This is a genomic window from Pseudomonas sp. GW821-FHT09E12 (assembly GCF_059416085.1).
This window is the reverse complement of record NZ_JBWKOM010000002.1, coordinates 439551-664731: the sequence shown is the minus strand read 5'-3', so window position 1 is coordinate 664731 and position 225181 is coordinate 439551. Positions and strand designations below refer to the sequence as shown.

The following is a 225181-nucleotide window of genomic DNA, read 5'->3' as shown; positions in this document are numbered from 1 at the left end:
GCGGCGGTACTCCACCGGATCCTTGCCCACCGCGGCGGCCATCTCGTCGATCAACGACTCGACGACGAACGCGGTATGGGTATGGCCCACGGAACGCATCCACAGCACGGTGATGCCGGTCATCGGCGAATGCAGGTCGACCCGGTGGTTCGGCGTGCCCTTCAGGTAAGGCCCGTCCGCCAGGCCCTCGACCGAGGTGTTGTCGATGCCATTCTTGACGAAGCTGGCCTCGAACGAGGTGCCGGCCATGATCGACTGCCCCACCAGCACATGCTGCCAGGCCAGCGGCAGGCCCTGGGCATCCAGGCCGACCTGCGCCTGATGCAGGAACGCCGAACGGAAGTAGCCGCCGCGCACGTCGTCCTCCCGCGACCAGACGGTTTTCACCGGGGCCGCGGCGGCCTTGGCCACCGCCACCGCCTCGCTGACGAAGTCCGAGGTGGGATTGGCCCGGCGGCCGAAACCGCCGCCCAGAAATTGCGTGTGGATCTGCACCTGTTCCGGCTTGAGCCCGGTGATCTTCGCCGCGACCATCTGGTCCAGGGTCTGGAACTGGGTGCCGGTCCAGATCTCGCACTTGTCGGCGCCGATGCGCACCGTGCAGTTGAGCGGCTCCATCGGCGCATGGGCCAGGTACGGCACGCTGTATTCGGCCTTGATCACCTGCGTCGCCTTGGCCATGGTCCCGGCCGCATCGCCGGCCTCGGCGGCCTTGGTCCCGGGGGTCAGCGCCAGTTTGCGAAAGCTCTGCATCAGGCTTTCGCTGCTCATGTTGGCGTTCGGCCCCAGGTCCCATTCGGCCTTGAGCGCATCGCGCCCCTGCTTGGCCGCCCAGTAATGCTCGGCGACCACCGCCACGCCCGTGGGCACCTGGAGCACCTTGAGCACCCCGGGCACCGCCAGCGCCGCCTGGGGATCGAACGACTTGAGCGTGCCGCCGAACACCGGCGAACGCAGGACCACGGCGGTCAGCAGGCCGTCGAAATACATGTCCATGCCGAATTGCGCGCGGCCGGTGATTTTCTCCGGGGTGTCCAGGCGCTGGGTCGGCTTGCCGATCAGCCGCCAGTCCTTGGCCTCCTTCAAGCGCAACGAGGCCGGGTCTGGCACCGGCAGCTGCCCGGCGTCGTTGGCCAGGTCGCCGTAGCTCAGGCGCTGGTCGCCGGCCACCACCCAGCCCTGCTCGGTGTGCAGGGTCGAGGGCGCCACCTGCAGGCGCTTGGCCGCCGCCTCGATCAGCATCTGCCGGGCCGCAGCGCCGGCCTGGCGATAGCGGTCGAACTCCATCCAGGTCGAGGTCGAGCCGCCGGTGATCTGCATCCCGCCGAACGCCGGCAAGCCATACACCGCGGCGGCCGGCGCGTGCTCGACGCGAATCTTCGACCAGTCGGCATCCAGCTCCTCGGCGATCAGCATCGACAGCCCGGTCCAAATGCCCTGGCCCATTTCCGAATGGCCGAGCACCACGGTGACCACTCCATCCGGGGCAATACGCAAGAACGCATTGGGCACGAACGCTTCGCTCGCCGCCCGGGCAAAACGATTGGCTCCCGGGATGACGAACGCCACCACCAGCCCGCCGCCGAGCAGCGCACCCCCTTTGAGAAACCCACGACGCGACGCAGTGATCATGCCTTGCCCCTCTTAATGCCGACTCAGCCGATTTCAGCGGCGCGTTTGACCGCCGCGCGGATCCTGGGGTAGGTGCCGCAGCGGCAGATATTGCCGGACAACGCCTGGTCGATATCGCTGTCGGTGGGCGACGGGATCTTCGCCAGCAAGGCCGCGGCCGACATGATCTGCCCCGACTGGCAGTAACCGCACTGCACCACGTCCAGCTCGGCCCAGGCGCGCTGCACCGGGTGCGAGCCGTCCGCCGACAGGCCTTCGATGGTGAGGATTTTCTGCCCGTTGGCCACTGTCGCGGCCGGGATCACGCAGGAACGCAGCGGCGCGCCGTCGACATGCACGGTGCAGGCGCCGCATTGCGCCATGCCGCAGCCGAACTTGGTGCCGGTCAGGTGCGCCACATCGCGCAGTACCCAGAGCAGCGGCATGTCCGCGGGCACCTCGAGTTGCTGGTCCTTGCCATTGATATTGAATGTCAGCATGCGCAACGCCTCAGGCCGAGGGGGGACAGGATTCACGGGATCCTGGAGCGGCGTCGCTTTGGCCGAAGGCCTACGCGCGCCGCGAGGTTTTCCATACAGCTAAGCGCAGTTTGCCGAACAGGCGGGATTCTGCGACCACCGGTCATGCACCCGTCGCCCCCGGATGAAGGGCGGTGAGTTGTCGATCTACGGCAACCCCGGACGACTATCGGCTGACTACGCTTGCTCAAGCGTGGACCACCTGCCGAGGAGAACCGTCATGTCGCTCATTCATCGCATCACCCCCTGCCTGTGGTTCGACCACCAGGCCGAAGCCGCCGCCCAGTTCTACTGTTCGATCTTCGAGCACTCGCGCATCACCGCCCTCACCCACTACGGCAAGGCCGGCTTCGAGTTCCACGGCCGCCCCGAAGGCTCGGTGATGACCGTGTCCTTCGAGCTCGACGGGCAGACCTTCACCGGCCTCAACGGCGGCCCGGTGTTCCAGTTCAACGAAGCGGTCTCGCTGCAGGTCAACTGCCAGAACCAGGGCGAAATCGATCATTTCTGGAGCGCCCTGTCCTACGGCGGCGCGCCCGAGGCCCAGCAGTGCGGCTGGCTCAAGGACAAGTTCGGGCTGTCCTGGCAGATCGTGCCTTGCGCGCTCAACCACTGGATGACCGACCCCGACACGGCCAAGTCGCAGCGGGTGATGCAGGCCCTGCTGCAGATGAAAAAACTCGATATCGCCGCGCTGGAACGAGCCTTCGCCGGCGAGAGCTAATACACTCGGTGGCCGACGCTTGCCGATGGGATGCCTTTGATGAAGCCGAGCTTGAGCCATAGCCTCGATACCGCCCCGCAGTTCTGGCGCGATGCGGCGCTGCCCTTTATCGAGGCCCGCTCGATCGCCGACGGGCGCAAGGTCTGTTACGCCCGGCATGCCCACGAGCATTTCTCTATCGGCGCCATCACCGCCGGGCACAGCACCTACCTGCACGAGCAGGCGCAATTTCGCATCGGCGCCGGCACCGTGGTGCTGATGAACCCCGGCGAAGTGCACGCCTGCAACCCTATCGACGACCAGCCCTGGTCGTATCTCATGCTCTATGTCGATACCTCCTGGCTGACCGATCTGCAGCATCAACTCGGCTTCAGCCAGGACCTGGGCTTTCGCGCCTTTTCCACGCCCCACAGCGACGACCCCGAACTCTATGCCGGGCTCAACCATTTGTATGAGGTGCTGGTGGACGAACAGGCCGAGACGCTGCACAAGCACAGCGCCGCAGTCGCGTTTTTCAGCGACCTGCAGCAGCGCCTGAACCCGGTAAGCCGACCGCCGCGCGAGAGCAACCAGAAACTGCAACGGGCCGCCGACTACATTCGCCAACACTGCACCCGTTCGCTGAAGCTCGAGGAAATCTGCCAGGCCGCCGAGCTGTCGCCGTCCTACCTGATCCGCGCCTTCAAGCAGCACTACGGCATGACGCCCCACGCCTTCGTGGTCAACCAGCGGGTGCAGTTCGCCCAGTCCCGGTTGCGTGACGGCGAGCCGATCGCCGATGTGGCCCTGGAAGCCGGCTTCGCCGACCAGGCGCATTTCCAGCGAGCCTTCAAGCAGCATCTGGCGGCGACGCCGGGGCAGTATCGCGGGTGATTGGCAGACCTGACGCCCTCATCGCGAGCAAGCTCGCTCCTACAGAGGACGCGATCTCTGTAGGAGCGAGCTTGCTCGCGATAAAGCCAACGCCGATTCAAGGCAACAACAGATACACCGCGCTCGCCGCCAGCAGCGCCGCCATGCTGCGGTTGAACAGGCGCATGCCCTTCGGGTTGCTCAGGTACTGGCGCAAAAAAGTCCCGGCGTAGGCCCAGCAGGCAATCGACAGGTAGCAGATCACGAAGTACACCAGGGCGAACTGCCACACCAGCAGCGCCTCGCCATTGGCGGCGAACGCGCCCATGCCGGCGACGCAGGCCAGCCAGGCCTTGGGGTTGAGCCATTGCATGATCGCGCCATACAGGGCCGACGGCGCCTTGGCCTTGTCGTCGCTGCTCAGCCGGCCATCATCCATCGCCAGCTTCCAAGCCATGAACAGCAGGAAGGCCACCCCGAACAGCTGGATGCCGCGGGTCAGGAACGGCCATAGCCGCAACAGCTCATGCAAACCCAGGCCGATCAGCACCAGCAACAGGACAAAGCCCAGGGTCGCGCCACCGACATGCCGCAGGCTGGCGCGAAAGCCGAACTGCGCGCCGGAACTCAGGGCCACGATATTGACCGGGCCGGGGGTAATCGAAGAGGCTAGCGCGAAGGCCGCCATGGAAAACACTACGCTCATCACACACCTTCAAAGGATCAATCGGAGAGTCCGGTGACCAAGGTAAGTGCGCAGGCCGCCCCCTGTATTGAAGAAAAACACCCCCCTCGCGTACGGACGAATCCTATGCCCGATGCTCCCTCCTCCACGACCACCTTCACCGCCCGCCTGCTGTTGCGGGCGCCGACCGCCGCTGACCTGGACATCACCCAACTGATCCACGGCGACCCGCGGACCCAGCGCTACAACCCGGCCGGCCCCGACAGTCGCGACAGCTGCCGGCAACGGCTGCAGGGCTGGATAGAACATTGGCGGGAACAGGGTTTCGGCTATTGGGTGGTCTGCGACCGCGCCCAACCCGAGTGTGTGCTGGGATTCGGCGGCGTCATGCACAGCCGCTTCGGCGAGCGCAGCGGGCTGAACCTGTACTTTCGCTTCGCCGTCGAGGCCTGGGGCCAGGGGTACGCCAGCGAAATGGCCGACGCCGCGCTGCACCTGGCATTCCGCATGCTGGGCAAGGAACAGGTGATCGGCCTGGTACGGCCCGACAACCTGCCGTCGCGTCGCGCCCTGGAACGCCTGGGCCTGACCCGCGACGGCGAACTGGACGACTTCCCCGGCCTGGCCCCCAGCCTGCTGTACAGCCTCAGCGCCGAATGCTACTTCGCGGCCAAGGCCACCTCGCCCACCGACACCGTGCGGAGCCTGGAACCATGAGCCAGATCGAACTGCACCCGGTCCAGCGCGACGAGCTGGAATGCCTGGAAAACCTGATGCAGTTCTACCTGTACGAACTCAGCGAATGGCTGCCGATCAAGCTCGGCCGCCACGGCCTGTACGCCATCCAGCCGCAGGCCGAATCCTGGCGCCAGCCCGGCACCCGCCCCTGGCTGCTGCGGGTCGACGGCGAGCTGGCGGGCTTTGCCATCGTCGACAAGCAGGTGCACTTTGCCGAGGTGCAGTACAACCTCGCCTACTTCTTCGTGGCCCGGCGCTTTCGCGGTCGCGGCATCGGCCGGCAGGTGGTGACGCGACTGCTGGAACAGCTGCCCGGGCACTGGCAGATCTTCCACATCGATGACAACCGGCCGGCCCGGGATTTCTGGGCCCGGGTCATTCCCACGCTCGTCGGCGACGCCTACAGCTGTCATCCAATCACGGCAGACGGCTACCCCTGCACCCTGTATAAATTCCACACCCCGACATCGCCCGGGCAATGATCGAGGCCCGGAAAGCCTCGCCCAGCACCCAGGCACCGGCATGCCCCCCTGAGCCACGGCAGTCGGCTGATTAACGCAAAATGCCGCTCCAGAGCCTTGCGACCGTTGTTTCGCCGAGCGAAAAAAATATCACGCGTGAGTCATTGAGTCGTAACAAAATCCCCTGTAATGTTCTCACGCGTGATACGTGCACAACGGAGTCACCCCATGAAAAAGACCCTCCCGGCCAGGCAGCCTGCTGACCTACCGGCTTCCTCAGAGAGTCGACAAGGAGAGCGCTCGAAACCTTCCAGCAGTAAGGCCTCCAGCAACAAGGCCCCCAGCAAGGCTTCCGCCAAGAAGCCGTCGAGCTTCTACATGAAGCAGATGCGCGCGGGCCTGAGTGCCGCTGGTTATGTGAAACACGAAACCTGGGTACTTCCGGAAAACCGGAGCGTGCTCAAGCACATTGAGAAGAAGCTGCGCCAACCCCTGATCGGCGGCGCACCGGTATTGGAGAATGACATGATCGCAGGTGAGAACTGGACCATCGACCGCCTCTTCGGCGCCTTGCAGGCCCTGGACGAAGTGACCTCGAACGAAATCGGCCTGAGCCTGATTCAAGGCGCCGAGCCAAGCATCAAGCTGGAAATGCACGACTTCGGCGGCCTGCCGATCTACATCGCGGTGGTCGGCGAGCAGATCATCGTCGACACCGTGCTGGTGGACCTGGAGTCGATCAACGACGTTGCCCGCTTCAATGACGCGGTGCTGCGCAGCCGGGAGATGTTCCCCCTCTCCTCGATCGGCATCGAGTCCATGCCCAACGGCCAGACTGTCTACAACATGTTCGGCGCCCTGAGCGCCAGTTCGAACCTGACCAACGTGGTGACCGAGGTCAAGACCCTGGTGGACAACGTCCAACGCGCCACCGAAGCCTTCGAAAGCTTCTTCAACTGATTGCCGAGAATCCGGAGTACACCTACATGACTCAGTCCATCTGGAACAAACTGTTCACTGCCCTGCGCGGCGGCGCCAACGAAGTCGGCGAAAGCATCGCCGACCAGCAGGCCCTGCGCATCCTCGACCAGGAAATCCGCGACGCCGACAACGCCCTGTCCAACGCCAAGCGCGAGCTGGTCACCATCATGGCCAAGCACAAGCTGTCCACTGAGCGGGTCAGCGAATTCACCGCGAAGATCGCCGACCTGGAATCCAAGGCCCTCGCCTCGCTGCAGGCCAACCGCGAAGACCTGGCCCTGGAAGTCGCCGAAGCCATCTCGACCCTGACCACCGGCCTGGAAGCGGAGCAGAAGCAAGCCAGCGAATTCGGCGCCTACGCCGAGAATATGCGCAAGGACATCGGCAAGGCCGAAGCGCGCATCCGCAGCCTGCGCCAACAAGTGGACATGGCCAAGGCCCGGGAGAGCGTGCAGAAAGCCCAGGTCAGTGCCTCGATCGCCAGCGGCGGCGCCAACGGCAAGCTGGAAACCGCAGTCAACACCCTGAACCGCCTGCAAGCCAAGCAAGACCAGCGCGCGGCGGAAATGGAAGCCCAGGAGCAACTGGCCGATGCGAGCAACGGCAACGACCTGGAACGCCGCCTGCGCGAAGCCAACATCGTGCCGGACCAGGGCAGCGCCAATGCCATCCTCGAGCGCCTGAAAAAGCAGAAGTCGGTCGAGTAAACAGCGCTGTTGCACCACTCAATCTGTAGGAGCGCAGCTTGCTCGCGATGGTCGTTAACGATGTCGCGTACTGCCTGGATGAGCTCGGCGCCCTCCAGTCCATCGCGAGCAAGCTGCGCGCCTACAGTGAATCGCCTGTGTTTTTTTCGGCCTCCTGGAGGGCCTCGATGGCCGTTGCAAATGGTTTCAAGACCCTAGCGGGCCTGGCCCTGGTAATGATCGCCGTACAGGTGCTCAACAGCCTGAGCGGCTACAGCCTGAATCTCTTCGGCCTGATCCCGCGCACCTTGCAGGGTTTGCCGGGGATACTCGCCTCGCCCTTTCTCCACGGCTCCTTTACCCACCTGACCGCCAACCTGGTGCCCTTCCTGATCCTCGGCGCCATGGTGATCGCCGAAGGCCAGCGGCGCTTCGTGGTGGTCAGCCTGATCATCATCCTGCTCGGCGGCGCGCTGGTCTGGCTGTTCGGCTTCAGGGGCATCCACGTCGGCGCCAGCGCCTGGGTCTTCGGCCTGTGGGCCTACATCCTCACCCGCGCCTGGCTGTTGCGCAGCTGGAGCAGCCTGCTGGCCGCCGCGGTGACGATGTTTCTGTATTCCGGCCTGGTCCTGGGGTTCCTGCCACGGGCCGGGGTGTCCTTCGAAGGGCACATCTTTGGCGCCTTCGCGGGGTTTATCGCAGCAAAAGTGCTTTTATCCGGCGCCAAGCCGATGTCTAATGCCGCGCGGCAATGAGCCATGCCTTGCCCGGGCACGGCACGCTGCATCACGGATAGATCTGCTCATCAGGAAATCAGGGATTCGATGTCGATTTTCATCTTGCTTCGGGTATACGCGGCCACCTTCTTCCAGCGCTTCGGCTGGATGGGCCTGGCCATCGCGCTCGGCGTGCATGCCGCGACCTCCTATCTCGGCCTGGTGGCCTTGGGCGAGCAGCACCTCACCGCGCCCGCGACCTTCATCTATTTCTATTTCACCACCACCCTGACCGTGGGTTATGGCGACCTGTCGCCGCAATCCGCCGCCGGCCGGGTGTTCGTCGCCGTGTGGGTGATGCTCGGCGGCATCGCGCTGCTGACCGCGGCCATCGGCAAGACCACCAGCAGCGTTATGGACCTATGGAGAAAAGGCATGAAAGGCAAAGGCGACTTCACCGGCCAGACCGGGCATACCGTGCTGGTCGGCTGGGAAGGCGCGTCCAGCGAGCGGGTGATCGAATTGCTGCTGCAGGACGAAACCTCCAACGACAACCTGATCGTCATCTGCGACGCCAGCCTCGACGAGAACCCGATGCAGGGCAAGGCCGCCTTCGTCAAGGGCGAAAGCCTGTCGTCCGCGGCCCTGCTGTTGCGTGCCGGGGTGCCCGGCGCCGAACGGGTGCTGGTGCGCACCAGCTCCGACGACCTGACCCTGGCCAGCGTGCTGGCGATCAACCAGCTGCGCCCCAGCGGCCACGTGGTCGCCCACTTCAACGACAGCGAAATCGCCACCCTGGCCGCCTCCTACGCACCGAAGCTGGAGTGCACCTCGAGCATGGCCATCGAGATGCTGGTGCGCTCCTCCCAGGACCCGGGCTCCTCGGTGGTGATCAACGAACTGCTGTGCGTCGGCCAGGGCGCCACCCAATACGTCATGCGCCTGCCCGAGACTTACGAAGGCCGTTTCGCCGAGCTCTACGTACACCTCAAGGAACGCTACAACGCCACCCTGATCGGCTACCGCGCCCGCGGCGCACAACACCCGCAGATCAACCCGCACAGCGATACGCGGATCCAGGGCGGCGAACTCTTCTACATCGCTTCCAGCCGCCTCAAGGACATCGACAATGGGATGGTTTAAACGCTTTCTGGGGCTCCAGGCCCCGGCCACCACAAGCTCGAGTTTCGCCACCGGCCCACTGGGCCTGAGCATGGGCGCGGGCATCCGCTTCGATGCCAGCCTCAAGCTGCTGCTCGCCGACAACAGCCGCGTAGCGATTCCCGGCGACCAGGCGGTCTACAGCGAAGGCCAGGTAGACCTGGGCCAGTCCGAATGGCTGTCGCGCTACTACCTGGACGACGAGGACTACTGGCTGCAGGTGCACACCAGCGGGGGCATCGACGGCCAGGTCAAATCGATCATCCTGTTCAACTACCTGAGCAACCAGGCCGTCAACAGCGAAGCCGAGCTGCGGCGCCTGGCCGGCCCGAACAGCCTGATCGGCCAGCCCACCTACAGCCTCGACGGCGTCGAGTACCTGCGCGAATGGGGCACCGAAGCCGGACAGACCGAGCTGGTGCCGCTGCGCGAGCAGGTGTCCAAGCCGGACGAGACCTTCGCCTTCGAAAGCCACTCGATGCTCTATGCCCGCGACACCGGCCTGACCAATCGCCGTGAGTTCCTGCTGTTTTCCGTGGAGCAATACGCCGACGGCAGCGTCAGCCTGGTGACCTCACTGGGCATTTCCCTATACATGACCGACCTGCAAACCCTCTGACAAGGACCAGAACCCATGCTTGAAGCCCTTTCCATCTCCCTGAACAAATTCGCCGTGGTCGGTTTCCTGACCTACATCCTCGGCGCGGCCGTGCTGTTCGCCCTGTTCCAGTTCGTCTACACCCGCCTGACGCCGCACAAGGAATTCCAGCTGATCCGCGAGGGCAACGTCTCCGCCGCCATCGCCCTGGGCGGCGCCATCATCGGTTTCGCCATCCCGGCGAGCAACGTCATCGCCTACTCCATCAGCCTGCTGGACTTCGCCGTCTGGGCGCTGATCGCCGCCGTGGTGCAACTGCTGGCGTTCCTGATGACCAGCCTGGTGCTCAAGGGCACTTCGCAGCGCATCCGCAACGGCGAAATTGCCGCCGGCATCTATGTCGCCGCCGTGGCCATCAGCGTCGGCCTGCTCAACGCCGCCTGCATGACCCCTTCGCAGAACTGATCGACCGCACGGAGCCCTCGATGAAACGAAGCCAATACGTTCAGCTCTCCCTAGCCGCCTCGGTGGCCCTGGCGATCTCGGGCTGCAACTCGGAGCCGGAGACCCTCGCGGTCCAGCAGAAATTCAACTTCCAGTCGGTGCAGGAATGCGTGGACGGCAAGATCGCCGTGGACGTCTGCTCCGATGCCTATATCAAGGCCATGGCGGAGCACCGCGCCCAGGCGCCGGTCTACGACAACCAGGCCGATTGCGATGCCGACTTCGTCGAAAACTGGTGCCAGGTGGATTCCAGCGGCAAGTTCGTGCCCAAGCTCGGCGGCTTTGAAATCAACGCCCAGGGCGCCTTCACCCGCGAACAGCTGGCGGCAGCCGGGGTCAGCCCCGAGGCTGGCCGCAGCTCGTCGTTCAGCAGCAATGACAGCGGCCTGCTCACCGGCCTGCTGATCGGCAACCTGCTCAGCGGTGGCAACCGCAACTATTATTCCGAGCCGGTCTACCGCTATCGCGACGACCGCGGCAGCTACGCCAACTCGACGCTCAACCAGCGCATCGCCAGCGGCTCGACCTTCTCCAAGTCGCGCCAGGCGCAGTCGGGCAGCGGTTTCCGGACCACCACCCGGCCGATGTCCGTGTCCTCCTCTACCTCCCGCGGCGGCTTCGGCAGCCAGGCCAGCGCCCGCAGCGGCTGGGGCGGCTCCAGCTCCTCGAGCTGGAGTTCGGGACGCTCGAGCAGCTAAGGAGGCGCGCCATGAAGAAGATCCTCTGCAACGAACGCCCGGACTGGCGACAGACCGCGCAAAAGCTCGGCTTCCTGTTCCACACCATCGACGGCGAAGCCTACTGGGACGAAAGCGCCTACTACCAGTTCAGCCTCAAGCAGATCGAGGACGACCTGGAAGACCCGACCACCGAGATCCATGAGATGTGCATGGACCTGGTGGACCGGGTGGTGCGCAGCGAGGCCCTGCTCGATCGCCTGAGCATCCCGCCGGCCTTCTACGACATGATCCGCACTTCATGGCTCGAGGGTCACCCGCACCTCTACGGCCGCCTGGATTTTTCCTACGACGGCCAGGGCCCGGCCAAGCTGCTGGAGCTCAACTACGACACCCCCACCAGCCTCTATGAAACCGCGGCGTTCCAATGGGGCTGGCTGGAGCAGAACATCGAGCGCGGCCTGCTGCCGCGGCATGCCGACCAGTTCAACAGCATCGACACCCGGCTGCACCAGGCTTTCGCCCAGCTGGGGATCAAGCGCCCGTTCTATTTCGCCTCGATGAAGGATTCGGTGGAGGACCGCGCCACCACCGACTACCTGCGCCTGATCGCGGAAAAGGCCGGCATCGAGTCGCGGCATATCGACGTGGAAGACATCGGCCTCACCGCCGAAGGCCGCTTCGTCGATCTGCAGGACCGCTGGATCCCGCACCTGTTCAAGCTGCACGCCTGGGAGTTCATCTTCCACGAACCCTTCGGCGCGGCGATCGCCGCCAGCGACACGCAGTTCTTCGAGCCGGCGTGGAAATCCATCCTCTCCAACAAGGGCATCCTGCCGCTGCTCTGGGAAGCCCACCCGGGCCACCCGAACCTGCTGGAAACCCACCTGGACCCGCACCCGCAACGCGAGGTGCCCAAGGGCTGGGTACGCAAGCCGTTCTTTTCCCGCGAAGGCGCCAACATCGAGTTGCGCACCCCGCAGGACGAGGTGGTCAAGGAAGACGGCCCCTACACCGACGCGCCCTACATCCTGCAGTCCTTCGCCCCGCTGCCGCGCTTTGGCGACAGCTACACCCTGATCGGCTCCTGGGTCATCGGCGACCAGGCCGCCGGCATCGGCGTGCGTGAAGACGACAGCCTGATCACCAAGGACTCCAGCCGCTTCCTGCCGCACCTGATCCTCGACTGATATATCCGCCGGGGCGCGCAATGCGCCTCGGCCTGTTTCTCAACGGCTACAGCACAACAACTATCTCCAGCATTGTTATGGCCGTCATTCAGAACTGCCTTATATAACTTGCCCATCATTTATCTGAGTTCCGCTACAGACCTTGCTTAAAGCTGAACGAACATATGATTCGTGGCAATTTAATCTTGACTTGACAGGTGGCCCTGAGTAAATTGCGCGGGCCGGCCAAACCGGCCTTTTTTCAACTCACAAAAGAAGCCAATGGACACAGTATCTAGACGCTGTCTGGTCGATGCGCTTGCGCAGGGCTGGGCACTTAACCCAGAACATGACGGGACTCGACTTTTCGGTCGGGTGAGCTGCGCTAGAGCTTGACGCTCCTTCGTAACTTGCCTTCACCGGAGCCAGTCCGGTCGCGAGGCAACTGTTATGAACTTCAAATCCACTGTAATGCCCGGCGTACGCGCCTTTGCATCGACCATGCGGGTCAAGCCCTGCGCTGAGCGCGCAGCCGTTTCCCGGGTCGGTACCCTGTATTCCACCCCCTCCTCGCAAACCCGGCCGCGGGCCAACTGGCGCGTCTGCCCGGTCACCTGCCGGCTCCAGCAACGCTGGAGTTTCGACGACAGCCAGGACCCTCAGAGTCGGAGCCTGGCCGGCCTCCTCATGCAGGCCGGCCTGCTGCTGAGCCTGTCCCGGGACTCGCACTTCTAGTTCAACCGAAGGCACTTTCAAGTCCTTCCTTAACGTTTTCCCTAATAAGGAATTCGGCAACTTCCTATTGCCTGCTTACAACTAAAAGTTGGTGGTAATTGTTATGGACGAAGCCAGTAGTAGGTTCGTCGCCTGTTCATGTTCATTGAATAGGCGGCGAACGTTAAAACCAATAAAACGCAACTACCTGAATCGATCGCTTACTTGCGGCTCGACATACGTTCGCTCGTCTTTGAATAGGTGAGTGGTCTGTGTGTCGTGCCGCAAGCCTGCGGCAGGAGCACACGTAATGACTACGGTAAAAACCCGCACCTCCTCCTCGCAAAACTCCACCCGCGACGACACCCGGCTGTCGATGCGCGCCGCCCGCGAAGCGCAGAACAGCCTTGGCGTGACCCTGGACAACGTCAAGTCGAACGCCAACGGCCTGACCGAGCTCGACGCCGAAGGCCGCCTGCAGCGCGACGGCTTCAACGAAGTGGCCCACGACCGGCCGCCTCATGCCCTGGTGCAATTGCTGCAAGCCTTCAACAACCCGTTCATCTATGTGCTGATGACGCTGACCGCCATCAGCTTCTTCACCGACTTCTGGCTGCCCCTGCAAGCCGGCGAGGAAACCGACCTGACCGGGGTGATCATCGTCCTGGTCATGGTCCTGGCCAGCGGCCTGATGCGTTTCTGGCAGGAATACCGTTCGGCCAAGGCCGCCGAGGCGCTCAAAGCCATGGTGCGGACCACCGCCACCGTGCTGCGGCGCGAGCAGATGGGCATGAAAGCCGCGCTGCGCGAAGTGCCGATGCGCGACCTGGTGGTCGGCGACATCGTGCAGCTGTCGGCCGGCGACATGATCCCCGCCGATATCCGCCTGATCGAATCCCGCGACCTGTTCATCAGCCAGGCGGTGCTGACCGGCGAGGCGCTGCCGGTGGAGAAGTACGACACCCTGGGCGCGGTGCAGGAGAAATCCGCCCATCGCACAGCGGCGGCTGACCAGCAGGACCTGCTCGATCTGCCGAACATCTGCTTCATGGGCACCAACGTGGTCAGCGGTACCGCCACCGCGGTGGTAGTGGCCACCGGCGCGCGCACCTACTTCGGCTCCCTGGCACGCTCCATCGTCGGCTCGCGGACCCAGACCGCCTTCGACCGCGGGGTGAACAGCGTCAGCTGGCTGCTGATCCGCTTCATGCTGGTGATGGTGCCGGTAGTGCTGCTGATCAACGGCTTCACCAAGGGTGACTGGGCCGAAGCCTTCATGTTCGCCCTGGCGGTGGCCGTCGGCCTGACCCCGGAAATGCTGCCGATGATCGTCAGCGCCAACCTGGCCAAGGGTGCCGCGGCCATGGCCAAGCGCAAGGTGGTGGTCAAGCGCCTCAACGCGATCCAGAACTTCGGCGCCATGGACGTGCTGTGCACCGACAAGACCGGCACCCTGACCCAGGACCGGATCATCCTCGAGCACCACGTCGATATCAGCGGCAGCCGCTGCGACCAGGTGCTGCAACTGGCCTGGCTCAACAGCTATCACCAGAGCGGCATGAAGAACCTGATGGACCGCGCGGTGGTGAGCTACGCCGAAAACAACCCGAAGTTCAGCGCGCCCGATGCCTGGAGCAAGGTCGATGAACTGCCGTTCGATTTCGTCCGCCGACGCCTCTCGGTGATCCTCGCCGACGCCAGCGGCCATCACCTGCTGGTGTGCAAGGGCGCGGTCGAGGAAATGCTCGACACCGCCACCCGGGTGCGCCAGGACGGCGTCACCGTGGCCCTCGACGCCGGGCGCCGGGCGGCGCTGCTGGAGCTGGCCGAGGAATACAACCGCGACGGTTTCCGCGTGCTGCTGGTCGGCACCCGTGACCTGGCGCCGGGGCAGACCCGCCAGCAATACAGCGCCAGCGACGAGCGCGAGTTGATCATCGAAGGCTTCCTGACCTTCCTCGATCCGCCCAAGGAGACCGCCGGCCCGGCCATCGCCGCGCTGCGCGAGAACGGCGTGACGGTGAAGGTGCTGACCGGCGACAACCCGATCGTCACCGCGAAGATCTGCCGCGAGGTCGGCCTGGAAGTCGGCCAGCCGCTGCTCGGACGGGATATCGAGCACATGGACGACGCGGTACTCGCGCGCCTGGTGGAAGAGCGCACGGTATTCGCCAAGCTCACCCCGCTGCAGAAATCCCGGGTGCTCAAGGCCCTGCAGGCCAACGGGCACACCGTGGGCTTCCTCGGCGACGGCATCAACGACGCCCCGGCGCTGCGCGACGCCGACGTCGGTATCTCGGTGGACAGCGGCACTGACATCGCCAAGGAATCGGCGGACATCATCCTCCTGGAAAAGAGCCTGATGGTGCTCGAAGAAGGTGTGATCAAGGGCCGCGAGACCTTCGGCAACATCATGAAGTACCTGAACATGACCGCCAGTTCCAACTTCGGCAACGTGTTCTCGGTGCTGGTGGCCAGTGCGTTCATTCCGTTCCTGCCGATGCTGGCGATCCACCTGCTGCTGCAGAACCTGATGTACGACATCTCCCAGCTGTCGCTGCCGTGGGACAAGATGGACAAGGAATTCCTGCGCAAGCCGCGCAAGTGGGACGCCAAGAACATCGGGCGCTTCATGCTGTGGATCGGGCCGACCTCGTCGATCTTCGACATCACCACCTACGCCCTGATGTGGTTCGTGTTCGCCGCCAACAGCGTGGAAATGGCCGCCCTGTTCCAGTCCGGCTGGTTCATCGAAGGCCTGCTCTCGCAGACCCTGGTGGTGCACATGCTGCGGACCCAGAAGATCCCGTTCATCCAGAGCACCGCGGCGCTGCCGGTGATGCTGATGACCGGCCTGGTGATGGCCCTGGGTATCTACGTGCCGTTCTCGCCGCTGGGTGCAATGGTCGGCCTGGTACCGCTGCCGTGGGAATACTTCCCTTGGCTGGTCGGCACCCTGCTGTGCTACTGCGTCGTCGCCCAGACCATGAAGACCCTCTATATCCGTCGCTTCAAGCAATGGTTCTGAGGGCCTGACGGTCCGCTTTGCTGCCATCGCGAGCAAGCTCGCTCCTACAGAACACCCCCCCTTGTAGGAGCGAGCTTGCTCGCGATAGCCGCAAGGCGGCGCTACCCCAGGCACCGCCCATCCAGGTATCGCAAACACCGGGCCCCGCCCAAGTGGAGCACCCAGAATGAAACCGATCATCGAGCTGCTGTCATCGGCCGAACGCGCCTTGCGCGCGCTGCTGGTGATCGTCCTGGAGCGGATCGCCACCCTACTGACCAAGGCCAGCGTGCGGCTATATGCCCGGGGCCTGCTGAGCGGGGTCGAGATCCGCCTGCTGCTGGGCTTTGCCAGCGCCCTTCATCGCCGCTGCATCCGCCTGCTGCGATCCGCCAAGCCATGAAACACACAAGGGAGAGTCCTCATGTCGGGAACTACTCTGCTGATCAACCTCGCTGGCTCCATCGCCCTGCTGCTGTGGGGCACCCAGATGATTTCCTCGGCGCTGCTGCGCGGCTTCGGCACCCAGCTGCGCCAGTGGCTGGGGCAGCACCTGAACAACCGCTGGATGGCCCTGCTGTCCGGCATCGCCATCACCGGGGTCCTGCAAAGCAGCACCGCGGTGAGCCTGATGGCCAGCTCCTTTACCGCCACCGGCACCCTGGGCCTGGCCCCCGCGCTGGCGGTGATGCTCGGGGCCAATATCGGCTCGACCCTGGTGGTGCAACTGCTCAGCGTCGATATCTCGATCCTCACGCCGCTGGTGCTGCTGGCGGGCTTTATCGTGTTCCGCCTGCGCGACGACTCGCGTTTTGAAAGCCTCGGCTGCGCGCTGATCGGCCTGGGGCTGATGCTGCTGGCCCTGCGCATGCTCGGCGGCACCCTGGGCGAAGTGGAAGGCACGCCGGTGTTCGCCGCGCTGATGCGTGGCCTCGACGGCGACCTGCTGATCGCCCTGCTGGCGGCGGCGCTGCTGACCTGGCTGTGCCATTCCAGCGTCGCCGTGGTGCTGCTGGTGGCGTCCCTGGCCGCCACCGGGCTGCTGTCGTCGGTGACCGCCATGGCCCTGGTGCTGGGGATCAATATCGGCGGCGCCCTGCCGTCGCTGTTCAACGCCGATTCCAGCGTCGCCCGGCGCCTGCCCCTGGGCAATCTGCTGGTGCGCCTGTGCGGTGTCGCCGTGCTGCTGCCGTGCCTGCCCTGGATCGCCCAGAGCGCGCCGGTCGCCGCCCTCGATGCCAGCCTGCAAGTGGTGTACCTGCACAGCCTGTTCAACCTGGTGCTGGCCCTGCTGTTCATCGGCCTGACCGGGCCCATGGCGACGCTGCTCAGCCGCCTGCTGCCGGAGCCGCCGCGCGACGTCGACCCAGGCATGCCGCACTACCTGGACGAAGCCGGCCTGGCGGTGGCCAATATCGGCCTGTCCAACGCCGCCCGCGAGGCCCTGCGCCTGGCCGACATGCTGTCGCTGATGCTCGACCGGGTGCTGCGCCTGTTCCAGGCCTCGACCCCGGCCGGTGCCGATGAGGTGCGCCGCATCGACCAGTCGCTGGACCTGCTCAGCGCCGCGATCCGCGCCTACCTGGCGGACATCGGCCAGGACGGCATCAGCGACCAGGACGCCGACCGTGCCCAGGAAATCCTGCTGTTCGTGATCAACCTGGAACACGCCGGCGACATCCTCTCCAGCAGCCTGACCCAACTGGCGGCGCGCCGGCTGCGGCGCGGCGAGCAGTTCTCGGTGTTCGAGCTGGACTGCATCGAGCCCTTGCACCAGGCCGTGGTCGACAGCCTGAGCCTGGCGATCACCGTGTTCCTGCGCGAAGACCTGGCCAACGCCCACCAACTGGTGAACCGCAAGGAACTGGTCAGGCGGCTGGAAGCCGACGCCAGCCGCGAGCACTTTCGCAGCCTGCGCGAAGACCGCACGGCCTGGGCCGAGTCCGGCGACATTTTCCAGCGGGTGCTGCGCGACTACCGGCGCGTGCACCACCACATCGCGGCCCTGGCCTATCCGGCGCTGGAGCGGGCCGGCGAGCGCGACCTGGATAACGCCGAACTGGGCGAAATGCTGCTGGACAACCCGTTGAGCATCCAGCCGACGGCGCAGGAGACCGCACGATGCGTGTCCTGATCTGCGCCGGGCGCCACTGCGCCGACGTCCAGCTGTGCCGGCGGGTGCTCGACGCCTTTCAGCGCCTGCATGAAGTGCAGGTGCTGATCCACGGCGGCAACCAGTTCCTCGGCGCAGAAATAGAAGACTGGGGCCGGGAAATCGGCGCCGACATCGTGCGTTACCCGGCCAACTGGCAACTGCACGGCAAGCTCGCCGAACGCCTGCGCAACGCCTTCATGTTGCGCGACAGCCGGCCCGACATGGTGATCGCCCTGCCCGGCGGCGACGACACCGAAGAGCTGGTGGCCCTGGCCAGGGCCGCGGGCATCCAGACCCTGTCAGTGAGCGACTGGCAATGACCCTTTTCCCCACTCGACCACGCAGCGGCCCACACAGCGCGGCCGCTGCCCATGCCTTAGCGAGAACTGACATGTCCAAATACAGCCCTTCGCGCCACAACCGCTTCGCCAGCCTCACCCGCGACCTGCCCCCGGCGAAACGGCGCATGCTGCGGCGCAACCTGATGTTCATCACCATCACCCTGAGCCTGATCGGCCTGCTGACCCTGGTCGCCAAGGCCAACGCCGCGGGCGGCGCCTATGTGGTGGACGACGGCGCGATCAACGCCCCGGGAGAATGCAACCTGGATATCTGGTACCAGAGCCTGCGTCACCAGGGTTCCAACCATGGCGCGGTGATCTCCCCGGCCTGCACCTTCGCCGGCCTGCCCTGGCTGCAGGTGGGTGCCGCCATCGAGCGCAACCGTGAGGACGGCCACGGCGAAACCCAGCTGAGCCCGCAACTCAAGGCGCAACTGTGGAACCGCGAAGACCTGGGCCTGCAGCTGGCGCTGGCGACGTCCGCGCATTTCGCCCTCAACCGCAACCACTCGTTCGACGGTGGCGACATCAGTCTGCCCCTGACTTATCAGCCCCTGGACAGCCTGCGCCTGAACCTCAACGCCGGCTGGGCCCACGCCTATGATGACGGCCAGCAGAACCACCACTGGACCTGGGGCGGCGGCTTCGAATACGACCTGGGCGAACGCCTGACCCTGGTCGCCGAGCGTTACGGCCAGCGCGGCGGCGAGCAGGCCTGGCAAGCCGGGCCACGGCTGCACCTGGGGGCGAACCTGGACCTCGACCTGGTGCTCGGTGGCCAGTTGAACGAAGGCCGCGACCGCTGGCTGACCAGCGGCGCGACCTTGAGGTTCTAGAGGCTGTTTCAGAAAGGTCACGCCGGGACAACGCGGTGTGCCTGACACACCGCCTCGCGAGCAAGCTGCGCTCCTACAGGATCGGCGCCTGCCGCGAGTCCGCGCTCGCCGCAACGCCTGTAGGAGCCAGCTTGCTGGCGATAGGCGCAGCGCGCCGGCAGGTCAGACTAATGCAGACTCAGCGGATATCGCTGCGCCGATACAGGCTCAGGCCCAGCGCCAGCACCGCGAGCATGCCAGCGCAGCTGCGGTTGATCCACAGCATCGCCCGCGCGGAGAAGGTGCGCATGGCATAGCGCCCGCCAAAGGCGTAGGTCGCCATCATCACGCAATTGATCGCCGTGCTGACCAGCGCCAGGATCAGGTACTGCTGCGCCACCGGCTGGTCGGGGCGCACGAACTGCGGCAGGAAGGCCGAGAAAAACAGCAACCCCTTGGGGTTCGACAACCCCACCAGCAATGAGCGCATGAATGCCCCGCGCCCGCTGCTGGCAGCGCCGCTGCTCTGCGCGGCCAGCGCCGTTGTCGGCGCCTTCCACAGCACCCACGCCAGGTACAACAGGTACGCCGCGCCGCCCCACTTGACGATGGAAAACAGCTGCTCGGAGGCTTGCAGCAACGCCCCCAGGCCGCAGCCCACCGCACCGATCAGCAGCAGGTCGGACAGCATCGCGCCAGCCATGCCGCAACCGGCGATGCGCATGCCATGGGTGGCACCGTTATTGAGAGCCAGCAGCATCGACGGCCCCGGGGTCATCATCACCGCGCTGACGGTGACGACGTACAAAAACAATGTGGTGGCGTCCATCCGAACCCTCCGTAAAACCACAGGTACAACAGGTCGGCCAGCATACACCAGGCGCTTTCAGCCCGGCAGCGAAGCGCCCCAGTCCGCCACCTGGCGGGCGCTGATGCTGACGCCGCCGCACACCACGATCACCACGTCCCGCGCCGCGGCGATGGCCGGGTGATCGAGGTAGGCCACCGCCAGCGAGACGCCGCAGGCCGGCTCCACCAATTGCCGCAGATCGTCGGCATAACGCACCACGCCGAGGATCGCCTCGGCATCCGACAACACCAGCGACTGATAGGGAAAACCCTGGATCTGCTGCAACGGCCAGGCCGCCACCTGGGCCGCGCCGAGGGAACTGGCGACGGTGTCGATCTTCGCCAGTTTGACCGGATGCCCGGCCGCCAGCCCCGCAGCAAAGGAAGCGCTGCCGGTGGTTTCGCAGGTGATGATCCGGCAGTCCTGGCGCTGGTGGTGCAGCAGGCCGGTGAGGATGCCGGCCAACAAGCCTCCGCCACCCACCGACGCCACTATCGTGTCGACCTGCGGACAGTCTTCGAGGATTTCATCGACCATGCTGCTGTGCCCTTGCCACAGCACCGGGTGGTCGAAGGCCGGCACGTATTCGCTGTCGGCAGCGCTGCTCAGTTGCAGCGCGCGCTCGTTGGCTTCATCCCAGACCTGGCCATGCACCAGCACCTCGGCGCCGGTCCGGGCGATGCGTTCGCGGGTGGTTTGCGCGGTGGTCTGCGGCACCACGATGCAGGCTTGCAGGCCAAGGCTGGCCGCCGCCATCGCCGTGGCCAGCCCGGCATTGCCGCCGGACGGACAGACCACGCGGCGCTTGCCCTGCCGCGCCGCCTGGGTACAGAGCAGGCCCAGGCCGCGCATCTTGAACGAGCCGCCGGGCTGCAGGTTTTCCAGTTTGAGCCAGATGCGCCGGGTGGCCGTGGACAACCCGGGATGCAGGATCAGGGGGGTGCGGATATGCAGCATCATGGGCTCCTTGGACGAAGACGGGCGTCTTGCAACCATAGATGCTCAGGCTAGCCTATGCCGCCTCCCCCAGGCCGCTCGCCGGTCAGCGAATCGGCGGTATGCGGATATCGCCTTGGCGGCACTGGGTGCGCACGCCCTTGCCACAGGCGCCGAACCCCAGGTTCTTGTCCAGGCAGACCCGCACTTCGGAGAGTTCCGGGCCGCTGCACAACACCGCTACGCCCTTCTCCGGAATGCCCGGGTTGGCTTGGCGGAACAACTGCTCGATCTCCCGGGCCTCGAAGTAATGCACGGTGGTCGAAGGTTCCAGCACCTCGGGAATCTTCACCTTGCCCAGGGCCTGGTCGGAGGTCTCCAGGTAGCCCATGGCGCCCAGTCCGCTGCAGGTGCCGTGCTTGCTCCATTCGTGCTCCATCAGCTTGGCGGTGGGAAACAGGGTCAGGCCCTTGGCCCGCTCTTCGGCGTTCAGCTGCGTCAAGGGCGGGCAGGACTGCGGCCAGCCGCCCTTGGCGTATTGCGGCCACAGGCCATGCAGGACAAAACCGTAGCCCTTGCCGGAGCACTGCTCGTTTTCCGGATGGGTCAGGCAAAAGGTCGGCGACCAGGACAGCGACAGCAGGTAGTAGTCGAACACCCCGGCGACCGAGTCGCGCTGCTGTCGCGCCTCTCGTGCCTGGCTGACCCCGACGGTGCAGATCATCAGCGCGGCCAGTGCCGCGGTTGCGAACAGTTTTCTCATAGACCCTCTCCTTGGGATGGGGCAGTGAATGAACGGCCCCGTAGTGACCTGGCCGGTAGCGGCCAGACACTCTTCTTGGCACGGGGCTGTTGCAGGAAGATGACAGGCCGGCTTCTCCAGGGAAGAAGCCAGTCGATACTAGCGAAGCGTTGTAGCAGACAGATCGGGTTGGCGCCATGGCCGACAGATTACGAACCGGTCATGGACTCGCGGTGAATACTAGCCTCTGTAGGAGCGAAGCGTCGTATCAGGCACACCGCGTTACCCCAATCGCCGGCAATCGAGCGTCGACCGGCCGCTCCTACAGAAGCATCTGCGGGGTGAACGAAATAACGACCATCGGCGCCAAGTGCGCAAGATCGTTCAAGCCATTTCCGTCGCGGGCTGGCACAGTCGGTTCCCGTTCCTTGATTGCAGGCTGTCATGTCCAGCGTTCTTCTTCCCCGCACCGCGTTCCTGCGCGGCGCCGTTGCCATCCTGCCGCTGTCCCTGGCCACCGCGCCCTGGGGGCTGCTGGCGGGTTCCATGGCCATCGAGGCCAATCTCACGCCCCTGCAAGGCCAAGGCTTGTCGAGCATCGTCTTCGCCGGCGCCGCGCAACTGGTGGCGATCGGCATGCTCAAGGGCGGCGCGGGGATTTTCTCGATCCTGCTCACCACCCTGCTGCTGACCTCCCAGCACCTGCTGTACGGCATGAGCATGCGTTCGGTGATTGCGCCGCTGCCGGGGCGCTGGCGGGTCGGCCTGGGGTTCCTGCTCACCGATGAGTTGTTCGCCCTGACCAGCCAGCACGACAAGCAGCAGTTCGACCGCTGGTACGCCCTCGGCGTGGGCCTGACCTTCTACATCGCCTGGAACCTGTTCACCCTGGCCGGCATCGTCCTCGGACGCGCCATTCCCGGGCTCGAACACCTGGGCCTGGACTTCTCCATCGCCGCGACCTTTATCGCCCTGATCACGCCGCTGGTGCGCAACGTGCCGACCGTGGTCTGCGTGGCCGTGTCGCTGTTCTGCTCGGTGCTGTTCAGTTACTGGCAATGGGGCTCGGCCCTGGTGCTGTCGGGCCTGCTGGGCATGACCGCGGGTTTTCTCTGCAACAAGTTCTACCGGGAGCGCACATGATGGTCTGGGCAGTGATTTTCGGCATGGGCTTGCTGGTATTTCTCAACCGCTATGTGTTTCTCGAACCGCGCCTGCCGGTACGCCTGAGCAGCAACGCCCGGCAGTTCCTCGGTTTCGCCGTACCGGGCATGCTCACCGCGATCTGCGGGCCGATCGTGTTCATGCCCGAGCACCAGCTGAACCTGGCCTACGACAACCCGTACCTGATCAGCTCGCTGGTGGCCATCGTGCTGGTGATCTACACCCGCAACACCCTGGTCAGCATGCTGCTGAGCATGGCGTTCTTTTTCCTGCTGCGCTGGTGGTTGTAGGGGCTGGAAAAAATGGCTAACGCGGGATGTCCTGCAGAGAACGGTAGACCGGCAAGCCCAATTGCTCGCCCATGGCGACCAGGGCATCGGCACGGGCGCAGGCCCCGCCGACGCGCAGCAGCGCGTCGCAACGCTGCAACTGATGTCGCGCACGCGCCTGGAACTCATCGAGAGCGCTCGAACCGCCCGCCGCCAACCCCAGCCACTGGCCGAACACGGGGCTGTGCCCGGCCTCGAACAACTGCGCGGCCCAGTCATCCAGGCTGGCGACCTGCTGCGCCAGCGCCGTCGCATCGTCGGTTGCCGAGTACCGGGGCGCGGCCACCAGGATCGTCAGCCGACGCGGCGGCATCAGGCGCAGTTCCAGGTATTGCAGGAGCATGATGGTCTTGCCGTCGACGATCTCGCCGCTGCGCACCATGTCCAGCGCCTGCTGGTAACCCAGCTCCAGCACCTCGATGTCCTCGCCCTCTTCCTCCAGGCCGCCACCGTCGCCGATGCGGTCGTCGGGAGAGTATTCGCCAATGAAAAAGTGGATGCGCTCAGTGACCGAGCCGGGGCTCATGAAGGCTTCATAGACCTTCTCCACCGCGCCAACGCGGTAGCCGGTTTCCTCTTCGGCTTCCAGGCGGATGCGCTCCTCCGGGCTGGCATTGTCCAGCAGGCCGGCGGCGGTCTCGATCAGGTAGCCGCTGTGGTCGTTGACGTAGGTCGGCATGCGGAACTGGCGGATCAGCAGCACCGTGCGCCGCTCGCGGTTGTACAGCAGGATGGTGGCGCCATTGCCGCGGTCGTAGACCTCGCGGGTCTGCGCCTGCCAGCTGCCGTCGCGGCGCTGCAGGTCGAAGCTGTATTTCTTCAACAGGTACCAGTTGTCGGAGAGCATCTCCTCGGCGGTGATACGCACGGGTGCGGCTTGCATGGTCTTCCCCCTTGGCAATGGGCCGACATTCAACACGAGTGATGCGCCAGATGTCGATCCCAACCCAGGTCGAACGTTGACAGGCACCGGCCTGAACCAGCGCACAGCCCGGGCAGAAACGACAACGCCCCTCATGGGAGGGGCGTTGGCGATGACGCGTTAAGTTCGCTTACACCTGGATCAGGTTGGCGATCTTCACGTCCGGATCGACATCGGCTTCATAGTCGACGCCGTCGATCTCGAAGCCGAACAGGCGCAGGAATTCCTGCTTGTAGCCGGTGAAGTCGGTCAGCTGGTAGAGGTTTTCGCTGGTGACTTCATCCCACAGCTGCTTCACGCGGTCCTGGACGGCAGGTTCCAGTTCCTTGTAGTCGGCACGCAGGCGGCCTTCCTGGTCGATGATCGGGTTCGGGTTGTACAGGCTGTCCTTGTACAGACCGTAGACCTGTTCGATGCAACCTTCGTGACTGCCCTGCTCTTTCATGACCTTGAACAGCAGCGACAGGTACAGCGGCATGATCGGGATCGCCGAGCTGGCCTGGGTCACCACGGCCTTGAGCACCGATACCCGCGCGTCGCCGCCCAGGTCCGACAGTTCCTTGCGGATGCCGATGACTTTCTGGTCCAGGTCCTTCTTGGCTTCGCCGATGGAACCGTTCCAGTAGATGTCGTGGGTCAGCTTCTCGCCCAGGTAGGTGAAGGCGGTGGTTTTAGCGCCTTCGGCCAGGACGCCGGCTTCGTGCAGCGCGTCGATCCACATCTGCCAGTCTTCGCCGCCCATCACGGCCACGGTGCCGTCGATTTCTTCCTGGGTGGCTGGCTGCAGGGTGGTTTCCTTAACGATTTCCTTGTCGGTGTCGACACCGCGCAGGGTCACCGATTTGCCCAGCGGCTTGAGGGTCGAGCTCAGGACTTCGCCGGTTTTCGGGTGGGTACGGCGCGGAGCGGCCAGGCTGTAGACCACCAGGTCGATCTTGCCCAGGTCGCGCTTGATGGTTTCGATGGTCTGGCGCTTGACTTCGTCGGAGAAGGCGTCGCCGTTGATGCTCTTGGCGTACAGGCCTTTTTCTTCGGCGAACTTGTGGAAGGCCGCGGTGTTGTACCAGCCGGCGGTGCCGAGCTTGCCGTCAACGCTGCCGCGCTCGAAGAACACACCCAGGGTGTTGGCGCCGCAACCGAAGGCGGCGGTGATACGTGCGGCCAGGCCGTAGCCGGTGGAAGCGCCGAGCACCAGTACGTTCTTTGGCCCAGCGTCGATGGTGCCTTGTTCGGTGACGTAGTCGATCTGTTGCTTGACGTTGGCTTCGCAACCGACCGGGTGGGTCGTCACACAGATAAAGCCGCGAACGCGGGGTTTGATGACCATACACAATCTCCCAATTTCAATATGCCAAGAGCCAATACGGGCTGCAGCAGCGTCACTTGTTCAAGTCGTAGACGCTCGGAACGTCCTCGCGTCACGCCTTGGGTTTTCAATGAGTGCAGATTTGCCCGCCAGCATAAGTTCATTCCGGGGTTTGGGCCAGAAAACGCTGAGATTGCTCCATGACCTGTACAGCCTGGGAAAAGCGGCGGTCATTTGTTCAAGCGGTGGGCATCGTAGGCATCCAGGGCCTGATAGGCGGTATAGGTCGCCTGCGCCGCGACCAGACCGGCCAGGCCGAAGGTGGGCACCAGGCCGAACCGGCCAAAGCCCTGGGGAATCGGAATGGCCTTGGCGATGGCATCCGCCAGCACTTCCCCCGCCACCGTGGTCGGCGCCATGCCGTGACCGCCAAACCCCACGGCATGCCACACGCCGTTGTCATCCTGGCCGATCTGCGCCATCTGCTGGCGGCCGTAGCTCATCAGCCCACCCCAGGAATACTCGATCTCGACGTCGGCCAGTTGCGGGTAGACCGTGATCAGGTCGGCTTTGAGCAAGCCGGCGATCGCCTGCGGGCCACGATTGAGGATGGAAATACGCCCACCCCAGAGAATCCGGCTGTCCGCCAGTGGGCGGTAATAGTCGAAGGCAAAGCGGGTGTCGTAAATGGCCGACTCGCAGTTGATCGCCTCCCGCAAACGCTCGCCCAGGGGCTCGGTCGCCACCACATAGGTGGCAATCGGCAGCGTCGCCCGCTCCACCGGCCGGTACAGCCCACGGGCGTAACCACCCGCGGCGAACACCACCTGTTCGGCCAGGACTTCGCCGCCCGCGGTCTTGACCAGGTACTTGCCGCCCTGCTGCTCGATCGCCAGGGCCGCCGAGTGCTCATGGATATCGATGCCATGCCCCGCCACAGCCGCCGCCACGCCATAGACATACTTGAGCGGGTGGAAGTGAAAGGCATTGCTCTCGAACAAGGCGCCGAAATAGCGCTCGGTCTTGAGCTTTTCGCGCAACTCGCCCGGCGCCACATACTGCCAGTCGACGCCGTAGACCTCCTTCATCAGTTGCCGAGGCTTTTCCAGGCGCGCCGGATCGTTGAACCAGTTGGCCAGCAGCACGCCCCTGTCGGTCAGGTCGCACTGGATGCCGTATTGCCGGACGCGCTGGCGAATCAGCTCGACCGCGTCGATGGTCAGCCGGTAGAGCCGCCGCGCTTCCTCCCGGCCCAGGGTCTTGAGCAGCTCGGCATTGCCCAGGCAGTAGCCGCCGAATACAAAACCGCCGTTGCGCCCCGAGGCGCCGTGCCCCACGGTGTGGGACTCCAGCACCACCACGTCGGTCACCCCGCGTTCGGCCAAACCCAGCGCCGTGGAAAGCCCGGCCAGCCCGCCGCCCAGAATGCACACCCGGGTCTCCACCCGGCCGCCGAGCGCCGGATAAGCGGTCTTTTCAACCGTGGCTTGGTAATAACTTTCGAGAAAATCCTGACTCATCACTTGGCTCCGACCTGGGTCATTCGCACAGGAAGACCCGCATTCTCATTCATAGCCGATTCCGCTGGCAGGTAACGTTCGGACTTGCTGCGAATCATCGAAAAGCTCATGTCATCGAACCGGACGAACCTGGAGCCACTGATGACTTTGTGCGCCAGCCAGATCGCCAGGAACAGCACCAGGCCAATATAGGTGGCGGTCAGCCCGGCCCAATCGATCGAGTCGCCGAGCAGGGCTTGATAGTTCTGCCCCAGGGTGACGAACAGGCACAGGACAAAGGCGAAAATCGGCCCGAACGGAAAGAACCGCGACACATAAGGCAGATTGCCCAGGTCGTTGCCCTGGCGCACATAACCGCGACGAAACCGATAGTGGCTGACCGCAATGCCCAGCCAGGCGATAAAACCGAGCATGCCCGAGGTGTTGAGCAACCAGTTATAGATCTGCCCCGGGCTGAAGATGAAGGTCAGGAAGCACAAGGCCGCCACCGTGGCCGTGGCCAGCAACGCCCACCGCGGGGTGCCGGATGCGCTCAAACGGGCGAAGATCGCCGGCGCCTTGCCCTCCAGGGCCAGGCTGTAGAGCATCCGCGAGGAGGCGTACATGCCGGAGTTCCCGGCGGACAGCACCGAGGTCAGGATCACCGCGTTCATCACCGCGGCCGCGCCGAGCATGTCGGCCCGTTCGAAGATCAGGGTGAAGGGGCTGACACGGATATCGGACACCCCATTCCTCAACAGGCTCGGGTCGTTGTAAGGAATCAACAGGCCGATGATCAGGATGGTCAGCACGTAGAACAGCAGGATCCGCCAGAAGATCTGCCGCACCGCGCGCGGCACGTTTTTCCCGGGGTCCCGGGTCTCGCCGGCGGCGATGCCGACGAACTCGGTGCCCTGGAACGAAAACCCCACGATCATCGCCACCCCGACCAGGGCCCCCAGGCCGCCGACAATCGGCGCATCGCCAATCAACCAGAGCCTGGGGCCGGCATTTTCGCCGCCGCTGAGAATGCCGAACAACATCAGAATGCCCACCGTGATAAACAGCAGGATAGTGATGACTTTAATCAGGGCGAACCAATATTCGGACTCACCGAACAAACGCACCGAGGCCATATTAAGTGCGGTGATGATCAATAGAAAACCCGCACTCCAGATATACCCCGGCACCTCCGGAAACCAATAAGCCATGATGATCTGCGCGGCCACCAGATCGACCGCAATGGTCACCGCCCAGGCATACCAGTAGTTCCATCCCAGGGCGAAGCCGAAACTTTCATCGACATACTTCGAGGCATAAGTCGAGAACGAACCGGTGACCGGCATGCAGGACGCCAGTTCACCGAGGCTGGTCATCAGGAAGAACACCATGGCGCCGATGACCACAAAGGCCAGCAGCGCGCCGCCCGGCCCGGACTGGGCAATGGTCGAGCCCGAGGCGACGAACAGCCCGGTACCGATGCTGCCGCCAATGGCGATCATGCTCAGGTGCCGGGGCGTCAGGGTTCTTTTCAGTCCGCCGGCGGTTTTCTCGCTGTGAAAATCGCCGGTCAGGTCGCACGCACCCGGCACTTTTGTGGAGTCTGTCATGGATCACCTTTTTATTATATTTAAGCCACCGATGAGTTAACTCACGCGGTATGGCAGTGTCCCTGGAGTGTTTTTCCTCCCCACTAAAGCCCACAAAAATACCGCTGACAAATGATTTTCCCGAATCACATCAGTCCCATACGGAATACGCCAACAGTTACAAAACCCAATAATCAGAAACACTAAACACCCACAACTAAACATCTAACAAACCGTCAGGTTTAATTGGTTTTCGACGGCATAAAACAGAAAATCCTTACACACTAACAACTTGACTTAAAGAACAGAGTGTTTGAATGCCCACGCCCATGCCTGGCACCGGGCAATGCCCGCAGCGGCCTTGGAAAGAAGGAAAAGAGAGGGTCGTGCACAGGCCCGTCGCGGTCCACTTCGCGTCCGCCTGGAGCGCGGCGCTGCCCCCCCCATCGACCGGCCGGCTAACTCTGCCAGCCCACAAACCACTGCCCGAACGCCCGGGCCGGCAATGGCGAGGAAAACAGCTGGCCCTGCCCCACGTCATAGCCCCGCGCCTGCAGGATGTCGCGCTGCGCGGGGTGTTCGATGCCCTCGGCGATCACCCGCAGGGACAGGCCCTTGCCGATGCCGATGACCGCCTCGCTCAAGGCGCGGCAGGAGGCGTCGTGCTCCAGCTCCTCGACGAAGCTCTGGTCCAGCTTCAGCTCGTTGATCGGCAAGCGCCGCAGATAGCCCAGGCTGGAATAGCCGGCGCCAAAGTGATCGATGGCCAGGCGCACGCCCAGGGTATGCAGGTCCTGGAGGGTCTGTTCGGTGGTCGGGCTGCTGCACAGGAAAACGCCCTCCGTGACCTCCACGCACAGGTCCGCCGGCTGCAGGCCGCAACGCTGCAACTGGCGGGCGATCAGGGCCGCCAGGTTGAGGTTATGGAAGTTGATCGGCGACAGGTTGACCGAGATGGACGGCACCCTGATGCCCGATCGACGCCAGCGCGCCAGTTGCTCGCAGGCTTCGCACAGCACCCACTGGCTGAGGTAGTTGATCAACCCGCACTCCTCGGCCAGCGCGATGAATTGCGCGGGCGGGATAGTGCCCAGGCTTGGATGCTCCCAGCGCGCCAGCGCCTCGACCCCGACCAGGCCGTTGCTGTGCAAGTCGATCTGCGGTTGATAGACCAGATGCAAGCCGTCGCTGGTCAGGGCCTGGCGCAGCGCCGTCTCCAGCTGCAGGCGCTGCTGGGCGAGCTGGTCCATCTCCTCGAGGAAGAACCTGAAACCGCCGCGCTCGGTACGCTTGGCCTGGTACATGGCGATATCGGCGCAATGCAGCAGGCTTTCCATATCCTGGCCGTCGCTGGGGTACAGGCTGACGCCGACACTGGCCGAAGGCACCACGGCGGTCCCGGCAATATCGGCCGGGGCGCCCAGGGTCGGCATCAGGCGTTCGAGAAAGGTCGTGACCCGGGTGGCGTTCATCCGGGGCAGCACCAGCACGAACTCGTCGCTCGACAGCCGGCCGACGATGTCCGACTCGCGCAGCACGCTGCGCAGCCGTTGCGCCATGAGCTGCAGCAGCTCGTCGCCCGAGGCATGCCCCAGGGCCTCGTTGACCTGTTTGAAGCGGTCCAGGTCGACATACAACACCGCCAGTTCGCCCTGCTCCAGGTCCACCTCGGCAATGCTGCGGTTGGCCTCGGCCAGCAGGGAACTGCGATTGGGCAAGCCGGTCAGGGCATCGGACAAGGCCATGTGGCGGATCGACTGGCGCGCCTCCTCGCGCTCCAGGGCCAGCATGCACAGGTGGGTCCCGGTCATGATCAGATGGGCATGGGTGGTATCGGGCTTGCGGCTCTCGCGAAAGTACAGGGCAAAGGTCGCGCGCACCCTGCCGGCGCTGTTGCGCAGCGGGATCGACCAACAGGCCCGCACCCCGGCCTGCCGCGCCAGCAAACGGTAATCGGCCCACAGCGGATCGGTCTCGATATCGGTGACCAGCACCGGCTCGCCACGAAAGGCCGCGGTGCCGCAGGAGCCGGCGGCGGGCCCGATCGGCAGCCCCTCCATGGCTTGGGAGTAGTCGGCCGGCAGGCCGGGACTGGCCAACGGGTGCAGCAACCCCTGCGGGTCCACGCCGAGGATCGAGACGATGACCTCCGGCGCCAGGCGCTCGATTTCCTGACACAGCAGGGTCAACACGCGCTCCACGGGCTGCTCTTGCAACAAGGCGCCGATGACCTTGTCCTGCAGCACTTCGGGCAGCCTGGAACGGGTGATGTCGGTGAACACGATGACGATGTTGCCGATCCGCCCGCCGGCGTCGAACACCGGCGCCGAGCAGACCTGCACCCACAGCCGCTGGCCGTTGCGCTTGCTGACCAGGCCGCAGGCTTCATGGGGCTGGCCACTGAGGATGCTCTCCAGTTGCAGCTCGTCGGCCCGGGCCTGCCCCGGGGTATCGGTGACGAAGAACATCTGCGGCGAGCGCTCCAGCAATTCCTCGCGGGAATACCCCAGCAAGCGCACCAGCCCGTCGTTGATGTAGATCAGCCGGCCGTCGGCGTCGACGATGCAGGTGGCCGAGCTACTGGCATTGACCGACATCGACAGCAAGCGCTGCTCGATATCCTTGAGCCGCGTCTGGGTCACGTCCTTGAAAAAGGCGGCATAGAGAATGCGCCCCTGCAGGGTGATTTTCGAGATTGCCATCGCGCCCCAGCGCTCTTCGCCATCCTTGCGCGTGATGCACACATCGCGGCTGGTGCCGATGATCTTGTTGACCCCGGTCTCGCCGTCGTTCCGCGAGCGGATGGGGATCGGCACCAGGGTGCTGACATCACTGCCCAGCACTTCGCACCGTGGACAGCCCCAGAAGCGTTCGGCCGCCGCGTTGAAGAACACCACCTGGTTGCGATCGTCGATGATCACCACGGCATCGTTGGCCTGTTCCAGGGTCTGCACGAAAAAGTCCGCCGCCTCTTCTCCGGTCGTTGACCCGACGCTCATATCCATGGCCGCCACTGCATGCATGCCCTCACTGTCATCGTCCCTGATCACCGTGAAGCGCCATTAACCGCCCTCGAACTGGAGGGGCCCGTCCTCGAAGCAACACCCGACACGGCTCAGCAAGGCTGAGAAATACGTTTTTACCCGGGCGAGCAGGACATCAGGCCATCGGCATGGACATGGATCTTTTAGGCCATCGACCTGAAATTAGAGAATAGCCGCGAAGTGGCCGGCCCATGGAAAACCGTGCGATCCGCGCCAAACCTCGGCAACGCCAGGTAGCCCGGGCGTCTGTCCATCGGCAACAGCCCCGTCCGTCGCCCCGGGTGGCAACTTCATCTCTGGCCGGTTCGCCACTTGCGTTGCCCGATACGCTTGGCTTCTCATGGCGCCCCTGAGCAGCACGCGAACCTGCATGGTTCTTTTCAGGTTCTTCAACCCAGGGCAACAGGAGTGGCGGTGAATAAATTCTCGGACATGAGCACCTTCGTCGCGGTCGTCGAGGCGGCCAGTTTTTCCGAAGCCGGGCGACGCCTGGGGACCACCAAGTCGCTGGTCAGCCAACGCATGCAGCAGCTGGAAAAGCGCCTGGGCGTGGTATTGCTGACCCGTGGCCGGCCGCTGAAGCTGACCGAGGCCGGCCAGCTGTTCTACGCCGATTGCACACGCATCCTGCTGGACCTGGCGCGCGCCGAAGAGTCGGTGCAGGACCACCAGGCCAGCCTCGGCGGCACCCTGCGCCTGGCGGCGCCGATGGCCTTCACCCCACGCTACCTGGCGCCGCTGCTGGCGCGCTTCGCCCTGCAATACCCGCAACTGTGCGTCGACATGGAAGCCCATGACCGGGTGGCCAACCTGCAGGATGGCCATTTCGACGTCGCCATCCGCCTGGGCAACCTCCACGACTCTTGCCTGGTGGCGCGGCCGCTGACCGAGAACCGCCACCTGATCTGCGCCAGCCCCGACTACCTGGCGCGCCAGGGCACTCCCGAGCACCCCGGCGACCTGCAGCGGCACGACGGGCTGGTCTACTACAACCGCGAACCCAACGGCATGTGGAGCCTGCCCATGGACGGCGCGCAGCACTCGTTCCGCGTCCGGGTGCGCATGCGTACCGACTCCGGGCACCAGTTGCTCGAAGGCGCGCTGGCCGGCCTGGGACTGGCGATCCTGCCAACCTTCCTGGCGGCCGACGCCCTGCTCGACGGCAGGCTGGTGTCGGTGCTGGACGACTATGCGCCGTCCGGCGGGCAGATCTCGGCGGTGTACCTCAAGACCCTGAAAACCCCGCCCAAGGTCCAGGCGCTGATTCAATTTCTCGGCGAGGAAATCGGTCGCCCGGCGCCCTGGGACGCGGCTTTGATCGCTCGCGGGCTGCTGCCGAGCGGCTCCAGCACCTGACTGCGCGGGGCCCGTTACCTGGTCAAGTAATACTGAACGAGCGGTTCACTTTAGAGTGGCTGTCGCTCAACCCGGGCGCACCTTAGCCTCAGCTTCCATCTGACAGGCATTCGCCTGCTATGGGAGATGAGCAATGAGTCACCACCAACCAGAAAACCCTTCGCGCCGCAAACTGCTGGCCCAGACAGTCGCCGGCTCGGCGACCCTGGCCATCGGCTCCATGCTGGGCGCCGGCCCCGCTTTCGCGGCAGCCCCGCAAGGCGCCAACGGCAAGCGCGACGGCAGTGCCGGCAACCCGGTGGACGTGCTGATCATCGGCGGCGGTTCGGCCGGCGCGGTCATGGCCCGGCGCCTGAGCGAACGCCGCGAGCGCAACGTGCTGCTGCTCGAAGCCGGCCACATCTACGGCACCCGCGACTACCCGAAAGTCATCGCCAGCAGCGACAGCGTCGGCGGCGATGCCGGCAGCGACTGGGGCTACCAGACCTTGCCCGGCTATATCGGCCACCCGATCCATGCGATTCGCGGCAAGGTGCTGGGCGGCAGCTCGGCGGTCAACGGCGCGGTGGCGATCCGCGCGCGCAAGCAGGACCTGGTCAACTGGAACCTGCCCGGCTGGTCCTATGAAGAATTGCTGCCGTCGTTCAAGAAGCTGGAAAAACGCAACACCGGCAGCAACCAGCTGCACGGTCACGACGGCCCCCTGCCGGTGCACCAGCTGACCCGCAATGACATCAGCCCCATGCAGCGGGCCTTCGTCGACGCCACCGTCGCCAACGGTTTCCGCGTGATCGACGACTTCGACGGCGCCGACGCCAACGGTGTTGGTCCCTACCCGATGAACATCGTCGACGGCGTGCGGGTCAACACCGGCATCGCCTACCTCGACAATGCCGTGCGGGCCCGCGGCAACCTGCAGATCCGCGGCGACGTGCTGGTGGACAAGGTGCTGTTCGACGGCCGCCGCGCCACCGGCGTGCGCCTGGCCAGCGGCGAAGTCATCCATGCGAACGAAGTCATACTCTCGGCCGGCACCTACGGCAGCGCGGCGATCCTGCTGCGCTCCGGCATTGGCCCGCGCGAGCACCTGGCGTCGCTGTCGATCCCCCTGGTCGCCGCCCTGCCCGTCGGCCAGCGGCTCAAGGATCACCCCTTCTACTACAACGCCTACGCCGCCCGCCCCGAGCTGATCGGCAAGCAGTCCCCAGTGATCGGCGCCAAGCTCTGGACCCACAGCTCCACGGCGAAAAATGGCGACCTCGACCTGCACATCACCGCCACCCACCTGTTCCCCCACGACCAGAGCCCGACCAAGGTCGGTTTTGTCCTCGCCGTGGCCCTGACCCGCCCACTGTCGGTGGGCAGCCTGAAACTGGCCAGCCGCGACCCGGCGCAAGCGCCGCTGATCGATCTCAACTTCCTGGCCCGGGCCGAGGACCGCGCCCGCCTGCTGGAAGGGGTGAAACTGGCGCGCAAGATCGGCCAGACCGCGCCGCTCAAGGACCTGATCCACTCGGAACTGAACCCGGGCGCCCAGGCCACCAGCGACCAGCAGATCGAGCAGTCGATGCTGGCCACCCTCGACACCTACCACCACCCGACTTCCACCGCACCGATGGGCCAGGCCGGCGACCCCGGCGCCGTGGTCGACCTGGAAGGCCGGGTCCACGGCGTGCAGGGCCTGCGGGTGGTCGATGCGTCGATCTTCCCGGACGCCATTTCGGTCGCCACCAATATCACCACCATCGCCACCGCCGAATACATCGCGCGTCGCTACAGCTAATGTGGAGAACACTGCCATGACCATGCAAAACACCCTTGCCCAACACTGGATCGACGGCGCCTGGGTCGATTCGACCGAACACCGCGAATCCATCGACCCGGCCACCTCCCGGGTCATCGGCCACTACGCCGATGGCGGCGGCGCCGAGGCCGATGCGGCCATCGCTGCGGCCGTGCGCGCCTTCAACAGTGGCTGGAGCGACGACAGCGCGTTGCGCGCCCGGGTCCTCGACGAGCTGGCCGCCGCCTTCGAGCGCAACAGCGAGACGCTGATCGAGCAACTGGCGCTGGAGAACGGCAAGATCAAGCCCGAAGCCCGCTTCGAAGTCAGCATGGTGCCCTCCAAGCTGCGCTACTACGCGGCGCTAACCCGCACCGAACGCGGCCACAGCGGCACCCCGCGCCCCGACGTGCTGTCCATCGTGCTGCGCGAGCCGATGGGCGTGGCCGGCATCATCGTGCCGTGGAACTCGCCGGTGGTGCTGATGGTGCGCTCGCTGGCACCGGCCCTGGCCGCCGGCGCCACGGTGGTGATCAAGATGCCGGCGCAGACCGCGCAGACCAATGCCCTGCTGGCCAGGGTCATGTCCGAGGCGCCTTCCCTGCCGCGCGGGGTGATCAACCTGTTCACCGAGTCCGGCGGCGAAGGCTCGCGCCGGCTGATCGCCTCGCCCCAGGTGCCGGTCATCAGCTTCACCGGTTCCTCCGCCACTGGCCGCGCGATTTCCGCGGTGGGTGCGCAGTCGCTCAAGCGCTTCGGCCTGGAGCTGGGCGGCAAGACCCCGCACCTGGTGTTCGACGACGCCGACCTCGAGGCCGCCCTGCCGCTCCTGGAAAAAGCCCTGACCGTGTTCGCCGGGCAGTTCTGCATGACCGGCTCGCGGCTGCTGGTGCAGCGCGGCATCGCCGAGCAGTTGCGCGAGCGCCTGGCGGCACGCCTGCAAGCGGTGCGGGTCGGCCCGGCGTCCGACCCGCGCAGCGACATGGGCCCCTTGATCGACAAGGCCAACGTGCAGCGGGTTGATCAAACGGTTGAAGCGGCAATTGCCGCCGGTGCCAAGGTCATAGTGCGCGGCGGCCCCATCACCGAAGGCGAGCTGGCCAACGGCGCCTTCTACCGCCCGACCCTGCTGCAAGTCAGCGACTCGAAGCTGGATATCGTGCAGAAGGAAACCTTCGGCCCGGTGCTGACCCTGCAAGTCTTCGATACGGAAGCCGAAGCCGTGGCCCTGGCCAACGACAGCGAATACGGCCTGGCGGCCGCCATCTGGACCCGCGACACCAAGCGCTCGCTGCGCGTGGCGCGCAAGGTGCAGGCCGGCACCGTGTGGATCAACGACTGGGCCAAGGTCTACGACGAATTCGAGGAAGGCGGTTATCGCCAGTCCGGCCTGGGCCGCCTGAACGGCGTCGCGGCCATCGACGATTTCATCGAATACAAACACATCAGCCTGTCGACCGCCGAGGCCTAGGCCCGGCTGAGTCGAAGCGCGACGTACCTGTTTATCCTTAAAGAGGCTACATCAGCATGAAAGGCAAAATCGTACTCGAGGAACACATCAGCACCGAGCTGAACAACAGCCTGTGGGATGCTTCCGGCGAAGCCACGCGCAATGGCCGGGCCTATATGGCGGATGTGGAAAAACGCCTGCTGGACAGCGACCAGCGCATCGCCGATATGGACCGCAATGGCATCGACCTCGCCATCCTGTCCCTCACCTCCCCCGGCGCCCAGTCGCTGCTCGATCCGCGCCAGGCCATCGCCTTCGCGCAACGCACCAACGAGCAGATCACCGAGCAGTTCGTCGCCCGCCACCCGCAACGCTTCAAGGCCTTCGCCACGGTGGCCCTGCAATCGCCCAGGGCCGCGGCGGACGAACTGGAACGTGCGGTAAAGGATTACGGCATGGTGGGGGCACTGATCAACGGCTACACCAACATCGGCAACGCCGATACCGCGCAGTACCTGGACGAACCGCCGGTATGGGAATTCTGGGAGCGGGTCGCGGCGCTCAACGTGCCGGTCTACCTGCACCCGCGCGAACCGCTGCCAAGCCAACGGCGGATCTACGAGGGTTACCCATCCCTGGTCGGCTCGGCCTGGGGCTTCGCCCATGAAACCGCCACCCACGCGATCCGCCTGATGCTCAGTGGCCTGTTCGACCGTTACCCCAACCTGACCCTCATCCTCGGCCACCTGGCCGAAGGCCTGCCGCTGATGCTGCCGCGCCTGGAACACCGCCTGCACATGCAACGCGAAGGCGAAGGCCTGGGCAACGCGAAAAAACCGATCAGCCACTACTTCAGCCACAACTTCTACCTGACCACCGCCGGCCACTTCCACACCAAGGGCCTGCTGGATTCCATCAGCGAAATCGGTGTCGATCGCGTGCTGTTTTCGGCGGATTACCCGTATGAAAGCATGGCCACGGCGAGTAACTGGTTTGATCAGGCGCTGATCAGTGAGAACGATAGGGAGAAGATTGGGCGGGGGAATGCGCGGAGGTTGTTTGGGTTGGAGTGACAAAAAATGGGGGGGCGGGTATTTGGGTGAGGTGCTTGGGACCTGGGTATCCGTGCTTTTTGAGTCGTCCCTTCTCTGTCTGTCAGTGCACTTCTGTGCATGGATGGAGCCTGCCTCGAAGCCCGTCTGAAAATGGGGTAGTTAGCCATTTCAGCTAATGGTCGAAGTGAAAGCTCGTGAATGGATGTTATCGGTTGAATCCACAGCCAAGAGAAGACCTTAAAGGCGTACTGATTACTAGTACTTCCTGAATATCATGGGGATAAGACTGATCAATAAAGTGTCAAGCAAAGACGTTTACTCCAACTCAATTTGTGGTCCGTAGGCAATTGCGTCAACTAGTCTTAGCGCCTTTCGGGCTGCAGTTTTTGCAGGAGCGAGCTCTTCATGTCGGAGTATCTGCACCAGCATACTGCGATCTTCAGGATCCGTTGCTGCTTCAGCAAGTAATCTGGACCAATATCGCCGAGCCTCCAAGCTCTCTGACCCAACAACGGCAGCAAATGCTTGCCCTCCATGAATGTCGCCGTCAGCAACTCTACGTATAGCGACTTCGGCATCGGCGATCGCGGCCCGCTCTGTTCCCCTGTTTCGCTCTATAGCCGCTACAAGGCTTTCCCGCGAGCGCTCCGACCTTGAATATGCGGCTCTAGTGAAGATCGCCAGCTCCGCGGTAGGAGCAAGCAGTTGACGCCCACGTAGAGCTTCAAAAGCTTCCATTGTTGATACTTGACGCTGGAGAAACGGATTACGTCTCGCTACATCAAATGCCCGGCGGATCTGGCCAACTAACTGCCCTTGGTCCTCTACTAAGGAAACGATGAACCAAAACGGCCGTTCTGTGCCTTGCTGAGAGAGAGCCGTGGCGACAAACGGCCAAACATCTTGAGCGGTCAGCACTTGTCGCCTTAAAACTTGCCGAATCTGTTCAGGTCCAAGAACGCATAAATCGAGTAAGAAACCTTCAGGAGGAAGATCTAGAGTTCCCGCATCAAGCCGACCATTGGCATTTCCAACATCAGCAGCAAACTGGTCTGCAATATCTCCGAAAGCACGGCGTAAATGGTGTGGAGCAATCGGTAAGGCATCAACATCTTGCGGGCGAACGACAACAGGCAACCCATGCCCTCCGGCGTTTAGACGTTGGAAGCGCACAGGGTCGGCACGCTCCAAAGTCCCCAGCAACAGATTAATGTCCTCAGCTGATGGCGCCATTACGGACCTATCGAAAGCGTCCAACCACTCAGGTGCTTCGGCAGGTACCTCAGGAAGTACTAGAAACAGCGCCCTCAGTAACTCGGTTCGTTCACTAGGAGTATCAGCCTCCCGAAACTTTCTTGCTAAATCATCGACGAGCACGTTCCGATCCAGAATTTCCTCTGAGGGTTGAGGAGCGCGCTCAAGGTAAGGTCTAACCCGTGCTGACTCCGCGAGAAGTCGAAGAAAACTAAACACTTTGTGTGCTTGTACAAGCGCTACTGCCCTTGACGGCCCTCTGCCCGCGTGAAACCCCGCGGCCCTCTGGCCGAAAAGCAGTGACAAACCTTCGGTCGCTTGGGCGAGCTGTTCGCGATGTCTGACTGGGTTTTCTAAACCGACTGTCAGGAACGAAGCTCTGGGAACAGGAGCTCTTAATATGTCTCGAACATCACTAAGTACGGCCCGAGCACTTTTGAATTGCGTTGGCGAGAGCATAAGTGCCTCGTCTCCACGAACCTGCACCAAAATGGCTCCTAACGCCTGTTCTGCAGCAGCTCCAACAAGCCCTACAGGAGCTGCGAATTGCGCACAGTCAACACGAAGGGCTCCACGACTGGGCATACCTAGACCAATAAATGCGAGAGCCAAAGCCTCTTGACTAGCTTCAAGTAAACGAACGGTGCTTTTCCTTAAGTACTGTGGCATCGCACTTCCCTATCGGTCGACATCTATGAAACCTCTATGGATCATAGCTGGATATACCGAAGTAGATGGCTGATGTGCACTCCCCTCTATCAAGTCAACATTATCCTAAATCAAAGCATCATGACCTACCGGCCACTTCAAATTGATGCCCTCCATTGAGGCGGTAATCGACCATGAGCAGGTGTTAATCAATCTCTGCTTTCCACTGATACCTGGCCCTCACACAAAGGGTTCTTCTGGCTACAGTTGTTCCTAAGCAGCAATCTTTCATTTTTACTGGGCGATCTCGGGAGCACCAAGCATATTGATAAAAAGCCAGCCATTAACAAAACAACCATATATCAATATCATCTTTTTAGGCACAACATCCGACTATCCCTCGCTAGGGGTGGTCTAGAATCAACAATCTGAAGCGCAGAAGGTGGAGAGCACTCCAGAAGATCCAGGAAAACCAGATAGTGCATCTTCTTGTGAGGATTTTGAGTGATGAGATAAAATCCCCCAGTAAAACCCTCACAAGCGGGATTTCTACCGTCGATTAGTTAGTCAGCTTTTATCATTTATCATCATAGACTCTTTGCACTTTAGGTTTTTTATATTCCATCTGCAAGCGGTCATCTATATCATTATCCGCTTAGCATCTTACCCCTAAGACACCCCTCGTATTCGTAGCTACGATAGCAAGCGATCACTTGTACGTGTCAGCTACTCGCAGTTGATTAAAGAGGAGACCTGTGCGAGCTTCAATTTCTTCGATGGAGGTCTGCGAATATGCGCCAAAGTAGATTTCATCGGTAATTGGCCCGTGCTTTCGTATTTCGTCTGACTGGTCGAGCACAAAGCCTGCGGCTTGAAGTCGATCTTGCTCAACCCAAGCCACTATCTTCCAAAACCTGGAAGGAACACGTATCCCCTTGAGCCGATTTGACTCCGGTACTGAAGCCTTCAATTCGTAGAAATACTTGTCCTCTACATCGAAAATCGGTCCAGCGAAATAACTCACACGATTCCCTTCTTCAAGGTGCCGGGTGATAAGGTCTTCGAGGTCTCCCCATTCGACATTGTTGAAGTTGGCAATCATTGGGGTTGCGTTTGTAATAACAAACGAGTGTTGGTCGGCAAGGGATAACGTTTTCTCATTATCCCCTTGCACCGCATCCTCGCGTTTGAACAGATGTCCTCTCTGTATGGCGGTGCTAAATATCGAGTCGTCAGGTTGATGCTGATCGTCAAGTCTGGGGTCAAATGTCCAGCTAGGTCTCTTGGGCATTGCTCCTTGCATTACCTTTTTCCACAGTAACGAGCCATTCACGTTTCCTGCTGCATAGATTGCCGTGCGCCGTTGTGCGTGCATGACAACCGAGTAATTCAGGTACTTCAGCACGTACTCGTCTAGATCCCGCAGTCTCGCTACCTCCTTGATCACCTCATGTGATAGTTCGGGTAAACCCACCTCAAATCCTTCGCCGAGAAAACCTGATTGATAGCCTGCTGCACCATTGAACATGTCTGGTTTACGGCGAATAAGTTTCTCTTGAGTATCACTCAGGTCTGAAGCTAATGGTCCAGGAGTGATCAGGGGGGCTGTAGACTTGTCCACAGGGCCGAGCTTAGGATCTTGAGATACAGCCAATATTCGATTCAGAGCAGCTTGCGCATGAGTGGAGGTTTCATTATCGAGTACTGCTTTCTGCCTTAGAGATGCATAAATACGGCTCACTCTTGTACCTTCATTTGTCACATAAGCAATGCTGCTTTTCGCATCGCCATCACGGGCTGGCGTACCGTCCAGGCGCATAACTCTGATCTTGCCGTTGACAGCCTTCATCAAAGGAACGCCGCCTCTATGCAACGCCACAACAAACCACTCATCAGTGAAAACCGGCGCTCCGGATGAACCCTTCAGTGTGTCAGAGCCATAGAACAGTGAGTTTAGCTTTCCCGACTTATCCAACACATCTTTTGGCGGCTCCATGAAATAGTTATCGCGAAGGGCAATTTTCTTTTCTTGGCCAAGAGGGTGTTGAATTATATTTGCTGCCTGCCTGCGATTCGGATCGAGCTTTCCTGTCTGTTCAAACATCCGAAGGAAGCCATACTGCGAAAGCTCCTCACCTTGCGAAGTCGTTGGGCTGACAGCAACAAAACAGTAATCCAATTCCTTATCCGCGATATAAAGCTCTGATGGCTGAAGGTCAAATAGTTTCGGAGACTTAGGTTTTCCATCAAGTCCATCCTCCATATCAAAGGCTACAAAGGAAGTAGCTGCAAAATCCTCAGAAGGTAGAACATGATGATTCGTAAGTAACAGGCCCGGAGCTACAAGAAACCCTGTCGCGTCTCCCTCCGCATCCACATATCCGCGCACCGTTATTTTTCCAACGGCTCGGGCAGCCAGGAGCGCTACATGAAGGAATCGAATCGGGCGCAGGTCGTTGTCGCCAAAAGAAACCTCGTTGCGTGCATCGGCGACGTCCAAGAACTGTGGCAGTTCTGGTGGAATATCTATGCCCGGCTCAAGCTTTGTCAGATTCTCCTTTAGAACATTAGCGATTACGCTGAGGCGATCAGTTGCTGATGTAAATAGATTGGCATTGCGCAAGCCAAGTTTTAGTCGCTCAACAGCAACAATAGACGTTGGGGCTTCAGCTTGTGCCTCAACGAACTCTTTGTAACGCTCTGCTGCCATCTTAAGGTCCACCAGCGTGACGTCCATGTGCAAACCTCCGAAATTAGTCAGAACCTGATCCTTAGGATAGACACTCGCCTCAGATTCGTTGGGCTGAAAGCTCAACATAGGGCTCCGACTCTTATGTGTTGCAACCTGACTCAAGAGAACCGGCATTGGTTTCATTCATTATCCGCTGGGTAGCAAGGGCACGAGTGTTTGCTCCCCCCATCAGCTCAAGTCAAGGCCGTCACGAGCGGTCCTACTCTTCAAACGTCCCTGTACGTACCTCACCACTGCGAACGTAGCGAGTGATAAGCACCCCGCCAGGAGTACTCGTTGAGCTCACCAAAGTGAAAGCCGACGCTTGTGCATGATCATCAAACAACCGCTTGCCGCGCCCCAACACAATGGGATGGATCATCAGCCGCAGCTCATCCACCAACCCGGCAGCAAGCAGTTGGCGCACCAGATCGCCGCTGCCCTGGGTCAACAGGTGGGCGCCGTCCTGCTGTTTGAGGGCCTGTATGGCGTCGGCGAGGTTTCCTTGCAGCGCATGGCTGTTGTGCCAATCAAGTGTATCGGGGCGGTGGGTGGCCACATGCTTGGGCACGCGGTTGAACAGGTCGGCGATGGCGCTGTTGCTTGAACCGGGCTGTATGTGCGGCCAATAGCCCGCGAATATGTCGTAGGTGCGTCGCCCCAGCAGCAGGTCGAACGGCTGCGAAAACAGCTCCTGCATGGCCTGGCCGAAGGCTTCGTCGGCGTAGGGTACGACCCAGCCACCGAAGCGAAACTCGCCGCTGGTATCTTCTTCGGGCCCGCCGGGCGCCTGGATAACGCCATCCAGGCTCATGAAAGCGGCAACGATTAGCTTGCGCATGGTTTTCTCCTGGTTCGTCTGCGTAAAAGTGCTCAGGCAGGGAACGTCGACGGTCATTGCGACCCATCGGCTTCGTTCCCTGAAAGATAGTCGAACCAGACTCCGGGAAATCGACAGTGCGATGCGGGGTAACCCCCCTAAAAAACGCCGTTTCCCTGCCACCCAGAAACGGCGCTCTGCAACATCCCTCCACTAAACCTTCAGCTCCTCCCCTTCCCTCAAACCCAGCCCCACATCATCGATCACCGCCTTGCCCATCTCCGCCAGAAAGTGCGCGGCCCAGGCGTAACGTTCGCCCTGCTCTTCCATGGCGGCATCGAGGGCAAGTTTCTTGGCGTAGTACAGCAGGGTCGACGCGTGTTCCAGGGCTTGGTGCAGAGGCACGTCGACGTTGACGCGAAACAGGGTTTGATCGCCGTCGCCGCAAGGGCCGAAGGTGACGAAGCCGAGGGTTTTGACCGGGGTGGAGGTGCTCATAGTGCACCTCCTTTTACCCCGTTGAAGCGACCACGATTTGCGGCGGTTTTGATAGCGCACATGATTGAAACTCCCATATCAAAGTGAGAGCTGCCACGTTCGCGACCAAACGAATGGGTGGCAGCCGTGCGCGGATTGGTCGACCGGAGATACAGGAACCCGGCAGGGCCGAAGCCCTTCCACGCACAGCCGCCATTGCACGGAAATGCGAGCGCAAAAAAAGCGCCTGCATTCGTCAAGGGGCGCTGTTGCGCCTGTATCAAGTCGGGCGACCAAACCCGATCGCTGAGTTGGCAGCGACGATCAAAGGCTAGTCTCGGGCTCTATACAGGGCAACGACAAAGGCGTGGCAGTTTATGTCTAACCCCATCGTCTTGGAAATATCTGGAATGCGGTCACTCAGGGCGGGCTGCGCTCTGCGCGGGGTATCGAGGAGTCGGCCTATCCGGCCAGGGTCGCAACTGGAAACACAGTCATGCAACCGCTCACGCGAGACGGTCAGATTCAACGCTGGAAAAACGCCAGATCAATGCCTCGCCAGCCCGGTGAACCTCTTCCTTCCACCGGGCTATGGCATGTGGACCACCGCTCTGCGTGCCTCTCGTGACCGGATGTTGGAGGCAAACCGCACGATATATCTGGAAGCCTGGCGGACGTTCAACGCTCAAAGCGTGCGCGTGCGCAACGGAAAGCCGTACAACTCGAAAAGATCCCAGACGTCCTCGCGATCGAAGAGCCGCCACCCCAGTGTGGTGAAGCGCATCAGGTCATCTTCGCTGGGAAAGGAGTAGTAGGCCCCTGCGGATGGATCCTGAGGCGCCCCCTTCATGGGCTCGCCGCGCTCCAGGCGTCTGATTGCGTCCAGGATGAGGCGCGCACCGGGTTGATAAAGTGCAAGGATGTGCCACAGCAAGGAGCGCTCCTTTTCGACCGTCACCCGCGCAGTCTCAATGATGCGCCCCACATCAATGCCGGGACTGTCTATCCAATGGAGCGTACAGCCGATCTCCGGGTCACCATTGAGCAGCGCCCGGAACGTCGCGAGAACGCCTCGATAGTGAGGCAAGAGGCCAGAGTGAAGGTTGAGGACGCCGCGTGACGGAATGACCAACGCTTCATGGGAGAGGATTTGACCAAAGCGGATTGAGACAAACAGATCCGCTCCCGCCTCCTGCAGCATTTGCAGGCCCACCGGGTCCCGCAAGCTGGGCAATACCCGCACAGGAACCCCAAAGCGTTGCTGCAGTTCTGCAAAACCGAATCGATGCCCGCTGCCGACCTGGTCGCTCGATCCGCTCAACCCCGGAGCCAAGGCATTGAAGAGGTCCTGCTCGATCAATGCGAGTTGCCCGAGCATGCGGGGTACCTTGCTGCCCGTTCCCACTCTCTCCGAGAGGAAGATCCCCACTGTGCTCTCGTGAATCTCGGGCAACAGGAAGTTGAGCGTGAGGTTGCTCTCCACATCTCGGTTCACCAAAAAAGCGATACGCAACTTCAGACCTCCAACAGACTGACCTTGAGAGGCAGCGACGGTCAACTCAACCCAAGCGGATCGATCCCACTCCCATTGTTTTTCCACGACGGAAGAGGGAAAGCCCGATCTGCTCAATCAATTTCGGCATCAGACCTAGCATAGTTGCTCTTTTGTCATCGCTAAGTCCCCGGGCAGCTCCCGACCGATACGGCGCCCCAGCAGCAACTCGAACGGCTGCGAGAACAGGTCCTGGATGGCCCGGCCGCAGGGAACGCCGACGGTCATTGCGATCCATCGGCTTCGTTCCCTGAAAGATAGTCGAACCAGACTTTGGGAAATCGACGCCGCTTCCCTGCCACCCAGAAACGACGCCCTGCCCAACATCCCCCTACCTGTTAAGCCTGCAACACCTCCTCTTCCCTCAGCCCCAATCCCACATCATCGATCACCGCCTTGCCCATCTCCGCCAGAAAGTGCGCGGCCCAGGCGTAACGTTCGCCCTGCTCTTCCATGGCGGCATCGAGGGCGAGTTTCTTGGCGTAGTACAGCAGGGTCGAAGCGTGTTCCAGGGCTTGGTACAGAGGTACGTTGGCGTTGACGCGAAACAGGGTTTGGTCGCCATCGCCGCAAGGGCCGAAGGTGACGAAGCCGAGGGTTTTGACCGGGGTGGAGGTGCTCATAGCGCACCTCCTTTTGCTCTTGGGAAGCAGACGTAATTGAGCAGGAAAAGGAGATTAGAAAAGCCGCGATCTGCGGACGACTTGTCGGCGCACATGATTGAACTCCATATCGTTGCGCCTGTATCAAAACGGGTTACCAAGCCCGATCACTGCGTTTGCAGCGACGATCAAAGGCTAGCTCTGGGCTCGATACGGGGCAACGACAAAGGCGTGGCAGTTTATGTCCGAACCTCGGGGCCTTAAAGTCCGCCTTTTTTTACATAGTTCCAACACACAACCATTGCTCCGCCGACCAAAAAACCACCCACGGCCAACGCAATATTCACGATATGCAACAGGATCAGCTTGCGCTTCAGGGTCGATGGAAAAGCGTCCAAGTCCGCCTGACTGACTCCGCCGTGACGAAGATAGATTCCGGGAAATGTCATGATTCCCGCAATCGACGCCGTGAGCATGACTGTCCCCCACGGCCCGACGTGCATAAGAAACCTTCTTTGCTGTATTGCTTGGCAATTCTCAAGATGGCCCAGCATTTCCTCCATACGTGAATACCCGACATACAGAAAAACGCCCATCAGGGCAAAGGCACCAACAAGTATTCCGGCAAATGTGAATGCAAGCACAACTGCCGCCAGGTTAAGCAGGCCCAATTGAAAACCTCATAACGCCACTTATCACGGCCTGATCAACTTCAGAACAATAAACTCAACTATTAGACAGACCAGGAATACTAACTGCATGTTAAACATTGCAATCAGTCTCCGCTTGAGCGGCTCAGGAAAATCATCTACATCACCAGCATCCATCATCCCCTTTCTAATTTGATAGTTAGAGTATGCCAAGGCGCCCGAAATCATCCCAATCATTAAAAAGCGCCCCCAAGCGCCCATATAAAGATAATACCTTTGATTACTTACTACTTTGCAGTTTTTTACATACCCCAAAATCTCATCCATTCGGGTGCAACTCAGATAGAAATACACCCCTGCAGTAACTCCCCCACCCAAAAACGTGGCTACACCCAAAAAGGTAAGCACGTATTCCGCCGTACTTAACTTACTCATTGCCCGACCTCATAAATATTTTCTCCGAGGAGTTCTCCGAAGGCGCCTCCACCCTTCCCTGCCAAATAGCTCCCCGCTCCAACCACCACCAAGCCACAGACAACACCGCCCATCCCCCCTGTAGGAACAGCAACTGCAGCACAGATGGAAGTCATAGCCTGGGTTAAAACCGGGCTGGCGATTGCCCCTCCGAACACCCCACCAACAAAACTCCCCACCTCAGTAAACTTCACCTTCTCGCAAGCCTCTTTATTCCCCGCAGAACAAACATCCTGAACTTTCACGTAAGACACTCCACCGCCCAAAGCCGTGCCAATCCAGCCACCATACTTGAGCACTGTGGAAGCCTTCGACACGCCCTCGATATGCGTCGCATATCCCGGTATCTGCCCCGCTGCTCCCGCTTTGGTCCAGTGATGAACCAGGCTGCGGCTGGAAATTCCCAGGGCGGTTTTCAGGTCGGGGTGGTCAGGAAAGGCGATGCTCATTTTCGTGATGGCGGTGAGGTTTGCGTCCAGCCGGGCGAGCAGCGCCCGCCGTTCGGCGAAGAACTGGACGCTGCGTAGATGCCCATCCCGCAGGAAGTAGGTTTGATGGAGGGATTCGATGGCCTGCAAGGTTCTTTTAATGCCGTCCAGATGGTTGCCGGCGGCAGCGGTCGCGACCCCAAGGTTGGTTGAGCCATAAGACAGCACGGACTCGATCTGCTGCCGGTACTGGACCATAAAGGCCGCCTCCTCGGCCGTGAGGGTGTCCAACGCGGCGCTGACCTTTTGCGCTGCGTCCATCAGCAGGGCTTCTTCCCGGCTGCACTGATGGTTTTCGGGATGGCTGAGGACCACCATCTGGCCGGGTTTGGCGGTGTCCGTCAGTTGGGGGTTGAGCCGACGAAACTTCTCCAGGAGGGCCGCGTCGGGCCGACCGAAAAGCACCACTTCGAGGGCTGCACGGCTCATCGGGGACTGAACGATATAAAAGCCCGGCTCTACGCCTTGTTGCGACAAGCGAGCGGGCGCTGACAGCGCCGTTTCGCTGATGGGCGCCAGCCCCTTTACCTGATCGCGCGGCAGTGAATCTGCGAATTGGTTTTGCGAATATCCCCGCCTGATCGCTTCGGCCCATTGCTGGGTGTTCGCCACAACTTGCGGCACCAAGGCGGTGGGAACAGGGACCGCTGGCTGATTATCCGAGAGGACAGAAGATTGAGTGGCGACAAGACGGTTAGAACCTACAGGGCAACCACACTGAACGGCGCACCCTTCCACCGCGATAGCCTGTTGGTTATCCAGCCATGTGTTATGGCCCTCCGCGATATACCCCACCGACTGGCATACCGGGCACCACACTGGGTCGGTGATGCGTGCAACTTTGCGGTACTCAACGATGGTCGTTGACGAACCTGCTATAACCTTCCCACCCGTCGTGGTCGGGTCTCCTTCCCTGATGACATAGGCCATGAGTACATCCTGAGTGTCTGAAAAATTCAGGCACCGACCCTATCAATGCAGAAAAGTCGTAAATATCAGAGCTTTCCCAAACCTCCGTACTAAAAACCTTTGCTAATCGTAGGGGACGAGAAGAACGATCAGAACTTCCTGATTTCGCCCTTCAATGGGTCGACAGGGATCACGGATGATGGGTGGAGCTACGCCACCACGCCAATAAACAAATCGAGGTGATCGGGTAAGGATTCTTTGATGGCTGATGCTATCTGTCTGACCTGCTCCTTGGTGAGCAGTAGCTCGCCATCAGCTTCGGCCGCCAAGCTCTGCCAACCCAATATTTCCATTACGGCCTGTTCAAACTCAGATGAGACTTTCAGCTTGTACTGCAATGAGTCGTCGTTAGCTTCGTCAGGTAGAAAGCCTGTGATGCGCAAGTACATAAAACGCCTCTTCATTTGAGTGTGGTTCTTCCCTGCGCAGAGCGTCCTACTCATAAACGTTCCTGAGCTATCGCCCCAACAATGGCGCTACGCGACGACATCTATAAACAAATCAAGGTGATCGGGTAAGGACTCCTTGATGGCTACGGCTATCTGACTGACCTGCTCCTTGGTTAGTGGCAACTCACCATCAGCCTCAGCGGCTAGGCTTTCCCAGCCCAAGATGTCCATTACCTTCTATTCAAATTCTGGAGCGACGCCCAGCTCATATTTTAATGATGTGTCATCAAAGCCATCGGGTAAAAAGCCGGTGAGGTACAGGTGCATAGACCGCATCCCAGTTTCTAGGCAAAAACGCTAATACAGATATCCAGATCACTCGGTATGGGTTTTCCAAGCACATTCTCAATCTGCCTGACTTGTGCTGCGGTTAACTCCATAACGCCATGTCTCACGCCCTCTTCGAGGGAGCCCCAGCCGACCAGATCAAGCACGGTCTGATTGAATTCCGGTGCTACGTCCAGTTCAAATTGCACAAATTCATTTTCGTGACCATCGGGGAAAAAGCCTGCAATACATAAATACATGAACTACTCCTAACGATTACTTTGGGGTTGTCCTACCCGGCTTAGCCGGTTTGGTCTGTTCCCCTGTCTCGGGGTCATACTCGCCTAGATGCTTACCCCGTTTGTCGTACATCTCAACAGTCCCATGCTGACTGTCCCATTCGTAAATTTTTCCTGAGCTATCCACCCAACGGTGTCGCTTCCCTCCGCCCCCTTGAATTGAGGCTTTCGATTTGGCCCATTTGGCATCAGGAAAGGCCGTCAGTCCTTTAGGGGCGGGATGATAGCTATGGTCCCCCGGAACACTCAGCGAAATATAAATCGGCTGAATACCCGTGTTGGGAAACCAGATGATCGCGTCTTGGTAGTCGGGGGGATGCACTGGGTTGACCAGTATCTTATCGGCCTGCTCAGTGGGAGGAAAAACCCAGGTCCCGGGCTTCAACGAGGCGCCTTTCAGCGCGGGGATGCCTAGCACAGTGCTTGGATCAGTTGCCGGAGTCCATATGAGCTCAGTGCAGTTCCCCAAATCCGCTACCCGTTGATCTCCTCGCGCTTGAGCCGCAATTACGGGCACCTTCTGCCACTCTGCCTTGGTCCCGGTATAGAACCCATATACGCTCACAGAGCCATCCGGCAGGTGTTTTACGTTGACCCGTACACGGGTGTTCCCTTGGCTTAACTGCGCGTATTGCTCGGAGGTATAGAACGCACTGTCAGCTGACGTATCGTCAGGCAGCAGTAATGCCGCGAAACCCACAGCTGTCGCTGGACCGGCCAACGCCAAGGTGCCTCGAAGGCGGGCTATGAGGGCGGCAGCACTGTCCGAGCCACCAATCCATTGCAGTAGGGTCCCGCTTGCGGATATCACTGGACCGGTGCCCATCACCACATAGGTACCGTACTGATTCAGTGACTCGACAGGTACAAAGCCGCCTGGGTTGCTGTGGTTTATCACCCCATTGGGCAAGGTACAGGACTTGGCGAAGACACAGCCAACAGAACCAGGTTTTGCCTCTGGTTTAGCTGGCAGATCTTTGTATTCGGCCCAACGCTGTTCACCGATATCGACAGGCTCCACGCCTCTATTGCGATAGCCCTTCGGGGCGTTGGGTACATAGCCGCTCATCCGTGTCCACTTCCACATCGTCCATAAAAAAGCCCCCATCAAGATGGGGGCAAGTTTGGTTGCAGTTGGCAACGGAACGTTACGCTAAGTGGCGACAGCCGGGGTGTAGGAAGATTCTGAAATTGCTCGGTGCTGCTGCGCTACACGACACGCTCCGGCGGACTCAACCGCCCATCCAGCGCAAAGCGCTCCTGCAACACCAGCTCATACAACCCCGTGGCCAGCAAGGGGTTGATCAGCAGGTTCCAGCTATGGCGCGACACGCTGGAGGGGATCAGCACGAAGGCGTGCTGCTCCAGCAGGCTGGCGCCGAAGGCTTGTTGGCTGTGGCTGGGGGTGCCGGGGATCAGCCAGTTGGGGTTGGGGATGTCTTCGGGGCGGACGGTGTGGACCCGCGACGGCTCCAGCACCCGGGCCGCGGTCAGGGTGTGGGGCAGGCAGTCGAGGGCCTTGAAGCCCTTGTGCACCGCCACTTCCAGGATCGCGGTCGAGGCGTCCAGGCTGGCGTACACCACTTGCACCCCCTTGGGGTTCCAGCGTCCGCCGCTGCCTTCGGCGCCAATGCCGCTGTTCCAGGTCGAGGCATGTCGGGCCTGGTCGAGGCGCCAGAAATGCAGGGCCGGGGCCAAGGGGTCAGTGAGCATCAGTAGACCCCGAACTCGAGCCGGTGCAGAAAGTCCGTCACCAGTTCATAGCCCACCGGGTTGGCCAGCAGGTCGATGGGGACTTCGCCATCCAGGCCCAGCGCCGGCTGGGTCATCCAGTCTTCGGCCAGCGCCCGGGAGCCCAGCACCGCCTCGGCCTTCTCCAGCACTTGCGCGTAGTGCAAGGCGCGGGCGCTCTGTTCGGGGGTCAGGGCCTGGTCCTGGTTCTTCAGGCGCCGCGCCAGGGTGCGCTCGGAAAACCCGACGATCTTCGCCAGCACGTTGTAGCGCTTGAAGGCCTCGACCGACTCCACCAGCTCGATCACCGCACCCAGGGAGAACCCCAGCTGGGTGGCCCTGAACACCGCCATAGGGTCATCGGCGTCAGTGCCCGGCAGCAGCCCGCGCACCATGGGCGAAGGCAGCGCATAGACCGCCGCCTCTTCGCGCAGCAGGTTGGCCTTGGGGCCGCGGATGCGGCTGGCGGAGGGCTTGCGCGGTTCGACCTTGGCGATGGCCTTGGGCGCACTGCCCTTGGCCTTCTCAGCCTCGGCCGAAGGTTTCACGGTGGCGGTTTTCTTGGCGGCGGCGGTCATGATCATCTCCCGGCCTGATGACAGATGGCATTCACTTTAATGCCATTTGGCAAAAGAAAGAACCACCAGCTTACCAACGGTCGTCAGGCCCCGGTGACGCTTCGCGCAATGGCGCAGCCCCTGGACGCAAAGGCGCAGCTCAGCCCAGCGCCCCTGCGATATCCCCGGCAGCGACCGGGTTGTCGCCCAGCCACAGGCTGTTGTCGGCCAGGCGAATGCTCAGGCAAATTGCCTCACGCTCTCCGGGGTACTTGCGCAACAGCAGTTCCACCGCCGCCGTCGATGACGAGCAGGACACCAGATCCCACGGCCCGCCACTCAGGTCCAGCACGACCCGGCCATCGCGAGCATCCACCACCCTGGGTGCATACACCCAATGGCTCATGCGCATTTCATGGGGCTCGACGCTGATCGTCAGGTGTTCATAACGTCTGGGGTCCATGACCGCTCCTTGGTAACTGCTTGCCGGTCGATAGCCGTCACGCGCAATGCAGGAATATCGCGTCATCGTTCTTCGCGCGCAAGCTGCGCTCCTACAGAAGCAGAGCCATGCGGCCCTATATGGGTTCTCGTCCACGCCTCGCGGATTCGCTACTATGTCCGCCAGTTACCTGCCTTCTGCCCAGCCACTGCGGAGCCTCAATGCCCAACCCCAAGGACATCGCCAGCGATAGCGGCGCCCCGATGATTCCCGAGCAGCGTCGCGAGCTGATTCTGCGCCAGTTGCGCAAGCACCAGGTGTTGAGCGTGCATCAGTTGATGGAGATGTTCGACTGCTCGCACATGACGGTGCGTCGCGACATTGCCCTGCTGGAGCAGGAAGGCCGGGCCTATTCGGTGACCGGTGGGGTGCGCATCGCCAGCCAACTGCACAGCGAGCCGAGCCACCAGAGCAAGGCGGTGGTCGAGCTGCCGCAGAAGCAGGCCATGGCGCGGCTGGCGGCGCGTTTGCTGCACGCGGACATGACGGTGTACCTGGACGCCGGCACCAGCACCCTGGAGATCGTGCCGTACATCAAGGCGCTGTCGGGCATGACCGTGGTGACCAACGACTTCGGTATCGTCCAGGCGCTGATGGAGGCGCCGCAGGTGACGGTGATCCACACCGGCGGCCAGCTCGACCACGACAACCATTCCTGCGTCGGCGGGCTGGCGGTGGCGACTCTGCGTCAGGTGGTGACCGACATCGCCTTCATGTCCACCAGCTCCTGGGACCTGCGCCGCGGCATCACTACGCCGTCGGCGTTGAAGGTCGAGGTCAAGCAGGTGGCGATGCAGTCGGCGTCCCAGGTGGTGCTGGTGGCCAGCAGTTCGAAGTACGGCACCTTCAGCATGTACCGCATCGCCGGGCTGGAGCAGTTCGACGTGATCATCAGCGACGACGACCTGGCCCAGGCCGCGGCGGACGGGATTCGCAAGCAAGGGGTGGAATTGCTGCTGCCGTCCGACTCGCAAGCGGTTGCCGCGAAAGACTGACAGCCGCTGCGCGGGTGCCGCTCACCGGTGCTGCTTTCTGAACCACAGCACGCAGGCGATATCCCGCAGGTCTTCGCTCAAGCCGTCAAGGGCCACCCGGGTGGTGCGGCGAATGCGCCGCAGCCACTCCACCACCGCGCACAGGCTGGCGAAAAAGAACAACAGCACGAACAACTGGCGTAGGCCAAAGCCCTGGTCCAGCCCTTGGGCGCGGAAGTGGTTCCACAGCCAGAGGCCGCAGGCGGCGCTCAGCACCACCAGCAGCACGCTGGCGATATTGATCCACTGACCAAGAATGGTGGTACGCCGGGCACGGCGGTATTCACGCTCGATGCGCTCCAGGGTCACGGTGGGGATCTGTTCCCAATGCAGATCGTGCGGGCGACAAGGCGCGTCGTCCAGGCCCGACTGATCGACGAATATCGACTTTTCCATGCTCCCCGCTCCCATTGATGGCACCAGTGATGGCCCTGGCGACAGGGAGCCAATGTACCCGCAGCTGGGGAGCGAAGGCCGACACCTCCAGAAATGTTCAGATTCCCGCAGAATCGCGGTTTTCGGGCGGCGCGCGCTACCCCGTGGCGCCGCCCCGCCCGCCCCTCAGAAGGCTTTCCAGTCCCGCAGCCATTGCAGGCCGGCCGAGGTATCGCCCCGCGGCCGGTACTCGCAACCGACCCAGCCGTCGTAGCCCAGCTGGTCCATCAGCGCGAACAGGTAGGGGTAGTTCAGCTCGCCCAGGTCCGGCTCGTGGCGGTCCGGCACGCCGGCGATCTGGATATGGCCGATGCCGGCGAAGTCGCGACGCAGCTTGGTCGCCAGGTCGCCTTCGACGATCTGGCAGTGGTAGCAGTCGAACTGCACCTTGAGGTTGCTCGCGCCGACTTCCTTGCAGATCGCCTGGGCCTGGTCCTGGCGGTTGAGGAAGAAGCCCGGCATGTCGCGGGTGTTGATCGGCTCCAGCAGCACCGTGACCCCGACCTTGGCCGCCTGGGCGGTGGCGTAGGCCAGGTTCTCCAGGTACACCGCGTGATGGCGTTCGCGCAGCTCTTCCGAGGGCAGCAGGCCGGCCATCACGTGGATGCGCGAGTTGCCCAGCACCGCGGCGTATTCCAGGGCGCGCTCGAAGCCGGCGCGGAACTCCGCCTCGCGCCCCGGCAGGGTCACGGTGCCCCGCTCGCCCGCCGCCCAGTCGCCGGGCGGCGCGTTGAACAGCGCCTGGACCAGGCCGTTGTCGCTCAGGCGCTGCTTGAGTTCCTGGGGGCTGTAGTCGTAGGGGAACAGGTATTCCACCGCTTCGAAACCGTCGGCCGCCGCGGCGGCGAAACGCTCGAGAAACCCGTGTTGCGGGTAGAGCATGCTTAGGTTGGCAGCAAAACGAGGCATGTTGGCTCCTAAAAACGGCTCAGACAAAAGGCCAGATCAGCAAGGTAATACAGAAACCCAGGGTACCGAGCAAGGTAGTGATCACGGTCCAGGTGCGCAGGCCGTCGGCGACGTTGAGCCCGGCGAGCTTGGTGAAGATCCAGTAGCCGGCGTCGTTGATATGCGACATCGCCAGCCCGCCACCGCCCATGGCCAGGCACAGCAGCGCCATGTGGTTGGGGGTCAGGTCAAGGGTGGCGATCAGCGGGCTGATGATCCCGGCGGTGGTCACCAGGGCCACGGTGGTCGAACCCTGCACCGCGCGCAGCAGCATGGTCAGCAAAAAGCCCAGGGCCAGCACCGGCAGGCCGGTGGTGCGCAGCAGGTCGGAGACCACCGCGCCGATCCCGGTGTCCACCAGCACCTTGCCGAACACCCCGCCGGCCCCGGCGATCAGAATCACCATGGCCACGCCCGGCAAGGCCGAGCCGATCACGTCCGACACCTGGTTGCGGCTCCAGCCACGGCGCGAACCCAGCAGCCAGGCGCACAGTAAGGTGTCGATCAGCAGCGCCACAAGCGGCGCGCCGAGTACGGTCATGACACCGCGCAAGGTCGATTCGGCCGGCAGCAGCGAGGTGGCCAGGGTACCCAGCAGGATCAGCACGATCGGCAGCAGGATCAGGCTGACGATCAGGGCGAAACCGGGCGCGGGTGCTGGCGGCAGCTTGGCGACTATGGCGCTGGTGGACTCTTCCAGGCCCATGTGGGACACAGCCACCGCGGCCTGTTGCTGGTCCTTGGCATTGCCGTTGGTCCAGGCCAGCAGGTCCTCGTTGGTCACGTGGGGGCCATAGACTTCGGCGCGGATATCGTCGGTCATCGGGTAGAAGCGCCGGGTCATGCGCCCGGCCACGCGGTAGCCGACGTAGCACAGGAAGGCGGTGATCGGCAGGCCGAACATCAGCACCCGGCCCAGGTCGGCGCCCAGCTGGCTGGCCGCGGCCACGGCGCCCGGATGGGGCGGCAGGAACGCGTGCACGGTGAGCAGCGCCGCGCACATCGGCAAGGCGAACACCAGCAGCGGCTTGCGCGCCCGGCGAGCGACGCCATAGGCCAGCGGCATAAGGATGATCACCCCGACTTCGAAGAACACCGGCACGCCGATGATGAACCCGGCGATGGTCAGCGCCAGCGGCGTGCGGCGGTTGCCGAAACGCTCGATCAGGGTCTTGGCCAGGGCCTCGGCGCCGCCGGACAGTTCGATGATCCGCCCGATCATGGCGCCGAGGGCGATGATGATCGCGATATGGCCGAGGGTCTTGCCCATGCCGCCTTCGATGGTCGCCACCAGGTCGGCCGGTTTCACCCCGGCCACCAGCGCCACCAGGATGCTCACCAGCATCAGCGCGACAAAGGGCTGGAACTTGTACTTGAGCACCAGGAACAGCAGCAGCGCGATGCCCGCGCCGGCCGTCAACATCAGGATAAGCGGGCTCATTGCGCGGCCCCTCCCTCATAAGAGAAAGAAGCGCCGGTGAAGCCAAAACAGCTGCAGTCAGGGAACGTCATGCGGGGATGTCCTGTTGTTATTGTTTTTTAAAGGCAAGCCGGGGCCGTCGAGAGCCTGAGGACGACTCCCGGGCGGTGCTTGCAGTGTCGTTTACAGCGGCGCGCTACCAGTGCGCGCCGAAGGTCTCGCGCAGCTCATCCAGGGCTGCCTGATCCAGCGGCGCGGGCTTGGGGTTGCTCATCAGCCAGAGCCGCGCGGTTTCTTCCAGTTCTTCCAGGGCGTAGCTGGCCTTGGCCACCGAGCTTTCCCAGACCACCGGCCCCAGGCGTTCGAGCATCACCCCGCGCACGCTGTTGGCCAGTTGCGCCACCTGCTGGGCGACCCTGGGCGAACCCGGGCGCTGGTAGCCGATCAGCGGAATGTGCCCGACCTTCATCACCTGGTACGGCGTCAGCGGCGGCAGGATGTCGTCCGGCTGCCATACCCCGGCCAGGGTCAGCGCCACCAGGTGGGTGGAATGGGTGTGCACCACGCCGCCGACGCCCGGGTTGCGGTCATAGACCTGGCGATGCAGGGCCAGGGTCTTGGATGGCTTGTCGCCGGACACCCACTCCCCCGCCAGGTTGACCTTGGCGATGGCCGCCGGGTCGAGGCGGCCGAGGCAGACGTCGGTCGGGGTGATCAGCCAGCCATCGTCGAGGCGCGCGCTGATATTGCCGGCGCTGCCCACGGTGTAGCCGCGCTGGTAGAGGCTGCGGCCGACGTCGCAGATCTCTTCGCGCAGGGCCTGTTCCTTGTTCGCCGCGGCGCTCATCGGGCACCTCCGGCCAGTTGCTTGAGGGCCTTGGCGAAGAAGTCGCGGCTGCCGAAGTTGCCGGACTTCAAGGCCAGCGCCAGCGGCTCGGCGGCGTTGCTGAGGGTGGCCGGCACGCCCGGGTCGATCTGCGCGCCGATCTGCAACAGGTTGACCCCCAGCGCCTTGACCACCGCGCCGGAGGTTTCGCCACCGGCAATCACAAAACGCCGCACGCCGTTCTGGCGCAGGCCCTGGGCTATCTCACCCAGGGCGTTTTCCACCAGCGCCCCGGCGCGTTCGACGCCGAGCTGCTGTTGCACCGCCTTGACCTCGGCCGGGGTGCTGGTGGCGTAAATCAGTACGGTTTCGTCACTGTCGCGGGCAAAAGCCAGGGCGTTTTCCACCACCGGCTCGCCGGCGGCCAGGGCCATGGGGTCGATGCGCAGGGCCGGACGGTCGGCCTCCAGCCAGGCCGCGACCTGGCCGATGGTGGCCACCGAGGCGCTGCCGGCCAGCACCACTTCGCCGCCTGCAACGGTCGGCAGCGACGCCGCGTCGAAGTCGCGCAGTTTGCCGGCGCGGCGGAAGTTGCCCGGCAGGCCCAGGGCCAGGCCCGAGCCGCCGGTGAGCAGCGGCAGGTCGGCGCAGGCGCTGCCCAGGGTGTAGAGGTCCTGGTCGGACAGCGCGTCGGCGATGGCCATGCCGACGCCCTGCGCGCGCAGTTCGGCGATCTTCGCCCGCACCGCCTCGACGCCCCCGGCGATGCTGTCGTAGCGCAGCAGGCCGACTTTCAGCTGGGTCTGGGCCTGCAGCACGCGCACCAGGTTGGCGTCGGTCATCGGCGTCAGCGGGTGATGCTGCATGCCCGACTCGCTGAGCAACTGGTCCTGGACGAACAGGTGGCCGCGGAAAATGGTCCGGCCGTTTTCCGGGAACGCCGGGCACGCCAGGGTGAAATCACTGTTCAGGGCCTTGAGCAGGGCCTCGCTGACCTGGCCGATATTGCCGGCGGCGGTGGAATCGAAGGTCGAGCAGTACTTGAAGAAGATCTGCTCGCAGCCCTGCTCGCGCAGCCAGTCCAGGGCCGCGAGGGATTCCTCGACCGCCTCGGCCACCGGCGTGGTGCGCGACTTGAGGGCGATGACGATGGCGTCGGCATCCAGCCCGGCCGCCACTTCGCGGCTGGGGATGCCGATGCTTTGCACCGTGCGCATGCCGCCGCGCACCAGCATGTTGGCAAGGTCAGTGGCGCCGGTGAAATCGTCGGCGATGCAGCCCAGCAACGGGCGTGCGGTGGAATGGGTCATGGAGCGTTCCTCAGACAGGGTCGGGCTTGGCGGTCGGCAAGTCGATGCCCGGGAAAATCTTGATCACCGCCGAGTCGTCCTCGCGGCCGAAACCGGCGCTGGAAGCCTGCATGAACATCTGGTGCGCAGTGGCCGACAGCGGCAGCGGGAATTTGCTGGCACGGGCGGTATCCAGCACCAGGCCCAGGTCCTTGACGAAGATGTCCACCGCCGACAGCGGTGTGTAGTCGGCCTTGAGGATGTGCGGCACGCGGTTCTCGAACATCCAGGAGTTGCCGGCGCTGTGGGTGATCACTTCGTACAGGGCGTCGGCGTCCACCCCTTCACGCAGGCCCAGGGCCATGGCTTCGGCGGACGCGGCGATGTGCACCCCGGCCAGCAGCTGGTTGATGATCTTGACCTTGGAACCCAGGCCATGGGCGTCGCCCAGGCGATAGACCTTGCCCGCCATGCCGGCAAGGATCGCTTCGGCCTTGGCGTAGGCGGCAGCCGGGCCGGAGGTCATCATGGTCATCTCGCCGGCGGCGGCCTTGGCCGCGCCGCCAGAGATCGGCGCGTCGAGGTACAGCAGGCCCTGCTCGGCCAGGCGCTCGCCCAGTTCCACGGCGTAGGTCGGCGCCACGGTGGCGCAACCGATCACCAGGCTGCCGGCACCCAAGGCCGACACGGCGCCCTCTCCACCGAACAGCACGGTTTCGGTCTGCTCGGCGTTGACCACTACGGTGATGATCACATCACAGGCCTCGGCCATCCGCGCCGGCGACGCGCAGGCCACCCCGCCTTCGCTGGCGAACTGTTGGATGACCGCTTCACGCACGTCACAGGCATGCACCTTGAAACCCGCGCGCAGCAACGAGCGGGCAATGCCCAGGCCCATCGCGCCCAGGCCGACAACACCGACATTCTTGTTATTCATGGGGTACTCCAGGGGTGACAGCAGCCTGGTCCACGCCGGCAAGGCGCGGGCGGCGGGCCGCAGGATGAATGGGAGCACGGGCGGCGGGGGCGACAGGGTCGCCTGGCGGGTGAATCGAGACCTTGTCGGACATCGAGGGCCGTCCTGTGATTTGTTGTTATCAGGTTGTGGCCGATCATCTACCAATGAACAGATTATGTGAAGTATTTTTTCAATCTAACATTTATTAACATTGTCGAACATGAGCTCCAGGCAGCTCATGACAGCCTTGCAGCCCGCGCAGAATCAAACGGACGAGCGGTAGCCCATTGCGACCAGCGCACTGATCTGCGTCAACCAAGCGTCTACACTCGAGACCGATGCTGTTAGGCGCAACATCACCGATCAGTGGTACCGCCCTTCATCGCCCACCCATTGACGGTGGGCGTGGGACGGCGCTGTATGGTCAATCCGCAATGCTTGAACAAGGATATTCAACATGGCAAAGATCAATGTATTGGCTGGTGATTTTCTACAAGGGAATGGCGAGTACCGACAGGGCGTCTTCAAGTTGCCGACCGTGACCAACCCCTCCCCGGGCGTCGAGGTCAAAGCCTCCGCATTCAAACACCTGGAAATCGCGACACAGGACAGCATCACCAACAGGGACGCCATTGGCTACGGCATCGCCGGGGCCATGCTGCTGGGTCCGGTGGGTGCGCTTGCGGGCTACCTGATAGCCGGCAAAGAAACCGAGGTGACCTTCATCGGCACCTTCAAGGATGGCCGCAAACTGCTGGCGGCCACAGACAGCGAAACCTACCGGGATATCGAAAAACGACTGACAGCCTAGGGTCCGTCGCCTGCCCATGCCCGCAACCTCAGGCATGGGCTTCTCCCCTTCCCTACACCGATCCGGCTTCGCCCGGCACAGCCCGGCGTTGCTGGCGTTTGCCTTCCAGCCAGATCACCAGCCCCAACAGGCTGCCGCCGGCGATCAGCAGGCTGACGAACCAGCCCAGGGTGTCCGCCAGTTGGGTGAAGAACAGCGTGTACAGCTGGATGATGAAGAAGGTCGCGCCATAGCCCACCAGCATGGAAAAACGCAGGCGAATGCCCAGTGCCAGCAAGCCCAGGCTGAACGCCGCCCACAGCCCGTTGAACAGCACCAGTTCGCCGGACTCGGCCAGGTGCCACGGACCGTCGATCAGGTCGTAGCTGCCGAACAGCGACAACAGCCACAACGACATCTGGGCCATGAACAACCCGGCGGAAATCCACACCTTGGCAAAGCCGCGATAACGGGCCAGCGTCGAGGCCTCGCCCCACAGATGGACAAAGCCGAACAGCACCATGACCAGGGCCGCGCCGAGGAAGCGCAGCGGGTAGTTCATGCCGAACCAGTAGGCGCCCCACCCCGACTCATAACCGCTGCGCCCGCCGAACCAGATGAAGAACAGCACACTGCACAGGGTCAGCAGCAAGGCGTTGTTCAGCACATAACTGAGCGCCAGCAACAGCAGCAGGTCCACCAACAACAGCGCCGGCCAGTTGCCCGAGCCGTCGGAGTAGATCATGCCCAGCACCAGGCTCAGGCCGATCAGGGCAAAACCGCCGAGCAACTCCAGGGTCGCGCCGAGCAGTTTCAGCTGTTTGCCCAGCAGCCAGCGCCCGGCGACAAACAAGCCGACCATCAACAGGCCAAGGCCGCCCGCCAGCTTCGGCAAGGTGAACGTCAGGTGCTCATGCAGCAGGATCAGCAAGCCCGCCGCCAGGCTGATGGCGCCGAAGGTCAGGAACCAGCGCCCCAGGGAACGCCAGTCCCAGCGGGTCTGCGGGTACAGCTCGGCGATCCGCGCGTGGGCCTGGGTGTCGATCAGGCCGTCGCGCAGCCATTGGTCCAGAGCGTTGTGCACCTGGCGATTACGGCGATCCGGGTTCATTGGCCAGCCTCCCCGGCGCGCAGCGCAGTGCGTTCGAACAACCAGCCCAGGAGCATGCCGAGGGCGCCGGCCACGGCAAAAAACACCGCGGCACTCAGCTGTTCCCAGGCGTACTCATAAAAGCGCGTGTACAGGTCGATGCCGAGGAACACCACGCCAAAACCGGTGAAGCTGGGATGCTTGAAGCGCGCGCCGAGTACCAGTTGGACGATGGCGCCCAAGGTGAACAACAGGGTCCAGGTCAGGGTCTGCCGGTAAGCTTCCTCCAGGCTGAGGAACCACAGCGAACAGTTGAAGTACAACAATCCGAAGATCACATACAACCGTCCGAAGCCACTGAAGCGGCGCAAGGCGTGATCCTCGGCACGCTGGTGCCAGAGCCCCAGGAGCGCAGTCAACGCAGCAATCACGGCCATGGAGCGCGGGTCCTGGATGCCGAAATAGTACGTGCCGGAACCGCCATACCACTCCCACGAACCCAGGCCGTGGAAGACGCAAAGCAGGCCCAGTAGCAGCGGCCAGCGCAGGCGATAGCCATAGGCGGTGGCGATGCTCAGGGCGGCGGTGACCAGCAGCGCCAGGGGCAGGTTGCCGAAGTCGCCGGTCTCGCTGTCGGAGCTGCCCAGCAACAGGCTGGCGCCCATCAGGATCAGGCCGATGGTCAGGATCGCCACCCCGGTGACCGGCATGCGCCGCGCCGGGTCGCGGGCCAGGCGCGCGCCGATCAGCCACAGCCCGACACCGGCGGCGAAAAACAGCACCGCCCCCACCAGCACCGACTCGGCCAGCAGGCCAATGCCGCCCAGCACCGCCATGCCGATCAGCAGCACCGCGCCGATGCCCAGCCATTGCAGGACCGTGGACAAGCGGTGTTCGGGACGTTCGTACAGGGCGCCGAGCCGCTGCTGCGCCTCGACATCGATCAGGCCACGGTGGCGCCAGTCGGCGATTTCGTGGAGCAACATCTGCTGGGTGGTTTTTCTCATGGCGCTCTTGGGGCTGGGGACATGGGGACCGGCTGCATACCGGCTATAGACTCGACAGCATAGCCAAGCGCTGCGCAGCCGTTTGTCTATCAAGACGCCCAGCGGACCGCCGCGCGGCACGCCGTAACCACAAAAAAGCTGATCCCAGCTCGTTACTGTAGGAGCGAAGCTTGCTCGCGATAGCCGTTAACGATAACGCCCACTGACTGGGTAAACGCGGCGCTCTCACGTTCATCGCGAGCAAGCTCGTTCCTACAACCTCCTTAGCTGTTGGCGCGCGAACCTCGGTGGCAGCCCCTACTCCGCCGTCGTCGGATCGATGATTGAGGTGACTCGCGATACCCGGTCCGCCGGAAAACCGCCTAGCCTGGCGTGCTCCCTGACGAGTTCCTCGTCCGGGGAGATATAGACACAATAGATCTTGTCGCCCGTGACGTAGCTATGCAGCCACTGCACTTGCGACCCCAGCTCACTGATAACCTTGCAGGATTTTTGCGAGATCTGTTGCAGATCCTGCGGCGTAAGCGCCCCGGCTTCCGGCATCTCGCGCTCAATGACGAACTTTGGCATGACAACCTCCACTTCGTGAATGGCCGGGGCACGCCGACAAACAGCGTTACCCCGTATATTGGCCGAGGCAGACAGCCCTCGGCGGATCGCCAACGGTCTGCTTGCCCGTTACCTGCCAAGCGCTGCCGCCAATAGCGGCGCGGCCTGTTCATCGGTCAACGCCGGGTGCACTTCCATGCGCAGCAGGTCGCTCCACTCAAGCACCCATTTCTGCATCAGCGCGAGATCGCTGGTTTCCGCGATCCCAAACCCCGTCATGCCGCCAACGGCATGCCAGCGCCCCAACATGCTCACCCCTGCGGGTGGCGCCCCACCGGTCTTGAGAAATCGCTCGATCGCACTGTTACGACGCTCGGGACTGATTGACCAGCTGACAATGAATAACATTTGGCACCTCCAGCGAAACTGGCGCCCGTTGTTCTGCGCGCGCACCTGGCAGGCACCTTGACCACGGCCACGCATCGGTATCGACCCGCATTCCGTCTGGTCTGAAACGATTGTCCCAAGGGAAGGAATAGCAGCCTTGCGCCCCCGCCGCATGACCGCCGATCCTGTTCCCGCCCCCAGCATGAAGCCACCGGTCAGCGGCCCAATTGCTCGCGCGCCCCAGGCCGCTTGAAAGCACGCTCGTTTGGCCCAGCGGCGCCCTCCCTACAGGGTCGGGAGGCCGGTAGATAAAGCCTGATCCGGGGGCTATACCTATGCATAGCGGTCGGCCCTACACCTAAGGAAGGGGGAAAAGACCATGGATAACAGCAATGGCTCAGGTAACAACCTCGTCCTCTGGTTACCCGGTAGCGCCCTCATCCTCAGTCTGGTCGTCTCGACCTTCGCCCTCACTCGCGAGCCTTTCCTCGAACCACGCCCCATCGGCGCACAATTCCAGGCGCAACCACCGATAGAAGCGCGCCTGTGGCAGGACCCGTTCGATGCGCTCGAGCGTTATCGCAAAAAGTTCAAGGAGGGTAACAAGCCCCCAAGTAATGACTTTGAATGCAGTTCCGATCTTGTTGTCGTTACGCCAGCGGTCCTGGACGAAAAAAAAACGCAACAACCGGCAGAGCCTCCCCAACTCATGGTGGCGCTGGTCGAAGGCGGCCCATACGCTGATGAAGTGGAAATGCGCCGGCGCATTCGTTATGCAATCCTGGCCGGGGTCAAAAACTCGCGCATGGTGCCCGAGGACGAGCAGCACATCCGTTGCCTGGCCCTTGCCGACGACCTGTCAGGCGAGCTGCAAACCGATGCGCAAGGCAAGCTGAAGCGCGTAGAAATCCCCTATGAAACCTTCATCGCCAATCCATTCGACCCACCCAGGGACATACAGGACAGACCGCGCCCATCCGCCCAGACCATACTGCTCTGGGTAAAGCAGGAGCTTCTTGGTTCGAACCCGCTACAACAACTCGAAACATTGCGCCTCACCCTGCAGAAAGAGATTCCCTCGGCTTGCCCATCCCAAGAAAGCTGCCCGAAGCCGACACTGCTGAAAGTCATCGGCCCCTCCACCTCGAAAGTCCTGCTCGATATGTATCGGGACGAAGCCAACGGCCACGCCAAGCCCGATATCGAGATTTACTCCCCCCTGGCCACCGCTGATTACGACACATTGATGCATGCCCTGGACAAGCCCTCGCCCGGCGAAGCAACCTCCCAGCAGCAAACACCAGCGGCGCCGAAACGCTCCATGAAACTGCTGCGTACTGTCAGCGACGACGGCGTCATGACACGCCTGCTTCTAGACGAACTGAAGCTGCGCCATGTGGATCCAGTTGCGGGTATGGGATGCAGCCAAGGAGCATTGCTGCGGGTCGGAACCCGCTGCGGCTCTGGCGGCTGGCAGCGCCCCAGTCGCATTGCGCTGGTCTCCGAGTGGGACAGTTTCTACAGCCGCGCACTGAGCGAGAGTTTCAAATCGCAGGTTGCCCAGGATGCCGGCATCGACAGCAAAGACCAGGCGGCGGTCAATGACTGGGTATTGCGCTTCAGTTACCTGCGAGGCGTGGACGGGCGTTTGCCAGAGGAGGTCGCCAGCGGCAACAAGGCGCCTGGTAGCGACGACAATAAAAACAGCAAGGACAAGAACACCCTGGATCTGAGCCCGCTGGAGAAGTCCGACGGCAATTCCCAGCTCGATTACCTGCGGCGCCTCGCCGACCATATCGCGCGCGAGGACGAAGCCTATCGCCGCGAAGGCACCAGCGGTATCGGCGCCATCGGCGTGCTGGGGGCCGATACCTACGACAAGCTGCTGGTGCTACAGGCCCTCAAGGGGCGGATGCCGAACAAGGTGTTTTTCTCCACCAACCTTGATGCGCGCATGCTCCAGCGCGGGCAGGCCCAGACCACGCGCAACCTGGTCCTGGCAGCACCCTACGGGCTCACGCTGACACGCGCCCTGCAACAGGATGTGCCGCCGTTTCGCGAGAGTCTGCAAAGCGCCGTGTTCATCGCGGTTCTGGCTGCCCAGGCACCACAGGACTACGAGGCCAAGCGGGCGAAGTTCGACTACTCCAAATCGGAGCTGCTTTCGCCGGGCATCTATGAGGTGGGCATCAGCGGCTTCATCCCCCTGTCAAACAAGCAGAGTGCCGAACGCCCCAAGGATTGCGCCGCACCCGGCCAGACCCGGCAAGCAACACATGACCTCATGGCGTTGCGCTGCCTGCAGGATCCGTCGCCCCCTCCTTATCCCGAACTCTCTCAGTCGATACGCGACAAGCTCGATGAAAAACAGTCGTTTTTCTGGGCCGGGCCGCTGACGTTCATCCTGTTGGTATTGGCGATCCTCCTCGGCTGGTGGTGGACCTATGCGCAATCCAGAGACGGCAAACTGCCAGCCTGGGTGCACAGTATCCCGCTGACGCTGTATGTGGTGTCCGGACTGTCGGCGTGGCTCGCCATGCGGTTCTGGCGCGTGGAGTTCATGTGGACCGCCTTCGTACTGATCCTGTTGGGCATCGTTTGCTCGGAACTTATCCGCCGTCATCAGCCCCAACCAGCGCAACCCGGACAGGTCCCCGCTCCTGCAAGCAGTGGCTTGTTCGACGCCTCGGCGTGGTACGTCGTGGTACCGATCGTGGTATTCGTCCTGGCCTTGCTGTGGATGTACCAGATCCGGCGGGTATTGACGGAGGATGGGCTGGGCGAGCCGATGTTCCTGTTCGAGGGCATCAGCGCCTGGCCCACCGTGGCCCTGCGCCTGCTCGCCGTGGTCATCTCGATCACGGCGCTGGCCTGGGGTTGGCGCACCCTGCGCATCAACAGTATCGAGATCGAAAAGGCCTACCACCTGGACCGGTACATGAGCAAGCTGCAGATGAACCTATGGGGGCTGCTACTGCGCCTCGTTCACCGAGAAAAGGGCACGACTCTGCAAAAGTGGCGCGCCGCGCTGGGACGCTGCCTGTTCCTGATCCTGGTCCCGCTCTCAGCCAACAATCGCGACTGGAGCCTGCATCAGCGACTGATAACTGCGGTCCTGCCCTATGGCGCAGACAAGCGCGGGATCATTTTCGTCACTCGCTTCTGGAAGGAGCACTGTGTGGGTGGCACCTTCGGTGCCCGAATGTTGCGCGCCCTCCTCGCCACCTGGATATTCATCGTCGCCACCAGCGCGCTCTTCGTGCTCTGGCCAATGGAAGGCGCTCCCACTCGAGGCGATTCATCGATCTGGATATGGAACTGGCTGCTGCCCACCCTGGCCTTCCAGTTGCTGGTGTTCTGGGTGGTGGATGCCAATCGCCTGCTGACGCGGTTCATCCGCAACCTGAGCAAGCATTACGCGATCTGGCCAAAAGAATTACGCGAGGAGCACCAGAGGCTCTTCGGTGTTGCTTTGCACCCCTGCATCGACGATTGGGTGGACATGCAACTGATCGCCAAACGCACGGCCACTGTCAATCGCCTGATCTATGCCCCGACGGTGGTCATGTTGATCCTGATTGCGTCGCGCAACAGTGTGTTCGACAACTGGCCGACACCGCCCAGCATCGTCATTTCTTTCCTGCTGACCACCCTGATATTGCTGGCTTCCGCGCTGTCGCTGCGCCGTGCCGCAGAAAAAGCGCGTGGCGCAGCATTACGGCGCCTCGATGACTACCTGCTGGAAATCACCGACAACACACCGGTCTACAACAAGCTCGAACTGATCCGCGGACGCATAAACGACCTCCATACCGGAGCCTTCTCAAGTTACTCGCAAGAACCACTGGTGCGCGCCCTGCTTCTGTCGCTGACCGGCGTGGGTGGCTCGCTGATTGTCGACGCATTGAATTACGCCAAGTTCTAGGCGCTGACGGTCAGGGACCAGCGTGGCGGCTCGATGTGTGGCTATGCTTGATCTGTTGCTGGAAGCAATCCCGCCTCGCCGATAACGGGCTACGACGGGCGCCCCCTTTTCCGTCAACGCCCCCCAGCGCCGCGCGACATCGGCAAGGAGTGGTTCGAGATGCAATTGATCAGCGTGAACATCGACAAGCCGGAAGCCACCAACTTCATTTTCGGCCAGACCCACTTCATCAAGTCCGTCGAGGACATCCACGAAGCCCTGGTCGCCAGCGTGCCGAACATCGCCTTTGGCCTGGCCTTTTGCGAAGCCTCCGGCCAATGCCTGGTGCGCTGGTCCGGCAGCGATCCGACGATGATCGCGCTGGCGCAAAAGAACGCCCAGGCGATCGCCGCCGGCCATAGCTTTATCGTGTTTCTTGGCGACGGTTTTTATCCGTTGAACGTGCTCAACACCCTGAAGATGGTGCCTGAGGTGTGCCGCATTTTCTGCGCGACCGCCAACCCGAGCCAGGTGATTCTCGCTGAAACGGCGCAGGGCCGGGCGGTGCTGGGGGTGGTGGATGGCTTCTGCGCCAAGGGCCTGGAAGGCGACGACGACATCCTGTGGCGCAAGAACCTGCTGCGGCAGATCGGCTACAAGCAGTGAGGGTCGCGCAAGATTGCCCTCCGCGCCGACCGGCTACTCGGACGGCGTGGTCCGGCAACTCTTGCGCTGACGGATCTCCTGCTCCGAAGGGCGCTCCTTGACGAACTCGAAGCGTGGCTCGCCCTCGTTGTAAGTGACCAGCCAGCCCCAGTCCAGCTCGGACTCATCCTGGCCCGGTTTCGGCGGCGCGGCCCACCACGGCTCTTTGCTGACGATCTGGCGCATGTCCTCCTCCCATTGATTCGGCCTCATCAACTATAACGTGCAGGCCCCGAGGCACTCGGATTTCGGCTGACCGGCGAACCTGTCGACAGGGCTGCCCCGAGCGTCACCGCGCCAGCGCCCATTCGGCCAGCGGCCGATAACGGCCCTTATGCGACTCGTACAGGGCAAAGTGCCGGGCACTCAGCTGAAAATCCGCAGGGGTCTGGGACTCGGGCACTGGCGCCCGATAGTCGCGCATCAAGGTCAAGTGTGGGCGAAACTCCCGCGGCGAATCGACCAACCCAAGGGGCAGCAGCGCTTCCTGCAAGGCATACACCAGCTGACGCAACGCCAGCGGCGCCTGTGCCGGCGCCAGCAACAAGACCCCGGCCCGGCGCCAGACCTCCAGGCGGTCGAGCGGGACGTGCAGCGCCTCACCGGGCGTTCGCACGTTCGCCGCCGCGGCGCAGATCCGCGGAATCTGCGCCACGGTGACCGAGCCCAGGAACATCAGGGTCAAATGAAAGTTTTCCGCCGGCACCGGCCGGCCGCTCCTGAGCCCCAGGGCGCTGCGCCACTGGGCAATGGCCCGGCGTTGGGCGGCGGTGCAGGGCAAGGCGAAGAACAGCCGCTTGAACGGCTCGCCCTGCTCGCGGGACTCATCATTCATGCCCTGTCCTCCGATTCGGCCCGGGCGAAGTGCTGCCTGTCAGGTTACTCCAGGCCCCTGGTTTCCCGGTTGCACGAACCGACGGACAGCCATCTGCCTGGGCGCCCGGGCCTCGTCAGCCGAGCGGGTACAGCGCCTCGTCGAACTGTGACAACCGTGGAAATTCAATCGGCAGGTCGTCAGCGAGCTGCTCCAGTCGGCGCCGGTAAGCCACCAGGAACTCCTCGCGGGCCTGATCGCTGATGTAAGGCACATGCCAGGCGACGAAGGGCTCCAGCACCTCGAACCCGACATAGGCCAGGGTGCCGCGCAGGATCGGCCGCAGCATGTCGTTCAGCGGCCCGTGAATCGCCCCCTCGCCAAACATGTGCTCGCGACCGCCCAGGGTCACGCTGACCAGCGCCTTCTTGCCGCTCAGGCCGCCCTGGTCGTAGAAACGCTTGCCGCCATAGCAGATCCCGGACACCAGCACCCGGTCGATCCAGCCCTTGAGGATCGCCGGCGCCGAAAACCAGAAGATCGGAAAATTCAGGATCAACAAGTCCGCCCACAGCAGCTTGTCGAGCTCCTGGCGGATGTCCGCGGCGATCGACTGGCTTTTCACCCCCAGGCGTTGTTCCAGCGCGTACACCAGGTAGTCGGGATTCTCCCGTGAGGAAAAATCGGCGGCACTGGCCACCGGGTTCCAGTGCATCGCGTACAGGTCGCTGACCTGCACCTGATGCCCCTGGGCCTCGAGGGTGCGCAGCGCCTGGTCACGCAGGGCGGCGGTAAAGGATTGCGGCTCGGGGTGGGCGTGGACGATCAGTACATTCATGGCAGGTTCCTTAGGCATATTCCAATGAGCAAGGCGTGGTTCGGGCGGAAAAACCGGCCGCCCGGTAGCGCAACAAGGCGGGATCAAGCGTGCAGCCAAATGGCCAGACACAACAGCGCAAAGCTCTGTGCCCCGCCACCGGCGTAACGGGATTCAGCGCTGGATGGCCTTGGTTTCGACAAACTCGGCCAGGCCCTCCTCGCCCCATTCGCGACCGTTGCCGGACTGTTTATAGCCACCGAACGGCGCCTGGTAGTTGAACGCCGCGCCGTTGATGAAGCACTGCCCGGCGCGCAGTTGCCGGGCCAGGCCCAGGGCGCGCTCGGGGCGGGCGGCCCAGACCCCGCTGGACAGGCCGAACGGCGAATCGTTGGCCAGGGCGACGGCCTGGGCCTCGTCGGCATAGGGAATCAGGCACAGCACCGGGCCGAAGATTTCCTCCTGGGCGATGCGCATGCGGTTGTCGACATCGGCGAACAGGGTCGGCGCGACATAATGGCCCCGCTCGTACTGCGCCGCACCGCCCCACAGCAGGCGCGCGCCTTCCTGCTCGCCGAGCTGGATGTAGGCCTCAACGGTGTGACGCTGGGAGGCCGAGCACATCGGCCCGAGAAAACTCTGCGGGTCCCGAGGGTCGCCCATGCGCAGGCTCCGCGCCTCTTCCACCGCCAGCTCCAGCGCCTCGGCATAACGCCTGGCCGGCAGCAGCATGCGAGTCAGCGCGGTGCAGGTCTGGCCGGAGTTGATCATCACGTCCTGCACGCCATAACGCACCGCCGCGGCCAGGTCGGCATCCTCGCCGATCAACAGCGGCGACTTGCCGCCCAGCTCCAGGCACACCCGCTTCACCGACGGCGCCGCGGCCTGGGCCACACGCACCCCGGCGCCGGTGGAGCCGGTGAACGACAGCATGTCGACGTCCGGGTGCCGGGCCAGGGCTTCGCCGACCTTCGAGCCCGGCCCGCTGACCAGGTTGAACACCCCGGCCGGCAGGCCGATGGCCTCGATCATTTCAGCCAGCAGAAAAGCATGCAGCGGCGTTTCCTGGCTCGGCTTGAGCACCACCGTGCAGCCCGCCGCCAAGGCCGGCGCGAGCTTGCCGATCAGTTGATGCAACGGATAGTTCCAGGGATTGATAAAGGCGCAGACGCCCACGGGTTCGCGGACCACCAGCGAGTTGCCGACCTCGCGCACTTCGTCCATCGCCCCGGCGAGTTCGACGTACTGCTCCAACCCGACGATCGGCCCGTCGACCTGCACCGCGCGGCACCACTGCACCGGCATGCCCAGCTCGGCGGTAATCAGCGCGGCCATCTCGCCGGCGCGCTGGCGTAGCTGCCCGGCCAGCGCCCGGATATAACCGGCACGCACCGCCGACGGTGTTCGCGACCATGGGCCGAAGGCGCGCCGGGCCGCGGCCACGGCGTTATCGACATCGCGTTCGTCGCCCAGAGGGACCCTACCGACCACTTGCTCGGTGGCCGGGTCGGTGACCTCGGCCCTGCCCTGCCCCGACGGCAGGCGCCAGGCCCCATCGATGAATAGTCGGCTGTAATCACGCATCGATCGCAGCCTCCAGCAACTCACGGGCACAGCGGGCGATCCGCTGGCAGGCCTCGCGCAGTGGCGCCGCACCGAGGACCAGCCCCAGGCGGATATGCCCGGCGGCGCTTGGGCCGAAGGCCTCACCGGCCAGCACTGACACCCCATGGCGTTCCAGCAGGCGATCGGCGAACGCCTGGGCGCTGAGCCCGGTTTCGCGGATATCGACCATCACGAACATCCCGCCATCGGGTTTCAGCGCGCGCACGCCGGGGCAATCGGCCAGGCATTCACAGACCAGGTCGCGGCGCTGGCGATAGGCCTCGCGCATCGCGTCCAGCTCCGGCAAACCGCTGTCCAGGGCGACCACGGCGGCATCCTGGATAAATTCCGGCGAGCCGTAGAGCATGCACAGGGCGAGGTTTTCCAGGTGCGCCGCCAGCGCCGGCGGCGCGACCACCCAGCCCAGCCGCCACCCCGTCATGGCATGGGATTTCGACAGGCTGTTGAGGGTCGCCGTACGCTCGGCCATGCCCGCCAGGCTGGCCGGGCTGATGTGCTCGCCGTCGAACAGCAGCTCGCTGTAGACCTCATCGGAAATCAGCCACAGGTCATGCTTGATACACAACTCGGCCAGGGCCTGCCAGGTGCTGCGCGGCAAGCTGGCGCCCGACGGATTGTGCGGGCTGTTCAGCGCCATGGCCCGGGTACGCGGGGTAATGCGCGCGGCGACGTCCTCGGGCAACACCCGAAAGCCGTTCTCGGAGCGCACCGGCACCGGCACCACCACGGCGCCGCATGCACCGAACACCGCTTCATAGGTGACATACATCGGCTCGGCGACCAGCACCTCGTCGCCCGGATCGAGCAGGCACTGGGCAACGCTGAACAGCGCGCATTGGGCACCGGCCAGCACCATCACCTGATCGGCGCCGACCTGCTGGCCGCTGCGCTGGCGGTGCCGCCGGGCAATGCTTTCGCGCAGGCTGCGCTTGCCTCGCACGTCGGTGTAATGGGTATTGCCGGACAGCAGGCTGTCGATGGCCGCCTGCACGATCGGCGCCGGGGTGTCGAAATCCGGGTCGCCGACCGACAGCAGCAGGATGTCTTCACCCTGCTCCTGCTTGGCCAGGGCCCGGTAGTGAATGCCCCAGGCGGCGGCACCGTCGCCGGCGATACGTTGAGTCAGATCGGAAAAACGCATGGTAAGAGTCCCCGCAAAAAGCGTTGAGGGTCAGCGCGCGCAGGCGTGCTTGAGTTCGATCAGGGTCACGCCGTTGCGGCGAAAGCCGCTGCGCAACTCGTTCTGCAATTGCTCCAGGCTCTGCGGCTGGGCCACGGTGCAACCGAAGGCGCGGCCCAGTGCGGCGAAATCCGGATTGCGCGGCAACACGCCGATCGGCTCGATATCCAGGCCCAGCATGTCGTCGCGGATCTGCCCCAGTGCGTCGTTGTTCCACAACAGGATCACCAGCGGGCTGTCCAGCTCCTCGACGGCGGTCGCCAGCTCCTGCGCGGTGTACAGCAGGCCACCATCGCCGACCAGCACCAGCCCGGGCCGCTGCGGCGCGCCGAACTTGGCGCCGATCCCCGCCGGCAGCCCATAACCCAGGGTGCCGTAGCCGGTCGGGTGCAACCAGCTGCGCGGCGCCCGGCTGGCGAACAGGTAGTTGCCGGTGTAGGCCAGCTGGGTCATGTCGCTGCTGACAAAGGCCTGCTCCGGCAGCTCCGCGGCCACCCGTTCGAGAATCACCTGGTGGATCAACTGCAGGGGGCCATGGCCGGCGCGTACCGCCGCGCGCAGCCGCGCCACCGCCTCGATGGCCGCCGTCGCGTCCCGGGGCGTTGGCTCCAGGCGCTGCAACAAGGCCGCGACCGTCTGCCGGGCGTCGCCCTGCAAGGCCAGCGCACAGGGATAGAAGTCATTGAACTTGCGCAGGTCGATGTCCACCCGCAGCAGCTCGGCATTCAGCGGCAGGCGCTCGCGCCAATAGTCGGTGTCGGCCATCTCGGTGCCCACGGCCAGCACCACATCGGCTTCGCCGATCAGTTGCCAGCCAGGCTCGACACACAGGGTCGAACCGGCGTTCAGCGGGGCATCAGGCGCCAGCAATCCCTTGCCGGCGACACTGCTGAAAAACGGCGCGGCCAGGCGCGTGCTGAGCTGTTGCAGTTCCTGCGCCGCATCGAGCGCGCCGCCGCCGGCGATGATCATCGGCCGCCGGGCGGCCTGCAGCCTGGCCGCCGCCTGGTCCAGGGCCTGCGCCGCCGGTACGCCGCGGCCCGGGCAGCGCCGCACTTCAGTGCTCCAGTCCCGGGCCACTGGCGCCGCCAGCACATCCAGCGGCACCGAGATATGCACCGGCCGCGGGCGCTCGCTGTCGAACACCGCGTAGGCGCGGGCAATCAGCTCGGGCAGGTCCTCGGCACTCAGGGCCACCGCGGAGAACGCGGTGATCGGCGCGGTCATCGCCCGCTGGTCCTGGGTTTCGTGCAGGCAGCCCCAACCCTTGCCGAGGCTGGCGGTGTGGTTGACGCTGGAAATCACCAGCATCGGGATCGAGTCGGCGTAGGCCTGGCCGATGGCGGTCGCGACATTGGTCACGCCGGGACCGGTGATGACGAAACACACCCCCGGCTTGCCACTGACCCGGGCGTAGCCGTCGGCCATGAAGCCCGCGCCCTGCTCGTGACGGGTCAGGACATGGCGGATGCCGCTGCCGGGCAGGCCGCGATACAGCTCCAGCGTGTGTACGCCGGGGATGCCGAATACCGTATCGACACCGTAATTGGCGAGCAGGCGTACCAGGGCCTGGCCGCCGGTCAAGGTAGTGCTGTGCATGTTCATCTCCTCAGGCGTGGCCGAGGCGTATCAACGCATCGACCGCAAGGGTGCCCCGGGCACCGACCAACAATGGGTTCACATCGAGTTCGAGCAACTGCCCGGCGTTTTCGCAGGCGTAGTCCGCCACCGCGCGGATCGCCGCCACCAGCGCGTCGAGGTCCGCCGGCTCGCGCCCGCGAAAGCCCTGCAGCAGCACCGCGCTGCGCAGGCTGAGCACGGCCGCGCGAATGGCGCCATCGGTGGTCGGCAGCAACAGGCTGCGGCTGTCCTGGAGCAGTTCCACCAGCACGCCCCCCGCGCCGATGACCAGCGCCAGGGCAAAATCGTTTTCCCGCTTGATGCCGACGATCAGCTCGGCCAGCGGCGCACTGGCCATGGGTTCCAGCAGCACCTGGGTGAACGGCACCAGCGGGGCGCAGGCGGCGATCCGGCGGCCCATCTGCTCCAGCGCCACGCTCAACGCCGCCGGGGAACCCAGGTTCAGTGCCACGGCGCCGACCTCGGTCTTGTGCGGCAACTGCGTGCTGACCGCCTTGAGCACCAGCGGGTAACCCAGCCCCTGGGCCGCTTGCAGGGCACCGTCCGGGGTGCTCAAGACGCCGCTGGGGATCGGCAGGCCGAAGACCTGCAAGGCCTGTTTCGATTGCCACTCGTCGAGCAGCCGCCCGCCCCCTGACAAGGAATCCGGCAAGGCCTGCGGACACAGCGGCGCCAGCGCCGCCTCGCCAAGATCCAGCAGGGCCTGGCGCGAAGCTTGATAGCGCACGATGCGGCGCCAGGCCGCCAGCCCGTCCTCCACCCCCTGCAAGGCCGCCACGCCGCGGGCGTGCAAACGCTCGCGGGCGCTGGCCGGCAACAGCTCGGGAAAGGCCGAGGTGACGAAACCGGTCTTGCCGTGGCGCTCCAGCGCTGCGCAGTAGAGCTCCAGCAGCAGGTCGCACTCCTTGCGCTCGCCGGTGAATGGCGCCGGGTAATCGAGCACCAGCATGGCCGCGTCGGCGCTGCTGCGCAGGGCACTGTCGAGCATGCGGGTCAGGGCCTCGCCATCGCCCCAGATTGCGGTGGTGAAATCCAGCGGGTTGACCAGGTTGGCGTAAGCCGGCAACACCTGGGCCAGTTCGGCGCGCTGGCTGGGGTCGAACTTGACCAGACTCAGCTCGTTGCGTTCGGCATAGTCGGCGATCAACCCGGCATCGCCACCGGAACAGGCCAGCGCGACCAGGCTGTCGCCCGCCGGCAGCGCGCCGCAGGCGGCGGCCTTGAGCGTCTCGACGAAACTCACCGGGCCACTGACGCGGATCACCCCGAGGCGGGCGAACAGGCTGTCGTACAGCGCATCGGAACCGGACAGCGAACTGGTGTGACTCAAGGCCAGTTCGGCACCGATCTGCGACACCCCGGTTTTCAGCGCGACGATCGGAATACCCTTCTCCAGCGCCTTGTATGCCGCCCTGGCAAAGCCGGGCACATTTTTCAAACCTTCCAGGTGCAGGCCGATGGCAGTCACCCGCGGCTCGTCGAGCAGCACATCCATCAGTTCGGCGATGCCCAGCTGCGCCTGGTTACCCACCGAGGCCATGTACGCCACCGGCAACGAGCGGTCGCTCATCGACAGGTTGTAGGCAAAGTTGCCGCTCTGGGTCAGCACCGCCACGCCCTTCTCCACCGGCTGGCCGCCGTGGGCCACCGGCCACAGCGCCGCATTGTGCAGATAGTCGAGCAAGCCATAACAGTTGGGGCCCAGCAGGGCCATGTTGCCGGCGGCTTCGAGCAGCTGCCGTTGCAGGGCCTGGCCCGCGGCGCCGGTCTCGGCAAAGCCCGAGGCATAGCAGATCGCCCCGCCCGCGCCCTTGGCCGCCAGCTCGGCGACGCAGGTCAGGGTCAGCTCTCGGTTGGTGGCGACGAATACCGCATCCGGACCACAGGGCAGCTCGGCCACGCTGGGTACGCAGGGCACGCCTTCGAGGCTGGCATGCTGCGGGTTGACCAGCCACATCGGGCCCTGGAAACCGCCTTCGGCGCAGCGCCGCAGCGCCCGGGCCATGCTGCGCCCCCCGACAAAGGCCAGGTGGCGCGGTGCGAGCAGTCGTTTGAGGTTGTCGCGAAGAATCTGGGACATGGGCATTCTCCAGGCGGCTCAGCGCAACAGCGGACGCAGCAGTTCGCGGGAAATGATGTGGCGCTGGATCTCCGAGGTGCCCTCCCAGATCCGCTCGATCCGCGCGTTGCGCCAGATGCGCTCCACCGGCCCTTCGTCCATCAGGCCCATGCCGCCGAAAATCTGCACCGCTTCGTCGGCCACGCGCCCGAGCACCTCACTGGCGAACAGCTTGGCCATGCCGGCCTCGCCGTCGGTCATGCTGCCCTGGTCCATCTTCCAGGCGGTGTGCAGGGTCAACAGCTCGGCCGCGCGGATCTGCGTGGCCATGTCGGCCAGCTTGAACGAGACCCCCTGGTAGCTGCCGATCGGCTGGCCGAACTGTTGGCGATCCGCCGCCCATTGCAGCGATGCATCCAGCGCGCGCTGGGCCTGGCCGACACAGTTGGCCGCGACCATCACGCGGCCGGCGGTGAGCCAGGCATTGGCCACCTCCCAGCCCTTGCCGACTTCGCCCAGCACCTTGGACGCCGGCACGCGACAGTCGTCGAAGAACATCTCGAAGGTGTGGTAACCGCGGTTGCTCACGCATTTGGGCCCGCGGCGAATGGTCAGGCCCGGCGTGCCGCGGTCCACCAGGAACGAGGTCACGGCGTTGCGCTTGCGACCGTTGTGCTCGTAGGTGTCGGTCACGGCAAAGACAATCGCGAAATCGGCGTGCCCGGCGTGGCTGATGAAATGCTTGCTGCCATTGAGGATGAAGTCATCGCCGTCGCGAACCGCACGGGTCTTGATCGCGTTGGCGTCGGAACCGGCGCCCGGTTCGGTGAGGGCAAAGCAATCGATCTTCTCGCCCTGGATGCAGGGCAGCAGGTAGTCGTCGATCTGCTGGCCGGTGCAGGCCATGAGAATCTTCGACGGCCGTGCGACAAACACATGCAGGGCCCAGGAACACTTGGACAGCTCGCGCTCGATCAGCGCCTGGGACAGATAGTCCAGGCCACCGCCGCCGACTTCCTCGGGCATGTTGAAGGCATAGAAACCGGCGGCGATGGCCTTGCCGCGAATCTGCGCGGCCAGTTCCGCAGGAACTTCGTCGGCGCGGTCCACCGCCTCCTCATGGGGCAGCAGTTCCTTGGCGACGAAGCTGCGAACCGCATCCACCAACATTTCTTGTTCTTGGCTCAGTTGGAAATTCATGGCGCTACCTGTTGTGCGTTTTTATTGAGGGACCTTTAGGAGCGAGCTTGCTCGCGATGGCGTCATGCCTGACACAGCGCGGCGCCCACATCGCGAGCAATCGAGCGTCGACCGGCTGCTCCTACAGGGTCGGGCCTAGCGCCCGATAAAGTTCGGCGCGCGTTTTTCCGTAGCCGCGCGCAAGGCCTCGGCGCCATCCGCGCTGCGCCCGCACAGCAGGCCGGCGGCCAGCTCGGCCCGCAGTTGCTCGGGCAGGCTGCGCCCGGCGCCTTCGCGCAACAGCTGCTTGGTCTGGGCAAAGGCAAAGGTCGGCCCGCTGGCCAGGCGTGCGGCCAGCGCCCCGGCCACACTCAACAGCTGTTCGTCGGCGCACACCTCGCCGACCAGCCCGGCCGCCAGGGCACGCTCGGCTCCCCAGGGCTCATCGAGAAACAACAGGCGCTTGGCCTGTTCGCTGCCGATCAGCCGCGGCAGGTGCCAACTGGCGCCAGCGTCCGGCGAGTACGCCATGCTGGTGTAGCCCGCCTTGAACCGCGCCGATCGGGCAGCGATGCGCAGGTCGCAACACAGGCTCAGGTCCATTCCGGCGCCGACCGCGGTGCCGTTGATCGCGGCGATGGTCGGTTTATCCAGGCTGTACAGGCGGCCCATCAGCGCGTGGGCGGTTTCGGTCCAGCCATAACTTTCCAGCGCCCCACGGGCCTCGGCTTCGGCCCACTCGGTAAGGTCGGCGCCCGCGCAAAAGCTGCGGCCGCTACCGGTCAGCACCAGCACGCGGACCGCGGGATCGGCGTTGCAGTCATCCAGCAGGCCGTGGAGTTTGTGCAGCGTGGGAATGTCCAGCGCATTACGTTGGTCGGGGCGGTTGAGGGTGATCCAGGCAACGCCTGCTTCGACCTGACAGAGCAGCGACGACAGAGTAGTCATGTGAGTCCTCGAATTATTGTGTTTGGCGTGAGGTGGGGACGACTTGCCGACGATACTAAACGAGTGTTCAGCAAGGCGACAATCCGCGGTCCGGGGCCTTGTAACAGCGGTAAACAGGCGCTATTTGCTTGTTTTCATTGAGTTATTTTTCTGTTCCGCGGTGCGCGGCCGGCGTGGTGTTACAACTTTGAACAACTGGCTACAGGGGAGCGGCCTTTGTAGCCGCTGCCGAGCCAAAGCGAGGCTGCGATCGACTGCGTAGCGGTCGCCAGCCCAGACACCGCCGAGAGTCAGTCACACCGCGTCGTCCGGTTTACGGGGCTGTGCCCCGATCGCAGCCTGCGGCTGCGGCTACAGGATTCGGTTGGCACAAACGAAAACGCGACAGTCGCCTGTCGCGTTTTTTGTTACAGCGGCCGGACCTACACCGACACGGTTGGCGCCAGCACCGGCTGGCGCTTGCGCTGCACCAGGTAGTAGGCGCCGTAGCACAGTGCGATAAAGCCGAAGCCCCAGTACAGCGAAGGCCGCTGGGTCGCGTCCATGGCCAGGAACACGAACAGCGAGCAGCACAGGCCGATGCACAGTAGCGGCAGGAGCGGGAACCACGGCGCCCGGTACTTCAGATCACTGAGCTGGCCGCCGTCGCGCAGGTAGGCGCGGCGGAACTTGTACTGGGCCAGGGCGATGACGATCCAGGTCACGGTGCCGGACATGCCGCTCACGGCCATCAGCACCATGAACAGCGTGTCGGCAGCAATAAAGCTGGTCATCAGCGAGATCAGGGCAAAACCCAGGGTGATGCTCAGCGCCCGCAGCGGCACGCCGCGCTTGCTCAGCGGCGACAGGCTTTTGGGGGCCATGCCGGTTTTCGACATGGCCCACAGGATCCGGGTCGAGGCGTAGAGGCCCGAGTTGCCGACCGAGAGGATCGCGGTGAGGATCACGAAGTTCATCAGGTCGGCGGCATAAGGAATACCGACCATGTCGAACACCTGGACGAACGGACTTTCCATCAGCCCCGCCTGCTGCCAGGGCACGATGGCCGACAGCACCACGATCGCCAGCACGTAGAAGATCAGCACGCGGAACACCACGTTGCGCACCGCCCGCGGGATGCTCTTCTCCGGCTGGTCGGTTTCCCCCGCCGCCACGCCCATGATCTCGCAGCCCTGGAAGGCGTAGACCACGGTCATCATCACCGCGAACACCGCCGAGAGGCCGTTGGGAAACAGGGTGTCGCCGATCAGGTTGCTCATCATCGGCGCCGGTGCGCCGCTGGCCAGCGGGATCGCGCCGAAGATCACCAGCACACCGACCACGATAAAGCCCAGGATCGCCGCCACCTTGATCCCGGAGAACCAGTATTCCGCCTCACCGAAAGCGCGGGTGGCCAGGGCGTTGATGCCGAACAGCACCGCCACGAACAGCCCCGACCAGTACCAGATCGGCACGCCGGGGAACCAGCGCTCCATCAGCATCCCGGCGGCGGTGAATTCCAGGCCCACGGTGGTGGCCCAGCTCATCCAGTACACCCAGCCGATCATGAAGCCGGTGGCCGGACCGATGAACTTCGTGGCGTGGGTCTGGAACGAGCCGGATACCGGCATCTGCACCGACAGCTCGCCCAGGCAGACCATCACCAGGTACATCAGGAAACCGGCCACCAGGTACGCCAGGATGGCCCCGACCGGGCCGCCCTGGTTGATGATCACGCCGGAGCCCATGAACAGCCCGGTGCCGATCACCCCGCCCAGCGACAACATGAAAATGTGCCGGCTCTTCAAGGCCCGGGTCAGGTGGATGCCTTTGCGTTCGATAGATTCGCTCATGTCGGCACCTCAGCAGTCGGTGAGGGGCGCGGCGGCTGACAGGACGTCATGGCGCGGGGAAGGATCAGCTTTACGGCAGTTCATTATTATTATCTCCAATAAGCTTCGAGGACCGCGCCCGGCGCGGTTCAAGCGATTATTGGAAAGCCATGTAAGTTCGCGTTGAACCTGAAGATCAAAGATGTAAAAAGTCGTAAGGATTTTGTACGTCAGCTCTCCAGCAGCGCATCCAGGGTCTGCAGGGAGCGTTGCAATTGCGCGTTCACCTGCGGGGCCAGGCGCTGCACCGCCTGCTGATCGTTGCCCAGCGCCGCCGCCTCCAGCGCCCGCATGACCCTGGCCAGGGCGCTCAGGCCCATAGAGTCGCTGCTCCCGGCCAGACGGTGGGCCAGATGGGCGATCTCGGTGCAGTCGTCGGCCGCGATGGCGTCCGTGAGCGTCACCCGGTGCTGGGCCAACGAATCGCGCAGTACCATCAGCAGGCCCTTGAGTTTCTCGGTGCCCAGCAAGGCACGATGGGTTTCCAGCAACGCCCCGTCCAGTTCTTCATCGGCCTGTGCCGCGGCAGCCAGCGGCGCCTGGCCCGCCAGTGCCTGGCGCAGGCTGTGCAGTTTCAGCGGCTTGGCCAGAATGCCTTGCATGCCGGCCTCCAGGTAGCTGCGCACCAGGGCCGGCTGGACGCTGGCAGTCAGGGCGAAGATCCGACAGTCGCGATTGGCCCCCGGCGTGCCACGAATGCGTTTGCACAGTTCGACGCCGCTGATGCCTGGCAGGTGCACGTCCAGCAGCATCAGGTCGAAACGCCGCTGCCGGCAGAGCGCCAGGGCCTGGCTGGCCTCTTCGGCGAGCCAGACCCGGTGCCCATCGCTCTCCAGCAGGCCGCTGACCACCTCGCGGTTCAGCGCCACATCCTCGACCACCAGAATCTCCAGCGCCTGGACCGGCGTGCTGGCCGTCGCGACTTCGCTGCCGCCAACGGCGGCCTGCAACTCCAGCTCGAACCAGAAGCGACTGCCCCGCCCCACTTCGCTGTCGACGCCAATGCGGCCGCCGAGCAACTCCACCAGATGCTTGCTGATCGCCAGGCCCAGGCCGGTGCCGCCATAACGCTGCGCGACCTCTTCGCTGGCCTGGGTGAAACGCTCGAAAATCTTCTCCTGCATCGCCGGGGCAATGCCGATGCCATTGTCGCTGACGCTCAGGCGCAGACGCTGGCCGCCCTGCTGCGCCGCCTGCGGCACCACCTCGACCGCCACGACGATCTGCCCGGCCGTGGTGAACTTGATCGCGTTGGCCAGCAGGTTGCTCAACACCTGGCGCAAGAACTGCTCGGCGCCGTGCAGGCGCTCGGCCAGTTGCCCATCGATCCGGCTGTGCAGGCGGGTACCGTTGCCCTGTGCCCGCGGCTCCAGCAGCGTCAGCACTTCGTCGATCAGTTGCCGCACCGAGAAGTCCACCGGTTCCGGATGGCTTTCGCCCTCCTCCAGCCGGGCGAAATACAGCACCTCGTTGAGGATCGTCAGCAGGCCTTCCCCGGCTTTGTACAGGGCTTCCAGGCGTTTGCCGTCGCGCTCGTCGAGGGGCGCGCCGCGCAGCAGTTCGGCCATGCCGAGGATGCCGTTGAGCGGCGTGCGCAACTCGTGGCTCATGGTGGCGAGAAACCGCGACTTGGCGAGGTTGGCCGCTTCGGCCTCGTCCTTGGCGCGCATCAGGCTGGCGGTGCGCCGCTCGACCATTTTCTGCAGCTCGTCGCGCTTGTCCTGCAAGGCCAGGCGATCGACTTCACGGCGGTCGATATCGCTGAGGATCGCCCGGCGCATGTCATCCAGGGCGTGGGCCACGGTATCGATTTCGTCTTCGCCGCCGCGGCGGCTCTTGTCCAGGCGCAGCGGCTCATGCCAATCGCCGTCAGCGACGCGCCGGGCGAATCCGGCCATCACTTGCAGGTGACGGGTCACCAGTCGGTAGAACAGCCCCGACAACGCCACCGCCAGGCCGCAGAGAAACACGCTCATCCACAGCAGGCTGGTCAGCCCGGTGGCGTACAGGCGCCGATGCACGGCGCCCAGGTCGGTGCTGACTTCCAGCTGGCCCAGGTGCCGCGAGCCACCGCTCGGGGGCTGGTAATCCAGCTCGAAACGCTCGATGCGCAGCGGCCCGCGCGGCTCGGGGTTGCCCTGCACGAGGTCGAAGTCCGGGCTGCGCAGGTGCACCCGGGCCACGTCGGAGAAGTCCACCAGGCCGCGCAGCTGCACATTCAGTTGCTCCTGGTTCAAGTCCCACAGGCTGCGCTCCAGGCTGGCCAGGTAACCGGCGCGGATCAGCGCCATGCGCGAATCGATGTCGCGCATTTCCCGGCGGTACTCGAAATACAGCTGCACGGTGCTGGCGAGCACGGTGAAACACAGGCTGAACAGCAGGATGAATAGCAGCAGGCGTCGCAGCAGGCCGCCGGGCCGGGCGCTGATCATCGGGCATCCGCCGGTAGCTTGAGCATGTCGCGGTAAGTGGCCTCGCTTTCATTCAGCCAGCGTTCGATCTCGCCGGCATCGACCATGCGCTGCAGTTGCGCATCGATTTCCGCCATGCGCCGGGCCAGCGGGGAGCGCCGCGACACCGCGATCCGCAGGTAGTCGACGCTCAGGGCCGCGGGCAAGGCGACGATGTCTTCGGCCCCCGGCAGGCGCTCGACGAACAACTGCCCGGTGCGCCGTTCCTGGGTGATGAAGTCGATACGGCCGCGAATCAGCTTGCCAAAATTCTGCTGGCTGTCGGACACCCATTCGATATTGCGGTGCCGGGCGACAAAGCGGTCGAACTCCAGGCCGTAGCTTTCGCCGAACAGCAAGCCGCCGCGGTAACCGGCCAGGTCTTCGAGGCGTTCGAAGCGCACCGGATGGCGGCGATTGACGAACACCGCGACCTCTTCGCGCAGCACCGGCACGCTGGAAAAACGCATGCTCTGCTCGCGTTGCACGGTGCTGTAGGCCAGGATCACGTCGACCTGCCCTGCGGCGGCGTCCAGCAGGCAGCGCTGCCAGTTGCCGAGCACCACGATCTCGACCTCGTAGCCCAGTTGCCCGAACAGCTGCTTGACCACGTTGGGCGCCAGGCCGCGCACCTGCCGGCCGTCGCTCCAGGACACCGGCGGATACACCGGGTAGTCGCAGTAGCGGATGCGCTCGGCGGCCAGGGTGCCGAGCGGCGCCAGCAGCATCAGCAGCGCCAGCCATCGCCCCAGGGTATTCATGCCGCCACGCTGGCCGTGAACAGATACCCGGCGCCATGGATGGTGATGATCAGTTGCGGCTCGGCCGGATCGTCATGCAGCTTGCGGCGCAGGCGGCCGACCAGCACATCGATGGAACGGTCGTTGGGCACCCACTCGCGGTTGCGGATCTGGTCCATCAGCTGGTCGCGGCTCAGGGTATGCCCGCTGTTGCGCAGGAACACACTGAGCAGCTGATATTCGCCCTGGGTCAGCAGGGTTTCGCCGCCGGCCTGGTCGATCAGGCGCCGGCGATCGGTGTCCAGGGCCCAGGCGGCGAACTGTTTGACCGGGCGCGCGATCGCCGGCTCGGGCTTGCAAGCCTGGGCATGGCGCACCCGACGCACCAGGTTTTTCGCCCGGGACACCAGCTCGCGCGGGTTGAGGGGTTTGATCACGTAGTCATCGGCACCGCATTCCAGGCCCACGATGCGGTCGATCTCGTCGTTGCGCCCGGTGATCAGGATGATCCCCACCTCCGAACGCACCCGCAGCTCCCGGGTCAGGGTCAGGCCGTCCTTGCCCGGCAGGCGGATATCCAGCATCACCAGATCGACCACGTGGGAAGCCAGGAAGGTTTCGGCCAGCTCCGCCGTCTCGGCGCAGTGCACCTCGTAACCTTCCTGGGAGAGATAGGCATGCAGCAGTTCGCGAATCAGCGGATCGTCGTCGACGATCAGTACCCGAGGAGTCATCGCTTGTTGTCCTGGACCTGCCCGAAGGCGCGTTTCTTATTAGAGTTTTACCGCATCAGCGCCCAGAGGTTAGCCACTGCTGAACGATCGATCAACAGCCCTCCGTCTATCGCCGGAAACGCCGCCGGGCACCGGCCTGCAAACCGTCGACCCAGGCTTCGCAGATCTGCATGCCCTGGTTCGGGGTGAACGTCCCGGGATTGAGCCCCGACTCCAGCCAGAGCCCATCGAGCAAGGCACTGAGGCTGATCGCGGCGAGATCCGCATCGAAGTCTTCCCAGCCCTCCTCCGCGGCCAGATCGCCGAGCACCCCGCTCAGCTCGTTGCGGTATTCGCCATAGGAGTGTTCGTGGGCCTGGTTGATCGCCTCGGCGGTCTTCACCGCGCCCCAGAACGCCAGCCAGGCGTCGAGCAACTGCGGGTCGAGCAATTCGGCCGAGAACGAGGCGCGAAAGAACGCCGACAAGCGCTCCCGGGCACTCGGCGCGGCCTCGGCCATGGCCTCGCGCAACAGGTTCATGACCCGTCCGGTCACCGCCAGATAGGCCTCGGCCACCAGTTCGTCCTTGCCCGAATAATGATGGCTGATCAGCCCTACCGACACCCCGGCCTCGGCGCAGATCCGCCGTATCGAAGCGCCCTGGAAACCATGGCGCTTGAGGCAGACCAGGGTGGCTTCGATCAGATTGGCCTTGCGCAGTTCCGGCTCCATCCGGGAAAAACGGGCTTCCTGAGTCATCGGCGGCAATCTCCTTTGGGCAATCGATGGGGGCGGCGCTGAACGACTGTACAGCAAGAACCTTCGCCGCCTCCAGCGCTGGCCACGATGGGCCCCGGGTGTTTACTTGCTGGCCCAGGCGTTGAAACGCTCTTCGAGTTCCTCGCCATGATCGACCCAGAACCCCACGTCCATCGCCAGCGCGCCCTTGAGGTTCTGCGGGGCGGTGGGCACCCATCGCGACAGGTCGGGAGCGAGCCGGGCGGCGGCCTCGGTGTTGGTCGGCCCATAGGGAATCTGCTCGACATACTTGAGCTGGGCCTCGGGCCGGTTGGCAAAGGCGATGAACCGCTTGGCCTGGTCGATATGCCTGGAGCCCTTGATGATCGCCCAGTAATCCATGCCGTACAGGCTGCCGGGCCAGACCAGCCCCAGATGGCTGCCGGCCTGGGCCGCCTGCGCGACGCGGCCGCTGTAGGTCGAGGTCATCACCACATCGCCGGCCGCCAGCCACTGGGCCGGCTGCGCCCCGGCCTCCCACCACTGGATATGGGGCTTGAGCTGGTCGAGCTTGGCGAAGGCGCGATCGACACCCTGCGGGGTATTCAGTTGCGCATATACCTCCTCGACTTTCACCCCGTCCGCCAGCAGCGCGAACTCCAGGTTGTACACCGCGCGCTTGCGCAGGCCGCGCTTGCCGGGAAACTTCGCCACGTCCCAGAAGTCCGCCCACGACGCTGGCCCCTTGGCCAGTTTGTCCGTGTCATAGGCGATGGCCACGCTCCATACCAGGGCCGCCGAACCACAGGCTTGCGCCGCGTCGGCAATCAGCTGGTCGGCGCGCCCCAGGACCTTCCAGTCCAATGGCTCGTACATACCCTCCTCACAACCGCGCATCAGGTCCGGACCTTCGATCTGCACCAGGTCCCAATCGACATTGCCGGTGTCGACCATGACCTTGATCCGGGCCATCTCGCCGTTGTACTCGCTCTGGATCAACCGGCTCTGGTCAATGGCGCTGAACGGCTGGAAGAACGCCACGTCCTGGGCCTTTTGCCCGGCGCCGCCGTAACCGACCACCACCATTTCCGGCGCCGCCTGGGCGCAATCCAGGCCTGCAACCAGGGACAGCAACAAAGGGGAGAAAACGTGCTTGAGCGTATTGGATTTCATCGCGGGTTCCTCGTGCAGGTACCACGTGAGCAAGGTGCCGACGCAGCCCATTTTTATTGTTGTGAGGTTCGCCCCAGGGGTGGGCGCAGGTCGAAGCTACTGCAACGCCAAGTAAAAAAACAAGTTGATTTTTTACTAAGGGTAAATTTCTATAGGGCAAAACAATAACGCCGAACCTCTTGGCCGCGGCCCGCTGGAGCACCTGCATGTCGATCTCAAGCCCTGCTTTCGCCCATCTTTTCGAGCCATTGCAGCTACGTGGCAAGCGTCTGAAGAACCGCATCATGTCCAGTGGTCACGACACCTCGATGCCCACCGACAACCTTGTCAATGAACAGCTGATCGCCTATCACCGGGCACGGGCCGAAGGCGGCGTCGGGCTGATCGTGCTGCAGGTGGCCGGGGTCCACGACAGTGCGCGCTACACCTCCCATGTGCTGATGGCCACCGACGACGCCTGCATCGACGGCTATCGGCAGCTCGCACAGACCTGTCACGCCCACGGCACTCTGGTGCTGTCACAGATCTTTCACCCCGGGCGGGAAATCATGGAGTCCAGCGACGGCCTGCTGGCGGTCGCCTATGCCCCTTCGGCGGTGCCCAACGAACGCTTCAGAGTCATGCCCCGAGCCCTGGACCAGGGCATGATCGACGAGATAGTCGGCGGTTACGCCGCGGCTGCGCGCCGCCTGCACCAGGCCGGGCTGGATGGCGTGGAAATCGTCGCCAGCCACGGTTACTTGCCGGCGCAATTCCTCAACCCGCGGGTCAACCGGCGCAGCGACGGGTACAACGGTGACCTGCAGCAGCGCCTGCGCTTTCTGCGCGAGGTCATCGCGGCGGTGCGGGCCAGTACCGACGAACAGTTCATCATCGGCCTGCGCATCAGCGCCGACGAGCGCGACCCCGAGGGCCTGACCGAGGACGAGTCCCTGGCGGCCGTACAAGCCATGCAAGCGCAACTGGACTACGTGCATATCGTCGCGGGCACCTCGGCGTCCCTCGGCGGCGCCGTGCACATCGTGCCGCCGATGGCCATCGAGGCGGCCTACCTGGCCCGGGAAGCCGGGACCTTCAAGGCCAGCCTGAAGATTCCGTTGTTCGTCACCGGACGCATCAACCAGCCCCAGGAAGCCGAACTGATCCTCGCCCGTGGCCAGGCGGATGTCTGCGGCATGACCCGCGCACTGATCTGCGATCCGCAGATGCCGAACAAGAGCGAGGCCGGGCGCGCCGAAGACGTGCGCGCCTGCATTGCCTGCAACCAGGCGTGCATCGGGCACTTTCACAAGGGGCTGCCGATCTCCTGTATCCAGCACCCGGAAACCGGGCGCGAACTGCTGTTCGGCGCCATGCAGCCCACCGTCAGGCCGCGCCGGGTGATGATCGCCGGCGGCGGCCCGGCCGGGATGAAAGCCGCGGCGGTGGCCGCGCAGCGTGGGCATGAGGTGACCCTGTATGAGGCCAGCGCACAATTGGGCGGCCAGGTGCTGCTGGCGCAACTGCTGCCGCGCCGCAGCGAGTTCGGCGGCGCCAGCACCAACCTGCAGCGGGAGATGGAACTGGCTGGCGTGCGCGTGGTGCGCAACACCCGCGTCGACCGCGCCCTGGTGGAGCGCGAACGGCCGGACGTGGTGATCATCGCCACCGGGGCCGAGCCTTATTGGCCGGCCTTCGAGCGCGGCGGTGAATTACAGGTGGTGGACGCCTGGCAGGTGCTGCGCGATGAGGTGCCGCTCGGGCGCTCGGTGGTGGTGGTCGACTGGCGCTGCGACTGGATCGGCCCCGGCATCGCCGAACGCCTGACGCGCGCCGGGCATCAGGTGCAGTTGGCGGTCAACGGCACCCACTGCGGGGAAAACCTGCCGCTCTACGTGCGCGATCAACTGGCGGGGGAACTGCATCGACTGGGCATCGCCATCACGCCCTATGCCCGGCTCTACGGTTGCGACGACAACACCGTCTACCTGCAACACACCGCCAGCGGCGAACCGATGTTGCTGGAGAACGTCGATACCCTGGTGCTCTGCCAGGGCCATCAGCCGCTGGACAGCCTGGCCACCGAGCTGCAAGGGCTGGTGGAATTCCAGCGCATCGGCGACTGCCTGGCGCCGCGCACCGCCGAGGAAGCGATTTATGAAGGATTGAAAGTCGCCTGGCAGCTTTGAGCCTGTTTATACTCCGAGGCCTTCAGGCGGGCGCAGCGACGCGCCCACCCTTCCCGGTTCGGAACACGCCATGAGCAACAGCAGCACGACGCCGCCTGCCAGCAGCGCGCCCACGCCAGCGAGCGGTGCGGCAGCGCCACACTTTCTCGGCACGCGGATTCGCGGCCTGCGCAAGCGCCGCGGCATGACCCTGGCCACCCTGGCCCGGATGAGCGAACTGACGGCCGGCTATATCAGCCAGCTGGAACGCAACCTGGCCTACCCGTCCATTCCCGCGCTGTTCAATATCGCCCGCAGCCTGGGCGTGACCATCCAGTGGTTCTTCGCCAGCGAAGCCAGCACCGCGCCTGAAGACAGCGGCTACGTCGTACGCAAGAACAGCCGCCTGAGCGTGCATTACGAAGACGGCATCGTCGACCAGTTGCTGAGCCCACAGCCCAACCGCCAGCTGGAAATCCTCCACTCGCGCTTTCCGCCCGGCACCTACAGCCAGCAAAGCTACAGCCATGAGGGGGAAGAAGCCGGTTATCTGCTGTCCGGGAGCTTCGAGCTGTGGGTCGGCGAGCGCTACTTCCAGCTCAACGAAGGCGACAGCTTCAGCTTCTCCAGCCAGGAACCCCACCGTTATGGCAATCCCGGCGAGGTCGACGCGCTGGTGATCTGGGTGATTACCCCGCCGACCTTCTAGGCCCCAGCCTTTACCCTTTGGCGCCAAACCCGGCATGGAAACGGACTTCGCCCCAAGGGCTGCTTCCGTCAAAGGGCAATGCCTGAAAATATTCGGCCGGCACACCTAGCAGCAACAACCCGTCCCAGGCCCTGAAGCCGAAGCGGCCGTAATAGCCGGGGCCGCCCGGCACCACTTACCCCTCGGTGCCCAAACCCGGCCTGTCGGCATTCGGTCATTTTTATCGGTTGTAATGCCCATTGACGTCCGCCCCTCGCAAAGGAAGAGCCCGATGAGACTTGCGTCCTACAACGTTGAAAACCTGTTCAACCGCGCCAAGGCCATGAACCTGGAAGGCTGGGCCGAAGGCAAGCCGGTGCTGGAGCGTTTCGCCAAGCTCAACCAGTTGCTGGGCGAGCCCATCTACACCGACCAGGACAAGGCGCAGATGGTCAAGCTGCTGACCGAGCTGGGCCTGAGCAAGTCGGACCAGGGCCCGTTTGTGATCCTGCGGCAAAACCGCGGCAGCCTGGTCAAGCGGCCCAAGGCCGGCGGCCTGGAGATTGTCGCCAACGGCCGCACCGAGTGGGTCGGTTCGCTGGAGCTGATCGAGGCCCCGGTGGACCTGGAAGCCATGCGCAATACCGCGCGGGTGATGATCGACCTGCAAGCCGATGTGCTGGCGGTGGTCGAGGCGGAAAGCCGCCCGGCCCTGCGCGACTTCAACACGGAAATCATCGGCGCCCTGGGCGGCCCGCTGTACCGGCATGTGATGCTGATCGACGGCAACGATACGCGGGGCATCGATGTCGGCCTGATGACCGCCGCAGGCTACCCCATCGGCCAGCTGCGCAGCCATGTCGACGACACCGCGGCCAACGGCGAGCTGATCTTTTCCCGCGATTGCGCGCAGTTCCATATCCCACTGCCTTCTGGAAAACAAAAGGACAAGCAGCTGATCGTGCTGGTCAACCACCTCAAGAGCAAAGGCTTCGGCGGCCTTGCGGCCTCGGCGAAAAAACGCCTGGCCCAGGCCGAGCGGATCAAGCTCATCTACCAAGAGCTGGTGGCCCAGGGCGAGGCCTATATCGCGGTGGTCGGCGACTTCAACGACACCCCGGACAGCGCGCCACTGGAGCCCTTGCTCAAGGGCACCGACCTGAAGGATGCCTTCGTCCATCCGGCCTTCGACGACGGCGGTTACCCCGGCACCTTCGACACCTGCAAGGCGGCGAACAAGATCGACTACCTGCTGCTCTCCCCCGCGCTGTTCGCCACCGTCACCGCCGGCGGCGTATGGCGCAAGGGCATGTGGCCGGGCAGCCAGCCCAAGCGCTGGGAGGTCTACCCGCAGCTGGACAAGAAGGAAAACGCCGGCTCGGATCACGCGGCGGTGTGGGTCGACCTGGATCTGTGAGCCGAACAGGCCCCGCTCTTGAGCGGGGCCTGAGGCGCGGCCTGGTCAGCCCTTGACGGTGGCGCTGGCGGCCTCGTGGATAAAGGCCGCGACCTGCGCCGCCCGCGAGGCCAGCGAGGCATGGGAACTGGCCAGGGTGAGGGTCTTTTGTGGGTTGAGCCGGGCCGCCATCATTTGCTGGTTGCGCGGATGGATCATGCGGTCGTCGCTGGAGATCTGGTACCAGGAGGTTTTTTTCTTCCAGGCCGGCGCACTGATGGTATCGCCGAAGGTGCTGGCCAGCGGCGCCTTCTGGGTCACCGCCATGACCAGCGCTTCGTCGGCGCCCAGGTCCTGGCAGAAGCTCTCATGGAAGGCCGCTGGCTTGAGCCACAGATAGCCATCGCTGTCGGGCTCGAGGTTGGCCGCCGCCGCGGGCAGGTGCTGCTGGGTGATCGAGCCCGGGCTTTCCCCGGCATCCGGGGCGAAGGCGGCGATATACACCAGCCCGACCACGTTGGGCTGGTCACCCACTTCGGTAATCACCGCGCCGCCGTAGGAATGCCCCACCAGCAACACCGGGCCATCGACCTGGGCAATCATCTTGCGGGTGCGCTCGACGTCATCGGCTAGCGACGTCAAGGGCATTTCCACCGCGCGGATCGCGCTGTAACCCTTGCGCGCCAGCTCGATGATCACCTTGCTCCAATGGGCCGCATCGCCCCAAAAACCGTGCACCAACACAATCGTAGGCTGACCACTCATGAGCTTGAATCCTCTGTCTGGATAAAGACCGCTCGCCGATGGCGGCGGTACTGCCGGGCCCTGGGCATTGCGGAGCAGGTCGCTCGTCAAGTGACAGGCAGGAGACGCCCTCCCCCGTGCTGGCTTATGCTCGGGCACGCTCATTATCGAAGGGGACGGTGCCGACCGACCATGACCGAAAAGCCGAAGACTGTGCAGAGACACCTGCCCCCAGCCGCCTCGCCAGCCGACCTCCGGCACCCGGCCGCCGATGTGTTTTTCGAAGTGTTCAGCCTGGCGCGGATGCATGGCGAGCTGCTGGGCGAGACGCTGCTGCAACCCGGCCAGCTGCTGCAGCGAGCGGCGGGCGGCGCCTGCTTCCATGTGATCCAGGACGCCGGCTGCCAGCTCAGGCTCGACGGCAATAACCAAGCCACCAGCCTGATGCCCGGGGACATCCTGTTCGTGCCCCACGGCCAGGCTCATCAACTGCACAGCGCTGCGGATGCCAGCCCGGACCTGCCAGCGCGCATCACCAGCGGAGTCTTCCGGTTCGAGGGCGGGTGCGGCCAGGCCTTGAGCCAGGGTTTGCCCGGGGTGCTGCAAGTCAGCTGCCAGGGCGAGGACCCGAGCGACCTGATCGGCTCCCGTGAATGGCTGTCGCTGACGGTAGCGGCGATGCAGAAGGAAGTGCGCAACCCGTCGATCGGCAGCAGCATCATGCTGTCGCGGATCATCGACCTGATGTTTATCTGGGCCGTGCGCCATTGGCTGGCCCACGCCCCGCAAGGCATCAGCGGCTGGATCGCCGCCCTGCGCGACCCGCTGGTCGGCCAGGCGCTGGCGCTGCTGCACGCCGAACCGGGCGCGGCGTGGAGCGTCGAGCGCCTGGCCGGCCTGGTCAACCAATCGCGCTCCAACCTGGCGCAACGCTTCACCCGCCTGGTGGGCCAATCGCCGATGCGTTACCTGATGCACTGGCGCATGCAACTGGCCAGTCAGCGCTTGCAGACCTCCAGCCTGCGCATTTCACGGATCGCCGAACAGTTGGGTTATGAATCCGAAGCCGCCTTCAGCCGGGCCTTTCGCCGCGAGTTCGGGGTCGCCCCCAGCGAATATCGCTCACGGGGTTGAGCGGATTTGCTGCCACCTTTCCGGTCCGGGACTCAGCCCCGCCCTTGCAACGCCTCGAACAACGCCGCCGAAGCGTTGTACAACGGCACCCGGCCCTTGAGCAGGATCTGCGCGCTGCGCCGGTAGGCGGCCGCGTCGATACGCATCGAGCCACCCTCCTCGCGCGCGGTGATCAAGGTGTCCAGCACCCCCGCCGGGTTTTCGATCGACACCGGGTATTCCGCCGTGGTGGTGCCCAGGGGTTTGGGCGCCTTGAGCAGTTCATGGGCCACGGTGCCTGGCGCCAGGCAGGCGGCGGCCAGGCAGCAGCCACCGGAGACGGCCAATGAAGGATGGGCGTTTTGCGGGGTGAAATACCGGGTGTTGATATCGCCCACGCCCTGGGCCGGGCTGACGATGCAGATCTTCGGCAGGGTTTCGCTGCGTTGCAATTCATCGGCGCTCATCAAGGCGCCACTGCGGTTGCGCAGTTGCATGCGCAAGCCGCCCTCGACCATCAAGCCAATCAACCGGGCCTTGAAGTCGGCATCGGCGTCCAGCTGTGCCGGGGTTTCCAGGCCGGTCTTGCCCAGGTCCGCGGCCTGGACGATGACCATTGGCACCGCCACGTCGAGGCAGGTGGCGCGCACGCCATTGAGCAGGTCGATGCGTTGCCCGGTGGGAAACAGCTGGCCGGTCTTGGCTCCCACCGGATCGCTGAGAAACAGGTCGACCCCGGGGAACACGCCATTGACCCCGGGAATGCGCGTATCGCTCAGCAGGCGACCGTCGCGGAACGCCAGGCGCGCGAGCATGGTGGTCTGGGTATTGCTGTTGAAGATCTCGATCTGCGCGCTGTCCTCGTCCGCGCTCAGCCAGCCACGCTCCAGGGCATACAGGGGCAAGGCCGCCGACATGTTGCCGCAGTTGACGCTCCAGTCGATCGCGCTTTTACCCGCCGCCAGCTGTGCCAGGGTGCTGACCATCCGCGCCTCGCCAGGCTGGCGCTCGGCGATGAACACCTTGTTGCTGGTGGGCCCGCCACGGCCCAGGCCGGTGATCTGGTTATTGCCCGGCAGCTCGCCGCTCAACGGCACCCCCATCAGGTGGCGCAACAGCTCTTCGACCAGCAACGGGTCCTCGGGCAGGGTTTCGCGAGCCAGGATCACACCGGTGGAGGTACCACCGCGCGCATGCCAGACAGGGAATTCAACGATACCGGCGCGGATTTCGGGAAGGTCCAGTTCAAAAGGCATGATCGGGCTCGCAGTGATGGACGACAGGCAGCGATCATAAACCGCAGCCTGGGCGAGCGCAGCTTTCCAGATCCAGGGCCGTGCGCGCCCTGCAGGGCAGCCAGGCAGATGAACGAACTTGAACTAGTATGGATTGCGTAAGGCCCGCGCCATCGGGCTGTCCCATGGCCGTGGCTGACCAAGGTGCTTCATAAGCGGTTGCGTGCGAGCTGAAGGCTTCCGGGAGGCGAATCATGCTCGATCAGATTGCGCTGGGCATGCTTGTCTTCGCCGGAATAACCCTGTTCTACGGAATCATCGTCCTGCACGACATTCCCTACGAAATTGCCGTCCATCGGAACCATCCACATCAGGACGCCATTCACGCGGCAGGCTGGGTCAGTCTGTTCACGCTCCATGCCCTGTGGCCGTTCCTGTGGATCTGGGCCATGTTGTACCGCGAGGACCGGGGCTGGGGTTTCGCGACCGACAAGGCGCGGATGCAGGCCGAAAGAGATCTGGCCCAAGAACTGGCCGAGCTGCGACAGCGGGTCGAGCGACTGGAAGGACAATCCCAGGCCGGGCCCCGCCCGGAAGGGAAGCTGTGACCCATGGACCTGTTACTGATCCTGACCTACACCGCCATCTGCGTGGCCATCTTCAAGATCTTCCGTATCCCGCTGAACAAATGGACGGTGCCCACCGCCGTGCTGGGCGGCGTGGTCTTGATCGGCGCGCTGATTTTCCTGATGAACTACAACCACCCCTATTCGGAAGTGGCGCGCTCCTACTTTGTCTCGGTGCCCGTGATCCCGGTCGTCACCGGCCGGGTGATCGAGGTGCCGGTCCAGGGCAACACGCCGCTGGAGCCGGGCGACGTGCTGTTTCGCATCGACCCCGAGCCTTTCGAGAACCGCCTCAAGTCGCTCAAGGCCCAGCAGACAGCGGCGCGGGGCGACCTGTACCGGATCAACGAGTTGATCAGGCGCAACTTCGGCACCCGCCGCGAGCAGGAGGCCGCGATTGCCCGGGTCGACGACCTGCAGGCTCAGATCGACAACGCCCAGTTCGAGCTGGACAGCACCGTGGTCCGCGCCCCGAGCAAAGGCTTCGTCACCCATGTGTCGCTGCGCCCGGGAATGATGGCGAGCAAGCTGCCGCTGCGCCCGTCGATGGTGTTCATTCCCGACGAGGGCCATTACTTCTCTGCCTGGATGCGCCAGAACAGCCTGCTGCGCCTGGTCCCGGGGGACGAGGCGGAAGTGGCGTTCGACGGCATACCCGGCCGGGTGTTCAAGGGCCGGGTGAAGAATGTCATCACGGTGATCGGCGAAGGACAGGTCCAGCCGTCCGGCACCCTGCTGAGCTACACCGGCTCACCGCCGCCGGGGCGGGTGCCAGTGGTCATTGAAATCACCGACCCGGACTACCTGCCCTACGCCAGACTCATGCCCGGTGGCGCCTATGGCCAGGCGGCGCTCTACAGCCAGCACTTCCACCATGTGGCGATCATGCGCAAGATCCTTCTGCGCATGTCGGCCTGGATGAACTACATCTTTCCGTTCCATTGACGGCCGGGATCGGGCCTGAGACTCGATGCGTTGCAAGTCCGGCTTGATTTCACCTACCGGTTGAGTGGCTGCTTTCGCCTGTTGGCCTCGACAGAAAAAGCGGGTGGGCCGCTTGTTTCCCTTCTCTCTATACTGGCTTCCCTGAATGACAGTCAGAGCGCAAATGATGCCCGCCACAGCCGATAAAAATTCCCAGGTCATTTTGGTCTTGGCTCAACAAAGCGACTTGGACAATCTTGTAGCCATTCGAATCGAGGCCATGCGCGAAAGCCTGGAGCGGGTTGGGCGATTTGATCCAGTGCGCGCACGCGAACGCTTTCTTAGCGGGTTTGAGGCACGCACTACACGCTACATCGAGGTATCTGGAGAGAGGGTTGGTTTTGTCGTGGTCAAGCACCGGCGCACTGAACTCTTGCTCGACCACTTGTATGTGAGACCGACCGCGCAGGGATCAGGGATAGGCTCTGCTGTTCTCGCCCAGATTTTCAAAGAGGCGGATGTGGCTGGGCTCCCTATTAGAGTGGGTGCCCTCAAAGGCAGCGCTTCGAATCGTTTCTATACCCGCCATGGTTTTCACTTCATCGAAAGCGCTGAATACGATAATTACTATGTTCGTCAGTGCGTTCCGACGGTGGGCCTATCGCGCTGATGTCCCCTGCTGCAAAGCCTTCTCTTCGCCGTTGACCGGCTACGCCACCCCATCTGCCCCCCAATGACCTGGTAACGTGGCATCGGCCAATGGCTTCGCGTGCGTAGCAAAATCATCCTGTATCTGCTGGAACCCGCAGCGCAGGTAAAACGCGGCTCCCTGTGGTGTATCCGTGGATAGGCGCACCACACAAAATCGCTGAGCCGCGTGTTCCAAAAGCCGCTGCACCAGGGCTTTGCCCAGATTCCGGCCCCTTGCTGCACGCGCAACGTATACCCTCCGTAGCCTGCCGATATCCGGCCCGGCATAGGGGTCACGAGTAAGGCCACCGATGGCAATCAGTTGCCCGCTGCGGAAGGCGCCCAACAGGCACTCACCCGGTTGATCGAACCGATTCGAACCGTTCTCCCACTCTGCGACCAAGCGCGTAAGAAACCTGAAACCGTCCGCAACTGCCTCCGCTTCCAGTACCAGGACTTGCGGAGAAAGCGCTGAGATCTGGCGTATCGCCAGTTCGTCCGTTGACATAACCACTCGATATCCTTGTGTGGGTGGGTATCGGCCAGAAGCCGCCAATCACGGCAACTGGCAAGCGAACGCCGAAAAGCGCGGCTTCGCTAGCCCTTCTCGCCTCGGCTGCCGATATTCGTCGCCATCACGGACATGACCACCGAACGGCCTCAAAACCTACCGTTTACTGAAGGCAAGACGAGCCGCGAACAGCACGAAAATCATGCCAGTGGCGCGATCCATCCAGGTAATCACCTTCTCGCTGCGTAACATTTTGGCCAGCGGCTGGGTCGCGCCAATCAGGATGATCGACCAGAGCAATCCGATGGCGACGTGAATGCCGACAAGGCCAAACGTCCAGGTAATCAATGGCTGGCCTTGCGGAATGAATTGGGGGAGGAAAGAGACGTAGAAAATACCGATCTTGGGATTCAGGACATTGCCCATCATCCCCTTGAAGAACCAGTTCGTCGTTGTCTTGTCAGTGCCGCCGGCAGGGGACAACGATTGGCGGGGCCGCAACAGCATGTTGAGCCCGAGCCAAGCCAGATAGGCCGCACCGCAGTATTTCAAGACATTGAACGCCAGCTCTGACACGGCAATCAGTGCCCCCAGTCCAAAAGCCACGGCGGCGCCCCACGACAGGCAGCCCGCACTGATGCCAAGGGCCGCGCGTAAAGCCTGCTGCTTTCCTTCCACAGTGGCCGTTCGCAATACCAGGGCGGTGTCCAGGCCGGGCGTCAGGGTCAACAGTGTCGCGGCAAACGTGAAGGCAATAAGGTTGTCGAGGAAAGGCATAGGTGAGTCTCAGCCAGAGGTAGGCGAAAGATTATCCTTGAAAGGCGGCCGATTGAAATTCATGCCGACGCGCATCCCTTCCTGCACCTGGCCCATCAGCCCCTGACTACAAACCGCCCTATTCCCGCCGGCCAAAACTAAGCCCGCCGCGCCAACAGCAGCACCGAAGCCGCCGCCGACAACAACGCCGCGCAGCAGCGGTTGAAGATTCTCTTGCCCCGTGGCTCGGCGAACCAGCGGCGCAGGTGCAGGCCCATGTAGGCGTAGGCGCTGATGGCGATCCACTCCAGGGCCAGGAACAGTGCGCCGAGCACCAGGAACTGGGCGGGAACCGGGGCTTGCGGGTCGACGAACTGCGGCAGGAAGGCGGTGAAAATAAGGATGGCTTTCGGATTGCCGATAGCAATCAGGAATTCCTGCCGGGCCAAGGCCAGCAGGCCCAGTGGCGCGGTCTTGTTCTCGGCTTCGACCTGGGTATCCGCCGTCCACAGCTGGTACGCCAGGTACAGCAGGTAGCCAGCCCCCAGAATCTTGATCCCGTGAAACAGCAGCTCCGAAGCTTGCAGCACCACCGCCAGCCCGGTCGCCGCCAGGGCGATCATCAGGGCAAAGGCCGCCAGCCGCCCTACTCCCGCCAGGCAGGAGACGCGAAAGCCATAGGTAGTGGCATTGCGAATCGACAGCAGGTTGTTCGGCCCGGGCGCCATGTTGAGGGCGAAACAGGCCGGGAGAAACAGCACCAGGGTGGCAAGGTTCATGGATAAGTCCGTCGGCTGATGGCTTGAGTTCCACACCCGCCAACCGGGCGGGTGCGGGCCCACAAGCCTGCCCAATCCAGGGCATGCCGTCGAGAGTTTTTGTCGATGCTCGGCCAACAGCCGCAACCGGTTCCAGGCGGATGGCGCGCTGCGCACCTTGCCTGCTTGTCGCACCACCCTGCCCGGCCAAACCGAACTGATTTACAATGCCATTCTTTTTTTCTGGCTCAGAGGCTGGCGATTCGTGGATGCCCTGTCGCTTGTCTACAAGCACCTGACCGAGTGGGTGATCGCCCCTGTCACTGCGCAATTTCTCGGCATTTTCAATCTGAACGGCCGCCTCGGGGTCTTGTTCCTGTGCGTGTCCTACGGCGTCGCCTACGGCCTGTTCCGTTTCCGAAAGCGCCGCGGCCTGAGCCACGCCCGGTCGTTCTGGCAATTCCTCGGCGGCGGCCGGGTGCACCTGCATCCCTCGGCGCTGCTGGATTACCGCTACTACTTCGTGCGCGCCATTCTCAAGGTCGCGCTGGTGTTGCCCATCGTCCATCTGGTCGACCCTTACATCCTGCGCTCCGGGGACTACCTGGCCTTTTTCAGCAACCTCTGGGGCGAGCGCCCGCGCCTGGGCCAGAACCTGGGGCTGGCGCTGCTCTACGGGCTGGGGGTGTTCCTGCTCAAGGACTTCCTCCATTACTGGGCGCACCGGGCGTTTCACTCGCGCTGGCTGTGGGCCTTCCACAAGGTCCATCACTCGGCACCGGTGCTGGTGCCGGCGACGGCGAGCCGGGTGCACTTCGTGGAAAAGATCGTCGAGAAGCTGAGCATCAGCCTCGGCCTGGGTCTCTACGCCGGCTGCTTCTGGTATGCCTGCGGCGGCGAGATCGGCCGCTACACCCTGTTCGGCGTGACCTACCTGATATTCATCTTCAACAGCCTGGCGGCCAACCTGCGGCACAGCCATGTCTGGCTGTCGTTCGGCCCGCGGCTGGAGCATGTGTTGAACAGCCCGGCCCAGCACCAGATCCATCACAGCGACGCGCCCCGCCACTTCAACCGCAACTTCGGCACCAACCTGTCCCTCTGGGACTGGATGTTCGGCACGCTCTACGTCACCTCCTCGACACCCGAGCCGCTGCGCTTCGGCACCGGCGAGCGGGACCACCGGCGTTACCTGACGGTCTACAGCCTGATCGTCACGCCCTTCGTCGACACCGCCCGCAAGCTCCTGGCGAAACGCCCGCGCGGGGTGGCGCCCGAGACGCCCTGGTCATAGCCGGGGCGACAGCTATTGCTCGAAGCGACTGCTGGCATCGCGGTCGCGCTCGTAGCGCCTGGCGAGTGGAAACGCCGGCAACCAGGACTCGCGACGAATAGTCCAGCTTTCATAGGTGGGCTTGAGTTGGTCGGGGGCATCCAGGGCACCCAGGTTCACTTCGATTTCGTCGGCGCTGCGGGCGAACACCGACGAGCCGCAGTGCGGGCAGAAAAACCGCCCGGCGTAGTCGCGGGTTTCGCCCTCGACGGTCACCGCGTCCTCGGGGAAGATCGCCGAGGCATGGAACAGCGCGCCATGGTGCTTGCGGCAGTCGAGGCAGTGGCACAAACCGACCCGGTATGGCGGCCCCGACGCCACGAGCCGCACCTTGCCGCACAGGCAACCGCCGGTGAATCGTTGCATGCCGTACCTCCTCTTGGGTCAAGCGTTGGTGGTGGCTGGCCAAGGCCGCATTCAGTCATGAGACGGCGTGGACACCCGTTATGCGGTGCCGGACCGCGGCTCATCTTTCAGCGCCTCACGCTGCACCTGATTGCGCCAGACCCGATAAGCGCGGATGCCGGCGCGTACCGAGGGGAACAACAATTGCTGCTCCAGCTCGCGCGCCAGGCCCGAACGCACCAGCATCCGCAGGAATGCCCCGTGCGGCCGGGCAATGCCCAGGATGATGCCGCGGGCCAGCAGGGTGTCGCGCAGCTCCCTGAGGGCCACGATGCCGCTGACGTCGATCGAAGTCACCGCCTCGGCGACCAGCAGCACGGCGCGGGGCTCGGGCTCGCGTTCGACCGCCTCGAGCAGGCGCGCCTTGAAGTAGTCGGCGTTGAAAAACAGGATCGCGTCATCGAAGCGATACACCACCAGCCCCGCCAGCGTGCGCGCCTGCGGGTATTGACTGATATCGACCTGGCCTTCGATCCCGCGCACCCAGCCCAGCACCGCGTCGGTGGGCTGATAGATGCTTTTGAGCAACCGCAGGATCGCCAGCAGCACCGCGACGATGATCCCCGGTAGCACCCCCACGCCAATCACCCCCAGGGTGGTCAGCACACAGAGCCAGAACTCGAATCGGCTGAGCTTGCGGATGACCCGCATCGCCTGGATGTCGATCAGCCCCCAGCCCGCCATCAACAGCACCGCCCCCAGCGCCGCCTGGGGGATCCAGGCCATGGGCGCGGTGAAGAATAGCAGGATCAGGGCAATCACCAGGGCGGCGATGATCCCCACCAACTGGCTCTTGCCCCCCACCATGCTGTTGACCGCGGTGCGCGAATCGGCGCCGCTGATGGCGAAACCGCTGGAGACCCCGGCGGCGATATTGGACACGCCCAGCGCCAGGAACTCATGGTTGGCGTTGACCGTGTAGCCGTTCCTGGCGGCGAAGCTGCGGGCCGTCAGCATCGCGCTGCAAAAACTCACCGTGGCGATACCCAGCGCATCGCGCAGCAGGCTTTTCAGTTCGGCCTGGTTGGTCTGCGGCCAGCTCAACTGCGGCATGCCCGAAGGGATCGGCCCCAGTACGGAGACCCCGTAGCGGTCCAGGCGCAGCACCCCGACGCACAAGGTAGCGATGGCCACCGTCACCAGCGCCGCCGGCAACCTGGCAAAACGCCGCGGCAGCCAGATCAGCAGCGCCAGGGCGCCCGCCCCGATGGCCAGGGTCGGCCAATGGGTTTCGCCAAGCCGCTGCAGCATGTTCAGCAGGCTGAGAATGAAACCGTCGCCTTCGATCTTGTAGCCCAGCACCTTGCCCAGTTGCCCGGCCAGCAGGCTCAGGCCGATGCCGTTCAGATAGCCGATCAGGATCGGCCGCGAGAAAAAGCTGGCAATAAACCCCGCCCGGGCAATGCCGGCGCCGATCAGCATCAGGCCGACCAGCACCGTGACAATCACCGCCAACTGCGCCAGGCGCTCGGGATCGCCCAGCGCCAGAGGGGCGATCGCCCCGGCGACCATGGCGCAGGTGGCCGCATCCGGCCCGACCATCAACTGCCGCGAACTGCCCACCAGGGCATAGACCATCATCGGCAGCACGCAGGCGTACAAGCCGTACTGGGGCGGCAGCCCGACGATCTGTGCGTAAGCAATGGCAATCGGGATCTGCACGGCGGCCACCGACAAACCGGCCTGCAGGTCGTACCTGAACCATTCGCGGCGGTATTGCAGGAGATTGGCCAAACCTGGCAGCCAGCGGGCAAGCAGCATGGAAGTACCTTTGATCGAGGGCTTTGACGAAGGATGATGGCGGGCGCGAAACGTCGGGCCCTGGATGAGAGGTAAGCAGAGTCGGTTTTCTTTTCAATAAAATTGCGGCGTATCGAGCCTCCCCTGGTTTAGCAGGCACTGCGGTTGCCTCCTGGCGAAACGCTTGCGCGGGTGGCGCCCAGCCATCTGCGGTATCCGATGATCGGGCCTGGCAGCTGGCAGGCTCCTTTACTAGTGTCTACCCAACAGCAGCCGAACCGGTTTTAACGGGCCTGAATTCACTGTCCATGCCGTACTCCTTTTCGAACAGTAGCGTGTTCGCCTACTCGTTCCTCCCGGTACTCAAGGAGAGAACCATCCAGGAAGTGCACATGACACTTCTTGCCTGCCAAGGGACATTCTGAAACGTATCAGGCTTTCAGCTAGAGGGTTTTACACCCGAGCGCCGAGGTGAAAAGAGGCGCACTCATCGAAAGGAGATCGAAGATGGCTAGCATAATGAAAGTTTTGGACATCCACCTGTCACTGCTCAAGTCCAACCCACCACAGCTGCATATATTGGCCCATGGCCTGGTGGGCTCTCCGGGCTGGACCAACCCAAGATTGCAACCGCGGTTTTACATCGACTTCCCGAAAGACGGGATTCAAGACTTTGACTTCGTTGCTGACCCACCTCAGGGAGTTTCCATACTCCCCGTCTACCCCATCACCGCATCAGAGCACTGGGAAAACCCGCCACTGGGTAAGCTCAAAGGCATAAGAGTCCACTCTGCCACCAACTCGGTTGAAGAGTATATCGAGGGTGCAAAATCCATAGCCTGTTAATAGTCAAAACAGAGGGATATGTGTCAGGCCCTGCCTGACACATATCAGATCGAATCCAGCCTTCAGCCATTGCCTATTTTTTGCTGTTCCTGGGGTCGTCCGCCGGGTTGAGGTAGGTGATACCCCAGGGGCCCGTGCCGTGGAGCTGGAGCACAGTTTCCTGTTTTTGCGTGGCGGCGTACATCGGCATGCCGACGGGAATGATCAGGGTGTCGCCCGGGTGATAGGCCTTGGCCTTGGCCGCGTCGAAGCTGTCGCCGGTGGCGAAGTAGAAGGTGCCCGAGATCACGGTGACACGTTCGGTCACAGGGTGGGTATGCACGCCGATTTTCGTGTTGGCCGGCAGCATCAGGCGCATCGTGAAGGGCTCTGGTTTTTTCAGGTCGCCTTCGATCACCGAAATCATCACCCCGGGCCCTACCGAGGGCGCGGGTGTCCATTTCAGTTCGGCGGGGGTGGCGGCAATCAACCCTGTGCCCTCGGCCAGCGCAGCCGATGCCAGGAAGGTTGCGCCGAGCAGGGCCAGCGAAACAGCGACAGCTTTGTGGGTGCTCATCGTGATGTCCTCGCGGTTGAGAGCGCTGGGTGAATCGCAGCAGCGGCCGACATAGCGTCAACGCAAAAGCACAGCGGCTGCGCGATCGAGTCATATAGGGTGACGATAGCCGAACGCCGATGCGCGGATATATCCATTGCGAACAGCCTTGATAGCGCACGGGCATGGACGCTGGACTCCTGCCGATCTGCGCCTGCCAGGCAAAAGACAAAATTGCCATGTGTTTCCCTCGTTCTTTCATACGTCGCAGTTCTCTCTGCCCGTTGCCCATGCCTGGAGTTCCCCCCCGATGCCCTCGCCCCGTCCCCTGCCCTCTGCCTTGCTGGGCCTGGCCCTTGTCTGTCCGGCCACGGCCGAAGCCCAGGGCCTTGAGCTGGGACAGGTGCTGATCGGCGCCGAGGAGCGCAGCGGCGAAGACGCATCGATCGAGGAAGCCAAGGCGCGGCTGGCCCAGGTGCCCGGCGGCAGCAATGTGGTGGACCTGCGCCGCCCGCTGCAGGGCCGCGTGGCCAGCAACCAGGATGTGCTGGCGTATCAGCCGGGGGTCTATGCCCAGTCCGCGGGCAACGAAGGGGTGAAGATTTCGATCCGCGGTTCGGGGATCAACCGCGCGCCGGGCGCCCATGCCTCGGGGCTGTACACGATGCTCGACGGCCTGCCGCTGAGCGGCCCGGGCGGCACGCCCTATGAGTTGCTCGAGCCGCTGTGGCTGGACCGTGTGGAAGTGCTGCGCGGCGCCAACGGTTTCGACCGCGGCGCCCTGGCCCTGGGCGGCGCCATCGACTACATCAGCCACACCGGCTACGACGCGCCGAAGTTGCAGGTGCGCTACGCCACCGGCAGCCACGGTTATCAGCAGCGCCAGGTCAGCTCCGGGCAGGTGCTGGGCGACTTCGACTACTACCTGTCCCTGACCGACGCCCACTCCGACGGCTACCAGGACCACAGCGCCAGCAAGAGCCAGGGGGTCATCGCCAACTTCGGCTATCGCTTCAACCCGAACCTGGAAACCCGCTTCTATATCCGCCATCGCCAGACTGACAACGACCTCGCCGGGCGGGTCACCCAGCGCTCCATCGAGCACGACCCGCGGGCGGCTAACCCGGCCTACGTGACGCGTAACGACAGCCGCGACCAGCCGGGCAGCACCTTTATTGGCAACAAGACCACCTGGTACATCGACGACGATTCGAGTATCCAGACCGGCCTGGTCTACCACGACTACCCCATGGACCTGCGCGAAGGCCCCAACCGCCTCAAGGTGGCCTACACCGATGTCAGCGGCACCTTCGACTACAAGCGCCGCGACACCCTCTGGGGCCTGGAAAGCCACAGCACCCTGGGCCTGCGGGTGACCAAGCACCTGCCCAACTCAGGGGCCAGCGAATTGGTGCGTATCCCCAGCGGCAACACCGCCGGTTATGCGCCGGGTACTCATATGCGCAACTTCACCTACCAGGGTTCGGACAGCGTCCTGCATCTGGGCAATGACCTGGAAATCGCCGACGACCTGTGGCTGACCACCGGCCTGGCCGCCATTTACACCCGCCGCGAAAGCGCCGTGACCTACCCCGACGGCGGTGGCAAGACCAGCCTCGGCGACTGGGACTACGCGCCGCGCCTGGGCCTGCGCTACCAGCTGACCCCCGACCTGCAACTGTTCGGCAACCTCAGCCGCTCGGTGGAGGCGCCCCACCCCTGGTCGCTGATCTACAGCTCCAACATTCGTTTCCCGGCCGGCAGCGGCGCCGCCACCGGCACCCAGCGCGACCCGATCAAACTGCAAAACCAGACCGCCACCACCCTGGAACTCGGCGGCCGTGGCGACAGCGCCATCGGCCAATGGAGCCTGGCCTGGTACTACGCCCAGGTGCGCCACGAACTGCTCTCGGTGTTGCCGGACGCCAACGCCACCACCCCCTACGAGCTCAACGCCAGCCCCACCGTGCACCAGGGCGTGGAAGCCAGCCTGCAGAGCAAGCTGTGGTCAGGGAAAGACGGCGGCCAGCTGAGCCTGCGCCAGAGCTATACCTTCAGCGACTTCCACTACCGCGACGATGAGCGCTTCGGCGACAACCGCCTGCCGGGCCTGCCGATGCACTACTACCAGGGCGAACTGCGCTACGACTGGCTCCAGGGCTTCTTCGTCGCGCTCAACACGCAACTGGTGTCCAAGGTGGCGGTGGACTACGCCAACAGCTATTACGCCGATCCCTACGCGCTGTTCGGCGCCACCCTGGGCTACAACGCGCCCAAGGGCGACTGGCAGACCTGGCTCGACCTGCGCAACCTGACCGACCAGCACTACGCCGCTACCGTCACCCCGGGCTACGACGACAAAGGACTGGACGCCGCGCGATCGACGCCGGGCGAAGGCATGGCGATGTATGTCGGGGTGTCGTGGAGTTTGCGCTGAGGGGGTCGAATCAGGGCGGTTTCCGCCCTATGCCCAGGCGCGTTCAGGACGTCGTGCCCCTCCATCTTGCCGGATCAATGTGACAGGGATGACCGTTACCGAATGGGTCGCGACCGGCCAACAGCCGGTACTCGCCCAGCGTTTAATCGATGGCATTGATGATTATTATCGAGAGGCTCGCCTCTCGGCGTGCCAAAACCGACTCCTATAATCGCCTCGAATTTTCCCCCGCGCCCCTGTCCGCCTCAGGCGACATCCCCCTTGGAACCCAGCACCATGTCAAGCGCAAGCCAGGCCCCTCACGGCCTCCTCGAACATAGTCAACAGAGCGTCAAACAACAGTGGCTGGCGATTCTCTCGGTCGCCGTGGGTGCCTTCGCCCTGGTGACCAGCGAGTTTCTCCCGGTGGGCGTGCTCAACGATGTCGCCAGCGACCTGGGCATCACTGCTGGCCACGCCGGTCTGATGGTTACCCTGCCCGGCATCATGGCCGCCCTCGCCGCCCCCTTGCTGTCTGTGGGCATCGGTGTCCTGGACCGTCGCAATCTGCTTATCGGCCTGACGCTGATCATGATCATCGCCAACTCGGTCGTGGCCTACGCCAGCGACTTCAACCTGCTGCTGTTCGGCCGTGTGCTGCTGGGCATCAGCATCGGCGGTTTCTGGGCTACCGCCATTGCCCTTAGCGGCCGCCTGGCCCCCAAAGGAGTGGGCGTAGCCCAGGCCACCTCGATCATCATGGTCGGTGTGACCCTGGCCACCGTACTGGGCGTGCCCGTAGGCACCTGGCTGAGTGGCCTGATGGGGTGGCGCATGACCTTCCTGGTCACCGCACTGTTGGGTATACCGGTGCTGCTGGCGCAGGTCTTCCTGCTTCCGCGGCTCACCCCGGACAAGGCCATTCGCATCAGTGACCTGCCGGCCTTGTTCATCAACCCACAAGCTCGGGTCGGACTGATCGCAGTCTTGCTGATCGGCCTGGCGCACTTTGCCGCGTACACCTATGTCGCCCCCTTCTTCAAACAGAGTGCCGGCTTCGATGGGCCGACTATTGGTTCATTTCTGCTGCTGTATGGCGTGGCCGGGGTCGTGGGGAATATTTTCGCCGGCTTCGCCGCCAACCGGAGCGTGCGTCATACCCTGTTGCTGGTCGCACTGATGATCGGCACCAGCACTGCCCTGTTCCCCTACTTCGCCACCGGCATGACTGGCGCTGCGATGTTGATCGCGCTCTGGGGCTTCGCCTTCGGCGCCTTCCCGGCCTGCGCCAGTATCTGGATGTTTGTCGTAGCGCCCAAGGATGTCGAACGCGGCATGCCACTCTTCGTCGCCTTGTTCCAGGTGATTATTGCGTTGGGCTCGTTCTTCGGCGGGAGGATCGTCGACCAGCTGGGCAGCTCGGTGCTGTTGAGCCTGGCCACGGTCCTGGTGGGCTGCGGTTTTGTCACGGTACTTGTGCTGGGACGCAAGGTCAGTAATAGCCTGGCGGCCCAACCCGGCTAACAGGTTGATGTAAATAGCCGGGCCTTGTAGCAGCAATGGCCGCTCAAGCGCCATGGATCAGCTCTCGGAGGACACCACGGACTCCGGACTGGACTCGGCAGCCAGCTTCAATCGGTCGGCCTTGCTGATGTATTTGGGCTTTCGCGGTGCCAGCTTGGCACTGGCCTTTTTCGCGTTAGCCTTTAATAGCTGATTGATTTTCTTGCGACGATTCATGTTTTTTCTGCTCGGCTTGTGAATGCTTGAATGATAGGGGATTCAAAGCGCCCCTTCCTGTACAACCCCTGGACCGCGTTCAGGCCAGCAGCTCGCTGATCCACCGGGCCTGCCGGGCGATGTCCTGGACCTTCTCCTCGGGCACGGCCTGCCGGGCCCGGGCGAAGTGGGCCAGGGTCTTGTGTTTCAGGCGCAGCATGCGCTGCCACTTGGCCAGGAAGGCCGGGCTGCGGGCCTGCAGTTGCAGCGGGCCGAAGTACAGTTCCTCGGCGGTGTAGCTCACCGGCCCGGCGCGCTCGGCGACGATGATTTCGTAGAAAAAGCGGTTTTCCCGCAGCACTTCCTCGCCGAGGATGCGGTAGCCATGCTCCATCAGCCATTGGCGCAGGGGCTGCTCGCCGCCGTTGGGCTGCAGGATCAGGCGTTCCTGGCCGCTCAGGCGGGCCTTGCCGCTGTCGAGGATGTCGCGGATGGTCTCGCCGCCCATGCCGCAAATGCTGATCGCCGTGATCCGGTCTTCCGGCTCGATCGCCGCCAGGCCGTTGGCCAGGCGCACGCTGACGTCCGAGCCCAGCGCGTTTTCGCGCACGCTGCGCTGGGCCGCGTGGAACGGCGTCAACGCCACCTCGCCGGCCACCGCCGCGGCGATAAGGCCACGGCGCAGCAATGCCACCGGCAGGTAGCCGTGATCCGAGCCGATATCGGCCAGGCGCGCACCCGCTGGCACATGCGCCGCCACGCGCTCCAGGCGCATGGACAATGTCTGTTGGTTCAACTGCCGCCCCTTTTCACCACGAACGTCCGGCGCCTGTGGCCGGATCGGGGCGCGATTCTGTCGGGCAATGGCGTGCATTTCAAATTTATGCGACCGGGGCCAGGGTTCGCGCCGTCCTGGCGCTCGCGCATCGGCGCCATGGCAAGCCGGGGCATAAGCCACTTTTGTATCGAGCTTTGCGCAGCCCAAGAGGCGGGAATGGGACGTCGCTGTCCCGCTGCCAAACCACCGAGTATCGCAATGTATCTGCATGACTTCTCGCTACATAAGCTTGCATCCGCCCCAGGATTCGGACACAGGCCAGATACGTCGCGGCCATCAAATGCAACCCAGGTTGAAGGGGATCAGCCAGGTCCCCCGCCACCACTTATGCCGCCCCTTCGCCGTTCGGCCCGCTGAAGCATGTCAACGCCGGGCTGCTGGACGTGGCATACGCCGAAACAGGCCCCGCCGATGGCCCGGTGGTGATTCTGCTGCACGGCTGGCCGTACGACATTCACAGCTTTGATGAGGTTGGGCCCTTGCTGGCGGCCAAGGGTTATCGGGTGCTGATGCCCTATGCCCGCGGCTACGGCGATACCCGTTTCCTGTCGGCGAAAACCCTGCGCAATGGCCAACCGGCCGCGCTGGCCAGTGACGTCATCGACTTCATGGATGCACTGAAGATCAAGCAAGCAGTGCTCGGCGGCTATGACTGGGGCGCGCGTTCGGCGGACATCGTCTCGGCGCTGTGGCCGGAGCGGGTCAAGGCGCTGGTGTCGGTCAGCGGCTACCTGATCGGCAACCAGGCGGCCGGCCAGAATCCGCTGCCGCCCAAGGCGGAATTGCAGTGGTGGTACCAGTTCTATTTCGCCACTGATCGCGGTCGCGCCGGCTATGAGAAAAACACCCACGACTTCGCCAAGCTGATCTGGCAACTGGCCTCGCCGCAATGGAAATTCGACGACGCCACCTTCGAGCGCAGCGCCAAGGCCCTGGACAACCCCGACCATGTCGATATCACGGTGTTCAACTACCGCTGGCGCCTGGGGCTGGTTCAAGGCGAAAGCCGCTACGCCACCCTGGAACAGAAACTGGCCACGGCCCCAACCATCAGCGTGTCGACCATCACCCTCGAAGGCGATGCCAACGGCGCGCCGCATCCAAACCCCGCGGATTACGCCAAGCGCTTCACCGGCAAATACCAGTTCCGCCTGATCAGCGGCGGCATCGGCCACAACCTGCCGCAGGAAGACCCGCGGGCGTTCGCCCAGGCGGTGATCGATGCGGATCAGCTGTGAGGTCGGCCTGACTGTCCTGGGCAAAACATGGCGTGGGGAATGACTAGCGTTGAGTGAACCGCGCCTCACCGATCAGCGGCCGTCTCACAGCAACGGCGAAAAGCTCGCCGGCAGGTAGATCATCGAATGCATGTCGCGCAGTTGCGGACCTGAGTTTTCCGGCGGCCAGACGCCATCCTGTACGGCACGGGTGCGCACGTCCAGGCGCTGTTCGAGCGAGTAGTACGGCCAGATGTGCAAGTACCGAGGCAACTGACCGTCGGTGGCATAGAAGGCGGCATATACCGGCGAATATTGCTCGGCGGTTCTGGGGCCCAGCGCTTTTTTCCAGCCCCTCAGCGTGGGTGCCAGACCGGATGGCAGCAGATCGTAGATACGAAACTCGTAGAACGGCCCGTGCCGCCCGGCAGGCAGCGGCTGGAGAAAGGGAAACAACGAATAGTTTTCCACGCGCATCTCCATCAGATACGCCTCAATGCCAAACGCGTCGGCAGCCGCCAGATAACGCTCGCGCTCGACCTGGCGAGACGCCTCGTCGGCAAAGCCGCGCAACATCGCGATCTGATTCAGCGGGCCGACCTCCGATGCCCAGCACCCCATCAACTTCACGCCGGCGCCTTGCGCCAGCAGGCGCTGTTCCAGACACACCATGGCGATGGCGACAGTGCGCACGCGCACGGTGAACGTGATCAACTCGTACAGCTTCATGAATACCTCGGCTCAGGACCAGAGATGCGTGGATGATCCGCACCCACAACGAAAAATACATTGCGTCGCTGAACACCGGCGACAGCTCCCTCGACTCGAGCGCGCGGTCAAACATCCGGGCGGTTCTGCAACGCAGTTAGCTGTTCCAGCTTGCAACGCAGTTTGATGCTCAAGCGCGTCGACGCTGGAACACGCTGTCACCGTCAAGGTGATTGAGGTGGGTACAGCCCATCAGGTTCATGGTCAGTGCGAGTTCAGCCGTCAGCAGGTCCAATGCCCGTCCTGCTCCGGCTTCACCGGCCGCCGCCACCCCGTAAAGGGTGGATCGGCCCAGCAGCACGGCATCCGCACCCAAGGCGAGCGCTTTGACGATGTCGCTGCCACGGCGAATGCCGCCGTCGAGCAGCAGGCTGAGTTTGCCCCGTGCCTGCGGGGCGATGGCCGCCAGCGCGTCGAGACTGCTCAGTGCACCGTCCAGCTGGCGACCACCGTGGTTGGACACCACCACGCCGTCGAGCCCAAGGGTGATGGCGCGCTCCACATCTGCCGGATGCAATACGCCCTTGAGCAACAGTCGCTCTCCCCACTGCTCACGCAAACGCGCCAACATGTCCCAGTCGAGCAAGGTATCCATCTGCTGGCCGATAAACGCCATCGATCCCAGGGGGTTACGCTCGCGCGGTGGCAAGTAGGGTTCGAGGTTGCCCATGCCGGGCAGCCCCGATGGCCACATCACCTGCTTGAGCCAGCGCGGGTGGCGGACCACATCCAGCTTGTTGCGCCATGTCAGCTGGCGCGACCTGGCAAAATTGCGCCGGTCCCATTGGCGATTACCCAGCACCATCGCATCACAGGTCAACACCAGGGTCCGGCAGCCTGCGTCGGCGGCCCGCTGCAGCAAATCGTTTTGCACCCGCGGATCGCGCATGGCGTACATCTGGAACCACAGGTCGACACCAGGCACCGCCGCGACAAGCTCTTCAAGCGAGGTATTGGACGCGGTACTCAGGCTGAAGGGCAGCCCCCGTGCCGTTGCCGCCCTGGCCAAGTGAATGTCGGCATCGCGGTGCAGCAGGCCGTTATAGCCCGTCGGCCCAATCAGCATCGGCATGGGCAACACCCGGCCGAGCACGGCGCGACAAGTGTCGGGCGCATGGCAGGGCACCATGGCCCTGGAATGCAGGCCAAAGGCGCTGAACGCCGCGAGATTATCCTTGAGCGTCAATTCGGCCTCCGCACCGCCGCTGAGGTACTCCCACACGAAGTAAGGCAAGCGCCGCCGGGCTATCTCGGCCAATTCGGCGATACTGTGAACGCGATCCAAGTCGCAGCCGGTATAAAAACGACGCATAGGCAATCCTTAAAGCGCGGCATAAAAACCGCGGTAAAAAAGTCCGGAAGGAGCGCTCCGGACGAAGGAAAAACAATGTTGAAGTTCAACCGTGCCGGATGCGCAGGCCGGCCTGGAAGCCGCGAACGACTTCCAGGGATTTCAGAACTTCCAGGTGTAGGTCGTGATCAGGCGATTTTCCTGATAGTCCACCCCCGACGCCCTGCCATTGCCATAGCGCGTCTTTACGTCAATCCGGCGCCACTCGAAACCTAAGTCCTTCAGGGGACCGCTTTGCACCACATAGCCGAGCACGATGTTGCGTTCACTTTCGACGTTCTGTTCGAGGCTATTGCTGCCCCGGTCGATACCGGTGCCGCGTATGTAACGCGTCATCAATTTCAACCCCGGCAACCCGACGCCCGCGAAGTTGTAGTCATAACGCAATTGCCAGGAGCTTTCGTTCGGCTTGACGAACGCCACTGTCGACCAGTTCACCAGATAAGGCTGCGGCGCATAGCCATTGAGCGTTGGGAATGTCGACTCGCCGAGCATGCGCTGGTAGCCGACACCGAAGGCGTGGGCGCCTTTTTTCAGGGTGGTCATGACGCCATAGGAGCGGTTGTCGATATCGCCGTACAGCGCTTTGCCGTCTTCACTGTGATTGAAGTAACGAAGGTCTGTCTTCAAGCCGTAACCGGCACCCAGATCATGGTTATAGGTCAGCCCCAGGTAGTGTTGTTTATAGATATCCTCCAGTTGCCCGAAGAAATAAGTACCGGACAAGTTTGGGGTAAATACATAGGTGGCACCCGCAAAGTTCAACCCATCACTGCGGCGTTTGATGTTAGGACCATTGAACAAGTACATCTTCTCGGTATTGGAAGACTCCCGGGAGCTGATTTCGGTAAAGCGACCGCCCGTCAGTGTCAGCTTTTCCACTTCCCTGGATTCGATCTGTACACCGTGATACGTGGTGATCAATTGCCGCGAATCGTCGATGTAGGCCACCGGCAACGTCGGACGAAGTTCACCTATCTTGAGTTCGGTTTTGTTGTAACGCACCTTGCCGGTCAGCGCCGCACGGCCATAGTCACGGACTTGTTCGCCCTTGCTGGCATCGTACGGAATGATGCTGTCCGGGCCCCGTCCACCGCCGCCGTCCAAGCGATAGGCGTACTGCGCCGAAAGGTCCAGGCCAAACTGCAGCGTGCCTTCGGTGTAACCCGAGATCGCGCGAAAATCGAAACCTTGGGTCCAACTGCCCACCCGGGATTGCGGCGCGTCATGCTGTTTGAAATCACGGTCAATGTAGAAGTTGCGCATCCCCAGACTGACTTGTCTGTCATCTACGAAGTCGGCATATACAACGACCGGCATGAAGATTCCCATCACGGCCACAGGAGTGACGCCACGGCTTACCCAGCAATTCTGAGACATCAAGCGTTCCTTCTTTTTTACATGCACAAAGGCACGGCTAGTGGAAGCAGATTAGTTCAGCAAAAGTTAAACTTAGGCAGTCAATCCGCAGTATTGTTTTTATAACCACTCACTGCAAAAAAAGGCGTAACACAGTCATTCGCCAGAACAGCGACAACTGCTTTCTTGTTATTCAATAAACTTAATGATCATGGAAGTCCTTATCGAAACTTCCGGGTTCCAGCCCTGTCAGGGAGTTGCTTTGGATGCATCTCCCAAGCGGTGGTAGGCGCGATTGAAATACACCAGGCCTTCCTGGCTTTCGCCATTACGGATACCCAGGACTTCGCAATAGAAAATTGTGTGCGATCCGACTTCATGAGCCTGGGCGATGCGGCAGTCAAAACTCACCAGTGCCTCATCGAGCAGCGGCGCCCCACTTTCCAGGGTGGTCCAGGATGCGCAGGAAAAGCGCTGCTCGGCATCGAGGTTGCGGTTGGAAAACGCCCCCGATACCTCCTGGTGCCCCGGCGTCAGGACGTTAACGCTCAGCACCCCATTACTCTTGAAATGCACATTGGAAAACGACGAGCGATTCATGCACACCAACAGTGTCGGCGGCTGGTCGGTCACGCTGCACACCGCCGAAGCGGTGAAGCCGAAACGACCCGCAGGGCCATCGGTGGTGATGATCGAAACCGCACCACCGAGCATTGCCATTGAGTTACGAAACCCCGTTGTATCGACCATGGTCTTACCCTCCGGTCTATCAGATATCCAGCACCAGCTTCTTGGATTTGGCTCGGGAACAGCACACCAGAATCTGGTCATTGGCGGATTTTTCGTCATCCGTGAGATACACGTCGCGGTGATCCGGTTCGCCTTCGATAACGTCGCACAAGCAGGTGCCGCAAACGCCCTGCTCACAGGACACTTCAATCCTGATGCCCACGGCAGCCAGTGCCTCGACAATGCTCTGGCCCTCGACCACCTGGACGGTCTTGCCACTACGCTGGGCAACCACTTCGAAGCCCGCGCCCGAGGTGTCGACTTCGACCTGGAAGTATTCGCGGTGCACATGATCGTCGGCGTAACCTGCTTCCAGGGCCTGGGCAATGATCCAGTCCATGAAGCCGGACGGTCCGCAGACATACAGGTGTACACCGGCCTGGGGGGTGCCCAGCACCCTGGACAGGTCGAGTTTCTGTTCGACGGCTTCGTCGTCGAAATGCGTGTGCAACCGGGAAGCAAACGCAGCGCTGCCCAACTCGTCGAGAAAGGCGCTGCGACTGCGCGAGCGGCCGCAATAGTGCAGTTCGAAATCGCTGCCGCGGGCATTCAATGCGTAGGCCATGGCGACCATCGGGGTAATGCCGATACCGCCACCGATCAGGATCGAGCGCCTGGCATCGCTGGCCAGCGGAAAGTGATTGCGCGGCAGGCTGATCTCGATCTCGCGCCCTTCTTGCAACCACTCATGCACCGCCACCGAACCGCCCCGCGAGGCGGGATCCTTGAGTACCCCCAAGCGATAGGCGCTGGCGTTGGCCGGATCGCCACACAGCGAATACTGACGAACCAGCCCAGCCTTGAGATGGATATCGACATGCGCGCCCGCCTCGAACGCGGGCAAGGGCTGTCCCGACGCATCGCTCAGATCCAGCACGACGACACCTTCGCCCTGCTCTTCGCGCTTGCGCACGACAACTTTCAATAATTGATCGCTCATACCGGACTGTCCCGAATTGGTTGTACGGGCGCGCACCTGGGCACGCCCTGCTGCTGTTGCAAAACGTGGCGCCAATGACCTCAGCGCATGAAGAGCCCGCCGTTCACGTCCCAGGTCGCCCCGGTGGTGAAGTAGGCGTCTTCGCTGGCCAGTTGCACGATCAGCCTGCCGATGAATGCGGCGTTGCCCAATTGCTTGACCGGAATCGCCTCTATCAGTTTCTCCAGGCGCTCGGGCGGCACGGCGGCACGTACCGCCGGCGACTCGACAGGGCCCGGGGCGATGGCGTTGACCGTGACACCGGAGGCCGCCAGCTCTTTGGCAAAGACCTTGGTCAAGGTGATGATTGCGCCCTTGGAGGCGGCGTAATGCGCGCCGGTCGCGGTGCCGCCGTTCTGCCCGGCCAGGGAGGCCATATTGATGATCCTCCCGTACCCCCGGGTCGCCAGATAGCTGCCGAACACTTGGCAGCCGACAAACGTGCCGCGCTGGTTAACGCTCACCACCCGGTCGAACTCTTCCGGGCTGATCTGCATCACGGGCGTGGTCATGGTCATCGCGGCGTTGTTCACCACCACCTGCAACGCCCCCCAATGCGCGACGACAGCCGCCAGAGCGTCCTCGAAATCGACCTTACTCGACACGTCGAGCTTGAGCGCCAGCACCCGTTCGCCAGTAGCGTCCAGCTCAGCGGCGGTGGCTTGCGCCGACTCCAGCGAGCGGTCGCTGATCACGACCCGGTAGCCGCTGTTCAGCAGTTGCTCGGCAATGCTCCTGCCCAGCCCCTGGGCCGCTCCGGTGACCAATGCAACCTGTGTCATGGCAGCGTCCTCAGAGGATGTAACCGATACCCGCGAGGGTATCGGTGGAGTTGATCAGTTGAATCAGCTTGCGCTGGATCTTGAAACTGTCACCGCTGAGCACCAGCTCGAATGTGACATCGGCGGTGTACTGCTTGAGCACATCCTTGCGGAACTCGCGCAGGTTCTGTGCGCAACGCACGGTGACCACCCCGTCTCGATCCGACAACAGGCGAAAGCGCGACTGACTGCGCACGGTGCGCGCCCGCGGGGTGGTCGAAATCGACTCGCCACTGGTCAATCGGGCCACGCGCAACTGACGCATGTGGTGATCGTCGTAGGCGTAGTTCAGGGTGTTCTCGAAATCGGTTTCCAGCGGATCGATCGGGATGATGTAAGTCGCGTTCTCGGTCCACAGATCGAGCCATTCGACAAAATCGCCGTGATCGAGCATGTCCGCTTCCTGCCAAATGAAAGCGCTGACCTGGTTGAGCAATTGCAGATTGATCATGGTGTTCTCCATCGACTCAGGCCGACATCATCTTTTTCCACTGCTGGTAGCCAGCGCGCATGCCGGTCTCGGCACTCACATCGCTCACCCGCCCGTCTTCCGACTCCTTTTCGCCCGGCAGGCCGCGATTGAGCATGATCCACAGATCGGTGCCGGCACTGGCGCCGCGCTGTACGCGCTCCCATGCCTCGGAATCGTCCGGCGTGCCAAACCCCATCGGGCCCTGGAAGTGCTCATGCAGGCGCAGGCGATAACGGTTGGCCACGGCCGGGCCACCGTCCATGGTGATCACCGCGTGATGGATTTCGGTTTCGTCCACTGCGATGGGTTGCAGCACCCGGAAGAACGCCATGGAACAAGCGACGTTCGGGAACAGGTTGAGGTTGAAGCCCGAACCGCCTACCGCGCGTACGATACGGCGGACCGATTCCTCGTCCTGGCCTTCGGCGCGCAGTTGCGCGGCCAGATCCTCAAAGCGCGCCGGGATCGGCAAATCGAGATTGGCCTCCAGATCGACCAGGTCGGGGATCATCACCATCACGCTGTGGCCGTTGCCGAGGTCTTCGACGTAGCCCGGCCCTTTGACGAAATCGAACAGCTCCAGCGTCTGTTCATCCACGGACGACAGGAACGACTTGTGCACCAGCGGGAAGTGATAGGCATCGGTGGTGTTTTCCAGCTGGATTTTCCAGTTGCCGGGGAAGCGGAAGCGATGCTCGCCTCCCACCTTGACCGGGTAACCGGCGCCCTGCTTCATGAACAGGTCAATCCACTTCTTCGCCGGGCCGAGGAAGTCGACGAGGGGCTCGATATCATCCTTGAAGGTGGCGAAGATCATGCCGTTGTATTGCTCGACACGCAGGCCGACCAAAGGCAAGTCGGCCTTTTCCAGGCAATCGCCGTAACTTTCCGGGTGCGGCACACCACGCAGGCTGCCATCCAGGGCGTAGCTCCAGCCGTGATAAGGGCAGACGAAACTGTTGGTCTTGCCCTTCTTGTGTTCGCACACCGTTGCGCCACGATGGCGGCAGCGATTGAGCAACACATGCACGTCTTTCTTGCGGTCGCGTACGACGATTACCGGCTGCTTGCCGACGTAAGTGCTCTTGTAGCTGCCGGAATCGGGAATCTCGCTGGCATGCGCGACCCAGATCCAGGTGCTGTAGAAAATCTTGTCCAGCTCCTGCTCGAAGAGCTTGCCATCGGTGTACATCGACGTGTGAACACGGTCATGCAGAACCAGGTCAGAGGGGCTGGCGTCCAGCGTTACGGTGTTTATCAGGTTATTCACGATCACTCCTCGTCGGCAGGCGTCGCCGACTTCAAGAATTCCGGGTGTCACTCCCCAGATTGGCCAGGTACGGGCAGGTGGGCGGCGCTATTCCAGGTATCGACCGGGCGACTGAACAGGTTCTCGGTCTGAAAGTGCGCCATGCACCACTGCCCCTGTTCCTGGGCGAACCGCACGCTGAGGCGAGCGCTGTTGAGGTGCGAGGCACCCGAGGCAAAGGTCGAGGCCTGCAACATCACCCAACTGGCATCCGCGGTCTCGCCGCTGACCCGGATCAGCTCCGAGGTCAGGAAATGCACGTTCAGCGAAAAGTGCGCAGGTTCGACCATGTAGGTCGCAAACATCGCTTTGATCGCCTCACGCCCGCGGTAACCGCCGAAGCTGTTCTGGTACCTGGCTCCCTTGCCTTCCCAGATCGCCTGCGCCGTGAACAGAGCGGCCAGCTCCTCGAGGGGGGAGCCCACGCCCAGTTCATCGCACAGGAACATGTAGCGGTTCATGCAGGCGCGAATGGCGTTCTCGCTTTCCAGCTGTTGGAGCCGCTGCTCCAGTGCGCGCAAATGCTCTTGTGATGACATGGCGACTGCTCTCGATTCAGCGCTGGATGATCAGTTCGCGACCGGTACGGGCCTCGACCTTGCAGTACTTCCAAAGTTTGTAGGGGCCATCGCCGACCTCCGTGGTGCGAAACAGATTGCAGGCGGCGTGGACGGTTTCGATGTCCGGCACATCGGCCAGCAGATACGTGGTCCAGGGCCAACCGGCGGAGGGGCCGACCATGCTCTGGTCATCGTCCATGTTGCCCAGCACGGTCACGCCAGGCAGATCGGCGATGCCGTTCCACATGACGCCGAACGCGGCCCATACCTCCAGCGCCTCGGGACGCGGAGCATCGAAGAAGTTCTGGTTGATGCCGATGCAGAACAGGACTCGCAGGGATTTTTTATCGGTCATGGGGTTCACCAATCAGTAGGGAAAATTACAGGTAGCCCGGCAGCGGCTTATTGCCGAAGAAAATCGCGCCGGCGTTCTGGTAAGTCATGTCGCCCATGAAGGCGTGCTGGGTAATGACCTGGGTGTCGTTGACGAAGCGCGACAGGGGGCTGGTACGGTACACCCCGCTCATACCCGAAAGCATTTGCGCGGTGCGCGCTACATCGGCCGAGACACGAGTGGCATGGGTCGAGGACAAGCGCAGCATATTGGTCTGCTCGACACTCACCGGATCGCCGGCCAGGACGCTGGCCCAGGCATCGTCGATCGCCTGGTAGAACCACGACCGCGCAGCGCGCAGCGCCGCTTCGGCCTTGGCCATTTCGACCTGAGCCAGCGGCCGGTCGGACAATGACGGCGCACCGGTCACGGAGATTCGGCCACTGGCCATGCCACTCAACTCGTCGAGGGCAGCGCGCGCAACGCCCAGGCCGACCACCGACAAGACCTGAGTGGCGAACGACAGGGACGGATAGCGGAAAAACGGCTCGTCAAGACTCGAAGGACCGCCGCGAACGAACGTCCACTCCTCAGGCACCACGACGCCTTCGACGACGACGTCATGGCTGCCGGTGCCGACCAGGCCGACGACGTTCCAGGTTTGCTCGATCCGCACCTTTTCTCGAGGCATCACCGCCAGCCGTGGAAGGCCGAGCATCTCGCCGTTCTTCGGGCTGATGCCCACCCCGATCAGCGACGCCCCCATGCAGCCGCTGGAAAATTTCCAGCGCCCGTTCACCTCCAGGCCACCTTCGACAAATGGCGCGGGCTGCGGTGGGAAGATCCCGCCGGCGAATACCACGTCAGGCGAGTCGGCGTAGATTTTCTGCAGGGTTTCCAGCGGTAGCGCCGCCAGATAAACCGGGCTCATGCCGAAGCTGGCGACCCAGCCGGCGGACCCATCGGCGATGGAGATGTCCTCGACCATCTGGCAAAACTCGGCCGGTGAGCGCTCGTCACCGCCGAAGCGCTTGGGCACCAGGGCACGATAGACGCCGAGCGTGCGGAACTGTTCGATGACATCCTGCGAGATGCATTTTTGCTGGTCGAATTCTTCATTCCGGGCACGCGTGCGAATCTCGACCAACAGATTCTGAAAGGCTTCATTCGCCGTGATCGGCACACGGCGCTGGTGATTCAGCTCGCTTGGCGCAGTCATGGGTTTCTCCATAGTAAGCATGACGATTTACTCTTCCAGGCGCCGGACCAGCTCGCGGGCGACTGCACACAGCAGTTCGTCCGCGCCATGGGCGGCAATGAGTTGCAGGCCTATCGGGAGCCCCGAAGCGCTTTCCAGAGGAATGCTCAGAGCCGGATGACCGGAAAGATTGAAAGCGCGCACCAGTGAGGTCATGCCCAGGGCGGCGCGAGTGTCGGCCGCATCGACGACCCGCAATGGGAAGTCGGGCATGGTCGGCATGGCCAGGATTGGGGTGATCGCCAGGGCTGCGTCCACTTCTGCGGTAAACGCGCGACGGGTGATTTCGGCTTCTTCAACGAACTTGGCCGTGGTCAGGCTGGCTGCGCGCAAACGGTCGGCGACATCGCTGCCGACCCGGCCGGTTTGCAGCAGATGACCGCACGCGGCCCAGGTTTCGGCGTTGATGATCGCCATCCCGGCGCCATACGCTGCGGACATACCAGGCAGCGTCTGCTCAAGCAGCTTGAAGTGCGAACGCCCCAGCGCCTGGTTAACCACCGCCTGGATCTGTTCGTGGACCTCCACCGCGACTACGCCGATAGCAAGATGCTCGGGCAGCGGGACGGGGGCGAACGTGGGATCGATGATGCCCATCGCTTCGATCAAGCGATCCATATCCCGCGCCAGGGGGCCTACGCAATCGAGGGTGCTGTGCGTCGGCATGACACCCTGGCGACTGATCCGGCCAAAGGTAGGCTTGAGGCCGAAAACCCCGCAGCACGCCGCGGGAATCCGTACCGAGCCCCCGGTATCGGTGCCCAGCGCGAAGTCGCAAAGCCCGCCCGCCACCGCCGCCGCCGAACCGCTGGAGGAGCCACCCGGTATATAGCCCGGGTAGCGCGGATTGGCTGCCGTGCCCGTCCAGGCGTTGAGGCCGGTAGTCCCGAAAGCCAGTTCATGCAGGCTGGTTTTGCCGGTGATCCGGCAGCCCGCACCCAGGAGCGCCCGGACCACTTGGGCATGCTCGCCGGCCGCCGGAGCATCGACCAGTGCGTTGCTTGAAGCACGGGTCGGATAGCCCGCGATATCGATGGTGTCCTTCACCATGACCGAAAGGCCATCTCCCCCTAAAGCTAAATCCTGGACAACGATCGACATGCTCTTTACCTGCTCTTTGTGTATCGCCAGAACGGATGCCCTCGGCATGAAAGCCTGGGTGAACGCTTAAATCTAAAATCATAATAATTACGTGAAATGTCAATTGAATTTTACCAAATAAAAAGATGTGTATTTTCGGTGCATATTTTCACTTTTCGCACCAGTGACGTGCAGTTTGGTAACACCGGCATAGAGATAGGAAAAACCGGAAAACATAATATTTACCCTTATAAATCAATACGTTAATTACATATCAATAACGATTAACAACAAAACATTTGAAAAATGTCGAGTTGACTCTTCCGTCAGAAAACCCAAAAACAAAAAAATAAAACCGTGAAAAAAACCACTTAAAAAACATAAAAAAACACTGATTTTTCAGTGTTAAAATTCTTGGTTTTCGGGGTCGATCAAGGCCTTTATTGATCCAGATCAAAGCCTTGCCCAGCATGGTGTGGTGCCGGTTTTATCCGCCTTCCAGATGCCCCTGTGACAGACCGCCGGAAGGCCTTGGCAGGATCGCCTCGACACTGCCCGCTCCGGGTATCGCCATGACGGGTTTGCGCCCTGCACCAAAAAATTTCTGGCATGCAACCTGCTTTTGCCCTCATCGCCTTCGATCGATAGCTCATGGTCGAGCGCCACCTCAATGGCTCGGTAACGCCCCAGGGGTGTCGCAGCAGTTCGCCCAAAAAAACAGGGCCGTACCTTGGGCCGTACTCGCACCACGTCGTGGTCGGGGCGGCTGACCATTAGCCTTTTGCCGCGTTGCAACTCTTCGGAGAAAGTCATGCTTTTCAGAAAAGCCGTGTCCACGTTGTTGTTGAGTGCCGTCTGCGCTGCCGCCCAGGCAGATGTGAAAGTCGGGGTCATTACCTCCTCCACCGGGCCGATCGCACTGGTCGGGCTACCCCAGAAAAACACTATCCCCCTGCTGCCGGCCCAGGCTGGTGATCAGGCGGTGAAGTACATTTCTCTGGATGATGCGAGCGACCCGAGCGCTACGGTGAAGGCGCTGAAGAAGTTGATCGACGAAGAAAATGTCGACGCCATCATCGGCCCGAGCGGCTCGCCCAATGCCATGGGTGTGATCCAGTTCGTCGCCGAAGCTGGCGTGCCGCTGCTGGCCCCGGTTGGCACCGCCGCGGTGGTGCTGCCGATGACCGAGCAGAAGAAATGGGTATTCAAGACCACGCAGAACGATGACCTGATCGCCAAGGCGCTGTTCGAACACATGGCCAAGAAGGGCGTGAAGACACTCGGCTTCATCGGCACCGGTGACCCTTATGGCGAGAACTGGGCCAAGGTTGTGAGCGGCCTGGCGGCGCAGCACAACATCAAGGTCGTGGCCAACGAGCGCTTCCAGCGCCAGGACACATCCGTCACCGGGCAGAGCCTGAAAATACTCGCCAGCCGTCCCGACGCGGTACTGGTCGCCGCGCCCGGCAGCTCGGCGGTGATGCCGCAGACCACACTGTTCGATCAGGGCTATCGCGGGCAGATCTACCAGACCCACGGCGCGGCACTGCCGGACTTCCTCAAGCTGGGCGGAAAAAAGGTCGAAGGCACCATTCTGGCTGCCAGCCTGATGCTCGTAATCGATGAAATCCCGGACAGCCACCCCTCGAAGAAAATCGCCAGCGACTACACCACGGCCTACGAAAAGCTCAATGGCAGCAAACCGGCGACCTTCGGCGGGAACACCTTCGACGCCGGCTTGCTGCTACAGCAGGCAATCCCGATTGCAGCCAAGAAAGGCGCACCCGGAACTCCCGAGTTTCGCGCGGCCCTGCGCGATGCACTCGAGCAAAGCCACGAACTGGCCGGCACCCAGGGTGTTTACAACATGACACCGCAAGACCACAGCGGCTTTGACGAACGCGGCCGCGAATTGATCGTGGTCAAGAACGGCACCTGGATGCTGCTGCAAGACCATTGATCGAAGCCTGGTTGCACGGCCCGCCGCACGCCCCGCTCGATTGCCGACGAGGCGATCCGCACCTGCACGCGGGCCTGATATTCAATCTGTAGACAAGAGCTCTCATTATGAATTTCCAGATAGCCATGCTGCTGGGCCAGGACGGCATGACCAACGGCGCGATCTATGCGCTGTTGGCCCTGTCGATCCTTCTGGTGTTCACCGTGACCCGGATCCTGTTGATCCCCCTGGGTGAATTCGTGACCTACGGCGCCTTGACCATGGCCACGTTGCAGAACGGCCACCCGACGGCCCTGGTCTGGCTGCTACTCGGCCTGACACTGATCGATTGCGCGCTCGACCTGTGGGGGGCGGCACGTGCGAGCCTTCGGCTTGCCGTACGCATTCTCTTCAAGCTCGGCTACGCGGGGCTGCTGGCGGTGCTGATCAACACCTTGCCATTGGCCGAGTTGCCGATGGCGGTCCAGGCGCTGCTGACGCTGGCGCTGGTGGTACCATTGGGGCCGCAAATCTACCGCCTGGTGTTCCAACCGATCGCCTCGGCCAGTTCGCTGGTCCTGCTGATTGTGTCGATCGCCGTGCACGTCAGCATGACCGGTATGGCGCTATTGCTGTACGGCCCCGAAGGCGCCCGCACCAGGCCCTTCTCCGAAGCCGGGCTGGAACTCGGTCCGGTGACCTTCAATAGCCAGACCCTCTGGGTCCTGACCGTGTCCCTGGGGCTGATCGTCGGTTTGTACCTGTTCTTCGAGCGCACGCTTTATGGCAAGGCCTTGCGTGCCACCGCGATCAACCGCATGGGTGCCCGGCTGATGGGGATTTCCCCGACGCTCGCGGGCAAGTCGACCTTCCTGCTCGCCGCGCTGATCGGCACGCTTTCGGGGATCCTGATCGCGCCGATCACCACACTGTACTTCGACTCCGGTTTCGTCATCAGCCTCAAAGGTTTCGTCGGGGCGATCATTGGCGGGCTGGTCAGCTATCCGGTCGCCGCACTCGGCGCCCTGGCGGTGGGCCTGATCGAAGCCTTCTCCATGTTCTGGGCCAGCACCTATAAAGAAATCATCGTGTTCACGCTGATTATTCCGTTCCTGCTTTGGCGCTCATTCACCCGTCGTCATGTGGAGGAAGAAGAATGAATTCGCGCTACCTGTTACTTGCCTTGTTGCTGGCGGTGGGCATTGCGCCGCTGCTGTTGCCCCCCTACTACGTCACCCTGCTCAACTACATCGGCATGTACGCCATGGTGGTGCTGGGGCTGGTGCTGCTCACAGGCGTCGGCGGCATGACCAGTTTCGGCCAGGCCGCGTTCGTCGGGCTCGGTGCCTACACCTCGGCCTACCTGACCACCGCCGAACAATTGCCGGCCTGGCTGGCCTGGGCCGGAACGTCACCCTGGCTGACGCTGCTGGTGGGCGTGGTGCTCACCGCTTCGGTCGCGCTGATTCTCGGCGCGCTGACGCTCAAGCTGTCCGGGCATTACCTGCCGCTAGGGACGATTGCCTGGGGGCTTTCGCTGTACTACCTGTTCGGCACCCTGGAATCTCTGGGCGGCCATACCGGCGTCGGTGGCCTGCCGTCGATCTCGTTGTTCGGCCTGAAGCTGGACAAGGGCGAGAACATTTTCTACCTGATCTGGGCCCTGCTGTTGCTGGCGATCGTCATCACCCAGAACCTCCTCGACTCTCGCGAAGGCCGCGCCATCCGCGCCCTCAAGGGTGGCCAGGCAATGGCCGAATCGATGGGCGTCGACACCTTCCGTTCGAAGATGGTGATCTTCATCATTTCCGCGGTGTTCGCGGCGATTTCCGGCTGGCTCTATGCCCACACCCAACGCTTCGTCAATCCGACGCCATTCGGTTTGAACATGGGCATCGACTACCTGTTCATGGCCTTGATCGGCGGTGTCGGCAGCGTCTGGGGCGCCCTGCTCGGCGCGGGCATCCTGACCCTGCTCAAGCAGTGGTTGCAGGACTGGTTGCCGGCTCTGCTGGGGCATACCGGCAACTACGAAATCATCGTGTTCGGCATTCTGATCGTGGTCCTCATGCAGCGTGCGCCCGCCGGTCTCTGGCCATTGCTGGCGCGCCTGATACCGGCCCGCGCCAAGGTACGCCGCCAGGTCCACAGCACCGACGCCCCGGCTGTGCCGCTGGCACATCGGCGACGGCCTGAACATGGCGAACGAGTCCTTGAAGCGCGGCATGTGACCAAACGCTTCGGCGGGCTGGTGGCCAACAACGACATGAGCCTGGAAATCCGCTCCGGCGAAATCCTCGCGCTGATCGGCCCCAACGGCGCCGGCAAAAGCACCCTGTTCAACCAACTATCCGGTGTCGACACACCGAGCAGCGGCGATGTGCTGTTCATGGGCCAGAAGATCAATGGCCTGAATGCCCGGCAAGTGGCACGCATGGGCATGAGCCGCACCTTCCAGCACGTGAAACTGCTGGGCAACATGAGCGTGCTGGAGAACGTCGCCATTGGCGCGCATTTGCGTGGCAAGCAAGGCGTGCTGTCGGCGGCCCTGCACCTGGATCGTCGCGAGGAAGCCCGGTTGCTCGGCGAAGCCAGGCATCAACTGGAGCGCGTGGGCCTCGGCGACTACCTGTATGAAGAGGCCGGGAGCCTGGCCCTGGGCCAACAACGGATTCTGGAGGTTGCCCGCGCCTTGTGCGCCGCCCCGTACCTGCTGCTGCTCGACGAACCCGCGGCCGGCCTGCGTCTGAAAGAAAAGGAAGCCCTGGGCGTCCTGCTCAGCCGCCTGCGCAGCGAAGGCATGGCGATCCTGCTGGTCGAGCACGACATGGACTTCGTCATGGGCCTGGTCGACCGCGTGGTGGTCATGGAGTTCGGCCAGCGGATCGCCCAGGGATTGCCTGAAGACGTACAGAAGGATCCCGCGGTACTGGAAGCCTATCTGGGAGGAGCCGAATGATGAACATGCAAGTGGAACCGCACCTCACACAGCGCAACCAGGTCGACGACGCCGTGCTGGAGATCAAGGACCTGAACGTGGCCTATGGCAAAGTCGAAGCGCTGAGCGACGCCAGCCTGACGGTGGGCAAGGGCCAGATCGTGACGGTGATTGGCCCCAATGGCGCCGGCAAGACCACCCTGCTTTCGGCAATCATGGGCGTGCTTGGCTCCCGGGGGCAGGTTCATTTCGATGGCAGCCTGGAAGCCTTGCCGGAAGTGGAAGTGATGGTCTCACGGGGCCTGGGACTGGTGCCGGAAAAACGCGAGCTGTTCACCAGCATGAGCGTGGCCGACAACTTGCTGCTCGGCGCCTTCCAGCGCCATCGCCGGGGCGACCGGCGCTACAGCGAGACGCTGGCCGAAATCTATGAGCTGTTCCCGCGTCTCTGGGAGCGCCGTGAACAACTGGCAGCGACATTGTCTGGCGGTGAACGACAAATGCTCGCCGTGGGTCGGGCACTGATGGCCAAGCCCAAGCTCCTGATGCTCGACGAACCGAGCCTGGGCCTGGCGCCGCTGATTACCCGGGAGATTTTCCGGATCATTACCGCCCTGCGCGAGCAAGGGGTATCGATTCTGCTGGTGGAGCAGAACGCGCGCGCCGCCCTGCGGGTGGCCGATTACGCCTATGTGCTGGAAACCGGCCAGATCGCCATACAGGGCCCGGCGCAGCAACTGGCCGACGATCCGCGCGTGATCGAAGCCTATCTGGGCCTGGCCAGCAAGCACCAGGAAATGCTCGCCAACTGACGGCTGCCCTGCCCCGGCGACCGAAGGGCGCCGGACGCGTCGAGCACGGTCTTATCCGGCCTTTGAACATCTGGAGTCGCGATGAACGCTATCCCCCTACGCATTGGCATCGCCGGTGCCGGTGCTATCGGCTGCACCCTGGCAGCACGTCTGGCTGCTAGCGGCCACATGGTCAAGGTACTGGCCAGAGGAGAAACCCTGAGCGCCATCCGCCGTGACGGCATCCACCTGAACGACCTGGACGGCCACCACCATGTACGGGTCGACGCCAGCGACGACGCCGCCAGCCTCGGCGAGCAAGACCTGATTTTTCTCTGCGCCAAGGCACAAGCCCTGGCCACCCTGCTGCCGCAGTTGCAACCGATGATGACTGCCGAGACGGTGGTGATCCCGGTGGTCAACGGCGTGCCGTGGTGGTACTTCCACGGCGAGGGTGGACGCTACGCGGGGCAACAGGTGAACGCGGTCGATCCGCAGTCGATTCTCAGCCGGACCTTGGATCTGCGTCACGTGATCGGCTGCGTAGTGTTCATCACCGCACACTGCCCGGCCAGCGCCGTGGCCGAATCGCGCACCCCGCACCTGATGATTTTCGGCGAACCCGACAACCGTCTCAGCCCGCGCCTGGAGCGTGTGCGCGCACTGATTGAAAGTGTCGGAATAGAAGCGCGAGCCACCGACCGCATCCGCGACAACCTGTGGACCAAGATCATCGCCAACCTCACCTCCAACCCGCTCTCGGTGATTACCGGCGCCACCCTCGAGCAGCTTTACAGCCTGCCGGAGCTCCGCGACCTGGTCAGCAGTTGTCTGCACGAAGCCCTGCTGACGGCCGCCGCTTATGGCGCGCGCGTGAGCATCGATCCAAGGACCTTTCTCGAACTCGGCGCCGGCATGGGCGCCGTGCGCACCTCAATGCTGCAGGACTATGAGAAAGGCCGCCCTCTGGAGCTGGCCGCCATCGGCGATGCGGTGCTGGAGCTGGCCGATGGCATGGCGATCCCGATGCCCATCACTCGCCACCTCATTGCCCTGGCACGCTTTCGCGGCGAACAGGCCCGTCACTGACTCACTACAACCAGGACATCGACATGGACCAGACCCCATCGGCAACACCCCAGACGTGCAGCGACGAAGAATGGGCACTGCGCGTGCAACTTGCGCATTGCTACCACCTGGTGGATTTCTTTGGCTGGACCGAGACCATCTTCAACCATATTTCCGCACGCCTGCCCGGCCCGGCGCACCACTATCTGGTCAACCCGTTCGGCCTGAATTACACCGAAGTGACGCCGGCCAACCTGCTCAAGGTCGACCTGCACGGCAAGAAGCTCGAAGACTCGCCCTATGACGGCAACCCTGCCGGCTTCGCCCTGCACAGCGCAGTGCACGGTGCGCGCGCAGATATTCAGTGCCTGATCCACACGCACACCACGCCGATTTCGGCGATTGTCATGAAAAAGGCCGGTTTTGCTCATAACGACTTTTATGGGGCGCAACTCTACGGTCGGATCGGCTACCACACCTTCGAAGGCATCACGCTGTTTGATGACGAAAAAACCCGAATGATCGACAGCCTCGGCGACAAGCACATTCTGGTGCTGCGCAACCACGGCATTGCCGTCGGCGAAAGCAGTATCGCCAAGGCGTTCTTCCTGTTGTGGACGGTGCAGCGCGCCGCCGAAATCCAGTGCCAGGCCGGCGCCTTGGGCGGTGAAGACAATCCGCTGCCGGAGGCGATCAGCCGCAAGTGCGCCGAACTCACGGCCATGCTCATTCGGGACAGCGGTTTCGCGGTGAAATTCTTCGACGCCATGGTTCGCAAAATGTGCGCCGAACTCGGCCCGCGCTGGTAATCGCGAGAGCGCTCAGTGGCTGGTTCAAGGGTCCGTCAGGCGGCCAGCCGCCTGACGGAATCGATCGAGCCAATCAGCGGGCTCGCACCTGCGATTCGCAGCAGCGCCGAACAGCCCCAGGCGCGGCTCTGCATGCTCAACCGTACCCCGGCCTTCGCACTCCTACCCACCCTGTTTTAGCCGATCAAGGGTGGCCGACACTTTCGTCAAAACCTCACACACGAGCGTCCGACCTGAAGGCCTTGCCCAAGGCACGCTGTGACCTGTCTGCTGGTTTTTTGCTGCGTGCGGCGCGACAATGGCGCCCGCTATCAACCCAGCTCACCAGAAAGACTACGCCAACCTTTATGACCACCCCGAAAAAGCGCCTGAGCCGATACAACCCCGCCAGTGAAGACTTCAAGAAGGAAGATTTTCCCTTCTACTGGCTGGCTCGCCTGCATGGCCGCTACTCCATGGCCATGGAGAAAGCGCTGAAAAAAATCGATATGGATATCCCGCGCTGGCGGATTCTGTTCATCCTCAAGGAAAATGGCGAATCAAGCATTTCGGAAATCTCCATCCATGCCATCGCAAAGCTCTCGACCATCACCAAAATTGTCTATCGCATGAAAGCCGATGGCCTGGTGGAGACCAACACTAGCGCCAGCGATGGGCGCGTGACTCAGGTCTCCCTCACCGATATCGGCCGCCATACCATCGAAGAAGTCCAGCACTGCACCAGCGATATCTTCCGCACCAGTTTCAAAGGCCTGACCGAGGCCCAGATCACCAAACTGAACGGAACCCTGGAAAAAATATTCAATAACCTGCCGGAAGACTGAACCGCAGCGAGCAAAACGCCAGGCCCGTAGCTTGAGTACCCGCTTATGGCCAATCCGCTGCATCGGCCGATTGAATCCACGGCCGAAACCAGCCCTTCTACCTCCCCAACACCGGCCGTTTATATGAGCGCCCTTGCGCTTCAAGGTGCGCCCTTGAATGACTGACACCTTCCAGGGCAACTGCCTGTGCGGCGCCATTGAATACCAGCGCTCGTCCCGCCCCAAAGCGCTTTCCCACTGGCCATTGCAGCCAGCGCCGTAAAAGCCATGGGTGGCATTCGCCCCTTAGGGCAGGTGCTGCGAAGCGATCTGCGTATCGTTCAAAGTGCCAACCATCACGCTGGAAGGCGACGTCAACGGCCCCCGGCAAGAGCACGCACATCTACGGACAACTCAAGCCCGCCGCGCCAACAGCAACACCGAAGCCGCCGCCGACAACAACGCCGCGCAGCAGCGGTTGAAGATCTTCTTGCCGCGCGGCTCGGCGAACCAGCGGCGCATGTGCAGGCCCATGCAGGCGTAGGCGCTGATGGCTATCCATTCCAGCAGCAGGAACAAGGCGCCGAGCACCAGGAACTGGCCGGGGACCGGGGCCGCGGGGTCGACGAATTGCGGCAGGAAGGCGGTGAAGATCAGGATCGCCTTGGGGTTGCCGATGGCCACCAGGAACTCCTGCCGGGCCAGCGCGGCCAGCCCCAGGGGCGCGGTCTTTTTTTCGGTTTCGGCCTGGGTGTCGGCGCTCCAGAGCTGATACGCCAGGTACAGCAGGTACGCCGCGCCCAGGATCTTGATCGCATAGAACAGCAGTTCCGAGGCTTGCAGCACCACTGCCAGCCCGGCCGAGGCCAGGGCGATCATCAGGGCGAACGCGGCCAGTCGCCCGGCACCCGCCAGGCAGGAGGTGCGAAAACCGTAGGCCGTCGCGTTCCTGACCGACAACAGGTTGTTGGGCCCGGGCGCCATGTTCAGGGCGAAGCAGGCCGGGAGAAACAGCAACAGGGTGGCGAGGTTCATCGAGGGTTTCTCTGCAAGGAGTCGAACGGGTCGGGCTTGCAACATATAAGAGCATCGGGGCCCAATACAACCCGCCCCGCGACCCGGCCCGTGCTAAAACCGCCACCGCCCGCCGCGCTGTTCTACGCTGCACACATCCAGCCCCGGCTTGACTCGTCCCCCCGCGCAAGGAGCGCCCCCATGGCCGATTTCTACAACACCCAGACGCTCGACGGTTTCACCATGAAGCTGTGGCGCGGCGAACGCATGTGCCTGATCGGTTTCGATGTCGACACCCCTCCCCCCGACCTGGTGGGGTTCGCCATCGAATGCCGGTTTCCCGGCAGCACCGACTTCAAGCCCCTGCCCAACCGCATCGCCTTTGCCTACGACGAGCCGGCCCACAGCGCGGTCGATGGCCAGCGCAAGTATTCCTCGCTGGAAGCGCCCTTCCAGAAGTTTCGCTGGGTTCACGTCCCCCATGAGGTCGACCAAGGCACCTTCACCTACCGGGGCCGGATGATGCACATGGCCAACGACGGCCAGCTGGTTTCCGGCACGGCCATCGAACTGGCGATCGACCTCGACCCCATCAGCTACGAAGGCATCCTCGACATTGGTTTCACCCGGGGCTTTACCTCCTCGCAGGCCTTCCGCGACCGGGTGCCCGCGGGCGTCAAGGTCGATGTGTATGGCAAGAGCCTGATTCCATCGAAAACCAAGGACGGGCTCGACCACCCGAAGACCGAGACGGCCATGTACCAGTGGCTCGGCTTCGAGGCGGTGTCGATGATTTTCGCGGTGCTGGATGAAGTCCTGCGGCAGCCGGACACCACCCTCGATGTCTTCGCCTACGACTTCAACGAACCGGACATCCTCGCCAGACTGGAGGCGCTGGGTAGTCGCCTGCGCATCATTATCGACGACGCCGGCGATCACGCCGCCGCCGACAGCTGCGAGACCCGGGCCGCCAGCCGCCTTCTGGCCTCGGCCGGCGCGGACCGGGTTCGACGCAGCCATTTCCATGGCCTGCAGCATCACAAGGTGCTGATCGCCCGGCGCAACGGCAAGCCTTACCAGGTGCTGTGCGGCTCCACCAACTTCAGCTTCCGCGGCTGTTATGTGCAGAACAACAATGCGCTGTTGTTCAAGCACCTCGAGGTAGCGGACCTGTTCGGTCGGGTCTTCGACGCCAGCTTCAGCGATCCGAAAAACTTCGAGGCCAGCGACCTGGCGCAGAAATGGCACGTGATCGAAACCGGCACCGCAACGACCGCCGGCCCGCGCCTGCATTTCTGTTTCTCGCCACACAGCGGCAGCGACCTGTCGCTCAGCCCGATAGGCGGCGCGATCGACCAGGCCAGCCGCTCGGTGCTGTTCAACATCGCCTTCCTCAATCAGATCACCAGCGGCCCCCTGTACGAGTCGATCAGCCGCCTCTACAAGCGCCCGGTGTTCAACTATGGCGTGACCGACAAGGCCTCGGGCATGGATGTGATCAAGCCCGATGGCACCTCGGCCGAGGTGGATTTCGCCTATCTCGCCAAGTACGCACCGGAACCTTTTCGCAGCGAGTGGTCCGGCGGCACCGGCATTTCGGTGCACAACAAGTTTGTCGTCACCGATTTCAACCTGCCGAGCGCCAAGGTCTTCACCGGTTCCTCGAACCTGTCCATTTCGGGGGAAGAAAAAAACGGCGATCACATGGTCCTGATCGAGGACCAGAAAATCGCCGTGGTCTATGCCATCCAGGCCCTGCTGATATTCGATCACCTGCACTTTCGCAGCGTGATGCAAAAGGCCTTCAGCAGCGCCGATGAGACCCAGGGGAAGCAGCCACCGCCACTGTTGCTGAAAAAACCCACGGCGATCTCCGGCCAGCCCGCCTGGTTCGAGGCGTACTACGTCGCAGGCTCACAGAAACAGGGCGACCGGCAGTTGTTCTCTCACTAAGGGCGCGACCTGTCGAAAGGCGCCAGGAAGGCTTCATGCCCTGCTGGCGCTTGTGCGGGTCAAACCGAGAAGATCATGCAGCCGATCGAACCGGCCTCGTGGTAGATGGCGTGGCCGCTGTTCTCCTCCGTGAAACCGCGCAACGAGTGTTTGGCCACGTCGCTATAGGCCAGGGAAACCACCCAGCGGGCCTCGACAGGCTCGGTGTATTTGGCGATTTTCTCGATGTCCTTGCAGGTTTCCGCCAACAGTTTGTTGCCAGCGTTGGTGGCGCTCTCGACTTTCACCTCGATGGCATAACTCTCGACACCCTGTTGGGCAAGCAGATCGAGGTGCAAGGCCTGGTTCGGCGGTGGATAGGGTATTTCGCGAGCGGTCGACAGATGCGCTGCACGCAGCAGCAGAAGAAACTCGACCTGGAACCAGACTTCCCAGGCCGCGCCGGTACTGATGGCGGCCTCGATGCGCGAGTGGTCACTGAGGATGATGTGGCTGAGTTCGGTGTTTCTCATCGGGCGTTCCCTCTAATGGTTGGTAGAGAGAGGAACGAGCCGACGGCGCCGCTGTGAACAATGAGCGTGAGGCCGGCATGCCTGCGCATGCCGGCCTAGTGGTTTTATTTCCTGATGGAAACGATAGTGGCCGCGCCGCCGTCCAGGCGGAATGCGAAGGTCACCCGGTCGCCAATCGCCAGTCCCGCCAACTGCTCTGCGGTCGCGACGAAGGTCATGGTCATCGACGGCCATTGCACGGCGGGGACGGCGCCGTGGGCGATGGTCACCCGCTGCTTCGCGGCATCGATGGCCTTGATCGTGCCCTCGGCACTGGCCTGTTGAACCTGTCGGGCTTCCTGCTTCATCTGCATGCCGTTCATGTCGTCCATTTTCATGCCATCCATTTTCATGCCGGGCATGTCCTGCGCGTGGGCGGCAAGGGACAGCGCGGCCAGGGTGCCAGCGATAACGATCTGGATCAGTTTCATAGGTTTTTTCCTTGTGTGATGGAGACAGCGCGAAGGTGCCGGCGGCGCATCAGGCGATAGGCCGCCGGTATGACGAACAGGGACAACAGGGGCGCGGTGAGCATGCCGCCGACCATGGGCGCGGCGATGCGGCTCATCACTTCGCTGCCGGTGCCGCTGCCCAGCAGGATCGGCAGCAGGCCGGCGATGATCACCGCCACGGTCATGGCCTTGGGGCGCACGCGCTGCACCGCGCCTTCGCGAATCGCCGCGAGCAACCCAGCCTCGGTACGCTCGGCGGATTCCTCGCGCTCGGCCCAGGCGTTCTTCAGGTACAGCAGCATGATCACGCCGAACTCGGCGGACACCCCGGCCAGGGCGATAAAGCCGACACCGGTGGCCACCGACAGGTTGAAGCCCAGCCAATAGAGGAACCACGCCCCGCCCGTCAGGGCGAACGGCAACGTGGCCATGATCAGCAAGGCTTCGTCGAAGCGGGTGAAGGTCAGGTACAGCAGCACGAAGATGATCAGCAGGGTGGCCGGGACCAGCAGCTTGAGCCGGGCGTTGGCCCGCTCGAGAAACTCGAACTGCCCGGAGTAGCTCAGGCTCATGCCCGGCTGCAGCTGGACCTGCTCGCTCACCGCCCGACGCAGGTCGGCGACCACGGAGGCAATATCCCGCCCCCGCACATCGACATACACCCAGCCCGAAGGCCGGGCGTTTTCGCTCTTGAGCATCGGTGGACCCTCGCTGACCTTGACCTTGGCCACGGTGCCGAGGGTGATCTGGCTGCCCAGCGGGGTGTAGATCGGCAACTGCTCCAGAGCCCCCAGCGAGTCCCGCCAGTCACGGGGGTAACGCAGGCTGATCGGGAAGCGGGCCAGCCCTTCAATGGTCTCGCCGATGTTTTCACCGCCAATGGCACCGCTGACGATCGACTGCACGTCGGCGATATTCAGGCCGTAGCGCGCGGCCGCCTGGCGGTCGATGTCCACATCGATATAACGACCACCCGTCAAGCGTTCGGCCAGCGCCGAACTGACCCCGGGCACGTTCCTGGCCACCCGCTCGACGGCCTGGGTCACGGCATCGATCTGCCGCAGATCGCTGCCGGCCACCTTGACCCCGATCGGGCTCTTGATGCCAGTGGCGAGCATGTCCACACGGTTGCGGATCGGCGGAATCCAGATATTGGTCAACCCCGGGACCCGCACCACCCGGTCCAGCTCCGCCACCAGTTTCTCCGGGGTCATGCCCGGGCGCCACTGTTCGTGGGGCTTGAACTGGATAGTGGTTTCGAACATCTCCAGGGGCGCCGGGTCGGTGGCGCTTTCCGCGCGGCCGGCCTTGCCAAAGACATGCTCGACCTCCGGCACGGTCTTGATCAGCCGGTCGGTCTGTTGCAGCAGTTGCGCCGCCTTCTGCGCCGACAGCCCCGGCAGCGCCGACGGCATGTACAGCAGGTCGCCTTCGTCCAGCGGCGGCAGGAACTCTCCCCCTAGACGCGAGATCGGCCATAGCGCGCTGAGGAACACCAGCAAGGCCACCAGCAAGGTCGCCCGGGGCCGGCGCAATACCGCCTCCAGGGCCGGTTCATAGATACCGATCAACCAGCGGTTCAGCGGGTTCTGCTGCTCGTTGGGAATCCGCCCGCGAATCCAGTAACCCATCAACACCGGGACCAGGGTCACCGACAGCCCCGCCGCCGCGGCCATGGCGTAGGTCTTGGTAAACGCCAGCGGGCCGAACAACCGCCCTTCCTGGGCCTCCAGGGTGAACACCGGGATGAACGACAGGGTGATGATCAACAGGCAGAAGAACAGCGCCGGCCCGACCTCGATCGCCGCCTCGGTGATCACCTGCCAGCGCGGCTCGCCTTGCAGGGTTTGCCCGGGATGGGCCTGGTGCCAGGCCTCGAGCTTCTTGTGGGCGTTCTCGATCATCACCACCGCCGCATCGACCATGGCCCCGATCGCGATGGCGATCCCGCCCAGGGACATGATGTTGGCGTTGAGCCCCTGGTGCCGCATCACCACAAAGGCGATCAACACCCCGATCGGCAAGGAGATGATCGCCACCAGGGAGGAACGCAGGTGCCAGAGGAAGATCCCGCACACCAGCGCCACGACGATGAACTCCTCCAGCAACTTGTGGCCGAGGTTGCTCACCGCGCGGTCGATCAGCTTGCTGCGGTCGTAGGTGGTGACGATTTCCACCCCCGCCGGCAGGCTGCGTTTCAGCTCGTCGAGCCGGGTCTTGACTGCCGCGATGGTTTCCCGGGCGTTCTTGCCGCTGCGCAGAATCACCACGCTGCCCACCGCTTCGCCCTCGCCATCGAGTTCGCCGATGCCGCGGCGCATTTCCGGGCCGAGCTGAATCGTCGCGACCTCCCCCAGGGTCACCGGCACCCCGCCCGCCGTCAGCTTGAGTGGAATGGCGCGGAAATCATCGAGGGTCTTCAGGTAACCGGAAGCGCGCACCATGAACTCCGTCTCCGCCATCTCCAGCACCGCGCCACCGGTTTCCTGGTTGGCCTTGCCGATCGCCGCGCCGACCTCGGCCTGGGTGATACCGAGGCTGGCCAGTTTCAGCGGATCGAGCAGCACCTGGTACTGCTTGACCATACCGCCCACCGTGGCGACTTCCGCCACGTTCGGCAGGGTCTTGAGCTCGAACTTGAGGAACCAGTCCTGCAGCGCGCGCAGTTGCGCCAGGTCATGCCCGCCGCTGCGGTCCACCAGGGCGTACTGGAAAATCCAGCCAACCCCGGTGGCATCCGGCCCCAGCGCCGGCTTGGCACTGGCCGGCAAGCGACTCTGGACCTGGCTCAGGTACTCCAGCACCCGCGAACGGGCCCAGTACAGGTCGGTGCCGTCTTCGAACAACACATAGACAAAGCTGTCGCCGAAGAACGAATACCCGCGCACGGTCTTGGCCCCAGGCACCGAAAGCATGGTGGTGGCCAGCGGATAGGTCACCTGGTTCTCGACGATCTGCGGTGCCTGCCCCGCATAGGGCGTGCGGATGATCACCTGCACATCCGACAGGTCCGGCAGCGCATCGACCGGCGTGCTCTGCACCGACCAGACACCCCAGGCGCTGACGAACAGCATCGCCAGCAACACCAGAAAACGATTGGCCACCGACCAACGAATCACGGCTGCGATCATGGCTGGCTCCCCGCTTTTTCCAGGCGTTCGACACGCAGGCCGTTGTCGCTCTGGCTCAGCGCCACCCGCACCTTGTCGCCCACCTTGAGGCCCTGCGTCAGGCCAGGATTGGCCAGAGGAAAGGTCATGGTCATGGCGGGCATGCCCAGGGTCTTGAAGGGACCATGGGCGAGCGTGACGTTCTGGCTGTCGATGGCCAGGATCTGCCCCTGGGCTTCATGCAAGGCAACTGCCGGGGCTTGCAACGAAGCGGCGACAATGCCCTTGAGGCTGGCTTCCGAGTCCAGCAAGAATTGCCCGGAAGCCACCACTTGCTGCCCCTCCTCCAGGCCGTTGAAGATGGCCGTCTGGCCAGCGTTGTCCGGCCCTGGCTGCACCTCCACCGGGCGATAGTGCCCGCCCTCTTCGGCGAGCATCACCAGGGCCCGGCGGCCGGTGCGAATCACCGCCTCGCTGGGCACCCACAACAGCGGTTGCTGCGTCGAACGCTTGAGGCTGACCCGGGCGCTCATGCCTGGCCGCAGTCGACCCTGCGGGTTGGTCAACTCGACCCGCACGCGAAGCGTACGGCTATCGGCATTGGCATCCGGAAGGATCGCGTCGACCCGCCCCGCGAAGACCTCCCCCGGGAAAGCCGGAAGACTGGCCTCGGCCACCTGCCCGGTGACGAGCGAGCCAGCCTGCGACTCCGGAACCGCCACGGCCAGCCAGACACTGTTCAAGCCGTTGACCCGGGCCAGGGTCTCGCCGGCGGCCACGGTCATTCCCTGGCGGACATTCAGCTCTTGCAATACACCGCCGATGGGGCTGCTCAACGTCAGGTCCGGCTGGACCTTGCCACTGCGCTCGACCTGGGCGATCAAGGCCGCCGGCATCCCGCTAAGACGCAAGCGCTGGCGGGCGGCCGCGAGTAAACCGGCATCGCCACTGGCCTTGAGGGCGAGGAACTCTTCCTGGGCCGCCGCCCATTCCGGCACCAGGATATCCGCCAGGGCCGCGTTGGCCTTGAGCACATCGCCCGGCGCACGGGCATACACCCGTTCGACAAAACCTGCCGTGCGCGGCTGAATGACCGCCACCTCGCGCTCGTTGAACGCCAGCACACCGACTGCATCGACGCTGCTGGCAAATACCCCGCGCGTGACGGTGGCCAGGCGCAGGCCGAAGTTCTGGGTCAGGCTCGGGTCGATGCGCACCGCCGCGCCATCCCCCTGGGCTCCCTGGCCGTCGGCATACCGCGGGGTCAGTGGCATGTCCATGTACGGCGACTTGCCCGGCTTGTCGAACTTCTGCTGCGGGTACATCGGGTCGTACCAGTACAGCGCCTTGGGCTCGGCCGATGCCTCCTGCCCGACTGCGACCTCCGGCGCTTCGTTGAGGCGTGGTCGGGCCAGCCAATAACCGCCCGCCACACCCAAGGCGAGCGCGACGCTGACAATTGAAGCAACTTTCCAGATCGGCGAATTCATGGCGCGGTCTCTCCGTAGGCGAAATACAGGCGAGCGTTGGTCAGGGCACGCTGTTCCTCGATATCGATCTGCTTGAGGCGGGCTTCGATCAATTCGCGGCGGGCGGCGACCACCGCCGCCAGATCGCCCTTGCCGGCCCGATAACTGGCCAGGCTCAGGTCGACCTTTTCCCGGGCCAGCGGCACCAGGGTTTGCTGGTTGCGGCGCACCGCGCGGTCCAGGCGTTCATAGTCGGCCAGTTGCGCTTCCAGTTGCTGGGCGTGCTCCCGTGACATGGCTTCGCGCTCGGCCTGCAGCTGGCTCAGCTCGGCCTGCCTGGCGGCGATCCTGGGGTTCTGGCGCGAGCCGGGAAACAGCGGCAAGTCCCAGGAGAACTGCACGCTGACCATATCGCCGAACTCACGGCCACGGCGCTGATAGTCCAGCTCCCAGCTCCAGTCCGACTGTTTATCTGCCTCGGCTTCATGAACCTTGGCTTGCGCTTCGCGGGTCATGGGCACAAACGCAGCCAGTTCAGGGTGGTGTTGCAGGCTGTGCGAGTAGCCCAAGCCATCCATCGGCCACGCCGGCAGGCGTCCCTCGGGCCGGTCGTTGGCGGCGGTGCCGATCCAGCGCTTGAGCGCGGCCCGGGCCTGGGCCCGCTGGCTGACCAGCTCATCCTCGCGCTCCGCCAGTTGCGCGGCTTCCTGCCTGGGCGTCACCGCATCCGCCGGTAACCCGCGGCCAGCGGCAATCTGCGCGCGGACGGTGTCGCCCAGCAGACGGTTTTCCTTGTACAGGTCCTGGAGCAGCGCCTCCTTACGCTCCACCGAATAGCTGCCGATCCAGGCCAGGGCGGTGGACTGGCGTACGTTCAGTCGCTCCACCCGGCGCTCGGCGGTGGCACGCTCGACGGCCGCATCGGCAACCTCGACGCGGGCTTTGCGCTTGTCGCTATTGGGCATTTCCTGGCGGACCCCGACCATTTGCATGGTCATGGAATCCTGCTCAAGGCTCCAGCGATCCGAACCACCAATGGGAAAGTTCTGCACGCCCAACAGCAATTTGGGATCCGGCAGTTCGCCGGCGGGGATGGCAGCGCTGCTGGCGGCCTGGATTTTCGCGTCTTGCGCGCTCAGCGACGGCGCCGTGTTTTCCGCCAGACGCAACGCTTCATCGAGCGTCAGCGCGCCAGCGAGGCTCGGCAATGCCAGCACGCTTGCCGCCAGCCCGGCCACGAGGGGCCAGCCTGTGCGATAGCACTTGGGATTCATGTTGACGATTCCTGTGATGATCCACCGCGCGCCTTTTCAAGGCAGGCGCACGGCTACGCCCTCCCGCTAACGCGGGATGGAATTCAGAGCGGTACAGGAATCAGACGCGGGGCGGTCGCCACACCCCGGAAGGGCTTTGCGCGGGCAGGAAATCGTTGGGGATGGACAGGACAACGGGGCCGGACACGGTGACAGGCGGTTTGACGATCGAGACCTGCAACATGCCGCCCGTCTTGCATTCCTGGCCCGGCTTGCAGGGCTTGCCGTGTTCGACGGGGCTTTTCAGGTCATTGCAGCAATCCATGCCCATGCCGTCCATCATCGCCATGCCCATGGACTTCATCGGGCAGGGTTCGGTCGGCGCCTGAGCGCCCGCCATCCCGCTGAGGGGAAGCGCCAGGCTGATCAGGAACACAAGACAAAACCGCAGGTAGCGTTTCATGGGTCTGGAGTTTAGCGATAAAAAAAACCGAGTGGTGGAAAACCGCTCTTGCCCTTGGACCGATGGCATAAACCGGCCGCCGAAAAAACCGGCTGCGCATGATATCAACGGACCAGGATTAAGCCAGGATTAGGGCGCGGAAAAATCGCTACAAGGACGGCTCGAACACCCCCGCTTCTTCCAGCATGTGCACCAGCGTTTGCGGCCAGACGGTGGCCTCGGTGGCTCGCAGATCATCGGCGGACCACCAATGATGATCGGCCATCACCTGGGCCTCGGACGAGGTCCAGCCTGCACGAGAGAGCGGCTGGTCTGGCGCGTGCACCACAAAATACTGCTCGACCGAGGTGACCCACTCGCCGCTGGGCAGTTGCATGGGAAACCGGCGATCGGCCACCGGCTCTCCCACCGCGCAGACCTGAATACCGGTTTCCTCGTGCAGTTCACGAATCGCCGCGACCTGGAAGGTTTCGTCCCCTTCAAGCCCGCCACCGGGCGTGGCCCAATAGTCATCCCCCGCCAGCGCCCCTTCCTTGTGCAGGAAGCGGAACAGCAGGACCTTTCGCGAAGGGTTGATGACCAGCAATCTTGCCGATTTTCGTTCACGCATCGGTATCTCCCTGAAGTGTTGTTCTGATGTATGCGTCGACGCGTCTCACAGCGGCAGCGAGCGGTCCTGAATCACCCGTTTCATCACCAGGGTCGAGGTCAGGCGCTGAACGTTGGGCAGCTTGGACAGGCGGTCATCGTAAAGCTGCTGGAAGGCCGGCAGGTCGCGGGTGATGACGTGCAGCAGGTAATCCGGCTCGCCAAACAGCCGTTGCGCCTCGACGACCTGCGGGATCGGCAGCAGCGCCGCTTCGAAGGCGGCCACCGCCTGGTGATCGCCCTCGCGCAGCGTGGCAAACACCATCGCCGAAAACGTCAGGCCCAGGGCGCTGGGCGACAACTGGGCGCGATAGCCCTGGATCACCCCCGACTCCTCCAGCGCCCGCACGCGACGATGGCACGGCGACAGGCTGAGGCCGACCCGCTCCGCCAGCTCGGTCACCGACAAACGCCCGTCCGCCTGCAGCTCGGCAAGAATCTTCTGATCAATTCTGTCCATCCAGAAGGATCTACCCCAAAACTTTATTCGGACTGGAATAATAGAGAAAATATTCTCACCGCACTCCATTAATCTTTCCGCAAACCTGATCTTTGCGAGAAAGAAGCATGCCCTCCCCGATTAACACCACCGTCGACAGCCCAGAAACAGCATTCGCCCAGCAGCACAAGGCAAGACGGCCATGAGCCTGAGTATTTTCGCGGCGTTCTGGGCGGTGTCGTTTCTATTTGTGATCACCCCCGGGGCGGATTGGGCCTACGCGATATCGGCCGGCCTGTTCGGGCGAGTGGTGATACCCGCGGTGGCCGGCCTGTTGATCGGGCATCTGCTGGCGACGCTGATAGTGGCCGCCGGGGTCGGCGGGCTGATCGCCAGCAATCCCCTGGCCCTCTCGCTGCTGACCCTTGGCGGGGCTGGCTATCTGCTCTGGCTGGGCATCAATATGCTGCGCAACCCGTCCGTGCCCCGCGCCGGGGAGGCCCAAGCCTCTGCGTCCTGGGCTCGCTGGACCCTCAAGGGCGCCTGCGTCAGTGGCCTCAACCCCAAGGTGTTCCTGCTGTTCCTGGCCTTGCTGCCACAATTCACCGACCCGCTGGCCGCCTGGCCGGTGCCGCTGCAAATCGTCGCGCTGGGGCTGCTGCATGCCTTCAGCTGCGCGGTGATCTACCTGCTGGTGGGCTTTGCTTCCCGCGCCGTGTTGCAGACGCGCCCGGTGGCCGCGCAAGCGGTCAGCCGGCTCTCGGGGGCGCTGATGATCATCATCGCCGTGCTGCTGTTCATCGAGCAGATCCTGCGCTGAACCGGTATGTTCCACGGGTATCCAAAAGGCTCGAAACCGCACTCCCCCGAATACGCAAAAGGACCAGGAACCGCAATGAAAAGCTTCCGACAGCGCGCCACCGAAGGGCTTCAGGCAGGCGACCGCTTCACCCTCTCCCGCTGTTTTTCAGAGGCGGATATCCAGGGCTTCGCCACGCTGTCCCGCGACTACAACCCGGTGCATTTCGATGCCGAGTTCGCCGCGGCCCGGCGCTTCAGGGCACCGGTTTCCCATGGCCTGCTGACCGCCAGCCTGCTCACCGAAATCGGCGGACAGATCGGCTGGCTGGCCTCGGCCATGAGCTTCCAGTTCAAGCAGCCGGTGTATGCCGGCGACACCATCACTTGCCACTGGGTCATCCAGGCGCTGGACGAACAAGGCCGGGCTACGGCGGCCATCAGCATGACCAACGACAACGGCATCATCGTCCTGGAAGGCCAGACCAGCGGCCTGGTGCCAGGGCCGAAGGAGCGGGCAATCCTGATGCGCATGCTGGCCGAGGGCGACCCGACCAATGGCGCGGCGGGTGCGGGGGAATGATGGGCGTTGGGCGAACCGCGCGTCTGGCTCGCCCGTATCGATGTTCGGCCCGGGCTCACTCTTGCCGGATAATATCGACCGAAATCTCCCGCGCCGGAATCGGCCCTTTGTTCTCAAGCCAGTGCGTGGTGTCCCGATCCTCGGGCCACCCCACTCCCGGGCCATAGTCCGTGTCGCCGCCATCGCGATGGTCAGTGATGGTGCCTTCCAGTATGTAGACGACGCCTGGCCGGTCTTTATGGTTGTGGATTGGCCCGAATACGCCTCCAGGCTCGATGGTCACCAGGCGCATTCTGAGTTGGCGCCCGGCCATGCCCTCGATTTCGGGACCCAGGTCAATGGTTGCCAGTACCTGCACTGCAACCCCTTTGGTTTCCGGTGCCACCTGTTCATTGCTCATGCTGCTCTCCTCCCTGTACCTACAGGGCCTCACTAGCAGTAGACACCCCTAAAAGGAGAGAGCTGCCGACAGGCGACAAAGGGTCGGAAGCAGGCGTTCAATGGGGACCAGGATGGATCGACTTCCTGCTCTCGGCTTCAGGCCCCACACTGGCAACACACATTCCATTCCCGGTGCGGTCGGCCCAACTATTCGCCTTTAACTGGCGATGCAAAACCTGCACAATCGCCGGCTTTTTTCGCGACAGGAAGCGCCCATGCAACGGATTGTAATTCTGGGTAATGCCGGGAGCGGCAAGTCCACCCTCGCCCGTGCCCTCGGCAAGCGCCGGAACCTGCCTGTGCTCCACCTGGACACGCTGTTCTGGGAGCCCGGCTGGGTCGAACCCGACGCCGAGCAGTTCCGCGAACGGGTCCGCGCGGCGCTCGCACCGGCTGCCTGGGTGTGTGAAGGCAACTATGCCCGACGGACCTTCGACCTTCGCCTGCCCCATGCCGACCTGATCATCTGGCTCGATACGCCACGGCTCACCTGTTTCACCCGGGTGATCATACGCAGCATCATGAACCGTCCCCGGCCTGACCTTGCCGCAGGCTGCACGGAAAAGCTCGATCGGGCATTCCTGACCTTCCTGCGCTTCGTATGGACTTTCGATCGCGGCTACCGCCCGGGTACCGAGGCGGTACGCCTGGCCATAGGTCCGCAGATTCCCACGCTGCACTTGCGCGGCCGCCGGCAGATTACCGCGTTTCTCGATAGCCTGCCGGCGACACCTGAAGCCTGCCTGGAGTGAATGCGGGGTCGCCCTCCCGGCACCACGTCCGGTTGAACCCGCAGCCGATAGCGGCCAGTCACGCCTGACGGCTTACCACCCTTTGCAATCGTTCGCTGGTGCCCAGGAAATCAGGGACGATTCAACATTTGACTTGCCAAAGGAGGGAATAGCCCTTGCTGCCCCCTTGGAGGGATTGGCTATATAAATAAACGCACATCGATATTATGAAACGCCATTTTCGAACTATACGTAATACATTCGCAATCACTTTCACGGAGGAACTTGATCGTTAATAAAAAACATGACCATGCGCTTAAATTGCTCGCTTCGTTCGCAGGGACGAGCTAAAGCCCGCCCCTGAGTTCAATCGTTAGCTATATATCATCTCTCGGGATAGTCGAAGGGAATTGCTATGAACAGATCATTGGATGTTGTTCACTTGAGTAGCGTGACGTGCGAAGACGTTGAATTGCTATACAAGGAAAAGGCGAGGCATCTTCATGAGAAAATCGATGCGACCAGGGATGCTTATTTTGGATTCATCTTCCCGATAAATCGCACTGATCTTTCTGCGGTTTCAGAAGCATTCGAGTTGGATTACCAAGTTGCGCAGCTGATCTACAAGAAAAGCAAGGAGTTTTCCACCTTTAAAGTTCCGGGCAGAAAGTTCGGCCAGCTTACCAATCATATATACGGTGCGTCCGTACTCGCCCTGAGAGGGAAAAGCCTTGATACAGGTCTAGAGTCGGTCTCTGATCGCAGTATTAACGAACTTGCTGCCGCAAATGAGGATGTAATCCTGGAGATTGCAAGCGTGAGAGCATCCTGGTTCGGAAGAATATTCTTTCCTGCGCAAGCATTTTCAAATGCAATTTCTGTTTTTGGCGGCAACGTAAGTCCGGAAGCGCTTTTTGCTCTGGCCAAGGACTACGGTTATGCAAGTGTCGCGGGCAGTCGCAATACGATCAGGGGCGATTTCGGTATTGCCCTGTGGCTAACTCTACTTGCCCGGGCACCTTGAGCCTTATGCTGACAGGTGGCGCCTAACACCTTGAATAAAGCGCTTCACGGGCAATCCTTACTAGGAAACCCTCAGGAATCACAACAAGGGTTCGAGGAAGCGCTTTTACACTCTCTCGGCTTCGAGCAGCCAGTGGCGAGCGTCGCTTCTGGGCGAAAGCCAGTGTTAACGAACAGCAATAGGCAGCCGTTCGACATCCCCGACACCGACTGCTTAAATGGGCGCCCTTCCGTTCAAGGTGCGCCCTTAAATGACTGACACCTTCCAGGGCTGCTGCCTTTGCGGTGCCGTCAAATACCAGCTCTCGTCGCTCCCCAAGGCGCTTTCCCACTGCCATTGCCGCCAGTGCCGGAAAAGCCATGGAGCGGCATTCGCCAGCTATGGCAGTGTGTTGCGCAGCGATCTGCGCATCGTGCAGGGCGCCGGGAACCTCCAGTCCTATCGATCGTCCGAAACGGTGCTGCGCCAGTTTTGCGGCCAGTGCGGTTCGTCGCTGTTCTGGTCCAGGGACCAGGGCGAATACGCCGACTGGATCTCGATCGCCCTGGGCACTCTGGATACGCCCTTCACCGCGGATAAACAGAAACACATTCAGGTGGCGTTCAAGGCTTCGTGGTACGAAATCCAGGACAATTGGCCGCAAGAACCATGACTGCGATAAGGCAAACACGGATGGCAACCGACGCAAGGCACACCCAAACGCATCCACTCCGCCAGACGGCCCCAGGGCCAGGCGCGATACCCTCTAAGCTGAATAGAACAGCACTGCGAACACGCCTCTACCGTCTTGATACAGGGGAACCGGAATGACCAGAACAGCAGTACGCCCATACTCGTCATGGATCCTGTTTTCCCTGCTCGCCATCAACCTGGCGCTGATCGCGGGATGTTCAAGCAAAGCCGCCAAGTATCGTTATTCGACCGCCAGCATCGGCTCGAACTGTTACGCCAAAGCGCTGCCCACTTCCGGCGAGGGTGGCCTGGCCTGGGGTTCCACCCTGGGCATGGCACGCCAGAAATCCCTGAATAACTGCATCCGTTATGCCGGCCGCTCCGGCGGCACGCCCGGCACCTGCAAAGTGGTGTTGGCGGAGTGCAAGAAATAGCAGTGCAAAAAAAATAACAGGGAGCTTGCGAAGCAGGCCGCTCGGTTCTCAGGGTATTCGTTTATCTGGATGCCCTACCCTCATCAGGTCGACAACATGGAGGTTGATATGGGGAACGCGGTAAACAAACGCGTCGTGGTCATTGGCGCGGGCATAGTGGGCGCGTCCCTGGCGTATCACCTGGCGGGCAGAGGCGCGAAGGTCATTCTGGTGGAGGCTGAAGACATAGCGTCCGGGGTGACGGGACGCTCATTCGCCTGGATCAACACCGCCCACGACGGGCCCGATCCCATCGCCTCATTGCGCGGTACGGCGATCCAGGAGTACCGCCGGCTCGAAACCGAGCTGCCTGGCCTGAAGGTGCGCTGGACCGGTGCCCTGTCTTACGGCACAAACCCGAGTGAAGCGCTGCACGCCTCGGGTCACCCGCCTTCGGCAACCCAGCTGTCGCGCTCACAGATCCTCGACCTCGAGCCAAACCTCAAGCATCCCCCGCAGCAGGCCATGTACGCCGCCGAAGAAGGCGCGCTGGACGCCGTGCAAGCAACCCAGGCGTTGATCGCCGGCGCCCAGGCTCATGGCGCGCAGGTGCTCACCCAGACGCGGGTGTTCGGCTTTACCACCCAGGGTGCGCGGGTAACGGGCGTCACAACCGCAAGGGGCCGTATCGAGGCCGACGTTGTCGTGCTGGCCGCCGGGACGGGCATCAAGCAGCTGACCGAGCTGCTGAACCTGCCCCTGCCAATAGCGGCCTCCCCAGCCATATTGATCCGCTACGCCTCACAACCCGACCTCGTGCGCACCCTTATCTCCAGCCCGGAAATGGAAGTGCGGCAAGGCCCGGACGGCACGCTGCTGGCGGCGGAAGACTACCTGGACGACACGTTGGAAAACCAGCCAGCCGCGATAGCGCTGCGCACCGCCCAGGCCATCCGGAACGAGCTCCACGGGGTTGCGTCCATCGAGCTGGAGTCGGCCTGTGTCGGGCTCAGGCCCATGCCGGTCGATGGCACGCCCATCATCGGCTATCTGCCCGATATCGGCGATGTGTATGTGTGTGCGATGCACCCTGGCGTCACGCTGGCGGCGATAGTCGGCCGCCTGGCCAGCGAGGAGATCATCGACGACACGACATCCCCTGCCCTTGCCCCTTGCCGCCCTGGGCGCTTCTTCCAGGCGTAGGGAACAGGTGTCTGGGTCGAGCAAGGTGACAACCTCTCCAACAAAACCTGGTTGGGCCATGCCATTCGATACCCTTCGCTCTGTTCTCCAAAAGCTACGCTTGATCATTGGCCGGCTATTGCCCCGGGCCGCTCCGCAGGACGCGTTGCTGGTAAGGAAACTGAGGAAACCATGACTGACCGCGAACAACTCCATCGAGAGGGTTATGTGCTGCTGCGTCGAGCGATCCCGGCCGAGTGGCTGGATGACCTGCGTACCACGTTCGATGCGGGTGTGGTGCCGTCGAGCCAATGGCCCGTACCGCGTGGCATGGACTGGCGCCATTCGCTGCTGGACTCCGATTCGAAGGTTCAGGCGGTGTGTCGTCTGCCGCAGATGCTGGCGGTGGTGGGCGAGTTGATCGGGGAACGCTTCTTCCTCTCCCAGGTGGAGGGTCGCGAGCCCCTTGTCGGTGGCGGTCATCAGCAACTGCACCGCGACCTGTCGGCTCAACGGCCAGGCGATATAGCCAACGCCCTGGCTTTTTTCGACGACTATGGCCCCGAGAACGGCGCCACCCGCATCGTCCCCGGTAGCCATCGTCCCGGGCCGGGAGAGCCGCCATTCGACTTCACCGACGAGTCCCGGTCCGTGCAGCTCTCAGGCGCCGCCGGAGACATCCTGGTGTTCGATGTCGACCTGGTGCATGCGGGCAGCTTGAACTCGACCGGCGCACGCCGCCGCTCGCTCCTGATCAGCTATTTTTCCGAACCGCTCTATGCGTCGCACCTGGAAACCCTGGGCCTGCGCAATATCCGGATGGACACCACCGAGCGCTTCGATCCGGCGGACTTTGCCCTCGGCCGGGTCTAGTCCGCTCGCCGCCGCGCCTCCCCTCAAGTGCCATGAAGTGCTGAACGATTGCCTGTATCGGATGGCATAATCCCCCATCGTTCATAACGGGGGCGGATAAATGACCACTGAAAGCTACGACCTGCTCGCGATCTTCGCCGCCGTGGCCCAGGAGCGCAGCTTCACCCGCGCCGCCGCCAGGCTCGGTATGTCGCAGCCAGCCTTGAGCCGGGCCATGCGCCAATTGGAAGAACGCCTGGGCGTCAGGCTGCTGGCGCGCACCACCCGCAGCGTCTCCCCCACCGAAGCCGGCGAACACCTGCTGCGGGTGGTCTCCCCCCGGTTCGAGGAAATCGACGACGAGCTGGCCTTGCTCAGCAAGTTCCGCGACAAGCCGGCGGGCAAACTGCGCATCACCGCTGGCGAGCATTCGGCGATCACGGTCCTGCAACCGGCGCTGGAGAAACTGCTGCCCGAGCATCCCGACCTCAACATCGAGATCATCGTCGACTACGGCCTGACCGATATCGTCGCGGAAGGCTTCGACGCCGGCGTGCGCCTGGGCGAGCAGGTGGCCAAGGACATGATCGCGGTGCGCATCGGCCCCGACATGCGCATGGCGGTGGTTGGCTCCCCGGAATACTTCGCCCGCTACCCCAAGCCAAAAGTGCCGAGCGACCTGATGCAGCACAACTGCATCAACCTGCGCATGCCGACCTACGGCGGCATCTTCTCCTGGGAGTTCGAGAAAAAGGGCCAGGCACTGAAGGTGCGGGTCGAGGGCCAGCTGGTGTTCAACAACATCGCCATGCGCCTGGACGCCGCCCTCAAGGGGCTGGGGCTGGCCTATATGCCGGAAGACCTGGTGCTGGCCCATGTCGAGCAGGGTCGCTTGATTCGCGTGCTGGCGGACTGGTGCGAACCCTTCTCCGGCTACCACCTCTACTACCCCAGCCGGCGCCAGAGCTCACCGGCCTTCACCCTGCTGCGCGACGCCCTGCGTTACGCGAACTGATGCCCTGAGCGGGGGCCACCTCATGGCCGCCCGGCGCTTGCCGCCAGGTGTTTTTCCAACGCCTCGGCGGCCCGCTTGGCCGCATCGGCCTCGCCCTGCTCGGCCAGCACCCGGACCAGTTGCCGCAATTGCCCGGCGCTCAGCCCTACCCTGATGCTGGCGGCCATGTGCGAGCGCAGTTGCGGCTCCGCGCCGGGGGTGGCGGCCAGCGCGCCGACCGTGGCCAGCTCACGACTTTGCCAGTCCAGGTTGTCACGCTCGAAGATGTCGCCGAACAGATGGGCCTGCAGGTACTGGTTGATCACCGGGGCGAAGTCGAACAGCGGCCCCTGGACCGGCGCGCCGGAAATCCGCGTCTGGTTGGCCTTGCCCGCCGCCAGCAGCTCATCGCCCGTGGGAATGCCGGCGCTGGGCTCACGCCCCGGAACGTCCTCAATGCCGCGTTGCTTGCGCGCCTCGAGCACTTTCATCAGCTCGCCAAGGGCATTGAGGCTGCGCGGAAAGCCGGCGTAGGCATAGAGCTGCACCAGGATTTCCCTGGCCTCGCTGACGGTCAGCCCGGCATCCAGCCCCTGGTTCAAGGCGGCATTGAGCCGCGGCATATTGCTGGTGGCCATGGCCGCCGCGATCAACGGGATGGCCTGCTGCTTGTGGGAGAGCGTCTCGGAAGCGGTGGGTACGGAGGACATGGCTTGAGGCTCCCTAGGGTTCTGCGCGGCGTGGCTCGTCGTCATCGTCAGGTTCAGGCTCAGCAGCGCGAAGGCCACTGTCATCCCTCCGGGCCTGCACCGCTTAACGGGCGTTGTATTGGTCATCGCTGACTTTCTCCAGCCATTGCACGCTCTTGCCATCCACCGCGCCGGTCACCGCCAGATGGGTCATGGCGCTCGTCGCCGCGGCTCCGTGCCAGTGCTTGACGCCCGGCGGGCAGACGATCACGTCGCCCGGATGGATTTCCTGCACCGGCTTGCCCCACTCCTGCGTCAGGCCCACGCCGGAAACCACCACCAGGCGCTGCCCCGCGGGATGGGTATGCCAGGCCGAGCGCGCGCCCGGCTCGAAGGTCACGTAGGCGCCGGAGGCATTGATCGGGCTGCTGGCGGGAAACAGCGGATCGACGCGCACCCGCCCGGAAAAGTAATCCTCCGGGCCCGCGACCGAAGCCTGGGTACCTGCACGACTGATCTGCTGGGTGGCGAAAGGCTCGCCGGGGTTTTCAGCCTGGCCGGCCGCGTCAGCCAAGGGCGCCGCGGCGCATACCGCGAGCCCCAACAGGGTCTTGTTCATGATGAGAATTCCTCGTTGGTCGAGCCTATTGAAATGACGAGCCGTTGCGGCGATCACAGCGTCCTGGCGTAGAACGCCGTCAGCTTGCTGATGGCCGCGTCCACATACTGGGGCACCCAGTAGGTTTCGATATGGGTGGCGCCGTCGATCTTGAACAGCTCCTTGTCCTGAGTGCCGGTGGCCTTGGCGAACGCATCCTCGGTCATGTAGAGGCTGTCGGCCTTGCTGCCGGCGATCATCAGCAACGGCTGTCGGATCAGTTCGATCTGCTGGGTGGCGTCGAAGCGCATCAGGTCCAGCAGGCTGCTGGTGGTGTATTTGAAGGTCGAGTTGGGGTGCGCGTGGGTTTTCCAGTAGTACTCGTAGCCCTGCCGATACAGCGCGAAGGGCAATTGGGCGATCTGTTCGTCGGTCAGGTTGGCATCCCCCGAATACAGCACTTCGCCGCCGGCCGCTTCCTGGGCACGGGCCGCCGAAGCCTGCTGCAGGCGTTGCTGGATGCTGTCCAGTTGCGAGTCGTTGTAGCCATTGCGGCGAACCCGCCCGGAATTGAACATGCTCACCGTCGCAATCGACTTGAAGCGCTTGTCGGTTTGCGCCGCGGCCAACGAATAACCACCGCCGCCGCAGATGCCGAGCAGGCCCAGGCGCGTGTTATCGACACCGGGATAGCCGGCGATGAAATCCGCCATGCCATGGATGTCCTCGATGCGGTACGCGGGCTTGTCCACGCTGCGCGGCTGGCCGCCACTGGCGCCCTGGTACGCCGCATCCGCGGCGATGGTGATGTAGCCCTGGTCGGCCAGGCGCTGGGCATACAGGCCGGCGACCTGCTCCTTGACCCCGCCATTGGGGTGCGCCACCACCACGACCGGGTATTGCTTCGCCGGGTCGTAGTTCGCCGGGGTGTAGACGTTGGCGGAGATGTCCAGGCCATTGAGCTTGTAGCTGACCGGATGGATGTTGACCTTGCCCGGCTCGTTCTTGCTGATCGCGCCCTCGTAGACCAGGGTGAACGGATTCTGCTTGTAGTCCGCGGCCTCGGCGGCCGACATCCCGACCATCGCGGCCATGAGCGTGGCCTTCAGCGTTTGCTTCATTTGAATACTCCTGCCCTGCTTTTGAAGAACACGGCAGCCAGCCGCCGTGCCCATAGTCAATCCAGAGACTTCTCTGCAAGAAACCTCGAAACCAGGTCCGCAATCTCGACATTGTTGAGGTCCGAGAACGGAAAGTGGCTGTTGCCCTTGATCCCGATCTCCGGCAAGTGGATCAGCCGGGCGTCACCGCCATGCCGGTTCACCGCGTCGCGCCACAGCCGCGCCATCTCGAGCCGGGCGCGCCAGCTGTCCTGGGCCGGCAAACGCACCGGCTGGGCGGGGATGTTGTCGCCATAGAGGATCAGGATGGGAATGTGCGTCAGCGCCTCGAACTGCGCCTGGCTCACGACCTGCGCGGCGACGGTGTCGAACGCGCTGGGAATCGGCGCCGGCGCCTCGCCCTCGGGAAACACGAAGCTGCTGCCCGGCTCGAACGCGACGATGGCCCGCACGTTGCGGCTCTTGATCGCCGTCAGCCAGCCCGGCCCGCCCCCCTGGGAATGGGTGAACAGAATGGCCGGGCCGGTCTTCTCCAGCAGCGCCGATACACCATCGGACACCACCTCGATGTCGTAAGGGCCGGTGTTGGGGGTCATCGAACGGAAGAACTGCTCCTGCGCCGCCCGCCCCGGCGGGAACTGGCTGCCCGCGAAGGTCTCGGGCCACAGGCCGATGCGGAACTGGTTGAACCACAACTGCTCGTCCGCCACCGGTTTGATCGTCGCTTCGACCAGGCTGCGCCCCGCATCGCCACGGCGCGGCTGGTCGATCAGGTAGGTGGAAAAACCGCGACGCAGGAAGATGTTCTGGAAACCTTCACGCCCATCGGCCGTGGTCTCCCAGGACTTCGCCGACTGCCCCGCGCCGTGCCACATGACAATCGGCAGCGGGCGCGCGTTAACCGGCTTCTGGTAGAAGGCATATACATGGTCGCCGTGGTAGGTCTGGCCATTGGGATTCATCGGGTTGTAGGGATCGAAGGTGCCCGGCTGAGTGTGCACGCCACCGCCCGCGATCAGGCTGCCCTGATCCTCGACCACCAGCGGACCGCGCTCGCTCGCCTCAACAACCGCGCCGCTGCACAGGGCAAAACAGAGGGTGCCCGCCCTGGCGGCGGCGGGCATGTACTTGCGGATCAGGTGCTGGGTCATGGAGGGCTCTCGATTGGAAATCGCAGAACCCCAACTTACCCCTCGGCCATTGATTGATAAATGGCACGGATTGGATAGAACTGATACCAGAAACGCATAGGTAGACTAATTGCCCCACCCACCGCCAAACGACCATTCCTCTGCCTCAGTGGTGGTAATCACCATCACATCCTCGGCATCGATGCTTGGCGCCCGGCCCAGCCGCACGCTCGCCAGCTCGGGTCGACGAACGGCGACATCCCTCCTTCATCGCTGGCGTTTTTTCTGTCATTGGGGGGTGTTTAACAATACTTATCAATGGATCCATTAAAAACAAAAGCAACAGCTATCAGTCCGATAATCGCCCATAAATCAACCTTTAACCTGGATCTTATCGTTGACACTCAAACACCACAGCCTCTATAATGGATCCATTAAATAAAAACAATCACTCCCCAGGAGAGCCCTCCATGTACCCCAAGAACACTTGGTACGTTGCCTGCACCCCCGATGAAATCGCCGACAAGCCCCTGGGCCGACAGATCTGTGGGGAGAAGATGGTGTTTTACCGTGGCCTGGAAGGCCGGGTCGCGGCGGTCGAGGACTTCTGCCCCCATCGCGGCGCGCCGCTGTCGTTGGGGTATGTGGAAAGCGGCAACCTGGTGTGCGGTTATCACGGGCTGGTGATGGGCTGCGATGGCAAGACCGCGGCAATGCCCGGGCAACGGGTACGTGGTTTCCCGTGCAACAAGACCTTTGCCGTGGTCGAGCGCTACGGCTTTATCTGGGTCTGGCCCGGCGATCAGGCGTTGGCCGATCCGGCGCTGATCCATCACCTGGAATGGGCGGTCAGCGATGAGTGGGCCTACGGTGGCGGGCTGTTCCATATCCAGTGCGACTACCGCCTGATGATCGACAACCTGATGGACCTGACCCACGAAACCTACGTCCACGCCTCCAGCATCGGCCAGAAGGAAATCGACGAGGCGCCGCCGACCACCAGGGTCGAGGGTGATGAGGTGGTCACCGCGCGGCATATGCAAAACATCATGGCCCCGCCGTTCTGGCGCATGGCCCTGCGCGGCAACGGCCTGGCCGACGACGTGCCGGTGGACCGCTGGCAGATCTGCCGCTTCACCCCGCCCAGCCATGTGCTGATCGAAGTCGGCGTGGCCCATGCCGGCCAAGGCGGCTACAACGCGCCGGCGCAGTTCAAGGCGTCGAGCATAGTGGTCGACTTCATCACCCCGCAGAGCGACACCTCGATCTGGTACTTCTGGGGCATGGCGCGCAACTTCAACCCACAGGACGAGGCGCTGACCGCGAGCATTCGCGAGGGCCAGGGCAAGATTTTCAGCGAAGACCTGGAGATGCTCGAACGCCAGCAACAGAACCTGCTGGCCCACCCCACGCGCAACCTGCTCAAGCTGAATATCGACGCCGGCGGCGTGCAATCGCGACGGGTCCTGGAGCGCCTGATCGCCCAGGAGCACGCCGGCGAAGCACAACTGATCGCCATGGCCTGAGCCCTGCGCGGCGCTACGCCGGCAGTGCACCGGTGCCGCGCCCTGCCCTTTCCCCAGCCTTTTACCCAAGAAAAGAAACAGAAGTGACCGCCCCGGGCGGCAGCACTCGGAGGACCGACGATGATCGATGTGGTGGTGGTATCCCGTAACGACGAAGCCCAGGACATCTGCAGCTACGAGCTGGCCAGTGCCAATGAGCGCCCGCTGCCGGGCTTCAGCGCCGGCGCGCATATCGATGTGCACCTGCCCGGCGGCTTGATCCGCCAATACTCCCTGTGCAACCACCCCGAAGAACGCCATCGCTACCTGATCGGCGTGCTCAAGGACCCGGCCTCCCGCGGCGGCTCGCTGGCCATGCACGAGCAGATCCACCCCGGCACGCGTCTGCACATCAGCGAGCCGCGCAACCTGTTTGCGTTGGCCCATGAAGCCCGGCGCAGCCTGCTGTTCGCCGGCGGCATCGGCATCACCCCGATCCTGTGCATGGCCGAGCGCCTGGCCCACAGCGGCGCTGATTTCGAGCTGCATTACTGCGCCCGCTCCAGCGAGCGCGCGGCCTTTGTCCAACGCCTGCGCGATTCATCCTTCGCCGAGCGGGTGTTCCTGCATTTCGACCAGGAACCCGAGACGGCGCTGGACGCGACCAAGGTCCTGGCCGCGCCGCGCAACGATGTTCATGTCTATGTGTGCGGCCCCGGCGGCTTTATGCAGCACGTGCTGGACACGGCCAAGGCCGCGGGCTGGCGGGAGGACTGCCTGCACCGCGAGTACTTCGCCGCCCCCGTCGATACCCGCGCCGACGGCAGCTTCTCGGTCAAGGTCGCCAGCAGCGGCCAGGTCTTCGAGGTGCCTGCGGACAAGAGCGTGGTGCAGGTCCTGGAAAGCCATGGCATCGACATTGCCATGTCCTGCGAACAAGGGATTTGCGGCACCTGCCTGACCCGGGTACTGGAGGGCGTGCCGGAGCACCGCGACCTGTTCCTCACCGAGGACGAGCAGGCGCGCAACGACCAGTTCACCCCCTGCTGCTCGCGCTCGAAAACGCCGCTGCTGGTGCTGGATATCTGAAGGGAGTCAGGCGGGGCGGAGGATGACCTTCATCCGCTCGTCCGCCGCTGCGCTGCTGAAGATCTCGGCATAACGCAGGGTCGCGTTGGCATGCTCGCGCATGATCGCCTCGGCCCGCGCGCCCTGGCGATTGACCAGGGCGTCGAACACCGAATGGTGCTGCATATGGGCGTAGTTGAAGCGCCGGTATTCGCGAGCCATGTCCTGGCGATCCACCGCCAGCGCGGTGACCGAGGCGAACGGCAGATGATCGTTGCGCGCCAGGGCATCGGCGATCGCCGGGTTGTGGCTGCCTTCGACAATCACCTGGTGAAAACGCATGTTGAGGTCGTGATAGACCTCCAGGTCGTCCTCGGTCACATAACCCTTGGCAAACAATTGGTCGCCCTGGGCCAGGCACAACTCCAAGGCCGCCCGCGCCGCCTCCGACAAGCCGCGCTCGGCGGTCTGGCGCGCCGCCAGCCCTTCGAGCACACCCCGCACCTCGACCGCGCCGGCAATATCCTCGGCACTCACCGAACGCACCTGGAACCCCCGCCCGCCAAACCGCACCAGCAGGCCTTCCTGCTCCAGGGTACGGAACGCCATGCGCACCGGCATCCGCGACACCCCGAACAACTCCGCGGTCGGAATCTCCATCAGCCGCTCTCCCGCCGCCAACTCGCCCGAGGCGATCATCTTGCGCAACGCGACCAGCACCAATTGACCGGGCTTACTCATCCAGGCAACTTCCAGAAAACGTGGGCGGCCATAGTACCGCAAGCCTTGCGCCGGCGGCATGCGGATAGCGGCGTGCCGACGGTGGCGACCTCATAGGCCTCATCGCGGGCAAGCCTCGCTCCTACGGAAAACACACCTCCCCTGTAGCCGCTGCCGCAGGCTGCGATAAGGCCGCAGGCCTTCAGCGATCTCAAGACCGTGCGCCCCCTTCGGGGTCGATCGCAGCCTCGCAGGCTCGGCAGCGGCTACAGGAAACACACCCACCCCAGGCCGGCCGGCAGGCCGCCGTCTTGCTTTTGATCTGAACGCCCCGTTAACCACGATGGCCGAACGCAGGCATTGAGCCGTGGGTAACCCGGGTTAGCCGCCCCAGGCCATGGATGGCCTGTGGCGGCGGCCCACGGATCAATGCCTTCGTTCGGGCATGCCGAGCCTTAGCGAGGCACCGAGTGGGGGGCGAAGCGTTTTGGTTACTTTGGACTGGGCCGGCTTCCGGATCTTCCAAAGTGACCCGCCGTAAGGGCGGAACCCTAAGCCGCCGTGACCACAGCAACGGATATGCACACATCCCAAAAATGCAGCGCCAAAACAGACGCCATCGCGGGCAATTCGAGCGTCGACCGGCCGCTCCCGCCCGCGACAACACTGCAAGGCTCAAAACGACAACGGATAACTCACAATCACCCGAGTCTGATCAAAGTCACTGTTGAAACTGCGCCGATTGGTAGCGTTATTCACCCGCACACTGAGGTTCTTCAAACTCCCACTCTGAAAGGTATACCCCACCTCCGTATCCCGCTCCCACTCCTTGCCATTGCTCCCGGCCTTGGTCGTGGCATTCTCGCCATGCCCATAGCGCACCATGGCCAACAACCCCGGCACGCCCATGGCGGCGAAGTTATAGTCATAACGCAGCTGCCAGGAACGCTCGTCGGCGTTGCTGAAGTTGCCGTTGAACATGTCGTTGCCCAGGGTCCGGCCGCTGCTGCCGTACACCGACATCCACGGGCTGTCGCCACTGACCTTCTGCAAACCCAGGTACAGGGTATGGCCGGCGGTAGAGGCCGAGAGCAAGGCATAGGCGGTGCGGCTCTGGATCTCGCCGATGCGCGCCTGGCCGTCATCCTTGTCGATGAAGTAACCGAGGTTCGCCCCCAGCACCCAGTCGCCCACCGGCTGCTTGTGCAGCAGGTTGAAGTAGCTCTGCTGGTAGATGTCTTCCAGCTGCGCATGCCAGGCGCCGATCAAGGTGCGCTGCTGGTTGAAGCGGTACTCGGCGCCGGCATAGGTGAAGCCATCGGAGGTCACCCCGGGCGCGGCCCAGGCCGAGAGGTCCTGCATGTCCGAGGAGTTGCGCAGGCTCACCGAACGGTACTGCCCGGCCTGCAACCCCAGCCCGGTGATTTCCCGCGAGTCGAGCATCGCCCCACGGAAGGTCTGCGGCAGCAGCCGGCCATCGTCGTAGCGCAGCAGCGGGATGTCCGGCAGCAACTCGCCGACCTTCAGCTCAGTGGCGGAAATGCGCATTTTCGCCGCCACGCCGGCGCGGCCGTAGTTGTCCGCCGCGCGCCCGTCGTCATGCACCGGCAGCAGCTCGGAACCACTGGTGCCGCGCCCGCTGTCGAGCTTGACGCCGAACATGGCAATGCCGTCCAGGCCGAACCCGACGACGCCCGGGGTGTAGCCGGAATTGAACTTGAGGATAAAACCCTGGGCCCATTCCTCGACCTTGCCCTTGGCCGCCCCCGGGTCGCGAAAATCCCGATTGAAGTAATAATTGCGCAGCACCAAATCGGTCTTGGCATCTTCGAAAAAGCCACCGTCTTCGGCCCAGGCCGGCAGGCCCGTGCCCAGTGCCAGTGAAGCCGCGGCCAGCGAGCGCGCGAGGATGCAGTGAGGGGTGTTCATTATTATTGTTCTCCGCTTTGCATAGGCGCAGCCGTTCCCCGACAGGCCACTCCAGGCCCGCCTCTTATCGGCTGCAAAAATGCCCGGTCTCTCTTTTGGGAAAGGCCGGGCGATATCCTCAGCTCAAGGCATCAGAAGGGATAACGACGCGCCGAGTGCTGCACGCTGATCCAATGATCGCGGGTGAACTCGTCGATCGCCCAGTCGCCGTTGAAGCGCCCGAGCCCCGAGTTCTTTTCCCCACCGAAGGGCGCGTTGGCCTCGTCGTTCACCGGGATGTCGTTGATATGGGTCATGCCCGCGCGAATCCGCCGGGCGAAGTTCACCCCGCGCTCCAGGTTGCCAGTGAACACCGCACTGGACAGGCCGAATTCGCTGGCGTTGGCCAGCTCCAGGGCGTGGGCCTCGTCCCGCGCGCGCAGCAGCCCCACCAGCGGGCCGAAGATTTCATTGCGCGCCAGGTCCATGTCGACTGTGACCTCGCCGTAGACATGGGGCGCCAGCAGGTTGCCCTGGGCCCCGCCCTCGTAGAGCGGCTCGGCGCCTTCGCGGCGAGCCAATTCGATCTTCTCCCGCAGGCCCTGCAACTGCCGCTCATTGATCACCGGGCCGATCACCGTCTCGATCGATTGCGGATCGCCGACCTTGAGCCCCTTGACCCGCTCGACGAAGCGCGCGGCGAAGGCGTCGTAGAGGCTGTCGTCGACGATGATCCGGTTGACCGCCATGCAGATCTGCCCCTGGTGCAGGAACTTGCCGAACACCGCCGCGTTCACCGCCTGTTCGAGGTCGGCGTCGGCCAGGACCACGAACGGGCTGTTGCCGCCCAACTCCAGGGCCACATGCTTGAGGTGCGCGCCGCCGCTGGCGATCCGGCCGATACCGCGGCCGACCGGGGTGGAGCCGGTGAAGGTGATCAGCGAAGGCACCGGGTGCTCGACAAAGGCATCGCCAATCTCGCTGCCCGCCCCCACCACCACACTGAGCACGCCCGCCGGCAGGCCGGCCTCCTCGAAGATCTTCGCCAGCAGCAGGCCGCCGCACACCGGCGTATCGCTGGCCGGCTTGACCACCACCGCGTTGCCCAGGGCCAGCGCCGGGGCGATCGAGCGCTGGGTCAGGTGCAGCGGGAAGTTCCACGGGCTGATGACCCCGACCACCCCCAGGGCGCTGCGGTAGACCCGGCTCTCCTTGCCCGGCACATCGGACTCGACGATGCGACCGTGGACCCGCGCCGGGAACGACGCCGACTCCAGGGCGATGGCCCGCGCCGCGCCCCACTCCAGCTGCGCCTTGAGCCGGGTGCTGCCGGACTCGCGAATGATCCAGTCGACGATCTCCTCGCGGCGCCGGTCGAACACCGCCACCACCTGATGCAGCACCGCCGCCCGCGCCGAAGGCCCGAGCGCCGCCCAGTGCGGCTGCACCGCGGCGGCCTTGGCATAGGCGGCATCCAGGTCGGCGCGGTTGGCCTGGGCCACTTCCAGCAATAGCGTGCCGTCGAACGGGTTGCTCACCGCCAGGGTTTTGCCGGCCGCGCCGGCGCGCCATTCCCCGGCGATGGGTTGCAGGTGCAGATCGCTGTAGACAGCTGTGGACTCACTCATGACAAAACTCCTTGAGAACAGGATTCACAGGAAAGATGGGCTCGCGACTCAGGGCGCCGAACCGGGTTTACGTGGCTATGCATGACTGCCTCCGGTGGCTGCCCGCGCCTCGATCAGGCGCAGCAGCCCCAGCAGGGTTTCGGTGTGCGGCACGGCGATGCCGACCTGGCGCGCCCTGGCCAGGACCTCGCCATTGATCGCGCCGACTTCCGTGGGCCGACCGGCCAGCACGTCTTGCAACATGGACGGCTTGTGCGCCCGGTGGTGGGCGATGGCATAGGCCACGCTGTCCAGGCAGCGCCGCGCATCCGTGGCCACCCCCACCGACTGCGCGACGCCGAGCACCTCCAGCACGATGGCCCGGGCCAGCGCCGGGCCTTGCGGCACGGTATCCAGTTGCCCCACGGTGCAGCCGGTGACGGCGCACAGGCTGTTCAAGGCCGCGTTGAACGCCACCTTCTCCCAGATCGAGGTCCAGACCTGCGGGTCCACCGCGCAGTGCAGCCCCGCCGCCTCCAGCACCGCGGCAACCTGGGTGCTGGCCTGGCGCTCGACACCCTCCAGCGACAGCAACCGGACCACGCCCTGGCCATGGGAGCGGACATGGGCCGGCCCGGCCATATCGGCGGGCCAGGTGGTCATGCCAATCATCACCTGCTGCGGGGCGACGTGGCGGCACAGCGCTTCGGCGTTACCCAAGCCGTTCTGCAGGGTCAGCACCCGCGTGTGCTCGCCGATATGGCCGGCAATACTGCGCAGCGCACCGTCGGTGTGCTGGGCCTTGGTGAAGACCAGCAGCAGGTCGGGCTGGCCCGTCACCTGCTCCGGCCGGCAGGCGCTCAGGCCGCCGATGCGCCGCTCGCCGCTGTCGGTGTCCAGGCGCAAGCCCTGGCGGCGGATCGCCTCCAGGTGCGTGTCGTTGATGTCCAGCAGCGTGACGCTCTGCCCGCTTTCCGCCAGCAGGCCGCCGAACAGCGAGCCCATGGCGCCCGCCCCGAGAATGCTGATGTTCATCGAACCTCCTTATGGCTGTGAGGGTTGATCGGCAAGGTGCTGCTTGTCGGCCCGGGCTGATCCAGGCGCCCGCCGGGGAATATGGCGGCGCACCAGCACCAGGGCGATCAGCGCCAGCACCATCACCGTTCCCAGCAACGTCAGATAGCCGTGGGCGCCGCCCTGGGTGATCACCGTGGCGCCGACGAAGGCGCTGAGAATCGCGCCCATGCGCCCGAAAGCCAGGGCCGATGCGGTGCCGGTGGCGCGCACGGCGGTGGGATAGATAAAGGCGCACAGCGCATAGAGGGTGGACTGCACGGCGTTGACGAACAGGCCATGCACGCCAAAGCCGAAGATCAGCAGGCTGGTGTTCTGGTTGACGTCCACGGCCTGCATGGCGAAGGCGCTGGCCGCGCCGCCCGCGCAGCAGATCAGCAGCGGCCAGAACGAGCCCCAGCGCGTCATCGCGACCGCGCAGAGCAGCGCGCCGATCACCCCGCCCAGGTTGTAGGCGGTAAGGCCCGAACCGGCCACCGCCAGCGACAAGCCTTCGGACAAGAGCATGGTCGGCAGCCAGCTGAAGGCGCTGTAGACCGCGGTCAGGCACATGAAGAACGCCACCCAGACCGCCACGGTGTCGCGCCCGTAGCCGGGGGCGAACAAGGCGCGGAAGCCGCCCTGCTGCTCGCTCTTCTGCTCCAGCGCATCGGTGTAGCGCACGCCTTCGGGCATCGGTCGGCCCATGCGTCCCAGCAGCACAGTCAACTCGCCCCAACGCGGCGGCCGGCGCGCCAGGAAACGCGGCGACTCCGGCAGCGTCGCCAACAGCAACAGGCCCAGCACGATGGGCAGGCTGCCGCCGATAAAGAACAGCGTTCGCCAGCCGTACAGCGGCAGTACGTGGGAGGCGAACAACCCCGCCAGCATCCCGCCCAGGGGCACACAGACGATGGTCGCGGTGACCGCCAGGGTACGCCGGCGCGCCGGGGTGAACTCGGCGGTCATGGTGGTGGCGCTGGGCAGCGCGCCACCGATGCCGAGCCCGGCGATAAAGCGCAGCGCCGCCACCGTCAGCGCATCCGGCGCCAGGCCGATGGCGCAGGTCGCGGTGCCGAACAGGATCACGCTGGCGATGACCGCCATGCGCCGGCCGAAACGGTCGGCGAACAGGCCCGCGCAAGCGCTGCCGATACCCATGCCGATCAGCCCGGCGGCCACCGCGGGGGCGAAGGCCTCACGGGTGATCCCCCATTCCTTGATCATCAGCGGTATGGCGAACCCGATGAGCTGGCCGTCGAAACCGTCCATCACGATGGACAGCGCGGCCAGCAACACCACGATCTTCTGCATCCCGGTATAGGGCCCGTCGTCGAGCAAGGTGCCGATATCGGCACTGCCGGAAACCGGGCTCGACCGCAGGGGCCCAGCCTCCATCACTTCACTGACCGAAGTCGTGTTCATAGCCACCTCTTTTTATTGTTGTGGTGTGCGCGCAAGGCGCGCTTGGCATTGCCGGATCTTCTGCCCGGCGCCGGGAGCCCGGACTTTGAGAATCAGGGCTCGATGGTCAGGGTCGGCACCTCGATCAATACCGGGCGATTGCCGGCCAGGGCCGCGCTGAAGGCGGCGGCAAACTCGGCGCGGGTCGCGGCATGCACCGAATGCACGCCATAACCCTGGCCGATGGCGCAGAAGTCCAGGCCGGGAACGTCCAGCCCCGGCGCATCGCTGACCTGCAGCACATCGGCGAACCAGCGCAGCGCGCCGTAGGTGCCGTTCTTGAGGATGATGAACACCACCGGGATACCGTACTGGGCAGCGGTCCACAGCGCGGTGATGCCGTAGTTGGCCGAGCCGTCGCCGATGATCGCCACCACCCGTCGCCCGGGCGTCGCCAGTTGCACGCCGACCGCGGCCGGCAAGCCGAAGCCGAGACCTCCGGCGGCGGGAAAGAAGTAGCTGCCGGGCTGGCTCATCTCCACCCGCTGCCAGAACGCGCTCACCGTGGAGGTGGATTCCTTGACGTAGATCGCGTCCCGCGGCGCCAGCTGGTTGATCAGGTCGAACACCGTTTCCGGGCGCAGCAGGCTGCCCTCCTCGCGCACCGGCGCCGGCAGCGGCAAGGCGCTCGGCAGCGGCCGTTCGCTCTGCGGCAGCACCTCGACCAGGGCTTCGAGGGTCAGGGCGATATCGCCCACCAGCGCATCGCCCATGGGCGCCCGCGCTGCCTCGCCCGGGTCGCAGGTCAGGTGCACCAGCTCACAGTCCGCCGGCAGGTAATCGCCCGGGGCGTATTGGTGGTAACGGAACACCGGGGCGCCCACCACCAGGATCAAATCGTGCTCGGCCAGGCAGCGGCTGATCCCGGCGATGGCCGCCGGCAGCACACCACGGAAACACGGGTGGCGGGTGGGGAACGGGCAGCGCGAAGCGGAAGGCGCGACCCAGGCCGGCATCCGCAGTTTTTCCGCCAGTTGCACCGCCAGGCCGTTGCTGCCACTGCCGTCGACATCCGGGCCGAGCACCAGCACCGGGCTACGTGCCGCCGCCAGGCGCTCGGCCAACGCTTGCAGTTGCGCCACCGAAGGCAGGCCGGCGCTGGCCACCTGGCGCCGTGCCAGATGCTCGACCCCGGCCGGCGCCGCGCAGGCCCAGTCGTCATAGGGAATCGACACATACACCGGCCCGCGTGGCGCCAGGCTGGCCATATGGATCGCCTGGCTCAGGGTGCGCGGCACGTCCTGGGCCGAGGCCGGCTCATGGCTCCACTTGACCAGGGGCTTGGGCAGCTGCGCCGCATCGACATTGGCCAGCATCGCTTCCACGCCGACCATCGAGCGCACCTGCTGGCCGGCGGTGATCACCAGCGGGCTGTGGGAGTACCAGGCATTGGTCAGCGCGCCCATGCCGTTGCCGGTGCCGGCGGCGGCATGCAGGTTGACGAAGGTCGGCTTGCCGGTGGCCAGGGCGTAACCGTCGGCCATGCCGACCACCGCGCCTTCGTGCAGGCCGAGGATGTAGCGGAAGTCCTCGGGAAACCCCTTGAGAAACGGCAGCTCGTTGGAGCCAGGATTGCCGAAGATAGTGGTCAGGCCTTGTTCGCGAAGAATCTCGTAGGACGCAGAGTGAACGGTTTTCATAAGGACCCTTGTTGTTAGGTTTCGGGTTACTCTTGCAGCCGCTACGAAATTGATCAAATCGATACTATCTCTATCAAAAATAAAACCTATCTATGTTCATAACGGCAGCAGAGGCGATATGAGCCACATCGATCTGAACCTGATCCGCACCTTCGTCACCCTCTACGAAGCCCGCAGCGTGACCCTGGCGGCCGAGCGTCTGTTCGTCACCCAGCCCTCGGTCAGCTATGGCCTGGCGCGTCTGCGCGAACTGTTCGACGACGCGCTGTTCAGCCGCACCCGCGACGGCATCCAGCCGACCTTTGTCGCCGAGCAGCTGTACGGCCCCTTGCGCGAATCCCTGACCCGCATCGAAAGCGCCGTGCAGAGCTGCCGCCAGTTCGACCCGGCGAGCACCGAGCGGCGCTTTCGCATCGCCCTCTCCGACCTCGGCGAAATCGGCTTCCTGCCGCTGATCCTGGCGCGCCTGAACCAGGACGCGCCGCTGGCCGAAGTCGAGGTCCTGCCGCTGCAGGTGGACCAGGTCGGCGAATGGCTGGCCAGCGGCAAGGTCGATGCCGCGATCTGCCGCCAGCCGGTCCCCGGCGTGCGCAGCCGGGTGCTGATGCACGAGCGTTATGTGTGCCTGCTGAGCACCGGCCATCCGCGCATCGACCAGCAGTTGAGCCTCGAACAGTTCCTCGCCGAACGGCACGTCGCCGTAACCCGCACCACCGGCCACGGCAATGTCGAAGACGTGCTGAAAAACATGCACGTGGAACGGCGCATCAGCCTGCATGTGCCGCACTTCTCGGTGCTGCCGAAAATCATTCCCGGCACCGACCTCTTGGCGGTGCTGCCGGCGCAGATCGCCCGGCTGTTCATCCACGAGGGCGAGCTGAAGATGCTCGAACTGCCGTTCCCGGTGGCCGAGTTCGCCGTGTCCCTGAACTGGCACCCCAACAGCGACAGCTCCGCCGCCCTGCGCTGGTTCTGCGACACCATCGCCGACGCCATCATCAGCGGCCAGGGCCATCACTAGTGGCTAGGCCCCGACCATCGCCGGCTGCGCCAGGGCCCGGGCGGGCTTGAGCAGCAACAGGCAGCCGGCGGCGATCACGAACACGCTGGCAAACACCCCGTACAGATGCAGCGGCTGCCAGCCGCCATCCAGCAGGAAGCCGGCCACGGTCGGCGAGAGAATCGCGCCGATGCGGCCGATGCCAATGCCCCAACCAACGCCCGTGGCGCGCACCGAGGCGTCGTAGACCACCGGCGACAGCGCGTAGAGGCCGGCCACGCAACCGTTGGCAAACAGCCCGATCAGCAGCCCCAGGCCGAGCGCCGAGCCAATCGACGAGGCCGAGCCGACAAACAGCACCAGCAGGCCGGCGGTGATCAGCATGAACAGCGCCAGCACCCGGCCCAGGGGCCAGCGCGAGGCCAGGCCGCCGACCAGCGCCGCGCCGAAGATCCCGCCGACGCTGAGCAGCACCCCGCCGGTGATCCCTTGCTGCGCCGACAGCCCGGCGGCCACCAGCAGTTTCGGGGTCCAACTCATGACGAAGTAGAAGCCGAACATCACCAGGAAAAACAGCAGCCAGATCAGCAAGGTGGTGCGGCGCATGGCCGGCGCCAGCAACTGGCCGAAACCGCTGGGCGCGCCGGGTTGCCTGGGCACCTCTGGCGGCAACTGTTCAAGCTCAGGCTGCTCCAGGCGCCGGGCCAGGCGATTGACCCGTACCAGGGCATTGGCCGGGCGGCGGGCGAGCAGGAAGTCCAGGGATTCGGGCAGCCACAGCAGCACCAGGGGAATCACCAGCCAGGTCACCGCACCGCCGAACAGGAACACCGAACGCCAGCCCCAATGGCCCAGCAACCACACCGCCAGCAGCCCGCCCAGGGTGGCGCCCAGGGCATAACCGGTGGATTGCAGGCTGACCGCCAGGCCGCGCCAGCGCTTGCTCGAATACTCGCTGGCGATCACGTTGCTGCTGGCCAGGATGCCGCCGATACCGAGGCCCGTCAGGCCGCGCAGCAGCGCCAGTTGCAGGGGTGTCTGGCTCAGGGCCGAGAGCAGCATGCCGAGCCCGGACAGCGCCAGGCAGAACAGGATCAATGGGCGCCTGCCAAACCGATCGGCCCAGGGCGCGATAAACAGCGAACCCGCCGCCATGCCGAACAATCCGGCGCTGAGCAACAGGCCGACCTGCGCCCCGTTCAGCCCCCATTCGGCCGACACCGAGGCCGCGGTGAAGGCCATCACCAGCACGTCGAAACCGTCGATCATGTTCAAGACCATGCAGATGCCGATGGCCAGGCATTGGAAGGAACTCATCGGGCCGCTGTCCACGCGGCTCTTCAGGTCGAGTGTCATGAACGCACCTCCACGCCGCCTACCGGCGACGGCGAGAGGGAAAACAGCGGCATGCACACAGACAGACGGCGGACGGAACCCAGGCGGTTCCGCGCCCTTGATAAGCCATTCATGACGAGACCCTTCTTGTAGTTTTTATCGGGGGACGGTCGGGAGGGACCCGCCATCGCCAGGTGGCTAATCAACCATCCAATGGATCCATTAACAAGAGGTGAAATCCATGGAGTCCATGGAAAATTGGCTGAAATACCTGGAGAAATGCTCAGGTACTTTTATTTAAAAGACGAAAATCAATGACTTAACCAAACAGCCATTGACTGATATTTGCGGGCGATTATCGACCAGACTCAAAAGGCGCAGACTGTTGAGGATCCTGTGGCCGTGAATGGCTACAGGACCCAGAAATAATGGATCCAATAAATCAAAACCCTGAAGGCAGATGCTCAGCTTTTCATCAATGGACTGACAATCCGTCTCAAGGGCTGTGACCTTATCTTTCAACGCCCTGCCCCGGGGTCAGCCGCCACATTTTGTAAAGCATCCCCGGCCACGGATTGGCGAAATGATTATTGCGCCGGTGGGACATCTGCTAAAACGCGGTTTTTATCCGTACGCGGTGCCACAGCCCATGTCCTCCTCATTCTTCTCGCGCTGGCGACCTCGCTGGTGGTCGCTGCTTGGCATGGCTGCCCTGTTGATAGGCCTGCCGGTGGGCTGCCAGGTGCTGGAGCACAAGGAGCGCGAACTGGTGTTTCGCGTCGAGCCGGGCAATGCCAGTTGGTATCGCGGCCTGCCGGCCGGAGTACGCGAACTGCAGTTCAAGGGCGACAGCCTCAAGCCCGAGCAGAACATTCATGCCTGGTGGTGGCCGGCCCAGCGGGCCGATGCGCCGGCCGTCCTTTATCTGCATGGGGTGCGCTGGAACCTCACCGGGCAGCTGTTCCGCATCGAGCAACTGCACGCCCTGGGGTTCTCGGTGCTGGCCATCGACTATCGCGGCTTCGGCCAGAGCCTGGGCGAGCCACCGTCGGAAACCAGCGTCTATGAGGACGCGCGGATCGCCTGGGAGCAATTGCAAAGGCTGCAACCCGACGCCGGCAAACGCCTGATCTACGGCCATTCCCTGGGCGGCGCGGTGGCGGTGGAACTGGCCGCGCAACTGGGGCAACAGGCGGCCAGCGACGGCGCGCCGATCCCGGCCCGTGGCTTGATCGTCGAATCCTCGTTCACCTCCCTGGCCGCTATCGCCGCCGAGCTGGGCAATACCTCGCTGCCGGTGCGCTGGCTGCTGTCGCAGAAGTTCGACTCCCTCGACAAGATCGCCCATATCGGCATGCCGCTGCTGATCGTCCACGGCCTGGACGACCGCTACGTGCCGGCGCGCTTCAGCCAGCAATTGTTCGACGCCGCGCAACAGCCCAAGCAACTGCTGCTGGTTCCCGGAGCCACCCACAACAACAGCATGCGCCTGGCCGGCGAGCGCTACCGCCAGGCCCTGAACATTTTGTTGCATGCCCGGCCGGCGAAGGTCGCCACCGCGGAACCGGCCCGCGTGCCGACCAGTTGAACCACGAACCGGCACCGTTGCCGTTACGCCCTCCTGCATCAGCCGGATGAGCTCGTCCTTAGACAACCTGTAACAACTCCGGCTGGCCCAGGCAGCGCTTAAATGAGATGGTCTCCTGTTGATTGTTTTGGAGGCATGTCATGACTACATTTCAATTCATCGCAGGCATGGTCTTTTGTCTGGCGGGACTGGGCGTGAGGGCCTACCTGACCCTGCAGCATCCCGGGGAAGAAAAGGCCTGGCGCTCGTCCAGTGTGCGAAAGTCCGCCAAGTAAGCCTTGCCCCCGCCCCTGAATACCGCTGATGGCCTCCCGGCCGGCCCCGCCTGGATCAGGTGGAGGCCCATGGAAAATGCCCGTATCGCGCGATACGGGCATTTTTTTCAGCCCAGGGCATCCGTCATTCCGCCTGATGCCGGCCCGCAACAATGGCAAAATAGCCGCCGCCCATGCCCGAGACCGTCCCATGCCAGCCACCCCCACCCTCACCGCCCGCGAAATCTGCCAGGTGCTCAGAGAACTGGCCCTCAGCACCCGCACCCTGGGTCCATCGAGCCACCGCGTTTTGCTGGCGGACGATAGCTGGCAAGTGCGGCTCGACATCGAAGGCTGGACCCTGACCCTGGTCAACCATGGCCAGACCCTGAGCCACTGCGAGCAATGCCGCTCGCCGGATGGCCGGGTCGAAACGCTCGACGCCTGGCAGCGCTACGGCACCGACCCGGTCAAACTGCTGAGCATCTGGGAACACCAGCAGTTGCAGCGCCTGCTGCAGGCGTTGTGACCACCTTCATTACACCCACGCCAATCCCCCGTCCGTCCGCCCAAGCCACCGGAACCCGTGTCGTTCATCGGGATAATGGGAATCGGCCATGGCGTTTTTGCCAGGCCTCTATACTCATTTTCGACGAGGCGCGCACCGGCACTGCGGGCCTCATGAGCGCAGTTCCGCCGTGAACATGAAGTCGCCAGCGGCAAAGGATTGCGAGGGGTGTGGCGCCATACGCGTCACCTGGCCTGATGCTGCAAGGAAGGTGCATTCATGAACACGATCCGACAGGATGTGGCAACACTCGGCTCCGGATGGAACAACAAGGTCTTGCTCAACTACGCGCTGGCCATGCGCGAACTGGACAAACTACCGATCACCAACCGCAACAGCTGGAAGTTCCTCGGCGCCATCCACGGCTTCGATCGGCAGTTGTGGGTCGAGGTGAATGTCCTGGGCGATTCCGACCCGGTTCCCAAGGACCTGACCAACTTTACCTACGGCAGCCAGTGCCAGCACGGCAGTTGGTACTTCCTGTCCTGGCACCGCGGTTACCTGGCGGCCTTCGAGGCGATTGTCGCGGCCAAGGTCAAGGAACTGACGGGCGACGACTGGGCGCTGCCGTACTGGAACTACCTCAATAGCAAAAACCCGGATGCGCGGCGGGCCCCGGAGGCATTCCTGGCGGACACCCTGCCTGACGGCAGTCCCAACCCGCTGAAGAAATACCCTCGCCGGCAGGGCTTTACCACGCTGCGGCCGAACTCCCTCGATGCCTTCAGCCTGGCGGCTATGCAGGAGAACGATTTCCAGGTCGGCAATGACGGCAGCATCGGCTTCGGCGGCGGGGTCACCGGCAATTTCGCCCAGTTCGCCCGCTGGACCGGCGACCTGGAGAACAACCCGCACAACACCGTGCATCGCCTGATCGGCGGGGGCGAAGGCTTCATGGCCGACCCGTACCTCGCCGCCCTGGACCCGATCTTCTGGTTGCACCATTGCAACGTCGACCGGCTCTGGGAGGCCTGGATGAACACCCCGGGCAAGACCATGGTCCGCGATCCGCGCTGGCTCGACGGTCCGGCCGACCGCCGTTTCATCATGCCGACGGTCGGTGGCAGTGACCCTGGCATGAAATTCACCGGCCGCGACACATTGAAGGATGGCAAATTGCACCCGCGCTATGCCGACTTGAGCATCGGCACGGGCGTGAAACCAGGAGTAGAGGCTGTGACACGGGTCAAGATGGGTGCGCCGGAACAACAGAACATCGAACCGATCGGTGCCAACCGTTCGGTGGTCACGGTCGGCGGCGCGCCGGTGCGCACCCAGGTCGACCTCGACCGCCAGGCCACCAGCACCGGCATCGCCGCGATGGGCGCGACGGACCTGGGCCAGCCGGTGACCCGGCTCTACCTGGCGCTGGAATCGGTGCGCGGCTCCGCGCCCTCGCCGCAGCTTGCGGTGTACATCAACCTGCCGAAAGACAGCGATCCGCAGCAGCATCCCGAGTGCCATGCCGGCAGCCTGACGCTGTTCGGGCTGAACGTCGCCTCGCGGCCGGACGGTGGCCATGGCGGCCACGGGCTCGGCTATACGATCGACATCACCGACCTGGCCCAGCGGCTGACCGATGCCGGCGATTTCGATCCCGACTATCTGCGGGTGACCCTGGTCCCAGGCGAGCAGGTATCGGCGGATAAACCGGTGACCGTGGAGCGGATCAGCGTGCTCAAGCGCAGCGGTATCGTCAGCTGAGTAACGCCCCATGCAACCCGGACCGGTCTTGCTCAGCTTCACCCGGGCGCCCTGGCCGTTGCTGTTCGCGACGGCCGGGCTGGGCCTGGCCCTGTGTCTCTACACCGCCGGGCACAGCACCCTGCCCGCCTTCTGCGGTTCCGCGCTGTCCATCGTTGCCAGTTGGCCCACCGTGCTGGAGGCCGAGCTGGCCCTGAACCCGGTGCAGCAGATGCTGGCCGACTGGGCCCTGATGCTGCTGGCGATGATGCCGCCGCTGCTGGCAATGCCACTCATGCATGTCTGGCGCTCCAGCCTGCCGCGCCGGCGCATTCGCGCGGCGCTCGGCTTCCTGCTCGGCTACAGCGCCTTATGGCTGGCCGCCGGACCGCTGCTGATGGTGCTCGCCTTATTGCTGCAACTGAGTGTCGCCGACGCGGCGCTGGCCACGGCGCTGCTGGTTGCCCTGCTGTGGAGTGCCAGCCCCTGGCAACGCGCGGCGCTCAACCGTGGCCACCGCATGCGCCGGATCGGCCTCTTCGGCTGGGCCGCCGACCGCGATTGCCTGGTCTTCGGCGCAAGCCACGGCGCCTGGTGCATCGCCTCATGCTGGGCCTGGATGCTGGTGCCGCTGCTGGGCGGGGCCTGGCACATTCCACTGATGCTGGTGGCCGGGGCCATCATGCTGGTCGAACGCCTGGCACCGGGCGATCGGCCGCGCTGGCACTGGCCGGTGATGCTCCCCCGGCTCGATCTCTGGCTCCTGACTACGCGCAAGGTGGCGCACTCCCATGACTAGACGGACCTGCCTGGCGATCGGCGTGAGCACGCTGACGCCGTTGCCAAACCAGACGCTGCGCTTCGCCTACCTGGACGGCGCCGTGCTCGCCGCCCGTTCGATCGGCGACTGGGCGCTGCGCTCGGGCTTCGGCGCCGACAACGTCAGGATCGTCGACGACGGCCCGATAGACGGCCAGGGCAATCCGGTCACCCGCGAACGGGTGCAACAAGCGGTGGATGAGCTGTTTCCCTCGGGCGCCGAAGTGGTCGAGCAATTGATCCTGGCGTTTTGCGGCCACGGCCTGACCGACGCGAATATCGGCTCGATCTCCTGGCTGTTCAGCGACTCGCTGCGCCAGAAGTACCGCGTCCTGGCCGACTCGTTCTACACCGAGCTGCTGCTGCACGGCGTGCAGCGCATCACCCTGATTACCGATGCCTGCCGCGAGGCGCCGAAGAATCTCGACCTGACGCGACTGGATGCGGTGCGCGGAATCGTCGTGCAAGGTACGCAAGTGGAAAACCCCAGGTTCGACCGCCTGGCCGCCTGCCAGGACGGGCAGCTGGGTTACATGGTGTCCGAACCGATGTCCGGCGCTCCGGGCAAATGCGTGTTCTCCGGGGTGATCGCCGATGCGCTGTGGGGCATCGAGCCGACCGCCATCAGCAATGGCCTGATCACCACCGCGACCCTCGGCATGTGCGTGCGCTCGCGCACCACCGAGCGGGCGAAAGAGTATCGCCTCAAGCTGAACCCGCAATGCCTGGTCGATCCGGAACCGGCCGTGCTCTACAACACCGCCCAGCCGTTGCCGGGCCCCGCCGGGTTGCAGCCCTGGCCGGCCGCGGGCAACGCCGCCACCATGGGCCCGGCCGCCGGCCCGACGGATTCCGCCGAGCACAATCTGGAGCGGGTACACAGCGACGCGGCCTTTCGCGAGCGCATGCTCGGCGCCGATTTCGGGCTCAAGCAGCATGACCTGGCGGTTCCCGCCGACCAGATGATCAGCATTCCCGACTCCAGCAAGGAGCTGCTGCAGGATCTGGTGGTGCTCCGCCAGCAGAGCCCGCGTTTTCCCGAGAAGAAACAGAAGGTCAAGGCGCTGGTCCAGCGCCTGGAAGCGGATGCCGCCGCCGATATGCGCAAGTCCGCGGCCACCGAGGTTCGCCGGCGGATGAAACAGATCGGCGACCCCGGCGAGGCCAACCTGATCGTCTACGGCGAGGGCGCGAAGCTCCTGTCCCGGGCTCCGATCGAGCGACTGGACAGCACCTCACTGTTCGAAACGTTCCGCGCCACCAGCGATCCCCAGGGGATGCCGGTCCTGGTGGCGCTGGCCGATGGCACCTTCACCCCGGTGGTGCCTTATGCGGGTCAGTACACCGTGGTGATGCCCAGCCCCCTCGGCGATATTTTCCAGGCCTATGGCATGCCCAAGGCCCCCGACAGATACCTGGCGATGCTCGGCGCGATCGACGATTTCGCCGCTGGCCGGCTACAGGCCGAAGACATCGACCAGTTCGCCGCTGGCGTGTGCCATAAAAAGCATGCCGACCCCATGCTGGGTGTGATCTGCGCCTACCTGTACCGTGCCGTTGCCGACTACGACAGCATCCGGCGCCTGGCGTATTTTTATGCCGCCCAGGGCCAGCCGGTGCCTTTCGACATTGCCTTGCTCGGGGCCATGCGGGTGACCCAGGAGGCAGACGGCACCCCACGCTTGCAGATACCGGCCGTCAAGGCGCGCGCGCTGCGACCCAAGGCGGCCAAGGCCCCTGATTATGTCCGGCGCGCGACACCCGCGGTGCAGGCCTGGATCGGCGGGCGTTGCCCCTGGCTGGGGCTGGGCTGGGACTATGTCAACGACCCGCGTCCGGAATGGGCCGCACTGGTCGAAGGGCTGGCCGAGCATGCCAGATTGGTGCGGCACAGCGGATCCACGGTGCTGCCGGGCAAGGTGGCGCGCAAGCTGGCAAAAGCCTGGCACCTGCGATCATCGGCCCGGGAAGACCTGACGCGACCCGCGGTAGCCCGCCAGGTACCCGCCAAGGAAACGAACCGACCCTCGCAACGGTCTGAACAGTGATGGCATTGAGAATGGGGCCACGCCACGCCCTGTCATTCACACTGGAGGTCTCGTCATGAGCGCCCTGACAATCGAAGGCTGGTGCAAGGCCAGCGATGGGCAAAAATCCACGCCGCTGGGAGAGATCCATTTCTACGTCGATGGCCCCCTGCACCTGCGCCTGGAAGAAGCCGAGGAACGCCTGCAGAAAACCCATGAACAGGAGGCCATGGTCGACGTCGACATGGACACCATGGAGCTGATCATGCCCGAGGGGTACAGCCCCCTGTCCGACTGCCGGATGCGCGTCTATTTGCAGCACGGTCGCGGCCAGTTCCACCTGGTGGGGCACCGAGCCAGCGATGGCAGCCTGATCTACAGCAACGCGGTGCTGATCGACCAGCTGCTGTAGCAAAGCGGCTTCTGCGCCAGCGCCATTTCGTCCGGGCGTTATCGCTCCCGAGGCTCACCAGAGGCCGGGAACCAAGCGCCAGCGCACCCGCTGGCAATAGTTGGCATAACCGGGCAACTCGGCCTGCAACAGCTGGTCCTCCCATGACGTGCGCAGGACCAGCAGCGCCGCAGCCAGCGCCGCGGGAGCCAGCGCCAGCAGTTTTTTGTCCCAGTTTTGGGTACCCGCCTGGAAGCGGCTGCGCGCGCAGCCCCCCCTGCCCAATCCGGCACCGAGACGCGCAGCTGCGCTCGGTCGCTCACCCCTATCGGCAGCTTGGCAACTCGCTTTCACATCCGTATATTCGAATAACCATATATTCAAGCCCGTGACTGTTTAACGTCATGGCTCCCCCCTCTGCCCGGAAGCCCCGATGAAAATCCTCTTCATGTGCACCGCCAACAGCTGCCGCAGCGTTCTTTGCGAAGCCCTGTTCAACCATCTGGCGCCGGCCGCTCACCAGGCGGTGAGTTCGGGCAGCTTCCCCGGCGGCACGCTCAACGCCCGCGCCCTGGCCACCCTGGAACAGGCCGGTGTCAGCACCGCCGGCCTGTACAGCAAAGGTTCGGAGGTCTTCGCCGACAGCCCGCCCGATATCGTCATCACCGTCTGCGACAAGGCCGGTGGCGAGCCCTGCCCGGTGTATTTCGGCCCGGCGCTGAAAAGCCACTGGGGGCTGGAGGACCCTTCCGAGGTCCAGGGCGATGAGCAGGCAATCCAGGCCGCCTTCGAGCAGACCGTGCAGAAAATCCGCCAGCGCTGCGCCGCCTTCTTCGCCCTGGACCTCGACCACCTCTCGCCCGCCGAGCTGAAAAATGCCCTCGACCGCATCGGAGCGCTGTGATGAACGACGACCGCAAGCCCAGCGAAGAACCACTGTCCGCCCTTGACCTTGAACTGCTGCAAGCCTTGGCGCCGGAGCATCTGGAGACCCCGGCGACAGCCGCGCACAAACCGCGCATCCTGCTGCTCTACGGCTCCACCCGCGAGCGCTCGTTCAGCCGCCTGCTGACCCGGGAAGCGGCGCGCATTCTCGAGTTCCTCGGCGCCGAAACCTACATCTTCGACCCCAGCGGCCTGCCCCTGCCGGACGATGCGCCGGTGGACCACCCCAAGGTCCGGGAACTGCGCGAACGGGTGCTGTGGTCCGAGGGCCAGGTCTGGTGCTCGCCGGAACGCCACGGCGCCATGTCGGCGGTGTTCAAGGCGCAGATCGACTGGATCCCCTTGACCCTCGGCGCGGTACGCCCGACCCAGGGCAAGACCCTGGCGGTGATGCAGGTCTGCGGCGGCTCGCAGTCGTTCAACACGGTCAACCAGCTGCGCGTACTGGGCCGCTGGATGCGCATGTTCACCCTCCCCAACCAGTCCTCGGTGCCCAAGGCCTTTCTCGAATTCGATGACGACGACCGCATGAAGGCCTCGCCCTTCTACGACCGGGTGGTGGATGTGATGGAAGAACTGATGAAGTTCACCCTGCTCCTGCGCGGCCGCGCCGACCTGCTGGTGGACCGCTACTCGGAACGCAAGGAAAGCGCCGCGGCGCTGTCCAGCCGGGTCAATCAGCGTTCGATCTAGATTCACGGAATTCCAGCGCAAGAGACCGAGTGCAGCGCCAGGCATTGCTGGTTAATCTCTGGCAACGCCCTTGGTCCAGGACTCTCCATGCCCGATCCGTTTCTTGAGGCCCGCGCCTTTCTGGCCGGGCTCGACCCCGACTGGGCTCGTCACGTCGAGGCGGTCGGCCCTTGCCTGCACCAGGCCAAGCCGGCCCGCGAACCCTGCGAGGCGCTGGTGCGGGCGATTGCCTATCAGCAACTGCACGCTCGCGCCGGCGATGCGATTCTCGGGCGCTTCCTGGGGTTGTATGGGCAAACCTTCCCCTCCCCCGAGCAGATCCTCGCCACCGATTTCGAGGCATTGCGCGCCTGTGGTTTTTCCGCCGGCAAGATCGCCACTATCCGAGGCATCGCCGCGGCGACCCTGAGCGGCGTGGTGCCGGATTACCAGGCGGCCCGGGCCATGGACGACGAGGCGCTGATCGAGCGCTTGACCCGCCTGCGCGGCATCGGTCGCTGGACCGTGGAGATGCTGCTGATCTACAGCCTGGAACGCCTGGACATCCTGCCCGCCGACGACTTCGGCGTGCGCGAGGGCTACCGGCGCCTGAAGGGTCTGGAGCAGCAGCCGACCCGCAGGCAGATGATCGAGATCGGCCTGTCCTTGCGCCCGCATCGCACGGTGGCGGCCTGGTATCTGTGGCGGGTGCCGGCGCGCTGACGGGTGTGTTCATCGCGCAGGTGCAGGTAGGTACAGCGGGATGCCAACACCTGTAGCCGCTGCCGAGCCCGCGAGGCTGCGATCGGGGCGCAGCCCCGTAAACCTGGCGATGCAGTTGGCGTTGGCCTGGCGACCGCTACGCGGTCGATCGCAGCCTCGCAGGCTCGTCAGCGGCTACAGGAGGGACGGATGAACGCCGAAAAAAGCTGGCGGTTGCTCGATGCCCAGGGCAACACCTTTCTCAGCGAACAACCGGGCACCCTCGGCGGCCACCGTGGCAGCCGGATCTACGGACGGCTGGATTGCCCGGCCGCCCTGCGCGCCATCGCCCGTGGCGGTTATGTCCGCCAGCGGGTGTTCTTTGCCGACGAGGCCAGCGCCCGCAGCGCCGGTTATCGACCCTGCGCCCGCTGCCTGCCGCAAGCCTACGCCGCCTGGCGCGCGCTCACAGCCCCGACTTGAGGCGGCTGAAGGCGCGGATCAACGCACGGTTGAAGGCCTTGCCGTTGTCGTTCTTGCTGTACAGCGAGGCCCGCACCTCGGGGGTCGGATAGGTGCCTGGGTCGTTGCGAATCGCCGGATCGACCAGGGCATCCGCTGCGCTGATGGCATTGGCGTAATGGATGGTGTCGGTGATCGGCGCGATCACCTGCGGGGTCATCAGGTAATCCATCAACGCCAGCCCGGCCTCGGGGTGCGGGGCGTCCTTGGGGATGACCATGGCGTCGAACCAGATCAGCGTGCCCTCCCTGGGGATGCGATAGCGCAAGGTGAAGGGCTTGTGCGCCGCCTCGGCCTGCCCGGCGGCGATCGCCACGTTGCCGTTCCACGACATGGCCACGCAGGTGTTGCCGTTGGCCAGGTCGCTGATGTTCAGGTCGTTGTCGAAGTAGCGGATATAGGGCCGGATCTTCGCCAGTTGCTGCTCGGCGAGTTTCAAGTCGTCGAGGTTCTGCCGGTTGATGTCCAGGCCCAGGTACTTCATCACCGCGGCGAACACCTCGTTGGGATCGTTGAGCAGGCTGACCCCGCAGTCGGCGAATTTCGCCACCACCGCCGGATCGAACAGCATCGCCCAGCTGTCCCGCGGCGCATCGGCCAGGCGCTGGCTGACCGCCTGCTCCTGATAACCGACACCGGTGGTGCCCCAGGCATAGATCCCGGCATAACGGTTGCCCGGGTCGAACACCGCCATATGCTGGCGGAACTCCTCGCCGACCCCGGCCAGGTGCGGCAGGCGCTGCTTGTCCAGCGGCTGGAGCGCGCCGCTGGCGATGGCCCGGGACAGGTGCTGGCCGGCGGTCAGCACCAGGTCGTAGCCGCTGCGCCCGGTGAGCAGCTTGGTCTCCACGGTCTCCAGGGAATCGAAGTGATCGACCACCACGCGGATGCCGGTCTGGCGCTCGAAGTTGTCCAGGGTGTCCGGGGCCAGGTACTCGCCCCAGATATACAGATTGACCGTGGGTTCGGCCTCGTCGGCCGCCTGGGCGCACAACGGCGCCAGCACCAGCAGCAACGCGCGGCCCAGCCTGTGCAGGTTCATGTTCAGCCCTCTTCGCCGGTGCGCCGGGGAGCCGCGTATTGCGGCATGGTGATGCAGGCGACGTTGCCGCCGCCGAGGAGAATTTCCCGTGAATTGTCGATGCCGACGATGCGGTGCCGGGGGAAGAGTTCGGCCAGGGTGGCCAACGCCGTTTTGTCGTTACGGTCGCCGAACAGCGGCACCACGATCGCGCTGTTGCCGGCGTAGTAGTTGATGTACGAGGCACAGATCCGCGTGCCGGCCTGGCGCACATGGGTGCTGTCCAGCTGGTCCAGGCCTTCGGCTTCGGCGGCGGTCCATTCCAGCACGTCCGGCTGCGGCAGTTTGTGCACCACCAGCTCGCGGCCACGGCTGTCGCGGGTGCTGCGCAGGATATCGTAGGCCTCCTGGTAGATTTCCCACTGCGGGTCGTCGCGGTTGTCGGTCCATTGCAGCACCACTTCGCCGGGGCGCACAAAACACGCCAGGTCGTCGACATGGCCGTCGGTCTCGTCGAACTTGCAGCCGCGCGGCAGCCAGATCACCTGCTCCGCGCCCAGGTAGTCGGTGAGGCGCCGGGTGACCTCGGCCTTGCCCAGGTGCTGGTTGCGATTGCGGTTGAGCAGGCACTGCTCGGTGGTGAGGATACTGCCCTGGCCATCGCTCTGGATGCCGCCCAGCTCGGCGATCAGCGGCGCGCGGTAGCGGTCGAAGTTTTCGATCTCGAGGATCTTGGCGGCGATCTGGTCGTCCTTGTCCCAGGGGTAATACAGGCCGCCGTCGAGGCCGCCATAGGCGTTGAACTCGAAATCGACGCCGCGCACTTCGCCGCTCTGGTCGTTAACCACGAAGCACGGCCCGCTGTCGCGGAACCAGGTGTCGTTGCAGGTCATTTCCACCACCCGCACCTGCGGCGGCAACAGCCGGCGGGCATTGGCGAACTGGGCGGCGGAAGCACAGACGGTGACCGGTTCGCTCTGGGCAATCGCGGTAACGATCCGCACCCAGACCTTCTGCGCCGGCTTGGCGCCATTGCGCCAGACGTCGGTGCGCTCCGGCCAGCCGAGCCAGCAACCGGCCTTGGTTTCGAATTCGCCGGGCAGGCGAAAACCATCGTGTTTAGGAGTGGTGCCGAGCAATCGGGCCATGGGGGCAAACCTCATCGGTGCTGGGGAATGGCCACCAAACTAGCGCCGCGCCGGGTCAAGGCACCAACGATGAATATTGCGCGACAGTTGAATTCAACTCATCAATCGCTCAACTGATCGGTGAACCAGTCCAGCAACTGCATCAGCGCCGGGCGCTCCAGGCGCACCCGCTCGCACACCAGGGCGTACTGCCCCAGGGCGGTCATGCTGGCGGCGTTGAAGGGCCGCACCAGTCGGCCATTGAGCAGGTCTTCCTGGGCCGTCAGGTTATCGCCCATGGCCACGCCCTGCCCTTGCGCCGCCGCTTCCAGCGCCAGCCCGGCGTGGGCGAAATACAGCTGGCGCGCCGGGCGCAAATCGCCGGCGTGGCTGGTCAGCCAGGCGGTCCAGGTCTTGCCGTCCTGATCGTCGTGCAACAGGCAATGGCGGGCCAGGTCCCGCGGGCTTTTCAGGGTGCCCTGGTTGAACAGCCCGGGGCTGCACACGGGGAAGAACTGCAGGCTCGGCAACGGCCGCACGAAGTAGGCGCTGCTGTCCTGCGGGCCGCTGCCGTAGGTGATCGCCAGGTCGATGTCCTCGCCCGGCACACTGGCGTCGATCGGCTGTTCATAGAGATGCAGGGTGATATGCGGGTAACGCGCGGAAAAGTCCGCCAGCCGGCTCATCAGCCATTTCTGCGCCAGCTCGGCGGTCACCGCCAGGCGCAGCACCGCCAGGGAAGACGGATCGCGCAGCTCGTCGCAGGCTTCGCCGATCAGCTCGAAAGCCTGCTGCAGGCTCTGCATCAGCCGCCCGGCCGCCAGGGTCGGGCGGATCTGCCGGCCCTCGCGGACGAACAACGACACCCCGAGTTGCTCTTCGAGCTGGCGGATCTGATGGCTCACCGCGCTGTCGGTGACGCACAGCTCAGCCGCCGCCCGACCAAAATGCGCATGCCGCGCCGCGCACTCGAAAGTCCGTAATGCCGCCAGGGAAGGCAGACGTCGCATATCCAAGCCCCCGAAATGAAGGCGTCCATGCTGCCGCGACGCAGCGCCAGCGTCCAGCGCCCCGTAGGAGCGAGGCTTGCCTGCGATAAGCCCGCAAGAGCGCTGCACATCTCAAGGCCCCATCGCCAGCAAGCTGGCGCCTGCAAGGATCGTGCAAACCGCCTCTCCTGCAAGTAAAGGCGTTGCGTCAGTTCATCCCCAGCCAGTTCGGCAACGCCAGGGAAATGAACGGCACGTAGGTCACCAGGATCAGGAACGCCAGCAGGATCATCAGCCACGGCAAGGCCGCGCGGATGGTCTGGCCGAGTGTCAGGCCGGTCACCGCCGAGGTGACGAACAGGTTCAGGCCCACCGGCGGATGCACCAGGCCGATCTCCATGTTGACCACCATGACGATCCCCAGGTGGATAGGGTCGATGCCCAGCTTCATGGCGATCGGGAAGAAGATCGGCGCCAGGATCAGCACGATGGCCGAAGGCTCCATGAAACTGCCCGCCACCAGCAGCACCACGTTGACCATCAGCAGGAAGCCGATGGGCGACAGCCCGGCGTCCATGACGAAGGTGGTGATCTGCTGCGGGATCTGCTCGGTGGTCAGCACATGGGCGAAGAGCATGGCGTTGGCGATGATGAACATCAGCATGATCGACAGCCGGCCCGACTCCACCAGCACTTTCGGGCAGTCGCGCAGGCGCATGTCCTTGTAGACGAACAGCGCGACGAAGGCCGAATACACCGCCGCCACCGCCGCCGCCTCGGTCGGGGTGAACAGGCCGCTGTAGATGCCGCCGAGGATGATCACCAGCAACAGCAGGCCCCAGAAGGCGCGGCGCGCGGTGCTCAGCCATTGGCGGAAGGACACCCGCGGTTGCGCCGGCAGCTTCTTGATCCGCGCGACGATGTAGATCACCACCATCAGGATCACGCCCAGCAGCAGCCCCGGCACCACACCCGCCATGAACAGCTTGCCGACCGAGGTTTCGGTGGCCGCCGAGTACACCACCATCACGATCGACGGCGGAATCAGGATGCCCAGGGTCCCGGCGTTGCAGATGATCCCGGCGCCAAACTCCCGTGGGTAACCGGAACGCACCATGCCGGCCACCGCGATCGAACCCACCGCCGCCACGGTCGCCGGCGACGAACCGGACAGCGCGGCGAACAGCATGCACGCCAGCACCGCGGCAATCGCCAGGCCGCCACGGATATGCCCGACGCAGGCGTTGGCGAAATCGATCAGGCGTTGCGCCACCCCGCCGGTGGTCATGAAGGCCCCGGACAGCAGGAAGAACGGGATCGCCAGCAAGGTATAGGCTTCGGAGGTTTCGAACAGCTTGATCGCCAGGGAGCTCAGGGAGTCCGGGCTGAACAGCAGGATCGACGTGGCGCCGGCCAGCCCCAGGGAAATGGCGATCGGCACGCCGAGGAACATGAACACGAACAGCATCAGAAACAGGCAGAGAATGGCCATCAGTGCTGATCCTCGTGGTGACTGGCAAGCTTGCTGGCCTCGGCCGCCTCATCGGCCAGGCCCAGGTTGATCTGCCCGCGCATGAGGATGCGCCACATGATTTCCAGGTAGCGGATCAGCACCAGGGCAAAACCGAAGGGCACGATCATCGCGATGTGCGACAGGTGGATGCCGAACTGGTCCAGGTCCTCGGCTTCGATGCCGGCCTGGATCAGCGCCATCAACCACTTGAAGCTGGCGACCATGAACAGCCCGGCGTAGACCATGCAGCACAGGCAGGCGATCACCGCCAGCAGGCGCTGGGCCGGGCGCGAGGCCAGCTTGACCAGCGCGTCCACCCCCAGGTGCCCGGCGGTGCGCACGCCGTAGGAAATGCCGAAGAAGATCAGCCAGCCAAACAGCATCTTGGTCAGCGCCACGCTCCAGACCATGTCCTGGGCCAGTTCCATGAGGAAGTCGCCGATCCCCAGGAACAGCGCGCTGCCCCCTTCCCAGGCATCGCCGATGGCGTAGAACAGCGGGTAGAGGTTGTTGAGCACCACGTAGACGAAAGTCACCAGCGTCATGGCCGCCAGCAGGAAGGCGATGAACGCCTCTTCAAAATGTTCCCAGAACCGCCTCAGCCTGTGCATTGAGGTTCTCCGCGAAAGTGCCAGTGGAGTGCAGCCCGATAGCGGCTGCCGATGGGCCGCTGCGAGCGCAGCGGCCGGGATGCAGGTGGTTATTGCGCCTGGTTGGCGGCTTCGGCGGCCTGGATCAGGTCGGCGCCGATATCGCCCTCGAACTTCTTCCACACCGGGCGCATGGCCTCGCGCCACTCGTTGCGCTGCTCGGGAGTCAGGGCGACGATTTCGCTGGTCTTGGCGTCGATGATCTTCTGCCGGGACGTCTGGTTCAGGGCTTCGGCCTGCTTGTTCACTTCCACCGAGACCTCGGCCATGATTTTTTCCAGCTCGCCGCGCACATCCGCCGGCAGGCCGGTCCAGAACTTGGCGTTGGTGATCACCATGTAGTCGATCAGGCCGTGGTCGGTCTCGGTGAAGTACTTCTGCACCTCGTGGACCTTCTGGCTTTCATAGTTCGACCAGGTGTTCTCGGTGCCGTTGACCACGCCGGTCTGCAGGCCCTGGTAGACCTCGGCGAAGCTCATCTTGCGCGGGTTGGCGCGCACCGCCTTGAACTGCTCCTCAAGCACGCTGGAAGCCTGCACGCGGAACTTCAGGCCGCGGGCGTCCTTGGGTTCCACCAGCTTCTTGTTGGCCGACAGCTGCTTGAGGCCGTTGTGCCAATAGGCCAGGCCAAGGATGCCCTTGTCCTGCATGGCGGTCAGCAGCTGCTTGCCCTCGGCGTGCTGGAAGCGGTCGACGGCGGCGAGGTTGTCGAACAGGAATGGCAGGTCGTAGATCTGCACCTTCTTGGTGTACTGCTCGAACTTGGCCAGGGACGGCGCGAGCAACTGCACGTCGCCCAGCAGCAGCGCCTCCATTTCCTTGCCGTCGCCGAACAGCGAGGAGTTCGGATACACCTCGACCTTGACCCGGCCCGGCAGGCGTTCCTCGGCCAGCTTCTTGAACAGCAGGGCGCCCTGGCCCTTGGGGGTGTTTTCCGCCACCACGTGGGCGAACTTGATCACGATAGGGTCGGCGGCCTGCGCAAGACCGGCGCCCAGCAATGCGGCGGCACAGAACAACGCCCGGGAGAGCTTGAACATGGACTTCACCTTCTTATTGTTGTGGTTGATCGCAGAGTGCCTAAGGGCACGCGTATTGAGAATTTTGAATTTTTGATACCTGCGTTCGCCTGGGCCGAACGCCGGGCGCTACCGGCGATAGGCGCCTGAAGTTCCATCCCCCCTACGATGGAATCAGCCGCAACCGAGCCTGTTGCAGATTCCTCCTAAATCCATCCTCCGCCCTTCCCGGTACGGTCTCCAGCACCCTCTTCGACCGCACCAGGACCACCCATGGCCAACAACGGACCCGGGCCGATGCCCCGCCTTCTACGGCCCGCCATTCCCAATCAGAGCCCCAACCAACCACCCGCCGAAACCGCACAGCCCAGCTACGGCGAACAGCTCTGGGCGCAGTACGAGAAGTACGCCAAAGAGCCTGCACCACCGCCTGAAAAGATTCAGGTGGCGCTGCGCATTGGCGTGTTCTTCGACGGTACCGGCAACAACGCCAGCAACTCGGCCATGGGCCAGCTTTGCGGCGCGCAGCATGCCATTGAAGCCAGGGATATCGATGGCAGCTGCAAGCCGTATATGAGGGATCCGCAGAGTAGTTATGGGAATGATGTGAGCAATGTTAAGCGGTTGAGTGATTTGTACTTTTCCAACCAGAAAGTCGAGGGTGGAGAAGAGCAAAAGCTAGCCTATCGCTCAATCTATATTGATGGCATCGGCACACAGGCCGGTGAAAAAGACAGCCTGCTCACCTCGGGTACAGGGCGTGGCGACACAGGAATCTCAGGGTGCGTGCAGAAAGCATTTCGTGCGATCAAGGAACGTATCCGTGAAGCCCACGAAGATAATCCCGAAAGCGAAATCACTTCTCTGACCTTCGATGCCTTCGGCTTTAGCCGAGGTGCGGCGGCAGCCCGGCACTTTGCCAATGAAGTCGTGCGCTGGCTCGGACCACTCGAGCTAATTCTCCACGACTACTCCAGTGCCTTCAGCCCCCGCTTCAACCGACAGTACGGCCACGACGTAGACATGGGCTTTATTGGTCTGTTCGATACGGTGCCGTCGGTTGCCGGGCCGGGCAATCTGGGCAACGTGCGCAGCGCCATTGCCCCAGGTATCAAGCTGCACCTCGACCGCCGCTACTTTCGCTCGGTGGTGCAACTGGTCGCCCGCGACGAGTACCGGGCCAACTTTGCCCTGAGCCGGGTCAGTCCCGACCATGTGGAAATCGCCTTGCCCGGCGCCCATTCGGATATCGGCGGCGGTTATCTGGATGATGCTCAGGAATGTGTACTGATCAGTCCGATGCAGGCGCTGGAGGTGCCCATTAATACCGAGGTGACCCAGACCTCGATTTACCGGGACACGGTACAGGCAAAATCACGCTGGCGGGCCAAGGGCTGGCCTGCACAATGGCTGGAAATCATCACGCCGGAGCCGATGCTGTTGCCCCAGGATCTCCAGGACCGCCTCGCCCCCCGCAGAAAACGGGTATATGCCGGCCTACAGCTCAAGCGCTCTATAAGCAACAGGTTATCGAGGGTGTATCTACGCGTCATGTATGAACTGGCCAAGCAGAATGGCGTGCGCTTCAAGGTCATCGACGAACAGGATCCGGACTACGCCATCCCGCAAGAGCTTCAAGCCCTTTGTGACAGATTTGTCGCCGGTGATTACAGTACGACGCCGGCCGAGGAGACCCTGCTCAAGCTGCGTTATATCCATCTCTCGGCCCACTGGAATCACCCGTTAGGCAAACAACACGGCGGCAGCCTTAAAGTTGTCTATATCAACGCCCCCACGGTGGATGCCGTGCGTGTGCAACATCCTCACGTACCTGACTGGACGCTTTGGTAATGAGAGTATTCATCGCCCTGCTGGGCACACTTCTGTTAATTGGTTGCCACGCTGATCCGCTTTCCGGAAAACACGACCCCAAAGATCCTTGGTGGGAGCTTGGCTTCATCGAGCCGTTCTACATGGAGGTCTGGGTCGAAGACAGCGCTGTTGAAGATATCAACGGAAAGCTATTCCGTCGTACTGGTGGCGGCTCCGCTGCGGGCGGTGATATGGGTTACGACAAAGAGTGGGCCAGAGGATGGAGTGGTGGAGTTGGAGGCAACGGTAAGTCGGTAGTAGGCGCAGACCTACCCAAACGCATTTTCGTGCGCTGGCAATCGGTCGTGGAACCCCAAACTTATCGAGCATGGATAGATATCCCGGAAGAAGCCCGGAAAATCATGTCCACCTCGACGAATCGACGCTGCCCGGAAACTCCGCACCAGACTGCCCGCTATATGGCATCGGTCTATCTGGGCCTCGCTCCTGGCGGCATCGTACAAGTCTGGGTCAGGGACGAATGCCATCACCCGGTCAAAGTCGCCCGCGCCCAGGGTGAAATCGAGCCACTGGGCCCACACCTGGGCAAATCCAACGGCCACTATTACCCCCTGTCCGAAAACTCCAAGCGCTACATAGAGCAATACGGCATTCCCTATGGCAGTTGGTAACGCGCTCCTGCGCGATTGCAGTATTCAGGGACTCAGCGCCAACAAGCGCTGGGCCCGCAGCAACACCGGCGCGTCGACCATCTGGCCGTCGATCTGGTAGGCGCCGGCGCCGTGGCTGCCGGCGTCCACCACCCGTTGCGCCCAGGCCAGATCTTCGGCGCTGGGGGCCAGGGCCTGGTGGATCACCGGCACCTGTTTCGGGTGGATGCACAAGGCGCCGGCAAAACCCATTTCATAGGCGTGGCGAATGGACTGGCGCAAACCTTCGGGGTCGTCGATGGCCGGGTGCACGCCATCCAATGGCGGCACCAGGCCGGCGGCGCGCGAATGCAGGATCAGCGCCAGCCGCGCCTGGTCGAGGGCGAACTGCGCCGCCGCCGAACCGCTGCACAGGTTGAGGTCCAGTGCCAGGTCCAGGCCGCCGAAAGACAGGCGCTGTACCGCAGGAGCCCGGGCGATTTCCGCCAAAGCCAAGAGCCCGCGCGCGCTTTCGATGATCGGCCAGATCTGCTTGCCGGTGGCCGCCACGGTCGCCACCTGGGCGGCGCTTTCGACCTTGGGCAGCAGGATGCCGACCACCCCGGCCTGGGCTTTGCAGAACCCCAGGTCGGCGGCATGTTCGGCATGTTCCGGGGCATTGACCCGCACCCACAGCCGCGCCTGGGGCTGGCTGTTGAGGTACTGGCCGAGGTTGTCCCGGGCCTGGCGCTTGAGCGGCTCTTCCACCGCGTCCTCGAAATCGACGATCACCGCGTCGGCGCCGCTGGCCAGCGCCTTGCCGAAACGCTCGGGACGGCTGCCCGGGACGAACAAGGCAGAGCGGACAATAGGGTTGGGCATGTTGAATTCCTTGTAAGTGATGCGGGGTCCGCGGACCGGATTATCTGTGCCTTGATGGTGCATGCTTGCCCGCGAGAGGCCCTTGAGGGCGATGCCGATCTCAAGGGCCCCTTCGCCAGCAAGCTTGGCTCCTACAGAGGCCACCCACGTCAACGGACCTATCCGTGCCAGCCCCTGTAGGAACGAGGGGTTTCAGATCACGCCATTGGCCTGCAACTGCTCGATGGCATCGCTGGACAGGCCCAGTTCGGCGAGGATCGCGCCGCTGTGCTGGCCCAGCCCGGGAACGCCGTCCATGCGTGGCTCGAACGCGGCATTGCGCGCCGGCGGCAGCAGCGACGGCAGCTTGCCGGCCGGGCTGTCGACCTCGCGCCAGCCGTCGCGGGCCTTGAGCTGCGGGTGCTGCCACACGCCCTGCATGTCGTTGACCCGGGCGCTGGCGATCTGCGCCTGCTCCAGCCGCTCGATCACCGCCTCCACCGTCAGCCGGGCGAAGCTGTCGACGATGATCTGCCGCAGCGCCTCGCGATTGGCCGAGCGCTTGAAGTTGGCCGAGAAGCGTTCGTCACCGGCCAGCTCCGGCATCAGCAGCACCTTGTCGCAGAACGCCGCCCATTCGCGCTCGTTCTGCAGGCCGAGCATCACCGTGCCGCCATCCCCCGCCGGGAACGGCCCGTAGGGGTAGATGGTCGAGTGCGCCGCGCCGGCCCGGGGCGGTGGCGGCGCACCGTCGAAGGCGTAGTACATCGGGTAGCCCATCCACTCCACCAGGCTTTCCAGCATGCTCACGTCGATGCGGCTACCCTGCCCGGTCCTGCCGCGCAGCAACAGCGCCGAGAGGATGCCGCTGTAGGCGTACATGCCGGCGGCGATGTCGGCGATCGAGCAGCCGGCCTTGGCCAGTTGCTCCTCGCCCGGGCCGCCGGTCACCGACAGGAACCCGCCCTCGCTCTGGATCAGCAAGTCGTAGGCCTTTTTCTTCTCATAAGGGCCGCCCTCGCCATAACCGGAAATGTCACAGACGATCAGCCGCGGAAAGCGTTCATGCAGCGCCTCGAACGACAGGCCCATGCGCGCCGCCGCGCCCGGCGCGAGGTTCTGCACCAGCACGTCGGCCTGGGCCAGCAGGCGTTCAAGAATGTCGCCGGCGGCGTCCTGCTTGAGGTCCAGGGTCAGGCTTTCCTTGGAGCGGTTGGTCCAGACGAAATGCGAGGCCAGGCCGCGCACGCGCTCGTCGTAGCCACGAGCAAAATCGCCACTGCCGGGGCGCTCGACCTTGATCACCCGGGCGCCCAGGTCGGCCAGTTGGCGGGTGCAGAACGGCGCGGCGATGGCGTGTTCCAGGCTGACCACGGTGATGCCGTCCAGCGGCCGGGGTTGTGCGGTATTGAGTGTCATAAGGCGTCCTCGGGGCGGGCTCAGAGCAATTCGTTCAATTGCGCGGTGTCGCGCAGGTTCCACACCTGGCGGATCAGGGCCGCGCCCTGCTCCGGGGTGCGCGCACCGGAGAAGCGCAGCAGGCGCTGGAACTTGTCCGCCAGCTCGGCCCGCGACAGGCCGTTGCCCGGATCGCCCTTGGGCTCGTCAATGGCACCGTGCAGGGTGCGGCCATCGTCGGTGCTGACCACTACACGGCCCAGCCAACGCTGCGGATAGGCACGATCGACCTCGGGGTCGAGGCGCATCGACACCTTGTCGCGAAACGCCGCCACCGCCGGGTCGTTCAGCGCCAGCTCCTGGAACTCCGGCAGCCCGGCCTTGCCATGCACGGCGATCAGGCCGAGCACGGTGCCCATGGAGAACTTGGCCTGGTGCACGGTCTGCGGCACGCTCACTCGCCCCAGCACATCGATGGCGCCCTGGTGCACGCGGGTTTCCACGCTAGCGATCCGCTCATGGCTGAGGCCTTCGCCCTGCATCAGCGCCAGCAAGGCATCGGCGGCCGGATGAGTGTGGCGGCAGGAGGCGTGGAACTTGAACGAGGTTTCCAGCAAGGCCCAACGACTGCCCAGACGGTCGGACAGGCGCGCTGGCTCGGCATCCCAGGACATGCCCGCGGCCATGCCCTGCTCGCCTTCGAGAATATTGCGCGCGCCGCTCAGCCCGTCGCGGGTCAGGTAGGCGGCGAGCAGCCCGTCGGCCGCGGCCTTGGCCGTGTGCAACTGCTTGGAGTCCGCGGCGTCGCGCAAAAACTCCCAGAGGCCGGCAGCCTGGGTCCCGGCGCTGCCCAGCAGATTGATGAACTGCACCTGGTCGAAGTCCATCAACTTGCCCACCGCCACCGCCGCCGCGAGGGTGCCGACGGTGGCCGTGGTGTGGAAGATCCGGTAATGGGAACGGCCCATGAACTCGCCAATGCGAATCCCCGCCTCGTAGCCGGCCACCGCCGCCAGCAGCAGTTCCTGGCCGGACTTGCCCAGGTCCTGGGCCGCCGCCAACGCGGCCGGGAACACCACGGTGGCCGGGTGCAGCACCGAGCTGTTGTGCAGGTCGTCCTGCTCCACCAGATGGGAAGACGCGGCGTTCACCAGGGCGGCGAAATAGGCCGAGCTGCCGCGGCCGTTGACCAGGATCCGCGCCGGACCATCGGCCGGGCCCATCTGCTGGGCGTAACGCTCGAACAACGGGATCGGATGCGCGCCCTGGCTGGCCAGGGCCGAGCCGAGCCAGTCGAGGAACAGCTCTTCGGTGCGCGCCAGCACGCTGTCGGGCAACTGCGGGTAACTCAGGCCGGCAAGGAACCCGGCCAAGGCTTGGGTATGGCTCATGCTCGATTCCTCAGAAGCTGCGCGGCAGTTCGAGCAGGTGCTCGGCCACATAGGACAGGATCAGGTTGGTGGAGATCGGCGCCACCTGGTACAGGCGGGTCTCGCGGAACTTGCGCTCGACGTCGTATTCGCAGGCGAAGCCGAAACCGCCGTGGGTCTGCAGGCAGGCGTTGGCCGCCTCCCACGAGGCCTTGGCCGCCAGGTACTTGGCCATGTTGGCGCTGGCCCCGGCGTTAAGGCCGCTGTCGTATTCCTCGCAGGCGCGCCAGCGCATCAGGTCGGCGGCCTCGATCTCGACATGGGCTTCGGCGATGGGGAACTGCACGCCCTGGTTCTGCCCGATGGGCCGGCCGAACACCACGCGGTCGCGGGCGTACTGGCTGGCCTTTTCGATAAACCAGCGGCCGTCGCCGATGCACTCGGCGGCAATCAGCGTGCGCTCGGCGTTGAGGCCGTCGAGGATGTACTTGAAGCCCTTGCCCTCCTCGCCGATCAGGCTATCGGCGGGGATTTCCAGGTTGTCGAAGAACAGCTCGTTGGTCTCGTGGTTGACCATGTTGGCGATCGGCTGCACGGTCAGGCCGTGGCCGATGGCCTCGCGCAGGTCGACCAGGAAGATCGACATGCCTTCGGATTTCTTCTTGACCTCGGCCAGCGGCGTAGTGCGCGCCAGCAGGATCATCAGGTCGGAATGCTGGATCCGCGAGATCCACACCTTCTGCCCGTTGATCAGGTACTTGCCGCCACGCTTGATCGCGGTGGTCTTGATCTTGGTGGTGTCGGTGCCGGTGGTGGGCTCGGTGACGCCCATCGATTGCAGGCGCAGTTCGCCGCTGGCGAGCTTTGGCAGGTAGAAACGCTTCTGCGCTTCGCTGCCGTGCCGCAGCAGGGTGAACATGTTGTACATCTGCCCGTGCACGGTGCCGGAGTTGCCGCCGCAGCGGTTCACCTCCTCCAGGATCACCGAGGCTTCGGCCAGGCCCAGGCCCGAGCCGCCGTATTCGGCCGGGATCATCGCCGCCAGCCAGCCGGCGTCGGTCAGGGCCTTGACGAAGCGTTCCGGGAAACCTTTTTCTTCATCGATCTTGCGCCAGTAGGCGGCATCGAACTCGGCGCACAGGGCCCGCACGCCTTCACGGATGGCATTCAATTCTTCATTGCTGTTGGGGTTCATCGAACGGCTCTCCGCCTGTGGTTATTGTGCTGGGATGGGGTCATTCCGGGATGGCGTCGAACAGCACTTCGCCGCGCTGGGCCAGGCCGGCGTCGTTGCCGGCCCAGAGCTCGGCGACGCCGGGGCGGACGATGCGCCCGCCGACCTCGAACGGCTGCGGCGCGATCAAGGGCCGCAGGCCGCGATAAGAAAACCGCCGCAGCCGGGCTCCGGGGTGGGCGCGGCAGAAGGCGCGCAGGCTGAGGGTGGCGATCAATGGGCCGTGGACCACCAGCCCCGGATAACCTTCGGTCGCGGTGACGTAGGGAAAGTCGTAGTGGATGCGATGGCCGTTGAAGGTCACGGCGCTGTAGCGGAACAGCAGGGTCGGGCTGGGCTCGACGGTTTCGCGCCAGTCGCCCTGGATCAGCGGCTCGCCGCTGGCCTGCTTGGGCGGGGTCGGTTCGCGGTAGACGATGTCCTGTTCTTCGCGAATCGCCAGGCGACCGTCCTGGGAATACTCATGGCGCACCGTGACGAACAGCAGCGCGCCGGTGCGCCCGGTCTTTTCCTCGACCTGGCTGATGGTCGACACGCACTGCGCCTCGAACCCGGCGCGCAACGGCTCGAAGAACTCCAGCCGGCCACCGGCCCACATGCGGTTGCGATTGGCCGCCGGCGGCAGGAAGCCGCCACGGGCCGGATGGCCGTCGCCACCCAGGGCGCTTTCGGCCAGGGGCTCCTGGAAAAAGCACCATTGCCACAGCGGCGGCAAGGCCGCGCCAGGGGCCGGCACGGGTTCGCCAAAGGTCGCGGCGATGCGCTTGAGCAGGTTGTCGCTGAGCAGGTCTCGGGCTTGCTGGCTACGGCCTGTCCAGGCGCTGGGGTCGGTCACGCTCATCGGGTCGGGTCCTGTTGCGGTGGTGGTGAGCCCGATCATGCAAGCCGCTGTGCGTTCTGAGAATTTGCATTTCAATAAACCGGCGTTCGGTTATGCTGAACGCCGCTTTGCCCCCTCTTCACTCCAGGAGCCCGCCCATGCATTTCGACCTGGCCGACCTGCGCCTGTTTATCCATATCGCCGAATCGCCGAGCCTGACCCAGGGCGCCAAGCGCGCCTTTCTTTCGCCGGCGGCGGCCAGCGCGCGGATCAAGGCCCTGGAAAGCCAGCTCGAGACCCGCCTGCTGTACCGCGACAGCCGCGGCGTCGAAGTCACCCCGGCCGGCGAGCGGCTGTTGCAGCATGCGCGGCTGATCATGCGCCAGGTGGATTACCTGAAAAGCGAGTTCACCCAGTACGGCGGCGATTCCACCGGGCATATGCGCATCTTCGCCAACACCACGGCGGTGACCGAATTCCTCCCGGAGATCCTCGCCGGCTTTCTGTCGAAACGCCCGGGGGTCACGGTGGACCTGCAGGAACGCCTGTCCCGCGACATCGTGCGTGGCGTGCTCGACGGCACCGCCGACATGGGCATCATCGCCGGCCCGGTGGAAGCCAGTGGCCTGCAAGTCCTGCATTTCAGCACCGACCACCTGGTGCTGATCCTGCCGGTCGACCACCCGCTGGCGACGCAGCCAGCGGTGACCCTGGAGCAGACCCTGGCCTACCAGCACATCGGCCTGCACGAAGGCAGCACCTTGCTGAGTTTTTTGCGCGAACACGTGGAGCGCACCGGCAAGCAGCTGTCGCTGCGGATCCAGGTGTCGAGCTTCGAAGCGATCTGCCGCATGGTCGAGGCCGGCGTGGGCATCGGCATCATTCCCGAATCGGCCGCGATCCGGCACAGCCGCACCATGCAGCTGGTGACGGTGAAACTCGACGAGGCCTGGGCGGTGCGCGAGCGCAGCATCATTGTCCGTGAGCTGGAGGCCCTGCCCGGCACCGTGCGGGCGCTGATCGCCACCCTGATGCCCGAGGCCTGATCGCTCGGAGGCCAATCTGCCTCCTGGCGCAAAACCCTCTGCGACACCGCCGCCCGTTGACCTGAATCAAGGGCCCGGCGCCTGACAGGTGTGAATGTTCAGGCAAACCTCTGCACCTTCACGGAGACTTGCCCATGACCAGCACCGCCCTCCACACGCCTGCCCTGGCCGCCTTCGCCCGGTACAAAGGCGAACACTGGATAGACGCCCTCAACGACGGCAGCCCGGTGCTGATCCGCCCGTTGCGCGCCGAAGACCGCGAGCGGGAAAAGGCCTTTATCGAGAACCTTTCGCCGACCACCCGGCACCACCGCTTCCTGGGCGAAGTGAAGGAAGTCGGCGAGGCCCTGCTCAGCCAGTTGATGGATGTCGATGGCTGCGAGCGCGTGGCTTACGTGGCCCTGGTCCACGACAACGGCTCGCTGCGGGAAATCGGCATCAGCCGCTATGCCACCATCGGCACCGACGCGGACACCTGTGAGTTCGCCGTCACCGTGGCCGACGAATGGCAGCACAAGGGCCTGGACGCCTTGCTGATGCACCATCTGGTCGACCGGGCCAAGGACCAGGGCTTCAAGCAGATGTACTCCCTGGATTGCCCGGCCAATCACCGCATGCGCGAACTGGCCGCGACCCTGGGTTTCCACCGCGCCATCGACCCGGACGACGCGACCCAGGTCCGTTACCACCTGGCGCTGTAGGCCGGCCTCAGCCCGCCGCCCCGCCACACTGGGCGCAAAACCGCGCGCCGGTGGCCAGCGTGTTGCCGCACTGGCGGCACGCGGCGGGCTGCAACGAGGTCCCGCACTGCTGGCAAAAACGCGCCTTGGCCGCGTTGCTCGCCCCGCAGTCCGGACACAGCGGGCCGCCCGCGGGCGGCGCTGCGCCACCGGAGTGCCGGCCATGCCCGCCGCCATGCCTGTCACCCTGGTGCCCGCCCTGGGAGCCGCCATGCCCACGGCCACGATGACCACCCAGCAAACGTTCGAAAAAGCTCATGTCGATCACTCCTGATAAAGAGAGTCGCCAGTAAAAAGCCTGAAGTAGCTATAGGGTCAACCCGGCGCCGACCAGCGCCCATGGCGAACGCTCCAGCCGACAGCGGCTAGGCTGACGGTCATAGCCCATGGATCGTCGGAGGTCGTCATGCAACTCGAAGGTTCCTGCCATTGCGGCGCTGTCCACTTCAGCCTGGACAGCGCCCACCCTTACCCCTATCAGCGCTGCTACTGCTCGATCTGCCGCAAGACCCAGGGCGGCGGCGGGTATGCGATCAACCTCGGCGGCGACGCCGCCAGCCTGAAAGTCCGTGGCCGCCAGCACATCTCGATCTACCACGCGCTGCTCAGGGAACCCGGCAAACGTACCCGGCGCAGCAGCGCCGAACGGCATTTCTGCAGCCGCTGCGGCTCCGGGTTGTGGCTGTTCAGCCCAGAGTGGCCGGAGCTGATCCATCCCTTCGCCTCGGCCATCGACACGCCGTTGCCGATACCGCCGGAACACACCCACCTGATGCTCGACTCCCGGGCGTCCTGGGTGGAAATCGACTGGCACCCCCACGACCTGCAATTCGCCCACTACCCAGAGGAATCTATCGCCCAGTGGCATGAAAGACATGAGCGGCATGAACGCCTGGACCTGCAACGCTAAGCGCCGGGCATTCACAGTCTTTGACAGTTTTGCGACAAAGCTGCCAAAGATTGCCCGCACCCGCGTCCCTAGCATGAGCGCATCCATTTCCCCACGGGTGCGCCATGTACGGTCGATTCTTCACGCTCTTCATTGGTGTGCTGCTCGGCGGCCTCAGCTGCCAGGGCACGCCGCCCCCGAAGCCCAGCGTCGAACCGCCGCCTGAAATCGCCACGCCACCCGAGACCGCCCTCCGCGCCAAGCCGGCCCCTGTCGCCCCGGCGCGCAAGGTCGCCCAGCGCCCGCGCGATGGCCTGGGCAGTTCCTATTCCACTCCCAACGACCACTCCCACACCCTGCTGAGTTTCTAGCCGCGATGAAGACCTCGATCCGTCCGAAAACCTTGTGCCTGTCCCTTGCTGCGCTGCCTCTGGCTTCGCTGTGCCTGCTGATGCCCTGCGGCCCGCTCTACGCCGCGGACTGGCAATACCAACTGCAAGCCGGCGTGGCCAGCCTGCCGCGCTACAGCGGCAGCGACGAACGCAGCGTCGTCCCGATCCTGGGCGGCGAAATCGTCAGCCCCTACGGGGTGTTTCTCAACACCGAACAGGGCCTTGGCTGGGGCAATGAATGGGGCGACCTGGCGTTCAGCACCTGGGTCGGCCCCAGCGAAGCACGCAAGGACCGCAAGAGCGGCTACAAGGGCTCGGACCATCTGGCCGGCATGGGCTCGATCAAGTCCCGCGCGCAGTTTGGCGCCCACCTGGGCTACACCCTGGGCACCGTGGAGCTCGGGGCCACGCTGCAGCATGCGCTGAAGAAGAACGACGACCCGGACACCGGCTCGGCCTACAACCACCTGCAACTGAGCATCGGCAGCACGCTGTATGAGGGCCGGTACGGGCGCCTCGAGGGCAGCCTCAACAGCCAGTTCGGCGACGGCGACTACCTGCGCACCTGGTATGGCGTCAGCAACGCCCAGGCTGGCAGGACCCGCTTCGGCGCCTATCGGCCCAAGGGTGGTTTTCTCAGCCGGGGCGGCGACCTGACCTGGACCGTGCCGGTCAGTGAACAGATGAACGTATCGACGGTGCTGGCGCTGCAGTACCTGGGGCGGGAGGCGGCGGACAGCCCGATTGTCGAGCGGCGGCTGCAGACGTCGCTGGCGACCACGCTGGAGTACAGCTTTTAAGCGGTGTTGGCCGTTCTGACGTTATCGCGCGCAAGCTGCGCTCCTACAGAGGAATACCCATGCTTCTGTAGGAGCGCAGCTTGCGCGCGATGGCTACGACACGGAACACCTGACCCACCAAACTGCACGCCAAGATGCCTGGGCTATTCGAGCTGCGCCCAGGTCATGCGAAACGACGCACCGCCCCATTGCGAATCCGTCACCTCGACCTGGCCGCCGTGGGACTGCGATACCCGCCGCACCAGCGCCAGGCCGAGGCCGAAGCCGCCGGTGCGGCGGTCGCGGCTGGCGTCGAGTCGGGAGAACGGCTCGAAGATCTTCGCCCGCCCTTCCACCGGCACGCCCGGGCCGTCGTCGTTGACCTGGACCTCATAGCCCTGCCCGACCTGCACCAGGGACACCTCGACGCGCCGTTCGGCGTAGCGAATGGCATTGCGCAGCAGGTTGATCACCGCCCGCGCCATGAACCGCGGTTCGATGCTGATGTACTCGACCTCACAGGCCCGGATCGCCATCTGCACCCCCGCCGCCTCCGCCTCCAGGGCGACACTGCCGACCACGCTGTCGAGCCAGTTGCGGGCCTGGATGCTCTCGCGGTTGATCACCGTGGCGCCGTGCTCCAGGCTGGCATAGGTCAGCAGTTCGGAAACCATTTCCTCCAGCTCGCCGAGGTCGGCGTACATATCGGCGATCAGCTCGCGGTTCTGCCGCGGGTCGGACTGCTTGAGCTGGTCGAGCTCGAACGACAAGCGGGCGATGGGCGTGCGCAATTCATGGGACACCGCGTTGGTCAGCTCGCGCTGATTGGCGATCAGGCCTTCGATGCGGCTGGCCATCTGGTTGAAGTGCTGCGCCAGGTCGCGCACGTTGGAGCGCCGCGGCAGGCGGATGCGCGAGCCCAGGTCGTTATTGCCGAAGCGCTGGGCCGCCAGGCGGATCAGCTCCAGGTCGCGCCAATGCGGGCGTACCCAGAAATACAGGACCAGCGCCAGGCTGGCCCCGAGAAAGGCATAGGCCCAGAAATACAGCCACTTGGGCTCTTCCGGCAGGCGGATGCTCAGCAACTGCGGGCCGCCGTCGAGGTTGGCGATGAACTCGCTGAAGTCGCCGCGCACCACCAGTTTGTTCTCGGCCAGCAGCTGGCGTTCGCGCTCGGACAGGTCCAGCTCATCCGCCTGCAACAGCCTCAGGCGCATGCCGTAGTGTTGTTGCAGCTCGGCCAGCCGCTGCTCGCGCGCCGCTCCCGTGACCGGCGACAGTTGGTTGACCAGGCTGTATCCCGGCCCGCGCATGGCCTCGCGGTTGTAGGTTTCGTTGGCGTCCGGCAACAGCTCGGAAAAGGTGTAGTTGACCGCCCAGATGGCCCCCGCCAGCCCCAGGGCCAGGATGATGTACAGACGCAGAAACAGCCGCAGCATCTAGAGCTCCCACGCGAACGGATTGAACAGATAGCCCTTGCCCCAGATGGTCTTGATGCACACCGGCTCGCGAGGGTTGTCCTGGAGTTTGCCGCGCAGCTTGCTGATGTAGACATCGACGCTGCGGTTGAGGCCGTCGAAGGCGATGCCGCGCATGCGGTTGAGGATGTCGTCGCGGGAGAGGATCTTGCCCGCCGAGCTGGCCAGCAGCCACAGCAGCTCGAACTCCATGGTGGTCAGCTCGATCAGCTCGCCGGCCAGGCGCACTTCCCGGCAACTGCGGTCGAGGGTCAGGCTGCCGAACTCCAGCGCGCCGCGCACCGTCGGCTCCGGCACCTGGCGCCGTTGCAGGGCGCGCAGGCGGGCCAGCAGCACCGGCGGCTTGATCGGTTTGATCACGTAGTCGTCGGCGCCGGACTCAAGACCGAGGATATGGTCCAGGTCGTCTTCCTTGGCGGTGAGAATGACGATGGGCGTGTCCGCCACGTTGCGGATCTCCCGGCACACGTGCAGGCCGCTCTGGCCCGGCAGCATCAGGTCGAGGACGACGATTTTCGGCTTGAACTCGAGAAAGGCCGCCAGCGCCACATCGCCACGATGTACCGTCAGGACCTCGAAACCGTGTTGGGACAGGAAGTGCGCGATCAGCCCGGCGAGCTTCTCGTCATCTTCCACCAGCAATACTTTGCCAAGACCCGGGTTATCCATAAATACCAGTCTGAGTGCGCACAATTGGGGCGCGCATTATAGGCGGCATCGGATAAGTCTGAGACCAGGGCAGACAGCAAAAACCGGCCCAGATGGCCGGTTTTCAATGATGTTTCATGCTTTTAAGAGTTTTTTACAATTTGCCCGTAGTTTTGAACCGACTTGGGCCGTTTTACAGAGTAGGCACGCCGCTGTGGAAGCGGAACTCCACGTCCGGCGACTCGATCAGTTCGCGCTCGGCGGCGCGCACCTTCTCGATCACCTGGGCGATGTCCTTGGCGTCGCCGTACTGATAGGCCAGCTTCAGGTAACCCTGGAAGTGCCGGGCCTCGCTTTTCAGCAGGCCGAAGTAGAACTTGCCCAGTTCTTCGTCCAGGTGCGGCACCAGCGCCTCGAAACGCTCGCAGCTGCGGGCCTCGATAAAGGCGCCGACCACCAGGGTGTCCACCAGCTTCACCGGTTCGTGGCTGCGCACCACCTTGCGCAGGCCCGAGGCATAACGCCCGGCCGACAACTGGCGCAGTTCGATCTTGCGCCGTTTCATCAGGCGCATGACCTGTTCGTGGTGCACCAGCTCTTCCCGGGCCAGGCGCGACATCATGTTGATCAGGTCGACATGGGAGTGGTACTTGGCGATCAGGCTCAGGGCCGTGCTGGCCGCCTTGAACTCGCAGTTCTTGTGGTCGATCAGCAGGGTTTCCTGATCCGCCAGGGCCGCCTGGACCCAGGCATCCGGCGTGGGACAGCCGAGGAACTCGTGAATTTCCGGCAGGTTCATGGTCGTTCGTCCTTCAGGGCAGCCTTCAAGGAAATGAGCGCGCAAGGCAGGACGGTGGCGACTTCAGGGATCGATAACATGGGGCTCACGGCATAAGGGTTCACGGCGAAGGGCGCCGATTATACCGGCCGCGCCACAGACCACCAGCCGCGGCGCTTGATGTGCGTCAACAGCCACAGCGACGCGCAGCAACTATAGTTGTGCAACATAGCCTTCATCCCTCTCTGGAGATCCCGACCATGCAAGCCATCCGCAGCATCCTGGTGGTCATCGAGCCCGAGCATTCCGAAAGCCTCGCGCTCAAGCGCGCCAAGCTGATCGCCGGGGTGACCCAGGCCCATCTGCACCTGCTGGTGTGCGACAAGAAGCACGAGCATTCGGCGCTGTTGAGCGTGCTCAAGAGCAGCCTGCTGAGCGAGGGCTACAGCGTGACCACCGAGCAGGCCTGGAACGACAGCCTGCACAGCACCATCATCGACGTGCAGCAGGCCGAAGGCTGTGGCCTGGTGATCAAGCAGCACTTTGCCGACAACCCGCTGAAAAAGGCCCTGCTCACCCCCGCCGACTGGAAACTGCTGCGCTATTGCCCAAGCCCGGTGCTGCTGGTGAAAACCGCCAAGCCCTGGACCGGCGGCGTGATCCTGGCGGCCATCGATGTCGGCAACACCGACGGCGAGCACCGTACCCTGCATGCCAGCATCATCGACCATGGTTTCGACATCGCCAGCCTGGCCAAGGCGCAGTTGCATGTGATCAGCGCCCATCCGTCGCCGATGCTGTCGGCGTCCGACCCGGTGTTCCAGCTCAAGGAAACCATCGAGGCGCGCTACCGCGAGCAGTGCAAGGCGTTCCAGGCCGAGTTCGACATCGACGATACCCACCTGCATATAGAGGAAGGCCCGGCGGACGTGCTGATCCCGCACACCGCCCATGAGCTGCAGGCAGCGCTGACCATCATCGGCACCGTGGCGCGCACCGGGATTTCCGGGGCGCTGATCGGCAATACCGCGGAAGTGGTGCTCGATGCCCTGGAAAGCGACGTGCTGGTGCTCAAGCCGGAGGACATCATGGACCACCTGGAAGAGGTGGCCGGCAAGCATTGAGGGATGGGTTAGCAGAGAAAACGCTATCGCGGGCAAGTCGGATCGCCGCCCGCTCGCTCCTACAGATGAATGTGTGCTTCTGTAGGAGCGAGGCTTGCCCGCGATGCTTTTAGCGGTCAGGCGCCAAAGGCGTCCTTGAGGAACCCCGGGGCGATATAACGCTGGTAGTGGGCTTCCGACAGGAGGAAAAACTCCCGATCGATGGCATCGCGCAATTCCGGCAGTTCCCAGTCGCGAAACTCCGGCAGCAACACCATCCCATAGGCTTCCAGCTGGTTGATCACCCGCGCCCCGCGGGCGATCAGCTGATAGGCCCAGCAATATTCCGACTGGTGCGGCACGAAGCGGATCTTGCGCTGCTCCAGTTGCTCGCGCAGCCGCTGGGGGTCGAAGACTTCCAGCTTGGCCGCCATCACCTGCACCAGCAATTGCTCGAGACGCAGCCACACCGCGTGCTTTTCTTCCTCGTTGTAGCCGTTCCAGTGGATCACTTCGTGGTGGAAACGCTTGCAGCCACGGCACACCAGGTCACCGTAGACAGTGGAGCAGAGGCCGACGCAGGGGGTCTTGATGGTCTGATTGGGCATAAGTAGGCAATTGGCGGAAAAAAGCGAAACAGGCCCGCATGTTAGCCCTTTGTCTAACATTGATCACCCCTCAAACTTCGGGGCATCAGGGTCTATTGGACTTTGGTGGCGGCCGCGACGGATGCCCGCTTGGTGCAGGGCAAGGCGCGAGGAACGCAGTTTGGTTGTTCCAAATAAGTTCCGAGCAACGCAGCCCTGCACCAAGCGGGCCCCGTCCCTTCGGGTTGCGTGCCAACGTGCGCGAGGCTGCGTTGCGGGATTTGCCAAGGGAACAACCATTGGCGGCATCCCGCGCCTTGCCTCGCACACGTTGGCCCAGCAACGCGGCTCGCCACCAAAGTCCAATAGACCCTGCCTTACCTTAATTTTTTTTTTGCCGTAGAATCAGCCAGCCTTTTTAGGCGCCAATGTCCGTTAGAAGCTGTTTTCAAAGCGTCACGAGCACAGTCGTTCCTTCAGAGCGGTGTTGGCGATGGGTCTTTCCAGCGGGGAAAGCCCAGCGCCAACCCTCATCAGCTCCCGTTCTGCAGGCGTAAAACTTTGAAAGCAGCTTCTGTAAGGAATTGCCGGTAATTCTGGCTAAGCGACCCACAACGTCACGCAGCGCATGAGTACGGCAATTTCGGGATGAGCGTCCCGGACACCCATTTGGGACCACTGATGAGGGTAATACTGTGCTTGAAGCCTACCGCAAACATATCGAAGAGCGTGCAGCCCTGGGTATCGTTCCCCAGCCGCTAAACGCCGAACAAACTGCAGGCCTGGTCGAGCTGCTGAAGAATCCCCCCGCTGGCGAAGAAGCCTTCCTCGTTGACCTGATCACCAATCGCGTTCCGCCAGGAGTCGACGAAGCCGCCTATGTGAAGGCCGGTTTCCTCTCCGCGCTGGCCAAAGGCGAAGCCAAATCCCCTCTGCTGGACAAGAAGCGCGCCGTTGAACTGCTGGGCACCATGCAGGGCGGCTACAACATCGTGACCCTGGTCGAGCTGCTGGACGACGCCGAGCTGGCGCCGGTCGCGGCCGCACAGCTCAAGCACACCCTGCTGATGTTCGATGCCTTCCACGACGTCGCGGAAAAAGCCAAGAACGGCAACGTTCACGCCCAGGGCGTACTGCAATCCTGGGCCGACGGCGAGTGGTTCAAGAACCGCCCGGTACTGGCCGACAAGATCAGCCTGCGCGTGTTCAAGGTGACGGGCGAAACCAACACCGACGACCTGTCCCCTGCCCCGGATGCCTGGTCCCGTCCTGACATCCCGCTGCACGCCCTGGCCATGCTGAAAATGGCCCGTGACGGCATCGTTCCGGACGAGCAAGGCAAGACCGGCCCGATGAAGCAGATCGAGGAAATGCGCGGCCAGGGCTTCCCGATCGCCTACGTCGGCGACGTGGTCGGCACCGGTTCGTCCCGTAAATCGGCGACCAACTCCGTGCTGTGGTTCTTCGGCGATGACGTTCCTTACGTGCCGAACAAGCGCGCAGGCGGCTTCTGCTTCGGCAGCAAGATCGCACCGATCTTCTACAACACCATGGAAGACGCCGGCGCCCTGCCGATCGAATTCGACGTGTCGAAGATGAACATGGGCGACGTGATCGACCTGTACCCGCACGCCGGTAAAGTCACCAAGCACAACAGCGACGAAGTCCTGGCCACCTTCGAAATGAAGACCCCGGTCCTGCTCGACGAAGTCCGTGCTGGCGGCCGTATCCCGCTGATCATCGGCCGTGGCCTGACCGAGAAGGCCCGTACCGAACTGGGCCTGCCGCCTTCGGACCTGTTCAAGAAGCCGGAAGCGCCGGCCGAAAGCACCAAGGGCTTCACCCTGGCGCAGAAAATGGTCGGCAAGGCGTGCGGCGTGACTGGCGTGCGTCCAGGCACCTACTGCGAACCGAAGATGACCACCGTCGGCTCCCAGGACACCACTGGCCCGATGACCCGTGACGAACTGAAGGACCTGGCTTGCCTGGGCTTCTCCACCGATCTGGTGATGCAGTCGTTCTGCCACACCGCGGCCTATCCGAAGCCGATCGACGTCACCACCCACCACACCCTGCCTGACTTCATCATGACCCGTGGCGGCGTGTCCCTGCGTCCGGGCGACGGCATCATCCACAGCTGGCTGAACCGCATGCTGCTGCCAGACACCGTCGGCACCGGTGGCGACTCCCACACCCGTTTCCCGATCGGCATCTCGTTCCCGGCCGGTTCCGGCCTGGTGGCCTTCGCCGCCGCCACTGGCGTCATGCCGCTGGACATGCCGGAATCGATCCTGGTCCGTTTCAAGGGCAAGCTGCAGCCCGGCGTCACCCTGCGTGACCTGGTTCATGCCATCCCTTACTACGCGATCCAGAAAGGCCTGCTGACCGTCGAGAAGAAAGGCAAGAAGAACGCCTTCTCCGGCCGCATCCTGGAGATCGAAGGTCTGGAAACCCTGACCGTCGAGCAAGCCTTCGAACTGTCCGACGCCTCGGCCGAACGTTCGGCTGCCGGTTGCACCATCAAGCTGTCCAAAGAGTCGATCGCCGAATACCTGCAGTCGAACATCACCCTGCTGCGCTGGATGATCGGCGAAGGCTACGGCGATGCCCGTACCCTGGAGCGTCGCGCCCAGGCGATGGAAGCCTGGCTGGCCAACCCTGAGCTGCTGGAAGCCGACAAGGACGCCGAATACGCCGAAGTCATCGAGATCGACCTGGCCGACGTCAAGGAGCCTGTGCTCTGCGCGCCGAACGACCCGGACGATGCTCGCCTGCTCTCCAGCGTCGCTGGCGAGAAGATCGACGAAGTGTTCATCGGTTCCTGCATGACCAACATCGGTCACTTCCGCGCTGCCGGCAAGCTGCTGGATCAGGTCAAGGGCCAGCTGCCAACCCGTCTGTGGCTGTCGCCGCCGACCAAGATGGACGCTCACCAGCTGACCGAAGAAGGCTACTACGGCATCTACGGCAAGGCTGGCGCGCGCATGGAAATGCCGGGCTGCTCGCTGTGCATGGGTAACCAGGCCCGCGTCGAGCCGAACTCCACCGTGGTTTCGACTTCGACCCGTAACTTCCCGAACCGTCTGGGTGACGGCGCGAACGTCTACCTGGCTTCGGCCGAGCTGGCGTCCGTTGCGTCCATCCTGGGTCGCCTGCCGACCGTCGAGGAGTACATGGAATACGCCGGCAAGATCGACAGCATGGCAGCGGACGTGTACCGCTACCTGAGCTTCGACCAGATCGCCGAGTTCCGTGAGGCTGCCGCGAACGCCAAGATTCCGGTGGTTCAAGCCTAAGGCTGCAAGGCAATGAAGAACGCCGCGTATCCCACGACGATACGCGGCGTTTTTTTATCCCGGCGATCCGCTCGCTAGTCGCTCTGGCGGCAGAACGCCAGGCGTCTTTACCTACCAGATCTGGTAGTTGTTAGCCCTCCCTCGCCCTTGCTAAAAATCACGCCACTGCCAACGGCGCCCGACGCTCGCCCGAATGTCGAACGCTGCCTGCTTGCCACGGCCTTGGGATGACAGCTGTCAACCCGCGCCGATCGTTCGAAGCGCTCACACGACTATAAAAACATTCCGCGCACGACAGCTGGATCTCAGTTGCCGCGGATTCTTTCGCCCCGTCAAAAGCAACAAATGGAGGTGTGCTATGTGGCGTAACCATTGTGTGATCGAGAACGCGCTCAACGACTACCCCGGGCACGTCGAACAACCGGGCAACGACCCGCAGCGCAAGGCTCATGTGCGCGATCGCAGCTTCGCGGTGATCGAGGGCAGCGGGCATTTTCTCGACCTGGAATCGAGAACCGCCGCCGACAGCGCGCATCGCGCCCTGCTCGCCCAATTGCTGCTGAGCGCCCGCGCAGCTCGCAAGCCAGCCACCGCTGTGGAACCCATCACCCGCCTGCGCTTTGCCTGAAGCTGTCCCCTGCCCCTTGGCCAGAGACGGCCAGAACACTCAAGGAAAAGAGTTATGCGCATGCTCGCCAGCGGTTTTGCCGGGGACGTCTTTTGCCCTTATCGGCCTGGCCAGTGCCTTTGCGGCACCCCGCCACACAGTGACATAGCACCGCAGGCCAGCCTTGGCCATGAGCCCCCTCCACGCCTACCACCGCCCCAATTGCCGGCCCCGGACCCGGGTGGCCTGGTGCCGAGCGCCGGATCAGGGCAACTGCGGGGTTTTCTATGAATTTCATGAATGTTGACAGCGTATTGCCCTGGACTAGATTCCCTGACGTGCAAGGAATCAAGGCGAACGCCATGGAGAAACGACAGGATTTCATGCACTGGTGGAACGACCTGCGCATGGAGATGCTCAAGCAACAGGAGAGCGCACAGGTCTTTGCGCTGCTGGAACGGGAGGTCCGGTCCCTGGGGTTTGATTTCTACGCTTACGGAGTCAGGCATTCGATCCCCTTCACCCGCCCGAAAATCGACATCTATGGCTCTTATCCGCAAGCCTGGGTGGAGCGTTACCAGCAACAGAACTACGCCGCGATCGACCCGACGATCCTCAACGGCCTGCGCTCCACGGAAATGGTGGTCTGGAGCGACGCCTTGTTCGGCAAAGGCTCGGTGTTGTGGGGCGAGGCCCGGGAATGGGGCTTGCGGGTGGGCGCCACCTTGCCCATCCACACGCCCGACAGCGCCCTGAGCGTGTTGTCGGTGGCCCGTGAATGCACGGCGATCAGCGCCGTGGAACTGGAAGAAATCCGCCTGCGCCTGCGCTGCATCATCGAACTGGCGACCATGCGCCTCGGCGAACTCGGGCACCCCAGCAGCCAGGCCGAACAGCTGGAGCTGAGCGCGCGCGAGCGGGAAATCCTGCAATGGACGGCCGACGGCAAGAGTTCCGGGGAGATCGCCCTGATCCTGGGCATCTCGGTGAATACCGTGAATTTCCACCTCAAGGTCATCCAGAAGAAATTCGGCGCGGCCAACAAGACCCTGGCCGCCGCCTACGCCGCCGTCCTGGGGCTGATCTGACGCTTCACCCGACGATAAGGATATCGCCCCATGATCACTGTGATTTCACGGCATGAAAGCCAGCTTTCACCGGCCCTGCGCGACGACCTCGGCCGCTATCGCCATGCGGTCTTCATCAAGCAATTGGGTTGGCGACTGCCCTCCAGCGCCAGCCAGTGCGGGCAGGAACTCGATCAGTTCGACCACGCCGACACCCGCTACACCCTGGCGCTGGACAGCGAGGAAAAGATCCACGGCTGCGCCCGGCTGCTGCCGACCACCCAGCCCTATCTGCTGGCGGACGTGTTCGGTTTTCTCTGCGACCGGCCCTTGCCACGGCAGCACGACACCTGGGAAATCTCGCGTTTCGCCGCCTCGGCGCTGGAAGGCGGCAAGCTGCCGATGCGGGTGTTCTGGCACACCCTGCACACCGCCTGGACCCTGGGGGCGAACTCGGTGGTGGCGGTGACCACACCGGCGCTGGAGCGTTACTTCCTGCGCCATGGCGTGGCGCTGACCCGGCTCGGCCAGCCGCAACGGGTCAACCGCGACCACTTGCTGGCCCTGGACTTTGCGGCCTACCAGAAAAACGGCCGCGCCGCGCTTTATACGCAGTCAGCGGCCGTGGCTTCGCTGAATCAGGCATTTCTGCGCGGCAACCCACCGCCAACGCGCGGTGGGCCGCCGGCGGGTCAGGCGCTCAGGGAGTAGACCAGCGCGGTGATGGCCACCAGGCCGACCAGGGTGACGAACACGTTGGAGGCCTGGCCGCGGTAGCGGGCCATGGCCGGCACTTTGCGGATGGCGTACATCGGCATCAGGAACAGGATGGCCGCGATGATCGGGCCGCCCAGGGTTTCGATCATCCCGAGGATGCTCGGGTTGAGCGTGGCGACTATCCAGCACACCACCAGCATGAAGGCCGCGGTCATGCGGTCCAGGGCCTTGGCGCCCGGGCGGCGGCCGCTTTTCACGATCAGCCCCTTGAGGCCTTCGCTGGCGCCGATGTAGTGGCCCAGGAACGACTTGGCGATGGCCACGAACGCGATCAACGGCGCGGCGAAGGCGATGGTCGGGTTGCTGAAGTGGTTGGCCAGGTACGACAGGATCGACAGGTTCTGCGCCTTGGCTTCGGCCAGTTGGGCCGGCGACAGGGTCAGCACGCAGCTGAAGACGAAGAACAGCACCATCGCCACCATCAGCAGGTGGGCGCGGGACAGGATCTGCGAGCTGCGCTCTTCGGCGTGGGCGCCATACCGGCGCTTCTGGTCCACGGCGAAGGCCGAGATGATCGGCGAGTGGTTGAACGAGAACACCATGACGGGAATCGCCAGCCACAGGGTGTGCAGGAACGCCGAAGGTTCAGGCAGGGTACTGGCGGTGCTGAGGATGCCGCCGTTCCAGTGCGGAATCAGGAACACGGCGAGGAACAGCAAGGCGACGATGAACGGGTAGACCATCAGGCTCATGGCCTTGACGATCACCTGCTCGCCGCAGCGCACCACGGCCAGCAGGCCGAGGATCAGCACCAGCGACAGCACGGCGCGCGGCGGCGGCATGATGTGCAGCTGGTGCTCCATGAAGCTGCCCACGGTGTTGGTCAGGGCCACGCTGTAGATCAGCAGGATCGGGAAGATGGCGAAGAAGTACAGCAAGGTGATCAGGGCGCCGGCCTTGATCCCGAAATGCTCTTCCACTACTTCCGTGATGTCCGCGCCGTCACGCCCGGAAAGCACGAAGCGGGTCAGGCCACGGTGGGCGAAGAAGGTCATCGGGAACGCCAGCAGCGCCAGGACCAGCAGCGGCCAGAAGCCGCCCAGGCCGGCGTTGATCGGTAAAAACAGGGTGCCCGCGCCGATGGCGGTGCCGAACAGGCCCAGCATCCAGGTAGTGTCTTGGCGATTCCAGCTAGCTAGGGTCGCTGGGGCTGCCGCTTCAAAGCGTTGATCAACGCTGTTGGCCTGATCATTCATCCGGTGGGATCTCCACATTCCGGTCATTTGCCACTCGGCCAGGGCGCGTCGGAGTACCCGACAGACAGAGCCCTCGCCGAAACAGGGGCGCGATTGTCCGGGATTACTCACCAGAAGCAAAGACTTAGCTGAGGAACGGTTTGCCGGTGCAGATGTCTGGAGCGCGGTTTTGCGGGGTCGGGCACAAGGTTTCATTGATCTGTGGCAAGCGCTGCCCCCGGGTTTCGACTGGCCTGCGTGCCGGGCGCGCGGATCATCATCCCCATCGGCATGCCCCTGAAGACAGCAGGTGTGCCCATCAAACACAGAAGCCAGGGCAAGGCCCTGGCTTCTGGTTAGCTGCAACGAGGCGGTCCGGTTCAAGGTGTGCCCACCATCGGCAAACGCTAGGTCTGCCCTTGCGCTTCCTCTTCCTTCAACGCCGCCTGCACCAGGGGGTGCAGCACCGCGCCGGGGTGTGTCACCTCCCAGGCGGTCAACTCTCTGCGCATGGCCGGCGTCCAGAAGCTTTTCAGGTGCTGACGCACGCTACGCACTGCCTGGGCCTTGTCCGGTTCGCTGGCGAAGAACTGGGCAATCTGGTTGGCCATCTTGATCAGGCTTTCGCTGCTCATCGGCGCACCTCGGCTTTCTCGGCGTGACGACGCTCCCGCAGCAGGCGCCCCTGTTCATCACTGAACGCCTGATAACGCTTCTGCCATTCGGAAGGCTGGTTGACCCGCACCACCTCTACCGCCGTCACCTTGTATTCCGGGCAGTTGGTGGCCCAGTCGGAGTTGTCGGTGGTGATCACGTTGGCGCCCGATTCCGGGAAATGGAAGGTGGTGTAGACCACCCCCGGCGCCACCCGCTCGCTGACCCTGGCCCGCAGCACTGTCTGCCCGGCGCGACTGCCGATGCCGACCCAGTCGCCATCGACGATGCCGCGGTTCTCGGCGTCGGTCGGGTGGATTTCCAGGCGGTCCTCCTCGTGCCAGGCCACGTTGTCGGTGCGCCGGGTCTGGGCGCCGACGTTGTACTGGCTGAGGATGCGCCCGGTGGTCAGCAGCAACGGGTAGCGGCTGTTGACCTTCTCCTCGGTGGGCACGTAGCCGGTGAGCATGAAGCGGCCCTTGCCGCGCACGAATTCATCGATGTGCATGGTCGGCGTGCCGTCCGGCGCGGCATCGTTGCACGGCCATTGCAGGCTGCCGTGCCGGTCCAGCTCGGTGTAGCTGACGCGGTGGAAGGTCGGCGTCAGGCGCGCGATCTCATCCATGATCTCCGATGGGTGGTTGTACTGCATTTTGTAGCCCAGGGCCTCGGCCAGGGCGATGGTGGCCTCCCAGTCGGCCTTGCCGGCCAGCGGCTCCATCACCTTGCGCACCCGCGAGATACGGCGCTCGGCGTTGGTGAAGGTGCCGTCCTTCTCGAGGAAGGAGCTGCCCGGCAGGAACACATGGGCGAACTTGGCCGTCTCGTTGAGGAAGATGTCCTGCACCACCACGCACTCCATGGCCGTCAGGGCCGCGGTCACATGCTGGGTGTTGGGGTCGCTCTGGGCAATGTCCTCACCCTGGCAGTAGAGCGCCTTGAAGGTGCCATCCAGGGCCGCCTCGAACATATTGGGGATGCGCAGGCCCGGGTCGGGTTGCAGGGTCACGTTCCAGGCCCGTTCGAACTCGGCGCGCACCGCCTCGTTGGAAATATGCCGATAGCCAGGCAGCTCGTGGGGGAAGGACCCCATGTCGCAGGAGCCCTGGACGTTGTTCTGCCCGCGCAGCGGGTTGACCCCGACACCTTCGCGGCCGATGTTGCCGGTGACCATCGCCAGGTTGGCGATGCCCATCACCGAGGTGCTGCCCTGGCTGTGCTCGGTGACGCCCAGGCCGTAGTAGATGGCCGCGTTGCCACCGGTGGCGTAAAGCCGCGCGGCCTCGCGGATCTGCCTGGCGGGCACCCCGCAGATCGGCCCCAGGACCTCGGGGGAATTCTCCGCCAGGCTGACGAAATCGCGCCAGCGGGCGAAGTCCGCCGCTTCGCAGCGCTGATCGACGAAAGGCTGGTTGACCAGGCCCTCGGTGACGATCACATGGGCCAATGCGTTGAGCATCGCCACGTTGGTGCCCGGACGCAGCTGCAAATGCAGGTCGGCACGGGCATGGGGCGAATCCACCAGGTCGATGCGCCGCGGGTCGATGACGATCAGCCGCGCGCCCTGGCGCAGGCGGCGCTTGAGCTGGGAACCGAATACCGGGTGCGCGTCGGTAGGGTTGGCGCCCATCACCAGGATGACGTCGGCCTGCATCACCGAGTCGAAACTCTGGGTGCCGGCGGATTCGCCCAGCGTCTGCTTGAGGCCGTAGCCGGTGGGCGAATGGCAGACCCGGGCGCAGGTGTCGACGTTGTTATTGCCAAAAGCGGTGCGCACCAGCTTCTGCACCAGGTACGTCTCTTCGTTGGTGCAACGGCTGGAGGTGATGCCGCCAATCGAGTCGCGCCCGTATTTCAGCTGGATGCGGCGCAACTCGCTGGCCGCGTAGGTGACCGCCTCTTCCCAGCTGACTTCTTGCCACGGATCGCTGATGTGCTTGCGGATCATCGGCTTGGTGATGCGGTCCGGGTGGGTGGCGTAGCCCCAGGCGAAGCGGCCCTTGACGCAGGAATGGCCGTGGTTGGCCTGGCCGTTCTTGTCCGGGACCATGCGCACCAGTTGCTCGCCTTTCATTTCCGCGCGGAAGGAGCAGCCCACGCCGCAGTAGGCGCAGGTGGTGATGACGCTGCGCTCGGGCTGGCCGATTTCCACCACGCTCTTTTCCATCAGGGTGGCGGTCGGGCAGGCCTGTACGCAGGCGCCGCAGGACACGCACTCGGAGTCGAGGAAATTGTCGCCGCCGGCCGCCGCCACCCGGGAATCGAAGCCGCGCCCGCTGATGGTCAGGGCAAAGGTGCCCTGGGTTTCCTCGCAGGCACGCACGCAGCGGTTGCAGACGATGCACTTGCTCGGGTCGTAGTCGAAATAGGGGTTGGAGACGTCCTTCTGTTCGTCCAGGTGGTTGGCGCCCTCGTAGCCGTAGCGCACTTCCCGCAGGCCCACCTGCCCCGCCACCGTCTGCAACTCGCAGTTGCCGTTGGCCGAGCAGGTCAGGCAGTCCAGCGGGTGGTCGGAGATGTACAGCTCCATCACATTGCGCCGCAGGCTGGCGAGTTTGGAAGTCTGGGTGTGGACGACCATGCCCTCGGTCACAGGCGTAGTGCAGGAGGCCGGATAACCGCGCATGCCCTCGATCTCCACCAGGCACATGCGGCAGGAGCCGAAGGCTTCCAGGCTGTCGGTGGCGCAGAGTTTGGGGATAGTGGTGCCGAGCAAGGCCGCGGCGCGCATCACCGAGGTGCCGGAAGCGACGCTGATTTCCCGGCCGTCGATGGTCAGGCTGACCTGTACCTCGCTTTCGCGGGCCGGGGTGCCGAGGTCGATATCACTGGTAGGGTCGAAGATATTGATCATTGGTCGGCCTCCGTGGTCGCCAGACCGAAGTCGGCGGGAAAGTGCTTGAGGGCGCTGGCGACAGGGTAGGAAGTCATCCCGCCCAGGGCACAGAGCGAGCCGTATTGCAGGGTGTCGCAAAGGTCTTGCAGCAGCAGCGCCTGTTCCTCACGGGCCGCGGCGTCGGTGCTGGCGATCAAGCGGTCCACCACCTCCACTCCACGGGTCGAGCCAATCCGGCACGGCGTGCACTTGCCGCAGGATTCCTCGGCGCAGAACTGCAAGGCGAAACGGGCCATGTGGGCCATGTCCAGGCTGTCGTCGGCGACCACCACGCCACCGTGGCCGAGCATCGCGCCCATGGCGGCGAATGCTTCGTAATCCAGCGGCGTATCGAACTGCGCGGGGGGCACCCAGGCCCCCAGCGGCCCGCCCACTTGCGCCGCCTTCAGTGGCCGGCCGCTGGCGGTACCGCCGCCATAACCTTCCACCAGCTCGCGCAGGCTCAGGCCGAAGGCGCGTTCCACCAGGCCCGCCTGGCGGACGTTGCCGGCCAGCTGGAACGGCATGGTGCCCAGGGAACGCCCCATGCCGAAGTCGCGATAAAACTGCGCGCCCTTCTCCAGGATGATCGGCACCGAAGCCAGGGTCAGCACGTTGTGCACCAGCGTTGGCAAACCGAACAGGCCCTGCAGGGCCGGCAGCGGCGGCTTGGCGCGAACCGTGCCGCGCTTGCCTTCGAGGGATTCCAGCAGCGCCGTTTCCTCACCGCAGATGTAGGCCCCGGCCCCCACCCGCACGTCCAGGTCGAAGGGCCGGCTGCTACCGCCCACGTTCGCCCCCAGGTAACCGGCCTCGCGGGCGATGCGCAGGGCCTCGTTCAGGGTGCCGATGGCGTCCGGGTATTCCGAGCGCACGTAGATATAGCCCTTGCTGGCCCCCACCGCGATACCGGCGATGATCATGCCTTCGATCAGCAGGAAGGGGTCGCCTTCCATCAGCATGCGGTCGGCGAAGGTGCCGGAGTCGCCTTCATCGGCGTTACAGACCACGTATTTCTGGGCTCCCGCGGCTTCGCGCACGGTGCGCCACTTGATACCCGCCGGAAAGGCCGCGCCACCGCGGCCGCGCAGGCCGGAGTCGAGCACGCTGGCGACCACCTGCGCGCCCTCCATCTGGATGGCCCGGGCCAGGCCCTGGAAACCGCCCTGGGCGCGGTAGTCGTCCAGGGACAGCGGTTGAGTGATGCCGGCCCGAGCGAACAGCAGGCGCTGCTGGCTCTGCAGATAAGGGATCTGCTCCACCGGCCCCAGGGCCAACGGATGGCTGCCGGGGTCGCCCGCCAGGGCGTCGAGCAGGCTCGGCACGTCCTCCGGAGTGAGGGGGCCGAAACCCAGGCGGCCGTCGGCGCTGTCCACTTCCAGCAGCGGCTCCAGCCAATAAAGGCCACGGGAACTGGTGCGGCACAGCTCCAACGGCAATTGTCGACGCTCGGCCTCACGCACCAGCGCAACGGCCACCTTGTCCGCGCCCACGGCACGGGCCACCGAATCGCGGGGGATATAGAGCTTCAGCATGCGCCATCCTCCAGGCAGCCACTCACCAGCTGGCGCAGGCGCTCGGGGGTGATCCGGGCGTGCAGCTCGCCGTCCAGTTCCAGGGCCGGCGAACAGGCGCAGGCCCCCAGGCAATAGACCGGTCGCAGGTTGATACTGCCGTCGGCCGTGGTGCCATGGTCGTCCAGCAACAGTTGTTCGCGCAGTTGCGCGGCCAGGCCTTCGGCGCCCCGGCTCTGGCAGGACTCGGCCCGGCACAGGCGCAGGGTATGGCGCGCGGGCGGCGTGGTACGGAAATCGTGGTAGAAGCTGATCACGCCGTGCACTTCAGCCAGGCTGAGGTTGAGGGCATGGGCGATCTCGGGGATGGCGGTGTCGGGGATGTACCCGCAACCGTCCTGAATGGCGTGGAGAATGGGCAACAAGGCACCGGGAGTGTCCTTTTCGCGCTCCAACACGCTGTGAATCAGAGGCAGGTGAAGCGTGTCATCAGACATAAACGTACCTCGGCATCTCGAACGACATCGCTACATAGCGGTAGCCGTCCGGAGTCTTCGGCTGCAGCGCCCGGCCACGTCACGGAGGCGTGGATCCTCGGTCGCCATTCTTGCTCTCCGGCCAAGTGTCTTGGCGCACCGGGTCCGGGGCATCCTGGAAGCTTGCCCATCGCCATGGTCCGGCGATTGCACCCAGGCGACCCATCGTGTCCTGAAAGCGACCTGCTGGTCGGGAGCGCTGACCCTCCCCCGTTCAAGACACTCAAGCAAGCTCAGCGTAGTCCACAAGCCCCACCGATTACCCGCCCGCCCGGCTCGCTGATCCAGCGCTGCAAAAAGCGGCACCAGGCCTTCGGCGCCCTCGCCCGGCCGCTTCTACAGAAGCCATGTCAGGCGCAAGACCGTGATCGCCGCTGCTTCTGTAGGAGCCAAGCTTGCTGGCGATCAGGCCCTCGAGGGCGGCGACGCTTTCCAGGCCGCGGTCGCGGGAAAAACCCGCGACCGCGCCTTGCCAAAGTGCCCTGCAATCCGCAATCTTGAGCGCTTGAGTGGTTTGTCACGGTACAGCAGCTCCCTGACCGTACGCCGGTTGCCATCGCTGCGCCGTACGCCGTCCGTCCCTCTTCAGTCCTTCAGGAGACACGCATGCCCGCCACCGTTCTGGTCCTCGTCGAAACCATCAATGACTACCTGTGGATTCTGGAAAACCAGGGCTTCCACCTGATCCTCGCGCCGACGCCCAGCGAGCGGGCGGCCGCCATCAAGGCCCATGCCGGGCAGATCAACGCGGTGCTCACCCGTGGTCCGCTGGGCCTGGGCGCCAAAGAAATCGCCGCCTTGCCGCACCTGGAAATCATCTGTGTGATCGGCGCCGGCTACGAGCAGGTCGACCTGCAGGCGGCGAGCAACCGTGGCATAGCGGTGAGCAACGGCGCCGGGGTCAACGCCTCGTCGGTGGCCGACCACGCCATGGCCCTGTTGCTGTCGCTGGTGCGTGACATCCCCCGCGCCGATGCCGCCGTGCGGCGTGGCGAATGGCCGAAAGTCATGCGCCCGTCCCTGGCTGGTAAGCGCCTGGGCGTGCTCGGCCTCGGCGCCGTCGGCCTGGCCATCGCCAAGCGCTGCGCCAACGGCTTCGACATGAGCGTCAGCTACCACAACCGGCAGATCCGCAGCGACGTGCCCTACAGCTTCTGCCCGACCCCGACCGAACTGGCGCGGCACTCGGACTTCCTGGTGGTCGCCACGCCCGGCGGCATAGGCACTCGCCAGCTGATCGACAAAGCCGTGCTGCAGGCCCTGGGGCCGGAGGGTTTCCTGGTGAACATCGCCCGCGCCAGCGTGGTGAATACCGCCGACCTGCTGCAGGCCCTGGAACAACGCAGCATCGCCGGCGCGGCCCTGGACGTGTTCGACGACGAACCGCGGGTGCCGGATGCCTTGAAGACCCTGAACAATGTGGTGCTGACGCCCCACGTCGCCGGGCTGTCGCCGGAAGCGACCCAGGCCACCGTGGAGCTGGTGGGCAAGAACCTCGTCGCCCACTTCAGCGGCCAGCCGCCGTTGACCCCTATCGCCCTGCCTGCCCCGAACTGAATCAGGCGCCGTGGCCACAGACGCCACGCAGGCCATGCCCCGTGCTGGGCGCCTTCGGCGCTATGCAGAAACAGTGCCGTGCGCCGCTCCGGTCGGAATGCTCATTCAGGCCCGGCGAACTGGACTAGAGTGAAGCCGGGCCCATTCAAACGCTTGTATCAAAAGCAATGATTGCCCGGCAACACGCTCACCTATAAAGGCCTGCGGCGATTGTGGCGCTCAGGTGGGCGCATTAGATTAGCCAATAATCTCTGGCCTCCAGAATAAGCAGAAGGGATAAGCATGGCGCTTACTGACCAGTCCACCCGTACTCGCTCCGGCGAGGAACTCGATGCCAACCTGATCGATCCGTACCTCAAGGCCCATATTCCGGGCCTGACCGGCACCCCGCAGATCAGCCAGTTTCCGGGCGGCGCTTCGAACCTGACCTACCTGCTGGAATACCCCGGGCAGGAATTCGTCCTGCGCCGCCCACCCTTCGGCCACAAGGCCAAGTCGGCCCACGACATGGGCCGCGAATACCGCATCCTCAACCAGCTCAAGGACGGCTTTCCGTATTGCCCGAAAGCCTATGTGCACTGCACCGACGAATCGGTGATCGGCGCCGAGTTCTATGTGATGGAGCGGGTCAAGGGCATCATCCTGCGCTCCGACCTGCCGCCGGAGCTGGGTTTCGACGCGGCCAGGACCGAAGCCCTGTGCAAGAGCTTCATCGACAAGTTCGTCGAGCTGCACCGTGTCGACTACAAGGCCTGCGGCCTGAGCGACCTGGGCAAGCCCGAAGGTTATGTGCAACGCCAGATCAAGGGCTGGAGCGACCGCTACGAGAAAGCCCTGACCCCGGATGCGCCCAAGTGGGAAGCGGTCAAGGCCTGGCTCAACGACAAGATGCCGGCCGATCACCCGACCTCCAGCATCGTGCACAACGACTACCGCTTCGACAACGTGATCCTCGACCCGGCCAACCCGATGCAGATCATCGGCGTGCTGGACTGGGAGCTGACCACCCTCGGCGATCCGCTGATGGACCTGGGCAACACCCTGGCCTACTGGATCGAAGCGGGCGACCCGGCGCCGGTGCAACTGATGCGCCGCCAGCCGAGCAACGCCCCGGGCATGCTGAGCCGCCAGCAGTTCGTCGACTATTACGCCGAACGCGCCGGCATCCAGATCGGCAATTTCGACTTCTACTACACCTACGGCCTGTTCCGCCTGGCCGGCATCGTGCAACAGATCTACTACCGCTTCTTCCATGGCCAGACCCAGGACAAACGCTTCGCGCAGTTCATTCACATGAACAAGTTGCTGGAGCAGATGAGCCTGCAGGTCATCAAGAAATCCAGCCTCTGATCGTCCCGACGCGCCAGGCACACAATAAGGAAAAACCATGTCCAAGACTCAGTTGTTCGACCTCGACGGCAAGATCGCTTTCGTCTCCGGCGCCAGCCGCGGCATCGGTGAAGCCATCGCCAAGCTACTGGCCCAGCAAGGCGCCCATGTGATCGTCTCGAGCCGCAAGCTCGAAGGCTGCCAGCATGTGGCCGACGCCATCGTCGCCGCCGGCGGCAAGGCCACCGCCATCGCCTGCCATATCGGCGAGATGGAGCAGATCAGCCAGGTGTTCGCCGGCATCCGCGAACAGTTCGGGCGCCTGGACATCCTGGTCAACAACGCCGCCACCAACCCGCAATTCTGCAACGTGCTGGACACTGACCTGGGCGCCTTCCAGAAGACCGTCGACGTGAACATCCGCGGCTACTTCTTCATGTCGGTGGAAGCCGGCAAGCTGATGCGCGACAACGGCGGCGGCAGCATCATCAACGTGGCCTCGATCAACGGCGTGTCCCCCGGCATCTTCCAGGGCATCTACTCGGTGACCAAGGCGGCGGTGATCAACATGACCAAGGTCTTCGCCAAGGAATGCGCGCAGTTCGGCATCCGCTGCAACGCCCTGCTGCCGGGCCTGACCGACACCAAGTTCGCCTCGGCGCTGGTGAAGAACGACGCCATCCTCAAGACCGCCCTGGCGCAGATCCCCCTCAAGCGCGTGGCCGACCCGAGCGAAATGGCCGGCGCCGTGCTCTACCTGGCCAGCGACGCCTCGAGCTACACCACGGGCGTGTCGCTGAATGTGGACGGCGGTTTCCTGTCCTGATCGACCTTCGCCGTACAACAAAGGCAGCCTGCGGGCTGCCTTTTTATTGCCCGACACCCACACCTCGCCCCCAACCTTTCTCAAACAGAAAACCAAACCTGTCACAGTTCTGGTATCAAGCTCGTAGCACTCTATAAATATTTTGTTACAAGCTCATTTGTCATGCTATAACCCTCTCGCAGTTATTTTTCTGCAACACCACTCATGTGAAAAACCATTGTTTGAAAACAGCGGAGGTTGATGTGTGTTTTAAAGAAAAACAACTTGGGGATCAACAACTGACCATTCGTTGATTGTCGACTTCTTAATATGTACCACCTAGTGAGTATCAAGCGAACAGTAACGATAACCGAGACTGAACTCCCTATTGCTCAGTAAAAACAATAAATACACCACGTGCTTCTAAACAACACCTTTGTTTCAGCCCGTCATTTAAACCCTGCCTATTACAAGAGATCGAAACATCAGTTTCGACCAAGGACATATCTCAAGGAAAAGGAACATGGACGTAGCAGGTATCGATTCAGACAAACGCAGCAACCGCTTAAAACCAGCTTCCCTGAGCCCTGTCGCAATGGCCATCGCCTTGTGGCTGGGTCAGGGCCAGATGGCTCTGGCAGATAATCCGCCCACCGGCTCGCCCTATACACCCCAGGTCTTGGAGGCTGCGTTCAGGAACGCCGCTGCGTCATTCGCGCCGGGTACCGCCGTGTATACCAACTTGCGTTTTGGTGTAGGCAATACCCTGGACCTGGCAGCCAAAGAGTTTGCCGCACAATCGACAAAGTTCGACTCGTTGCTCCAGCAGAACTACGAGTTGCAGGCGGAAAACCTGTCGATCAGTGCAATGCTCGGCGATACGAGCAAGCCACTTGATTACAACAACAATCTGGATCGCTATAAAAGCCGCCTGTTCAGCAACTCCGGCCGTTATACCCAGAACATATTCGACTTCGCCCAAGCAATCATTGCCAACCTGCCGGCGGCCCAACCTTATACCTATATAGAGCCGGGCGTGGCCACGGACCTGCACAAACAACTCAATGCCGGACAGTCATGGTCCGCCGCAACCGGCAACTGGAGCAATAACGCGCAAACCTGGAAGACTCCGGAAGCCCAGGTCAACTCCGGCCTGGACCGGACCAACGCCTATTACGCCTATGCCCTGGGTATCACCGGGAAAGGGGTAAACGTCGGCGTGCTGGACTCGGGCATCCTCAGTGAACATTCGGAATTCCAGGGCAAGAACGCCGCAGGCGAAAACCGTGTGCAGGCAGTCACCTCTACCGGCGAATACTACGCAACCCATCCGCGCTATCGGTTGGAGGTGCCGGCCGGCGAGTTCCACAAAGGTGAGCACTTCAGTATTGCGGGTGAGTACGACCCAAGCTTCAACGACGGCCACGGCACGGAAATGTCCGGAGTACTGGCGGCCAGTCGCAATGGTACCGGCATGCACGGCATCGCCTTCGACGCCAATCTGTTCGTGGCCAACACCGGCGGCAGCGACAACGACCGTTATCAAGGCTCCAACGACCTCGACTACAACGCCTTCATGGCCAGCTACGATGCGCTGGCGGCGAAAAAAGTGTCGATCGTCAACCAGAGCTGGGGGCAGAACTCGCGTAATGACGTAGAGAACCACTTCGGCACTGTCGGCGACAGCCCGGAGGCTATCCTCAGGGACATGACCGCCGCCTACCGGCCGTTCTGGGACAAGGCCCACGCGGGCCAGAAGACTTGGATGGATGCCATGGCCGACGCCGGCCGGCAGTACTCGTTCATCCAGATCATCTCCGCCGGCAACGACAGCCATGGCGCCAACCCGGACACCAACGCCAACCTCCCCTATTTCAAGCCGGACCTGGAGTCCAAGTGGCTGTCCATCACCGGTTATGACGAGAGCGGCGCCCAGGTCTACAACCGCTGCGGCACCTCCAAGTGGTGGTGCGTCATGGGGGTTTCCGGCATTCCGTCCGCAGGGCCGGAAGGCGAGATCATCCCCAACGCCAACGGCACCTCGGCGGCCGCCCCCAGCGTTTCCGGCGCCCTGGCCCTGGTGATCCAGCGCTTTCCCTACATGACCGCGAGCCAGGCCCGCGATGTCTTGCTGACCACCTCCACCCTGCAAACCCCGGACGACCCCGACACCCCGGTCGGCGACCGGACGGGCGGACGCACCTACGACAACCTGCAACCGGTGCACGACGCTGCTCCCGGCACCCCGCAGGTGCCAGGGGTGGTCAACGGCTGGGGCCTGCCCAACCTGAAAAAGGCCATGCAGGGCCCGGGACAGTTCGTCGGTGCACTGGCCGTGGCGCTGCCCGCCGGCACCCGCGATATCTGGGCCAACGACATCTCCGACGAAGCGATCCGTGCCCGACGCAGCGAAGACGCTGCCGAACAGGCCACCTGGAGCGCGATCAAGCAGCACAAAGGCTGGGTCAACGGTCTACCGGCCGGGGCCTCGGCGGACGATCAATTCCAGTACGAGATCGGCATGGCCCGGGAGCAGGCAACGCTGACCCGCGGCCTGGACCCGCTGACCGGCCAGACCTATGTCGGCAGCCTGACAAAGTCCGGGGATGGGGAACTGGTACTCGACGGCCAGAGCAGCTATTCGGGCAGTACCTGGGTCCGTGGCGGCAAGCTCTCGGTGGACGGCAGATTGACCTCCAGCGTGACGGTCGATGGCAGCGCCGTGGGCACCGTCGATGCCAATAACCAGGTGGTCACCCGTATCGGCGGCACCCTGGCGGGTAACGGCAGCATCGGCACCCTGCTGGTGAACAACGGCGGTACCGTGGCCCCCGGCCATTCGGTCGGCACCCTGCACACCGGCGACGTCACGTTCAACCCGGGTTCGGTGTACGCGGTGGAAGTCGCCGCCAACGGGCAGACCGACACTATCCAGAGCACGGGCGTGGCTACTCTCAACGGCGGACAGGTCACCCTCTCCATGGAAAACAGCCCCAACCTGCTGTCTGCGGCCCAGGCCAGCAGCTACCTGGGCCAGCAGTTCAACATCCTCAGCGCCAGCCAGGGTATCAACGGCCAGTTCGCTTCCGTCGCCCCCAGTTTCTTGTTCCTCGACACCCGCCTGAACTACCAGCCGAACCAGCTGAACCTGGGCATCTACCGCAACCAGACCGCGTTCGCCAGCGTAGCCTTGACCCGTAACGAGCGTGCCGTCGCCAGCGCCATCGACACATTGAGCGCAGGTAATCCGGTGTACGAGAGCATCCTGGCCTCCGACTCGGCGGAACTGGCGCGACAAGCCTTCAACCAGCTCGATGGCCAGGTGCACTCCGACATCGCCGCTGCCCAGATCGCCGACAGCCGTTACCTGCGCGACGCAGTCAACGGCCGCCTGCAACAGGCCCAGGTCCTGGATACCGATATGGATATCCAGGCCAGCAGCAATGGTGGCTGGGTGCAATTGCTCGGCGGCCACAGACAAGTCGACGCCGATCACAACGCCACGCGCTACAGCACTTCCACCACCGGCGTCCTGCTCGGCCTGGACACCGACGTCGGCGATGGCTGGCGCGTCGGTGCGGCGACCGGCTACACCAGGACCGATCTGAACGGAGCCTCCAGGACTTCCGCCGACAGCGACAACTATCACCTGTCGATCTATGGCGGCAAACGTTTCGACAGCATCGCCCTGCGCCTCGGCGGAGCCACCACCTGGCACCGCTTCGACACTTCCCGTGACGTGGTGTACGGCAACCAGTCGAGTCATGAAAAAGCCAACTACAACGCGCGTACCGATCAGGTGTTCGGCGAAATCGGCTACACCCGGTGGGCGGCTTTCGAGCCCTTCGCCAACCTCAGCTACATCAACTTCCAGAACGACTCGTTCAAGGAACGCGGCGGTGCAGCAGCCTTGCATGGCAGCAAGCAAAGCCAGGACGCCACGCTCTCGACCCTTGGCCTGCGAGGTCATACGCAATTGCCGGTGAGCGCCACCCGCTCGGTGACCTTGCGTGGCGAGCTGGGCTGGGAACACCAGTACGGCGACCTGGATCGTGAAACCTCATTGAAATTTGCCGGCAGTGCGGCGGCCTTTGCGGTGAACGGCGTGCCGGTGTCTCGCGATGGCGCGGTGGTCAAGGCCGCTGCGGAAATGGCCATGAGCAAAGACACCCTGGTGTCGCTGAACTACACCGGGCTGGTGTCCGGTCATGGCGGTGGCAGCTCGGTCAACCTGGGGTTCACCTTCCAGTTCTGACCCTGCTCAGGTGATCGGCCCATGGGTGCAATGACTGTTCATTGCACCCTTTTTTATTTGCGCCCTTCGGCTTTTCCCGGCCGGGTTGCCGAGCAGCAGCGGCGCGCTGCTGAAAATTTATTCCATAGATTGCAATTACGGAATTTTTATTCCATAAAGAGCACTCCTTACAACAACAATTCTGCAAGGGGTCGGCGATGGGTGAACTGGGAATAGGCTTGATCGGCACGGGCTTCATGGGCCGGGCCCATGCGTTGGCGTTCCGTAATGTCAGCGCGGTGTTCGAGTTGCCGGTGCGCCTGCACCTGGCGGCGCTGGCCGATGCCGACCGCCAGCGCGCCGAACGTTGCGCCGCGGCCTGGGGGTTCGCCCGGGCACACGGCGACTGGCAACGGCTGATCGACGATCCCAGGGTCGACCTGGTGGCGATCACCACGCCCAATCACCTGCACTTCCCCATGGCCATGGCCGCCCTGAAGGCCGGCAAGGCGGTGTACTGCGAGAAGCCCCTGGCGGTCAGCGTCGAACAGGCGCAGCAAATGCAGCACGCGGCCCAGGCCGCCGGGGTAGTCACCCGGGTCGGCTACAACTACCAGCACAACCCGATGATCGTGCAGGCCAAGGCGCTGATCGACAGCGGCGAACTGGGGCAGATCGTCAGCTTCCAGGGCGAGTTCAGCGAAGACTTCATGGCCGACCCGGCCTCGCCCTTCTCCTGGCGCTGCGATCCGCAGCACGCCGGTGGCGCCCTGGCCGACCTGGGCAGCCATCTGCTGGCCATGGCGCGTTATCTGCTGGGCGAGGTCGAGGCGGTCTGCGCCGACAGCCAGACCGTGCACCACCAACGCCCGACCAGCGCCGGCAACCAGGAGCAGCGCCCGATCGCCGTGGACGACCAGGCCCATGCCCTGCTGCGTTTCGCCAGCGGTGCCCGCGGTACGTTCAGCAGCAGCTGGCTCAAGCATGGCTACAAGAACCACCTGAGTTTCGAGATCAGCGGCACCCGCGGCACCCTGGCCTTCGACCAGGAACGTCTCAATGAACTGCGCCTGTACCGGGCCGGTGATAGCGGCTTCCAACGCCTGCTGGCCGGGCCCGCCCTGCCCGGCTACGCCGCCTTCAGCCCGGCCCCGGGGCATCAACTGGGCTACAACGAGCTCAAGACCCTGGAGGTCCATGAACTGATCATGGCGCTGGGCGGCCAGGGGCAAGGCGGGACGGATTTCGCCGAGGCCTGGCAGGTCGAGCGCCTGGCGGCGGCGATTCGCCTTGCCGCCGCCGAACAGCGCTGGGTGACCCTGTAGCCGCTGCTGAGCCAAGGCGAAGCTGCGAAAAGGTCCGCAGGACCTTGCTTGGCGGCCTCAGGATCGCGGCGTCTGCTGCGCAGCCGTTCGCAGCCTGCGGCAGCGGCTACAAGGGTAATGCCGCTAGGCGTGCGGCCAGAGCCTTGGCCTGGCTGGCCACGTCGGTCACCGCGGTGCTTTCCCACCACATGCCGCGCAACGGCGGGCCCATGGCGAACAGCCGGCGGGCGACCTGCCCTTCGGCATCCACCACCGCGCCACCGCTGTCGGCCCAAATTCCCAGGGCCAGCGGCCCCGGCGTGATCAGGCCACGGGCCAGCAGTTGCTGCGGCAATGGCCGGGCGACCCGGCGCCAGTCGTATTCGATGCCGCTGGAGTTGATCAGCGCATCCCCCGCGACCCAGCGGGTTTGCGCTTCGCCGCGACGGCGGATGCCAATCGCCAGGCGCCCATCCGCCGAAGGCTCCAGGCCCTTGAACGAGGCCGCCTGGATGCGCAACCGCCCTTCCCCGTGCAAACGCGCCACCAGCTCGGCGCTCAGCGGCGGCGAACGGTGGTGATGGCTTTCCCACCACGGCCGCACATGGCGCACGAACTGCCGGCGCTGCACGTCCGTGGCCTGGCTCCACAAGCGCCCGATATGGGCGCGCACCGTGTCCAGCGGCGCCTGCCAGTCCACGCCATCCGCCAGCGCCTGGCGACATTGCCGACGCAGCTCGCGCAGCAACTGGCGCGGGCTGCGCAGGCTGGGATCCTCGGCGAGGAAGTCGACCCAGGCCGGTGGCTGGCGCCGCACATGGGGCAACAGGCCGTGGCGCGAGAACACCTCGATCGGCCCGCGATGCCCGGCCTGCTCCAGGGACACCACGGCGTCGACCATGGTCAGCCCGGAGCCAATGATCAGCACCGTGGCCTGCGGGTCGAGCCGGCTCATGGCCGAAACGTCCCAGGGGTCCAGCGCGGCGGCATTGAGGCCGCTGGATTCGGTCTGTGGCGTACGCGCCGCCGGGAACATGCCGGTGGCCAGCACGGCAAAGGCACCGCGTAGTTGCTGGCCGTCATTGAGGGTCAGCCAGGCACCCTCGGCGTCGGCCTGCAAGTCCACCACCTCGGCACGCACATGCGCCACCGTCGAACCCTGCGAGGCGCCCATCGCCTGGGCCTCGGCCAGCCGCTGCTGGACATACAGGCCGAAGATTCCGCGCGGAGGAAACAGCTCACTGATGGGCACAGGCTGCTGCTTCGATTCCGGCCAGCCGCCGGCGGCGATGTAATCGCTCAGCCATTGAGTCAGGTCATCGGCGTTGTCCGGGTCGACGCTCATGCGCGCGGCGTTGCCGTTCAGGGTATGGCCCAGTTCGACGGCGCTGTAGGCCTCGCCGCGCCCCAGCTCGCTGCGCGGCTCGATCACCAGCACCTGGCGCCGGCCCGGCAGGCGCAGCAGTTGGGCGGCGAGCAAGGCGCCACTCAGGCCGCCGCCGACGATCAGCACATCGGCATCACGGGTGGCGCCGCTCGCCTGTCCGTTGGGTGTTTGGCTCATGGGGTTCTCACGGTTCAGTGCCTGCCTAGGTAGAAGTCCTGCAGATCGCCCCGGGCCAGCAGTTCATCGGTGGTGCCGGACCAGGCCACGCGCCCGGTGTCGAGCACGTAGGCCCTGGAGGCGTACTTGAGCGCCACATTAATGTTTTGTTCGGCGATCAGGAAGCTCACCCGCGCCTCACGATTGAGTTGCGCGACGATTTCGAAAATCTCCTGGACGATGATCGGCGCCAGGCCCATGGACGGCTCGTCCAGCAGCACCAGGCGCGGCCGGGTCATCAGCGCGCGGCCGAGGGCGACCATCTGCTGCTCGCCGCCCGAGGTCAGGCCGGCGCGGGTGCCGCGCCTGGCCTTCAGGCGCGGGAACCAGGCGTAGATGCGCTCCAGGTCGGCGGCCAGTTCCCGGCGGCTCAAGCCACGGACAAAACCGCCGCTGCGCAGGTTGTCCTCCACCGTCAACTGCGGGAACACATGGCGCCCCTCCAGCACATGGACCATGCCCTGGCGCACCCGCTGGCTGGGATCGACGCCGGCGCTGTCCTGGCCGAGAAAGGCGATCGAGCCACGGCTGACCTCGGCCCGCTCGGCGCGCAGCAGCCCGGAGATCGCCTTGAGGCTGGTGCTCTTGCCGGCGCCGTTGGCCCCCAGCAAGGCGACGATGCCGCCCTCGGGCACGCTCAGGGAGACCCCGGCCACCGCGAGAATCGCACCGTCGTAGATCACCTCGATATCGCGCACCTGCAACAGGTCGTCGGCCGTGGCGGCCGGAGCGGTCTGGCTCATGCTTCATTCATCCCCGGTGCAGCTGCGTGGCGTGAGGTTCTTCTCCTTGGCGAAGGCCGCTGACTTCTCGTCGATCAGCGGCCGCAGCAAGGCGCGGTCGGCGGCGATCCAGTCGCTGATCAGGGTCCAGTGGGCGCCGTCCCACTGCTGCACCCGCGCCGAACCGCCGCCCTCGTGATCGCGGCAGGACAGCTTGAGGTTCTGCATCAACCCCAGGTAACCCATGTCCTTGAGCCGGGCGTCGTCGATGTTCAGGTGCTCCAGGCCCCAGCGGCCTTCTTCGCCATTGAGCGGGCGCTGGCCGAACTTGCCCTGGGCGGTGCGGATCGCCTCGACCGCCACCGCGGCGTTCACCAGCCCGGAGTTGTAGTACACGCTGCCGAAGTTCTTCAGGTCCGCAAGGTCGCTCTTGCCCTGGTCGAGGATGTGTCGCTTGAGGCGCCGGTGGATGTCGAAATCGCTTCCCGCCGGATAAGGCGTCAGCGCCAGGTAGCCTTTGGCCGCCGCGCCGGCCGGCAATACGTCTTCGCTGGAGCTGGCCCAGATGTCGCCGATGATGTGGTCCACCGGGAAGCCGAAGCGCGCGGCGGTCTTCACCGCCACCGGGGTCGAGACGCCCCAGGTGCGCAGGAACACCCAGTCGGGGTTCTGCTGGCGCACCTGGCGCCATTGCGCCGACTGCTCGTTACCCGGATCGGCCACCGGGATCTGGATATTCTCGAAGCCGTACTTCTGCGCCAGCAGTTTCAGCGGGCCGAGGGTTTCCCGGCCATAGGCCGAATCGTGGTAGACCGTGGCGATCTTCTTGCCCTTGAGCTTGTCGAAGCCGCCCTCGCGCTCGGCGATGTAGTTCACCAGGGTCGACGCCTCGCTGTAGAAGGTCAGCATCACCGGAAAGTTATAGGGAAACACCGTGCCGTCGGTGGCTTCGGTACGGCCGTAACCCAGGGTGATCAGCGGGATCTTGTCGACCTCGGCGCGCTCGCTCAGGGCATAGGCCGCCGGTGCGCCGTTGGGCTGGTAGACCGCCACCGGTGCGCCATCCAGGCCGTTCTTGAAGCGCTCGTAGCACTCGATGCCCTTCTCCGCCGTCCACTCGGTCTCGCACTCCTGCCAGACCAGCTTGACCCCGTTGATCCCGCCTTCCACCTGATTGATGTAGTTCAGGTAGTCGATCATGCCGGCCCACACCTGCACCCCGCTGGAGGCATAGGCGCCGACCCGGTAAGTGGCCAGCGGAAAGAACTGCTGGTCCGCCGCGGCCTGCGCCACGGGCGCCGCGCCGCCGAGGATCGCCAGCGCCACCGCGACGCCGGCCAGGGAACGTTTCAAGGATGCACGCATATCTTCTCTCTACTCAGGAGTGGAATTCAGAAGCGCAGCGGCCAGTGGCCCAGCCGTTGCCGGAGATTGCCCAGCAGGCGGACCAGGCCCTCCGGCTCCTTGATCAGGAACAGGATGATCAGCACGCCGAAGATGATTTTCTGCAGGTTCTGCAACTGCCCGGCATCCACCGCACCGCCCGACAGGGCTTGCCCGGCGTGGCTCAACAGGATCGGCAGCAGGCTGATAAAGGCCGCGCCGACGAAGTTGCCGGCCACGCTGCCCATGCCGCCGATAATGATGATGAACAGGATCTGGAACGAACGATTGATATCGAAGCTGCTGGCGCTGGCGGTGCCCAGGTAGGCGAAGGCCCACAGGGCGCCGGCGATGCCCAGGTAGAAGGAACTGACGGCGAACGCCAGGCGCTTGTAGCGCGCCACCGGAATGCCGATCACCGCCGCCGCGGTGTCCATGTCGCGAATCGCCATCCAGTTGCGCCCGACCTGGCTGCGCACCAGGTTCAATGCGACCCAGGTCAACAGCAGCACGCAGGCCAGGGTCAGCAGGTAACGCCCGACCGGGGTATTGAGGTCATGGCCGAACAGGCTCAGCCGGGGCGCCGAGATGGTCCCGGAGGAGCCGTAGTTGTAGAACCAGGGAAACTTGACGAACAGCCACTCCAGGAAGAATTGCGCCGCCAGGGTGGTGACCATCAGGTAGAAGCCCTTGATCCGCGAACTGGGCAGGCCGAACAGCCAGCCCACCGCCGCGCTGATCAAGCCACCGCCGAGCAGCGCCAGGGGCAGGCCCAGCTCCGGCAGGCGCAGCAGGAAGCCATAAGTGGCGAAGGCCCCGACCGCCATGAAGCCGGCGGCGCCGACCGAGGTCTGGCCGGTGTAGCCGGTGAGCAGGTTGAGGCCGAGCCCGGCCAGGGACAGCACCAGGAACGGGATCAGAATGGCGTTGAGCCAATAGTCGTTGCCCACCAGGGGCACGCCGACCAGGGCCAGCAACAGCAGGCCGCCCAGGCCCCAGGGCAGGCGGCGCGGGATCAACAGCACAGGCGCGGTGGCCTGGGTCAGGGGAATGGACATGGGTTCAGACTCGCTCGATGGCGCGCTCGCCGAACAGGCCGGCGGGACGGATGTAAAGGAAGGCCAGGGCCAGCACATAGGCGAACCAGGGGGTGATGCCGCCGCCGATCAGCGGGCCGATGTAGACCTCGGCCAGATTCTCCGCGGCGCCGACGATCAGCCCGCCGACAATCGCCCCGCCGATCGAGGTGAAGCCGCCGATGATCAGCACCGGCAAAGCCTTGAGCACCACCAGCGACAGCGAGAACTGCACGCCCTGGCGCGCGCCCCAGAGCAGCCCGGCCACCAGCCCGACAATGCCGGCCACCGCCCAGACGATCTGCCAGATGCGGTTGAGGTTGATGCCGATCGACAGCGCGGCCGTGGTGTCGTCCGCCACCGCTCGCAGCGACACGCCGATCCGGGTCTTGTTGAACAGCAGCGCCAGCACCGTCACCAGCACCACCGCCGTGGCCGCGGCGATCAGGTCGAACTGGCTGAACATCAACGGCCCGAGCAACAGCGGCACGTCGTCGATGCCCAGGTCTAGCGCCCTGACCTGGGAGCCCATCAGCCCCTGGGCCAGGCCTTCGATGATGAACGACAGGCCCAGGGTGGCCATGAACAGGGTGATCTGCGAGCGATTGACCAATGGCCGCAGTACCAGCCGCTCGATCAGCCAGGCGCCGGCGATCATCACCAGCACCGTCGCCAGCAGCGCCAGGACAAAGGGCACGCCCTGGTCGTGCAGGCTGACGAAGGTCAGCGCGGCGAACAGCAACATCGCGCCCTGGGCGAAATTGAACACGCCGCTGGCCTTGTAGATCAGCACGAAGCCGATGGCCACCAGCGAATACAGGGTGCCGGCCAGCAGGCCGCCGAGCAGGGTTTCGAAGAAAAAGCCCATCAGTGCACCGCCCCCAGGTAAGCGGCGATCACCTCGGGGTCGACCTGCACTTCGGCCGGGGTGCCGTCGCCGACCTTGCGCCCGTAGTCCAGCACCACCACATGGTCGGACAGGTCCATGACCACGTTCATATCGTGCTCGATCAGCACCACCGTGGTGCCGAGGTCGCGGTTGATGTCGGCGATGAAACGCGCCATGTCCTGTTTTTCCTCGGCGTTCATCCCGGCCATGGGCTCGTCCAGCAGCAACAGGCTGGGCCCGGCGATCAGGGCCCGGCCCAGCTCGACGCGCTTTTGCAGGCCGTAGGACAGGTTGCCCACTGGCACATCGCGCTGCGCCTGCAACTCGAGGAACTCGAGAATGCCCTGGGCCAGCTGCCGATGGGCCTCGGCCTCGCGCCGCGCCCGGGGCAGCCCCAGGGCCTGTTCGATAAAGCGGGCGCGGGTGTGCCGCGACAGGCCGCTGAGCAGGTTGTCGATCACGCTCATCTTCTTGAACAGCGCGTTGTTCTGGAAGGTGCGGCCGATGCCCCGGCGCGCGGCCTGCAAGGGGTCGATGCGCTGGAACGCTTCGCGGTCAAAGACAATCGAGCCGGCGTCGAAGCGATAGACGCCATTGAGGATATTGAGCAAGGAGCTCTTGCCGGCACCGTTGGGCCCGATCAGCGCGCAGATCTCGCCGCGCGCGACCGCGAAGGACAGTTGGTTGATCGCCTTCACCCCCTTGAACGACAGGGAGATGGCATTGACTTGCAGGATGGGGTCGGCGGCGCTCATGCGATATTCCGTTTGAATTCGGCCAGCCACACCGGCGCCGAAGGTGTCGAGGGGTTGCCGGGGGCCTGCCAGATGTAATCCAGGCGCTGGAACCCCAGGAGCCGGCGCACCCGGTTCTTCAGCAGCCGTTGCAGGGGGCGGTGCGGCTGGGCAATGGCCCAGTCGCACAGGCGGCGGCGCCAACTGCCCACGGGCGCCAGGCGGCTTTCGATGTCGTCGGCCAGGCGTTGCAGGCAAGGGCCCGAGAGCAGCAGGCCGCTGGGGGCGACATCGCGGCGGTCGCGGCTGGCCGAACCGCGGCTTTCCGGGAAGGCCAGGCTATGGCCGCTGTGCAGCCACTGGTGCAGCAAGACCCTCAGGCCTTGCGGCCAGTGCGTGCCCTCCTCGCTCCACAGCTGCGCGGCATGGGCCGGATGCCGCCAGTGGTTCTGGCGCTGGGGCTTTTCCCGGCTGCCGAGCAGGTCGCCGAAGGCCAGCACCGGCTGGCGCGAACCTTCCGGCAGGCGCGGAACAGGTTGATGGGCAATCAACAATTGCGGGGCCATGCTGCTTTCGCCGGCCGCGACCCAGCGCAGCAGTTGCTGGCGCGAATGCACGAAGGCATGGCTGGGGCGCAGGTTCCACAGGGCCTGGCGCAGGGCTTGCGGGTCGAGCTCGTCGCTCAGGGTCAGCACCTGGCCGCCCACCCGTTGCGCGGCCAGGGCCAGGAGCAGCAGGTTGGGCTCGAACAGGCCGCTCAACGCCAGTCGCGAGCCTTCGTCGAAACCCTGTTGGCGCAGGCCGTCGGCCAGGCGCTCGACATCCCGCGCGGCATCGATCCAGCGCCAGTTGTACCAATGGCCGTGGCGCTTGTGACGCAACGCGCTGGCCAGCGGGCTGACCTGCGCCCAGTGCTGCAACAGCTCCAGGGCCGCGGGCAGCAGCACAGTGTTTTCCGGTGTTCGCGCATCCGCCGGGGGCGAACGCTTGAGTTCATGCACGCTCATGGACTGACCTCGATTCCTTGGGCAAAAGCGTGCGGTGGTCCGCTGGCCGGTTTTTTGGTTTGCACTGCACCTGTAGCCGCTGCCGAAGGCTGCGAT

At 63.8% G+C, this 225181-nt stretch carries 208 protein-coding genes and 4 pseudogenes (1 of these 212 running past the window's edge); 88 read left to right on the top strand and 124 right to left on the bottom strand.

Going from position 1 to position 225181, the window contains the following annotated elements; genetic code table 11:
• On the bottom strand, positions 1–1632 hold the 5' portion of the coding sequence (locus tag AC07PQ_RS08150) for a xanthine dehydrogenase family protein molybdopterin-binding subunit (protein ID WP_493184910.1). The gene continues 516 nt to the left of window position 1, outside the view; the window shows 1632 of its 2148 coding nt (coding positions 1–1632); the start codon lies at positions 1630–1632; the stop codon falls past the left edge of the window.
• A 23-nt stretch (positions 1633–1655) separates the two neighbouring features.
• A complete protein-coding gene (locus tag AC07PQ_RS08145; protein WP_493184911.1) occupies positions 1656–2111 on the bottom strand; it encodes a (2Fe-2S)-binding protein in 456 nt (151 codons plus the stop codon).
• Positions 2112–2370: 259 nt separating this feature from the next.
• Between AC07PQ_RS08145 and AC07PQ_RS08140 the strand changes: the two genes are divergently transcribed.
• Positions 2371–2874: a VOC family protein gene (locus tag AC07PQ_RS08140; RefSeq protein ID WP_493184912.1), complete on the top strand. Its 504-nt coding sequence runs from the start codon at positions 2371–2373 to the stop codon at positions 2872–2874.
• A gap of 39 nt (positions 2875–2913) precedes the next feature.
• The gene (locus tag AC07PQ_RS08135) at positions 2914–3747 is read left to right on the top strand and encodes an AraC family ligand binding domain-containing protein (protein WP_493184913.1); all 834 of its coding nucleotides are present in this window, start codon (positions 2914–2916) and stop codon (positions 3745–3747) included.
• Between the two features lie 97 nt (positions 3748–3844).
• Here the strand turns inward: AC07PQ_RS08135 and AC07PQ_RS08130 are convergent, their stop codons facing one another.
• Positions 3845–4432 carry a LysE family translocator gene (locus AC07PQ_RS08130; protein ID WP_493184914.1) on the bottom strand — a complete coding sequence of 196 codons (588 nt, stop codon included), beginning with the start codon at positions 4430–4432 and terminating at the stop codon, positions 3845–3847.
• Positions 4433–4537: 105 nt separating this feature from the next.
• Here AC07PQ_RS08130 and AC07PQ_RS08125 point away from each other — a divergent pair, with 105 nt between their 5' ends.
• The 16 genes from AC07PQ_RS08125 to AC07PQ_RS08050 all read left to right on the top strand — a co-directional run bounded on the left by AC07PQ_RS08125 (position 4538) and on the right by AC07PQ_RS08050 (position 19155).
• Entirely contained in the window at positions 4538–5128 is a 591-nt protein-coding gene (locus AC07PQ_RS08125) for a GNAT family N-acetyltransferase (RefSeq protein ID WP_493184915.1), read from the top strand.
• Positions 5125–5631: a GNAT family N-acetyltransferase gene (locus AC07PQ_RS08120; protein ID WP_493184916.1), complete on the top strand. Its 507-nt coding sequence runs from the start codon at positions 5125–5127 to the stop codon at positions 5629–5631. The genes AC07PQ_RS08125 and AC07PQ_RS08120 overlap by 4 nt, the downstream gene beginning before the upstream one ends.
• Positions 5632–5838: 207 nt before the next feature.
• Complete coding sequence (locus AC07PQ_RS08115; protein ID WP_370686848.1) at positions 5839–6570, top strand: YjfI family protein; 732 nt, start codon at positions 5839–5841, stop codon at positions 6568–6570.
• A gap of 26 nt (positions 6571–6596) precedes the next feature.
• A complete protein-coding gene (locus tag AC07PQ_RS08110; protein WP_007920973.1) occupies positions 6597–7298 on the top strand; it encodes a PspA/IM30 family protein in 702 nt (233 codons plus the stop codon).
• A 167-nt stretch (positions 7299–7465) separates the two neighbouring features.
• A complete protein-coding gene (locus AC07PQ_RS08105) occupies positions 7466–8032 on the top strand; it encodes a rhomboid family intramembrane serine protease (RefSeq protein ID WP_037033661.1) in 567 nt (188 codons plus the stop codon).
• Positions 8033–8101: 69 nt separating this feature from the next.
• Complete coding sequence (locus AC07PQ_RS08100; protein WP_007920975.1) at positions 8102–9136, top strand: potassium channel family protein; 1035 nt, start codon at positions 8102–8104, stop codon at positions 9134–9136.
• On the top strand, positions 9123–9773 hold the full coding sequence (locus AC07PQ_RS08095; protein ID WP_007920976.1) for a DUF2491 family protein: 651 nt from the start codon (positions 9123–9125) through the stop codon (positions 9771–9773). Before AC07PQ_RS08100 ends, AC07PQ_RS08095 begins: the two co-directional genes overlap by 14 nt.
• A gap of 15 nt (positions 9774–9788) precedes the next feature.
• Complete coding sequence (locus tag AC07PQ_RS08090; RefSeq protein WP_009043573.1) at positions 9789–10217, top strand: DUF350 domain-containing protein; 429 nt, start codon at positions 9789–9791, stop codon at positions 10215–10217.
• A gap of 20 nt (positions 10218–10237) precedes the next feature.
• Positions 10238–10954 (top strand): DUF1190 domain-containing protein, encoded by a 717-nt coding sequence (locus tag AC07PQ_RS08085; RefSeq protein ID WP_007920978.1) that lies wholly within the window; start codon positions 10238–10240, stop codon positions 10952–10954.
• 11 nt (positions 10955–10965) lie between these two features.
• Positions 10966–12123: a glutathionylspermidine synthase family protein gene (locus tag AC07PQ_RS08080; RefSeq protein WP_053260902.1), complete on the top strand. Its 1158-nt coding sequence runs from the start codon at positions 10966–10968 to the stop codon at positions 12121–12123.
• A gap of 429 nt (positions 12124–12552) precedes the next feature.
• On the top strand, positions 12553–12837 hold the full coding sequence (locus AC07PQ_RS08075) for a hypothetical protein (RefSeq protein ID WP_007920982.1): 285 nt from the start codon (positions 12553–12555) through the stop codon (positions 12835–12837).
• A gap of 289 nt (positions 12838–13126) precedes the next feature.
• Complete coding sequence (gene mgtA / locus AC07PQ_RS08070; RefSeq protein WP_102679379.1) at positions 13127–15844, top strand: magnesium-translocating P-type ATPase; 2718 nt, start codon at positions 13127–13129, stop codon at positions 15842–15844.
• A 166-nt stretch (positions 15845–16010) separates the two neighbouring features.
• Positions 16011–16226 carry a hypothetical protein gene (locus AC07PQ_RS08065; protein ID WP_007920984.1) on the top strand — a complete coding sequence of 72 codons (216 nt, stop codon included), beginning with the start codon at positions 16011–16013 and terminating at the stop codon, positions 16224–16226.
• Between the two features lie 21 nt (positions 16227–16247).
• A complete protein-coding gene (locus AC07PQ_RS08060) occupies positions 16248–17957 on the top strand; it encodes a Na/Pi cotransporter family protein (RefSeq protein ID WP_492570127.1) in 1710 nt (569 codons plus the stop codon).
• Entirely contained in the window at positions 17945–18298 is a 354-nt protein-coding gene (locus AC07PQ_RS08055; RefSeq protein WP_274306634.1) for a DUF2493 domain-containing protein, read from the top strand. Before AC07PQ_RS08060 ends, AC07PQ_RS08055 begins: the two co-directional genes overlap by 13 nt.
• A gap of 71 nt (positions 18299–18369) precedes the next feature.
• Complete coding sequence (locus AC07PQ_RS08050) at positions 18370–19155, top strand: PA4824 family protein (protein ID WP_493184917.1); 786 nt, start codon at positions 18370–18372, stop codon at positions 19153–19155.
• A gap of 178 nt (positions 19156–19333) precedes the next feature.
• Here AC07PQ_RS08050 and AC07PQ_RS08045 read toward each other — a convergent pair whose 3' ends face one another.
• The 3 genes from AC07PQ_RS08045 to AC07PQ_RS08035 form a co-directional block, all read right to left on the bottom strand.
• Positions 19334–19963 (bottom strand): LysE family translocator, encoded by a 630-nt coding sequence (locus AC07PQ_RS08045; protein ID WP_007920992.1) that lies wholly within the window; start codon positions 19961–19963, stop codon positions 19334–19336.
• A 57-nt stretch (positions 19964–20020) separates the two neighbouring features.
• Positions 20021–20941 carry a pyridoxal-phosphate dependent enzyme gene (locus tag AC07PQ_RS08040; RefSeq protein ID WP_007920994.1) on the bottom strand — a complete coding sequence of 307 codons (921 nt, stop codon included), beginning with the start codon at positions 20939–20941 and terminating at the stop codon, positions 20021–20023.
• 85 nt (positions 20942–21026) lie between these two features.
• Positions 21027–21683: a ribonuclease T2 family protein gene (locus AC07PQ_RS08035; RefSeq protein WP_009043564.1), complete on the bottom strand. Its 657-nt coding sequence runs from the start codon at positions 21681–21683 to the stop codon at positions 21027–21029.
• A gap of 423 nt (positions 21684–22106) precedes the next feature.
• Between AC07PQ_RS08035 and AC07PQ_RS08030 the strand changes: the two genes are divergently transcribed.
• Together AC07PQ_RS08030 and AC07PQ_RS08025 are read left to right on the top strand one after the other, a co-directional pair.
• Positions 22107–22805 (top strand): AzlC family ABC transporter permease, encoded by a 699-nt coding sequence (locus tag AC07PQ_RS08030; RefSeq protein ID WP_007920998.1) that lies wholly within the window; start codon positions 22107–22109, stop codon positions 22803–22805.
• On the top strand, positions 22805–23116 hold the full coding sequence (locus AC07PQ_RS08025; protein ID WP_009043562.1) for an AzlD domain-containing protein: 312 nt from the start codon (positions 22805–22807) through the stop codon (positions 23114–23116). The genes AC07PQ_RS08030 and AC07PQ_RS08025 overlap by 1 nt, the downstream gene beginning before the upstream one ends.
• Positions 23117–23132: 16 nt before the next feature.
• Here the strand turns inward: AC07PQ_RS08025 and nudK are convergent, their stop codons facing one another.
• The 5 genes from nudK to AC07PQ_RS08000 form a co-directional block, all read right to left on the bottom strand.
• Positions 23133–24038: a GDP-mannose pyrophosphatase NudK gene (gene nudK, locus AC07PQ_RS08020; protein ID WP_493184918.1), complete on the bottom strand. Its 906-nt coding sequence runs from the start codon at positions 24036–24038 to the stop codon at positions 23133–23135.
• 169 nt (positions 24039–24207) lie between these two features.
• Positions 24208–25404 (bottom strand): enoyl-ACP reductase FabV, encoded by a 1197-nt coding sequence (gene fabV / locus AC07PQ_RS08015; RefSeq protein WP_007921004.1) that lies wholly within the window; start codon positions 25402–25404, stop codon positions 24208–24210.
• 209 nt (positions 25405–25613) lie between these two features.
• Positions 25614–26903 carry an NAD(P)/FAD-dependent oxidoreductase gene (locus tag AC07PQ_RS08010; protein WP_493184919.1) on the bottom strand — a complete coding sequence of 430 codons (1290 nt, stop codon included), beginning with the start codon at positions 26901–26903 and terminating at the stop codon, positions 25614–25616.
• On the bottom strand, positions 26903–28492 hold the full coding sequence (locus tag AC07PQ_RS08005; protein ID WP_493184920.1) for an amino acid permease: 1590 nt from the start codon (positions 28490–28492) through the stop codon (positions 26903–26905). The genes AC07PQ_RS08010 and AC07PQ_RS08005 overlap by 1 nt, the downstream gene beginning before the upstream one ends.
• A 437-nt stretch (positions 28493–28929) precedes the next feature.
• Positions 28930–31521: an EAL domain-containing protein gene (locus AC07PQ_RS08000; RefSeq protein WP_493184921.1), complete on the bottom strand. Its 2592-nt coding sequence runs from the start codon at positions 31519–31521 to the stop codon at positions 28930–28932.
• A 408-nt stretch (positions 31522–31929) separates the two neighbouring features.
• Here AC07PQ_RS08000 and AC07PQ_RS07995 point away from each other — a divergent pair, with 408 nt between their 5' ends.
• The 4 genes from AC07PQ_RS07995 to AC07PQ_RS07980 all read left to right on the top strand — a co-directional run bounded on the left by AC07PQ_RS07995 (position 31930) and on the right by AC07PQ_RS07980 (position 37177).
• Positions 31930–32871: a LysR family transcriptional regulator gene (locus AC07PQ_RS07995; RefSeq protein ID WP_493184922.1), complete on the top strand. Its 942-nt coding sequence runs from the start codon at positions 31930–31932 to the stop codon at positions 32869–32871.
• A gap of 133 nt (positions 32872–33004) precedes the next feature.
• Complete coding sequence (locus AC07PQ_RS07990) at positions 33005–34654, top strand: GMC family oxidoreductase (RefSeq protein ID WP_493184923.1); 1650 nt, start codon at positions 33005–33007, stop codon at positions 34652–34654.
• 22 nt (positions 34655–34676) lie between these two features.
• On the top strand, positions 34677–36125 hold the full coding sequence (locus AC07PQ_RS07985) for an aldehyde dehydrogenase family protein (RefSeq protein ID WP_493185315.1): 1449 nt from the start codon (positions 34677–34679) through the stop codon (positions 36123–36125).
• Positions 36126–36181: 56 nt separating this feature from the next.
• Positions 36182–37177: an amidohydrolase family protein gene (locus AC07PQ_RS07980; protein WP_493184924.1), complete on the top strand. Its 996-nt coding sequence runs from the start codon at positions 36182–36184 to the stop codon at positions 37175–37177.
• A 297-nt stretch (positions 37178–37474) separates the two neighbouring features.
• Here AC07PQ_RS07980 and AC07PQ_RS07975 read toward each other — a convergent pair whose 3' ends face one another.
• From AC07PQ_RS07975 to AC07PQ_RS07900, 16 genes and pseudogenes are all read right to left on the bottom strand, one after another.
• Complete coding sequence (locus tag AC07PQ_RS07975) at positions 37475–38536, bottom strand: hypothetical protein (RefSeq protein ID WP_493184925.1); 1062 nt, start codon at positions 38534–38536, stop codon at positions 37475–37477.
• Between the two features lie 1234 nt (positions 38537–39770).
• Positions 39771–41798, bottom strand: coding sequence for a DNA/RNA non-specific endonuclease (locus AC07PQ_RS07970; RefSeq protein WP_493184926.1), 2028 nt, complete (start codon positions 41796–41798; stop codon positions 39771–39773).
• Between the two features lie 214 nt (positions 41799–42012).
• The gene (locus tag AC07PQ_RS07965) at positions 42013–42633 is read right to left on the bottom strand and encodes a dihydrofolate reductase family protein (protein WP_493184927.1); all 621 of its coding nucleotides are present in this window, start codon (positions 42631–42633) and stop codon (positions 42013–42015) included.
• Between the two features lie 192 nt (positions 42634–42825).
• On the bottom strand, positions 42826–43110 hold the full coding sequence (locus AC07PQ_RS07960) for a DUF3077 domain-containing protein (protein WP_493184928.1): 285 nt from the start codon (positions 43108–43110) through the stop codon (positions 42826–42828).
• Between the two features lie 664 nt (positions 43111–43774).
• The gene (locus AC07PQ_RS07955) at positions 43775–44602 is read right to left on the bottom strand and encodes a formyl transferase (protein WP_493184929.1); all 828 of its coding nucleotides are present in this window, start codon (positions 44600–44602) and stop codon (positions 43775–43777) included.
• A 377-nt stretch (positions 44603–44979) separates the two neighbouring features.
• Complete coding sequence (locus tag AC07PQ_RS07950; RefSeq protein WP_493184930.1) at positions 44980–45264, bottom strand: DUF3077 domain-containing protein; 285 nt, start codon at positions 45262–45264, stop codon at positions 44980–44982.
• 239 nt (positions 45265–45503) lie between these two features.
• The gene (locus tag AC07PQ_RS07945; RefSeq protein ID WP_253363850.1) at positions 45504–45914 is read right to left on the bottom strand and encodes a hypothetical protein; all 411 of its coding nucleotides are present in this window, start codon (positions 45912–45914) and stop codon (positions 45504–45506) included.
• Between the two features lie 24 nt (positions 45915–45938).
• Positions 45939–46328, bottom strand: a complete 390-nt coding sequence (locus AC07PQ_RS07940) for a hypothetical protein (RefSeq protein WP_493184931.1) — start codon at positions 46326–46328, stop codon at positions 45939–45941.
• Positions 46325–47785 (bottom strand): PAAR domain-containing protein, encoded by a 1461-nt coding sequence (locus AC07PQ_RS07935; protein WP_493184932.1) that lies wholly within the window; start codon positions 47783–47785, stop codon positions 46325–46327. Before AC07PQ_RS07935 ends, AC07PQ_RS07940 begins: the two co-directional genes overlap by 4 nt.
• Positions 47786–47973: 188 nt before the next feature.
• A complete protein-coding gene (locus AC07PQ_RS07930; RefSeq protein WP_007931838.1) occupies positions 47974–48213 on the bottom strand; it encodes a pyocin S6 family toxin immunity protein in 240 nt (79 codons plus the stop codon).
• Positions 48214–48300: 87 nt separating this feature from the next.
• A pseudogene (locus AC07PQ_RS07925) lies at positions 48301–48540 on the bottom strand (pyocin S6 family toxin immunity protein).
• A gap of 17 nt (positions 48541–48557) precedes the next feature.
• Positions 48558–48800 carry a pyocin S6 family toxin immunity protein gene (locus tag AC07PQ_RS07920; RefSeq protein ID WP_007931843.1) on the bottom strand — a complete coding sequence of 81 codons (243 nt, stop codon included), beginning with the start codon at positions 48798–48800 and terminating at the stop codon, positions 48558–48560.
• Positions 48801–48816: 16 nt separating this feature from the next.
• Complete coding sequence (locus tag AC07PQ_RS07915; RefSeq protein ID WP_007931845.1) at positions 48817–49908, bottom strand: colicin E3/pyocin S6 family cytotoxin; 1092 nt, start codon at positions 49906–49908, stop codon at positions 48817–48819.
• Between the two features lie 140 nt (positions 49909–50048).
• Complete coding sequence (locus AC07PQ_RS07910; RefSeq protein ID WP_493184933.1) at positions 50049–50552, bottom strand: RES family NAD+ phosphorylase; 504 nt, start codon at positions 50550–50552, stop codon at positions 50049–50051.
• Positions 50552–51148 (bottom strand): Xre family toxin-antitoxin system antitoxin, encoded by a 597-nt coding sequence (locus tag AC07PQ_RS07905; protein WP_087087677.1) that lies wholly within the window; start codon positions 51146–51148, stop codon positions 50552–50554. Before AC07PQ_RS07905 ends, AC07PQ_RS07910 begins: the two co-directional genes overlap by 1 nt.
• A 139-nt stretch (positions 51149–51287) precedes the next feature.
• Positions 51288–51590 (bottom strand): hypothetical protein, encoded by a 303-nt coding sequence (locus tag AC07PQ_RS07900; protein ID WP_493184934.1) that lies wholly within the window; start codon positions 51588–51590, stop codon positions 51288–51290.
• Positions 51591–51790: 200 nt separating this feature from the next.
• Here AC07PQ_RS07900 and AC07PQ_RS07895 point away from each other — a divergent pair, with 200 nt between their 5' ends.
• Positions 51791–52624 (top strand): DeoR/GlpR family DNA-binding transcription regulator, encoded by an 834-nt coding sequence (locus tag AC07PQ_RS07895; RefSeq protein WP_007931857.1) that lies wholly within the window; start codon positions 51791–51793, stop codon positions 52622–52624.
• A gap of 21 nt (positions 52625–52645) precedes the next feature.
• Here AC07PQ_RS07895 and AC07PQ_RS07890 read toward each other — a convergent pair whose 3' ends face one another.
• The 6 genes from AC07PQ_RS07890 to ltnD form a co-directional block, all read right to left on the bottom strand.
• Positions 52646–53059, bottom strand: coding sequence for a hypothetical protein (locus AC07PQ_RS07890; protein ID WP_007931859.1), 414 nt, complete (start codon positions 53057–53059; stop codon positions 52646–52648).
• A gap of 165 nt (positions 53060–53224) precedes the next feature.
• On the bottom strand, positions 53225–54007 hold the full coding sequence (gene otnI / locus AC07PQ_RS07885; RefSeq protein ID WP_493184935.1) for a 2-oxo-tetronate isomerase: 783 nt from the start codon (positions 54005–54007) through the stop codon (positions 53225–53227).
• A gap of 19 nt (positions 54008–54026) precedes the next feature.
• A complete protein-coding gene (locus tag AC07PQ_RS07880) occupies positions 54027–55487 on the bottom strand; it encodes a GntT/GntP/DsdX family permease (protein WP_493184936.1) in 1461 nt (486 codons plus the stop codon).
• Between the two features lie 175 nt (positions 55488–55662).
• The gene (otnC, locus tag AC07PQ_RS07875) at positions 55663–56313 is read right to left on the bottom strand and encodes a 3-oxo-tetronate 4-phosphate decarboxylase (protein ID WP_493184937.1); all 651 of its coding nucleotides are present in this window, start codon (positions 56311–56313) and stop codon (positions 55663–55665) included.
• The gene (gene otnK, locus AC07PQ_RS07870) at positions 56310–57602 is read right to left on the bottom strand and encodes a 3-oxo-tetronate kinase (RefSeq protein ID WP_493184938.1); all 1293 of its coding nucleotides are present in this window, start codon (positions 57600–57602) and stop codon (positions 56310–56312) included. Before otnK ends, otnC begins: the two co-directional genes overlap by 4 nt.
• A 10-nt stretch (positions 57603–57612) precedes the next feature.
• Positions 57613–58518, bottom strand: coding sequence for an L-threonate dehydrogenase (gene ltnD / locus AC07PQ_RS07865; protein ID WP_493184939.1), 906 nt, complete (start codon positions 58516–58518; stop codon positions 57613–57615).
• A gap of 478 nt (positions 58519–58996) precedes the next feature.
• On the opposite strand from ltnD, the gene AC07PQ_RS07860 reads away from it, so the two are divergent.
• Positions 58997–59350 carry a hypothetical protein gene (locus tag AC07PQ_RS07860; protein ID WP_007931870.1) on the top strand — a complete coding sequence of 118 codons (354 nt, stop codon included), beginning with the start codon at positions 58997–58999 and terminating at the stop codon, positions 59348–59350.
• Between the two features lie 52 nt (positions 59351–59402).
• Here AC07PQ_RS07860 and AC07PQ_RS07855 read toward each other — a convergent pair whose 3' ends face one another.
• The 4 genes from AC07PQ_RS07855 to AC07PQ_RS07840 form a co-directional block, all read right to left on the bottom strand.
• Positions 59403–60440 (bottom strand): hypothetical protein, encoded by a 1038-nt coding sequence (locus AC07PQ_RS07855; protein WP_493184940.1) that lies wholly within the window; start codon positions 60438–60440, stop codon positions 59403–59405.
• Positions 60437–61426, bottom strand: coding sequence for a DUF2157 domain-containing protein (locus AC07PQ_RS07850; protein ID WP_493184941.1), 990 nt, complete (start codon positions 61424–61426; stop codon positions 60437–60439). The genes AC07PQ_RS07855 and AC07PQ_RS07850 overlap by 4 nt, the downstream gene beginning before the upstream one ends.
• A 297-nt stretch (positions 61427–61723) precedes the next feature.
• Positions 61724–61996 (bottom strand): DUF4242 domain-containing protein, encoded by a 273-nt coding sequence (locus AC07PQ_RS07845; RefSeq protein WP_007931876.1) that lies wholly within the window; start codon positions 61994–61996, stop codon positions 61724–61726.
• A gap of 108 nt (positions 61997–62104) precedes the next feature.
• Positions 62105–62383 carry a DUF3303 domain-containing protein gene (locus AC07PQ_RS07840; RefSeq protein ID WP_007931878.1) on the bottom strand — a complete coding sequence of 93 codons (279 nt, stop codon included), beginning with the start codon at positions 62381–62383 and terminating at the stop codon, positions 62105–62107.
• Between the two features lie 358 nt (positions 62384–62741).
• On the opposite strand from AC07PQ_RS07840, the gene AC07PQ_RS07835 reads away from it, so the two are divergent.
• Complete coding sequence (locus AC07PQ_RS07835; RefSeq protein WP_493184942.1) at positions 62742–66287, top strand: hypothetical protein; 3546 nt, start codon at positions 62742–62744, stop codon at positions 66285–66287.
• Positions 66288–66446: 159 nt separating this feature from the next.
• Positions 66447–66932, top strand: a complete 486-nt coding sequence (locus AC07PQ_RS07830) for an adenosine-specific kinase (protein ID WP_007931881.1) — start codon at positions 66447–66449, stop codon at positions 66930–66932.
• 33 nt (positions 66933–66965) lie between these two features.
• Here AC07PQ_RS07830 and AC07PQ_RS07825 read toward each other — a convergent pair whose 3' ends face one another.
• The 15 genes from AC07PQ_RS07825 to AC07PQ_RS07755 form a co-directional block, all read right to left on the bottom strand.
• Positions 66966–67157 (bottom strand): hypothetical protein, encoded by a 192-nt coding sequence (locus tag AC07PQ_RS07825; RefSeq protein WP_007931882.1) that lies wholly within the window; start codon positions 67155–67157, stop codon positions 66966–66968.
• A 103-nt stretch (positions 67158–67260) separates the two neighbouring features.
• Positions 67261–67806, bottom strand: a complete 546-nt coding sequence (gene thpR, locus AC07PQ_RS07820; RefSeq protein ID WP_493184943.1) for an RNA 2',3'-cyclic phosphodiesterase — start codon at positions 67804–67806, stop codon at positions 67261–67263.
• Between the two features lie 115 nt (positions 67807–67921).
• Positions 67922–68623 carry an NAD(P)H-dependent oxidoreductase gene (locus tag AC07PQ_RS07815; RefSeq protein WP_493184944.1) on the bottom strand — a complete coding sequence of 234 codons (702 nt, stop codon included), beginning with the start codon at positions 68621–68623 and terminating at the stop codon, positions 67922–67924.
• A 153-nt stretch (positions 68624–68776) separates the two neighbouring features.
• Positions 68777–70186: an aldehyde dehydrogenase family protein gene (locus AC07PQ_RS07810; RefSeq protein ID WP_007931886.1), complete on the bottom strand. Its 1410-nt coding sequence runs from the start codon at positions 70184–70186 to the stop codon at positions 68777–68779.
• Complete coding sequence (locus AC07PQ_RS07805; protein ID WP_101337716.1) at positions 70179–71369, bottom strand: pyridoxal phosphate-dependent aminotransferase; 1191 nt, start codon at positions 71367–71369, stop codon at positions 70179–70181. Before AC07PQ_RS07805 ends, AC07PQ_RS07810 begins: the two co-directional genes overlap by 8 nt.
• Before the next feature lie 30 nt (positions 71370–71399).
• On the bottom strand, positions 71400–73007 hold the full coding sequence (locus tag AC07PQ_RS07800) for a 5-guanidino-2-oxopentanoate decarboxylase (RefSeq protein WP_493184945.1): 1608 nt from the start codon (positions 73005–73007) through the stop codon (positions 71400–71402).
• A gap of 10 nt (positions 73008–73017) precedes the next feature.
• On the bottom strand, positions 73018–75120 hold the full coding sequence (locus AC07PQ_RS07795; protein ID WP_493185316.1) for an acetate--CoA ligase family protein: 2103 nt from the start codon (positions 75118–75120) through the stop codon (positions 73018–73020).
• 27 nt (positions 75121–75147) lie between these two features.
• Positions 75148–76308, bottom strand: coding sequence for an acyl-CoA dehydrogenase family protein (locus AC07PQ_RS07790; RefSeq protein WP_493184946.1), 1161 nt, complete (start codon positions 76306–76308; stop codon positions 75148–75150).
• Positions 76309–76443: 135 nt separating this feature from the next.
• Positions 76444–77235 carry an enoyl-CoA hydratase/isomerase family protein gene (locus AC07PQ_RS07785; protein WP_007931895.1) on the bottom strand — a complete coding sequence of 264 codons (792 nt, stop codon included), beginning with the start codon at positions 77233–77235 and terminating at the stop codon, positions 76444–76446.
• Between the two features lie 422 nt (positions 77236–77657).
• Positions 77658–79067 (bottom strand): amino acid permease, encoded by a 1410-nt coding sequence (locus tag AC07PQ_RS07780; protein ID WP_493184947.1) that lies wholly within the window; start codon positions 79065–79067, stop codon positions 77658–77660.
• 209 nt (positions 79068–79276) lie between these two features.
• Complete coding sequence (locus tag AC07PQ_RS07775; RefSeq protein WP_493184948.1) at positions 79277–81538, bottom strand: ATP-binding protein; 2262 nt, start codon at positions 81536–81538, stop codon at positions 79277–79279.
• Entirely contained in the window at positions 81535–82308 is a 774-nt protein-coding gene (locus AC07PQ_RS07770) for a substrate-binding periplasmic protein (protein WP_493185317.1), read from the bottom strand. The genes AC07PQ_RS07775 and AC07PQ_RS07770 overlap by 4 nt, the downstream gene beginning before the upstream one ends.
• A gap of 5 nt (positions 82309–82313) precedes the next feature.
• Complete coding sequence (locus tag AC07PQ_RS07765) at positions 82314–83030, bottom strand: response regulator (protein WP_053278786.1); 717 nt, start codon at positions 83028–83030, stop codon at positions 82314–82316.
• A 106-nt stretch (positions 83031–83136) separates the two neighbouring features.
• Entirely contained in the window at positions 83137–83769 is a 633-nt protein-coding gene (locus AC07PQ_RS07760; RefSeq protein ID WP_493184949.1) for a TetR family transcriptional regulator C-terminal domain-containing protein, read from the bottom strand.
• A 102-nt stretch (positions 83770–83871) separates the two neighbouring features.
• Positions 83872–84921: an ABC transporter substrate-binding protein gene (locus AC07PQ_RS07755; RefSeq protein ID WP_493184950.1), complete on the bottom strand. Its 1050-nt coding sequence runs from the start codon at positions 84919–84921 to the stop codon at positions 83872–83874.
• 206 nt (positions 84922–85127) lie between these two features.
• On the opposite strand from AC07PQ_RS07755, the gene AC07PQ_RS07750 reads away from it, so the two are divergent.
• From AC07PQ_RS07750 to AC07PQ_RS07740, 3 genes are all read left to right on the top strand, one after another.
• Positions 85128–87089, top strand: coding sequence for an oxidoreductase (locus tag AC07PQ_RS07750; protein WP_493184951.1), 1962 nt, complete (start codon positions 85128–85130; stop codon positions 87087–87089).
• 70 nt (positions 87090–87159) lie between these two features.
• Positions 87160–87777 carry a cupin domain-containing protein gene (locus AC07PQ_RS07745; RefSeq protein ID WP_007931910.1) on the top strand — a complete coding sequence of 206 codons (618 nt, stop codon included), beginning with the start codon at positions 87160–87162 and terminating at the stop codon, positions 87775–87777.
• Positions 87778–88048: 271 nt separating this feature from the next.
• Entirely contained in the window at positions 88049–89173 is a 1125-nt protein-coding gene (locus AC07PQ_RS07740) for an endonuclease/exonuclease/phosphatase family protein (RefSeq protein ID WP_493184952.1), read from the top strand.
• Positions 89174–89218: 45 nt separating this feature from the next.
• On the opposite strand, the gene AC07PQ_RS07735 is transcribed toward AC07PQ_RS07740, so the two are convergent.
• Positions 89219–89917, bottom strand: a complete 699-nt coding sequence (locus AC07PQ_RS07735) for an alpha/beta hydrolase (protein ID WP_007931914.1) — start codon at positions 89915–89917, stop codon at positions 89219–89221.
• A 171-nt stretch (positions 89918–90088) separates the two neighbouring features.
• On the opposite strand from AC07PQ_RS07735, the gene AC07PQ_RS07730 reads away from it, so the two are divergent.
• Positions 90089–91030 (top strand): AraC family transcriptional regulator, encoded by a 942-nt coding sequence (locus AC07PQ_RS07730; protein ID WP_007931917.1) that lies wholly within the window; start codon positions 90089–90091, stop codon positions 91028–91030.
• A gap of 32 nt (positions 91031–91062) precedes the next feature.
• Here AC07PQ_RS07730 and AC07PQ_RS07725 read toward each other — a convergent pair whose 3' ends face one another.
• Entirely contained in the window at positions 91063–92265 is a 1203-nt protein-coding gene (locus AC07PQ_RS07725; RefSeq protein WP_493184953.1) for a PrpF domain-containing protein, read from the bottom strand.
• 233 nt (positions 92266–92498) lie between these two features.
• Between AC07PQ_RS07725 and AC07PQ_RS07720 the strand changes: the two genes are divergently transcribed.
• From AC07PQ_RS07720 to AC07PQ_RS07710, 3 genes are all read left to right on the top strand, one after another.
• On the top strand, positions 92499–92852 hold the full coding sequence (locus AC07PQ_RS07720; protein ID WP_007931926.1) for a DUF3302 domain-containing protein: 354 nt from the start codon (positions 92499–92501) through the stop codon (positions 92850–92852).
• 3 nt (positions 92853–92855) lie between these two features.
• Positions 92856–93815 (top strand): HlyD family secretion protein, encoded by a 960-nt coding sequence (locus AC07PQ_RS07715; protein WP_007931928.1) that lies wholly within the window; start codon positions 92856–92858, stop codon positions 93813–93815.
• A gap of 166 nt (positions 93816–93981) precedes the next feature.
• Entirely contained in the window at positions 93982–94464 is a 483-nt protein-coding gene (locus AC07PQ_RS07710) for a GNAT family N-acetyltransferase (RefSeq protein WP_493184954.1), read from the top strand.
• Positions 94465–94503: 39 nt separating this feature from the next.
• On the opposite strand, the gene AC07PQ_RS07705 is transcribed toward AC07PQ_RS07710, so the two are convergent.
• The 3 genes from AC07PQ_RS07705 to AC07PQ_RS07695 all read right to left on the bottom strand — a co-directional run bounded on the left by AC07PQ_RS07705 (position 94504) and on the right by AC07PQ_RS07695 (position 96530).
• Complete coding sequence (locus AC07PQ_RS07705) at positions 94504–94998, bottom strand: GNAT family N-acetyltransferase (RefSeq protein WP_493184955.1); 495 nt, start codon at positions 94996–94998, stop codon at positions 94504–94506.
• Between the two features lie 153 nt (positions 94999–95151).
• Positions 95152–95772, bottom strand: coding sequence for a LysE family translocator (locus AC07PQ_RS07700; protein WP_493184956.1), 621 nt, complete (start codon positions 95770–95772; stop codon positions 95152–95154).
• A 137-nt stretch (positions 95773–95909) separates the two neighbouring features.
• Positions 95910–96530, bottom strand: coding sequence for a LysE family translocator (locus AC07PQ_RS07695; RefSeq protein ID WP_493184957.1), 621 nt, complete (start codon positions 96528–96530; stop codon positions 95910–95912).
• A 244-nt stretch (positions 96531–96774) separates the two neighbouring features.
• Between AC07PQ_RS07695 and AC07PQ_RS07690 the strand changes: the two genes are divergently transcribed.
• Positions 96775–97803, top strand: a complete 1029-nt coding sequence (locus AC07PQ_RS07690; RefSeq protein ID WP_101339422.1) for a sterol desaturase family protein — start codon at positions 96775–96777, stop codon at positions 97801–97803.
• A gap of 12 nt (positions 97804–97815) precedes the next feature.
• On the opposite strand, the gene AC07PQ_RS07685 is transcribed toward AC07PQ_RS07690, so the two are convergent.
• Both AC07PQ_RS07685 and AC07PQ_RS07680 read right to left on the bottom strand, forming a co-directional pair.
• Complete coding sequence (locus AC07PQ_RS07685; RefSeq protein ID WP_007931944.1) at positions 97816–98208, bottom strand: GFA family protein; 393 nt, start codon at positions 98206–98208, stop codon at positions 97816–97818.
• 78 nt (positions 98209–98286) lie between these two features.
• Positions 98287–100008: a SulP family inorganic anion transporter gene (locus AC07PQ_RS07680; RefSeq protein WP_493184958.1), complete on the bottom strand. Its 1722-nt coding sequence runs from the start codon at positions 100006–100008 to the stop codon at positions 98287–98289.
• A 486-nt stretch (positions 100009–100494) separates the two neighbouring features.
• Between AC07PQ_RS07680 and AC07PQ_RS07675 the strand changes: the two genes are divergently transcribed.
• Complete coding sequence (locus AC07PQ_RS07675; RefSeq protein ID WP_493184959.1) at positions 100495–100833, top strand: hypothetical protein; 339 nt, start codon at positions 100495–100497, stop codon at positions 100831–100833.
• 73 nt (positions 100834–100906) lie between these two features.
• Here the strand turns inward: AC07PQ_RS07675 and AC07PQ_RS07670 are convergent, their stop codons facing one another.
• On the bottom strand, positions 100907–101389 hold the full coding sequence (locus tag AC07PQ_RS07670) for a cupin domain-containing protein (RefSeq protein WP_493184960.1): 483 nt from the start codon (positions 101387–101389) through the stop codon (positions 100907–100909).
• Positions 101390–101678: 289 nt separating this feature from the next.
• Here AC07PQ_RS07670 and AC07PQ_RS07665 point away from each other — a divergent pair, with 289 nt between their 5' ends.
• Entirely contained in the window at positions 101679–103805 is a 2127-nt protein-coding gene (locus AC07PQ_RS07665) for a TonB-dependent receptor family protein (RefSeq protein WP_493184961.1), read from the top strand.
• A gap of 276 nt (positions 103806–104081) precedes the next feature.
• The gene (locus AC07PQ_RS07660) at positions 104082–105308 is read left to right on the top strand and encodes an MFS transporter (protein ID WP_087089273.1); all 1227 of its coding nucleotides are present in this window, start codon (positions 104082–104084) and stop codon (positions 105306–105308) included.
• Positions 105309–105365: 57 nt separating this feature from the next.
• On the opposite strand, the gene AC07PQ_RS07655 is transcribed toward AC07PQ_RS07660, so the two are convergent.
• Both AC07PQ_RS07655 and AC07PQ_RS07650 read right to left on the bottom strand, forming a co-directional pair.
• On the bottom strand, positions 105366–105524 hold the full coding sequence (locus AC07PQ_RS07655) for a DUF2986 domain-containing protein (protein ID WP_007931951.1): 159 nt from the start codon (positions 105522–105524) through the stop codon (positions 105366–105368).
• Between the two features lie 79 nt (positions 105525–105603).
• A complete protein-coding gene (locus AC07PQ_RS07650; RefSeq protein WP_493184962.1) occupies positions 105604–106299 on the bottom strand; it encodes a tRNA (adenine(22)-N(1))-methyltransferase in 696 nt (231 codons plus the stop codon).
• A gap of 359 nt (positions 106300–106658) precedes the next feature.
• Between AC07PQ_RS07650 and AC07PQ_RS07645 the strand changes: the two are divergent.
• A pseudogene (locus tag AC07PQ_RS07645) lies at positions 106659–107579 on the top strand (alpha/beta fold hydrolase); the annotation flags it as partial.
• Positions 107580–107663: 84 nt separating this feature from the next.
• Here AC07PQ_RS07645 and AC07PQ_RS07640 read toward each other — a convergent pair.
• The 12 genes from AC07PQ_RS07640 to AC07PQ_RS07585 form a co-directional block, all read right to left on the bottom strand.
• Positions 107664–108287: an NIPSNAP family protein gene (locus tag AC07PQ_RS07640; protein ID WP_493184963.1), complete on the bottom strand. Its 624-nt coding sequence runs from the start codon at positions 108285–108287 to the stop codon at positions 107664–107666.
• A 169-nt stretch (positions 108288–108456) separates the two neighbouring features.
• Positions 108457–109638, bottom strand: a complete 1182-nt coding sequence (locus AC07PQ_RS07635; RefSeq protein WP_007931959.1) for an alpha-hydroxy acid oxidase — start codon at positions 109636–109638, stop codon at positions 108457–108459.
• Between the two features lie 141 nt (positions 109639–109779).
• On the bottom strand, positions 109780–111057 hold the full coding sequence (locus tag AC07PQ_RS07630) for an OprD family porin (RefSeq protein WP_007931960.1): 1278 nt from the start codon (positions 111055–111057) through the stop codon (positions 109780–109782).
• 228 nt (positions 111058–111285) lie between these two features.
• The gene (locus AC07PQ_RS07625; protein ID WP_007931961.1) at positions 111286–111786 is read right to left on the bottom strand and encodes a flavin reductase; all 501 of its coding nucleotides are present in this window, start codon (positions 111784–111786) and stop codon (positions 111286–111288) included.
• Positions 111787–111805: 19 nt separating this feature from the next.
• Positions 111806–112765, bottom strand: coding sequence for a PDR/VanB family oxidoreductase (locus AC07PQ_RS07620; RefSeq protein WP_007931962.1), 960 nt, complete (start codon positions 112763–112765; stop codon positions 111806–111808).
• Positions 112766–112845: 80 nt separating this feature from the next.
• Positions 112846–113586, bottom strand: coding sequence for an SDR family NAD(P)-dependent oxidoreductase (locus AC07PQ_RS07615; RefSeq protein ID WP_053260825.1), 741 nt, complete (start codon positions 113584–113586; stop codon positions 112846–112848).
• Positions 113587–113596: 10 nt separating this feature from the next.
• Positions 113597–114073 (bottom strand): aromatic-ring-hydroxylating dioxygenase subunit beta, encoded by a 477-nt coding sequence (locus AC07PQ_RS07610; protein WP_037036083.1) that lies wholly within the window; start codon positions 114071–114073, stop codon positions 113597–113599.
• 19 nt (positions 114074–114092) lie between these two features.
• The gene (locus AC07PQ_RS07605) at positions 114093–115367 is read right to left on the bottom strand and encodes an aromatic ring-hydroxylating oxygenase subunit alpha (protein WP_007931970.1); all 1275 of its coding nucleotides are present in this window, start codon (positions 115365–115367) and stop codon (positions 114093–114095) included.
• Positions 115368–115414: 47 nt separating this feature from the next.
• Positions 115415–115945, bottom strand: a complete 531-nt coding sequence (locus AC07PQ_RS07600) for a nuclear transport factor 2 family protein (protein WP_493184964.1) — start codon at positions 115943–115945, stop codon at positions 115415–115417.
• 16 nt (positions 115946–115961) lie between these two features.
• The gene (locus tag AC07PQ_RS07595; protein WP_007931975.1) at positions 115962–116321 is read right to left on the bottom strand and encodes a hypothetical protein; all 360 of its coding nucleotides are present in this window, start codon (positions 116319–116321) and stop codon (positions 115962–115964) included.
• 25 nt (positions 116322–116346) lie between these two features.
• Positions 116347–117519 (bottom strand): acyl-CoA dehydrogenase family protein, encoded by a 1173-nt coding sequence (locus AC07PQ_RS07590; RefSeq protein ID WP_007931976.1) that lies wholly within the window; start codon positions 117517–117519, stop codon positions 116347–116349.
• Positions 117520–117546: 27 nt separating this feature from the next.
• Entirely contained in the window at positions 117547–118659 is a 1113-nt protein-coding gene (locus AC07PQ_RS07585; RefSeq protein WP_037036061.1) for an amidase, read from the bottom strand.
• A gap of 790 nt (positions 118660–119449) precedes the next feature.
• Between AC07PQ_RS07585 and AC07PQ_RS07580 the strand changes: the two genes are divergently transcribed.
• The 7 genes from AC07PQ_RS07580 (at position 119450) to AC07PQ_RS07550 (ending at position 127007) form a co-directional block, all read left to right on the top strand.
• The gene (locus tag AC07PQ_RS07580) at positions 119450–120598 is read left to right on the top strand and encodes an ABC transporter substrate-binding protein (RefSeq protein ID WP_007931979.1); all 1149 of its coding nucleotides are present in this window, start codon (positions 119450–119452) and stop codon (positions 120596–120598) included.
• Between the two features lie 107 nt (positions 120599–120705).
• A complete protein-coding gene (locus tag AC07PQ_RS07575) occupies positions 120706–121737 on the top strand; it encodes a branched-chain amino acid ABC transporter permease (protein ID WP_007931981.1) in 1032 nt (343 codons plus the stop codon).
• Positions 121734–123536 carry a branched-chain amino acid ABC transporter ATP-binding protein/permease gene (locus tag AC07PQ_RS07570; RefSeq protein WP_007931983.1) on the top strand — a complete coding sequence of 601 codons (1803 nt, stop codon included), beginning with the start codon at positions 121734–121736 and terminating at the stop codon, positions 123534–123536. The genes AC07PQ_RS07575 and AC07PQ_RS07570 overlap by 4 nt, the downstream gene beginning before the upstream one ends.
• Positions 123533–124327 carry an ABC transporter ATP-binding protein gene (locus AC07PQ_RS07565; protein WP_007931985.1) on the top strand — a complete coding sequence of 265 codons (795 nt, stop codon included), beginning with the start codon at positions 123533–123535 and terminating at the stop codon, positions 124325–124327. Before AC07PQ_RS07570 ends, AC07PQ_RS07565 begins: the two co-directional genes overlap by 4 nt.
• 81 nt (positions 124328–124408) lie before the next feature.
• Complete coding sequence (locus tag AC07PQ_RS07560) at positions 124409–125395, top strand: ketopantoate reductase family protein (RefSeq protein ID WP_007931987.1); 987 nt, start codon at positions 124409–124411, stop codon at positions 125393–125395.
• A gap of 23 nt (positions 125396–125418) precedes the next feature.
• Positions 125419–126183 carry a class II aldolase/adducin family protein gene (locus AC07PQ_RS07555; protein ID WP_053260822.1) on the top strand — a complete coding sequence of 255 codons (765 nt, stop codon included), beginning with the start codon at positions 125419–125421 and terminating at the stop codon, positions 126181–126183.
• 347 nt (positions 126184–126530) lie between these two features.
• Complete coding sequence (locus AC07PQ_RS07550; RefSeq protein ID WP_007931992.1) at positions 126531–127007, top strand: MarR family winged helix-turn-helix transcriptional regulator; 477 nt, start codon at positions 126531–126533, stop codon at positions 127005–127007.
• Between the two features lie 393 nt (positions 127008–127400).
• Here AC07PQ_RS07550 and AC07PQ_RS07545 read toward each other — a convergent pair whose 3' ends face one another.
• A complete protein-coding gene (locus AC07PQ_RS07545) occupies positions 127401–128021 on the bottom strand; it encodes a LysE family translocator (protein ID WP_493184965.1) in 621 nt (206 codons plus the stop codon).
• Between the two features lie 180 nt (positions 128022–128201).
• Here AC07PQ_RS07545 and AC07PQ_RS07540 point away from each other — a divergent pair, with 180 nt between their 5' ends.
• Positions 128202–129953: a phospholipase D-like domain-containing protein gene (locus AC07PQ_RS07540; RefSeq protein ID WP_493184966.1), complete on the top strand. Its 1752-nt coding sequence runs from the start codon at positions 128202–128204 to the stop codon at positions 129951–129953.
• 59 nt (positions 129954–130012) lie between these two features.
• Here the strand turns inward: AC07PQ_RS07540 and AC07PQ_RS07535 are convergent, their stop codons facing one another.
• The 8 genes from AC07PQ_RS07535 to AC07PQ_RS07500 all read right to left on the bottom strand — a co-directional run bounded on the left by AC07PQ_RS07535 (position 130013) and on the right by AC07PQ_RS07500 (position 138359).
• Positions 130013–130465, bottom strand: coding sequence for a hypothetical protein (locus AC07PQ_RS07535; RefSeq protein ID WP_493184967.1), 453 nt, complete (start codon positions 130463–130465; stop codon positions 130013–130015).
• A 104-nt stretch (positions 130466–130569) separates the two neighbouring features.
• Positions 130570–130935 (bottom strand): copper-binding protein, encoded by a 366-nt coding sequence (locus tag AC07PQ_RS07530; protein WP_493184968.1) that lies wholly within the window; start codon positions 130933–130935, stop codon positions 130570–130572.
• Positions 130932–134087: an efflux RND transporter permease subunit gene (locus AC07PQ_RS07525; RefSeq protein WP_493184969.1), complete on the bottom strand. Its 3156-nt coding sequence runs from the start codon at positions 134085–134087 to the stop codon at positions 130932–130934. Before AC07PQ_RS07525 ends, AC07PQ_RS07530 begins: the two co-directional genes overlap by 4 nt.
• Complete coding sequence (locus tag AC07PQ_RS07520; RefSeq protein ID WP_493184970.1) at positions 134084–135556, bottom strand: efflux RND transporter periplasmic adaptor subunit; 1473 nt, start codon at positions 135554–135556, stop codon at positions 134084–134086. Before AC07PQ_RS07520 ends, AC07PQ_RS07525 begins: the two co-directional genes overlap by 4 nt.
• Complete coding sequence (locus AC07PQ_RS07515; protein ID WP_493184971.1) at positions 135553–136809, bottom strand: TolC family protein; 1257 nt, start codon at positions 136807–136809, stop codon at positions 135553–135555. The genes AC07PQ_RS07520 and AC07PQ_RS07515 overlap by 4 nt, the downstream gene beginning before the upstream one ends.
• 100 nt (positions 136810–136909) lie before the next feature.
• Complete coding sequence (locus AC07PQ_RS07510) at positions 136910–137251, bottom strand: hypothetical protein (protein ID WP_007932009.1); 342 nt, start codon at positions 137249–137251, stop codon at positions 136910–136912.
• A 148-nt stretch (positions 137252–137399) separates the two neighbouring features.
• Positions 137400–137861: an NUDIX hydrolase gene (locus AC07PQ_RS07505; RefSeq protein WP_493184972.1), complete on the bottom strand. Its 462-nt coding sequence runs from the start codon at positions 137859–137861 to the stop codon at positions 137400–137402.
• Positions 137862–137906: 45 nt separating this feature from the next.
• Positions 137907–138359, bottom strand: a complete 453-nt coding sequence (locus AC07PQ_RS07500; RefSeq protein ID WP_053260817.1) for an Lrp/AsnC family transcriptional regulator — start codon at positions 138357–138359, stop codon at positions 137907–137909.
• 181 nt (positions 138360–138540) lie between these two features.
• On the opposite strand from AC07PQ_RS07500, the gene AC07PQ_RS07495 reads away from it, so the two are divergent.
• Both AC07PQ_RS07495 and AC07PQ_RS07490 read left to right on the top strand, forming a co-directional pair.
• A complete protein-coding gene (locus AC07PQ_RS07495) occupies positions 138541–139158 on the top strand; it encodes a LysE family translocator (protein ID WP_007932015.1) in 618 nt (205 codons plus the stop codon).
• Between the two features lie 75 nt (positions 139159–139233).
• The gene (locus AC07PQ_RS07490; RefSeq protein WP_493184973.1) at positions 139234–139719 is read left to right on the top strand and encodes a MaoC family dehydratase; all 486 of its coding nucleotides are present in this window, start codon (positions 139234–139236) and stop codon (positions 139717–139719) included.
• A gap of 55 nt (positions 139720–139774) precedes the next feature.
• Here AC07PQ_RS07490 and AC07PQ_RS07485 read toward each other — a convergent pair whose 3' ends face one another.
• Positions 139775–140119, bottom strand: a complete 345-nt coding sequence (locus AC07PQ_RS07485) for a cupin domain-containing protein (RefSeq protein WP_007932019.1) — start codon at positions 140117–140119, stop codon at positions 139775–139777.
• A gap of 256 nt (positions 140120–140375) precedes the next feature.
• Between AC07PQ_RS07485 and AC07PQ_RS07480 the strand changes: the two genes are divergently transcribed.
• From AC07PQ_RS07480 to AC07PQ_RS07450, 7 genes are all read left to right on the top strand, one after another.
• Positions 140376–140912: a P-loop NTPase family protein gene (locus tag AC07PQ_RS07480; RefSeq protein WP_493184974.1), complete on the top strand. Its 537-nt coding sequence runs from the start codon at positions 140376–140378 to the stop codon at positions 140910–140912.
• Positions 140913–141306: 394 nt separating this feature from the next.
• A complete protein-coding gene (locus tag AC07PQ_RS07475) occupies positions 141307–141915 on the top strand; it encodes a hypothetical protein (protein ID WP_493184975.1) in 609 nt (202 codons plus the stop codon).
• Between the two features lie 250 nt (positions 141916–142165).
• A complete protein-coding gene (locus AC07PQ_RS07470; protein ID WP_493184976.1) occupies positions 142166–142567 on the top strand; it encodes a GFA family protein in 402 nt (133 codons plus the stop codon).
• 154 nt (positions 142568–142721) lie between these two features.
• Complete coding sequence (locus AC07PQ_RS07465) at positions 142722–143021, top strand: hypothetical protein (RefSeq protein ID WP_007932027.1); 300 nt, start codon at positions 142722–142724, stop codon at positions 143019–143021.
• A 108-nt stretch (positions 143022–143129) separates the two neighbouring features.
• The gene (locus AC07PQ_RS07460; protein WP_493185318.1) at positions 143130–144203 is read left to right on the top strand and encodes an NAD(P)/FAD-dependent oxidoreductase; all 1074 of its coding nucleotides are present in this window, start codon (positions 143130–143132) and stop codon (positions 144201–144203) included.
• A 171-nt stretch (positions 144204–144374) separates the two neighbouring features.
• The gene (locus tag AC07PQ_RS07455; RefSeq protein WP_493184977.1) at positions 144375–145055 is read left to right on the top strand and encodes a phytanoyl-CoA dioxygenase family protein; all 681 of its coding nucleotides are present in this window, start codon (positions 144375–144377) and stop codon (positions 145053–145055) included.
• Between the two features lie 100 nt (positions 145056–145155).
• Positions 145156–146049 (top strand): LysR family transcriptional regulator, encoded by an 894-nt coding sequence (locus AC07PQ_RS07450; protein WP_493184978.1) that lies wholly within the window; start codon positions 145156–145158, stop codon positions 146047–146049.
• A 20-nt stretch (positions 146050–146069) separates the two neighbouring features.
• Here the strand turns inward: AC07PQ_RS07450 and AC07PQ_RS07445 are convergent.
• The 4 genes and pseudogenes from AC07PQ_RS07445 to AC07PQ_RS07430 form a co-directional block, all read right to left on the bottom strand.
• Positions 146070–147336 (bottom strand): annotated as a pseudogene (locus tag AC07PQ_RS07445) ((R)-mandelonitrile lyase).
• 53 nt (positions 147337–147389) lie between these two features.
• Entirely contained in the window at positions 147390–148436 is a 1047-nt protein-coding gene (locus tag AC07PQ_RS07440; protein ID WP_274306543.1) for an alpha/beta hydrolase, read from the bottom strand.
• 56 nt (positions 148437–148492) lie between these two features.
• The gene (locus AC07PQ_RS07435; RefSeq protein WP_493184979.1) at positions 148493–149587 is read right to left on the bottom strand and encodes an alpha/beta hydrolase; all 1095 of its coding nucleotides are present in this window, start codon (positions 149585–149587) and stop codon (positions 148493–148495) included.
• A 105-nt stretch (positions 149588–149692) separates the two neighbouring features.
• Positions 149693–149791, bottom strand: a pseudogene (locus AC07PQ_RS07430) (tautomerase family protein); the annotation flags it as partial.
• A 245-nt stretch (positions 149792–150036) separates the two neighbouring features.
• Between AC07PQ_RS07430 and AC07PQ_RS07425 the strand changes: the two are divergent.
• Together AC07PQ_RS07425 and AC07PQ_RS07420 are read left to right on the top strand one after the other, a co-directional pair.
• Positions 150037–151092: a Rieske 2Fe-2S domain-containing protein gene (locus AC07PQ_RS07425; protein WP_493184980.1), complete on the top strand. Its 1056-nt coding sequence runs from the start codon at positions 150037–150039 to the stop codon at positions 151090–151092.
• 120 nt (positions 151093–151212) lie between these two features.
• Positions 151213–152160, top strand: coding sequence for a PDR/VanB family oxidoreductase (locus AC07PQ_RS07420; protein WP_493184981.1), 948 nt, complete (start codon positions 151213–151215; stop codon positions 152158–152160).
• 6 nt (positions 152161–152166) lie between these two features.
• Here the strand turns inward: AC07PQ_RS07420 and AC07PQ_RS07415 are convergent, their stop codons facing one another.
• The 6 genes from AC07PQ_RS07415 to mdlC form a co-directional block, all read right to left on the bottom strand.
• On the bottom strand, positions 152167–152880 hold the full coding sequence (locus tag AC07PQ_RS07415; protein ID WP_007932043.1) for a GntR family transcriptional regulator: 714 nt from the start codon (positions 152878–152880) through the stop codon (positions 152167–152169).
• Positions 152881–153534: 654 nt separating this feature from the next.
• The gene (locus AC07PQ_RS07410) at positions 153535–154788 is read right to left on the bottom strand and encodes an OprD family porin (protein ID WP_493184982.1); all 1254 of its coding nucleotides are present in this window, start codon (positions 154786–154788) and stop codon (positions 153535–153537) included.
• A gap of 131 nt (positions 154789–154919) precedes the next feature.
• Positions 154920–156395, bottom strand: a complete 1476-nt coding sequence (locus tag AC07PQ_RS07405; RefSeq protein ID WP_493184983.1) for an aldehyde dehydrogenase family protein — start codon at positions 156393–156395, stop codon at positions 154920–154922.
• A 75-nt stretch (positions 156396–156470) separates the two neighbouring features.
• Positions 156471–157409, bottom strand: coding sequence for a ketopantoate reductase family protein (locus AC07PQ_RS07400; RefSeq protein ID WP_493184984.1), 939 nt, complete (start codon positions 157407–157409; stop codon positions 156471–156473).
• Between the two features lie 9 nt (positions 157410–157418).
• A complete protein-coding gene (locus AC07PQ_RS07395; RefSeq protein ID WP_493184985.1) occupies positions 157419–158852 on the bottom strand; it encodes an MFS transporter in 1434 nt (477 codons plus the stop codon).
• 92 nt (positions 158853–158944) lie between these two features.
• On the bottom strand, positions 158945–160531 hold the full coding sequence (gene mdlC, locus AC07PQ_RS07390) for a benzoylformate decarboxylase (RefSeq protein ID WP_493184986.1): 1587 nt from the start codon (positions 160529–160531) through the stop codon (positions 158945–158947).
• A gap of 118 nt (positions 160532–160649) precedes the next feature.
• On the opposite strand from mdlC, the gene AC07PQ_RS07385 reads away from it, so the two are divergent.
• Positions 160650–161552 carry a LysR family transcriptional regulator gene (locus AC07PQ_RS07385; RefSeq protein WP_493184987.1) on the top strand — a complete coding sequence of 301 codons (903 nt, stop codon included), beginning with the start codon at positions 160650–160652 and terminating at the stop codon, positions 161550–161552.
• A 3-nt stretch (positions 161553–161555) separates the two neighbouring features.
• Here the strand turns inward: AC07PQ_RS07385 and AC07PQ_RS07380 are convergent, their stop codons facing one another.
• Positions 161556–162887 (bottom strand): MFS transporter, encoded by a 1332-nt coding sequence (locus tag AC07PQ_RS07380; protein ID WP_493184988.1) that lies wholly within the window; start codon positions 162885–162887, stop codon positions 161556–161558.
• A gap of 628 nt (positions 162888–163515) precedes the next feature.
• On the opposite strand from AC07PQ_RS07380, the gene AC07PQ_RS07375 reads away from it, so the two are divergent.
• The 7 genes from AC07PQ_RS07375 to AC07PQ_RS07345 all read left to right on the top strand — a co-directional run bounded on the left by AC07PQ_RS07375 (position 163516) and on the right by AC07PQ_RS07345 (position 170217).
• A complete protein-coding gene (locus AC07PQ_RS07375; RefSeq protein WP_493184989.1) occupies positions 163516–164454 on the top strand; it encodes an alpha/beta hydrolase in 939 nt (312 codons plus the stop codon).
• A 140-nt stretch (positions 164455–164594) separates the two neighbouring features.
• Positions 164595–164729, top strand: a complete 135-nt coding sequence (locus tag AC07PQ_RS07370) for a hypothetical protein (protein ID WP_007931277.1) — start codon at positions 164595–164597, stop codon at positions 164727–164729.
• A gap of 190 nt (positions 164730–164919) precedes the next feature.
• Positions 164920–165237, top strand: a complete 318-nt coding sequence (locus tag AC07PQ_RS07365; RefSeq protein WP_493184990.1) for a DUF7693 family protein — start codon at positions 164920–164922, stop codon at positions 165235–165237.
• 258 nt (positions 165238–165495) lie between these two features.
• On the top strand, positions 165496–166980 hold the full coding sequence (locus AC07PQ_RS07360) for a tyrosinase family protein (protein WP_007931274.1): 1485 nt from the start codon (positions 165496–165498) through the stop codon (positions 166978–166980).
• A 10-nt stretch (positions 166981–166990) separates the two neighbouring features.
• Positions 166991–167758 carry a copper chaperone gene (locus AC07PQ_RS07355; RefSeq protein WP_493184991.1) on the top strand — a complete coding sequence of 256 codons (768 nt, stop codon included), beginning with the start codon at positions 166991–166993 and terminating at the stop codon, positions 167756–167758.
• Positions 167751–169826 carry a hypothetical protein gene (locus AC07PQ_RS07350; protein WP_493184992.1) on the top strand — a complete coding sequence of 692 codons (2076 nt, stop codon included), beginning with the start codon at positions 167751–167753 and terminating at the stop codon, positions 169824–169826. Before AC07PQ_RS07355 ends, AC07PQ_RS07350 begins: the two co-directional genes overlap by 8 nt.
• Before the next feature lie 55 nt (positions 169827–169881).
• Positions 169882–170217: a hypothetical protein gene (locus AC07PQ_RS07345; RefSeq protein ID WP_007931271.1), complete on the top strand. Its 336-nt coding sequence runs from the start codon at positions 169882–169884 to the stop codon at positions 170215–170217.
• Positions 170218–170271: 54 nt separating this feature from the next.
• Here the strand turns inward: AC07PQ_RS07345 and AC07PQ_RS07340 are convergent, their stop codons facing one another.
• Entirely contained in the window at positions 170272–170481 is a 210-nt protein-coding gene (locus AC07PQ_RS07340) for a hypothetical protein (RefSeq protein ID WP_493184993.1), read from the bottom strand.
• Positions 170482–170629: 148 nt separating this feature from the next.
• On the opposite strand from AC07PQ_RS07340, the gene AC07PQ_RS07335 reads away from it, so the two are divergent.
• The 4 genes from AC07PQ_RS07335 (at position 170630) to AC07PQ_RS07320 (ending at position 172998) form a co-directional block, all read left to right on the top strand.
• Positions 170630–171100, top strand: a complete 471-nt coding sequence (locus AC07PQ_RS07335) for an arsenate reductase ArsC (protein WP_493184994.1) — start codon at positions 170630–170632, stop codon at positions 171098–171100.
• Positions 171100–171834, top strand: a complete 735-nt coding sequence (gene arsH, locus AC07PQ_RS07330; protein ID WP_007931268.1) for an arsenical resistance protein ArsH — start codon at positions 171100–171102, stop codon at positions 171832–171834. Before AC07PQ_RS07335 ends, arsH begins: the two co-directional genes overlap by 1 nt.
• Positions 171835–171921: 87 nt before the next feature.
• The gene (locus AC07PQ_RS07325; RefSeq protein ID WP_053260790.1) at positions 171922–172536 is read left to right on the top strand and encodes a DNA-3-methyladenine glycosylase family protein; all 615 of its coding nucleotides are present in this window, start codon (positions 171922–171924) and stop codon (positions 172534–172536) included.
• Between the two features lie 189 nt (positions 172537–172725).
• Positions 172726–172998 carry an Ada metal-binding domain-containing protein gene (locus AC07PQ_RS07320; protein ID WP_101337653.1) on the top strand — a complete coding sequence of 91 codons (273 nt, stop codon included), beginning with the start codon at positions 172726–172728 and terminating at the stop codon, positions 172996–172998.
• Here the strand turns inward: AC07PQ_RS07320 and AC07PQ_RS07315 are convergent.
• The 6 genes from AC07PQ_RS07315 to dctP form a co-directional block, all read right to left on the bottom strand.
• Complete coding sequence (locus tag AC07PQ_RS07315; RefSeq protein WP_124320523.1) at positions 172982–174079, bottom strand: extracellular solute-binding protein; 1098 nt, start codon at positions 174077–174079, stop codon at positions 172982–172984. The genes AC07PQ_RS07320 and AC07PQ_RS07315 overlap by 17 nt on opposite strands.
• A 2-nt stretch (positions 174080–174081) precedes the next feature.
• Entirely contained in the window at positions 174082–175206 is a 1125-nt protein-coding gene (gene aguA / locus AC07PQ_RS07310; protein ID WP_493184995.1) for an agmatine deiminase, read from the bottom strand.
• Positions 175207–175307: 101 nt separating this feature from the next.
• Positions 175308–176195, bottom strand: coding sequence for a LysR substrate-binding domain-containing protein (locus AC07PQ_RS07305; protein WP_053260786.1), 888 nt, complete (start codon positions 176193–176195; stop codon positions 175308–175310).
• Between the two features lie 187 nt (positions 176196–176382).
• Positions 176383–177666: a C4-dicarboxylate TRAP transporter large permease protein DctM gene (dctM, locus tag AC07PQ_RS07300; RefSeq protein ID WP_007931262.1), complete on the bottom strand. Its 1284-nt coding sequence runs from the start codon at positions 177664–177666 to the stop codon at positions 176383–176385.
• Positions 177666–178298 carry a TRAP transporter small permease gene (locus AC07PQ_RS07295; RefSeq protein WP_007931261.1) on the bottom strand — a complete coding sequence of 211 codons (633 nt, stop codon included), beginning with the start codon at positions 178296–178298 and terminating at the stop codon, positions 177666–177668. The genes dctM and AC07PQ_RS07295 overlap by 1 nt, the downstream gene beginning before the upstream one ends.
• 89 nt (positions 178299–178387) lie before the next feature.
• On the bottom strand, positions 178388–179377 hold the full coding sequence (gene dctP, locus AC07PQ_RS07290) for a C4-dicarboxylate TRAP substrate-binding protein DctP (protein ID WP_007931260.1): 990 nt from the start codon (positions 179375–179377) through the stop codon (positions 178388–178390).
• 252 nt (positions 179378–179629) lie between these two features.
• Here dctP and AC07PQ_RS07285 point away from each other — a divergent pair, with 252 nt between their 5' ends.
• Positions 179630–181207 (top strand): phospholipase effector Tle1 domain-containing protein, encoded by a 1578-nt coding sequence (locus AC07PQ_RS07285; protein WP_493184996.1) that lies wholly within the window; start codon positions 179630–179632, stop codon positions 181205–181207.
• Entirely contained in the window at positions 181207–181860 is a 654-nt protein-coding gene (locus AC07PQ_RS07280) for a DUF2931 family protein (protein WP_493184997.1), read from the top strand. Before AC07PQ_RS07285 ends, AC07PQ_RS07280 begins: the two co-directional genes overlap by 1 nt.
• A gap of 24 nt (positions 181861–181884) precedes the next feature.
• Here AC07PQ_RS07280 and AC07PQ_RS07275 read toward each other — a convergent pair whose 3' ends face one another.
• The 5 genes from AC07PQ_RS07275 to AC07PQ_RS07255 all read right to left on the bottom strand — a co-directional run bounded on the left by AC07PQ_RS07275 (position 181885) and on the right by AC07PQ_RS07255 (position 187522).
• Positions 181885–182700 carry an HpcH/HpaI aldolase/citrate lyase family protein gene (locus AC07PQ_RS07275; protein WP_493184998.1) on the bottom strand — a complete coding sequence of 272 codons (816 nt, stop codon included), beginning with the start codon at positions 182698–182700 and terminating at the stop codon, positions 181885–181887.
• Between the two features lie 192 nt (positions 182701–182892).
• Positions 182893–184098 carry a CaiB/BaiF CoA transferase family protein gene (locus tag AC07PQ_RS07270; RefSeq protein WP_053260782.1) on the bottom strand — a complete coding sequence of 402 codons (1206 nt, stop codon included), beginning with the start codon at positions 184096–184098 and terminating at the stop codon, positions 182893–182895.
• Between the two features lie 20 nt (positions 184099–184118).
• On the bottom strand, positions 184119–185468 hold the full coding sequence (locus AC07PQ_RS07265) for an MmgE/PrpD family protein (RefSeq protein ID WP_493184999.1): 1350 nt from the start codon (positions 185466–185468) through the stop codon (positions 184119–184121).
• Positions 185469–185478: 10 nt separating this feature from the next.
• On the bottom strand, positions 185479–186642 hold the full coding sequence (locus AC07PQ_RS07260; protein ID WP_493185000.1) for an acyl-CoA dehydrogenase family protein: 1164 nt from the start codon (positions 186640–186642) through the stop codon (positions 185479–185481).
• Positions 186643–186682: 40 nt separating this feature from the next.
• Entirely contained in the window at positions 186683–187522 is an 840-nt protein-coding gene (locus AC07PQ_RS07255; RefSeq protein WP_101337643.1) for an HTD2 family dehydratase, read from the bottom strand.
• 137 nt (positions 187523–187659) lie between these two features.
• Between AC07PQ_RS07255 and AC07PQ_RS07250 the strand changes: the two genes are divergently transcribed.
• The gene (locus tag AC07PQ_RS07250) at positions 187660–188547 is read left to right on the top strand and encodes a LysR family transcriptional regulator (protein ID WP_007931251.1); all 888 of its coding nucleotides are present in this window, start codon (positions 187660–187662) and stop codon (positions 188545–188547) included.
• A gap of 134 nt (positions 188548–188681) precedes the next feature.
• Complete coding sequence (locus AC07PQ_RS07245) at positions 188682–189248, top strand: GNAT family N-acetyltransferase (RefSeq protein WP_493185001.1); 567 nt, start codon at positions 188682–188684, stop codon at positions 189246–189248.
• A 7-nt stretch (positions 189249–189255) separates the two neighbouring features.
• On the opposite strand, the gene AC07PQ_RS07240 is transcribed toward AC07PQ_RS07245, so the two are convergent.
• Positions 189256–189546, bottom strand: coding sequence for a double zinc ribbon domain-containing protein (locus AC07PQ_RS07240; protein ID WP_493185002.1), 291 nt, complete (start codon positions 189544–189546; stop codon positions 189256–189258).
• 147 nt (positions 189547–189693) lie between these two features.
• Here AC07PQ_RS07240 and AC07PQ_RS07235 point away from each other — a divergent pair, with 147 nt between their 5' ends.
• From AC07PQ_RS07235 to AC07PQ_RS07225, 3 genes are all read left to right on the top strand, one after another.
• Positions 189694–190197 carry a GFA family protein gene (locus tag AC07PQ_RS07235; RefSeq protein WP_493185003.1) on the top strand — a complete coding sequence of 168 codons (504 nt, stop codon included), beginning with the start codon at positions 189694–189696 and terminating at the stop codon, positions 190195–190197.
• A gap of 104 nt (positions 190198–190301) precedes the next feature.
• The gene (locus tag AC07PQ_RS07230) at positions 190302–190547 is read left to right on the top strand and encodes a hypothetical protein (RefSeq protein ID WP_493185004.1); all 246 of its coding nucleotides are present in this window, start codon (positions 190302–190304) and stop codon (positions 190545–190547) included.
• A 5-nt stretch (positions 190548–190552) separates the two neighbouring features.
• Complete coding sequence (locus AC07PQ_RS07225; protein WP_493185005.1) at positions 190553–191368, top strand: MipA/OmpV family protein; 816 nt, start codon at positions 190553–190555, stop codon at positions 191366–191368.
• A 143-nt stretch (positions 191369–191511) separates the two neighbouring features.
• Here AC07PQ_RS07225 and AC07PQ_RS07220 read toward each other — a convergent pair whose 3' ends face one another.
• The 3 genes from AC07PQ_RS07220 to AC07PQ_RS07210 form a co-directional block, all read right to left on the bottom strand.
• Positions 191512–192786, bottom strand: a complete 1275-nt coding sequence (locus AC07PQ_RS07220) for an ATP-binding protein (RefSeq protein WP_493185006.1) — start codon at positions 192784–192786, stop codon at positions 191512–191514.
• The gene (locus tag AC07PQ_RS07215; protein ID WP_007923858.1) at positions 192787–193494 is read right to left on the bottom strand and encodes a winged helix-turn-helix domain-containing protein; all 708 of its coding nucleotides are present in this window, start codon (positions 193492–193494) and stop codon (positions 192787–192789) included. It abuts the gene before it with no gap.
• A 172-nt stretch (positions 193495–193666) separates the two neighbouring features.
• Positions 193667–194272: a MiaE family protein gene (locus AC07PQ_RS07210; protein ID WP_007923860.1), complete on the bottom strand. Its 606-nt coding sequence runs from the start codon at positions 194270–194272 to the stop codon at positions 193667–193669.
• Positions 194273–194511: 239 nt separating this feature from the next.
• On the opposite strand from AC07PQ_RS07210, the gene AC07PQ_RS07205 reads away from it, so the two are divergent.
• Positions 194512–195375 (top strand): universal stress protein, encoded by an 864-nt coding sequence (locus tag AC07PQ_RS07205; RefSeq protein WP_007923862.1) that lies wholly within the window; start codon positions 194512–194514, stop codon positions 195373–195375.
• Positions 195376–195491: 116 nt separating this feature from the next.
• Here AC07PQ_RS07205 and AC07PQ_RS07200 read toward each other — a convergent pair whose 3' ends face one another.
• The gene (locus AC07PQ_RS07200) at positions 195492–195962 is read right to left on the bottom strand and encodes a DUF1289 domain-containing protein (protein WP_009043436.1); all 471 of its coding nucleotides are present in this window, start codon (positions 195960–195962) and stop codon (positions 195492–195494) included.
• A gap of 674 nt (positions 195963–196636) precedes the next feature.
• Between AC07PQ_RS07200 and acnB the strand changes: the two genes are divergently transcribed.
• The 4 genes from acnB to AC07PQ_RS07180 all read left to right on the top strand — a co-directional run bounded on the left by acnB (position 196637) and on the right by AC07PQ_RS07180 (position 201622).
• Positions 196637–199237 (top strand): bifunctional aconitate hydratase 2/2-methylisocitrate dehydratase, encoded by a 2601-nt coding sequence (gene acnB, locus AC07PQ_RS07195; protein ID WP_007923866.1) that lies wholly within the window; start codon positions 196637–196639, stop codon positions 199235–199237.
• Positions 199238–199595: 358 nt separating this feature from the next.
• Entirely contained in the window at positions 199596–199865 is a 270-nt protein-coding gene (locus AC07PQ_RS07190; RefSeq protein ID WP_493185007.1) for a hypothetical protein, read from the top strand.
• Positions 199866–200206: 341 nt separating this feature from the next.
• The gene (locus AC07PQ_RS07185; protein WP_085531315.1) at positions 200207–200932 is read left to right on the top strand and encodes an autoinducer binding domain-containing protein; all 726 of its coding nucleotides are present in this window, start codon (positions 200207–200209) and stop codon (positions 200930–200932) included.
• A gap of 30 nt (positions 200933–200962) precedes the next feature.
• The gene (locus AC07PQ_RS07180) at positions 200963–201622 is read left to right on the top strand and encodes an acyl-homoserine-lactone synthase (RefSeq protein WP_007923871.1); all 660 of its coding nucleotides are present in this window, start codon (positions 200963–200965) and stop codon (positions 201620–201622) included.
• Here the strand turns inward: AC07PQ_RS07180 and AC07PQ_RS07175 are convergent.
• From AC07PQ_RS07175 to AC07PQ_RS07155, 5 genes are all read right to left on the bottom strand, one after another.
• Entirely contained in the window at positions 201604–202884 is a 1281-nt protein-coding gene (locus AC07PQ_RS07175; protein ID WP_007923872.1) for a serine/threonine transporter, read from the bottom strand. The genes AC07PQ_RS07180 and AC07PQ_RS07175 overlap by 19 nt on opposite strands.
• Before the next feature lie 386 nt (positions 202885–203270).
• Entirely contained in the window at positions 203271–203498 is a 228-nt protein-coding gene (locus AC07PQ_RS07170) for a formate dehydrogenase subunit delta (RefSeq protein WP_007923873.1), read from the bottom strand.
• Positions 203495–206371, bottom strand: coding sequence for a formate dehydrogenase subunit alpha (fdhF, locus tag AC07PQ_RS07165; protein WP_493185008.1), 2877 nt, complete (start codon positions 206369–206371; stop codon positions 203495–203497). Before fdhF ends, AC07PQ_RS07170 begins: the two co-directional genes overlap by 4 nt.
• Entirely contained in the window at positions 206368–207927 is a 1560-nt protein-coding gene (locus AC07PQ_RS07160; protein WP_493185009.1) for a formate dehydrogenase beta subunit, read from the bottom strand. Before AC07PQ_RS07160 ends, fdhF begins: the two co-directional genes overlap by 4 nt.
• Entirely contained in the window at positions 207921–208403 is a 483-nt protein-coding gene (locus tag AC07PQ_RS07155; protein ID WP_038579753.1) for a formate dehydrogenase subunit gamma, read from the bottom strand. The genes AC07PQ_RS07160 and AC07PQ_RS07155 overlap by 7 nt, the downstream gene beginning before the upstream one ends.
• Positions 208404–209048: 645 nt before the next feature.
• Between AC07PQ_RS07155 and AC07PQ_RS07150 the strand changes: the two genes are divergently transcribed.
• From AC07PQ_RS07150 to AC07PQ_RS07130, 5 genes are all read left to right on the top strand, one after another.
• The gene (locus tag AC07PQ_RS07150; protein WP_493185010.1) at positions 209049–209999 is read left to right on the top strand and encodes a 2-hydroxyacid dehydrogenase; all 951 of its coding nucleotides are present in this window, start codon (positions 209049–209051) and stop codon (positions 209997–209999) included.
• 282 nt (positions 210000–210281) lie between these two features.
• On the top strand, positions 210282–211349 hold the full coding sequence (locus AC07PQ_RS07145; protein WP_493185011.1) for a phosphotransferase family protein: 1068 nt from the start codon (positions 210282–210284) through the stop codon (positions 211347–211349).
• A 37-nt stretch (positions 211350–211386) separates the two neighbouring features.
• Positions 211387–212154, top strand: coding sequence for an SDR family oxidoreductase (locus tag AC07PQ_RS07140; protein ID WP_007923881.1), 768 nt, complete (start codon positions 211387–211389; stop codon positions 212152–212154).
• A 502-nt stretch (positions 212155–212656) separates the two neighbouring features.
• Positions 212657–216388 carry an autotransporter domain-containing protein gene (locus tag AC07PQ_RS07135; protein ID WP_493185012.1) on the top strand — a complete coding sequence of 1244 codons (3732 nt, stop codon included), beginning with the start codon at positions 212657–212659 and terminating at the stop codon, positions 216386–216388.
• Between the two features lie 197 nt (positions 216389–216585).
• Complete coding sequence (locus AC07PQ_RS07130; RefSeq protein WP_493185013.1) at positions 216586–217692, top strand: Gfo/Idh/MocA family protein; 1107 nt, start codon at positions 216586–216588, stop codon at positions 217690–217692.
• A 106-nt stretch (positions 217693–217798) separates the two neighbouring features.
• Here AC07PQ_RS07130 and AC07PQ_RS07125 read toward each other — a convergent pair whose 3' ends face one another.
• Genes AC07PQ_RS07125 through AC07PQ_RS07095 form a run of 7 tightly spaced genes read right to left on the bottom strand, consistent with a single transcriptional unit; the run spans position 217799 to position 225085 of the window.
• Positions 217799–219235: an FAD/NAD(P)-binding protein gene (locus tag AC07PQ_RS07125; RefSeq protein WP_493185014.1), complete on the bottom strand. Its 1437-nt coding sequence runs from the start codon at positions 219233–219235 to the stop codon at positions 217799–217801.
• Between the two features lie 14 nt (positions 219236–219249).
• Entirely contained in the window at positions 219250–220017 is a 768-nt protein-coding gene (locus AC07PQ_RS07120; RefSeq protein WP_493185015.1) for an ABC transporter ATP-binding protein, read from the bottom strand.
• A 3-nt stretch (positions 220018–220020) separates the two neighbouring features.
• Complete coding sequence (locus AC07PQ_RS07115) at positions 220021–221361, bottom strand: ABC transporter substrate-binding protein (RefSeq protein ID WP_493185016.1); 1341 nt, start codon at positions 221359–221361, stop codon at positions 220021–220023.
• Between the two features lie 26 nt (positions 221362–221387).
• A complete protein-coding gene (locus tag AC07PQ_RS07110) occupies positions 221388–222437 on the bottom strand; it encodes a branched-chain amino acid ABC transporter permease (protein ID WP_053260754.1) in 1050 nt (349 codons plus the stop codon).
• Positions 222438–222441: 4 nt separating this feature from the next.
• Positions 222442–223323, bottom strand: a complete 882-nt coding sequence (locus AC07PQ_RS07105; protein WP_493185017.1) for a branched-chain amino acid ABC transporter permease — start codon at positions 223321–223323, stop codon at positions 222442–222444.
• Positions 223323–224099: an ABC transporter ATP-binding protein gene (locus tag AC07PQ_RS07100; protein WP_493185018.1), complete on the bottom strand. Its 777-nt coding sequence runs from the start codon at positions 224097–224099 to the stop codon at positions 223323–223325. The genes AC07PQ_RS07105 and AC07PQ_RS07100 overlap by 1 nt, the downstream gene beginning before the upstream one ends.
• Positions 224096–225085, bottom strand: a complete 990-nt coding sequence (locus tag AC07PQ_RS07095; protein WP_493185019.1) for an AMP-binding protein — start codon at positions 225083–225085, stop codon at positions 224096–224098. The genes AC07PQ_RS07100 and AC07PQ_RS07095 overlap by 4 nt, the downstream gene beginning before the upstream one ends.
• Between the last annotated feature and the right edge of the window lie 96 nt (positions 225086–225181).

Bases quoted from the DNA above. Each gene is read 5' to 3' on its own strand.
- AC07PQ_RS08145 (WP_493184911.1), bottom strand. From the start codon at position 2,111: ATGCTGACATTCAATATCAATGGCAAGGACCAGCAACTCGAGGTGCCC.
- AC07PQ_RS08140 (WP_493184912.1), top strand. From the start codon at position 2,371: ATGTCGCTCATTCATCGCATCACCCCCTGCCTGTGGTTCGACCACCAG.
- AC07PQ_RS08135 (WP_493184913.1), top strand. From the start codon at position 2,914: ATGAAGCCGAGCTTGAGCCATAGCCTCGATACCGCCCCGCAGTTCTGG.
- AC07PQ_RS08130 (WP_493184914.1), bottom strand. From the start codon at position 4,432: ATGAGCGTAGTGTTTTCCATGGCGGCCTTCGCGCTAGCCTCTTCGATT.
- AC07PQ_RS08125 (WP_493184915.1), top strand. From the start codon at position 4,538: ATGCCCGATGCTCCCTCCTCCACGACCACCTTCACCGCCCGCCTGCTG.
- AC07PQ_RS08120 (WP_493184916.1), top strand. From the start codon at position 5,125: ATGAGCCAGATCGAACTGCACCCGGTCCAGCGCGACGAGCTGGAATGC.
- AC07PQ_RS08115 (WP_370686848.1), top strand. From the start codon at position 5,839: ATGAAAAAGACCCTCCCGGCCAGGCAGCCTGCTGACCTACCGGCTTCC.
- AC07PQ_RS08110 (WP_007920973.1), top strand. From the start codon at position 6,597: ATGACTCAGTCCATCTGGAACAAACTGTTCACTGCCCTGCGCGGCGGC.
- AC07PQ_RS08105 (WP_037033661.1), top strand. From the start codon at position 7,466: ATGGCCGTTGCAAATGGTTTCAAGACCCTAGCGGGCCTGGCCCTGGTA.
- AC07PQ_RS08100 (WP_007920975.1), top strand. From the start codon at position 8,102: ATGTCGATTTTCATCTTGCTTCGGGTATACGCGGCCACCTTCTTCCAG.
- AC07PQ_RS08095 (WP_007920976.1), top strand. From the start codon at position 9,123: ATGGGATGGTTTAAACGCTTTCTGGGGCTCCAGGCCCCGGCCACCACA.
- AC07PQ_RS08090 (WP_009043573.1), top strand. From the start codon at position 9,789: ATGCTTGAAGCCCTTTCCATCTCCCTGAACAAATTCGCCGTGGTCGGT.
- AC07PQ_RS08085 (WP_007920978.1), top strand. From the start codon at position 10,238: ATGAAACGAAGCCAATACGTTCAGCTCTCCCTAGCCGCCTCGGTGGCC.
- AC07PQ_RS08080 (WP_053260902.1), top strand. From the start codon at position 10,966: ATGAAGAAGATCCTCTGCAACGAACGCCCGGACTGGCGACAGACCGCG.
- AC07PQ_RS08075 (WP_007920982.1), top strand. From the start codon at position 12,553: ATGAACTTCAAATCCACTGTAATGCCCGGCGTACGCGCCTTTGCATCG.
- mgtA (WP_102679379.1), top strand. From the start codon at position 13,127: ATGACTACGGTAAAAACCCGCACCTCCTCCTCGCAAAACTCCACCCGC.
- AC07PQ_RS08065 (WP_007920984.1), top strand. From the start codon at position 16,011: ATGAAACCGATCATCGAGCTGCTGTCATCGGCCGAACGCGCCTTGCGC.
- AC07PQ_RS08060 (WP_492570127.1), top strand. From the start codon at position 16,248: ATGTCGGGAACTACTCTGCTGATCAACCTCGCTGGCTCCATCGCCCTG.
- AC07PQ_RS08055 (WP_274306634.1), top strand. From the start codon at position 17,945: ATGCGTGTCCTGATCTGCGCCGGGCGCCACTGCGCCGACGTCCAGCTG.
- AC07PQ_RS08050 (WP_493184917.1), top strand. From the start codon at position 18,370: ATGTCCAAATACAGCCCTTCGCGCCACAACCGCTTCGCCAGCCTCACC.
- AC07PQ_RS08045 (WP_007920992.1), bottom strand. From the start codon at position 19,963: ATGGACGCCACCACATTGTTTTTGTACGTCGTCACCGTCAGCGCGGTG.
- AC07PQ_RS08040 (WP_007920994.1), bottom strand. From the start codon at position 20,941: ATGCTGCATATCCGCACCCCCCTGATCCTGCATCCCGGGTTGTCCACG.
- AC07PQ_RS08035 (WP_009043564.1), bottom strand. From the start codon at position 21,683: ATGAGAAAACTGTTCGCAACCGCGGCACTGGCCGCGCTGATGATCTGC.
- AC07PQ_RS08030 (WP_007920998.1), top strand. From the start codon at position 22,107: ATGTCCAGCGTTCTTCTTCCCCGCACCGCGTTCCTGCGCGGCGCCGTT.
- AC07PQ_RS08025 (WP_009043562.1), top strand. From the start codon at position 22,805: ATGGTCTGGGCAGTGATTTTCGGCATGGGCTTGCTGGTATTTCTCAAC.
- nudK (WP_493184918.1), bottom strand. From the start codon at position 24,038: ATGCAAGCCGCACCCGTGCGTATCACCGCCGAGGAGATGCTCTCCGAC.
- fabV (WP_007921004.1), bottom strand. From the start codon at position 25,404: ATGGTCATCAAACCCCGCGTTCGCGGCTTTATCTGTGTGACGACCCAC.
- AC07PQ_RS08010 (WP_493184919.1), bottom strand. From the start codon at position 26,903: ATGAGTCAGGATTTTCTCGAAAGTTATTACCAAGCCACGGTTGAAAAG.
- AC07PQ_RS08005 (WP_493184920.1), bottom strand. From the start codon at position 28,492: ATGACAGACTCCACAAAAGTGCCGGGTGCGTGCGACCTGACCGGCGAT.
- AC07PQ_RS07990 (WP_493184923.1), top strand. From the start codon at position 33,005: ATGAGTCACCACCAACCAGAAAACCCTTCGCGCCGCAAACTGCTGGCC.
- AC07PQ_RS07985 (WP_493185315.1), top strand. From the start codon at position 34,677: ATGCAAAACACCCTTGCCCAACACTGGATCGACGGCGCCTGGGTCGAT.
- AC07PQ_RS07980 (WP_493184924.1), top strand. From the start codon at position 36,182: ATGAAAGGCAAAATCGTACTCGAGGAACACATCAGCACCGAGCTGAAC.
- AC07PQ_RS07970 (WP_493184926.1), bottom strand. From the start codon at position 41,798: ATGGACGTCACGCTGGTGGACCTTAAGATGGCAGCAGAGCGTTACAAA.
- AC07PQ_RS07965 (WP_493184927.1), bottom strand. From the start codon at position 42,633: ATGCGCAAGCTAATCGTTGCCGCTTTCATGAGCCTGGATGGCGTTATC.
- AC07PQ_RS07960 (WP_493184928.1), bottom strand. From the start codon at position 43,110: ATGAGCACCTCCACCCCGGTCAAAACCCTCGGCTTCGTCACCTTCGGC.
- AC07PQ_RS07950 (WP_493184930.1), bottom strand. From the start codon at position 45,264: ATGAGCACCTCCACCCCGGTCAAAACCCTCGGCTTCGTCACCTTCGGC.
- AC07PQ_RS07940 (WP_493184931.1), bottom strand. From the start codon at position 46,328: ATGAGTAAGTTAAGTACGGCGGAATACGTGCTTACCTTTTTGGGTGTA.
- AC07PQ_RS07935 (WP_493184932.1), bottom strand. From the start codon at position 47,785: ATGGCCTATGTCATCAGGGAAGGAGACCCGACCACGACGGGTGGGAAG.
- AC07PQ_RS07930 (WP_007931838.1), bottom strand. From the start codon at position 48,213: ATGTACTTGCGCATCACAGGCTTTCTACCTGACGAAGCTAACGACGAC.
- AC07PQ_RS07920 (WP_007931843.1), bottom strand. From the start codon at position 48,800: ATGTATTTATGTATTGCAGGCTTTTTCCCCGATGGTCACGAAAATGAA.
- AC07PQ_RS07915 (WP_007931845.1), bottom strand. From the start codon at position 49,908: ATGAGCGGCTATGTACCCAACGCCCCGAAGGGCTATCGCAATAGAGGC.
- AC07PQ_RS07910 (WP_493184933.1), bottom strand. From the start codon at position 50,552: ATGCTCACTGACCCCTTGGCCCCGGCCCTGCATTTCTGGCGCCTCGAC.
- AC07PQ_RS07905 (WP_087087677.1), bottom strand. From the start codon at position 51,148: ATGACCGCCGCCGCCAAGAAAACCGCCACCGTGAAACCTTCGGCCGAG.
- AC07PQ_RS07900 (WP_493184934.1), bottom strand. From the start codon at position 51,590: ATGGACCCCAGACGTTATGAACACCTGACGATCAGCGTCGAGCCCCAT.
- AC07PQ_RS07895 (WP_007931857.1), top strand. From the start codon at position 51,791: ATGCCCAACCCCAAGGACATCGCCAGCGATAGCGGCGCCCCGATGATT.
- AC07PQ_RS07890 (WP_007931859.1), bottom strand. From the start codon at position 53,059: ATGGAAAAGTCGATATTCGTCGATCAGTCGGGCCTGGACGACGCGCCT.
- otnI (WP_493184935.1), bottom strand. From the start codon at position 54,007: ATGCCTCGTTTTGCTGCCAACCTAAGCATGCTCTACCCGCAACACGGG.
- AC07PQ_RS07880 (WP_493184936.1), bottom strand. From the start codon at position 55,487: ATGAGCCCGCTTATCCTGATGTTGACGGCCGGCGCGGGCATCGCGCTG.
- otnC (WP_493184937.1), bottom strand. From the start codon at position 56,313: ATGAGCGCCGCGGCGAACAAGGAACAGGCCCTGCGCGAAGAGATCTGC.
- otnK (WP_493184938.1), bottom strand. From the start codon at position 57,602: ATGACCCATTCCACCGCACGCCCGTTGCTGGGCTGCATCGCCGACGAT.
- ltnD (WP_493184939.1), bottom strand. From the start codon at position 58,518: ATGAATAACAAGAATGTCGGTGTTGTCGGCCTGGGCGCGATGGGCCTG.
- AC07PQ_RS07860 (WP_007931870.1), top strand. From the start codon at position 58,997: ATGGCAAAGATCAATGTATTGGCTGGTGATTTTCTACAAGGGAATGGC.
- AC07PQ_RS07855 (WP_493184940.1), bottom strand. From the start codon at position 60,440: ATGAACCCGGATCGCCGTAATCGCCAGGTGCACAACGCTCTGGACCAA.
- AC07PQ_RS07850 (WP_493184941.1), bottom strand. From the start codon at position 61,426: ATGAGAAAAACCACCCAGCAGATGTTGCTCCACGAAATCGCCGACTGG.
- AC07PQ_RS07845 (WP_007931876.1), bottom strand. From the start codon at position 61,996: ATGCCAAAGTTCGTCATTGAGCGCGAGATGCCGGAAGCCGGGGCGCTT.
- AC07PQ_RS07840 (WP_007931878.1), bottom strand. From the start codon at position 62,383: ATGTTATTCATTGTCAGCTGGTCAATCAGTCCCGAGCGTCGTAACAGT.
- AC07PQ_RS07835 (WP_493184942.1), top strand. From the start codon at position 62,742: ATGGATAACAGCAATGGCTCAGGTAACAACCTCGTCCTCTGGTTACCC.
- AC07PQ_RS07830 (WP_007931881.1), top strand. From the start codon at position 66,447: ATGCAATTGATCAGCGTGAACATCGACAAGCCGGAAGCCACCAACTTC.
- AC07PQ_RS07825 (WP_007931882.1), bottom strand. From the start codon at position 67,157: ATGCGCCAGATCGTCAGCAAAGAGCCGTGGTGGGCCGCGCCGCCGAAA.
- thpR (WP_493184943.1), bottom strand. From the start codon at position 67,806: ATGAATGATGAGTCCCGCGAGCAGGGCGAGCCGTTCAAGCGGCTGTTC.
- AC07PQ_RS07815 (WP_493184944.1), bottom strand. From the start codon at position 68,623: ATGAATGTACTGATCGTCCACGCCCACCCCGAGCCGCAATCCTTTACC.
- AC07PQ_RS07810 (WP_007931886.1), bottom strand. From the start codon at position 70,186: ATGCGTGATTACAGCCGACTATTCATCGATGGGGCCTGGCGCCTGCCG.
- AC07PQ_RS07805 (WP_101337716.1), bottom strand. From the start codon at position 71,369: ATGCGTTTTTCCGATCTGACTCAACGTATCGCCGGCGACGGTGCCGCC.
- AC07PQ_RS07800 (WP_493184945.1), bottom strand. From the start codon at position 73,007: ATGCACAGCACTACCTTGACCGGCGGCCAGGCCCTGGTACGCCTGCTC.
- AC07PQ_RS07790 (WP_493184946.1), bottom strand. From the start codon at position 76,308: ATGAATTTCCAACTGAGCCAAGAACAAGAAATGTTGGTGGATGCGGTT.
- AC07PQ_RS07785 (WP_007931895.1), bottom strand. From the start codon at position 77,235: ATGACTACTCTGTCGTCGCTGCTCTGTCAGGTCGAAGCAGGCGTTGCC.
- AC07PQ_RS07780 (WP_493184947.1), bottom strand. From the start codon at position 79,067: ATGAGCGAATCTATCGAACGCAAAGGCATCCACCTGACCCGGGCCTTG.
- AC07PQ_RS07775 (WP_493184948.1), bottom strand. From the start codon at position 81,538: ATGATCAGCGCCCGGCCCGGCGGCCTGCTGCGACGCCTGCTGCTATTC.
- AC07PQ_RS07765 (WP_053278786.1), bottom strand. From the start codon at position 83,030: ATGACTCCTCGGGTACTGATCGTCGACGACGATCCGCTGATTCGCGAA.
- AC07PQ_RS07760 (WP_493184949.1), bottom strand. From the start codon at position 83,769: ATGACTCAGGAAGCCCGTTTTTCCCGGATGGAGCCGGAACTGCGCAAG.
- AC07PQ_RS07755 (WP_493184950.1), bottom strand. From the start codon at position 84,921: ATGAAATCCAATACGCTCAAGCACGTTTTCTCCCCTTTGTTGCTGTCC.
- AC07PQ_RS07750 (WP_493184951.1), top strand. From the start codon at position 85,128: ATGTCGATCTCAAGCCCTGCTTTCGCCCATCTTTTCGAGCCATTGCAG.
- AC07PQ_RS07745 (WP_007931910.1), top strand. From the start codon at position 87,160: ATGAGCAACAGCAGCACGACGCCGCCTGCCAGCAGCGCGCCCACGCCA.
- AC07PQ_RS07740 (WP_493184952.1), top strand. From the start codon at position 88,049: ATGAGACTTGCGTCCTACAACGTTGAAAACCTGTTCAACCGCGCCAAG.
- AC07PQ_RS07735 (WP_007931914.1), bottom strand. From the start codon at position 89,917: ATGAGTGGTCAGCCTACGATTGTGTTGGTGCACGGTTTTTGGGGCGAT.
- AC07PQ_RS07730 (WP_007931917.1), top strand. From the start codon at position 90,089: ATGACCGAAAAGCCGAAGACTGTGCAGAGACACCTGCCCCCAGCCGCC.
- AC07PQ_RS07725 (WP_493184953.1), bottom strand. From the start codon at position 92,265: ATGCCTTTTGAACTGGACCTTCCCGAAATCCGCGCCGGTATCGTTGAA.
- AC07PQ_RS07720 (WP_007931926.1), top strand. From the start codon at position 92,499: ATGCTCGATCAGATTGCGCTGGGCATGCTTGTCTTCGCCGGAATAACC.
- AC07PQ_RS07715 (WP_007931928.1), top strand. From the start codon at position 92,856: ATGGACCTGTTACTGATCCTGACCTACACCGCCATCTGCGTGGCCATC.
- AC07PQ_RS07710 (WP_493184954.1), top strand. From the start codon at position 93,982: ATGCCCGCCACAGCCGATAAAAATTCCCAGGTCATTTTGGTCTTGGCT.
- AC07PQ_RS07700 (WP_493184956.1), bottom strand. From the start codon at position 95,772: ATGCCTTTCCTCGACAACCTTATTGCCTTCACGTTTGCCGCGACACTG.
- AC07PQ_RS07695 (WP_493184957.1), bottom strand. From the start codon at position 96,530: ATGAACCTTGCCACCCTGGTGCTGTTTCTCCCGGCCTGTTTCGCCCTC.
- AC07PQ_RS07685 (WP_007931944.1), bottom strand. From the start codon at position 98,208: ATGCAACGATTCACCGGCGGTTGCCTGTGCGGCAAGGTGCGGCTCGTG.
- AC07PQ_RS07680 (WP_493184958.1), bottom strand. From the start codon at position 100,008: ATGCTGCTTGCCCGCTGGCTGCCAGGTTTGGCCAATCTCCTGCAATAC.
- AC07PQ_RS07675 (WP_493184959.1), top strand. From the start codon at position 100,495: ATGGCTAGCATAATGAAAGTTTTGGACATCCACCTGTCACTGCTCAAG.
- AC07PQ_RS07670 (WP_493184960.1), bottom strand. From the start codon at position 101,389: ATGAGCACCCACAAAGCTGTCGCTGTTTCGCTGGCCCTGCTCGGCGCA.
- AC07PQ_RS07665 (WP_493184961.1), top strand. From the start codon at position 101,679: ATGCCCTCGCCCCGTCCCCTGCCCTCTGCCTTGCTGGGCCTGGCCCTT.
- AC07PQ_RS07660 (WP_087089273.1), top strand. From the start codon at position 104,082: ATGTCAAGCGCAAGCCAGGCCCCTCACGGCCTCCTCGAACATAGTCAA.
- AC07PQ_RS07655 (WP_007931951.1), bottom strand. From the start codon at position 105,524: ATGAATCGTCGCAAGAAAATCAATCAGCTATTAAAGGCTAACGCGAAA.
- AC07PQ_RS07640 (WP_493184963.1), bottom strand. From the start codon at position 108,287: ATGAAGCTGTACGAGTTGATCACGTTCACCGTGCGCGTGCGCACTGTC.
- AC07PQ_RS07635 (WP_007931959.1), bottom strand. From the start codon at position 109,638: ATGCGTCGTTTTTATACCGGCTGCGACTTGGATCGCGTTCACAGTATC.
- AC07PQ_RS07630 (WP_007931960.1), bottom strand. From the start codon at position 111,057: ATGTCTCAGAATTGCTGGGTAAGCCGTGGCGTCACTCCTGTGGCCGTG.
- AC07PQ_RS07625 (WP_007931961.1), bottom strand. From the start codon at position 111,786: ATGGTCGATACAACGGGGTTTCGTAACTCAATGGCAATGCTCGGTGGT.
- AC07PQ_RS07620 (WP_007931962.1), bottom strand. From the start codon at position 112,765: ATGAGCGATCAATTATTGAAAGTTGTCGTGCGCAAGCGCGAAGAGCAG.
- AC07PQ_RS07615 (WP_053260825.1), bottom strand. From the start codon at position 113,586: ATGACACAGGTTGCATTGGTCACCGGAGCGGCCCAGGGGCTGGGCAGG.
- AC07PQ_RS07600 (WP_493184964.1), bottom strand. From the start codon at position 115,945: ATGTCATCACAAGAGCATTTGCGCGCACTGGAGCAGCGGCTCCAACAG.
- AC07PQ_RS07595 (WP_007931975.1), bottom strand. From the start codon at position 116,321: ATGACCGATAAAAAATCCCTGCGAGTCCTGTTCTGCATCGGCATCAAC.
- AC07PQ_RS07590 (WP_007931976.1), bottom strand. From the start codon at position 117,519: ATGACTGCGCCAAGCGAGCTGAATCACCAGCGCCGTGTGCCGATCACG.
- AC07PQ_RS07585 (WP_037036061.1), bottom strand. From the start codon at position 118,659: ATGTCGATCGTTGTCCAGGATTTAGCTTTAGGGGGAGATGGCCTTTCG.
- AC07PQ_RS07580 (WP_007931979.1), top strand. From the start codon at position 119,450: ATGCTTTTCAGAAAAGCCGTGTCCACGTTGTTGTTGAGTGCCGTCTGC.
- AC07PQ_RS07575 (WP_007931981.1), top strand. From the start codon at position 120,706: ATGAATTTCCAGATAGCCATGCTGCTGGGCCAGGACGGCATGACCAAC.
- AC07PQ_RS07570 (WP_007931983.1), top strand. From the start codon at position 121,734: ATGAATTCGCGCTACCTGTTACTTGCCTTGTTGCTGGCGGTGGGCATT.
- AC07PQ_RS07565 (WP_007931985.1), top strand. From the start codon at position 123,533: ATGATGAACATGCAAGTGGAACCGCACCTCACACAGCGCAACCAGGTC.
- AC07PQ_RS07560 (WP_007931987.1), top strand. From the start codon at position 124,409: ATGAACGCTATCCCCCTACGCATTGGCATCGCCGGTGCCGGTGCTATC.
- AC07PQ_RS07555 (WP_053260822.1), top strand. From the start codon at position 125,419: ATGGACCAGACCCCATCGGCAACACCCCAGACGTGCAGCGACGAAGAA.
- AC07PQ_RS07550 (WP_007931992.1), top strand. From the start codon at position 126,531: ATGACCACCCCGAAAAAGCGCCTGAGCCGATACAACCCCGCCAGTGAA.
- AC07PQ_RS07545 (WP_493184965.1), bottom strand. From the start codon at position 128,021: ATGAACCTCGCCACCCTGTTGCTGTTTCTCCCGGCCTGCTTCGCCCTG.
- AC07PQ_RS07540 (WP_493184966.1), top strand. From the start codon at position 128,202: ATGGCCGATTTCTACAACACCCAGACGCTCGACGGTTTCACCATGAAG.
- AC07PQ_RS07535 (WP_493184967.1), bottom strand. From the start codon at position 130,465: ATGAGAAACACCGAACTCAGCCACATCATCCTCAGTGACCACTCGCGC.
- AC07PQ_RS07530 (WP_493184968.1), bottom strand. From the start codon at position 130,935: ATGAAACTGATCCAGATCGTTATCGCTGGCACCCTGGCCGCGCTGTCC.
- AC07PQ_RS07525 (WP_493184969.1), bottom strand. From the start codon at position 134,087: ATGATCGCAGCCGTGATTCGTTGGTCGGTGGCCAATCGTTTTCTGGTG.
- AC07PQ_RS07520 (WP_493184970.1), bottom strand. From the start codon at position 135,556: ATGAATTCGCCGATCTGGAAAGTTGCTTCAATTGTCAGCGTCGCGCTC.
- AC07PQ_RS07515 (WP_493184971.1), bottom strand. From the start codon at position 136,809: ATGAATCCCAAGTGCTATCGCACAGGCTGGCCCCTCGTGGCCGGGCTG.
- AC07PQ_RS07510 (WP_007932009.1), bottom strand. From the start codon at position 137,251: ATGAAACGCTACCTGCGGTTTTGTCTTGTGTTCCTGATCAGCCTGGCG.
- AC07PQ_RS07505 (WP_493184972.1), bottom strand. From the start codon at position 137,861: ATGCGTGAACGAAAATCGGCAAGATTGCTGGTCATCAACCCTTCGCGA.
- AC07PQ_RS07500 (WP_053260817.1), bottom strand. From the start codon at position 138,359: ATGGACAGAATTGATCAGAAGATTCTTGCCGAGCTGCAGGCGGACGGG.
- AC07PQ_RS07495 (WP_007932015.1), top strand. From the start codon at position 138,541: ATGAGCCTGAGTATTTTCGCGGCGTTCTGGGCGGTGTCGTTTCTATTT.
- AC07PQ_RS07490 (WP_493184973.1), top strand. From the start codon at position 139,234: ATGAAAAGCTTCCGACAGCGCGCCACCGAAGGGCTTCAGGCAGGCGAC.
- AC07PQ_RS07485 (WP_007932019.1), bottom strand. From the start codon at position 140,119: ATGAGCAATGAACAGGTGGCACCGGAAACCAAAGGGGTTGCAGTGCAG.
- AC07PQ_RS07480 (WP_493184974.1), top strand. From the start codon at position 140,376: ATGCAACGGATTGTAATTCTGGGTAATGCCGGGAGCGGCAAGTCCACC.
- AC07PQ_RS07475 (WP_493184975.1), top strand. From the start codon at position 141,307: ATGAACAGATCATTGGATGTTGTTCACTTGAGTAGCGTGACGTGCGAA.
- AC07PQ_RS07470 (WP_493184976.1), top strand. From the start codon at position 142,166: ATGACTGACACCTTCCAGGGCTGCTGCCTTTGCGGTGCCGTCAAATAC.
- AC07PQ_RS07465 (WP_007932027.1), top strand. From the start codon at position 142,722: ATGACCAGAACAGCAGTACGCCCATACTCGTCATGGATCCTGTTTTCC.
- AC07PQ_RS07460 (WP_493185318.1), top strand. From the start codon at position 143,130: ATGGGGAACGCGGTAAACAAACGCGTCGTGGTCATTGGCGCGGGCATA.
- AC07PQ_RS07455 (WP_493184977.1), top strand. From the start codon at position 144,375: ATGACTGACCGCGAACAACTCCATCGAGAGGGTTATGTGCTGCTGCGT.
- AC07PQ_RS07450 (WP_493184978.1), top strand. From the start codon at position 145,156: ATGACCACTGAAAGCTACGACCTGCTCGCGATCTTCGCCGCCGTGGCC.
- AC07PQ_RS07440 (WP_274306543.1), bottom strand. From the start codon at position 148,436: ATGAAGCAAACGCTGAAGGCCACGCTCATGGCCGCGATGGTCGGGATG.
- AC07PQ_RS07435 (WP_493184979.1), bottom strand. From the start codon at position 149,587: ATGACCCAGCACCTGATCCGCAAGTACATGCCCGCCGCCGCCAGGGCG.
- AC07PQ_RS07425 (WP_493184980.1), top strand. From the start codon at position 150,037: ATGTACCCCAAGAACACTTGGTACGTTGCCTGCACCCCCGATGAAATC.
- AC07PQ_RS07420 (WP_493184981.1), top strand. From the start codon at position 151,213: ATGATCGATGTGGTGGTGGTATCCCGTAACGACGAAGCCCAGGACATC.
- AC07PQ_RS07415 (WP_007932043.1), bottom strand. From the start codon at position 152,880: ATGAGTAAGCCCGGTCAATTGGTGCTGGTCGCGTTGCGCAAGATGATC.
- AC07PQ_RS07410 (WP_493184982.1), bottom strand. From the start codon at position 154,788: ATGAACACCCCTCACTGCATCCTCGCGCGCTCGCTGGCCGCGGCTTCA.
- AC07PQ_RS07405 (WP_493184983.1), bottom strand. From the start codon at position 156,395: ATGAGTGAGTCCACAGCTGTCTACAGCGATCTGCACCTGCAACCCATC.
- AC07PQ_RS07400 (WP_493184984.1), bottom strand. From the start codon at position 157,409: ATGAACATCAGCATTCTCGGGGCGGGCGCCATGGGCTCGCTGTTCGGC.
- AC07PQ_RS07395 (WP_493184985.1), bottom strand. From the start codon at position 158,852: ATGAACACGACTTCGGTCAGTGAAGTGATGGAGGCTGGGCCCCTGCGG.
- mdlC (WP_493184986.1), bottom strand. From the start codon at position 160,531: ATGAAAACCGTTCACTCTGCGTCCTACGAGATTCTTCGCGAACAAGGC.
- AC07PQ_RS07385 (WP_493184987.1), top strand. From the start codon at position 160,650: ATGAGCCACATCGATCTGAACCTGATCCGCACCTTCGTCACCCTCTAC.
- AC07PQ_RS07380 (WP_493184988.1), bottom strand. From the start codon at position 162,887: ATGACACTCGACCTGAAGAGCCGCGTGGACAGCGGCCCGATGAGTTCC.
- AC07PQ_RS07375 (WP_493184989.1), top strand. From the start codon at position 163,516: ATGTCCTCCTCATTCTTCTCGCGCTGGCGACCTCGCTGGTGGTCGCTG.
- AC07PQ_RS07370 (WP_007931277.1), top strand. From the start codon at position 164,595: ATGACTACATTTCAATTCATCGCAGGCATGGTCTTTTGTCTGGCGGGA.
- AC07PQ_RS07365 (WP_493184990.1), top strand. From the start codon at position 164,920: ATGCCAGCCACCCCCACCCTCACCGCCCGCGAAATCTGCCAGGTGCTC.
- AC07PQ_RS07360 (WP_007931274.1), top strand. From the start codon at position 165,496: ATGAACACGATCCGACAGGATGTGGCAACACTCGGCTCCGGATGGAAC.
- AC07PQ_RS07355 (WP_493184991.1), top strand. From the start codon at position 166,991: ATGCAACCCGGACCGGTCTTGCTCAGCTTCACCCGGGCGCCCTGGCCG.
- AC07PQ_RS07350 (WP_493184992.1), top strand. From the start codon at position 167,751: ATGACTAGACGGACCTGCCTGGCGATCGGCGTGAGCACGCTGACGCCG.
- AC07PQ_RS07345 (WP_007931271.1), top strand. From the start codon at position 169,882: ATGAGCGCCCTGACAATCGAAGGCTGGTGCAAGGCCAGCGATGGGCAA.
- AC07PQ_RS07335 (WP_493184994.1), top strand. From the start codon at position 170,630: ATGAAAATCCTCTTCATGTGCACCGCCAACAGCTGCCGCAGCGTTCTT.
- arsH (WP_007931268.1), top strand. From the start codon at position 171,100: ATGAACGACGACCGCAAGCCCAGCGAAGAACCACTGTCCGCCCTTGAC.
- AC07PQ_RS07325 (WP_053260790.1), top strand. From the start codon at position 171,922: ATGCCCGATCCGTTTCTTGAGGCCCGCGCCTTTCTGGCCGGGCTCGAC.
- AC07PQ_RS07320 (WP_101337653.1), top strand. From the start codon at position 172,726: ATGAACGCCGAAAAAAGCTGGCGGTTGCTCGATGCCCAGGGCAACACC.
- AC07PQ_RS07315 (WP_124320523.1), bottom strand. From the start codon at position 174,079: ATGAACCTGCACAGGCTGGGCCGCGCGTTGCTGCTGGTGCTGGCGCCG.
- aguA (WP_493184995.1), bottom strand. From the start codon at position 175,206: ATGGCCCGATTGCTCGGCACCACTCCTAAACACGATGGTTTTCGCCTG.
- AC07PQ_RS07305 (WP_053260786.1), bottom strand. From the start codon at position 176,195: ATGCGACGTCTGCCTTCCCTGGCGGCATTACGGACTTTCGAGTGCGCG.
- dctM (WP_007931262.1), bottom strand. From the start codon at position 177,666: ATGGCCATTCTCTGCCTGTTTCTGATGCTGTTCGTGTTCATGTTCCTC.
- AC07PQ_RS07295 (WP_007931261.1), bottom strand. From the start codon at position 178,298: ATGCACAGGCTGAGGCGGTTCTGGGAACATTTTGAAGAGGCGTTCATC.
- dctP (WP_007931260.1), bottom strand. From the start codon at position 179,377: ATGTTCAAGCTCTCCCGGGCGTTGTTCTGTGCCGCCGCATTGCTGGGC.
- AC07PQ_RS07285 (WP_493184996.1), top strand. From the start codon at position 179,630: ATGGCCAACAACGGACCCGGGCCGATGCCCCGCCTTCTACGGCCCGCC.
- AC07PQ_RS07280 (WP_493184997.1), top strand. From the start codon at position 181,207: ATGAGAGTATTCATCGCCCTGCTGGGCACACTTCTGTTAATTGGTTGC.
- AC07PQ_RS07275 (WP_493184998.1), bottom strand. From the start codon at position 182,700: ATGCCCAACCCTATTGTCCGCTCTGCCTTGTTCGTCCCGGGCAGCCGT.
- AC07PQ_RS07270 (WP_053260782.1), bottom strand. From the start codon at position 184,098: ATGACACTCAATACCGCACAACCCCGGCCGCTGGACGGCATCACCGTG.
- AC07PQ_RS07265 (WP_493184999.1), bottom strand. From the start codon at position 185,468: ATGAGCCATACCCAAGCCTTGGCCGGGTTCCTTGCCGGCCTGAGTTAC.
- AC07PQ_RS07260 (WP_493185000.1), bottom strand. From the start codon at position 186,642: ATGAACCCCAACAGCAATGAAGAATTGAATGCCATCCGTGAAGGCGTG.
- AC07PQ_RS07255 (WP_101337643.1), bottom strand. From the start codon at position 187,522: ATGAGCGTGACCGACCCCAGCGCCTGGACAGGCCGTAGCCAGCAAGCC.
- AC07PQ_RS07250 (WP_007931251.1), top strand. From the start codon at position 187,660: ATGCATTTCGACCTGGCCGACCTGCGCCTGTTTATCCATATCGCCGAA.
- AC07PQ_RS07245 (WP_493185001.1), top strand. From the start codon at position 188,682: ATGACCAGCACCGCCCTCCACACGCCTGCCCTGGCCGCCTTCGCCCGG.
- AC07PQ_RS07240 (WP_493185002.1), bottom strand. From the start codon at position 189,546: ATGAGCTTTTTCGAACGTTTGCTGGGTGGTCATCGTGGCCGTGGGCAT.
- AC07PQ_RS07235 (WP_493185003.1), top strand. From the start codon at position 189,694: ATGCAACTCGAAGGTTCCTGCCATTGCGGCGCTGTCCACTTCAGCCTG.
- AC07PQ_RS07230 (WP_493185004.1), top strand. From the start codon at position 190,302: ATGTACGGTCGATTCTTCACGCTCTTCATTGGTGTGCTGCTCGGCGGC.
- AC07PQ_RS07225 (WP_493185005.1), top strand. From the start codon at position 190,553: ATGAAGACCTCGATCCGTCCGAAAACCTTGTGCCTGTCCCTTGCTGCG.
- AC07PQ_RS07220 (WP_493185006.1), bottom strand. From the start codon at position 192,786: ATGCTGCGGCTGTTTCTGCGTCTGTACATCATCCTGGCCCTGGGGCTG.
- AC07PQ_RS07215 (WP_007923858.1), bottom strand. From the start codon at position 193,494: ATGGATAACCCGGGTCTTGGCAAAGTATTGCTGGTGGAAGATGACGAG.
- AC07PQ_RS07210 (WP_007923860.1), bottom strand. From the start codon at position 194,272: ATGAACCTGCCGGAAATTCACGAGTTCCTCGGCTGTCCCACGCCGGAT.
- AC07PQ_RS07205 (WP_007923862.1), top strand. From the start codon at position 194,512: ATGCAAGCCATCCGCAGCATCCTGGTGGTCATCGAGCCCGAGCATTCC.
- AC07PQ_RS07200 (WP_009043436.1), bottom strand. From the start codon at position 195,962: ATGCCCAATCAGACCATCAAGACCCCCTGCGTCGGCCTCTGCTCCACT.
- AC07PQ_RS07190 (WP_493185007.1), top strand. From the start codon at position 199,596: ATGTGGCGTAACCATTGTGTGATCGAGAACGCGCTCAACGACTACCCC.
- AC07PQ_RS07185 (WP_085531315.1), top strand. From the start codon at position 200,207: ATGGAGAAACGACAGGATTTCATGCACTGGTGGAACGACCTGCGCATG.
- AC07PQ_RS07180 (WP_007923871.1), top strand. From the start codon at position 200,963: ATGATCACTGTGATTTCACGGCATGAAAGCCAGCTTTCACCGGCCCTG.
- AC07PQ_RS07175 (WP_007923872.1), bottom strand. From the start codon at position 202,884: ATGAATGATCAGGCCAACAGCGTTGATCAACGCTTTGAAGCGGCAGCC.
- AC07PQ_RS07170 (WP_007923873.1), bottom strand. From the start codon at position 203,498: ATGAGCAGCGAAAGCCTGATCAAGATGGCCAACCAGATTGCCCAGTTC.
- fdhF (WP_493185008.1), bottom strand. From the start codon at position 206,371: ATGATCAATATCTTCGACCCTACCAGTGATATCGACCTCGGCACCCCG.
- AC07PQ_RS07160 (WP_493185009.1), bottom strand. From the start codon at position 207,927: ATGCTGAAGCTCTATATCCCCCGCGATTCGGTGGCCCGTGCCGTGGGC.
- AC07PQ_RS07155 (WP_038579753.1), bottom strand. From the start codon at position 208,403: ATGTCTGATGACACGCTTCACCTGCCTCTGATTCACAGCGTGTTGGAG.
- AC07PQ_RS07150 (WP_493185010.1), top strand. From the start codon at position 209,049: ATGCCCGCCACCGTTCTGGTCCTCGTCGAAACCATCAATGACTACCTG.
- AC07PQ_RS07145 (WP_493185011.1), top strand. From the start codon at position 210,282: ATGGCGCTTACTGACCAGTCCACCCGTACTCGCTCCGGCGAGGAACTC.
- AC07PQ_RS07140 (WP_007923881.1), top strand. From the start codon at position 211,387: ATGTCCAAGACTCAGTTGTTCGACCTCGACGGCAAGATCGCTTTCGTC.
- AC07PQ_RS07135 (WP_493185012.1), top strand. From the start codon at position 212,657: ATGGACGTAGCAGGTATCGATTCAGACAAACGCAGCAACCGCTTAAAA.
- AC07PQ_RS07130 (WP_493185013.1), top strand. From the start codon at position 216,586: ATGGGTGAACTGGGAATAGGCTTGATCGGCACGGGCTTCATGGGCCGG.
- AC07PQ_RS07125 (WP_493185014.1), bottom strand. From the start codon at position 219,235: ATGAGCCAAACACCCAACGGACAGGCGAGCGGCGCCACCCGTGATGCC.
- AC07PQ_RS07120 (WP_493185015.1), bottom strand. From the start codon at position 220,017: ATGAGCCAGACCGCTCCGGCCGCCACGGCCGACGACCTGTTGCAGGTG.
- AC07PQ_RS07115 (WP_493185016.1), bottom strand. From the start codon at position 221,361: ATGCGTGCATCCTTGAAACGTTCCCTGGCCGGCGTCGCGGTGGCGCTG.
- AC07PQ_RS07110 (WP_053260754.1), bottom strand. From the start codon at position 222,437: ATGTCCATTCCCCTGACCCAGGCCACCGCGCCTGTGCTGTTGATCCCG.
- AC07PQ_RS07105 (WP_493185017.1), bottom strand. From the start codon at position 223,323: ATGGGCTTTTTCTTCGAAACCCTGCTCGGCGGCCTGCTGGCCGGCACC.
- AC07PQ_RS07100 (WP_493185018.1), bottom strand. From the start codon at position 224,099: ATGAGCGCCGCCGACCCCATCCTGCAAGTCAATGCCATCTCCCTGTCG.
- AC07PQ_RS07095 (WP_493185019.1), bottom strand. From the start codon at position 225,085: ATGAGCGTGCATGAACTCAAGCGTTCGCCCCCGGCGGATGCGCGAACA.